General features: G+C 66.9%; 109 protein-coding genes, 2 tRNA genes and 3 pseudogenes (1 of these 114 running past the window's edge). 68 read left to right on the top strand and 46 right to left on the bottom strand.

Annotated elements, in window-relative coordinates:
* Together AC5Y4F_RS17260 and AC5Y4F_RS17255 are read left to right on the top strand one after the other, a co-directional pair.
* On the top strand, positions 1 to 10,354 hold a 10,354-nt coding region (locus tag AC5Y4F_RS17260; protein ID WP_499997697.1), incomplete at its 5' end, for an amino acid adenylation domain-containing protein.
* Positions 10,355 to 10,368: 14 nt separating this feature from the next.
* Positions 10,369 to 11,043, top strand: a complete 675-nt coding sequence (locus tag AC5Y4F_RS17255) for a methyltransferase family protein (protein WP_499997696.1) — start codon at positions 10,369 to 10,371, stop codon at positions 11,041 to 11,043.
* Positions 11,044 to 13,032: 1,989 nt separating this feature from the next.
* Here the strand turns inward: AC5Y4F_RS17255 and AC5Y4F_RS17250 are convergent.
* Positions 13,033 to 13,106, bottom strand: a tRNA-Leu gene (locus AC5Y4F_RS17250).
* 112 nt (positions 13,107 to 13,218) lie between these two features.
* On the opposite strand from AC5Y4F_RS17250, the gene AC5Y4F_RS17245 reads away from it, so the two are divergent.
* Positions 13,219 to 13,836: an ANTAR domain-containing response regulator gene (locus AC5Y4F_RS17245; protein WP_067933529.1), complete on the top strand. Its 618-nt coding sequence runs from the start codon at positions 13,219 to 13,221 to the stop codon at positions 13,834 to 13,836.
* A gap of 127 nt (positions 13,837 to 13,963) precedes the next feature.
* On the opposite strand, the gene AC5Y4F_RS17240 is transcribed toward AC5Y4F_RS17245, so the two are convergent.
* Positions 13,964 to 15,172, bottom strand: a complete 1,209-nt coding sequence (locus AC5Y4F_RS17240; protein WP_499997695.1) for a lipid-transfer protein — start codon at positions 15,170 to 15,172, stop codon at positions 13,964 to 13,966.
* The gene (locus tag AC5Y4F_RS17235) at positions 15,172 to 15,657 is read right to left on the bottom strand and encodes a Zn-ribbon domain-containing OB-fold protein (RefSeq protein WP_499997694.1); all 486 of its coding nucleotides are present in this window, start codon (positions 15,655 to 15,657) and stop codon (positions 15,172 to 15,174) included. Before AC5Y4F_RS17235 ends, AC5Y4F_RS17240 begins: the two co-directional genes overlap by 1 nt.
* Before the next feature lie 164 nt (positions 15,658 to 15,821).
* Between AC5Y4F_RS17235 and polA the strand changes: the two genes are divergently transcribed.
* The 3 genes from polA (at position 15,822) to coaE (ending at position 21,407) form a co-directional block, all read left to right on the top strand.
* Entirely contained in the window at positions 15,822 to 18,482 is a 2,661-nt protein-coding gene (polA, locus tag AC5Y4F_RS17230) for a DNA polymerase I (protein WP_499997707.1), read from the top strand.
* 255 nt (positions 18,483 to 18,737) lie between these two features.
* The gene (gene rpsA / locus AC5Y4F_RS17225; RefSeq protein ID WP_067933522.1) at positions 18,738 to 20,174 is read left to right on the top strand and encodes a 30S ribosomal protein S1; all 1,437 of its coding nucleotides are present in this window, start codon (positions 18,738 to 18,740) and stop codon (positions 20,172 to 20,174) included.
* Positions 20,175 to 20,192: 18 nt separating this feature from the next.
* On the top strand, positions 20,193 to 21,407 hold the full coding sequence (gene coaE / locus AC5Y4F_RS17220; RefSeq protein WP_499997693.1) for a dephospho-CoA kinase: 1,215 nt from the start codon (positions 20,193 to 20,195) through the stop codon (positions 21,405 to 21,407).
* Positions 21,408 to 21,423: 16 nt separating this feature from the next.
* On the opposite strand, the gene AC5Y4F_RS17215 is transcribed toward coaE, so the two are convergent.
* The 5 genes and pseudogenes from AC5Y4F_RS17215 to AC5Y4F_RS17195 form a co-directional block, all read right to left on the bottom strand.
* Positions 21,424 to 21,837: a hypothetical protein gene (locus tag AC5Y4F_RS17215; protein ID WP_499997692.1), complete on the bottom strand. Its 414-nt coding sequence runs from the start codon at positions 21,835 to 21,837 to the stop codon at positions 21,424 to 21,426.
* A gap of 55 nt (positions 21,838 to 21,892) precedes the next feature.
* A pseudogene (locus tag AC5Y4F_RS17210) lies at positions 21,893 to 22,679 on the bottom strand (Fpg/Nei family DNA glycosylase).
* Positions 22,672 to 23,562 (bottom strand): non-homologous end-joining DNA ligase, encoded by an 891-nt coding sequence (ligD, locus tag AC5Y4F_RS17205; RefSeq protein WP_499997691.1) that lies wholly within the window; start codon positions 23,560 to 23,562, stop codon positions 22,672 to 22,674. The pseudogene AC5Y4F_RS17210 and the gene ligD overlap by 8 nt, the downstream one beginning before the upstream one ends.
* Positions 23,563 to 23,675: 113 nt before the next feature.
* Positions 23,676 to 24,116: a ribonuclease FAU-1 family protein gene (locus AC5Y4F_RS17200; protein WP_067933491.1), complete on the bottom strand. Its 441-nt coding sequence runs from the start codon at positions 24,114 to 24,116 to the stop codon at positions 23,676 to 23,678.
* Between the two features lie 96 nt (positions 24,117 to 24,212).
* Positions 24,213 to 26,963, bottom strand: a complete 2,751-nt coding sequence (locus AC5Y4F_RS17195) for an ATP-binding cassette domain-containing protein (RefSeq protein WP_499997690.1) — start codon at positions 26,961 to 26,963, stop codon at positions 24,213 to 24,215.
* A gap of 416 nt (positions 26,964 to 27,379) precedes the next feature.
* Here AC5Y4F_RS17195 and AC5Y4F_RS17190 point away from each other — a divergent pair, with 416 nt between their 5' ends.
* The 3 genes from AC5Y4F_RS17190 (at position 27,380) to AC5Y4F_RS17180 (ending at position 33,165) form a co-directional block, all read left to right on the top strand.
* Positions 27,380 to 29,341 (top strand): serine/threonine-protein kinase, encoded by a 1,962-nt coding sequence (locus AC5Y4F_RS17190; protein ID WP_499997706.1) that lies wholly within the window; start codon positions 27,380 to 27,382, stop codon positions 29,339 to 29,341.
* Positions 29,342 to 29,529: 188 nt separating this feature from the next.
* Positions 29,530 to 31,689, top strand: a complete 2,160-nt coding sequence (uvrB, locus tag AC5Y4F_RS17185; protein WP_067933487.1) for an excinuclease ABC subunit UvrB — start codon at positions 29,530 to 29,532, stop codon at positions 31,687 to 31,689.
* A 57-nt stretch (positions 31,690 to 31,746) separates the two neighbouring features.
* Positions 31,747 to 33,165 carry an MFS transporter gene (locus AC5Y4F_RS17180; protein WP_499997689.1) on the top strand — a complete coding sequence of 473 codons (1,419 nt, stop codon included), beginning with the start codon at positions 31,747 to 31,749 and terminating at the stop codon, positions 33,163 to 33,165.
* A gap of 39 nt (positions 33,166 to 33,204) precedes the next feature.
* Here AC5Y4F_RS17180 and AC5Y4F_RS17175 read toward each other — a convergent pair whose 3' ends face one another.
* On the bottom strand, positions 33,205 to 34,785 hold the full coding sequence (locus AC5Y4F_RS17175; protein WP_499997688.1) for a mannosyltransferase: 1,581 nt from the start codon (positions 34,783 to 34,785) through the stop codon (positions 33,205 to 33,207).
* A gap of 284 nt (positions 34,786 to 35,069) precedes the next feature.
* Between AC5Y4F_RS17175 and AC5Y4F_RS17170 the strand changes: the two genes are divergently transcribed.
* Entirely contained in the window at positions 35,070 to 35,513 is a 444-nt protein-coding gene (locus AC5Y4F_RS17170; RefSeq protein ID WP_067933477.1) for a universal stress protein, read from the top strand.
* A 63-nt stretch (positions 35,514 to 35,576) separates the two neighbouring features.
* On the opposite strand, the gene AC5Y4F_RS17165 is transcribed toward AC5Y4F_RS17170, so the two are convergent.
* Positions 35,577 to 36,254, bottom strand: coding sequence for an MBL fold metallo-hydrolase (locus AC5Y4F_RS17165; protein WP_499997687.1), 678 nt, complete (start codon positions 36,252 to 36,254; stop codon positions 35,577 to 35,579).
* A 200-nt stretch (positions 36,255 to 36,454) separates the two neighbouring features.
* Between AC5Y4F_RS17165 and uvrA the strand changes: the two genes are divergently transcribed.
* Positions 36,455 to 39,370 carry an excinuclease ABC subunit UvrA gene (uvrA, locus tag AC5Y4F_RS17160; RefSeq protein WP_499997686.1) on the top strand — a complete coding sequence of 972 codons (2,916 nt, stop codon included), beginning with the start codon at positions 36,455 to 36,457 and terminating at the stop codon, positions 39,368 to 39,370.
* A 7-nt stretch (positions 39,371 to 39,377) separates the two neighbouring features.
* On the opposite strand, the gene AC5Y4F_RS17155 is transcribed toward uvrA, so the two are convergent.
* The 4 genes from AC5Y4F_RS17155 to lysX form a co-directional block, all read right to left on the bottom strand.
* Positions 39,378 to 39,626 (bottom strand): PspA/IM30 family protein, encoded by a 249-nt coding sequence (locus AC5Y4F_RS17155; protein WP_067933475.1) that lies wholly within the window; start codon positions 39,624 to 39,626, stop codon positions 39,378 to 39,380.
* A 69-nt stretch (positions 39,627 to 39,695) separates the two neighbouring features.
* Positions 39,696 to 40,115 (bottom strand): DUF6653 family protein, encoded by a 420-nt coding sequence (locus AC5Y4F_RS17150; RefSeq protein WP_499997685.1) that lies wholly within the window; start codon positions 40,113 to 40,115, stop codon positions 39,696 to 39,698.
* Between the two features lie 5 nt (positions 40,116 to 40,120).
* Entirely contained in the window at positions 40,121 to 41,605 is a 1,485-nt protein-coding gene (locus tag AC5Y4F_RS17145) for an alpha/beta hydrolase (RefSeq protein ID WP_499997684.1), read from the bottom strand.
* A 75-nt stretch (positions 41,606 to 41,680) separates the two neighbouring features.
* The gene (gene lysX, locus AC5Y4F_RS17140; protein WP_499997683.1) at positions 41,681 to 45,013 is read right to left on the bottom strand and encodes a bifunctional lysylphosphatidylglycerol synthetase/lysine--tRNA ligase LysX; all 3,333 of its coding nucleotides are present in this window, start codon (positions 45,011 to 45,013) and stop codon (positions 41,681 to 41,683) included.
* Positions 45,014 to 45,467: 454 nt separating this feature from the next.
* Here lysX and infC point away from each other — a divergent pair, with 454 nt between their 5' ends.
* The 4 genes from infC (at position 45,468) to AC5Y4F_RS17120 (ending at position 47,612) form a co-directional block, all read left to right on the top strand.
* Positions 45,468 to 46,076 (top strand): translation initiation factor IF-3, encoded by a 609-nt coding sequence (gene infC / locus AC5Y4F_RS17135; protein WP_082947562.1) that lies wholly within the window; start codon positions 45,468 to 45,470, stop codon positions 46,074 to 46,076.
* A gap of 41 nt (positions 46,077 to 46,117) precedes the next feature.
* On the top strand, positions 46,118 to 46,312 hold the full coding sequence (gene rpmI / locus AC5Y4F_RS17130; RefSeq protein WP_067933469.1) for a 50S ribosomal protein L35: 195 nt from the start codon (positions 46,118 to 46,120) through the stop codon (positions 46,310 to 46,312).
* Between the two features lie 81 nt (positions 46,313 to 46,393).
* A complete protein-coding gene (gene rplT / locus AC5Y4F_RS17125) occupies positions 46,394 to 46,789 on the top strand; it encodes a 50S ribosomal protein L20 (protein ID WP_067933467.1) in 396 nt (131 codons plus the stop codon).
* Between the two features lie 22 nt (positions 46,790 to 46,811).
* Entirely contained in the window at positions 46,812 to 47,612 is an 801-nt protein-coding gene (locus tag AC5Y4F_RS17120; protein WP_499997705.1) for a TrmH family RNA methyltransferase, read from the top strand.
* On the opposite strand, the gene AC5Y4F_RS17115 is transcribed toward AC5Y4F_RS17120, so the two are convergent.
* Positions 47,599 to 48,678 carry an oxygenase MpaB family protein gene (locus AC5Y4F_RS17115; RefSeq protein WP_499997682.1) on the bottom strand — a complete coding sequence of 360 codons (1,080 nt, stop codon included), beginning with the start codon at positions 48,676 to 48,678 and terminating at the stop codon, positions 47,599 to 47,601. The genes AC5Y4F_RS17120 and AC5Y4F_RS17115 overlap by 14 nt on opposite strands.
* 210 nt (positions 48,679 to 48,888) lie before the next feature.
* On the opposite strand from AC5Y4F_RS17115, the gene AC5Y4F_RS17110 reads away from it, so the two are divergent.
* The 17 genes and pseudogenes from AC5Y4F_RS17110 to AC5Y4F_RS17030 all read left to right on the top strand — a co-directional run bounded on the left by AC5Y4F_RS17110 (position 48,889) and on the right by AC5Y4F_RS17030 (position 81,387).
* Positions 48,889 to 49,800 carry an adenylate/guanylate cyclase domain-containing protein gene (locus tag AC5Y4F_RS17110; RefSeq protein ID WP_067933463.1) on the top strand — a complete coding sequence of 304 codons (912 nt, stop codon included), beginning with the start codon at positions 48,889 to 48,891 and terminating at the stop codon, positions 49,798 to 49,800.
* A gap of 9 nt (positions 49,801 to 49,809) precedes the next feature.
* Positions 49,810 to 50,628, top strand: a complete 819-nt coding sequence (locus AC5Y4F_RS17105) for a rhomboid-like protein (protein ID WP_067933461.1) — start codon at positions 49,810 to 49,812, stop codon at positions 50,626 to 50,628.
* Between the two features lie 117 nt (positions 50,629 to 50,745).
* Positions 50,746 to 51,789 carry a phenylalanine--tRNA ligase subunit alpha gene (pheS, locus tag AC5Y4F_RS17100; protein ID WP_067933459.1) on the top strand — a complete coding sequence of 348 codons (1,044 nt, stop codon included), beginning with the start codon at positions 50,746 to 50,748 and terminating at the stop codon, positions 51,787 to 51,789.
* Positions 51,789 to 54,284: a phenylalanine--tRNA ligase subunit beta gene (gene pheT / locus AC5Y4F_RS17095; RefSeq protein ID WP_499997681.1), complete on the top strand. Its 2,496-nt coding sequence runs from the start codon at positions 51,789 to 51,791 to the stop codon at positions 54,282 to 54,284. The genes pheS and pheT overlap by 1 nt, the downstream gene beginning before the upstream one ends.
* A gap of 30 nt (positions 54,285 to 54,314) precedes the next feature.
* Positions 54,315 to 55,374: pseudogene (gene argC, locus AC5Y4F_RS17090) on the top strand (N-acetyl-gamma-glutamyl-phosphate reductase).
* Between the two features lie 164 nt (positions 55,375 to 55,538).
* A complete protein-coding gene (argJ, locus tag AC5Y4F_RS17085) occupies positions 55,539 to 56,753 on the top strand; it encodes a bifunctional glutamate N-acetyltransferase/amino-acid acetyltransferase ArgJ (RefSeq protein ID WP_499997680.1) in 1,215 nt (404 codons plus the stop codon).
* 49 nt (positions 56,754 to 56,802) lie between these two features.
* Complete coding sequence (gene argB, locus AC5Y4F_RS17080) at positions 56,803 to 57,690, top strand: acetylglutamate kinase (RefSeq protein ID WP_067933451.1); 888 nt, start codon at positions 56,803 to 56,805, stop codon at positions 57,688 to 57,690.
* A 90-nt stretch (positions 57,691 to 57,780) separates the two neighbouring features.
* A complete protein-coding gene (locus AC5Y4F_RS17075) occupies positions 57,781 to 58,944 on the top strand; it encodes an acetylornithine transaminase (protein ID WP_067933531.1) in 1,164 nt (387 codons plus the stop codon).
* On the top strand, positions 58,941 to 59,867 hold the full coding sequence (gene argF / locus AC5Y4F_RS17070) for an ornithine carbamoyltransferase (protein ID WP_067933449.1): 927 nt from the start codon (positions 58,941 to 58,943) through the stop codon (positions 59,865 to 59,867). Before AC5Y4F_RS17075 ends, argF begins: the two co-directional genes overlap by 4 nt.
* Positions 59,864 to 60,358: an arginine repressor gene (locus AC5Y4F_RS17065; RefSeq protein WP_499997679.1), complete on the top strand. Its 495-nt coding sequence runs from the start codon at positions 59,864 to 59,866 to the stop codon at positions 60,356 to 60,358. The genes argF and AC5Y4F_RS17065 overlap by 4 nt, the downstream gene beginning before the upstream one ends.
* Before the next feature lie 26 nt (positions 60,359 to 60,384).
* Complete coding sequence (locus AC5Y4F_RS17060; protein ID WP_499997678.1) at positions 60,385 to 61,602, top strand: argininosuccinate synthase; 1,218 nt, start codon at positions 60,385 to 60,387, stop codon at positions 61,600 to 61,602.
* A complete protein-coding gene (argH, locus tag AC5Y4F_RS17055; RefSeq protein ID WP_067933443.1) occupies positions 61,599 to 63,017 on the top strand; it encodes an argininosuccinate lyase in 1,419 nt (472 codons plus the stop codon). The genes AC5Y4F_RS17060 and argH overlap by 4 nt, the downstream gene beginning before the upstream one ends.
* 112 nt (positions 63,018 to 63,129) lie before the next feature.
* Positions 63,130 to 64,191, top strand: coding sequence for a type III polyketide synthase (locus tag AC5Y4F_RS17050; protein WP_067933441.1), 1,062 nt, complete (start codon positions 63,130 to 63,132; stop codon positions 64,189 to 64,191).
* A gap of 133 nt (positions 64,192 to 64,324) precedes the next feature.
* Entirely contained in the window at positions 64,325 to 70,723 is a 6,399-nt protein-coding gene (locus AC5Y4F_RS17045) for an SDR family NAD(P)-dependent oxidoreductase (protein WP_499997677.1), read from the top strand.
* Between the two features lie 19 nt (positions 70,724 to 70,742).
* Entirely contained in the window at positions 70,743 to 77,087 is a 6,345-nt protein-coding gene (locus tag AC5Y4F_RS17040; protein WP_369829701.1) for an SDR family NAD(P)-dependent oxidoreductase, read from the top strand.
* A gap of 2 nt (positions 77,088 to 77,089) precedes the next feature.
* Positions 77,090 to 80,170, top strand: a complete 3,081-nt coding sequence (locus AC5Y4F_RS17035) for a type I polyketide synthase (protein WP_499997676.1) — start codon at positions 77,090 to 77,092, stop codon at positions 80,168 to 80,170.
* Between the two features lie 155 nt (positions 80,171 to 80,325).
* The gene (locus tag AC5Y4F_RS17030) at positions 80,326 to 81,387 is read left to right on the top strand and encodes a type III polyketide synthase (RefSeq protein WP_067934425.1); all 1,062 of its coding nucleotides are present in this window, start codon (positions 80,326 to 80,328) and stop codon (positions 81,385 to 81,387) included.
* Positions 81,388 to 81,481: 94 nt separating this feature from the next.
* Here AC5Y4F_RS17030 and AC5Y4F_RS17025 read toward each other — a convergent pair whose 3' ends face one another.
* From AC5Y4F_RS17025 to AC5Y4F_RS16990, 8 genes are all read right to left on the bottom strand, one after another.
* Complete coding sequence (locus tag AC5Y4F_RS17025) at positions 81,482 to 83,263, bottom strand: ABC-F family ATP-binding cassette domain-containing protein (RefSeq protein WP_499997675.1); 1,782 nt, start codon at positions 83,261 to 83,263, stop codon at positions 81,482 to 81,484.
* 22 nt (positions 83,264 to 83,285) lie between these two features.
* Positions 83,286 to 83,972 (bottom strand): PAS and ANTAR domain-containing protein, encoded by a 687-nt coding sequence (locus tag AC5Y4F_RS17020; RefSeq protein ID WP_067934421.1) that lies wholly within the window; start codon positions 83,970 to 83,972, stop codon positions 83,286 to 83,288.
* A 103-nt stretch (positions 83,973 to 84,075) separates the two neighbouring features.
* Positions 84,076 to 85,191 carry an enolase C-terminal domain-like protein gene (locus AC5Y4F_RS17015; RefSeq protein ID WP_067934419.1) on the bottom strand — a complete coding sequence of 372 codons (1,116 nt, stop codon included), beginning with the start codon at positions 85,189 to 85,191 and terminating at the stop codon, positions 84,076 to 84,078.
* Positions 85,179 to 86,195: an SDR family oxidoreductase gene (locus AC5Y4F_RS17010; protein WP_499997674.1), complete on the bottom strand. Its 1,017-nt coding sequence runs from the start codon at positions 86,193 to 86,195 to the stop codon at positions 85,179 to 85,181. Before AC5Y4F_RS17010 ends, AC5Y4F_RS17015 begins: the two co-directional genes overlap by 13 nt.
* Before the next feature lie 30 nt (positions 86,196 to 86,225).
* The gene (locus AC5Y4F_RS17005) at positions 86,226 to 88,016 is read right to left on the bottom strand and encodes a glycoside hydrolase family 15 protein (protein ID WP_067934416.1); all 1,791 of its coding nucleotides are present in this window, start codon (positions 88,014 to 88,016) and stop codon (positions 86,226 to 86,228) included.
* Positions 88,009 to 89,706 carry a GMC family oxidoreductase gene (locus tag AC5Y4F_RS17000; protein WP_067934414.1) on the bottom strand — a complete coding sequence of 566 codons (1,698 nt, stop codon included), beginning with the start codon at positions 89,704 to 89,706 and terminating at the stop codon, positions 88,009 to 88,011. Before AC5Y4F_RS17000 ends, AC5Y4F_RS17005 begins: the two co-directional genes overlap by 8 nt.
* The gene (locus AC5Y4F_RS16995; protein WP_067934412.1) at positions 89,706 to 90,452 is read right to left on the bottom strand and encodes a gluconate 2-dehydrogenase subunit 3 family protein; all 747 of its coding nucleotides are present in this window, start codon (positions 90,450 to 90,452) and stop codon (positions 89,706 to 89,708) included. Before AC5Y4F_RS16995 ends, AC5Y4F_RS17000 begins: the two co-directional genes overlap by 1 nt.
* A 19-nt stretch (positions 90,453 to 90,471) precedes the next feature.
* Positions 90,472 to 90,978: a hypothetical protein gene (locus AC5Y4F_RS16990; RefSeq protein ID WP_067934410.1), complete on the bottom strand. Its 507-nt coding sequence runs from the start codon at positions 90,976 to 90,978 to the stop codon at positions 90,472 to 90,474.
* Positions 90,979 to 91,421: 443 nt separating this feature from the next.
* Between AC5Y4F_RS16990 and AC5Y4F_RS16985 the strand changes: the two genes are divergently transcribed.
* Positions 91,422 to 91,859, top strand: a complete 438-nt coding sequence (locus AC5Y4F_RS16985) for a nucleotidyl cyclase domain-containing protein (RefSeq protein ID WP_499997673.1) — start codon at positions 91,422 to 91,424, stop codon at positions 91,857 to 91,859.
* Between the two features lie 79 nt (positions 91,860 to 91,938).
* Here AC5Y4F_RS16985 and AC5Y4F_RS16980 read toward each other — a convergent pair whose 3' ends face one another.
* Complete coding sequence (locus tag AC5Y4F_RS16980; protein WP_067934405.1) at positions 91,939 to 92,247, bottom strand: apurinic/apyrimidinic endonuclease family protein; 309 nt, start codon at positions 92,245 to 92,247, stop codon at positions 91,939 to 91,941.
* A gap of 703 nt (positions 92,248 to 92,950) precedes the next feature.
* On the opposite strand from AC5Y4F_RS16980, the gene AC5Y4F_RS16975 reads away from it, so the two are divergent.
* The 4 genes from AC5Y4F_RS16975 to AC5Y4F_RS16960 all read left to right on the top strand — a co-directional run bounded on the left by AC5Y4F_RS16975 (position 92,951) and on the right by AC5Y4F_RS16960 (position 96,918).
* Positions 92,951 to 93,259, top strand: a complete 309-nt coding sequence (locus AC5Y4F_RS16975) for a hypothetical protein (protein ID WP_067931302.1) — start codon at positions 92,951 to 92,953, stop codon at positions 93,257 to 93,259.
* A 235-nt stretch (positions 93,260 to 93,494) separates the two neighbouring features.
* Positions 93,495 to 93,641, top strand: coding sequence for a hypothetical protein (locus AC5Y4F_RS16970; protein ID WP_499997672.1), 147 nt, complete (start codon positions 93,495 to 93,497; stop codon positions 93,639 to 93,641).
* A gap of 80 nt (positions 93,642 to 93,721) precedes the next feature.
* Entirely contained in the window at positions 93,722 to 96,706 is a 2,985-nt protein-coding gene (locus AC5Y4F_RS16965; RefSeq protein ID WP_499997671.1) for an acyl-CoA synthetase, read from the top strand.
* Positions 96,703 to 96,918 carry a Trm112 family protein gene (locus AC5Y4F_RS16960; protein ID WP_067938477.1) on the top strand — a complete coding sequence of 72 codons (216 nt, stop codon included), beginning with the start codon at positions 96,703 to 96,705 and terminating at the stop codon, positions 96,916 to 96,918. The genes AC5Y4F_RS16965 and AC5Y4F_RS16960 overlap by 4 nt, the downstream gene beginning before the upstream one ends.
* Here the strand turns inward: AC5Y4F_RS16960 and AC5Y4F_RS16955 are convergent.
* From AC5Y4F_RS16955 to AC5Y4F_RS16940, 4 genes are all read right to left on the bottom strand, one after another.
* Complete coding sequence (locus tag AC5Y4F_RS16955) at positions 96,884 to 97,507, bottom strand: TetR/AcrR family transcriptional regulator (protein ID WP_499997670.1); 624 nt, start codon at positions 97,505 to 97,507, stop codon at positions 96,884 to 96,886. The two genes, AC5Y4F_RS16960 and AC5Y4F_RS16955, sit on opposite strands and share 35 nt — an antisense overlap.
* Complete coding sequence (locus AC5Y4F_RS16950; RefSeq protein ID WP_499997704.1) at positions 97,507 to 98,256, bottom strand: ABC transporter permease; 750 nt, start codon at positions 98,254 to 98,256, stop codon at positions 97,507 to 97,509. The genes AC5Y4F_RS16955 and AC5Y4F_RS16950 overlap by 1 nt, the downstream gene beginning before the upstream one ends.
* A gap of 2 nt (positions 98,257 to 98,258) precedes the next feature.
* A complete protein-coding gene (locus AC5Y4F_RS16945; RefSeq protein ID WP_499997669.1) occupies positions 98,259 to 99,023 on the bottom strand; it encodes an ABC transporter ATP-binding protein in 765 nt (254 codons plus the stop codon).
* A 134-nt stretch (positions 99,024 to 99,157) separates the two neighbouring features.
* Complete coding sequence (locus AC5Y4F_RS16940) at positions 99,158 to 100,435, bottom strand: ammonium transporter (RefSeq protein ID WP_067938481.1); 1,278 nt, start codon at positions 100,433 to 100,435, stop codon at positions 99,158 to 99,160.
* 108 nt (positions 100,436 to 100,543) lie between these two features.
* On the opposite strand from AC5Y4F_RS16940, the gene AC5Y4F_RS16935 reads away from it, so the two are divergent.
* The 5 genes from AC5Y4F_RS16935 (at position 100,544) to AC5Y4F_RS16915 (ending at position 104,803) form a co-directional block, all read left to right on the top strand.
* Positions 100,544 to 101,188: a DNA-3-methyladenine glycosylase gene (locus AC5Y4F_RS16935; protein ID WP_067938483.1), complete on the top strand. Its 645-nt coding sequence runs from the start codon at positions 100,544 to 100,546 to the stop codon at positions 101,186 to 101,188.
* Between the two features lie 30 nt (positions 101,189 to 101,218).
* Positions 101,219 to 102,490 carry a tyrosine--tRNA ligase gene (gene tyrS / locus AC5Y4F_RS16930; protein WP_499997668.1) on the top strand — a complete coding sequence of 424 codons (1,272 nt, stop codon included), beginning with the start codon at positions 101,219 to 101,221 and terminating at the stop codon, positions 102,488 to 102,490.
* A 99-nt stretch (positions 102,491 to 102,589) separates the two neighbouring features.
* Positions 102,590 to 102,949 (top strand): DUF732 domain-containing protein, encoded by a 360-nt coding sequence (locus tag AC5Y4F_RS16925; RefSeq protein WP_499997667.1) that lies wholly within the window; start codon positions 102,590 to 102,592, stop codon positions 102,947 to 102,949.
* Positions 102,950 to 102,977: 28 nt separating this feature from the next.
* On the top strand, positions 102,978 to 103,778 hold the full coding sequence (locus AC5Y4F_RS16920; protein WP_231986447.1) for a tetratricopeptide repeat protein: 801 nt from the start codon (positions 102,978 to 102,980) through the stop codon (positions 103,776 to 103,778).
* Entirely contained in the window at positions 103,778 to 104,803 is a 1,026-nt protein-coding gene (locus tag AC5Y4F_RS16915; protein WP_499997666.1) for an HAD-IIA family hydrolase, read from the top strand. The genes AC5Y4F_RS16920 and AC5Y4F_RS16915 overlap by 1 nt, the downstream gene beginning before the upstream one ends.
* Positions 104,804 to 105,051: 248 nt before the next feature.
* On the opposite strand, the gene AC5Y4F_RS16910 is transcribed toward AC5Y4F_RS16915, so the two are convergent.
* The gene (locus AC5Y4F_RS16910) at positions 105,052 to 105,723 is read right to left on the bottom strand and encodes a methyltransferase domain-containing protein (protein WP_499997665.1); all 672 of its coding nucleotides are present in this window, start codon (positions 105,721 to 105,723) and stop codon (positions 105,052 to 105,054) included.
* A 374-nt stretch (positions 105,724 to 106,097) separates the two neighbouring features.
* Here AC5Y4F_RS16910 and AC5Y4F_RS16905 point away from each other — a divergent pair, with 374 nt between their 5' ends.
* The 9 genes from AC5Y4F_RS16905 to xerD all read left to right on the top strand — a co-directional run bounded on the left by AC5Y4F_RS16905 (position 106,098) and on the right by xerD (position 115,515).
* A complete protein-coding gene (locus AC5Y4F_RS16905; RefSeq protein WP_067938493.1) occupies positions 106,098 to 106,283 on the top strand; it encodes a hypothetical protein in 186 nt (61 codons plus the stop codon).
* Positions 106,284 to 106,291: 8 nt separating this feature from the next.
* A complete protein-coding gene (locus tag AC5Y4F_RS16900) occupies positions 106,292 to 107,101 on the top strand; it encodes a TlyA family RNA methyltransferase (RefSeq protein WP_067938494.1) in 810 nt (269 codons plus the stop codon).
* Complete coding sequence (locus tag AC5Y4F_RS16895; RefSeq protein WP_082947741.1) at positions 107,098 to 108,027, top strand: NAD kinase; 930 nt, start codon at positions 107,098 to 107,100, stop codon at positions 108,025 to 108,027. The genes AC5Y4F_RS16900 and AC5Y4F_RS16895 overlap by 4 nt, the downstream gene beginning before the upstream one ends.
* A 25-nt stretch (positions 108,028 to 108,052) precedes the next feature.
* Positions 108,053 to 109,813 carry a DNA repair protein RecN gene (gene recN / locus AC5Y4F_RS16890; RefSeq protein ID WP_067938496.1) on the top strand — a complete coding sequence of 587 codons (1,761 nt, stop codon included), beginning with the start codon at positions 108,053 to 108,055 and terminating at the stop codon, positions 109,811 to 109,813.
* Positions 109,814 to 109,926: 113 nt separating this feature from the next.
* Complete coding sequence (gene steA, locus AC5Y4F_RS16885; protein ID WP_499997664.1) at positions 109,927 to 111,108, top strand: putative cytokinetic ring protein SteA; 1,182 nt, start codon at positions 109,927 to 109,929, stop codon at positions 111,106 to 111,108.
* A 34-nt stretch (positions 111,109 to 111,142) separates the two neighbouring features.
* Positions 111,143 to 112,087 (top strand): copper transporter, encoded by a 945-nt coding sequence (locus AC5Y4F_RS16880; protein ID WP_499997703.1) that lies wholly within the window; start codon positions 111,143 to 111,145, stop codon positions 112,085 to 112,087.
* Between the two features lie 122 nt (positions 112,088 to 112,209).
* Positions 112,210 to 113,961: a CTP synthase gene (gene pyrG, locus AC5Y4F_RS16875; RefSeq protein ID WP_067938502.1), complete on the top strand. Its 1,752-nt coding sequence runs from the start codon at positions 112,210 to 112,212 to the stop codon at positions 113,959 to 113,961.
* Positions 113,954 to 114,577, top strand: coding sequence for an NUDIX domain-containing protein (locus AC5Y4F_RS16870; protein WP_499997663.1), 624 nt, complete (start codon positions 113,954 to 113,956; stop codon positions 114,575 to 114,577). Before pyrG ends, AC5Y4F_RS16870 begins: the two co-directional genes overlap by 8 nt.
* Positions 114,574 to 115,515: a site-specific tyrosine recombinase XerD gene (gene xerD, locus AC5Y4F_RS16865; protein ID WP_067938507.1), complete on the top strand. Its 942-nt coding sequence runs from the start codon at positions 114,574 to 114,576 to the stop codon at positions 115,513 to 115,515. Before AC5Y4F_RS16870 ends, xerD begins: the two co-directional genes overlap by 4 nt.
* Positions 115,516 to 115,542: 27 nt before the next feature.
* Here the strand turns inward: xerD and AC5Y4F_RS16860 are convergent, their stop codons facing one another.
* Positions 115,543 to 116,298 (bottom strand): O-methyltransferase, encoded by a 756-nt coding sequence (locus AC5Y4F_RS16860; RefSeq protein WP_499997662.1) that lies wholly within the window; start codon positions 116,296 to 116,298, stop codon positions 115,543 to 115,545.
* 271 nt (positions 116,299 to 116,569) lie between these two features.
* On the opposite strand from AC5Y4F_RS16860, the gene AC5Y4F_RS16855 reads away from it, so the two are divergent.
* From AC5Y4F_RS16855 to AC5Y4F_RS16825, 7 genes are all read left to right on the top strand, one after another.
* Positions 116,570 to 117,433 (top strand): ParA family protein, encoded by an 864-nt coding sequence (locus AC5Y4F_RS16855; protein WP_067938511.1) that lies wholly within the window; start codon positions 116,570 to 116,572, stop codon positions 117,431 to 117,433.
* Complete coding sequence (locus tag AC5Y4F_RS16850) at positions 117,430 to 118,257, top strand: segregation/condensation protein A (RefSeq protein WP_067938513.1); 828 nt, start codon at positions 117,430 to 117,432, stop codon at positions 118,255 to 118,257. The genes AC5Y4F_RS16855 and AC5Y4F_RS16850 overlap by 4 nt, the downstream gene beginning before the upstream one ends.
* On the top strand, positions 118,258 to 118,965 hold the full coding sequence (gene scpB / locus AC5Y4F_RS16845) for an SMC-Scp complex subunit ScpB (RefSeq protein WP_067938514.1): 708 nt from the start codon (positions 118,258 to 118,260) through the stop codon (positions 118,963 to 118,965).
* Complete coding sequence (locus AC5Y4F_RS16840; RefSeq protein WP_067938516.1) at positions 118,965 to 119,708, top strand: pseudouridine synthase; 744 nt, start codon at positions 118,965 to 118,967, stop codon at positions 119,706 to 119,708. The genes scpB and AC5Y4F_RS16840 overlap by 1 nt, the downstream gene beginning before the upstream one ends.
* Positions 119,705 to 120,388: a (d)CMP kinase gene (cmk, locus tag AC5Y4F_RS16835; RefSeq protein ID WP_231986448.1), complete on the top strand. Its 684-nt coding sequence runs from the start codon at positions 119,705 to 119,707 to the stop codon at positions 120,386 to 120,388. The genes AC5Y4F_RS16840 and cmk overlap by 4 nt, the downstream gene beginning before the upstream one ends.
* Complete coding sequence (gene der, locus AC5Y4F_RS16830; RefSeq protein WP_499997661.1) at positions 120,385 to 121,785, top strand: ribosome biogenesis GTPase Der; 1,401 nt, start codon at positions 120,385 to 120,387, stop codon at positions 121,783 to 121,785. Before cmk ends, der begins: the two co-directional genes overlap by 4 nt.
* A gap of 225 nt (positions 121,786 to 122,010) precedes the next feature.
* Positions 122,011 to 122,087: transfer RNA gene (locus tag AC5Y4F_RS16825), tRNA-Pro, on the top strand.
* A 160-nt stretch (positions 122,088 to 122,247) separates the two neighbouring features.
* On the opposite strand, the gene AC5Y4F_RS16820 is transcribed toward AC5Y4F_RS16825, so the two are convergent.
* The 8 genes from AC5Y4F_RS16820 to AC5Y4F_RS16785 form a co-directional block, all read right to left on the bottom strand.
* Complete coding sequence (locus AC5Y4F_RS16820; RefSeq protein WP_067931839.1) at positions 122,248 to 122,583, bottom strand: hemophore-related protein; 336 nt, start codon at positions 122,581 to 122,583, stop codon at positions 122,248 to 122,250.
* 2,158 nt (positions 122,584 to 124,741) lie between these two features.
* Complete coding sequence (locus AC5Y4F_RS16815) at positions 124,742 to 125,422, bottom strand: DUF2510 domain-containing protein (protein ID WP_067931825.1); 681 nt, start codon at positions 125,420 to 125,422, stop codon at positions 124,742 to 124,744.
* An 88-nt stretch (positions 125,423 to 125,510) separates the two neighbouring features.
* Positions 125,511 to 125,645 carry a hypothetical protein gene (locus tag AC5Y4F_RS16810; protein ID WP_255404999.1) on the bottom strand — a complete coding sequence of 45 codons (135 nt, stop codon included), beginning with the start codon at positions 125,643 to 125,645 and terminating at the stop codon, positions 125,511 to 125,513.
* Positions 125,646 to 125,885: 240 nt separating this feature from the next.
* Positions 125,886 to 126,320, bottom strand: a complete 435-nt coding sequence (locus AC5Y4F_RS16805; protein WP_499997660.1) for a DUF4383 domain-containing protein — start codon at positions 126,318 to 126,320, stop codon at positions 125,886 to 125,888.
* A 77-nt stretch (positions 126,321 to 126,397) separates the two neighbouring features.
* Positions 126,398 to 126,976 (bottom strand): cyclic nucleotide-binding domain-containing protein, encoded by a 579-nt coding sequence (locus AC5Y4F_RS16800; protein ID WP_067931829.1) that lies wholly within the window; start codon positions 126,974 to 126,976, stop codon positions 126,398 to 126,400.
* Positions 126,977 to 127,116: 140 nt separating this feature from the next.
* Positions 127,117 to 128,673 (bottom strand): succinic semialdehyde dehydrogenase, encoded by a 1,557-nt coding sequence (locus AC5Y4F_RS16795; protein ID WP_067931831.1) that lies wholly within the window; start codon positions 128,671 to 128,673, stop codon positions 127,117 to 127,119.
* Positions 128,674 to 128,768: 95 nt separating this feature from the next.
* Complete coding sequence (locus tag AC5Y4F_RS16790; protein WP_499997659.1) at positions 128,769 to 129,134, bottom strand: DUF732 domain-containing protein; 366 nt, start codon at positions 129,132 to 129,134, stop codon at positions 128,769 to 128,771.
* Between the two features lie 26 nt (positions 129,135 to 129,160).
* Positions 129,161 to 129,463, bottom strand: a complete 303-nt coding sequence (locus tag AC5Y4F_RS16785; protein ID WP_499997658.1) for a hypothetical protein — start codon at positions 129,461 to 129,463, stop codon at positions 129,161 to 129,163.
* Positions 129,464 to 129,762: 299 nt separating this feature from the next.
* Between AC5Y4F_RS16785 and AC5Y4F_RS16780 the strand changes: the two genes are divergently transcribed.
* The 4 genes and pseudogenes from AC5Y4F_RS16780 (at position 129,763) to AC5Y4F_RS16765 (ending at position 155,563) form a co-directional block, all read left to right on the top strand.
* Positions 129,763 to 130,185, top strand: coding sequence for a hypothetical protein (locus AC5Y4F_RS16780; protein WP_499997657.1), 423 nt, complete (start codon positions 129,763 to 129,765; stop codon positions 130,183 to 130,185).
* Positions 130,186 to 130,248: 63 nt separating this feature from the next.
* Positions 130,249 to 130,520: pseudogene (locus AC5Y4F_RS16775) on the top strand (ANTAR domain-containing protein); the annotation flags it as partial.
* Between the two features lie 175 nt (positions 130,521 to 130,695).
* Positions 130,696 to 131,088: an Rv1352/Rv1906c domain-containing protein gene (locus AC5Y4F_RS16770; protein WP_499997656.1), complete on the top strand. Its 393-nt coding sequence runs from the start codon at positions 130,696 to 130,698 to the stop codon at positions 131,086 to 131,088.
* 928 nt (positions 131,089 to 132,016) lie between these two features.
* A complete protein-coding gene (locus tag AC5Y4F_RS16765) occupies positions 132,017 to 155,563 on the top strand; it encodes a non-ribosomal peptide synthase/polyketide synthase (protein ID WP_499997655.1) in 23,547 nt (7,848 codons plus the stop codon).
* A gap of 84 nt (positions 155,564 to 155,647) precedes the next feature.
* Here AC5Y4F_RS16765 and AC5Y4F_RS16760 read toward each other — a convergent pair whose 3' ends face one another.
* Positions 155,648 to 156,439 carry a GAP family protein gene (locus tag AC5Y4F_RS16760; protein ID WP_499997654.1) on the bottom strand — a complete coding sequence of 264 codons (792 nt, stop codon included), beginning with the start codon at positions 156,437 to 156,439 and terminating at the stop codon, positions 155,648 to 155,650.
* 507 nt (positions 156,440 to 156,946) lie between these two features.
* On the opposite strand from AC5Y4F_RS16760, the gene AC5Y4F_RS16755 reads away from it, so the two are divergent.
* The 3 genes from AC5Y4F_RS16755 (at position 156,947) to AC5Y4F_RS16745 (ending at position 162,117) form a co-directional block, all read left to right on the top strand.
* Positions 156,947 to 158,752 (top strand): N-acetylglutaminylglutamine amidotransferase, encoded by a 1,806-nt coding sequence (locus AC5Y4F_RS16755; RefSeq protein ID WP_499997653.1) that lies wholly within the window; start codon positions 156,947 to 156,949, stop codon positions 158,750 to 158,752.
* Positions 158,749 to 160,539 (top strand): N-acetylglutaminylglutamine synthetase, encoded by a 1,791-nt coding sequence (gene ngg, locus AC5Y4F_RS16750; RefSeq protein WP_499997652.1) that lies wholly within the window; start codon positions 158,749 to 158,751, stop codon positions 160,537 to 160,539. Before AC5Y4F_RS16755 ends, ngg begins: the two co-directional genes overlap by 4 nt.
* Before the next feature lie 93 nt (positions 160,540 to 160,632).
* Positions 160,633 to 162,117 (top strand): MFS transporter, encoded by a 1,485-nt coding sequence (locus AC5Y4F_RS16745; protein ID WP_499997651.1) that lies wholly within the window; start codon positions 160,633 to 160,635, stop codon positions 162,115 to 162,117.
* A 24-nt stretch (positions 162,118 to 162,141) separates the two neighbouring features.
* On the opposite strand, the gene AC5Y4F_RS16740 is transcribed toward AC5Y4F_RS16745, so the two are convergent.
* The 5 genes from AC5Y4F_RS16740 to AC5Y4F_RS16720 all read right to left on the bottom strand — a co-directional run bounded on the left by AC5Y4F_RS16740 (position 162,142) and on the right by AC5Y4F_RS16720 (position 167,212).
* Positions 162,142 to 163,947 (bottom strand): serine/threonine protein kinase PknE, encoded by a 1,806-nt coding sequence (locus AC5Y4F_RS16740; protein WP_499997650.1) that lies wholly within the window; start codon positions 163,945 to 163,947, stop codon positions 162,142 to 162,144.
* A gap of 172 nt (positions 163,948 to 164,119) precedes the next feature.
* Positions 164,120 to 164,449, bottom strand: a complete 330-nt coding sequence (locus AC5Y4F_RS16735; RefSeq protein WP_067933824.1) for a hypothetical protein — start codon at positions 164,447 to 164,449, stop codon at positions 164,120 to 164,122.
* Positions 164,450 to 164,622: 173 nt separating this feature from the next.
* Positions 164,623 to 165,339, bottom strand: a complete 717-nt coding sequence (locus tag AC5Y4F_RS16730) for a pyrimidine reductase family protein (protein WP_499997649.1) — start codon at positions 165,337 to 165,339, stop codon at positions 164,623 to 164,625.
* A 3-nt stretch (positions 165,340 to 165,342) separates the two neighbouring features.
* The gene (locus AC5Y4F_RS16725; RefSeq protein WP_067933821.1) at positions 165,343 to 165,840 is read right to left on the bottom strand and encodes a flavin reductase family protein; all 498 of its coding nucleotides are present in this window, start codon (positions 165,838 to 165,840) and stop codon (positions 165,343 to 165,345) included.
* A gap of 91 nt (positions 165,841 to 165,931) precedes the next feature.
* Complete coding sequence (locus tag AC5Y4F_RS16720; RefSeq protein ID WP_499997702.1) at positions 165,932 to 167,212, bottom strand: APC family permease; 1,281 nt, start codon at positions 167,210 to 167,212, stop codon at positions 165,932 to 165,934.
* A gap of 107 nt (positions 167,213 to 167,319) precedes the next feature.
* On the opposite strand from AC5Y4F_RS16720, the gene AC5Y4F_RS16715 reads away from it, so the two are divergent.
* Together AC5Y4F_RS16715 and AC5Y4F_RS16710 are read left to right on the top strand one after the other, a co-directional pair.
* Positions 167,320 to 168,060 (top strand): arsenate reductase/protein-tyrosine-phosphatase family protein, encoded by a 741-nt coding sequence (locus tag AC5Y4F_RS16715; protein WP_499997648.1) that lies wholly within the window; start codon positions 167,320 to 167,322, stop codon positions 168,058 to 168,060.
* A gap of 2 nt (positions 168,061 to 168,062) precedes the next feature.
* Complete coding sequence (locus AC5Y4F_RS16710) at positions 168,063 to 169,544, top strand: multicopper oxidase family protein (RefSeq protein ID WP_499997647.1); 1,482 nt, start codon at positions 168,063 to 168,065, stop codon at positions 169,542 to 169,544.
* A gap of 17 nt (positions 169,545 to 169,561) precedes the next feature.
* Here AC5Y4F_RS16710 and AC5Y4F_RS16705 read toward each other — a convergent pair whose 3' ends face one another.
* Positions 169,562 to 170,686 carry an FAD-dependent oxidoreductase gene (locus AC5Y4F_RS16705; RefSeq protein ID WP_499997646.1) on the bottom strand — a complete coding sequence of 375 codons (1,125 nt, stop codon included), beginning with the start codon at positions 170,684 to 170,686 and terminating at the stop codon, positions 169,562 to 169,564.
* A 71-nt stretch (positions 170,687 to 170,757) separates the two neighbouring features.
* Between AC5Y4F_RS16705 and AC5Y4F_RS16700 the strand changes: the two genes are divergently transcribed.
* A complete protein-coding gene (locus AC5Y4F_RS16700; protein WP_499997645.1) occupies positions 170,758 to 171,645 on the top strand; it encodes a hypothetical protein in 888 nt (295 codons plus the stop codon).
* Here the strand turns inward: AC5Y4F_RS16700 and AC5Y4F_RS16695 are convergent.
* Positions 171,642 to 171,880, bottom strand: the 3' end of a protein-coding gene (locus AC5Y4F_RS16695) for a TIGR03619 family F420-dependent LLM class oxidoreductase (protein WP_499997644.1). It continues 679 nt past the right edge of the window; 239 of the gene's 918 nt are visible here — the last part of the coding sequence; the start codon falls outside the window, past its right edge — the gene reads right to left on this strand; it ends in the stop codon at positions 171,642 to 171,644. The two genes, AC5Y4F_RS16700 and AC5Y4F_RS16695, sit on opposite strands and share 4 nt — an antisense overlap.

Genomic DNA, 171,880 nt, shown 5'->3' with positions numbered 1-171,880 from the left:
ATTGTGGATCACCGGCACGGGCCAGCTGGCACTGATCATTCACCATCTCGCCGTTGATGGTGTGTCGTGGCGAATCCTGTTGGAAGACCTCAACATTGCTTGGGCCCAGCACCACAGCGGCCAACCGGTGGCACTACCGACAGGCGGAACATCATTTGGTCGGTGGGCCTCGCTGCTGACCAGACACGCATACGACCCGACGGTCGTCGGGCACGCCGACGCATGGCGCCGGCTGGCGGCAACCCCCGCCGCGTTGCCCGCAATACAACCGGAAGTGGACACGTTCGCCACGGCTGGGCATTTGTCGGTGGACCTGGATACCGAGACCACCCGGTTGCTGCTCGGTGAGGTGCCCACAGCGTTCCACGCCGGCATCCAGGACATCTTATTGATCGCGTTCGCATTGGCCTGGACGCAGTTCCGGGCCACCTGGAGCGCCCCGATCGGCATCGACGTCGAGGCGCACGGGCGTCACGAGGAACTGGCCGCGGATGTCGACCTGTCGCGCACGGTGGGCTGGTTCACCGCCAAATACCCAGTGGCGTTGACGATAAGCGGCCTGTCCTGGGCGCAGGTGGTAGCCGGTGAGGCCGCGCTGGGCGTGGCGGTAAAAGACGGTAAAGAGCAGCTCCGCGCCGTGCCCGAGCCACTGACCTATGGTCTGCTGCGCTATTTGAATCCCGGCATTGAGTTTGCCGGCTCCGATCCTGCGATCGGGTTCAACTATCTGGGGCGTTTAGGCGCGGCGGCCGAGGTGTCCGCGGATTTGTGGCGGATCAGTCAGGATGGCCTGTCGTCGGCTGCCGCGGCCACAGCAATACCGATGCCGCTGGCACACACCCTCGACCTCAACACCGGCATCGTCGACACTGAGACCGGCCCCTACCTGCGCGCCAACTGGATGTGGGCGCCCTCGGCGCTGGATCACGCACAGGTCAGCCGGCTTAGCCAGTTGTGGTTCGACGCCCTGGCCGGCATTTGTGCGCACGTCCAACTCGGTGGCGGCGGGCTGACGCCGTCCGATATCGCGCCCGCCCGACTCAGCCAGCTACAGATCGACGAGTTGCAAAGGCAATACGCGGTCGCTGACGTACTGCCGTTGACCCCGATGCAGCACGGGCTGCTCTTCCACGCCAGCGCCGCGCACCTCAACGATGACGCTGTCTATGCGATGCAGTTGGAAATTGCGTTGAGCGGACCCCTCGACCGGCACCGGCTGCGCGAGGCGGTGCACACCGTAGTCAGCCGCCATCCGAACCTCGCGGCCCGGTTCTGCCAACAGTTTGACGAGCCGGTGCAGGTCATCCCCGCCGATCCCCAGACGCCGTGGCGGTATGTGGATCTGGACGGCGTTGATGCGGATGAGGAGATGCCGCGGCTGTGTGCGGCCGAACGCGCGGCGGTCTGCGATCTCACCGACCCGCCGGCGTTTCGGGTCACACTGATGCGCACCGCGCAAGACCGGCACCGAATCGTGGTCACCTCTCACCACATCGTGCTGGACGGCTGGTCGCTGCCGATCCTGCTGCAAGAAATCTTCGCCGGCTATTACGGTCAACGGCTGCCGGCGCCGGTCCCGTATCGCAGGTTCGTCACCTGGTTGGCCGATCGGGACCTCGACGCCGCCCACGCGGCATGGCGTCAGGTGTTGGCCGGCTTTGACACTTCCACGTTGGTGGGTCCGCCAGGGCGGACGCAGCTCGGGCCGCGAGGCGTCAGCTCATATCTGTTGCCGGACGGGCTCACGCAAGCCCTTGGTCAGCTGGCCCGCTCGCAGCACACCACCGTCAACACCGTGCTACAGGCCGCCTGGGCGTTGCTGCTGACGTCGCTCACCGGCCGCCCTGACGTCGCCTTCGGCGTCGCCGTCTCGGGCAGGCCGGCCGAGATCGTCGGTGCGGACGCGATGGTGGGCCTTTTGATCAACACGGTGCCGGTGCGAGCGAACATCACGCACGCGAGCACCACGACCGACCTGCTCGACCAACTGCAACGCGGCCACACCAAAACCCTTGAGCACCAACACCTTGCCCTGAGCGACATTCACCGCACCGTCGACCACGACCAACTGTTCGACACGCTGTTCGTGTTCCAGAACTATCCGATCGACATGGGCGCTCCGCTGGGCGTCGACGGATTGAACATCACCGCGTTCACCAGCCGCGAATACAACCATTACCCGCTGACGGTCCAAGCCACTCCCGGCGCCCAACTCGGCCTGCGTATCGAATTCGACACCGATTTGTTCGACGCGCAAAGGATCGAAACGCTGGTCGGGCGGCTGCAGCGGCTGTTGGTGGCGATGGTCGACGATCCGGCGCGGCGGTTGTCGTCGGTGGATGTGCTCGATGTGGGCGAGTATGCGCGGCTGGATGCGTGGGGCAATCGGGCGGTGTTGAGCGTGCCGGTGATGTCGGGGGTGTCGATTCCGGCGGTGTTTGCCGCGCAGGTTGCCCGGACGCCGGAGGCGGTGGCGATCAGTTACGACGGCCGTTTTATGAGCTATTGCGAGCTGGATGAGGCGTCTAATCGGTTGGCGCATTTGTTGGCCGGACACGGGGCGGGTCCGGGGCAGGTTGTGGCGCTGTTGTTGTCGCGGTCGGCGGAGGCGGTCGTGGCGATTTTGGCGGTGTTGAAAACCGGGGCGGCGTATCTGGCGATCGACCCGGCGGTGCCGGCGGCGCGGATCGCGTTCTTGGTTGGCGATGCCGCGCCGATCGCGGGGGTCACCACGAGCGAGTTGGCGGGGCGACTCGATGGCCAGGACGTGGCGGTCATTGATATGGCCGATCCCCGGATTGGGGCCTGTCCGTCCAGCGCGCTGCCGGCGCCCGCGGGGGAGGACGTCGCGTATCTGATTTACACCTCGGGCACTACCGGGGTGCCGAAGGGGGTGGGGGTCACTCATCGCAATGTGGTTGAGCTGTTGGCGGCGATGAGCGACAGCTTGGAGTTGGCGGGTCAGGTGTGGTCGCAGTGGCATTCGTTGGCGTTCGACGTGTCGGTGTGTGAGATCTTCGGGGCGCTGTTGCTTGGTGGGCGGTTGGTGGTGGTGGCGGAGTCGGTGGTGCGCTCGCCGGAGGAGTTTCGTGGCGTGCTGGTGGCCGAGCGGGTCGGTGTGTTGAGCCAGACGCCGTCGGCGTTTTATGCGTTGCAAAGCGTGGATGCGTCGGTGTCCGGCGCGGCGGGCCGGCTGGAGTTGCAGACGGTGATCTTCGCCGGTGAGGCCTTGGAGCCTCGGCGTCTGGGTGCTTGGGTAAACGATCATCCGGATCTGCCTCGGCTGGTCAATATGTATGGCACCACTGAGACGACGGTGCATGCGTCGTTTCGTCAGATCGTCGCGGCCGATGTCGATATCAGTGTCAGCCCGATCGGGGTGCCGTTGGGGCATCTGGGCTTTTTCGTGCTGGATGGCTGGTTGCGTGCGGTGCCGGTGGGGGTGGTCGGGGAGTTGTATGTGGCCGGCGCGGGGGTGGGTGTGGGTTATGTGGGCCGGGCGGGGTTGACGGGGTCGCGGTTTGTGGCGTGCCCGTTCGGGGGGACCGGTCAACGGATGTATCGCACCGGGGATGTGGTGCGGTGGCGCGCTGAGGGGGAGTTGGAGTATCTGGGGCGTGCTGATGAGCAGGTCAAGATTCGTGGGTATCGCATCGAACTCGGCGAAATTCAGGCAGCATTGGCCGCCCTGGAGGGGGTGGAGCAGGCCGTCGTGATCGCCCGTGAGGACCGTCCTGGTGATAAGCGGCTGGTGGGGTATGTTGCCGGGACAGCGGATCCAGCTGGGTTGCGTGCCGCGCTAGGCGAGCGGTTGCCCGAATACATGGTGCCCGCGGCGGTGGTGGTGATCGATGAGTTGCCGTTGACGGTCAACGGCAAGCTCGATAAGCGGGCTCTGCCCGCGCCGGACTACGGCGATGTTGATCGTTACCGGGCTCCGGCCACGCCCATGGAGGAGGTCCTGGCCGGTATCTACGCGCGGGTGCTGGGTGTGGAGCGGGTCGGGCTCGATGATTCCTTCTTCGACCTGGGTGGGGATTCGTTGTCGGCAATGCGCCTGATCGCAGCAGTCAATTCGGTTGTGGATGCGGCTCTTTCGGTGCGTGATTTGTTCGAGGCACCCTCGGTTGGGGCGTTGGTGTCGCGCGTCGGCGCCGGTGGGGGTGGGCTGGAGCCGTTGGTGGCCGGTGAGCGCCCGGCGGTGGTGCCGTTGTCGTTTGGCCAGAACCGGTTGTGGTTGATCGACCAGCTGCAGGGGCCGTCGGCGGTCTACAACATGGCGGTGGCGTTGCGGCTCGACGGGCCGCTCAACGGCGACGCGTTGGGGGCGGCGCTAGGCGACGTGGTGGGCCGCCATGAAAGCTTGCGCACCGTGTTTGCGGTGGCCGATGGGGTGCCCCGGCAGGTGGTGGTGCCGCCGGAGGGGGCCGATATTGGTTGGGAGATCGTTGAAGCCGCCGGCTGGCCGGCGGAGCGGGTTCAGCGCGCCATCGAGGAGGTGGCCGGCCACGGCTTTGAGCTGGGCCGCGAGATTCCGTTGCGGGCAAGGCTTTTCCGGATCTCCGCGGACGAGCATGTGCTGGTGGCGGTGGTGCACCATATCGCCGCCGATGGTTGGTCGATCGCACCGCTGGTGAGTGATTTGGGCGAGGCCTATGCCGCCCGGTGTGCGGGGCGGGCCCCCGAGTGGGCGCCGCTGGCGGTGCAATACATCGATTACACGTTGTGGCAGCGCGCCCAGTTCGGTGACCTTGACGATCCGCAGAGCCGCATCGGCGGGCAATTGGTGTATTGGGAGCAGGCTTTGGCCGGGCTGCCTGAGCGGCTGGTGTTGCCCACCGATCGGCCCTATCCACCGACCGCTGATCAACGCGGCGCCACCGTGGCGGTGCAGTGGCCGGCGGCCTTGCAACAGCAGGTCGTGAGGTCAGCCCGCGAGAGTGGCGCGACCAGTTTCATGGTGGTCCAGACCGCCCTGGCGGTGCTGCTGTCCAAGCTGAGCGCCAGTACCGATGTGGCCGTGGCGTTTCCGATCGCCGGGCGGCGCGATCCCGCCCTGGATGAGCTGGTGGGTTTCTTCGTCAACACCCTGGTGTTGCGGGTCGATCTGGCCGCCGACCCCACCGTCGCCGAGCTGCTGGCACAGGTACGACAACGTAGCCTGGCCGCCTATGACCACCAGGATGTGCCCTTCGAGGTACTCGTCGAACGACTCAACCCCACCCGATCCCTAACCCACCACCCGCTGGTCCAGGTGATGCTGGCCTGGCAGGCCGCCGATCCCGGCGCCACGTTCACGCTGGGTGAAATGCAAGTTTCCCAGGTGCCGGTGGACACCCACACCGCGCGGATGGACCTGTCGTTGTCATTGGCCGAGCAGTGGACCGAGGCCGGTGAGCCGGCCGGGATCAGCGGATCGGTGGAGTTCCGCACCGACGTGTTCGACGCCGAAAGCGTCCAGGCGCTTATCGCCCGGCTGCAGCGGGTCTTGGAGGCGGTCACCACCGAACCCAGCCGGCGGCTGTCGGCGATCGACGTGCTGCACGCCAGTGAACACATCCGTCTCGCGGAGATCGGCAACCGCGCGGTGCTGACCGCGCCCGCGACCGGCGTGTCGATTCCGGCATTGTTTGACCAGCATGTCGCCCGCGCTCCCGAGACTGTGGCGATCAGGTTCGGCGGCCGCTCGATGAGCTATCGCGAGCTTGATGCGGCGTCGAACCGGTTGGCGCACCTGCTGATTGCCCGGGGAGCGGGGCCGGGGGAATGTGTGGCGCTGCACTTGCCGCGCTCGGCCAAGGCGGTCGTGGCGATCCTGGCGGTGCTCAAGACCGGGGCGGCGTATCTGCCGATCGACCCTTCGACGCCGGGCGCGCGCATCCGCTTCGTGCTCGAGGACGCCGCACCAATTGCCGCGATCACCATCGCCGCGCTGGCCGAACGCCTCGACCACCCCGATATTCAGGTCATCGATATCGACGACCCCGCGGTGGAAACTCAGCCCAAAATGGCGCCACCGGCGCCGGCCCCCGGCGATATCGCCTACTTGATCTACACCTCGGGCACCACCGGCGTGCCCAAAGGGGTGGCCATCACCCACCGCAACGTGACCGAGTTGTTGTCCGCGTTGGATGCCGGCCTTCCCCGAGCGGGTGTCTGGGCGCTGTGTCATTCGCTGGCGTTCGACGTGTCGGTGTGGGAGATCTTCGGTGCGCTGCTGCGGGGCGGCCGGGTCGTGGTGGTGCCCGAGGAAGTTACGCGCTCACCGCAGGACTTCCACGAGCTGCTGATCGACGAACGTGTCAATGTGTTGACGCACACCCCATCGGCCCTGGCTGCGCTCACCCCGCGGCACTTGGATGTGGCGGCGTTGGTAGTGGTCGGGGAGGCATGCCCGGTCGAGGTGGCCGACCGTTGGGCGCCGGGGCGGGTGATGGTGAACGCCTACGGGCCCACCGAGACGACAATGTGCGTCGCGATCAGCGCGGCGCTGACCCCCGGTTTGGAATCGGTGCCGATCGGAACCCCGGTTGCGGGTGCGGCACTGGCCGTGCTCGATGCGTGGTTGCGGCCGGTGCCGGCTGGGGTGGTTGGTGAGTTGTATGTGGCCGGTGCCGGGGTTGGCATGGGGTATGTCGGCCGGGCGAGTTTGACGGCGTCGCGGTTTGTCGCGTGTGCGTTCGGGGGGTCCGGTCAAAGGATGTATCGCACTGGGGATTTGGTGTGTTGGCGTGCGGATGGGCAGCTTGAGTATGTGGGTCGTGCTGATGAGCAGGTCAAGATCCGTGGGTATCGGATCGAGCTGGGTGAGATTCAGGCGGCGCTTGGTGCGTTGACCGGGGTGCAACAGGCGGTGGTGATCGCCCGCGAGGACCGGCCGGGCGATAGGCGGCTGGTCGGCTATGTCACCGGGACGGCGAATCCGCGCGGGATCCGCGCCGCGCTGGCCGAGCGGCTGCCGGAATATATGGTGCCGGCCGCGGTCGTCGCGATCGACGCGGTGCCGTTGACGGTCAACGGCAAACTCGACAAACAGGCTCTGCCGGCGCCGGATTACGGCGAGGGTGATCGTTACCGGGCCCCGGCCACGCCCACCGAGGAGATGCTGGCCGGCATTTATGCCCAGGTTCTCGGGTTGGAGCGGGTTGGGGTCGATGATTCCTTCTTCGAGCTGGGCGGTGATTCCATTTCGGCTATCCAGGTGGTGGCCAGGGCCAGGATCGCCGGGCTGGTGTGTCGGCCGCGCGACATTTTCGTCGAGCAGACCGTGGCCCGGCTGGCGGCGGTGGTCGCGGAGCCCAGCGGCGCGCACGGCCCAGCCGATGAGGGTGACGCGTCGGTGGTGGCGACGCCGATCATGCGGTGGTTGGCGGGCTTTGACGGCCCCGTCGGCCAGTTCAACCAGACCATGGTGGTGCAGGCTCCCGCTGGGGTGAGCGAGGCCGATGTGGTCGTGGTGGTGCAGGCTTTGCTGGATCGGCATGCCATGTTGCGGTCTTGCGTCGGTGAGGATTGGTCGCTGACTGTGCCGCAGGCGGGGCAAGTGGATGCGCGCGGCTGCGTGCAAATCGTTGGCGTGCTTACGGATGCGGTGTTGATTGCGGCGCGCTCGGGGTTGGACCCGGCGGCCGGGGTGATGGTGCGTGCGGTGTGGGCGCGCGATACGGGGCAGTTGGCGTTGATCGTCCATCACCTCGCCATTGATGGGGTGTCGTGGCGAATCCTGTTGGAAGACCTCAATATTGCCTGGGCGCAGCACCGTAGCGGGCAGGCGGTGGTGTTGCCGGTGGGCGGCACATCGTTTGGCCGGTGGGCTGCGTTGCTGGTCGAGCATGCACACGATCCGGGGGTGATAGCGCAGGCCGAGGTGTGGCGGCAGGTGGTGGAGACGCCCGCGGTGTTGCCGTCGGTGCAACCTTCGGTGGATACGTTCGCCACGGCTGGGCATTTGTCGGTGCAGCTGGATGTTGAGACGACCCGGCTGCTGCTTGGTGCGGTGCCTGCGGCGTTCCACGCCGGCATCCAGGACATCTTGTTGATCGCCTTCGGTTTGGCGTGCACACAGTTCTTGGGCGGCGATGGCGCCTCGATTGGGATCGACGTGGAGGGTCATGGCCGCCACGAGGAGCTGGGCGCCGAGGTGGATTTGTCGCGCACGGTGGGATGGTTCACCGCGAAGTATCCGGTGTCGTTGGCGGTCGGCGGGTTGGACTGGGCGCAGGTGATCGCCGGTGCGCCGCCGCTGGGTGGGCTGGTCAAAAACGTTAAGGAACAGCTTCGCGCTCATCCGGACGGATTGAGCTATGGGCTGTTGCGTTATCTCAACGCTGAGGTTGATCTGGGTGGGCCGGATCCGGCGATCGGGTTCAACTATTTGGGGCGGTTGGCCGCGCCGGCGGCCGATGGCTTTGGGCAGGTGTGGCAGGTCAGTTCAGAGGGGTTGTCGGTGGCCGGTGTTGCGGCGCGGATTTCAATGCCGTTGGCGCACACCGTGGAACTCAATGCGGGCGCTGTCGATACCGAGGTCGGTCCTCAGCTGCATGCCAACTGGACCTGGGCGCCTTCAGCGCTGGATCATGCGCAGGTCAGTCGGTTGAGCCAGTTGTGGTTTGAGGCCCTGGCCGGCATTTGTGCGCATGTGCGTGGTGGTGGGGGCGGATTGACGCCTTCGGACATTGTGCCGGCGCGTCTTGACCAGCAGCAGATTGACCAGCTGCAGCGGCGCTACCGGATTGCTGATGTGTTGCCGCTGACTCCGCTGCAGCAGGGGTTGTTGTTTCATGCCCGAGCCGCACAGCACTTGGGTGATGAGGTGTATGCGGTGCAGTTGGGGATCACGGTGCGTGGTCGGCTAGATCCAGACCGGCTGCGCGATGCGGTGCAGGCCGTGGTGGCGCGTCATCCTCACCTGGCGGCCCGGTATGTCGAGCATTTCGATCAGCCGGTCCAGGTCATCCCGGCCGATCCCGAGGTGCCCTGGCGCTACGCCGAGCTGAAGGCCGGCGATGTTGAGCAGTGGGTGGAGTGGCTGTGTGCGGCCGAGCGTGCCGCGGTGTGCGCCCTTGCCGATGAGCCGCCGCTTCGGGTGGCGTTGGTGCGTACCGCGCCCGAGCAGCACCGCATTGTGTTGACCAATCATCACATCGCGCTCGACGGGTGGTCGCTGCCGATTTTGCTGGGCGAAATCTTTGCCAGCTACCGCGGTCAGCGGCTGCCCGCGCCGGTGCCGTATCGCCGGTTTGTCAGCTGGCTGGCCGGTCGTGACCTTCAGGCCGCCCGCGCGGCCTGGCGTGCGGTGCTGGCCGGCTTTGACACTCCCACGCTGGTCGGGCCAGCCGATCGGGTGGGCCATGGGCGTCGTGGCGTCGCCTCCTATCGGGTGCCCGAGCCGCTCACTCGTGCTGTTGGCGAGCTGGCTCGCTCGCAGCACACCACTGTCAACACCGTGCTGCAGGCCGCCTGGGCGCAGCTGCTGGTGTGGTTGACCGGCCAGCACGACGTCGCCTTTGGTGCGGTGGTCTCGGGTCGGCCGGCCGAGGTGCCCGGCGCCGAGGCGATGGTGGGCCTGCTGATCAATACCGTGCCGGTGCGGGCCAACCTCACCCCGACAACGACCACCACCGAGCTACTCGACCAGCTGCAACGCGCACACACCAAAACCGTTGAACACCAACACCTGGCACTTAACGACATCCACCGCATCACCAGCCACGACCAACTATTCGACACCGTTTTCGTTTACGAGAACTACCCGGCCGATGCCGCGGCTTTGGTGGGCGCCGACGGGTTGACCGCAAGCGAGCTCACCACCCACGACAGTTATCACTATCCACTCACGATCCAGGCTGGGCCCGGCCGTGAACTGACCCTGAGGGTTCAATACCGCACCGATGTCTTCGCCATCGCCGGGATCGACGCGGTGGTGGAGCGGTTTACCCGAGTTTTGGCTTCCATGGCCGCTGGCCCGGGGCGCCCCATCTTGTCGTTGGTTTCATTCGACGAGAATGATCGCGGTCGGGGCAGCAGAGCGCTGGCGGGGCAGCCCGCGATCACAGCGGTGCCGTCGCCGAAACGTCACGTCATCGGCGAGGGTTCTAGCGCCGCCCCGACCACCCTGGTCGATGAGATTCTGGCCGACATCTTCGTCCAAGTGCTGGGTATCGACCGCGTCGGCGTCGACCAGTCATTTTTCGACCTGGGCGGGGACTCGCTATCGGCCTTGCGAGCGATCGCCGCGATCAATGCAGCGCTGAGTATCGAACTGCCGGTGTCCACGCTCTTCGAAGCGCCATCCGTTCGAAGCCTGAGCCAGCAGGCGAGCAGGCATGCCAGCAAGGAGAATTTCCCTCGGTGAATCAAGGAGAGTCGGTGAAATCCATTCTCAAAACGTTGGTATCCGGGCTGATTGACCCTGTCGTGTTCGGCTTGCTCGTGTTTGGGACTGCCGGCACCCTCGATTATTGGCAAGCGTGGGTTTTTCTGACGGTAACTTCTCTTTCGACATGGATGCTTGGCGTCTTCCTGCTGCGGACCAACCCCACGGTGCTTCAGAGGCGGACGCGTGGTGGGCCAACAGCAGAGACCCGAAGTGCGCAGAAGGTCATCATCGTCGGCTGGTACCTGTCGCTCGCCGCAACGGTCGTGCTCAGCGCCCTTGACCATCGCTTTGGTTGGTCGGGAGCACCAACCGTAATCTGTTTGGTCGGCGATGTTCTGGTAGTCGCTGGACTCAGTGTGGTGATGCTCGTGGTCATTCAAAACAGCTATGCGAGCGCCACAGTCCGGGTCGAATCAGACCAAAAGCTGACTTCCACCGGGCTATATGGGCTGGTGCGCCACCCCATGTACTCCGGCAACGTCATCATGATGCTCGGCATCCCGTTGGCGCTCGGTTCCTACTGGGGACTCGTCTTCGGCATGCCCGGCGTGATCATGCTCGCGTTGCGTATAAGAGACGAAGAACAGCTTCTCCGAAACGAGTTAGACGGATACCGCGAATACACAGAAAAGGTTCGCTACCGCCTCGTCCCGTGCATGTGGTGACATCTGTACGACCTGAATGCCGGGGGATCCCGTTTTGTGAACGATCGTGCTTAAGCAATTCTCGGCTGCGGCCATCATGGCTTTTGTCAGGACTGGTAGGGGCTTATGTCAAGGGCCGCATAGCATTTCCCACGTTAGTGAATTAGCAGCACGCTCCTCGCGGCTGCCCGGAACCGCGCTCGCCGCATGTTCCGGACGCCGGCCGAGCGCGCGTGCGGCTGCCTACTTGTCATACAAGCTGAGTCCCCTCGGTGAGATTCGAACTCTATTTTGGACGAAATCGGCATGCGGCGACGGGCAGTATTGGCGTGCACTTCGAGTCGCCAACACAAAAACCTTTCCAGCGGTTTGAGCAATATTCCACACACGTCAAAAGACAGCGATAGCATCAGGCAACCGGCGGTAATTCATTTCCCGCTGTCATCTCACCAGCAGGAAGGTGTGATCGATGAAAAAAATATTGAAAGCTGTTGCAGCGGCCGTAGTCCTGAGCGGTGTGATGCTGGGATCGTCGGGCTGCATAACGATTGACCTTGCACCCCATGTCCTTGGCCCGGCCCCTGGCCTCTGACGGCTGATTGGTGCATTGCCCACCCGTTCGTCATTGACTTGACGAACGCCATTTCCCGCGGCGATGCGTCAGCCTGCATAGGGTGTTCAGAGTCGCCACGAGTTGACGCGACTGCCGGCTGGACCGGCACGGTTGAGGGTCGTCGAGGATGGCCCGACGAGAGCGCTACCGCTGTCAGACCGGGACGTTCGGCCGCGGCTGGCGCAGCGTCGTGCTCAGTGCGCACAGCCATATCCGCCGTATGACGAATCAGGCGGTGCAGCAGCGGCACTGAGCGCTGCAGACGGCAGAGCGGCAACGGGAAGGCCGGGACCACGATATCTGGTTCGTTGGTAATCGCTTTCGGCGGCTTTGCGCTTTACTGCCTTACCCGCGCGGGTGTATCGGGTGCGTCCATTGGGCGAGTGTCATCGTTACTCTCAAATACGATGGGGGCGGTTGCATCTCGAGGGAAGGGGCTCGCGGAGCCGAGGGCTCCTGACGCTTCTCGCAAACGAGTTTTCAATGTCACATGTGAAGCTGATTTTTTCTGGCGAAATACTGCTGCAGCCTCTGGCTCGGCTGGATGGTCATTTGCTGAGATTTCCATACCCCCTTTTCGGCGGGCGCGGCGCAAACCGAGTCGGCAGTTTAAAACTCAGGGTCAAGGTCAATATTTAGATCTACAGGTTCCTGATGGGAGGTCCTTTGATGAGCATGCTTATTCGCCGCATGGCGGGCGTCGTCATGATGGCAATAGCGCCCATGGCGTACGTGGCAGCGGTGTCTCCGGGGATGAGCTCGGCTCAACCGCCAGATTGTGGTCCGGGCAATTGGTGGAACCCGGGGGCCAATGCTTGCCAGCCGTTGGGGGCACCGCCGCCGCAGGATTGTGGTCCGGGCAATTGGTGGAACCCGGGGGCCAATGCTTGCCAGCCGTTGGGGGCACCGCCGCCGCAGGATTGCGGTCCCGGTAACTGGTGGGACCCGGGGGCCAATACGTGCCGACCCGTCGTGCCACCACCGCAACCCTAGAGCGGGAGCTGCTGGGACACATCAGAACTCCATCCGCTCACGGTCGGTGACGCGGTACGACGTATCCGCAACGTTCGGCGGCGACGTTTTCAGGGACGGTGAGCATGTCGCCCGTGAGGCCGCTGCCGTCAAAAACTGCGCGCCATAATATGGCGCTCGAGGTCCCGGTGCCGGCCGACCGATGCCAGTCCCTCCTGCCGCGTGGGCGTAAATGGGACGCAGAGACCATCTGGGGCCGGGTGCCGGCAGTTGGCGCTCTCTAGCACCGAAATTCCATAGACGTACGGAGTTTTTGCGAGATTCCAATCTGGTGATCGACTGGTCGGAAGCTGAGGGGGCAATGGCAAAGGGGATCAGGGGCCTTGTCAACGATTAGCAAGTACCAACCGCGTCCACAGCATGAGTGCCCTCGGTGAGATTCGAACTCACACTGTACGGGTTTTGAATCCGTTTCCTCTGCCAGTTGGGATACGAGGGCATGCGGCCTCTTACCTTAGAGGCAGCCTCCCACCATAGAGGATCATGAGTGCCCACCTGCCTCACCGCCCCCGAGGTCGCTGGTCTGAGGCGTTCACGACACAATATCCGTCATGACAGGCCCCACGACCGACACCGACGCCGCTGTGCCGCGCCGGGTCCTGATCGCTGAAGACGAAGCGCTCATCCGAATGGACCTCGCCGAGATGCTCCGGGAAGAGGGTTACGAGATCGTCGGTGAGGCCGGCGACGGACAGGAAGCCGTCGAACTGGCCGAGCGCCATCAGCCGGATCTGGTGATCATGGATGTGAAGATGCCGCGTCGCGACGGCATCGACGCGGCCTCGGAGATAGCCAGTAAGCGCATCGCGCCGATTGTGGTGTTGACCGCGTTCAGCCAGCGTGACTTGGTGGAGCGGGCGCGGGACGCCGGCGCCATGGCCTACCTGGTGAAGCCGTTCACCATCAGCGACCTCATCCCGGCCATCGAATTGGCTGTCAGCCGCTTCAGCGAGATCACCGAGCTGGAACGCGAGGTTGCCACGTTGTCCGACCGGCTGGAGACCCGCAAGCTCGTCGAGCGCGCGAAAGGGTTACTGCAGAGCGAGCAGGGCATGACCGAGCCCGAGGCCTTCAAGTGGATTCAACGGGCCGCGATGGACCGCAGGACCACGATGAAGCGGGTGGCCGAAGTCGTCCTGGAGACCTTGGATCCGTCCAAAGACGCTTGAGTGTGAACCCACGGCGTTCAGTGTGCGCTGGTGGCGACGACACGCCGACGCCGGCCGCCGTGCTCGCACACTGAAAGCCGTGCTTGCACACTGAAAGCCGTGGCCTGATCGCCGGCGGCCGTAGACCCTAGCGGGCGACGATCACCGAAGACCCGTGCCCGAACAGGCCTTGGTTGGCCGTGACGCCGACCTTGGCGTTCTCCACCTGCCGGCCGGTGGCCTGGCCCCGCAGCTGCCAGGTCAGCTCGCAGACCTGTGCGATCGCCTGGGCGGGAATGGCCTCGCCGAAGCACGCCAGCCCGCCCGACGGGTTGACCGGAACCCTGCCGCCGATCGTGGTGGCGCCAGTGCGCAGCAGCTCCTCGGCTTCACCCTTGGGGCACAACCCCAGGTGCTCGTACCAGTCGAGTTCCAGCGCGGTGGACAGGTCGTAGACCTCGGCCAGGCTCACGTCCTCGGGCCCGATGCCCGCCTCGGCGTACGCCGCGTCGAGGATCTGGTCCTTGAACACCCGCTCGGGCGCGGCCACGACGGCGGTGGAATCCGTTGCGATATCCGGCAATTCGGGCAGATGCTGCGGGTAGCGGGGAGTGACCGTGCTGACCGCACGCACCGACGGCACGCCGTCGAGCGAGCCCAGGTGCTTGCGGGCGAACTCGGCGCTGGCGACGATCAGCGCCGCGGCGCCGTCCGAGGTGGCGCAGATGTCCAGCTGCCGTAGCGGGTCGGAGACCACGGGACTGGCCAGCACATCATCGACGGACGATTCCTTGCGGTAGCGCGCATTCGGGTTCTGCAGGCCGTGCTGGGAGTTCTTGACCTTCACCCGAGCGAAGTCCTCGGAGGTCGCACCGTAGAGGTCCATCCGGCGCCGCGCGAGCAGCGCGAAATACACCGGGTTCATCGCACCGATGAGGTGGAAGCGCTGCCAGTCGGGGTCGTTCTTACGCTCGCCGCCGACCGGGGCGAACGCGCCCTTGGGCGTGGTGTCGGCGCCGACGACCAGAGCGACGTCACAGAAGCCGGCCAGGATGTGGGCGCGGGCGCTCTGCAGCGCCTGCGAACCGCTGGCGCAGGCGGCGTAGCTCGAGCTGACCGGCACACCGTTCCAGCCGAGTTTCTGGGCGAACGTCGACCCCGCGATGAAGCCGGGGTAGCCGTTGCGGATGGTGTCTGCGCCGGCGACCATCTCGATTTGCCGCCAGTCCAGCCCGGCCTCGGCCAGCGCCGCGCGGGCGGCGACCACGCCGTATTCGGTGAAGTCGCGGCCCCATTTGCCCCAGGGGTGCATTCCCGCGCCAAGGATGTAGAGCGGTTCCGGAGTGCTCATCGTCATTATCGCCGCTCCTCCTCATCGCTTCGCTCTGCACCGTCGCCGGCGAAGGCCACCTTCCACGCGTGCACGAGGCGTTCGACACCGTTGTCGTCGGTGAACAGGGTCATGGTGGCCAGCTCCATCTCCATGCCGACCTTCAGGTCCGCGGCCAGCGTGCCGTCCACCACCTTGCCGAGCACGATGATCCCCTCGTCGGCCAGCTCCACGGCAGCAATGGCGAACGGCTCAAAGGGGTCCGCCGCCGGGTAGGGCGCGGGCGGCGGGTACCGGTTCTCGGTGTAGCTCCACAGTGTCCCCCGGGTCGACAAAGCGACGGGCTCTAGGGCGTCGCCGGCGCAGGCCGGGTTGGGACAGTTGTTCTCCCGCGGCGGGAAGACGTAGGTGCCGCACTGGGGGCACTTGCTGCCGATCAGATGGGGATTTCCGGCGTCGTCGGTGGCGAACCACCCGTCGATCGCGGGTTCTTGGCTGGTGACCTCTGGCACTGGGTCAGACTACCGAGGCCGCAGCCAAAACTGAAACGTGTTGCAGTTCGGCCGGTGGCACCGTCGGGGCGCCCAGCTCGTCACACCGGGTGCCTAGAGTGAGACCCGTGCCCGCCACGAAAACCACTACGAAGGCCAGCGAGGAACAGACCGCGCCGACGCTGATGTTGCTGGACGGCAACTCGCTGGCGTTTCGGGCGTTCTATGCGCTGCCCGCCGAGAACTTCAAAACCCGCGGCGGGCTGACCACCAACGCGGTCTACGGCTTCACCGCCATGCTGATCAACCTGCTGCGCGACGAGGCCCCGACCCACATTGCCGCGGCGTTCGACGTGTCCCGGCAGACCTTCCGCTCCGAGCGCTACCCGGAGTACAAGGCCAACCGGTCGGCGACGCCCGACGAGTTTCGCGGCCAGATCGACATCACCAAGGAAGTCCTCGCGGCATTGGGCATCACCGTGCTCGCCGAGGAGGGATTCGAGGCAGACGACCTGATCGCGACCCTGGCCACGCAGGCCGAAAAGGAGGGCTATCGGGTGCTGGTGGTCACCGGCGACCGCGACTCGTTGCAGTTGGTCAGCGACAACGTGACGGTGCTCTATCCCCGCAAGGGGGTCAGCGAATTGACCCGTTTCACCCCGGATGCCGTCGTCGAAAAGTATGGGCTGACGCCCGCGCAGTATCCCGACTTCGCCGCCCTGCGCGGCGATCCCAGCGACAACCTGCCCGGCATCCCCGGCGTGGGCGAGAAGACCGCCTCCAAATGGATCGGCGAGTACGGGTCGCTGCAGGGGCTGGTCGACAACGTCGACTCCGTACGCGGCAAGGTGGGCGACGCGCTGCGCGAACACCTGGCCAGCGTCATCCGCAACCGTGAGCTGACCGATCTCGTCAAAGACGTGCCGCTGGCCCAGACCCCGGACACGCTGCGCCTGCAGCCGTGGGATCGCGACCAGATCCACCGGCTCTTCGACGACCTGGAGTTCCGGGTGTTGCGGGACCGGTTGTTCGAAACGCTCGCCGCGGTGGAGCCCGAGGTCGACGAGGGCTTCGACGTGCGCGGCGGGGCGCTGGAACCCGGCGAGTTGGCCGTGTGGCTGGCCGAGCACAGTTCGGGAAAGCGGTTCGGCCTGGCCGTCGTCGGCACCCACCTGGCCTACGACGCCGACGCCACCGCGCTGGCCATCGTCTCCGCCGACGGCGAGGGCCGCTACATCGACACCGCGACGCTTGATCCCGAAGACGAAGCGGCGCTGGCATCTTGGCTGGCCGACCCCGGTCCGCCCAAGGCGCTGCACGAGGCCAAGCTGGCGATGCACGACCTGGCCGGGCGAGGCTGGACGCTGGCGGGCGTCACCTCCGACACGGCGCTGGCGGCCTACCTGGTGCGCCCCGGGCAGCGCAGCTTCTCCCTCGATGACCTTTCGCTGCGCTACCTGCGCCGCGAACTTCGCGCCGAAAACCCCCAACAGCAACAACTTTCGTTGCTCGATGATACCGAGGGCACCGACGAGCAGGCGGTACAGACGCTGATTCTGCGCGCCGTGGCCGTACTGGATCTGGCCGACGCGCTCGACGAGGAGTTGGCCCGCATCAACTCCACCTCGTTGCTGAGCGGTATGGAGCTGCCGGTGCAGGCAGTGCTGGCGCGCATGGAAAACGCCGGCATCGCAGTCGATTTGGATCTGCTCAACGAGCTGCAAAGCGATTTCGCCCACCAGATCCGCGACGCGGCCGAGGCGGCGTACGCGGTGATCGGCAAGCAGATCAACCTGGGCTCGCCGAAGCAGTTGCAGACCGTGCTTTTCGACGAGCTGGAGATGCCAAAGACCAAGCGCACCAAGACCGGCTACACCACCGACGCCGATGCCCTGCAGTCGCTTTTCGACAAGACAGGCCACCCGTTCCTGCAGCATCTGCTGGCCCACCGCGATGCCACCCGGCTCAAAGTCACCGTCGACGGATTGCTCAACTCGGTGGCCTCGGACGGGCGCATCCACACCACGTTCAACCAGACCATCGCCGCGACGGGCAGATTGTCCTCGACCGAGCCGAATCTGCAGAACATCCCGATCCGCACCGAGGCGGGGCGGCGGATCCGCGATGCGTTCGTCGTCGGTGAGGGCTACAGCGAGCTGATGACGGCGGACTACAGCCAGATCGAGATGCGCATCATGGCTCATCTGTCCAAGGACGCAGGCCTCATCGAGGCGTTCAACACCGGGGAGGACCTGCACTCGTTCGTCGCCTCCCGGGCATTCGGCGTGCCGATCGAAGAGGTCACCGCCGAGTTGCGCCGCCGGGTCAAGGCGATGTCCTACGGTCTGGCCTACGGATTGAGCGCCTACGGACTGTCCGCCCAGTTGAAGATCTCCACCGAAGAAGCCAAAGACCAGATGGAGCAATACTTCGCGCGGTTCGGCGGGGTGCGCGACTACCTGATGGACGTCGTGGAGCAGGCCCGCAAAGACGGTTACACGTCAACGGTCTTCGGCCGCCGGCGCTACCTCCCCGAACTCGACAGCAGCAACCGTCAGGTGCGCGAAGCCGCCGAACGCGCGGCGCTCAACGCGCCTATCCAGGGCAGCGCGGCCGACATCATCAAGGTGGCGATGCTCAAGGTCGACAAGGCGATCCGCGATGCAGGGCTTTCGTCGCGGATCCTGCTCCAAGTGCACGACGAGCTGCTGTTCGAGGTCGCGCCCGGCGAGCGGGCACAGCTCGAGGCGCTGGTACGCGACAAGATGGGCGGGGCGTATCCGCTGGACGTCCCGCTGGAGGTCTCGGTGGGTTACGGGCGCAGTTGGGACTCCGCCGCGCACTAGCGCGGCGATCCGGGCGCTGCCACGCACTGGGGCCGCCGAGCGGTTATGAACTGCACAAACCGTCCCCGAGCTGCGGTACCGCCCGCTTGGAGGGAGCACGTCGCGGCGAGAATTTGCCGTGATGTCAAATTCTGGGCAACCGATCGACGCGAGCCGACGGCGCTGAGTTTGGCCAGCATGTGCCCAGTCGAGTAGCCTCGACAGGTAAATCCCAATTGTCCCTACGACCAAACCTGTCCGGAGCAACCCAACAACATGCCGAGTCCCGCTGTCACCTCGCCGCAAGTAGCCGTCAACGACATTGGCTCGAGCGAGGACTTTCTCGCCGCAATAGACAAAACGATCAAGTACTTCAACGATGGCGACATCGTCGAAGGCACGATCGTCAAAGTGGACCGGGACGAGGTGCTCCTCGATATCGGCTACAAAACCGAAGGGGTCATCCCCGCCCGCGAACTCTCGATCAAGCACGATGTCGACCCGAATGAGGTCGTTTCCGTCGGTGATGAGATCGAAGCCCTGGTCCTCACCAAGGAGGACAAAGAGGGTCGGCTGATTCTCTCCAAGAAGCGCGCGCAGTACGAGCGCGCCTGGGGCACCATCGAGGCGCTCAAGGAGAAGGACGAGGCCGTCAAGGGCACCGTCATCGAGGTGGTCAAGGGAGGCCTGATCCTCGACATCGGGTTGCGCGGCTTCCTGCCCGCCTCGCTGGTGGAGATGCGCCGGGTGCGTGATCTGCAGCCGTACATCGGCAAGGAGATCGAGGCCAAGATCATCGAGCTGGACAAGAACCGCAACAACGTGGTCCTGTCGCGACGCGCGTGGCTGGAGCAGACCCAGTCCGAGGTGCGCAGCGAGTTCCTCAACCAGCTGCAGAAGGGCGCCATCCGCAAGGGTGTCGTCTCCTCCATCGTCAACTTCGGTGCATTCGTCGACCTCGGCGGTGTGGACGGTCTGGTGCACGTTTCCGAGCTGTCCTGGAAGCACATCGACCACCCGTCCGAGGTTGTGCAGGTCGGTGACGAGGTCACCGTCGAGGTGCTCGACGTCGACATGGACCGCGAGCGGGTTTCGTTGTCGCTGAAGGCGACTCAGGAAGACCCGTGGCGGCACTTCGCCCGCACCCACGCCATCGGCCAGATCGTGCCCGGGAAGGTCACCAAGCTGGTCCCGTTCGGCGCTTTCGTGCGTGTCGAGGAGGGCATCGAGGGTCTGGTGCACATCTCCGAGTTGGCCGAGCGCCACGTCGAGGTTCCCGACCAGGTGGTCGCCGTCGGCGACGACGCGATGGTCAAGGTCATCGACATCGACCTGGAGCGCCGCCGGATCTCGTTGTCGCTCAAGCAGGCCAACGAGGACTACACCGAGGAATTCGACCCGGCGAAATACGGCATGGCCGACAGCTACGACGAGCAGGGCAACTACATCTTCCCCGAAGGCTTCGACTCCGAGACCAACGAATGGCTAGAGGGATTCGAGAAGCAGCGCAACGAGTGGGAGGCCCGCTACGCGGAGGCCGAGCGTCGGCACAAGATGCACACGACGCAGATGGAGAAGTTCGCCGCCGCCGAGGCAGCCGGGCACCCCGAGCAGGCGCCTGGCAATGGCGCTCCTCCGGAGAAGGCGGGCGGATCGCTGGCCAGCGATGCGCAATTGGCCGCTCTGCGGGAGAAGCTCGCCGGCAACGCGTGACGTCTCCCTGACCACGCCATGCTGCGCATCGGGCTGACCGGTGGCATCGGCGCCGGCAAGTCGGCGCTGTCATCCACTTTCGAACAATGCGGTGCAGTCATCGTCGACGGGGACGTCATCGCGCGTGAGGTGGTTCAGCCCGGAACCGAGGGCCTGGCCTCGCTGGTCGAGGCGTTCGGGAGCGACATCCTGCTTCCGGACGGATCGCTGGACCGGCCCGCCCTGGCTGCCAAGGCTTTTCGCGACGACGAGGCGCGCAAGACGCTGAACGGCATCGTCCATCCGTTGGTGGCCAATCGCCGTTCGGAAATCATCGCTTCGGTGCCCGACGATTCCGTTGTGGTCGAGGACATTCCGCTGCTGGTGGAATCCGGGATGGCGCCGCTGTTCCCGCTCGTCGTCATCGTGTACGCCGATGTCGAGGTGCGGCTGCGGCGCCTGGTCGACCAGCGCGGCATGTCGGAGGATGACGCCCGCGCGAGGATCGCCGCGCAGGCAACCGACGAGCAGCGCCGCGCGGTCGCCGACATTTGGCTGGACAACTCGGGCAGCACCGAGGAGTTGGTCCAGCGGGCCCATGCCGTGTGGAACAACCGCATCGTCCCGTTCGCGCGTAACCTGAGCGCGCACCAGATCGCCGAGGTTCCCACCCGGTTGGTGCCGTGCGACCCGGCTTGGTCGGACCAGGCGCGACGGATCGTGAACCGCCTGCGGACCAGCTGCGGGCACCGGGCGCTGCGTGTCGATCACATCGGCTCGACCGCCGTGCCGGACCTCGCCGCCAAGGACGTCATCGATGTCCAAATCACCGTTGAATCCCTTGCCGTCGCAGACGAACTCGCCGAGCCGTTGCTTTCCGTTGGGTATCCGCGCATCGAGCACATCGCTGAGGACGTGGCCAAGAATGATGCCCGCAGTACGGTGGAGAGCTACGACCACGGGGACGATCCGGCGCTGTGGTGCAAGCGAATTCACGCCTCAGCGGATCCCGGTCGACCCACCAATGTGCACATTCGGGTGGACGGCTGGCCCAATCAGCAATTCGCCCTGCTGTTCGTGGACTGGTTGACGGCCAACCCCGATGCCCGCGCCGATTATTTGAACGCCAAGCGCGCCGCCGAAAAGGCCGCCGACGGAGACACCGCGGCCTATGCCGAGGCCAAGGAGCCGTGGTTCCTCGACGCCTACCGCCGCGCGTGGGAGTGGGCCGACTCGACTGGCTGGAAGCCCTAGCCCGATGGTGGCGCGCCTAGGGGATGGGTGCGCCGCACTGCAGCGCCCCGTTCATGGGATCGGCGTTGCCGGCGACCGGTCTGACCAACTGGTCGGTCTGGACGAAAACATTGTCGTCCACGTCGATCTCGCAGTGCACGTTCGCCGAGTACGGGAAGTGCACCACGACGCGCATGCCGGCCTGCTGCGGGTCGGGCAACACCGTGTCGGCTTCGAATGCGTTGCCGGGCATCGCACTCAGTCCGGCCGTGTTCGTCTGACCGCCGCTGATCACGAAGATGGCCTGGCTACCGGTCGTCACGCCGTCGATCCTGGCCCGATAGGTGATGTTGTGTAGATCCGCTCGTGCCGTTGCCGGATTCAGCTGGGCGCCGATGGCGATGATCGTCGCCGCGGCGATCGGCAGCAGCCTGCGACCATGGGAGCTCATAGCAGCTGAGATTACGCTCACCGTCGCCCGGTCGACCAGGCTGTTCGGCGGACGGCTAGGGCTGGCAACGGGGACACCAGAACGACATCCGGCCACCGATCCGGCCGCGGCGAAGGAGGCTGCCGCAGCGCGGGCAGTGCGGGTCGGCATCGTCGCGTGCCCCGGTGAGCCAACGCGGCAGGCCGGGAACCCGGCCATGGCGTACCGCGGTATGCAGCACTTGCGCCATGGCACGATGCAAATTTTTGACGTCGTCGTCGCCCAGCTCCGCAACCGAAACCGTGGGCCGAATTCTGGCCCGCCAGCAGATTTCGTCGACGAGCAGATTGCCCAGGCCCGCGATCACCGACTGGTCCATCAGCGTCGGCTTCAGCCGCCCACCCCTCGTGCGTCGCGCGGCGACCACGTCACGAAACTCTCGTAGGCCCATGCCCAGCGCGTCGGGCCCCTGCGCGCCCAACACGTCGGCGAGCTCGTCGTCGTCGGCGGCGAGCCAGACCCCGCGAAGCTTGCGCAGGTCGGCATACCGCAGTTCGCCTCGGTCGAGCGACACCACCAGTCGCTCATACTTTTCCGGATCGGCGCCGGCTTTGGCGTAGTACGGGTTGTCCGGTCATACCGCTGTGGATCAGCAGCGCCGGACCATCGGTCGGCAGTATCAGCCATTTGCCGTCCCGGCGCGGGGCTCCGAACCGGTGGCCGACCAGGCGCCGGGCGAGGGTGGCGGCGGAGGCGTTGCGCAGGATCCCGGCGTCGCGGACGTCTACGCATTGAATTCGGCGGCGGGGCAGGGCTTTAGCCAGCTCGCGCCGGAATCCTTCGACATCCGGCAGTTCAGGCACGAAGTTTCGCTAATCGTTCGAGTGGCCGGGTCAGCGAGCGGGCGTGCCGGAACATGTCTGCCCACGGATCGCGTTGCCCAGCGAGCCGGTCGGGGACATCGCGAATGCTGAACCGATCGGCCCGCAGACCCCGGGTGTCCAGTTCGTCCCACTCCAACGGGGTGGCCACCGACGCACCTGCGCGGGCCCGCACAGAGTACGGCGCCACCGCGGTCTGCGCGTAGGCATTACGCATGACGTCCAGGTAGATGCGGCCATCGCGTTTGTCTTTGCGGGCTTCCACGGTGCGGTGTGCGGCATCGTCGGCGGCGACGACTTCCGCGACGTCGCGGGCGAATTGCCGCACGGTGTCGAAGTCGGCTTCGGCGCGTAGCGGCACCACGACATGAAGCCCCCGCGATCCGGTGGTCTGCACGTAGCGCGCCAGCCCCAGGTCATCGAGCACGTCGGCCACCGTGCGGGCGGTCGCGCGCACCACCGCGAAATCGGCGTCGGAGGGATCAAGATCGAAGACCAAGCGGTCAGGCTGGTTCAGTTTGCCCCGGCGCGATTGCCACACGTGCAGGGTTATGCAGTTCTGGTTGGCCAACCAGCGCAGCGCTTCCGGGCGTTCGGCCAGCGGATGGACCAGGGTGCCGCCCTCTTTGTCGACCTGGACCCCGCTCATCCAGTGGGGCAACGTATCGGCGAAATCCTGTTGCACAAAACCGTTTTCACCGATGCCTCGCGGGAAGCGTTGCACGGTCAGCGGGCGGCCCTTCAGGTGCGGCAGCATGGTCTCGGCCACCTCGCCGTAGTACTCGGCAAGGTCTGACTTGGTGATTCCGTTCTCCGGGAACATGACCCGGTCCGGGTGGGTGATCTCGACGTCGATGCGTGGCATCAGCGTGTCTCCCGTGCAAAGTCTGCGGCGCGGCACGCCAAGTCATAGGGATCGCTGCGCTGACCGACGAACGCCATGTCGAAGGCATACCCGCCGTCCGGCAGAGAAAACGGCTACCGCCGGCGCCAGCTCAGTGGCATGCCGTGGTGTGCCAGCCACCGCGACAGGTCATAACCGTTGCCGGCCAACCCGTCGACGGCGGCCACCGCGCGTCGCACCGCCCGCTCGGCGGCCTCCGGACTCAGCAACCCGTGGCGGACGGCGTCGAGCAGTTCGTCGATATCGGTGAGTTCGGCGCCGGCGCCGGTGCGGACCTCGATGTCCAGGTAGTGGTCTTCGGCATGCCACACGGTGGGGCCGGGCCGGTATTCGCCCACATCCAGGTAGTAGTCATGGTCGCGTTCATGACCCCGATTGAAGTGAAACACCGTGGCGCGCAAGCCCAACGACGGCAGCAGCCACGACTCGAGGTAATGGAACTGGACGCGACCGGGAGTGGGGCGCGCGACGTACAGACCCCACGGCTGCACCGCGTACTCGTCGACGGTCCGCACGATGCCCTTGGGATCGGTGTTGGTGCGGGCCAGGAGGTCGAACGTCTCGTGCTTCGGCGGGTGAATGGTGTCACCCTACCGCTGCTGGGCGATTCGCTATCGGCGCAACCGGATCTTCCACCGCACGAAGCCCGCGTAGAAGAGTGACAATGCGGCCAGCATGCCCATGTCGAGCAGCCAGATCTTCGACGTGTGCTGCCAGAACCGATCCTGGGATAGCAGCGAATCGGGCACCAGGTGGCGCAGATCCACTGTCGACGATGCGGCCGCATAGCCCCAGCGCGCCGGCGTCGCCCACGACAGCTGGTTCAAACCGAGCCGGCCGGTCACCGGCACCATCCCACCGCACAGCACCAGCTGCGCCATCACCGTCACCACGAACAGCGGCATGATCTGCTCGCTCGAGCGGACCAGCGACGAAATCGCCAGGCCGAGAATGGCCGAGGCGACACACGTCGCCGCGACGGTCGTGAACAGTTCGAAGGTGGCCCCAATGGTCGAGTGGCCGAACAGCACCGCGCCTCGCGCGGGGGCGCTCTTTCCGATCACCACGATCGCCGTGACGATCGCCGACTGCACTATCGCGAAGCCGCAGAACACCGCGCTCTTGGCGAGCAGGTAGGCGGCGGTCGACAACCCGACCGCCTGCTCGCGCTGAAAGATGGGGCGTTCGCCGACCAGATCTCGAATTGTCAAGGCGGTACCCATGAATGCCGCCGCCGGCATCAGCAGCGCCAGTATCTGTGCGGCTTCGTCGGGTGTGCCGGCATTGGGCGCGGGAACATGAAAGCCGTTGTTGCCCGGGACCGTCAGAGACAGCGAGCCGAGGATGAACGGCAGCAGCGCGAGGAAGACGAAGTAGGCGCGGTCGGCGATCACCAGGCGGACCTGTCTGCGGGCGATGGTCGAGATCTGGCGCCGCACGCTGGTGTGAACGGGTTCGCCGAGGCTGCCCGGCTCGTCGGTCTTGTCCGGGAGGTACTTCTGGGGCCGCTTCTCGGCCTCGTTCTGTTCCAGGAAGCGGCGATTGGCCTCGTCGGGGTCGGCGCCGACCCGGGTGAAGATCTTCGCCCAGTTGGTGGTGCCCATCGCGGCACCGATCTGGTCGGGTGCGCCGCAATAGGCTGTCTTGCCGCCCGGAGCCATGAGCAGCACCTGGTCGCACACGTCCAGGTAGGACAGCGAGTGCGTCACCACGAGCACGACCCGACCCGCATCGGCCAGCTGGCGCAGCATCGTCATGACCTGCAGATCCAGCGCGGGATCCAAACCCGAGGTCGGCTCGTCGAGGATCAGCAATGACGGGCCGGTCAGCAGCTCGAGCGCCACCGAGGCGCGTTTGCGCTGTCCGCCGGACAACTTCTCGACGCGGGTGTCGGCGTGCTTGGTCAGATCGAGTTCCTCGAGCACCTGGGCGACGACCTTGGCGCGGTCGGCTTTGCTGGTGTCGGGCGGCAGCCGCAGCTCTGCGGCATAGCCCAGCGCCTGGTTGATGGTGAGCTGGCGATGCACCACGTCGTCCTGGGGGACCATGCCGATCCTGCTGCGCAGCGATGCGTACTCGGCGTGAATGTTGTGGCCCTCGAAGGTCACTGAACCGGAGGTCGGGGTGGTGTAACCGGCGATGAGCCGGGCCAGGGTGCTCTTGCCGGCGCCCGAACCGCCGATCACTGCGGTCAACGTGCCGGGGCGAGCGGTCAGCGAGATGTCATCCAGCAATTGTTTGCCGTTGTCGACGACGTACTTGACGTCGCGCACCTCGAGACCCCCGGTGCGGGTGGCGGCGTCGCCGTGTTCGGTCAAGGTGCCGTCGCGGAACACCAGGTCGACGTTGCCGATCGTGACGATGTCGTCCTCGGACAAGATGGCCGACCCGACCCGGGTGCCGTTGACGAACGTTCCGTTGACGCTGTTGTCCCGAATCTCGGTGCCCAGGTGGGTGGGTACCAAGCTGGCATGCTGACGCGACGCCAGAACATCGGAGACGACGATGTCGTTCTCGGGGGCGCGGCCGATCGTCATGGCGCCGGCCGTGCCCGCGGCCGACGACGCGCGCGGCGAGAGCAATTTCACAAAGCGCGTCGCGAGGTTGGACACGTCGGCCGTTTTGGCATTGACCACCGTGAATTCCGCCGCGGGCGGGTTCGACGGCGTGGGCGCTGCCTTGGCTTGGTCGGCTGCGGGCGGGGTGACCTGCAATCTTGCCGGTGAGCCGGGGTCGATGACGGTCAGCTCCTCGGGGGGAGTGCCACGTGACGCCGGCATCGGGGGCGGTGGCGCCTGTCGCGGCGGCGCCGCCGGCTGTCGCGGTGGTGCACTCTGCGGTCTCGCCGGCTGCCGGGGAGGCACCGGACGCGACGGCGCACCGTGCGGACCGCCGCGCGCCGGGCCCCGGGCCGGGCTGTCGGGCCGGGCCTGTGGGGGCCGCGGCGAATGTGTCGGATTCGTTTGCTCAGTAAGCGCCGCCCAGGCCAGGGTCGGGGGTCCGGAGTCGTGGCTCGGCCGGGCCCGGGGGGGCCGGCTGGCATGACCCGTCTGCGGCCCGATCGCGAAGGTCAGACGCGGGCCTTGCGGGTTTCCGACGTGAATGCTCTGACCGTCGTGGATATCCACCACGGGCATCCGGTAGCCGTTGAGATAGGTCCCGTTCAACGAGCCGTTGTCGATTGCCAACCATCGGCCTTGATCGAACCGCAGCAGCAGATGCGCACGGGAAATCCTCGGATCGGCGATGTGCACGTCGGCCTGTTCATCGCGTCCCACCACCACCTCGTGGCCGGCCGCGAAGGAACGTTGGGACCCGTCATGCCGAATTGTCAGGATGGGCGGGGCGGGTCGAGTCACCACTCAAGTATCGGCCCGCCTTGGCAGTGCGCTCTATTGGACCCGGCTGTGACTTCCCTTTGTCTAATCTCGACGACTCATAGCGCTTTCATAGCTTGCTGCGACGAATCACCTACTGCGGTGCGGCATTATTCGATCGGGAGGGGTTGCAATCTTCGATTGTGTCCGTGCGTGCCGAGCCCAGTGTTGCGCCGGCAATCAGCAAGACGGAGTGGAGGGCCCAATCGCGATGCGCATACCCGTGGTGTGCGATCCGCATCACATTGCGGCGACGCCGGGCGGTGCCAAGACACGAGGGGCGAGACTTGACGAACGAGCACAGGGGAACGACGCGGCGCATCGGCGCCGGGCGAGCGCTACTGAGCAATCCGCGACAGGCCCGTGAGGCGTTACGCGCGGGATTTCACTCGCTGCCCGGGATGCCCATCGGTCAGTTGTTCCGCCGGATACCTCCGGTCGATTCGGCGCCGAATGCCGAACCCGTGGTGGGGCAACAGCAAAAGGAGTCCTCTGAGGCGCGCCTTGCGGTAAGTAACGGCGCCTCGTTCGCCGGCTACACGATTCTGCGGCCGCTGGGCGCCGGGGGCATGGCCGAGGTGTATCTCGCGCTGCATCCGAGGCTGCCCCGCCGTGACGTGATCAAGGTGCTCGCCGAGGCGGTGACCGCCGACCCCGAGTTTCGCGAAAGATTCAACCGGGAAGCCGATCTGGCGGCGACGCTGTGGCACCCGCACATCGTCGGCGTGCACGACCGTGGCGAATTCAACGGGCATCTGTGGATTTCGATGGACTACGTCGAGGGCACCGACGCCGCGCGGATGGTCAAGCAGAACTACGCCGAGGGGATGCCGGTCCGCGAGGTGTGCGCCATCGTGGGAGCGGTCGCGGGCGCGCTGGACTACGCCCACGATCGCGGCCTGCTGCACCGCGACGTCAAGCCGGCCAACATTCTGCTCACCCATGCCGAAGCGGACGAGCGTCGAATCCTGCTGGCGGACTTCGGTGTCGCACGCCACCTGGGCGATATCAGCGGAATCACCGAAACCAACGTCGCGGTCGGAACGGTGGCCTATGCCGCGCCCGAGCAGCTGACGGGTTCGCCCATCGACGGTCGAGCCGACCAATATGCTTTGGCCGCAACGGCTTTCCATCTTCTCACCGGCGCGCCTCCGTTTCAGCACTCCAACCCGATCGCAGTGATCAGTCAACACCTGCACGAGGATCCGCCTCGGCTCAGCGATTTCCGACCCGAGCTGGAAAAGCTCGACGAGGTATTCTTCCGGGCCCTCGCCAAACAGCCGGAGGAGAGGTTCGAGCGCTGCCGCGCGTTCGCCACCGCGGTCAGCGAGTCGCTAGGCCATGTCTCCGAAGAAGGTGGCGTCGCGCCGCGCGCCGCCACATCGACGCCGCATCGCCGGCGCGGGCCCGGCGGCGGCATCGTTGGCCTGAGTCACCGGTTTTCGTCGAAGGCCCGGTGGGCGACCGCGCTGGTGTGTGCGGTCCTCATCGCCGTAGCGGCGACCTGGTCGATCCTCTACTCCGTTCAGCCCGATGCGCCGCCGACCAGCCCCGCGCTCGCGTCGAAGCCGTCCGTTCCGGCCGCGAGTGCCGCACCCACGGCGGGCGGACCGGTGCTTCAAGGGACGTACAAGCTCGACTACGACCAGGCCAAGCGCGCCACCAATGGCATCTCGATCCGGCATGCAGGGCCCGCTACCGGCTGGTGGGCATTTCGCTCGGTATGCACCACCAACGGCTGCGCGGCCACCGGCGCCCGGCTGGACGACGCCACCCACCAAGTGGCAGAGACCACCGATGGCGGACAGACCGACACCCTGCGCTTCGTCGGTGGCTACTGGCAGGGCAGTCCGGCGCAGCAGCGGGTCGGCTGTACTCAGCCGAACGGACAGGTCAGGGCCACCCAGCGGGAGACCATCGCCTGGTCGCTCGCGCCGCAGGCCGACGGCACGCTGCGCGGCACGCTGACCGAGACCGCACTGAGCAACGAGTGCGGCGCGCAGGGGGCGGTCGTGCGCGTGCCTGTGCTGGCCACCCGGACCGGCGCTGTGCCTGCCCAGGTGACGTTGGGCGACCCCATCCAGGTGATCGACACCTCGACCACCGCGTCCGCCCCGGCGCCACCGGTGCTCGGCGGACTGTGCAGCGACGCCGGCAAGGTCGCCTACGACCCGACCAACAACGAGCAGATCGTCTGCGAAGGCAGCAGCTGGGCCAAGGCGCCGATCACGATGGGCGTGCACGCCGCCGGCAGTTCATGCGACCGGCCGAACACGCCGGTGTTCGCCATAAGCACGTCCAGTGACGGCTACCTGCTGCAATGCGATCCGATCACCCGGGCGTGGACGCGGCCGACGGGATAGTTTCTCTGGAAGGTCAGCCTCCGGGTACCAATAGGTGAACCTCGAATGCGCTACCGCAGCCGTTGGCACGTTCGAGAATCGCCTCGTCCTTCCAGTCCTTCTCCAGGTGTTCTCGTGGCGGCGCCGGGTGCTGACCTCGCAGGGCCGGCTCGACGACACTTGTCGGTGATCGGTTCTACCCTGGTGGCATGGCATTCGCCACGGAACATCCCGTAGTAGCGCACTCGGAGTATCGCGCTGTCGACGAAGTGGTGCGCGTCGGCGGCGACTTCGAGGTGGTCAGTCCGCACGATCCGGCCGGCGACCAGCCCGCCGCCATCGACGAGCTGGAACGACGGATCAAGGCGGGGGAGCGCGATGTCGTGCTGCTCGGCGCCACCGGTACCGGGAAGTCGGCCACCACGGCCTGGCTCATCGAGCGGTTGCAGCGACCCACCCTGGTGATGGCACCCAACAAGACGCTGGCCGCCCAGCTCGCCAACGAGCTGCGAGAAATGTTGCCGCACAACGCGGTTGAATACTTCGTTTCGTACTACGACTACTACCAGCCTGAGGCGTACATCGCGCAGACCGACACCTACATCGAGAAGGACAGCTCGATCAACGACGACGTGGAGCGGCTGCGGCACTCCGCGACGTCCTCGCTGCTGTCGCGCCGCGACGTGGTCGTGGTGGCGTCGGTGTCGTGCATCTACGGCCTTGGCACACCGCAGTCATACCTGGACCGTTCGGTAGAACTGCGGGTCGGCACCGAGGTGCCCCGGGACGCTCTGCTGCGGCTGCTGGTCGACGTCCAGTACACGCGTAACGACCTGTCGTTCACTCGCGGCTCGTTCCGGGTGCGCGGCGACACGGTGGAGATCATCCCGTCCTACGAAGAGCTGGCGGTGCGGATCGAGTTCTTCGGCGACGAGATCGAGGCGCTGTACTATCTGCACCCGCTGACGGGTGACGTGATCCGCCAGGTCGATTCGCTGCGGATCTTCCCGGCCACCCACTACGTCGCCGGCCCGGAGCGGATGGCGATGGCGATCTCGACCATCGAAGCGGAGCTGGCCGAGCGGCTCGCCGAGTTGGAGGGCCAGGGCAAGCTGCTCGAGGCGCAGCGGTTGCGGATGCGCACCAACTACGACATCGAGATGATGCGCCAGGTCGGCTTCTGCTCGGGCATCGAGAACTACTCCCGGCATATCGACGGTCGGGGTCCGGGCTCGCCGCCGGCCACCCTGCTGGACTACTTCCCGGAAGACTTCCTGCTGGTCATCGACGAATCCCACGTGACCGTCCCGCAGATCGGCGGCATGTACGAGGGCGACATGTCGCGCAAACGCAACCTGGTCGAATACGGATTCCGGTTGCCGTCGGCATGCGACAACCGCCCGCTGACCTGGGAGGAGTTCGCCGACCGCATCGGGCAGACCGTGTACCTGTCGGCCACCCCCGGCCCCTACGAACTCAGCCAGTCCGGCGGCGAGTTCGTCGAGCAGGTGATCCGGCCCACCGGCCTGGTGGACCCGAAGGTGGTGGTCAAGCCGACCAAGGGACAGATCGACGACCTGATCGGCGAAATCCGGAAGCGCACCGAGGCGGACCAAAGGGTGCTGGTCACGACGCTGACCAAGAAGATGGCTGAGGACCTCACCGACTACCTGCTCGAGATGGGCATCCGGGTGCGCTATCTGCACTCCGAGGTCGACACGCTGCGCCGGGTGGAGCTACTGCGTCAGCTGCGGCTGGGCGAATACGACGTGCTCGTCGGCATCAACCTGCTGCGGGAGGGCCTGGACCTGCCCGAAGTGTCTCTCGTCGCGATCCTGGACGCAGACAAAGAGGGCTTTTTGCGCTCATCGCGCAGCCTGATTCAAACCATCGGCCGCGCCGCCCGCAATGTCTCCGGCGAGGTGCACATGTACGCCGACACCATCACCGATTCGATGAAAGAAGCCATCGACGAGACCGAGCGACGTCGGGCGAAGCAGATCGCGTACAACGAGGCCCACGGCATCGACCCGCAGCCGCTGCGCAAGAAGATCGCCGACATCCTCGACCAGGTCTACCGGGAGGCGGACGACAGCGAGACGGTGGAGATCGGCGGCTCAGGGCGTAACGCGTCCCGCGGTCGACGCGCACAGGGAGAGCCGGGTCGCGCGGTCAGCGCGGGGGTGTTCGAGGGCCGCGATACGGCCAGCATGCCGCGCGCTGAACTGGCCGACCTGATCAAGGATCTCACCGCCCAGATGATGGCCGCGGCTCGTGACTTGCAGTTCGAGCTGGCGGCGCGGTTCCGCGACGAGATCGCCGACCTGAAAAAGGAACTGCGGGGGATGGACGCCGCCGGGCTGAAATGAGTTTGCTGGCAACCGATCTCCGGTTCTTCTCGCCGCCTGAGCCCATACGGTAGAGGAGTGACCGACGCGGCGACTATCACCGGCGGCTGGCGTGAGCTGCTGGGCGCGAGGTATCTGAGAACTTCCATACTGCTGGCCGGCGGGGTAGCGCTCTACGCCACCAATGAGTTCCTGACCACCAGCTTATTGCCCAACACCATCGCAGAAATCGGCGGCAGCCGGCTCTACGCGTGGGTGACGACCCTGTATCTGGTCGGCTCCGTGGTCGCGGCGACGATGGTCAATCCGATGCTGTTGCGCATCGGGGCGCGGTCGTCATATCTGATGGGTCTGGCGGTCTTCGGCATCGCCAGCCTGGTTTGCGCTGCCGCACCCACCATGCATGTTTTGATTGCTGGGCGCGCCATGCAGGGGGTGGCCGGAGGCTTGCTGGCCGGCCTGGGCTACGCCGTCATCAACTCCGCCCTTCCCCACCGGTTGTGGACCCGGGGGTCTGCCCTGGTGTCGGCGATGTGGGGGGTCGCCACGGTGGTCGGACCCACCACGGGCGGCCTGTTCGCGCAGTTCGGGATCTGGCGATGGGCCTTTGTTGCGATGGCCGCGATGACCGTGCTGATGGCCCTGCTGGTCCCGGTCGCGTTGGCGCGCGTCCGCCCGCCGAGCGGCGTCCCACGGATGAGAGTCCCGGTGTGGTCGCTGCTGATCATCGGGGTGGCCGCGCTGGCCGTCAGCGTGGCGCAGATTCCGCATAACACCGCCGCGACATATGGGTTGCTCGCAGCGGGCATCGGCCTGGTCGGCGTGTTCGTGATCGTCGACTGGCGCATGCACGCGGCCATCCTGCCGCCCAGCGTGTTCTCGCCCGGCCCCCTGAAGTGGATCTACCTCACCATGGGCGTCTTGATGGGCGCGGCGATGGTGAACACCTACGTGCCGCTGTTCGGGCAGCGACTGGCCCACCTGACGCCGATAGCGGCCGGATTCCTGGGAGCGGCGCTCGCACTGGGCTGGACGGTGAGCGAGATCGTCAGCGCATCGCTGGAGAACCGGAGGACGATCGGCCGAGTGGTCATGGTGGCGCCGCTGGTGGCGGCATCGGGCCTGGCGCTGGGGGCGGTGGCGCGGCACGGCGACGACTCGGCGTGGACCGCCGCGCTGTGGGCGGTGGCCCTCCTGGTCGCCGGCATCGGGATCGGGATGGCCTGGCCGCACCTGTCGGCCCGCGCGATGGCGTCCGTCGCGGACCCGGCCGAAGGCGGCGCCGCGTCCGCGGCGATCAACACCGTCCAGCTGACCTCCGCGGCGATCGGCGCCGGATTGGCCGGTGTCGTCGTCAACACCGCGACCGGTGGGGAGGAGATGGCGGCGCACATGCTTTTCACGGTGTTCACCGCGTTCAGCGCGGCCGGCGTGGCGGTGTCTTACGCCGCGACGCGCGCCACCCGGCAAGCCCAGCCGGTCAGCGCCGGCGGATGAGCTCGGCCCCGCGCCTCGCACTGCCGGCAAGGCCGCACATCACCGCGTGGACTTGACAACCTGCGAGTAGTGGAACTGCCACCGCTCCACGATGTGGAAGCCGAGATAGCTCGGGAATCGGTACGCCGGGGCGCGTCCAAAAGCGCCGGCCGGCAGCGTCTGCCCGGTTTGATGGTCGGGCAGCGAGGTGTCTTTATTGGTGATGGTCCAGATCGCGGGGCATTTATCGATTCTTGCCGTCGATAGCCATACCGCCACGTGCCCATCCCACAGCGATCCGACCTTCGGTCCGTACACGCCGCGCTCCACGTCGATCAGCGACCGGAAGGCCGCTGGCCGCGTCGCCAGCAACGCACGAATCGGTCCGGGCCGCCACGGCACGGTGTTGTCCACCATCAAACAATCGCCGGGGGCGGCGTGCGTGCTGATCAGATCGGCGACCTGGCTGTAGTCCCACCCCTCTTTGGCGTAGGGCCAGCGTTGGACGAACAGGTAGTTCGGCACCGCGGCGACGGCGAACGCCAGCACCCCGCCGGCGATGGGCCAGGGTCGGCGGGCGATGGTGACGAGGCAGACCGCCAAGACGACGGCCATCCCCGGGGCGGTGAAGATCAAGTAGCGCGGGTAGTAGATCGGCTCGCTGACGGCCGAGTAGAGGACCACCAGGGCGGTGGGAATCACCATCCACGCCGTGGCAATGATCGACAACCGGACGAGGTCACCTCCCGGGGCCGCCACGCCGGCCAGCCGCGTCACGACCGCCGCGACGATGACCACTGCGCTCGCGATGGCGAAGGCCACGCTGTGGTCGAAATACTGGCGCAGGACGATGTCGAACGCGTAATGCCAGCTCACGGGGTAGATCCAGTTGACCTGCCATACCTGGTTGTGCGCGAACACGAGGAACGGCGTCATGGCCGCCACGGCGACGGCCGAGCTGGCGGCCCACCACAGCGCCGGCGATCTGCGGGCGCCTTTGGGTGCGAGCAGCGGCAGCGTCGCGCCGTAAACGAGTACCAACAGCACCAGGTTGAGGTTGAGCAGTATCGCCAGCATCAGTCCAAGCGCGTACCAGACCCACCCGCGCGGCCGGTCGCGCCGGACCGTGACAACGAACAGCACGGTCAGCCAGACGGCCGCGGCGGCCACGAAAGCGTACGGGCGCGCTTCCATGCCCGCCCACGTCGTGCGCGGCAGGATCGCGAAAATCGCGCCCGCGCACACCGCCGTGGGGCGCGTCGCGAACTGCCTGGCGAACACGGTGGTTCCCGCGGCGGCAGCGCCGATCGCCAGGGAGCTGGGGAAACGCGACCAGAATTCGGTGGGCGGGAAGAGCGCGAACCAGCCGTGCATCAGCAGGTAGTACGCGCCGTGGACGGCGTCGATGTGGCTCAGCAACCGCCACAGCTCTGGCAAAGTACGGCTGGCGGCAGCCGATATCGTCGCGCCTTCGTCGAACCAGAGCGAAGGCCGGCAGGCCCAGGCGGCGCTGACAACGGTGGCGAAAAAGGCGATCGTCCACGGATCGAGCAACCTGCCGCGCGCACGCCCGGTCGCGGGCTCGGCACCAATATCCCCGGCACGCGGCTCGAGAGTGGGCTCGAGGGTGGGCATGGACATGATGCCTGTTACTTTAAGTCGCGCTGCATGCAAAGGGTCACAAACCGCGTCCGGCGCATTCCCTTTTCGTGTTGTCATTCACGAAAAGCGGCGTAATGCAATGCCTTCCACGTTGGCCGCGCGCATTCGAATGTTTTGTCATTGGCAATATCTTCGGTTGCCGCAGCCAGAACGCGCAAATTGCGGACGCGGCACGCCGCGGTGTGTCGTTAATCCGCCTCCTCTGCATCGAGCAAACGCGCTACTGTCTTGGGTTGGCTGACCAACCGAAACTGGGAGGGTAAATGGGCGCCTATCGGACTGTGGTGGTGGGAACCGATGGCTCGGATTCGTCGATGCGCGCGGTGGAGAGGGCGGCGCAGATCGCCGGTGCGGACGCCAAGCTGATCGTGGCGTCGGCATATCTGCCCCAACATGAAGACGCCCGGGCCGCCGACGTCCTGCGGGACGAAAGCTACAAGGTTTCTGGCACCGCGCCGATTTACGCGATTTTGCGCGACGCCAAGGACCGCGCCCACGCCGCCGGCGCAAAGAACATCGACGAGCGGCCCGTTGTCGGGGCCCCGGTCGACGCGCTGGTGCACCTCGCCGAGGAGGAGCAGGCAGACCTGCTCGTGGTCGGCAACGTCGGCCTGAGCACGATCGCCGGCCGGCTGCTGGGATCGGTGCCGGCCAACGTCTCGCGTCGGGCGAAGACCGACGTGTTGATCGTGCACACGACGACGTAGCAGCGGTCGTGCTGGCTTCCCTAGCTGATGGCGCCGGGGACCGCAGCGGCGCCTCGAAGCCGGCTACCAGCCCCGCTCGCGCCATTCGCTCAAATGGGGGCGCTCGGCGCCCAAGGTCGTGTCGTCGCCGTGTCCGGGGTAGATGACGGTGGAGTCGTCGTACACGTCGAACACCCGGGTGCTGACGTCCTCGATCAGCTGGGTGAAATCGCCGGGTTGCCAAGTCTTTCCGACACCGCCAGGGAACAGGCAGTCGCCGGTGAACAGCTGTGTGACGCCGCCGGTCGCGGGGCCGTCCAGGGCGAGCGCGATCGATCCGGGGGTGTGCCCGCGCAGGTGGATGACGTCGAACGTCAGCTCGCCGATCTGCACGGTGTCACCGCCGGCCAGCAAACGATCCGGCTTGACCGGCAGGGGTTCCGCGTCGATCGCGTTGGCGGCGGTCGGTGCCCCGGTGGCGGTCGCCACCGCTTCCAGTGCCTGCCAGTGATCGAAGTGCTGGTGGCTGGTCACGATCAGCGACACCTTCGGCGCGTTTTGCCGGATCAGGTCGATCAGCACGTCCGCGTCGTTGGCGGCGTCGATCAGCATTGTTTCGCCGGTAGCGGAACAAGTGATCAGATACGCGTTGTTGTCCATGGGGCCCACCGAGGCCTTTAGGATCGTGGCGCCGGGTAGGGTCCGGCGGGCCGCGGTACCGGGGTGAACGTGTCCGGTGTAGTTGTCGTCCACTGCAGTCATGTCCACCACTCCTTGATCCCGCATGGGCGCCGTCCGAGCCGGGGGCGGGGTCGTCGGCGCCAGGTCTGGCGGCCACGTTACTGGTCGGACGTTGCTTGTCGGTATGGGCACATAGCATGGAATGCGCCGTGCGCAATTCCGGTTCGGATTCCGCATTGCGGCTACGAGAAGTCGCCAGATAGTTCCTGAGAGGGGCAGCGTTGGCTGACCGTCTGATCGTCAAGGGCGCCCGCGAGCACAACCTGCGGGGCGTCGATCTCGACCTGCCTCGCGACGCGCTGATCGTGTTCACCGGGTTGTCGGGTTCGGGTAAATCGTCGCTGGCCTTCGACACGATCTTCGCCGAGGGGCAGCGCCGTTACGTGGAGTCCCTGTCCGCCTACGCCCGCCAGTTCCTGGGGCAGATGGACAAACCGGACGTCGACTTCATCGAGGGTCTGTCCCCGGCGGTGTCGATCGACCAGAAGTCCACCAACCGCAACCCGCGCTCGACCGTCGGGACCATCACCGAGGTCTATGACTACCTGCGGCTGCTCTACGCGCGGGCGGGCACGCCGCACTGCCCGATCTGTGGCGAGCGGATTGCCCGGCAGACCCCCCAGCAAATCGTGGATCAGGTGCTCGCGATGCCGGAGGGCACCCGATTCCTGGTGCTCGCCCCGGTGGTGCGCACCCGCAAGGGCGAGTTCGCCGACCTCTTCGAGAAGCTCAACGCGCAGGGCTACAGCCGGGTCCGGGTCGACGGCGTCGTGCACCCGTTGACCGATCCGCCGAAGCTGAAAAAGCAGGAAAAGCACGACATCGAGGTGGTGGTGGACCGGCTGACCGTGAAGCCGTCCGCCAAGCAACGGCTCACCGATTCGGTGGAAACCGCGCTGAACCTGGCCGACGGCATCGTGGTGCTCGAGTTCGTCGACCACGAACACGACGCGCACAACCGGGAGCAGCGGTTCTCGGAGAAGCTGGCCTGTCCCAATGGGCACGCCCTGGCGGTCGACGACCTGGAGCCGCGGTCGTTCTCGTTCAACTCGCCCTACGGCGCCTGCCCCGAGTGCAGCGGCCTGGGCATCCGCAAGGAGGTCGACCCGGACCTGGTGGTGCCCGACCCCGAGCGCACCCTGGCCGAGGGCGCGGTGGCGCCGTGGTCCAACGGCCACACTGCGGAGTACTTCATCCGGATGATGGCCGGGCTGGGTGACGAGCTGGGCTTCGACGTCGACACCCCGTGGCGCAAACTGCCCGCCAAGGCCCGCAAGGCGATCCTCGAGGGCTCCGACCACCAGGTGCATGTTCGATACCGCAACCGGTACGGCCGCACCCGGTCCTACTACGCCGATTTCGAGGGCGTGCTGGCGTTTCTGCAGCGCAAGATGGCCCAGACCGAGTCCGAGCAGATGAAGGAGCGCTACGAGGGCTTCATGCGCGACGTGCCCTGCCCGGTTTGTGAGGGCACCCGGCTCAAGCCGGAGATCCTGGCGGTCACGCTGGCCGCGGGGGACCGGGGCCCGAAGTCCATCGCCGAGGTCTGCGAATTGTCGATCTCGGACTGCGCGGAGTTTTTGAACCGGCTCACCCTCGGTCATCGCGAGAAGGCGATCGCGGGGCAGGTGCTCAAGGAAATCCAGTCGCGGCTGGGCTTTTTGCTCGACGTCGGGCTGGAGTATCTGTCGCTGTCGCGGGCGGCGGCCACGTTGTCCGGGGGTGAGGCGCAACGCATTCGGTTGGCTACCCAGATCGGCTCCGGTCTGGTCGGCGTGCTGTACGTACTCGATGAGCCGTCCATCGGGCTGCATCAGCGCGACAACCGTCGGCTCATCGAAACCCTCACGCGGCTAAGGGGTTTGGGCAACACGCTGATCGTCGTCGAACATGACGAGGACACCATCGCGCACGCCGACTGGATCGTCGACATCGGCCCGCGCGCCGGCGAGCACGGCGGCGAGATCGTGCACAGCGGCACCTACAGCGAACTGCTGGCGAACGAGGACTCGATCACCGGTGCGTACCTGTCCGGCAAGGAACGCATCGAGATGCCGGCGAAGCGGCGCGCGGTAGACCGCAAGCGGCAGTTGACTGTCGTCGGCGCCCGCGAGCACAACCTGCGCGGCATCGACGTCTCGTTCCCGCTCGGCGTGCTCACATCGGTGACCGGTGTGTCCGGATCCGGCAAATCGACGCTCGTCAACGACATCCTGGCCGCGGTGCTGGCCAACCGGCTCAACGGCGCCCGTCAGGTCCCCGGGCGTCACACCCGGGTCACCGGGCTGGATCACCTGGACAAGCTGGTGCGGGTGGACCAGTCACCGATCGGTCGCACGCCGCGATCCAACCCGGCCACCTACACCGGGGTGTTCGACAAGATCCGGACCCTGTTCGCCGCGACCACCGAAGCCAAAGTCCGTGGCTATCAACCGGGTCGGTTCTCGTTCAACGTCAAGGGCGGCCGCTGCGAAGCGTGCACCGGCGATGGCACCATCAAGATCGAGATGAACTTCCTGCCCGACGTGTACGTGCCGTGTGAGGTCTGCCATGGCGCTCGGTACAACCGGGAAACCCTGGAGGTGCACTACAAGGGCAAGACCATCTCCGAAGTGCTGGACATGTCCATCGAGGAAGCGGCGGAGTTCTTCGAGCCGATCACCGGCATTCACCGGTATCTGCGCACCCTGGTCGACGTCGGGCTGGGCTATGTGCGGCTCGGCCAGCCCGCGCCCACGCTGTCCGGAGGCGAGGCGCAGCGCGTCAAACTGGCGGCGGAACTGCAGAAGCGCTCGACCGGCCGCACCGTGTATATCCTCGACGAGCCCACCACCGGCCTGCATTTCGACGACATCCGCAAACTGTTGAAGGTCATCAACGGCCTTGTCGACAAAGGCAATACGGTCATCGTGATCGAACACAACCTCGACGTGATCAAGACCTCGGACTGGATCGTCGACATGGGGCCGGAGGGCGGCGCCGAGGGCGGAACCGTTGTGGCGGAAGGTACTCCGGAGGACGTCGCGGCGGTGCCGGAGAGCTACACCGGGAAATTCCTCGCCGAGGTGATCGGCCGCGGTCCCGCGTCAACCAGTGCGCCGCAACGATCGAGCCGGCGTCGCAAAGTCACCGCCTGAGCCCCGATCAACCTTCCTTGGACCGCATCGACTCCCGGATCTGGGCCAGCCGGTCGGCCGCCGCGCGCTGGCGTTCGTCGTACTGTTCATCGACCGATCGGCCCTCGGGTGATTCCGCGTCTAGTTCGGCGGCGCCTCGCGCGGTAGCGTAGCGCGCCTCGATCTGGTCGCGCACCGACTCGAAGGTCGGCACGCCGGCGTCGTCATATTCGGGGCCGGTCCCGGTGGAGCTGGAAGCGGAGTCTTCGTCGGGCATGCCGTAACGGTACTGCGACGGCGGATCGCGGTATCGCGGCCGCCGAGTCGACGCGCCTTGACGGCCGGCCTAACGCGACTGGCGCTCCAAATACCGAACCAGCTGTTGCCAGTACACCAGCGTCAGTGCCATCTGGACCCCGACAGCGACCAGCGCCGGCCATAACCGATGCCGGCGCGCTGCGAATACCGCTCCCAGCGCGGCCGCCGAGGCCGCGGCGCTGACCACCATCGCCGCGTCGCGGGGCCGACGGCTGATCCACAGCTCTTCGCCGAGCATCGCGCGCGTCGACCATGCGCGGTGCTGCGCCGGCTTGCCGAAAATCAAGGGGTTCACGGCCAGCCACAGCGCAATCCACACCGCGTGTGCCCGCCGCCGCGTCCAGACCGGGACCAGGATCAGCGGCGTGGTCGCCCATCGGGTCCATGCGCTCCACGGATGGCAGTGCCGCGCGAAGACCGCGCGCCGGACGCGCGCGACGGACAACACCGGCACTATCGCTTGGCGGTGTTGGAGTGTTGGGCGGGGACGACCACCGGGTTGTTGGCGGCCGGCGCGGACGCGATGGGCAACGGTGTCCGCGGAATTCCCGGAGTGCCCAGCTCCCCGGCGAGCCAAGGCAGCGAAGCCGCGAACACGCGGTCGGCGAATGGCCAGTCGTGCTTGCCGGGCTGCGGCACCACCGCGCAGTCAATCCCGTTGGAGCGGCCGAGCGCACACAGCGAATAGGCCGCGGCGGTTTGATTGCCCGGATTGGCGGCCGCGTCGCGTCCGGCGAGGCGGATGGCGACGCTGTCGGTCAGCTGCAGGTCACGCCGTGGGGCCGGCGGGCCGTCGGACGAAATCGCGAACCAGCCCGCCACGTCGCGATAGGGCCCATGCCGGTTGATCACCGTGGTCGGATCGAAAGCCGCCCAGGCGTCGGCGTTTCCGCCGAAAAGCCGGGCGATCGTCTGGACTTTATTGCCGGCGTTGGGATAGAAATCGCCGGCGACGTCGACGAACGCGCTGAACAGATCGGGATGCATGACGGTCAGGTCCAAGGCGCAGGTCCCGCCCATCGACCACCCGGCGACACCCCAGTTGGCCCGCCGCGGGCTGACGCCGAAAGTTGAAACCATAAAGGGCACAACATCTTTCGTCAGGTGGTCGGCAGCGTTTCCTCGAACCCCGTTGACGCATTCGGTGTCGTTGTTGAACGCGCCACCGGAATCGACGAACACCAGCACGGGCGCCTTACCGTCGTGCGCGGCCGCGAAGTCGTCGATCGTCTTGACCGCGTTGCCCGCACGGGTCCAGTCCGCCGGCGTGTTGAACTGTCCGCCGATCATCATCACGGTCGGCAGCGGCGGAGGCGGGGTGGTGGCGAACCACTCGGGCGGCAGGTAGACCAACTCGCCGCGGTGTTTGAAGTGCGATCCGTCCGATGGGATCGCCACCGGTACCACCGTGCCGTGCGGCGGCCGGGTTCCCTTGGCCGCCATGGCGGTAACCGTGGCCTGATCGGTCTGATCCGGCAATGGGCCCGACGTCAGCTGGCTCCACGCCGATTGCACGGTGGGGAAGTAGCCCACCCAGAGGTTGAGCATCAGCGACGTGCTCAGCAGGCACAGGGGCGCGGCCAGCACCGCGGCGCCACGCCGCCAACGGCGCGCGGTGCGCCAGCCAAGGATCAGCACGGCCGCCGCCATGCCCGTCAGCGTGATCCAGATCCACAGCGCCGCCGGGGCCGGATCGTCGGAGAGCCCTCGGTCGACGATGTACCAGTGCGTCAGGTAGGCCACGACCCCGCCGGCCAGCGCGGAGGCCGGAATCCATACCGTGCGCCAGCGGCGCGACCGCCAGCCGACCGCGAACGTCAGCACCACCGCGGCGAGCACCTGGATCGTCGTCGGCACCCAGCCGTGCATAAGCGAGGTGTGGGTACTTGCCAGGAGCTGCGCGGGCGCGCTGTCCGTCGAGGCTGTCACGTGATTCATTGTGATCTATCGGTAACCTGCCCGGAACACGTTTGCCTGATGTTCGCTTTGAGCTCTGGACGGTTGGGGCCTGCGCTAATGCGGTTTGGCCAGCGGAAATGGCAATGTCTCCCGGATGCTGCGGCCCGTTATGAGCATGACGAGCCGATCGATGCCCATTCCCAACCCGCCGGTGGGCGGCATCGCGTATTCCATCGCCTGCAAGAAGTCTTCGTCGAGCTCCATCGCCTCGGGATCGCCGCCGGCAGCTAGCAGCGATTGCTCTTGCAGTCGGCGCCGTTGCTCGACCGGATCGGTGAGTTCGCTGTAAGCGGTGGCCAGCTCGACACTCCACGCGACCAGGTCCCACCGCTCGGCAACGCCCGGTTCGGTGCGGTGCGGGCGCGTCAGCGGGGACACCGAGGTCGGAAAGTCGATATAGAAGGTCGGTTCCTTTGTCCGGTCCTCGACCAGGTGCTCGTACAGTTCTAGAACCACTGCGCCGGCGTCCCAGTGCGCCCGGTAGGGGACGTGCGCGGCATCGGACAACTTACGCAGGGTGGGCAGCGACGTCGTGGAGTCGACGCGCTCGCCGAGCGCTTCGGACACGGCGTCATGGACGGTCTTGACCGCCCAGGCCCCGGAGATGTCGACCGGTTCCAGCCGTCCGTCGTTCCCGTGCCGCATCACGATCTGCTCGCCGTGCGCGGCCTCGGCGGCGTTCTGGATGAGCTCGCGGCATCCGTCAATCCACACCTTGTAGTCGGCGTGGGCCTGGTACGCCTCCAGCAGGGTGAATTCCGGGTTGTGGCTGAAGTCGACGCCCTCGTTGCGGAAGGCTCGGCCCAGTTCGAAAACGCGCTCCACGCCGCCGACACACAGTCGCTTCAGGTAGAGCTCCGGCGCGATGCGCAAGAACAGGTCCAGGTCGTAGGTGTTGATGTGCGTGACGAACGGCCGGGCGGTGGCCCCGCCGTGGATCTGCTGCAGGATCGGGGTCTCGACCTCGATGAAATCCTTGGCGAACAGCGTCTGCCTGACCGAGCGCAACACCTCGCTGCGCGCCTTGATCAACTCACGCGACTCGGGATTGACGGCCAGGTCGACGTAGCGGGTCCGCACCCGCGCCTCCGGGTCGGTCAGTCCTTTCCATTTGTTGGGCAATGGCCGCAGGCACTTACCGACCATCCGCCAATCGGCGACGATCAGCGAGCGGGTTCCCTTCTTGGAAAAGCCCATGTGCCCGGACACCTCGACGAGATCGCCCAGGTCGATGGCCGCGGTGAAGTCGGCAGTCCGTCCTCGGTGCAACTGCGAATTGTCCAGCAGCACTTGCATTTCCCCCGACCAGTCACGCAGGTGGGCGAACAGCACCCCGCCGTAGTCACGGATCCGCAAAATCCTGCCCGAGACAGTGATGTCGTCGTGGTCGTCTGCGTCGAGCGCCTTCGCGACGGTATGGCTGGGCGGAGCGCCCACCGGATACGCGTCGACGCCGTCGCGCTGCAGTGTCTTCAGCTTGGCCAGCCGCACTCGAACCTGCTCGGGCAGGCGAGATCTGGATTCCTCCTCGTCCGCGGAGTCGCGGCGCTCCCGCAGCCCGCTGACGTCCGGGGCGCTGCCGTCGTGATGTAGGAGTCCGGATTCCGCCAATCGCTGCGGGACGGCGGGGTGGTGGCCGGTATGCGTCTTGCGGCGGCCGAACGGCAACACCAAAAAACCCTCGGCCAGGGCCGAGGCGACGCCGACCCGGGGGATCAGGCGGGCGTCCTCGTAGCAGGCGTAGCGCGGCACCCAATCCGGTTGGTATTTCATGTTCGAGCGGTACAGGGTCTCCAGCTGCCACCACCGTGAGAAGAACAGCAACAGGCCCCGCCAGAGCCGGGCGACGGGGCCGGCGCCGAGCTGAGCGCCCTGTTCGAACGCCGAGCGGAACATCGCAAAGTTCAGTGAAATACGGGTAATGCCAAGGGCTTCGCCGTTGAGCGCCAGGTCACTGACCATCAGCTCGATGGTGCCGTTGGGGGACTGCGGCGAACGGCGCATCAGGTCCAGCGAAACGCCGGTGGTGCCCCACGGAACCAGCGACAGCATCGCCACCACGTTGCCGTCCCGGTCCAGCGCTTCGACCAGCAGGCAGTCCCCGTCGGCGGGGTCGCCGAGCCGGCCCAGCGCCATGGAGAAGCCACGCTCGGTCTGGGTATCGCGCCAGGCGTCGGCGCGGGCGATGGTGTCGGCCATCGCGTCGGCCGGGATGTCGCGGTGTCGCCGGATCCGCACGGTCAGCCCCGCCCGGCGGGCCCGGGTCACGGCCTGACGGACCCCGCGCATGTCGGGGCCGGACAGCTTGAAATCGGAAGTGCGCAGGATGGCTTCGTCGCCGAGCTCGAGCGCGTTCAGACCGCCTTCGCGATACGCCCGCGCCCCTTGGGTGCTGGCGCCCATCACGCCGGGCGCCCAGCCATACGTCTGGCACAGACCCAACCAGGCGTCGACGGCCTGCGGCCAGGCCCTGGGGTCACCGATCGGGTCGCCGCTGGCCAGGCAGACGCCGATCTCGACCCGGTAGGTGATGGCGGCGCGCCCGCTGGGGGCGAAGACCACCGACTTGTCGCGGCGGGTCGCGAAGTAGCCCAGCGAGTCGTTCTTGCCGTACAGCTCGAGCAGCCCGCGGATTGCCGATTCGTCCTCCCCGGTCAGCGCGTTTTCCGCGCGTTGGGACTGGAAGAGCACGATGGTCGCCAAGATCAGCGCGAGCGCACCAAACAGGCCGAAGATCGCGTTGAGAAACACGTGCGGCCGTCCGCTGAACAGATCCGGATCGGCTAGCGCGAACCCGACCACCCGATTCGCGACATACGGCAGGCGGTCCGGCCGGGCGAGGGTCCCCGGGAACAACTCGACCAGCCCCCAGGACACCAGGATCCCCACCACGTCGCCGGCGACCAGCACCGCGGCCGCCTTGATCAGTGCGCCCTTGCGGACCTTGGCCCAGAACTCCCGGTAGGCCAGCACCAGCAGCACGATTGCCACGATATGTACGGCGAACCCGAGGTTTTCGCCGAAGACCTCCGCGGCGGTGTTGTTGCCCGCGGCGATGTCGGCCACGTTCAGCGCCGCGGCCAGAATCATGTTGGCCAGCAGCAGCAGCCAGGCGATGCGCTTGCGCGCGGTCAGGGCCGCGGCCAGCAGGGCCAGGATGAACGACCACGCGATGCTGGTGTCGGGGAAGTTGAACAGATAGTCGTTGATGAATTCACGCGGGACTTTGATCAGATACCTGATCAGGGGGGAGACGCTCCCGAGCAGTGACACGGTGGCGATGACGCCGACGGTCCACCCAGCCGCCGCGGGCACCCAGCGATACCGCGAATTCGACCGACCGCCTGGTCCCACCCGCGGCCCCGAACGAGGAGATGCGAGAGTCACAGACCGCGAGGATATGCGCTCAATCCGTGAAAAGCTTGTTGAAGCGCTAAGCGTGGCGGGCAGTAGTGGGACCTGTCTTTCGGGCCGGGCTACGACGCGTTGCGGCCGGTCGCCCGGCCGAAGTGCTAAAAGCCACCTCAAGGCTGCTAAACTTGCTCCTGCGACCATCCCGGCGAATGCCAGGAACAGTTAAGTGGAGTCCCACTCCCACCGCGAGCCGATGAAATCCCGATGCGGATCTTCCGAGGTTTGGCGGTCCGGTCACAGGCATCGCGGATGCCTGTTCCGCGAGAAAAGCGGGCGGCTCGGAGTAGTCTCCAGCCGTGATCGGTCGGCATTGGGCCCTGCTTGTGCAGGGCTTTTTTGCTAGTGGGCGGTGTCTTTGCCACTGATTCCCGGACCGACCCAGGAAGTCGTATTGCAAGACATATAGAAGCCCAACAAGGGAGGCCCCATCAGCACTGAGACCCGCGTCAACGAGCGCATTCGCGTACCTGAAGTCCGATTGATCGGCCCAGGGGGAGAGCAGGTAGGCATAGTGCGCATCGAAGACGCACTGCGCGTCGCTGCGGACGCCGATCTCGACCTCGTCGAAGTTGCCCCTAATGCCAGACCACCTGTCTGCAAGATCATGGATTACGGCAAGTTCAAATACGAAGCGGCGCAGAAGGCGCGCGAATCCCGCCGGAACCAGCAGCAGACCGTCGTCAAAGAACAAAAGTTGCGACCGAAAATCGACGATCACGACTATGAGACCAAAAAGGGTCACGTCATCCGCTTTTTGGAAGCGGGATCGAAGGTGAAGGTCACCATCATGTTCCGCGGACGTGAGCAGTCGCGGCCCGAGCTGGGCTATCGGTTGCTTCAGCGCCTGGGTGCGGACGTGGCCGAGTACGGCTTCGTCGAAACGTCCGCCAAACAGGACGGCCGCAACATGACGATGGTGCTGGCACCGCATCGCGGCGCGAAGACTCGCGCCAAGGCGCGTCATCCGGAAGGACCCGGGGTTGGCCCGGCATCGCACGAGGGTGCGGCCGCCGAAGCCGAACCTTCGTCGAACTGACCCACGCGAGACCCCCGAGAGCTCCACAGAACAGAGGAAACATGCCCAAAGCCAAGACCCACAGCGGGGCGTCAAAGCGGTTCCGGCGCACCGGAACCGGCAAGATCGTTCGCCAGCAGGCCAACCGCCGGCATCTGCTCGAGCACAAGCCGACCAAGCGGACCCGCCGCCTCGATGGCCGAACGACGGTGTCGGCCAACGACACCAAGCGCGTTAACGGCCTACTGAACGGCTGATCACCCGCGCCGGCCAGATCCGCATTGCGAGCAGGCACGGCGACCCGACCAACTAATTTTGAACGAGAGTAGGAACATCCAATGGCACGCGTGAAGCGGGCGGTCAACGCCCACAAGAAGAGGCGCAGCATCCTGAAAGCCTCGAAGGGCTATCGCGGCCAGCGATCCCGGCTCTATCGCAAGGCCAAAGAGCAGCAACTTCATTCGCTCAACTACGCCTACCGTGACCGTCGTGCGCGCAAGGGCGAGTTCCGCAAACTGTGGATTTCGCGGATCAACGCGGCAGCGCGCGCCAACGACATCACCTACAACCGGCTGATCCAGGGCCTCAAGGCCGCCGGTGTGGAAGTGGACCGTAAGAACTTGTCCGACATCGCGATCGCCGACCCGGCGGCCTTCACCGCGCTGGTCGACGTCGCGCGGGCCGCGCTGCCCGAAGATGTCAACGCCCCCTCGGATTCCGGAGAAGCGGCTTAACGCCAGACCGCGGACCGGCCAGGTGCTGACCGAACGTTCGGCCAGGGTCGCCGCGGCGGTCAAATTGCACCGCCACGTCGGCCGCCGGCGGGCCGGCCGATTCCTCGCCGAAGGTCCCAACCTCGTGGAGGCCGCCGCCCGGCGCGGCTTGGTTCGCGACGTCTTCGTCACCGAAGCCGCCCGGCAGCGTCATGCGTTGCTGCTGGCGACGTTGGATTCCGCGCGGTGCCCGGTGCACCCGGTCACCGAGCGCGCGGCGAAAGCGCTGTCCGATACCGTCACCCCGGCCGGACTGGTCGCCGTGTGCGAAACACCCGCGACCGGGCTTCAGGACGTGCTGGCCGGCGCGCCCCGGCTGGTCGCGGTCGCCGTCGAGATCAGCGAGCCGGGCAACGCGGGCACCCTCATTCGCCTCGCCGACGCGATGGGCGCGGCCGGCGTGATCCTCGCCGGCCACAGCGTCGACCCGTACAACGGCAAGTGCCTGCGTGCGTCGGCCGGCAGCATCTTCTCGCTCCCGGTCGTCGTCGCGCCCGACACGCTCGGCGCCCTCGAAGCGTTGCGGGCGGCGGGCCTGCAGCTGCTCGCCACAACCGTGGACGGTGAGACGCGGCTCGACGAGGCCACCGACCTGCTCGGTGCACCGACGGCGTGGCTGTTCGGCCCCGAATCACGCGGCCTGCCAAGTGAAATCGCGGCGGCGGCCCACCGCCGGATGCGAATTCCCATGGCCGGCGGCGCGGAGAGCCTGAATGTGGGGTCGGCCGCGGCCATCTGTCTGTATCAGAGCGCGCGGGCGCTGGGCCTGCCTACGCGGCCTTAACCGACCGTTTCGGCCGGCCCCGCCCGGCGCGCAGGCCGGCCAGCGACAACGTCGTATGCACCAGGGATCCGGCGCGTTCCATCAGAGCCCGGGCGGGTTGCAGCGCGGGGTCGAGCGGCGACTTGGGTGGTGGGGGAAAGTAATGCATAGGAAGCCCGCGGCGGTCGCGCGGCGGCGCCATGAACGGCGGGGCCTCGACCAGCGGAGCGTCGCTCGGCAGCCGTCCCTCGGCCCGGCGATAGGCGGCCAGCGCCCGCGGGTGCAGCCGGATCTCGTCGGGTACCGCCAGGAACGCCAACTCGACGACCTTGCCGAACAGCCGCAGCAGCACCTCGTCGCCCGGGGTCCAATGCAAGCCGGCCTTCTCGCGCACCGCGGGCTCGAAGAGCCCGGCCGCGATCCAGCGCTGGCCGGCGACCAGCGGCTTGAAAATCTGGTCCCAGATCGGTGTCGGCAGCAACACGAATTTCGGTTTCGGGATTCGCATCTGGAAGATGTCCAGTGTCGCCCGATTGATCTCGAGGACCTCGCGGCCGGTGCGCTCCCAGTACTCCTGAAATTCCTCCCACGATCCGGGTACCGGCCGCATGCTCATTCCGTACATCCGGTACCACTGCACGTGCTCGGCGAACAGCTGCCGCTTCTCGGCCTCGGTCAGGCCGCCGCAGAAGTACTCGGCCACCTTGACGATCAGCATGAAGAAGGTTGCGTGCGCCCAGTAGAAGGTCTCCGGTTTGAGCGCGTGGTAGCGCCGCCCTGCGGCGTCGGTCCCCTTGATGGTGTGGTGGTAGTTGGTGACCTGGCGACCGGTCTGCGATGCGCGGTCGCCGTCGTAGACCACGCCCATGATCGGGTAGACCGACCGGGCCACACGCTGCAACGGCTCCCGCAGCAGAATCGAGTGTTCCTCGACGGCCGCGCCGAGTTCGGGATACATGTTCTGGATCGCCCCGATCCAGACGCCCATCATTCCGGTGCGCAGATCGCCAAAATACTTCCAGGTGAGGGAATCTGGACCGAGTGGGTCGGCGGATTCCGAACCGCAAGCGTTCACGGTGCCAGTCATCGCGGCCTCCTGCTCCAACTGGGCTCACGATAACTTTGACAACGCGTGTTGTCTACGATTTCGGGGATGTGTTCGCCGGGGTGTTATCGAGCTTCCACCCCGGTGTGGCGCCGCCGTGATCAGCCGGTTTGACGCGAGATGGCGCACATACGGCGATGCCGCCCAGGACCGTCGTTGCCTGCCTGGAACAAAACCAAATAATCTGGCCAGGTGGAACTCGCGCGTCGCGATCTAGACCAGGGCGAGCCCGACGAGACCCAGGCGCAATCCGCTCCGCAACGCTCTCTGGTACACAGCGCGACTCAATGGCTGCACAGCCGCAACCGCAACCCGGGTGCGGTTGCGTTCATCCGGCGTGCGCGCCGACTGCTGCCCGGCGACCCCGAGTTCGGCGATCCGCTGTCCACGGCGGGCGACGGCGGTCCGCGCGCCGCGGCCCGCGCGGCCGATCGGCTATTGGGGGAAGGCAACGCCGTGTCCCGCGAGGTCAGCCTTGGGGTGCTGCAGTTGTGGCAGGCGCTGACCGAGGGGGTGTCGCGGCGTCCGGCCAATCCAGAGGTGACGTTGGTCTTCACCGACTTGGTCGGCTTCTCGACATGGTCGCTGCAGGCCGGCGACGACGCGGCGCTGGCCCTGCTCCGGCAGGTGGCGCGGGCCCTCGAGCCACCCTTGCTCGACGCGGGCGGGCACATCGTCAAACGAATGGGTGACGGCCTCATGGCGGTATTCGGCGATCCGACGGTCGCCGTACGGGCGGTGCTGGCCGCCAAGGAGGCGCTGAAATCGGTCGAAGTGGCAGGTCACACGCCCCGGATGCGGGTCGGGATCCACACCGGGCGACCGCAGCGGTTGGCGGCTGACTGGCTTGGCGTCGATGTGAACATCGCCGCACGAGTTATGGAAAGAGCCACCAAGGGTGGAATCATGGTGTCGAGTTCAACGTTGGATCTGATACCGCAAAGCGAGTTGGACGCGTTGGGCGTCGAGGCCAAACGCACGAGGAAGCCGGTCTTCGCGCCGAAGCCCGCCGGTATTCCCGATGGTTTGGCGATTTATCGCCTCAAGACTCTTAAGGAGTTGTCAGGCCCTGATGACACAGCCGAAGCAGAACCGCAGGCATAATGGATGCCAATGTTAGGGGGCATCGTGTCCCGGCTCGCCCGGGTCCAATTCACGCTGGGGTACGCGGCCCTGCTGCTCGGTATCAGTTGCGCCATCTTGGCCCTCGGCCCGCACGCGCATGATGTCATCGTTGCGCGCGCCAGCACCAACGTGCACAACCTGGCCCACGGCCACCTCGGCACGCTGCTGGGCAGCGCGCTGGTGGTCGATGCCGGACCGCTCTATTTCTGGCTGCCCTTCCTGACCTGCCTGCTGGCGCTGGCCGAGCTCCACCTGCGCACCATCCGGCTGGTGGTGGCCTTCCTCGTCGGCCATATCGGGGCGACGCTGCTGGTGGCCGCCGCGCTGGCCGCATCGGTCGAGTTCGGCTGGTTGCCCTTGTCGATCACCCGGGCCAGCGACGTCGGAATGAGCTACGGCGCGCTGGCCGTCCTCGGCGCGATGACGGCCGTGATTCCGTCCCGTTGGCGGGCCGCCTGGGTCGGTTGGTGGGTATCGGCGGGCATCGTTTCCGCGATCGTCGGCGGTGATTTCACCGATGCCGGTCACACCGTCGCCGTGATCCTCGGCGTACTGGTCTCCGCCCGGTTCCAGCAGCCGATCCACTGGACGCCGGCGCGTTACCTGATGCTGGCGGCGTCGTCGGGGTTCGGCTTCTTGATGCTGGCCCACCACTGGGGCACCCTGGCGGCCACACCGGTGTTCGGCCTCGTCGGCGCCTTCGTCGCCTACCAGCTGGCGAAATTGGCCGGTGGCCGGCGCCTTGCGGCCACGGCGCTCGACGTTGACGACACGCTGGGCGGTCCGCAGCCGGCCGTCGTCGGCTGAGCCTTTCTGTGCCCGGCCGCTGAACAACCGGCCGGGCGCCACGCGTCGAATCACTATGATCAGCACTTGCCGCTGGGCAACTTGCCGCCAACCAACAGCCAAGGAGAGTGTCGCCGCGTGGGTGATCAACCCGTCGACCTGTCGCCCGAAGCCCTGGCCCAAGCGGTCAGCGCGGCCCGGGAGGCCTTCGCGCGCGCCGGCGACCTGGACACACTGGCTCGCGCCAAGACCGAGCACCTCGGCGACCGCTCACCGCTGGCGGTGGCGCGCCAGGCGCTGGGTGGGGTGCCCAAGGACGAACGTGCCGACGCCGGCAAGCGGGTCAACGCCGCCCGAACCGAGGCTCAGCGAGGTTACGACGAGCGGCTCGCGGTTTTGCGCGCCGAACGCGACGCCGCGGTGCTGGTCGCCGAAGGCATCGACGTCACGCTGCCCTCGACGCGGCAGCCGCCCGGCGCCCGGCACCCGATCACCATCCTGGCCGAACACGTCGCGGACACCTTCATCGCCATGGGTTGGGAGCTGGCGGAGGGGCCCGAGGTCGAGGCCGAGCAGTTCAACTTCGACGCGCTCAACTTCCCGGCCGACCACCCCGCCCGCAGCGAACAGGACACCTTCTACATCGCGCCCGACGGTTCCCGGCAACTGCTGCGCACCCACACCTCGCCGGTGCAGGTGCGTGCCCTGCTCGCCCGGGAGTTACCCGTCTACATCGTCTCGATCGGTCGCACATTTCGCACCGACGAACTCGACGCCACCCACACTCCCGTTTTCCACCAGGTCGAGGGCCTGGCGGTGGACCGCGGCCTGACCATGGCACACCTGCGGGGAACGCTGGATGCGTTCGCACGCGCCGAGTTCGGCCCCGAGGCGCGCACCCGGATCCGGCCGCACTTCTTCCCGTTCACCGAACCGTCCGCCGAGGTCGACGTGTGGTTCGTCGGCAAGAAGGGCGGCGCCGGCTGGGTGGAGTGGGGCGGCTGTGGGATGGTGCATCCAAACGTGTTGCGTGCCGCCGGAATTGACCCGGAAGTCTACTCCGGCTTTGCATTCGGCATGGGGCTGGAACGGACGCTGCAGTTCCGCAACGGGATTCCGGACATGCGCGACATGGTCGAGGGCGACGTCCGCTTCTCCCTACCGTTCGGGGTTGGTGCCTGATGCGCGTTCCGTACAGCTGGCTGCGTGAGATCGTGGCGGCCGGCGCGCCGGATTGGGACGTCGCCGCCGCCGAGCTCGAGCAGACGCTGGTGCGCATCGGCCACGAGGTTGAAGAGGTCCTCACCCTCGGGCCGGTCGAGGGCCCGCTGACCGTGGGCAGGGTCACCGCCATCGAAGATCTCACTGGTTTCAAGAAGCCGATCCGGTTCTGTCGCGTCGACGTCGGCGAGGGCAAAGACCGAGAAATAGTCTGTGGCGCAACCAACTTCGCTGTCGGAGATCTTATCGTCGCAGCGCTGCCCGGCACCACACTGCCCGGTGACTTCACAATCACCGCCCGAAAGACATACGGCCGCAACTCCGATGGAATGATCTGTTCGGCAGCCGAACTCGGTTTGGGCGCCGATCATTCCGGGATCCTGGTGCTGCCGCCGGGTACCGCCGAACCTGGAGCCGACGGCGCAGCCGTGTTGGGGCTCGACGACGTCGTCTTCCACCTGGCGATCACGCCCGACCGCGGTTACTGCATGTCGCTGCGCGGCCTGGCCCGCGAGATCGCCGGCGCCTACGACCTGAACTACGTCGATCCCGCCAGCAGCCAGGTGGTCGAGCCGCTGCCGGCCAACGGCGAGGCCTGGCCGCTGACCGTGCAGCCGGCCACCGGCGTTCGGCGATTCGCGCTGCGCCCGGTCATCGGCATCGACCCCGCAGCCGTGTCGCCGTGGTGGCTGCAGCGCCGGCTGCTGTTGTCCGGCATCCGCGCGACCTCTCCGGCGGTCGACGTGACCAACTACGTGATGCTGGAGCTCGGCCACCCCATGCACGCCCACGACCGCAAACGGATCACCGGGAGCTTCGGCGTGCGGTTCGCGCGGCCCGGCGAGACGGTGGTGACCCTCGACGACATCGAGCGCAAACTCGAGCCGGCCGACGTCCTCATCGTCGACGACACGGCGACCACTGCGATCGGCGGCGTGATGGGCGCGGCGAGCACCGAGGTGCGCGCCGATTCGACCGACGTGCTGCTCGAGGCCGCCGTCTGGGACCCCGCCGCCGTCTCGCGCACCCAGCGCAGACTCCATCTGCCCAGCGAAGCCGCCCGGCGCTACGAGCGGGGCGTGGATCCGGCAATCTCGGTGGTCGCGCTGGACCGGTGCGCCACGCTGCTCGCCGACATCGCCGGTGGCGTGGTCTCCGACGGCCTGACCGACTGGCGTGGTGACCCGCCGCGCGACGAATGGTCGCTGCCGCCGATCGAGATCGCCGTCGACCTGCCGGATCGCATCGCGGGGGTGGGCTACGCCCCTGGCACGGTCGCCAAGCGGCTCACCCAGATCGGCGCAGAGGTGGCCGAGCGCGGCGATGCGCTGACGGTGACGCCGCCCAGCTGGCGCCCCGACCTGCTGCAACCCGCCGACCTCGTCGAGGAGGTGTTGCGGCTCGAGGGGCTGGAGGTCATACCGTCGGTGCTGCCGTCGGCCCCGGCCGGGCGCGGTCTGTCCGCCGTGCAAAAGCGCCGCCGCGCCATCGGCAAGTCGCTGGCCCTCTCCGGTTATGTGGAGATCCTGCCGACCCCGTTCTTGCCCGCGGGCGTGTTCGACCTGTGGGGGTTGCCGGCCGACGATCCACGGCGCGCGACCACCAAGGTGCTCAACCCGCTGGAGGCCGACCGTCCGCACCTCGCCACCACGCTGCTGCCCGCCTTGTTGGAAGCCTTGCTGCGCAACGTCTCTCGCGGGCTGGTCGACGTCTCGCTCTACGCCGTGGCGCAGGTGGTCCGGCCAACGGCGGACACCCGCGGGGTGGAGCTCATCCCCGTCGAGCGCCGGCCCACCGAGGCCGAGATCGCCGACCTCGACGCGTCGTTGCCGCGGCAGCCCCAGCACGTCGCCGCGGTGCTGACCGGCCTGCGTGAACAACGCGGACCCTGGGGGCCCGGCCGCCGCGCCGAAGCCGCCGACGCGTTCGAGGCGGTGCGCGTCATCGCCCGCGCCAGCGGAATCGATGTGCGGTTGCGGGCGGCGCAGTACTTGCCGTGGCATCCGGGGCGGTGCGCCCAAGTGCTCGTCGCTGACACCCCGGTCGGTTATGCGGGCCAGCTGCATCCCGCGGTGATCGAGCGCTCCGGGCTGCCCAACGGTACCTGCGCCCTGGAGCTGAACCTGGACGCGATGCCCATCCCGCTGCTGCTGCCCGCGCCCCGGGTGTCGCCGTTCCCGGCCGTCTTCCAGGACGTCAGCCTGGTGGTGCCCGCCCACGTACCTGCTCAGGCGGTGTCCGACGCGGTACGTGAGGGTGCGGGGGAGCTGCTTGAAGACCTTCAGTTGTTCGACGTGTTCACCGGGCCGCAGATCGGCGAGGACCGCAAATCGCTGACCTTCGCGCTGCGGTTCCGTGCACCCGACCGCACGCTCACCGAGGACGAAGCCACTGCGGCCCGCGACGCCGCGGTCAGCCGCGCCGCCGAGGCGGTCGGCGCGGAGCTGCGCGCCTGATGGAATGGATTTGCAAACCACTGCATAACCATGCAGAATCGGCGGAATGGCCGACGGGATGAAGGTGGCGGTTGCCGGTGCCAGCGGCTACGCGGGCGGTGAAATCCTACGCCTGCTGCTCGGGCACCCGGGCTACGCGCACGGGCGCCTCACGATAGGCGCGGTGACCGCGGCCACCAGCGCCGGCAGCACGCTCGGTGAGCACCATCCGCACCTGACACCGCTGGCCGAGCGCGTGGTCGAACCGACCGAGCTCGACGTGCTTGCCGGTCACGACGTCGTATTCCTGGCCTTGCCGCACGGCCATTCGGCCGCGCTGGCCGAACAGCTCGGCAACGACACCCTGATCATCGACTGCGGGGCCGACTTCCGGCTCACCGACCGCTGCGCGTGGGAACGGTTCTACGGATCGCCTCACGCCGGCAGCTGGCCGTACGGGCTGCCGGAGCTGCCCGGCGCGCGCGAGCGGCTGCGCGGCGCCCGCCGCATCGCGGTTCCGGGCTGCTACCCGACCGCGGCGCTGCTGGCGCTGCTGCCCGCGGTAGCCGAGGACCTCATCGAGCCGGCCGTCACCGTGGTCGCCGTCAGCGGCACCTCCGGGGCCGGCCGCGCCGCCAAGACCGACCTGCTGGGCGCGGAGGTTATCGGCTCGGCACGGGCCTACAACATCGCCGGGGCGCATCGGCACACCCCCGAGATCGCCCAGGGCCTGGGCGCCGTCACCGGCCGCGACGTGACCGTGTCATTCACGCCGGTGCTCATCCCAACATCGCGTGGCATCCTGGCGACGTGCACCGCGCGCACGCGCGCGCCGCTGTCCCAGCTGCGTGAAGCCTACGAAAAGGTCTATCACACAGAACCTTTCGTATACCTGATGCCAGAAGGACAACTGCCCCGAACCGGGGCCGTGATCGGCAGCAACGCGGCGCACATCGCCGTCGCGGTCGACGAGGCGGCGAGCACGTTCGTGGCGATCGCCGCAATCGACAATCTGGTCAAGGGAACGGCCGGTGCCGCCGTGCAGTCGATGAACGTGGCGCTGGGTTGGCCGGAGACGGAAGGCCTTTCGGTGATCGGGGTGGCGCCATGACGCGCGCCGGTGACGATGGTGCCGGCGTAGCCGGGATCGAAGGGGTGGCGCCATGACGCGCGCCGGTGACGATGGTGCCGGCGTAGCCGGGATCGAAGGAGTGGCGCCATGACACACGCCGGTGACGATGGTGCCGGCGTAGCCGGGATCGAAGGAGTGGCGCCATGACACACGCCGCCGCCGAAACGCGGTTGCTGCGCGAACAAGGCGTCACCGCGCCGGCCGGGTTTCGGGCCGCCGGCATCGCCGCCGGGATCAAGGCCTCTGGCAATCGCGACCTTGCCCTGATCTTCAACGAAGGACCCGACTACGCGGCGGCCGGGGTGTTCACCCGCAACAAGATCAAAGCCGCGCCGGTGCTGTGGAGCCAGCAGGTGCTGACCACCGGCGCATTGCGCGCGGTGATCCTCAACTCCGGCGGCGCCAACGCCTGCACCGGACCGGGCGGGTTCCAGGACACGCACGCCACCGCGGAAGCCGTCGCGGCCGCGTTGTCGGACTGGGGAACCGAGACCGGCGCCATCGAGGTCGCGGTGTGCTCGACCGGGTTGATCGGTGACCGGCTGCCGATGGACAAGGTGCTCGCCGGGGTGCGCACGATCGTGCAGGAGATGGCCGGGGGCCTGTCCGGGGGCGACGAGGCGGCGCAGGCGATCATGACCACCGACACCGTGCCCAAACAGGTTGCGCTGCACCATCCGGACAACTGGACCGTCGGTGCAATGGCCAAGGGCGCCGGCATGCTCGCGCCGTCGTTGGCAACGATGCTCTGCGTCCTCACCACCGACGCCGCCGTCGGCGCCGCGGCGCTGGACTCCGCACTGCGCCACGCCAGCGCCCGCACTTTCGACCGGCTCGACATCGACGGCGCCTGCTCGACCAACGACACGGTGCTGCTGCTCACTTCGGGGGCCAGCGGAATCGCGCCCAGCCAAGCCGACCTCGACCAGGCCGTGGAGCAGGTCTGCGACGACCTGTGCGCCCAGTTGCAGGCCGACGCTGAGGGCGTCACCAAGCGGGTCAACGTCACCGTGCAGGGCGCAGCCTCCGAGGTCGACGCTCTGGTTGCCGCGCGGACGATCGCCCGCGACTCCCTGGTCAAGACGGCGGTGTTCGGTTCGGACCCCAACTGGGGCCGGGTGCTCGCCGCCGTCGGCATGGCGCCCATCGCATTGGACCCCGAACGGATCACGGTGTCATTCAATGGCTTTGCCGTCTTCGCCGACGGTGCCGGGGCGCCGGGTGCGCGTGCGGTGGACCTGTCGGGAGCCGACATCGACATCGCGGTCGATCTGGGCCTCGGTGACGGTCGGGTCACCATCCGGACCACCGACCTGTCGCACGGCTACGTCGAAGAGAATTCGGCCTACAGCTCATGAGCCGCGCCGGTGACGATGCAGGACGACGTGATGAGAAGGAGCGGCGCTCATGAGCTCCGCCACCGAAGCGTTGACCACCGCGGTCAAGGCGCAGGTGCTGGCCGAAGCCCTGCCCTGGCTCAAGCAGCTACACGGAAAGATCGTCGTCATCAAGTACGGCGGCAACGCCATGACCGACGACACACTGCGGCACGCCTTCGCCGCCGACATGGCCTTCCTGCGCAACTGCGGCATTCATCCCGTGGTGGTGCACGGCGGCGGCCCCCAGATCAGCACGATGCTGCGCCGGCTCGGCATCCCCGGGGACTTCAAGGGCGGATTCCGGGTCACCACACCGGAAGTGCTCGACGTGGCGCGGATGGTGTTGTTCGGCCAAGTCGGCCGCGAACTGGTCAACCTGATCAACGCCCATGGACCGTATGCCGTCGGCATCACCGGTGAAGACGCCCAGCTGTTCACGGCCGTGCGGCGCAGCGTCACCGTGGACGGCGTGGCCACCGACATCGGCCTGGTCGGAGACGTCGAACGGGTGAACACCGCAGCGGTGCTGGATCTGATTGCCGCACGGCGTATTCCGGTGGTGTCCACGCTGGCCCCGGATGCCGAGGGCGTGGTGCACAACATCAACGCCGACACCGCCGCGGCGGCCCTGGCCGAAGCGCTGCACGCCGAGAAGCTGTTGATGCTCACCGATGTCGAAGGCCTGTACACGAGCTGGCCGGACCGCGGATCGCTGGTCAGCGAAATCGACACTGCCACATTGTCGCAACTACTACCCACGCTAGAGGCGGGCATGATTCCCAAAGTCGAGGCCTGCCTGCGGGCGGTGACCGGGGGTGTGCCGAGCGCGCACGTCATCGACGGGCGGGTCGAACACTGTGTGCTGGTGGAACTTTTCACCAACGACGGCACCGGCACCAAGGTGGTGAGCGCGTGACGGCGACGATGCAGAGCGCAGCGATGAAGAGGAGCGTCACCATTGGCTGAGACCCGCACTGACGCCATCAAGCAGCGGTGGGAAGCCGTGATGATGAACAATTACGGCACCCCGCCGATGGCTTTGGCGAGCGGCGAGGGCGCCCTGGTCACCGATGTGGACGGGAATACCTATCTCGACCTGCTCGGCGGCATCGCGGTCAACGTGCTGGGCCACCGCCACCCGGCGATCATCGAGGCGGTCACCCGGCAGATGTCGACGCTGGGCCACACCTCCAATCTGTACGCGACCGAACCGAGTCTCGCCCTGGCCGAAGAGCTCGTCGCCCTGCTGGGTGCGGGCAACGACACCGGGGCCCCGGCGCGGGTGTTCTTCTGCAACTCCGGAACCGAGGCCAACGAGGTGGCGTTCAAGCTGTCTCGGCTCACCGGACGCACCAAACTGGTTGCCGCACAAGACGCCTTTCATGGGCGAACCATGGGTTCGCTGGCGCTGACCGGTCAGCCGAGCAAGCAGGCGCCGTTCGCGCCGCTGCCCGGCGACGTCACCCATGTGCCCTACGGTGACGTGGACGCCCTCGCCGCCGCGGTCGACGACGCCACCGCCGCCGTGTTTTTGGAGCCGATCATGGGGGAGAGCGGCGTCGTCGTGCCGCCCGAGGGCTACCTCGTGGAAGCGCGTGACATCACGGCGCGGCACGGTGCGCTGCTGGTGCTCGACGAGGTGCAAACCGGGATGGGCCGCACCGGAACGTTTTTCGCCCACCAGCATGACGGCATCACTCCGGACGTGGTGACGCTGGCCAAGGGGCTCGGCGGCGGCCTGCCCATCGGCGCCTGCCTGGCCATCGGCCCGGCGGCCGACCTGATGACCCCCGGCCTGCACGGAAGCACCTTCGGCGGCAACCCGATCTGCGCGGCGGCGGCGCTCGCGGTGCTGCGGGTGCTGGCCGACGAGAACCTGGTCCGGCACGCCGAGGTGCTGGGCAAGTCGTTGCGCCACAACATCGAGGCTTTGTGCCATCCTCTGATCGATCACGTGCGCGGCCGCGGGTTGCTGCAGGGCATGGTGCTGACCGCGCCGCGCGCCAAGGACGCCGAAAACGCCGCACGACGGGCCGGATTCCTCGTCAACGCCGCCGCGCCGGACGTCCTGCGGCTGGCGCCGCCGCTGATCATCACCGATGCGCAAATCGACGGCTTCATCGCCGCGCTGCCGGGAATCCTCGATGAATCTGCCGGAGCCGCAGCATGATTCGACACTTCCTCCGCGACGACGACCTGTCGCCCACTGAGCAGGCCGAGGTGCTGCAGCTTGCCGCCGAACTGAAGAAGGATCCGTTCGGTAGCCGACCGCTGGACGGCCCGCGCGGGGTCGCGGTCCTGTTCGACAAGAATTCCACCCGCACCCGATTCTCGTTCGAGATGGGCATCGCCCAACTCGGCGGGCACGCCGTCGTCGTCGATGCCCGCAGCACCCAGCTGGGCCGCGATGAAACCCTGGCGGACACCGCACGGGTGCTGTCGCGGTACGTCGAGGCCATCGTCTGGCGGACGTTCGGCCAGGAGCGCCTGGAGGCCATGGCCGCGACCGCGACGGTGCCGGTGGTCAACGCGCTCTCCGATGAATTCCATCCCTGCCAGGTGCTTGCCGATCTGCAGACCATCGCCGAGCACAAGGGTGCGCTAACCGGTTTGCGGATGACCTATTTCGGTGATGGGGCCAACAACATGGCCCACTCGCTGATGCTCGGTGGCGTCACGGCCGGCATTCACGTCACCGTCGCGGCCCCGGACGGCTTCGCCCCCGACCCGGTGTTCGTGACCGCGGCCCAACGACGCGCCGAAGCCACCGGCGCCACGGTCATTGTCACCACCGACGCCCAGGCGGCCGCGCGCGGCGCCGACGTCCTGGTCACCGACACCTGGACCTCGATGGGGCAGGAGGACGACGGGCTGGACCGCCTCACACCGTTTCGGCCCTATCAGATCAACGCCCGCCTGCTGTCCCTGGCCGACCCGGAAGCCATTGTGTTGCACTGCCTTCCGGCTCACCGCGGCGACGAGATCACCGACGAGGTGATGGACGGGTCGGCCAGCGTGGTCTGGGACGAGGCCGAAAACCGGTTGCACGCGCAAAAAGCGCTACTGGCGTGGCTGCTGGAGCGGCGCTCATGACTAGGTCGAAGACCACACCCGAAACCACCCGGGCCGGCCGGCAGGCGCGCATCGTGGCCATCCTGTCGTCGGCCGAGGTGCGCAGCCAGAGCGAACTGGCCGCGCTGCTGGCAGACGACGGCATCGATGTCACCCAGGCGACCCTGTCGCGAGACCTGGAAGAGCTGGGTGCGGTGAAGCTGCGCGGGGCCGACGGCGGCGTCGGGGTCTACATGGTTCTCGAGGACGGCAACCCGGTGCGGGGGGTATCGGGCGGCACCGCCAGGCTGTCGCGGCTGCTGAGCGAACTGCTGGTGTCGGCCGATTCCAGCGCCAACCTCGCGGTGCTGCGCACGCCGCCCGGCGCCGCCGACTATCTGGCCAGCGCGATCGACCGCGCGGCGCTACCGTACGTCGTCGGCACCATCGCCGGTGATGACACCGTCTTCGTGGCCGCTCGAGAGCCGATGACCGGCGCCGAGCTGGCCACCACCCTGGAAAAACTCACTTGAGCGTTTCAACCTAAGGAGATTGGTTCATGTCAGAACGCGTCATCCTGGCGTATTCCGGCGGTCTGGACACCTCGGTGGCCATCAGCTGGATCGGCAAGGAGACCGGCCGTGAGGTCGTAGCGGTGGCGATCGACCTCGGCCAGGGCGGCGAAGACATGGAGGTCATTCGCCAGCGGGCTCTGGACTGCGGCGCGGTGGAAGCCGTCGTCGTCGATGCCCGAGACGAATTCGCCGACTACTACTGCCTGCCCACGATCCTGTCCAATGCGCTCTACATGGACCGCTACCCGCTGGTGTCGGCGATCAGCCGGCCGCTGATCGTCAAGCACCTGGTGGCGGCGGCGCGCGAGCACGGCGGCAACATCGTCGCACACGGCTGCACCGGCAAGGGTAACGACCAGGTCCGATTCGAGGTCGGATTCGGTTCGCTGGCACCCGATCTCGAGGTGCTGGCGCCGGTTCGTGATTACGCGTGGACGCGGGAGAAGGCGATCGCGTTCGCCGAAGAGAACGCCATCCCGATCAACGTGACCAAGCGCTCGCCGTTCTCCATCGATCAGAACGTGTGGGGCCGCGCGGTGGAAACGGGTTTCCTGGAACATCTTTGGAACGCGCCCACCAAGGACGTGTACGCCTACACCGAGGACCCCACGCTGAACTGGAGCACGCCGGACGAGGTGATCGTCGGGTTCGAACGCGGCGTGCCGGTGGCGATCGACGGCAAGCCCGTGTCGGTGCTGGGTGCCATCGAGGAACTCAACACCCGTGCGGGCGCCCAGGGCGTGGGCCGGCTCGACGTGGTCGAGGACCGGCTGGTGGGCATCAAGAGCCGCGAGATCTACGAGGCGCCCGGCGCCATGGTGCTCATCACCGCGCACACCGAGCTCGAACACGTCACCCTGGAACGGGAACTGGGCCGGTTCAAGCGGCACACCGATCAGCGTTGGGCCGAGCTGGTTTACGACGGGCTGTGGTATTCACCGCTCAAGGACGCTCTGGAGAGCTTCGTCGCCAGGACCCAGGAGCACGTGTCGGGTGAAGTGCGAATGGTGTTGCACGGGGGCCACATTGCGGTCAACGGCCGGCGCAGCGCGGAGTCACTCTACGACTTCAATCTGGCCACCTACGACGAAGGCGACAGCTTCGATCAGTCGGCGGCCAAGGGTTTCGTCTACGTACACGGGCTGTCCTCGAAGATCGCGTCCCGCCGGGACCAGACGTCAAAGGGCCCGGCCGAAGCGTGAGCACGCGCGAGGGGTCACTGTGGGGCGGGCGGTTCGCCGACGGCCCGTCGGATGCGCTGGCCGCGCTGAGCAAGTCCACCCACTTCGACTGGGTGCTGGCCCCCTACGACATCATCGCCTCGCGGGCCCACACCGTGATCCTGTTCCGGGCCGGGCTGCTGAACGAAGAGCAGCGCGACGGACTGCTGGCGGGCCTCGACCAGCTCGCCGAGGACGTCGCCGACGGCAGCTTCGCGCCTCTGGTCACCGATGAGGACGTGCACGGGGCGCTGGAGCGCGGGCTGATCGACCGGGTAGGACCCGACCTGGGCGGGCGGCTGCGGGCCGGCCGGTCGCGCAACGACCAGGTGGCCACCCTGTTCCGGATGTGGCTGCGCGACGCGGTGCGCCGGGTCGCCACCGCGGCGCTGGAGGTCGTCGGCGCGCTGGCCGCACAGGCCGGGGCCCACCCCGGCGCAATCATGCCGGGCAAGACGCATATGCAGTCCGCACAGCCGGTGCTGCTCGCCCACCACCTGCTGGCGCACGCCCACCCGTTGCTGCGCGACGTCGACCGGATCGTCGACTTCGACCGGCGGGCCGGGGTGTCCCCGTACGGCTCGGGCGCCCTGGCCGGTTCCTCGCTGGGCCTGGACCCCGACGCGATTGCCGCGGAGCTCGGTTTCACCACTGCGGCCGACAACTCCATCGACGCGACAGCCGCCCGGGATTTCGCCGCGGAGGCGGCCTTCGTTTTCGCCATGATCGGTGTCGATTTGTCCCGGCTGGCCGAGGACATCATCCTGTGGAGCTCGACGGAATTCGGCTACGTCACCCTGCACGATTCGTGGTCGACCGGCAGCTCGATCATGCCGCAGAAGAAGAACCCCGACATCGCCGAGCTGGCCAGGGGCAAGTCCGGCCGGCTGATCGGCAACCTGACCGGCCTGCTGGCCACGCTGAAGGCCCAGCCGCTCGCCTACAACCGTGACCTGCAGGAAGACAAGGAACCGGTGTTCGATTCGGTTGCCCAGCTGGAGTTGGTGCTCCCGGCGATGGCCGGGCTCCTGCGCAGCCTGACCTTCGATGTCGAGCGGATGGCCGCCCTGGCCCCGGCCGGCTACACGCTGGCCACCGATATCGCCGAATGGCTGGTGCGCCAGGGGGTGCCGTTCCGGTCCGCGCACGAGGCCGCCGGCGCCGCGGTGCGCGCCGCCGAGCAACGGGCCGTCGGACTCGACGAGCTGACCGACGACGAATTGGCCGCCATCAGCCCCGATCTCACGCCACAGGTACGGGAGGTTTTGACGATCGAAGGCTCGGTGGCCTCACGCGACGCGCGGGGTGGCACCGCGCCGGTTCGCGTCGCCGAGCAGATCGAAACCGTCCTGGCCAGTGCTGATAGGCTCAAAAACCAGCTGCGCGACGACGCTTGAGATGGCTTTGGTTTCCCTGACTAACCGCGACATGCAGAATAGACTTCGGGCTCAGAGCGATCCGGTTGAACGTTTCGGGGCGGGTCCTCGTTGCCAAAAGCGTGGGAGAACAATGAGCGTCATCGCGGGTGTCTTCGGTGCGTTACCACCGCACCGCTACTCGCAGCGTGAACTCACCGATTTTTTCGTCAGCATCCCGGAGTTCGAGGGTTACGAGGACATCGTCCGGCAGCTGCACGCCAGCGCCAAGGTCGGCGGCCGCCACCTGGTGCTGCCGCTGGAGCAGTATCCCGCGCTGACCGACTTCGGCATGGCGAACCGGATCTTCACCGAGCACGCGGTGAAGCTGGGCTGCGAAGCGCTGTCCGGGGCCCTCGACGAGGCGGGACTGCGGCCGCGGGACGTCGACGTGCTCATCACCACCACCGTCACCGGCCTCAGCGTGCCCTCCGTGGACGCCCGGATCGCCGCGCAGCTAGGCCTGCGCGACGATGTGCGCCGGGTGCCGCTGTTCGGCCTGGGCTGCGTCGCCGGCGCCGCGGGTGTGGCCCGCGTGAACGACTACCTGCGCGGTGCGCCGGACGCCGTGGCCGCCCTGATCTCCGTCGAACTCTGCTCGCTGACCTATCCCGGATACACGCCGTCGCTGGCCGGCCTGGTCGGCAGTGCGCTGTTCGCCGACGGGGCCGCGGCGGCGGTGGCCGTCGGCGAGCGGCGCGCCCAACGACTGGACCCCAGCGGGCCAACCATCCTTGACTCGCGCAGCCACCTGTATCCCGATTCGCTGCGCACCATGGGCTTCGACGTGGGCGCCACCGGCTTCGAGCTGGTGCTGTCCAAGGACGTCGCGGCCGTCGTCGAGCAATACATCGAAGCCGATGTCACCGAGTTCCTGGGGGCACACGGCCTGACCACGGCCGACATCGGGGCCTTCGTGAGCCACCCCGGCGGGCCCAAGGTCATCGAGGCGATCAACGCGGCGCTCGGCCTGCCGCCGGAGGCACTCGAACTCACCTGGCGTTCACTCGGGGAGATCGGCAACCTCTCGTCGGCGTCGGTGTTGCACGTGCTGCGCGACACCATGGCCAAGCCGCCGCCGAGCGAAAGCCCCGGTCTGATGCTCGCGATGGGCCCGGGATTCTGTTCCGAATTGGTGTTGTTGCGTTGGCATTGATTTTTCGCCCGTGCACTTCCACCGCATGGCGTCGCTTTTTGGACTTTGAGAGTTTGTGGCGATGGGACCGTTGTTGTTGTGGGACAGACCCGTCGCGAAGTATCGCTGTGAGTGACACGAGAGGCCGCCTTCGATGAACGGCAACAACGAAGAGCTGATCAAGGCTCTTCGCCAATCGCTGAAAGAAACCGAACGGCTCAAGCGCGAGAACCGCCAGTACCTGGCCCTGTTAGCGGAAAAAGCGACCGAACCGGTAGCGGTGGTCGGCATGGGCTGCCGGTACCCCGGCGGGGTGAATTCTCCAGAGGCGTTGTGGCAGATGGTGGTTGACGGCCGGGATGTGGTCTCGGAGTTTCCCACCGACCGAGGTTGGAACTTGGCCGGTCTGTTCGACGCGGATCCCGACGCCGTAGGCAAGTCCTACGCGCGCTGCGGTGGTTTCCTCTCGGATATGGCCGATTTCGATGCCGCATTCTTCGGGATCGCCCCCAGCGAGGCGCTCGCCATGGACCCGCAACAGCGCCTGTTGCTCGAGGTGTCCTGGGAGGCGTTGGAGCGGGCCGGGATTGACCCCGTCACCCTGCGCGGCTCGGCGACCGGTGTGTTCGCCGGGATATTCCACGGCTCCTACGGGGGTCAGGGTCGGGTCCCCGGGCACCTGGAGCGATATGGTCTGCGCGGATCCACGCTCAGCGTGGCCTCGGGCCGGGTGGCCTATTCGCTGGGGCTGGAGGGCCCGGCGGTCTCGGTGGACACGGCCTGTTCGTCGTCGTTGGTGGCCCTGCACCTGGCGGCGCAGTCGTTGCGTTCCGGCGAGTGCGACCTGGCATTGGCCGGTGGAGTGACGGTGATGGCCACACCCGCCATGTTCATCGAGTTCAGCCGGCAACGCGCCCTGGCCGCAGACGGTCGATGCAAGGCATACGCGGGTGCCGCCGACGGCACCGGGTTTTCCGAAGGTGTCGGTGTGCTGGCGCTGGAGCGCCTAGCGGATGCCCGGCGACACGGGCATCCGGTGCTGGCCCTGGTGCGCGGGTCCGCAGTGAATCAGGACGGCGCGTCCAATGGCCTTGCGACGCCCAACGGGCCGTCGCAGCAACGGGTGATCCGGGCGGCGCTGGCCAATGCGCGGCTGGGCGCGGCCGATGTCGATCTGGTCGAGGGTCACGGCACCGGCACCACCCTCGGGGATCCCATTGAAGCCCAAGCGGTTCTGGCGACCTACGGGCAGGACCGTCCGGCCGATCAGCCGCTGTGGCTGGGCTCGATCAAATCGAACATGGGCCATACCTCGGCGGCCGCCGGTGCCGGCGGGGTGATCAAGATGGTACAGGCGATCCGGCACGGGGTGATGCCCAAGACGCTGCACGTGAATGAGCCTACGCCGCACGTGGATTGGACGGCCGGGGCGGTGTCGCTGCTGACCGAGCAGCGGCCCTGGCCGGCGGTCGACCGGCCGCGTCGCGCGGGCGTCTCCTCCTTCGGCATCAGCGGCACCAATGCGCACGTCATCGTGGAGCAGTATGTCCCGGAGCCCGAAAGCGTCACGCGGACAGGCGATGACGTGGTGGTCCCGTGGGTGCTCTCGGCCCGCTCGAGTGAGGCGCTGGCCAACCAGGCGGCACGGCTGCTGGCCCGCGTGAAAGCCGATCCCGGGGTGCGGGTGTTGGACGTGGGCTGGTCGCTCGTCGCGACGCGGTCGAGCTTCGAGCATCGGGCGGTCGTCGTAGGCGCAGACGGGGCGCAATTGCTGCGTGGACTGACGGCATTGGCTGCCGGTGAGCAGGGTGCGGGCCTGGTGACGGGCCGGGCGCAGCCGGTGGGCAAGACCGTGTTGGTGTTCCCCGGCCAAGGTTCGCAATGGGCCGGCATGGGCGCCCAATTACTGGACAGTTCAACGGTGTTCGCCGAGCACCTACAGCGCTGCGCTGACGCGCTCGCCGAATACGTCGACTGGTCGCTGATCGACGTGATCCGCGGCGCACCGGACGCCCCGGGATTGGACCGGGTGGACGTGGTGCAACCGGCGTTGTGGGCGGTGATGGTGTCGCTGGCCGAACTGTGGCGCTCGGTCGGCGTGGTTCCCGATGCGGTGATCGGCCATTCGCAGGGCGAAATCGCGGCGGCCTACGTGGCGGGGGCGTTGTCATTGGAAGACGCCGCCCGGGTCGTCGCGCAGCGCAGTCGGCTGCTCGTGCGGCTGTCGGGCCGGGGCGGCATGGTCTCGTTGGCGTGCAGTCTGCCGCGCGCCGAGCGGCTGATCGCCGGCTGGGGCGAGCGACTGAACATTGCAACCGTCAACGGTGTTGCGGCGGTGGTGGTGTCCGGCGAGGTGGATGCGCTGGCCGAACTGATACAACGTAGCGAGGCCGACAACGTCCGCGCCCGCCGGATCGACGTCGACTACGCATCGCATTCCGCACAGGTCGACGCGATCCGCGAGCCGCTCGCCGACGCGCTGCGCGGCCTCGAGCCGCGGTCCTCCGCGGTCGCCTTCTTCTCGACGGTCACCGGCGAGCCGATGGACACTGCGGGACTGAACGCCGACTACTGGTTCCAAAGCATCCGGCGCACCGTGCAATTCGAGCGGGCGGTGCGCAGCGCGTGCGAAGCGGGCTATCAGGTGTTCATCGAATCCAGCCCACATCCCGTACTGATGGCGGCCATCGAAGAAACCATGCCAGACAGCGAGCGGGCCTGCGCCATCCCGTCGCTCGGCCGCGACGACGGCGGCCTGGACCGCTTCTGGCTCTCGGTCGCGCAGGCCCACGTTGCGGGCGTGACCGTAGACTGGCGCGCCGCGATGGCCGGCCTGGGTGGCCGGACCGTTGACTTGCCGACATACGGGTTTGTCCGGCAACACTTTTGGCTTCCCGGTGGGTCGGCGGGGTCGCAAGATGTCGGCACCCTGGGCCTGGTCGCCGCCGGGCACGGGTTGCTCGGTGCCGTGGTACCACGGCCCGATTCCGGTGGTGTGGTGCTGACGGGCCGGTTGTCGACGGCGGACCACCCGTGGCTGGCCGATCACGCGGTGGGCGAGACCGTGTTGTTTCCAGGGGCCGGATTCGTCGAACTGGCCATCCGCGCGGGCGATGAGGTCGGTTGTGGGGTGCTAGACGAGTTGACCTTGTCGGCTCCGCTGCTGTTGTCCCGGGCCGAGGGCGTACGTGTACAGCTGGTGGTCGGCGCACCCGACGAGTCGGGCATGCGGCGGGTGTCGGTGTATTCCGCCGACGCCCAGCCGGATTCGGATTGGATGCTGCATGCCGAGGGCGCGTTGCGGCCCGGCACCGTCACGGCGGCCGCCGACTTGTCGGTCTGGCCGCCCGCCGGCGCGACCGCGGTGGACATCACCGGCGCCTACGCGCGGCTGGCGCAGCGGGGCTACGAATACGGCGGCGCCTTCCAGGGTCTGCGGGCCGTGTGGCAGCGCGGGGACGAGATCTTCGCCGAGGTCGGCGTGCCCGAGGCCGGCGCCCAGGACGGCGGCTTCGGAGTACACCCTGTGCTCCTGGATGCCGCGTTGCAGGCGATCGTTGTCGCCGCCGAGCAAGCCCAGACCGTGTTGCCGTTCTCGTGGCAGGGCGTGTCGTTGCATGCGTCGGGTGCGACGCGGGCGCGGGTCCGGATTGCGCCGGCCGGCGCCGGCTCGGTCTCCGTGGAACTGGCCGACGGGACGGGACTTCCGGTGCTCACGGTGCGATCGTTGGCCATGCGCCCAGTCTCGGCCGAGCAGTTGACGGCCGCTGCTCCCGCACAGCGCACCGGGGGATTGCTCGACGTGACGTGGTCGCCGATCGCGTTGCGCGGCGGCGCGGGTGGCGCCGAGGTGACGGTGTGGGAGCTGGGCGATCATGGCGGTGACGTGGTCAAGGCGGTGCACGCCGCGGCCACCGAGATATTGGCGACGCTGCAATCTCGCCTGGGCGACGAAAGCAGCGCGATGCTGGCCGTGCAGACCCGGGGTGCGGTCGCCCTTGCCGGGGAAGACGTTTCGGACCTGGCCGGCGCCGCGGTGTGGGGCCTGGTGCGGTCGGCGCAAGCCGAGCACCCGGGCAGGATGGTGCTGATCGACTCGGACGGCTCCGTGGACGCCGGCGCGGTGATCGATTGTGGCGAGCCGCAGGTGGTGGTGCGTCAGGGTGTGGCGTATGCAGCGCGGTTACGGCCCGTGCGCCCTGCGATCGGATTGCCTTCGGCGGGCTGGCGCCTGGATGCCGGCGGCGAGGGAACACTGGAAGACATTGTCGTAAGCCCCTGTCCACGAACCGAATTGACCGGTGGCCAGGTCCGGGTGGCGGTAGCCGCCGTCGGGGTGAACTTCCGCGACGTCTTGGTGGCCCTCGGGATGTATCCGGGCGGTGGCCGGCTGGGCGCCGAGGGCTCCGGCGTGGTCGTCGAGGTGGGGCCCGGCGTAACCGGTCTGGCCGTCGGTGATGCCGTGATGGGCTTGCTGGGCGTCGTCGGTTCCGAGGCAGTGGTGGATCAGCGCGTCCTGACACCGGTGCCGTCGGGACTGTCGCTGATCTCGGCCGCCGGCGTGCCGGTGGTCTTCCTGACCGCGCTGTACGGGCTGTCCGTGCTGGGCGGGTTGCGCGCCGGCGAGCGGGTCTTGGTGCACACCGCCACCGGGGGGGTGGGCATGGCCGCGGTGCAGCTCGCGCGGCACTGGGGCGCCGAGGTGTTCGTCACCGCCAGCCGTGGTAAGTGGGACACCCTGCGCGCCATGGGTTTCGATGACGATCACATCGGCGACTCGCGCACGACGGAATTCGAGGCTAAATTCGCGAAGTTCATGGCGGCCACCGACCGACCCGGGTTCGACGTCGTGCTCAATTCCCTGGCCGGCGAGTTCACCGACGCGTCGTTGCGTTTATTGGCACCGGGCGGGCGATTCATCGAAATGGGCAAGACCGATGTGCGCGATCCGCGGGTCGTCGCCGACCGATATCGGGGCGCGGCGTATCAAGCGTTCGACCTGATGGAGGCCGGTCCGGATCGCACCGCGGCCATGCTGGCAGAGATCGTGGCACTGTTGGCCGATGGCGCCTTGAAACCGTTGCCGCTGAAGACCTTTGACGTTCGCTGCGCCTCGGCTGCCTATCGGTATGTCAGTCAGGCTCGCCACATCGGCAAGGTCGCGCTGACGGTCGGGTCGGGTCCCGGTGAGGTGCTCAGTGGCTGCGGTGGCGGGCTGGCGGGGGGCAGCGTGGTGATCACCGGTGGCACCGGTATGGCCGGTTCGGCGCTGGCCCGCCACCTCGTTGACCGTTACCGAGTGGCCCACGTGGTGCTGGTCAGCCGGACCGGCGCCCGGGCCGCCGGGGTCACCGACCTGGTGGCCGCGCTGCGGGAGGGCGGGGCGCAGGTGTCGGTCGTGTCCTGTGATGTCGCCGACCCCGAAGCGGCATCGGCGATGCTGGCCCAGATACCGGCGGGCTATCCGCTGCGCGGAGTCATTCATGCCGCGGGCATTCTCGACGACGGGTTGATCTCGTCGCTGACCCCGGATCGGGTGGAGGCGGTTCTGCGCGCCAAGGTCGACGGAGCCTGGAATCTGCACGAGCTCACCCGGCAGCTGGATCTCTCGGCGTTCGTGGTGTTTTCGTCGATGGCCGGGATCGTGGGGACCCCGGGCCAGGCCAACTACGCGGCGGCCAACAGTTTCCTCGACGGGCTGGCCGCCTACCGGCGCGCCCAGGGACTTCCGGGCCTGTCGCTGGCCTGGGGCCTGTGGGAGCAGGCCTCGGCGATGACCGCGCACCTTGGGGACCGCGACAAGGCCAGGATGAGCAGAATCGGGCTGGCGCCGCTGTCCACCGAACAGGCGCTGGCGGCTTTCGACGCCGCGATGCTCGTCGACAGTCCGGTGCTGGTTGCGGCCCGGGTGGACCGGGCCGCCCTGTCCGACAACGTCGCCGCGCTGCCGCCACTGCTGCGGGAACTGGTGGCCGGTCCCACCAGGCGTGTCATCGACGACAACGACGTCACCGCCTCGACGAGCGGGCTTTCGGCGCGGCTGCACGGCCTGAGTTCCGAGGCGCGACAGCGCGAGCTGGTCGACCTGGTCTGCGGCAACGCGGCGATGGTGTTGGGTGTGCCCAGTCCGGCGGACGTCAATGCCGACCGCGCCTTCCAAGAGCTGGGGTTCGATTCGCTGACCGCCGTCGAGCTGCGCAACAGGCTCAAAAATGCTACAGGCCTTAGCCTTTCGCCGACACTGATATTCGACTATCCGACACCCACCGTGCTGGCGGCTCATCTGGACACCCAGCTGGCCGGTACTGCGGGCGCCGGCGATCAGCCGAATTTGATGGGTCGCTTCAACGACATCACGCGGGAACTGCAGGCGCTGCTCGGGGCGCCCAGCTGGGATGCCGACGACAAGTCGGTGCTGAGGACCCGCATTCACAACCTGCTCGCCGCGCTCCCGCCGGGCGATCTTGGAGATGCCGAACATCTCGACGACGACCTCGACGCCGCCACCGAAAGCCAACTCTTTGCGATCCTCGATGAAGAACTCGGCCGCTGACACCCCACAAGGAGCAACGATGCCGGGCACCACGCAGCACGTCGACTACCTGAAACGCCTCACGGCGGATCTCAGGCGGACCCGGCGGCGCGTCGCGGAATTGGAGGGCCGGCTTTCCGAGCCCGTCGCGGTGGTAGGCATGGCGTGCCGCTACGCCGGTGGAGTCGAATCACCAGAAGACCTGTGGCAACTGGTGATCGAGGGGCGCGACACGGTGTCGGACTTCCCGGCCGATCGCGGCTGGGACGTCGAAGGGCTGTACGACCCCGACCCCGATGCCAAGGGAAAGATGTACACCCGGCAGGGCAGCTTCCTGCAGGACGCGGGTGAGTTCGACGCCGGATTCTTCGGCATCGGGCCCAGCGAGGCGCTGGCCATGGATCCCCAGCAACGGATGATGCTGGAGATCTGCTGGGAAGCGTTGGAACGGGCGGGCATTGACCCATTCGCGTTGCGCGGCTCGGCGACCGGAGTGTTCGCTGGGGTCATTCACGCCGGCTATGGCGGCGAGGTGAAGGGCGAGCTGGAGGGCTACGGCCTCACGGGCTCGACGCTGAGCGTGACCTCGGGCCGGGTGTCCTATGTGCTGGGCCTGGAAGGCCCGGCCGTGTCGGTGGATACCGCGTGTTCGTCGTCGTTGGTCTCCATGCATCTGGCCGCGCAGTCGTTGCGGTCGGGCGAATGTGATCTGGCGCTGGCAGGCGGTGTGACCGTCATGGCCACCCCCGCGGCCTTCGTCGAGTTCAGCCGCCAGCGTGCGCTGGCCCCCGACGGCCGGTGCAAGGTGTACGCCGGTGCGGCGGACGGGACTTCGTGGTCGGAGGGCGCGGGTGTGCTGGTGCTCGAGCGGCTGGCCGACGCGCGCCGCCTGGGGCATCCCGTCTTGGCGGTGCTGCGCGGCACGGCGGTGAATCAGGACGGCGCGTCGAACGGGTTGACCGCACCGAACGGGCCGTCGCAGCAGCGGGTGATCCGGGCGGCGTTGGCCAACGCCGGACTGGCGGCGGCCGACGTGGATGTGGTTGAGGGTCACGGCACCGGCACCACCCTCGGGGATCCCATCGAGGCCCAGGCGCTGTTGGCGACCTACGGTCAGGATCGCCCGGCGGACCGGCCGCTGTGGTTGGGCTCGATCAAATCGAACATCGGGCATACCTCGGCAGCGGCGGGGGTGGCCGGGGTGATCAAGATGGTGCAGGCGATTCGGCACGGCGTGCTGCCCAAGACGCTGCACGTGAATGAGCCGTCGCCGCACGTGGATTGGTCGGCCGGTGCGGTGTCGCTGTTGACCGAGCCGCGGCCATGGCCCGATCACGGCGGAATACGGCGGGCCGGCGTCTCGTCGTTCGGGATCAGCGGCACCAACGCGCACGTGATCGTCGAGCAGGCCCCCGCGCAACTCGACAGCGAACCCGAACGGGTAGCCGCGACGCCGAATCCGGTGGTTCCGTGGGTGGTTTCGGCCCGGTCTCCAGAGGCGCTGGCCGGTCAGGCGCAGCGACTGCTGGATCGGCTCAGTGCCGACGAGGGCGTGCGAGCGGCTGACGTGGGTTGGTCGCTGGCGACCACCCGGGCCGCCTTCGAGCACCGCGCGGTGCTGGTGGGTGCCGACCGCGAGGCGCTGACCGCGGGGTTGGCGGGGCTGGCGTCCGGTCGGCCGGACCCGGACGTGCTGGTCGGCCGGATCCGATCGGTGGGCAAGCGGGTATTCGTCTTCCCCGGACAGGGCTCGCAGTCGCTGGGCATGGGCGCCGAGCTGTACGAGCGGTTTCCCGTGTTTGCCCAGGCTTTCGACGAGGTTGTCGCGGCGGTCGACGCCCACGCTCGGTTGCCGTTGCGTGAGGTGATGTGGGGCGGCGACCCGGAGTTGTTGCAGAGCACGGAGTTTGCCCAGCCGGCGTTGTTCGTCTTGGAGATCGCGTTGGCCGCGTTGTGGCAGTCCTTCGGTGTGGAACCCGATGTGGTGATCGGCCATTCGGTGGGAGAGATCGCCGCTGCGTGTGTGGCGGGGGCGCTGTCGGTGCCCGATGCGGCGCGGCTCGTCGCGGCGCGCGGCCGGTTGATGGCCGGGTTGCCCGCCGGCGGGGTGATGGTCGCCGTGACCGCGACGGAAGCAGAGGTAACTCCCTTGCTCAGCGGTGCCGTGAGCATCGCGGCGGTCAACGGCCCGCAATCGCTGGTGCTCTCCGGCGAGCAGGGCGCGGTGGCCGCGGTCGCGGACCGGCTGGCGGACCACGGCGCCAGGGTGCACAGGCTGGCGGTCTCGCACGCGTTTCACTCGTCGTTGATGGAGCCGATGATGGGGGACTTCGCGACGGCGATCACTGATGTGTCGCCGGGTGAGCCGCGTGTTGCCCTGGTATCCAACCTGACCGGGCAACTGGCCGGACCCGACTACGGCACCGTCGGGTACTGGGTCGACCATGTGCGCAAGCCGGTGCGATTCATCGACGGTGTGCGGCTGGCCGAATCGCTGGGCGCCGGCGTGTTCCTGGAGGTGGGCCCGGGGGCGGCGTTGACGTCCGCGGTGGAGCAATCCTTGACGACTGACCGGGCGATCTCGGTGATGACAATGGCCAAGGGCCGCCCCGAAGTGGACTCGCTGCTGCGCGCTGCGGGACAGCTGTTCACGGCCGGGGCCGAGGTGCGGTGGGCCGCGGCCTTCGCCGAGACGGACGCCCGGCGTGTCGAGCTGCCGACGTATGCCTTTGCGCGGCGCCGGTTCTGGCTATCCAGCGATTCGGTCGGTTCGGCCAACATCGCCAGCCTGGGTCTGGCCGAGGCCGAGCATGCGCTATTGGGCGCGGTGGTCGACCGGCCGGATTCGGGTGGTGTGGTGTTGACGGGCCGGCTTTCGCTGGCGGCTCAGCCATGGCTGGCCGACCACGCGGTCGGCGGCACGGTGCTGTTCCCGGGGGCCGGCTTCGTGGAGCTGGCGTTGCGGGCCGGCGACGAGGTCGGCTGCTCGATGATCGAAGAGTTGACGCTGTCCGCACCGCTTACGGTGCCGGCGGCCGGGGTGGTGCACCTACAGGTGGTGGTCGCGGCGGCGGACGAGGCCAGAACCCGTTCGGTCGCAGTGTATTCGCGTGCCGCGCAATCAGATTGGGTGTTGCATGCCGAAGGCGTGCTGAGCGACGGTGCGGTCGCGCGGGGCACTGACCTGTCGGTGTGGCCGCCGCTGGGTGCGGACGCCGTACCCGTGGCGGGCGCGTACGACGGCCTGGCGGACCGGGGCTACGGATACGGACCGGCCTTTCAGGGGTTGCGGGCCGTCTGGCGCAGGGGGACTGAGACTTTCGCCGAGGTGGAGCTTCCGCAACAGGCCGGGGTATCGGCCGGTAACTTCGGCCTTCATCCGGTGGTCCTCGACGCGGCACTGCATGCGCTGGGAGTGGCCGACGAGCGCATCGAGACCGTCCTGCCGTTCTCGTGGCAGGGGGTGAGTCTGTACGCGGCCGGCGCATCGCGGGTCCGGGTGAGACTGGCGCCGGCCGGTGCCGGCGCCGTGTCGGTCGAGCTGGCCGACTCGTCGGGGCTGCCCGTCCTGTCGGTGCGCGAGCTGGTCACGCGTGCCGTCTCGGCCGATCAGTTGTCCGCGGCCGTGGCAGCACGTTCCGGCAGCGGTGAGCTGCTCGACGTGGTGTGGTCGCCGGTACCGCTGCCCGGCAACGACATCGGCGAGCACTTCACGGTCTGGGAGTCGCCGTGTGTGGACTCCAACGCTCTCACCACCGTCTATAGCGCGACCCACCAGGCGCTGGGTGCGCTGGGACCGTGGCTGACAGGGGACGCGGCCGGGGTCCTGGTGGTGCTGACCCGCGGAGCCGTGGGACTGGACGGCGAGGACGTCGCGGACCTGGCCGGTGCCGCCGTGTGGGGCCTGACGCGTTCGGCGCAGGCCGAGCACCCGGGCCGTGTGGTGCTGGTCGATACCGACGGAACACTCGACGTCGCAACGGTGATCGGCTGTGACGAGCCGCAATTGGTGGTGCGCGACGGTGTGGCGTACAGGCCCCGGCTGAAGCCGGCCGACCAGCGGACCATGCTGCAGCTGCCCGACCCGCCGTCGGCGTGGCGGCTGGCCGCCGGCGACGCCGGGACGCTCGAGGACCTGGCGGTGCAGGAGCACCCGCCGACGACACCGGAAACAGGTCAGGTGCGGGTGAGGGTGGCCGCGGCCGGCGTGAACTTCCGTGATGTGCTGGTGGCGCTGGGCATGTACCCCGGCGCCGCACAGCTAGGCGCCGAGGGCGCGGGAATCGTCACCGAACTCGGAGCCGGTGTAACGGATTTGGCGGCGGGGGACGCGGTCATGGGGATTTTCGGTTCGGCGGGCTCCGAGGCGGCCGTCGATCGCCGGTTGGTGACCCGGGTGCCGCCCGGGTGGTCTATGACGCAGGCCGCGGCCGTGCCGGTGGTGTTTTTGACGGCCTACTACGGGCTATCGGTGCTGGCGGCCTTGCGCGCCGGGGAGCGGGTGCTGGTGCACGCCGCCACCGGCGGCGTGGGCATGGCCGCGGTCCAGCTGGCCCGGCATTGGGGCGCGGAGGTGTTCGCAACCGCCAGCCGCGGCAAGTGGGACACCTTGCATGCCATGGGATTCGACGATGCGCACATCGCGGATTCCCGCACCCTGGATTTCGAGCGGAAATTCGCCGGTGGCGTGGACGTGGTACTCAACTCCCTGGCGGGGGAGTTCAACGACGCGTCAATGCGGCTGCTCGGGCCAGGCGGGCGCTTCATTGAAATGGGCAAGACCGACCTGCGGGACCCGGCTGCCGTCGCGGCGGCTCACCCCGGCGTGACGTATCGCGCGTTCGACCTGATGGAGGCCGGCCCCGACCGCATCGCCGACATGCTGGCGGAATTGATGCGGCTGTTCGCCGGAGGGGTGCTGACGCCGTTGCCGGTCAAGGCGTTCGACGCGCGCGCCGCCGCCGACGCCTACCGGTTTGTCAGCCAGGCCCGCCACATCGGCAAGGTCGTGCTCACCATGCCGGACGGTCCCGCCGGGCTGGCGGGCGGCACCGCGCTGATCACCGGTGGCACCGGAATGGCGGGTTCTGCGGTGGCGCGGCACCTTGTGGAGCGGCACCGGGTGCCCCATGTGCTGCTGGTCAGCCGCAGCGGTGAACGCGCCGACGGCATGGCGGAGCTGGCCGCCGAATTGCGCCAAAAGGGCGCATCGGTGTCCGTGGCGGCCTGCGATGTCGGCGACCGGGATGCCGTCGCGGCGGTGCTGGCGGGGGTGCCCGCGCAGTTCCCGTTGCGCTCGGTGTTCCACGCGGCGGGCGTACTCGACGACGCGGTGATCGCGTCGTTGACGCCCGCTCGCATCGACACGGTGCTGCGTGCCAAGGTTGACGGGGCCTGGCATCTGCACGAGTTGACCAAGGAGCTGGATCTGTCGGCGTTCGTGGCGTTTTCGTCGATGGCCGGCATCGTGGGTGCGCCGGGCCAGGGAAACTACGCCGCGGCCAACAGCTTCCTCGACGCGCTGGCCGCGCACCGCCGCGCCCACGGGCTGCCGGGTTTGTCGGTGGCCTGGGGGATGTGGGAGGAGATCTCGACGATGACGCGGGACCTCGGCGATCGTGACAAGGCCAGGATGAGCCGGGCCGGGTTGAGCGCGTTGTCCACCATGCAGGCACTGGAGCTGCTGGATGCCGCGTTGCTGACCGAGCACCCCATGGTGGTGGGCACCCGACTGGACAGGGCAGCGTTGGCGCACCACAGCGACACGCTGCCGCCGTTGCTCAGCCAGCTGGCCAGCCGCCCGGCCCGCCGGGTCCTGGAGCACACCGACATGGTGTCCCTGACGGGCCTGCGGGCGCGCCTGGAGGGCATGACCCCCGAACAGCGGCGTGCCGAACTAATCGAATTGGTCTGCACCAATGCGGCCACGGTATTGGGCCACAGCACCGCGGACGTCAACGCCGGGGACGCGTTTCAAGACCTCGGCTTCGATTCGCTGACCGCCGTCGAACTGCGCAACCGGCTGAAAATCGCGACGGGGCTCACCCTTTCGCCCACGCTGATCTTCGACCAGCCCACGCCAAGCGCACTTGCCGAACACCTCGACGCCCAGCTGACCACCAGCGCCCCCGAAGGGCAACCGCCCGATCGCGTGACCCGCTTCAACGGCATTGCCCGAGAGCTACAGGCCCTGCTCAACCAGCCCGATCTGAGTCCCGGCGACAGGGCGCAGCTCATCACCCGGCTGGAAAGTCTGTTGAGCAGCGTGACGGGCACATCGCCGGCCCCGCTGCTGCTGCACCCCGAGGACGCGTTCGACGACGACATCTCAACCGCCACCGAGAACCAGCTTTTCGCGATTCTCGACGACGAAGTCGGCCCCTGACCTTGCCGTCGACCGACGTAGCGATCATCGGGCTGGCATGCAGGTTTCCCGCCGCCGCCGACCCCGCCGCGTTCTGGCGCTTGATCCGCGAGGGACGTGAGGCCACTGAGTTCACCGGGGACGCGGGCGAATTCGACGCCGACTTCTTCAACCTGTCACCGCGTGAGGCGTGCGCCATGGATCCCCGGCAACGCCTGGCCCTCGAACTGACCTGGGAATTGTTCGAAGACGCCTACCTATTGCCGGAAACGCTTCGGGGAGAGCAAATTTCGGTTTACCTCGGGGCGATGACAGATGACTACGCCGCACTGACGCTGCGCGACCTTGCCGATAACCTGGACCACCACACCTTCGCCGGGATCAGCCGTGCGATGATCGCCAACCGCATCTCGTACGCCTTCGGATTGCATGGCCCGAGCATGACCGTCGATTCCGGCCAGTCGTCTTCTCTGGTGGCGGTGCACCTTGGCTGCGAAAGCGTGGCCACCGGCCAGTCGACGCTGGCGATCGCGGGCGGAGTCCATCTCAACCTGGCCAACGAAATCGCGGTGATGGAAAGGGAATTCGGCGCGGTATCGGCGTCGGGTCACACATATGCGTTCGATCGGCGCGCCGACGGCTACGTGCGCGGTGAAGGCGGCGGACTGGTGCTGCTCAAACCCTTACCGTCGGCACTGGATGACGGTGATCGCATCCGCGCGGTCATTCGCGGCAGCGCCGTCGCCAACGCCGGGCACAGCGCGACCGCTCAGACCGTGCCATCGGCGCGCAGCGAGGCGCACGTGATCCGGCGCGCGCTCGCCGATGCCGGCCTGCAGGGCAGCGACATCGATTACATCGAGGCCCACGGCACCGGGACGAAGGTCGGCGACGCGGTCGAAGCTCAGGCGCTGGGGGAGATCTTCGCCGAGCGCGCCCACGATCCGGTGCTGGTCGGATCGGTGAAGACCAACACCGGCCACGCCGGAGGCGCCGCGGGGATCGCGGGACTACTCAAAGCCGTACTGGCGATCGAACATGCCGCCATCCCGGCCAGCCTCAACCACACCGACCCTGACGGTGAGCTCAACAACCTTGGGCTGCAGGTCAACACCTCCCTGACGCCCTGGCCGTCGATGGATCGTCCGCGGCGGGCCGGGGTGTCCTCGTTCGGAATGGGCGGCACCAACGCGCACCTCATCGTCGAGCAACCACCCGCCCAGCGGGAAATCAGGCGACCGGAGACGCCAGGGGGCGAGGCATTGCCCTGGGTATTGTCGGCCCGCTCGGCACAGGCGTTGGCCAACCAGGCGCGACGCCTGTCGAGCTATATGGCCGACCGCCCCGACGTGAGCCCGCTCGACATGGCCTGGTCGTTGGTCAGCACCCGGACTGTCTTCGAGCACCGCGCGGTGCTGGTGTGCGGCGATCGTCCGTCACTGGCAAGGAATTTGGCGGCCCTCGCGGCGGGTGAGTCGACGCCGGAGGTGGCGGTGGGCCGGGCGATGCCATTGGGCAAGGCGGTCTTTGTGTTTCCGGGCCAGGGGTCGCAATGGCTGGGCATGGGACGGCAACTCTACGCCCGGTTCGACGTGTTCGCCCGGGCCTACGACGAGGCCGCCGCGGCGGTGGACGCTCATCTGCGGCTGCCGCTGCGTGAGGTGATGTGGGGCGCCGACCCGGAGCTGCTGCGTAGCACCGAGTTCGCCCAACCGGCGTTGTTCGTGCTCGGGCTCGCGCTGGCGGCGCTGTGGCAGTCCTTCGGTGTGGCGCCGGATGTGGTGATGGGCCACTCGGTGGGCGAGATCGCGGCGGCCTGTGTGGCCGGGGTGCTCTCGCTCACGGATGCGTCGCGCATTGTGACGGCGCGGGGACGATTGATGGCGGGGCTGCCTGCCGGCGGGGTGATGATGGCGGTCGGCGCCGGCGAGGCCGAGGTGGCCGGGTTGCTGAACGACGAGGTGAGCATCGCGGCGGTCAACGGCCCCAACGCTGTGGTGCTTTCCGGTGCGCGGGCGCCCGTTCAAGCCCTGGCGGACCGGCTGGCCCGGGAGGGCCGGCGCGTGCATCGCCTGGCGGTGTCGCACGCGTTTCATTCGCCGTTGATGCAGCCCATGATGGCGGAATTTTCCGCGGCGGTGGCCGGCATCGAGGTGAGGGCGCCGCGAATCGGGTTGGTGTCTAACGTGACCGGGCGGCTGGCCGGCGCCGGCTACGGATCGCCTCAGTACTGGACGGCGCATGTCGGTCAGCCGGTGCGCTTCTTCGAGGGCGTGCGCGCTGCCGAGGACGCCGGCGCCGAACTCTTCGTGGAACTGGGTCCGGGCGCCTCGCTGACCGCCGCGGTGGACCAATCGCTGAGCGACGAACGGGCCATATCGGTGCCCACCATGGTCAAGGATCGGCCCGAGACGGAATCGGTGCTGGGTGCGGTGGGCAGGTTGTTCACCCATGGCCTCGACGCCGACTGGTCGGGCGTGTTCGCCGGGAGGAACGCGCGACGAGTCGAGTTGCCGACGTATGGCTTTGCGCGGCAGAGGTTTTGGCTGGGTGCCAGCGCGACTCAAACGCCGCCCGCCACGGCCACCCGAACGCCCGATTTGGCGCACCGGCTGCACGGACTGACGCCCGACGACCAGCATCGGGTACTGGTGGAGCTGGTCTGCGAGCATGCGGCCGCCGTGTCCGGGCATCCGGGTGGCCACGCCATCGACCACGACCGCGCTTTCGGCGACATCGGCTTTGACTCGATGACCGGGGTTGAGCTGCGTAACCGGCTCACCAGCCATACCGGCCTCGCTTTGTCCCGGACGCTGATCTTCGATTATCCGACGCCGGCGGCGCTGGCCGACCATCTTCGCCGACAGCTTCTGCATGACGAAGCGGGCGAATCGGAGGAGGAAAAAATTTGGTCGGCGCTGCGCAACATACCCATGCGCGAGCTTCGAAGAACGGGACTGCTCGAGAAACTTCTATTGCTCGCCGGCACGCCGGAAACATCGGTCTCCGATGCAAATGTCAATGCCGACGACATCGACTCGTTGACGCCCGAAGCGTTAATCGCGATGGCGCTCAGCTCGGCGGAAGAGGATGATGCCGAATGACGAATTCCGTGCTGGCGGATATGATTACGTGGACGTAAAGCCGACTTAATAAGACATGTGTTGAATACGCGAAATTTTTGCACCGCCAAGCGGAAGCGCATTAGTTCGCCGCATGTAAGGGGAGCGTATTTGTTAAGAAATCAAGAGGATAGAGCATGAGCGTCATCGCCGGTGTATTCGGCGCGTTGCCGCCGCATCGGTATAGCCAAAGCGAAATCACCGACGCGCTCGTCGACCTCCCCGCATTGAAGGAACACGAAGGCGTGGTCCGGCGCCTGCACGCCGCCGCCCGAGTCAACGGCCGCCACTTCGTGCTGCCCCTCGAGCGGTACCGCGAGCTGACCGATTTCGGCGCGACCAACGAGATCTTCATCGACAAAGCCGTGCAGCTGGGCTGCGACGCCGTGCTGGGCGCTCTCGACGAGGCCGGGCTGCAGCCGCAAGACATCGACATGATCGCCACCACAACGGTCACCGGCATCGCGGTCCCGTCGCTCGATGCCCGGCTCGTCGGGCGGCTCGGCCTGCGCCCGGACGTGCGCCGGGCTCCGCTTTTCGGACTGGGCTGCGCGGCCGGCGCGGCGGGCGTCGGACGCCTGCACGATTACCTTCGGGGCGCGCCCGACGGTGTCGCCGTCCTGGTGTCGGTCGAGTTGTGTTCGCTCACGTTCCCGACGGTCAGGCCGACCGTGTCAGGACTGGTCGGGACGGCCATGTTCGGTGACGGCGCCGGGGCCGTGATCGCCGTCGGCGACCGGCGGGCCGAGCGACTGAATTCCGCCGGACCCGACATCGTGGATTCGCGCAGCCGTCTGTACCCCGAATCGCTGCACATCATGGGCTGGAACATCGGTTCGGACGGCATGCAACTGGCGATGTCGCCAGAACTACCGAACGTCATCGACCGTTACCTGGCCGACGACGTGAACAGTTTCCTCGCCGAACATCGGCTGACCAAGGACGACATCGGCGCCTGGGTGACCCATCCCGGCGGCCCAAGGGTGATAAACACGATCGCCAAAAGCCTCGAATTGCCCCTGGAGGCACAGGAATTGACCTGGCGCTCGCTCGGCGAAGTCGCCAACCTCTCGTCCGCGTCGGTGCTGCACATCCTGCGCGACACCATCGCCAAACCGCCGCCCAGCGGCAGCCCCGGGCTGATGCTCGCAATGGGTCCCGGCTTCGGCTCCGAGCTGGTGTTGCTGCGCTGGCACTGATTTTGTGACCGCATCGCGAAATGTGTTGCGGCTCAGTACAGCGGTGTCGACCCGCCGGTGCGGCTTCGCCACGCTTGCGGTCGCCACAGGTTCGTCATTCCAGCAGCTCGGAGAGCTCCAGCCAGCGGCTCTCCGTCTCGGCGACCTCGTCTCGAAGCGCGCGCAACTCCTGGGTGAGCCGGGTGATGCCAATGTGGTCGGACTGGTCGTGCGCGGCGAGTTCGTTGTGCTTTTCCTCGATCCGATCCGCCAATCGCGCGAGCTGGCGATCGATGGAGGCCACCTCTTTTTCGGCCGCGCGGCGCCGGGCGCCCGACATCGCTCGCGATGCGGGGTCGCGGGGCCGCGGTGATCCGGCGGTCGTCTCGCCCGTCCGCCGCTCGGCCAGTTGCAGATACTCGTCGACACCGCCGGGCAGATGCCGCAACCGGCCGTCGAGCACCGCGTACTGCTGATCGGTGACGCGCTCCAGCAGGTAGCGGTCGTGCGAGACGACGATCAGAGTGCCCGCCCACGAGTCCAGGAGATCCTCCATCGCGGCCAGGGTGTCGGTGTCGACATCGTTGGTCGGCTCGTCGAGCAGCAACACGTTGGGCTCGGCCAACAACGTCAGCATCAGCTGCAACCGCCGCTGCTCACCGCCGGACAGATCCTCGACGCGGGCGGACAGCTGGCCCCGAGCGAATCCGAGGCGCTCCAGCAGCTGGGCCGGGGTGACCTCACGGCCATCGACCTGATAGCCGCCCTGCAGGTTGCCCAGCACATCGGCGATCCGGTCGCCGCCGACCGCGGCCAGCGCATCGCCCTGCTGGTCGAGCACCGCCAGCCGCACGGTCTTGCCGCGTTTGACCCGGCCCGTGTCCGGCGTGATGGTGCCGTCGATCAAGCCCAGCAGCGTTGACTTGCCGGCGCCGTTGGCACCGACGATGCCGGTGCGCTCGCCGGGGGCGATCCGCCACTCGACGTCGCGCAGCACCGCGCGGCCCCCGAACGAGACCGACACATCGAGCAGATCGATTACGTCCTTGCCCAGCCGTGCGGTTGCCAACTTGGCCAGCTCGACGGTGTTGCGCAGCGGCGGCACGTCGGCGATCAGCTGGTTGGCAGCCTCGATCCGGAACTTGGGCTTGGAGGTGCGCGCCGGCGCCCCGCGACGCAGCCACGCCAGCTCCTTGCGCATCAGGTTTTGCCGCTTGGCCTCGGCCGCGGCGGCCATTCGGTCCCGCTCGACGCGCTGCAGCACGTAGACCGCGTATCCGCCGTCGAACGGTTCGACGATCCCGTCGTGCACCTCCCACGTGGTGGTGGCGACTTCGTCGAGGAACCAGCGGTCGTGGGTCACCAGCAACAGCCCGCCGCAGTTGCGTGCCCAGCGCTGGCGCAGATGGCCGGCCAGCCAGGTGATGCCCTCGATATCCAGATGGTTGGTGGGCTCGTCGAGTGCGATGACGTCCCAGTCGCCCACCAGCAACCTGGCCAGCTGCACCCGGCGGCGCTGGCCGCCGGACAGCGTGGCAACCTTTGCTTCCCAGGCGATGTCGCAGACCAGCCCGGCGACCACGTCACGAACGCGCGCGTCACCGGCCCACTGGTGTTCGGCCGCCTCGCCGACCAGCGTGTAACCGACGCTGCGGTCCGGATCCAGGGTGTCGGCCTGAGACAGTGCGCCGACCCGCAACCCGCTGCGCTGGGTGACCCGGCCGGAATCGGGCCGTTGCCGCCCGGTCAGCAGCCGCAGCAGGCTGGATTTGCCGTCACCGTTTCGTCCGACGATGCCGATGCGGGCGCCCTCGTTGACTCCGAGGGTGATCGATTCGAAGACCACCCGAGTCGGATATTCGAGGTGTACGGCCTCCGCTCCAAGTAGGTGCGCCACTGGGACGACCCTACTGTCGCCGCTAACCCAGGGTCAGCAGTGCCTGGTCCACCTGGCTTTGCGTTTCCGCCGACGCCTTGCTGGTAACGGCGTCCAGGAAGCGGCTGGCGACGTCGCGCAACTTGAGGTTCGTCTCCTGGGAACGCCAGACCAGAATGTCGAACGCGCGCCCGGCCGAGATGCCGTAGGCGGTCATCAGCACGCCCTTGGCCTGCTCGATACGCGCCCGGGCCTCGGAGACCGCCGACAGGACGTTGGTGATATCGGAGTGCAACGAGTCGGTGACGTCGACGTAGAAGCCGGACGTGCCGGCCAGCGCACCACGGTCGTCGAGCATCCGATCGCCGGCGACGACGACGCAGCGGGTCCGGCCGGCGGTATCGATGATCCGATGCCGGCTGCTGAACGGCTTTCCCTTCGTCACGCGGTCCAGTACGGTGGCCACCCGCTCGCGATCCTCGGGATGTTTGTGTCGAAGCAGCAGTTCCGTGGTGGGCTCGACCTGTCCCGGCTTGTAGCCGTGCATCCGCGCCACCGCGTCCGACCATTGCCAGCGATGGCCCTCGAGGTAGAACCAGAACCTGCCGACGCGCTGCGGCTCACCGAGGCCCAGTACCAGGTCGACCGCGCTCAGGTCGTTGTGCTTCACGACGTCGGACACCAGCGCCTCGCGGCGCTCAATAGTTTCGTCGTTGGAGTTCACCGTCATCGCGTTTCCCCAATTCTCGTTGTGAAAACCTTGGCGTATCAATTCCCGTTTTTGCCCGTGTCCATACCTGCCCGCAATGGGGTGTCGAGGACCTGCTCGACCGTCAGGCCTTGCGGTAGCGCTCGGCGTCTTGGCGTTTGAACTCCAGGCCGAACCCCGGGCGATGCTGATCGGGTCGCAACGCGCCGCCCTCGGGCGACAGCGCGCCGTCGAAAAGCATCTGTTCGATGCGGTGGTGGTCGTGGAAGTACTCCAAGTGCCGCAAATTGGGGATGGTGGTGGCGACGTGGGCGTGCAGGTTGGGAGCGCAGTGCCCGGAAACGTCCACGTTGTAGGAGGCGGCCACGGCCGCGGCGCGCACCCAGTCGCTGATGCCCCCGCAGCGCGTGACATCGATCTGCAGGCAGTCGACCGCCTCGGCGGCGAGCATCCGATTGAAGTAGGCCAGGTCGTAGCCATACTCGCCGGCCGTCACGTCCGGGCTGACCTGGTCGCGCACCTCCCGCAGTCCGTCCAGATCGTCGGAAGACACGGGTTCCTCGAACCACGTGACACCGTGGTCGGTCATTGCGTGGGCAACCCGGATCGCCTGTTTGCGGCGGTAGCCACCGTTGGCGTCCACGTACAGTTCGACGTCGGGGCCGATCACCTTGCGCGCCAGCGCAATCCGATCCAGGTCACGGCTGACGTCGGAGCCCCACGATTCGCCGATCTTGATTTTGACGCGTGGGATCTTCCATTCGTCGACCCAGCGCTCGAGTTGGCCGCGCGTGGTGGACTCGTCATAGGTGGTGAAACCGCCGCTGCCATAGATCGGCACTTCGGGGTGCGCCATGCCCAGCAGCCGGCATACCGGTAGCTCCAGCAACTTGCCCTTGAGGTCCCACAACGCGGTGTCGACCGCCGAGATGGCACACGAGGCCAATCCCGGCCGGCCGTTGTTACGCATCGCCGTGACCATCGACCCCCACCGCGCCGGGATGTCAAGCGGATCATGTCCGGTGAGCGCTCCGGCGAGCTTGCCGCCGATCAGCTTGCCGCAGGCCCCGTCGGCGTAGGTGTAGCCGATTCCGCGTCGGCCGCCGGCCACAACCTCGGCCAGTACCAGGGTGGTCGACGACCAGGACAGGGTGCCGTCGGCTTCGGGTGCGTCGGTGGGGATTTCGTAAACCTGCGCGGTGACCTCGTCGATCCGCGCGTCGGGCGTCATCGCGCCCACCGGCGGCCCGCCCGCGCCGCGAGCCAGGCGCCCACCCCGGCGGCGCTCAGCGCGCCGGTGCCGCTGACGACCGGGTGCTGGGACGCCCACAGTTGCGGGCTGTGCGCATGCGACTTGTCGTCGAACTGGCCATGCGCGCCGTGGTCGCTGCCCGGCTCCTGGTCCAGCGGCTGCCACAGGTTGTTGGGCCGGTCGGGGTCGACCCGCTCCTCGGTCTGTTGGGAGTCGTATCCGGTGCGGCCCAGGTAGCGGTCCAGCAGCGGCGCCACGAACTTCTGCCCCAGCAGCGTCACCATGGTGGAATCGCCGACCCAATATTGTTTGCGCCCTGGATGATCGGCGGCATACAGCACGCCCCGCGCCGCCACCTCGGGCTGGTAGATCGGCGGCACCGGCTGGGGATGGCGGGGGAGCCGAGACAGCACCCAGGCGAATTGCGGGGTATTCACCGCGGGCATCTGGACGACGGTGATCCGCACCTTCGAGCCCTCATGAAACAGCTCGCAGCGCACCGATTCGGTGAACCCGTTGACGGCGTGTTTGGCGCCGCAGTAGGCCGACTGCAATGGAATCGATCGCTGGCTTAGTGCCGAACCGACCTGCACGATGGTGCCGCGGTTGCGGGGGCGCATCTTGGCCAGCGCCGCCATGGTGCCGTGCACGTACCCGAGGTAGGACACCTCGGTCACGCGCTTGAACTCCTCGGCGCTGATCTCGCTGAACGGCGCGAACACCGACGTGAACGCGACGTTGACCCAGACGTCGATGGGGCCGAAGGCGGCTTCGGCCTGGTCGGCGGCCGCGACGACGGCCGAGTGATCGGCCACATCGGTCGGAATGGCCAGCGCCTTGCCGCCACCGGATTCCACATCACGAGCGGCGCCGTCGAGCCCCGCCGCGCCGCGGGCGAGCAGGACGACGTTGGCGCCGCGCTGTCCGAACTCCCTCGCGGTGGCGCGGCCGATGCCCGCGCTCGCTCCGGTGATCACCACGGTCTGTGTCATCGCAGAACTGCCTTTCGCTCGGTCCAGTAATCACTCATGGTGGGCCTCGTCGTCTTCGAGGGTTGCCGTGCATTCGAGCATCAGCGCGTGCGCGAACGCTTGCGGCAGGTTGCCGCGGAGCTGGCGCTGCCGCACGTCGTATTCCTCGCAGAACAGCCCGGGTGGGCCGCATGCGGCGCGGTTGCGTTCGAACCAGCGCATCGCACAATCGCCGTGGCCCAGTTGATCTTCGGCCAGCGCCATCATGAAACCGCAGAGCAGGAAGGCGCCTTCGGCGTCGCCGAGGTCGCGCTCGTCGTGGCGGAAGCGGTAGACGAACCCGTCGTCGGTGAGTTCCCGGCGGACGGCGTCCAGGGTGGCGCGGGTGCGGGGGTCGTCGGCGGGCACCGCACCGCGCACGGGTGGCAACAGCAATGATGCGTCGACGCCCGTGAGCCGGGGACTGCGCTGCCAATAGCCATGCGGGTGCAGGCTGCTCGACGCCGTGTCGGCCAGGATCGCATCGGCCAGTGAAGCGCACGCGGCCACCTCGGGACCGGCGCCGGCCAGTTTCGCGATGGCACGCAGCCCGGCGACGCACGCCAGGCGGGACTGCGTCCAGTGCTCGTTGTCGGTTTCCCAGACCCCGGCATCCGGTTCGCGCCACCGCTTTTCGATGGCCCCGATTGCCGTCTGCGCGGCGCGCCAACCCTCGGCGTCGAGCCGGTCGGCGGCGCCCGCCTTGGCCAGCAGTTGCAGCGCCTCACCGAAGACATCGAGCTGGAATTGCCGGTTGACCCAGTTGCCGACCTTGTCGGTGCCGCCGGGGTAGCCGGGAAGGTCGAGCGTTTCTTCACTGGGCACCGCGCCGCCGGTGACGGTGTAGGCGGGTTTGAGGTCCGGGCCGTCGTCGAGCAGCCGGGCGCCGACGAATTCGACCGCCCGGTCCAGCAATTCGGTAGTTCCGACCGCGGCGGCCGCCATGCCGGCGTACACCTGGTCCCGGATCCAGGCGTACCGGTAGTCGTAGTTCTGATTGGTGTGCGCACGTTCGGGCAGGCTCATGGTGGCCGCGGCCACCATGCCGCCGCCGCTGCTGGTCAGCCCCCGCAGCACCGCATAGGAGTGGCGACCGTCGCGGGGAGCGATGGTGCAATCCAGCCGCGGCACGCTGCGGTGCCAGGCGGCCGCGGTGGCGTCCCAGGCCATGTCGGGGTCGGGAGGCTGGTCGGGAAGTGCGTGTTCGGAAAGCTCGAGCACCAGGTCGTGTTGGCGACCCTCCTCGAGGGCGATCTCGCAAACGAGCAACTCGCTGTTGTCGTGCGCGGCTTTGATGGTGCGCACGTCGCAGCCGGCCAGCCAACGCCAGCGCAACCGGCCCGACCGGCCGTTCCACACCCCGCCTTCGGAGGTCGGCTGGCCGAGGCCGTGCCGGCCGAAGCCCGCTGCCGGCGCCAGCAGCACTCGCACGCGGGCCGTGCCGCGGCACACCATGAGGCGCCGCAATAGCACCACCCGATCGGCCTCGCCCGGAAACGCCAGCGCCTCACGGCATTCCACGGTGGAGTCGCGAGTCGTCCAGCGGTTGCGCCAGATCAGCGTGCCCGGCTCGTAGTAACCGCCCCAGACATGACGGACGTCGATCGGGGTGATCGCGTAAACGCCACCGCCGCCAATGAGGTTGGAGAAGACGCCGTCGGAGTCCCAGTGCGGCGCGCACATCCACGCCAGGTCGCCCTGCGGCCCGATCAGCGCGCCGCGCTCGCCGTCGGCGAGCAACGCGTACTCCCGCAGCACCCGTGGTGCGAAAACCGTCTCGACGTCGATCGTTCGGTCAGCCACCGGCTTTCGCCTCCGACCTCCGTCCCGCGGTGGAATCGATCTTCCCACCGGCCAGCCGTTCGGCCAGCCGCGAGGCCAGCGCCATGATCGTCAGCGCCGGGTTCGCCGAGCCCTGGGTGGGACACACGGAGCCGTCGGCGAGGAACAGGTTCGGCACGCCCCACACCCGTTGATCGGAGTCGACGACCGAATTCTGCGGGTTGGTGCCCATGCGGGCGCCACCGATCAGGTGGGCGAAGCGCTCGATGGTGAGCACGTCCTGGGCGTCGGCGGCACGCAGGATGTCGCCGATCACCTTGGTGGAGTACGCCATGTTGGCCTTGTCGTTGTCGCACAGCGTGTAGTCGAATCGGGCTACCGGAATGCCGTACGGATCTTCCTCGTCGGCCAGCGTCACGCGATTGTCGGGCAGCGGCAACAGCTCGTTGAGCACGCCGACGGTCGCCCAATGGTTGTAGTCGCGCATGTACTCCCGCAAGGCGCGACCCCAGTGCCCGTCTGCCAGGACGTGTTCGGCCCAGCCGATCGGCATCGGCGACACGGTCTGGATGGCGAAGCCGCGGGCGAATCCACGCGAGGTATCGGTCTCGTAGAACTGTTCGGAGGTCACTTCCGGGGGAGGCGCCTTATACATCCGGACCTCCTCGGACCACCGGCCTGCGGACTGGGTGGCGCCCTGCACCATCACGTAGCGTCCGACCTGATCGTCGTTGTTGCCCAGCCCGTTCGGGAACCGGTCGCTGGACGAGTTCAACAGCAAACGCGGCGTCTCGATCGAGTAGCCGGCAATGGCAACGACTTTGGCGCGTTGCAGGCGCTCTTTGCCGCCGATCTCGTCGTAGTAGACCACGCCCCGGGCCGCGCCGCTCTCATCGAGCTCGACGCGTGAGGCCATGCAGTTGGCGCGGATCTCCACGGCATGGGCCAGAGCGTCGGGCAGGTGCGTGACGTACGGGCTGGCCTTGGCGTTGACCTTGCAGCCCTGCAGGCAGTAGCCGCGGTAGATGCAGTGCGGACGGTTGCCGAACGTGCCGTTGACGATGCCGACGGGACCGACCCGCATCTCGATGCCCAGCTTGAGGGCTCCCCCCCAGATCTTGGCGGCCGCGCCCGAGATAGGGTGCGGTGCAAAGGGATAGCGATGCGGATCGCCCCAGGGCCAGTTCTGGCCGGCGACCGGCAGCTCGAGCTCCACCTGCTCGTAGTGGCGGCGAATATCCTCGTAGCGGATGGGCCAGTCCGCCCCTACCCCGTCCCGGGTGTAGGTCTCGAAGTCGCTGGGGTGAAACCGCGGGGTGTACCCCGCGTAGTGCACCATGGAGCCGCCGACTCCGCGCCCGGAGTTGTTCTTGCCCAACTCGATTGGGTCGTCGCCGCCGATGATGCGTTTCTGTGTCCAATACAGCGCGTGCGAACCGGCCTCGTCGGACACCCAATCCTCGTCGGGGTGCCAGAACGGGCCGGCCTCGAGGATCACGACCCGCCAACCCTGGCGTGCCAGCCGCTGCGCCAGGACGGAGCCGCCTGCCCCGGCGCCGACGACAACCAGGTCGACCTCGTCGTCGTCGTCGTAGCGGCGCATGGTTTTCTCGCCGGGCAGGTCGCGCGAGTGCACGTCGAGCAGGAATCGCGAATCGTTGTCCTTCGGTTCGACCGCTCCCTTGAACAGGCCCCGCAAGAAGTCGCCCATCACAGCTCCCCGTTGTTCACGATTTCCACCGGATCCTCGTCGGTGGCGCCGGGGGTCTCGTACGGTTCGCGCGCGGCGGCCGGTCCGGTTGCACCACCGAGGCGCATGAACCCGCGCGGGTAGGCCGGCCCCCCGAATCCGATCTCGTTCCACGCCCAGGGGTGAGAGTAGAAGCCGGACAACGTCGCTCGCATGCACACCGACCACGCGCGCTTGACGTTCAGGCTCTCCCACGCCCCGCCCTGCAGATCCCCCTGCGAAAACCTATCGATGATCGCTTCGCGGGTGGCGGGATCGGCGTCCGCGAACGAGGACTTGCCGTAGTTGGTCGATGCCGTCTCGTCGAGCCCGCGCAATACCAGTCGCCAGGTGTCCCGGTCGTCGGGCATGTCGGCGTACTGATAGCCGTCAAGGCGCCCGTCGGCGAGCTTGGAGTCGACGGATTCGGCCGCCGGCACGCGCGGCTCGACGTCCTGCGCCAGCACCGTGTCGCAGAACGCGCGCAGGCACGGCTCTTCATCCGGGGTGAAAAACCGCAGCGGGCCCGGAGGTTCGAGCCTGGCCAGCACCACCTTCCTGGTGGCCTCGTCCCACTTGTCGGCGGTTTCCAGCACGTCGTAATCGGGGTAGCGCCCGATCATTTGCGGTGTGGTGCCGCGGCGTTGCTTGGGCAGCCAGGACGGGTGCGGTGGCTTGCCGTCGGGGCGCAGGTTGGGCAGGTGGTCGGGGCGTGAGGTGTTGGCCATCTGAGGAGTCCCTGCGCTCCTAGTCCCGGAACCGTTCGCGGCGCAGGATCGACGCCAGTAACCCCATTCCGCCGACCATGCACATCAGGCCCGGCGCTGCGATGGGCGGCCCCATCGGCACGTTGTAGGAGGCGTTCTTCCATCCGCCCGGCTTGCGGGCGACCCCGCGCGCGTGTAGGTATTCGCCCATCAGCCCGTTGGCCGTGTAGATGCCCGCGGTGATGGGGAGCCAGAGTTTGGCCCACCGCCGCGAGAACACCCCACCGATTCCGGCGACGACCACCGGCGGGGTCACCACGATCGGGCTCCACATCCACTTGTTGCCGAAGCTGGCTTTGTAGTGCTCGAAGTAGATTTCGGCCGTCGTGACGAGTGCCGCCACGGCGGTGAGCCCAGAGAGCGACCGCTCGAAACGGCCGTGCGCGACGTCGTACAAAGCTCGCCCGGCCAGGTGCTGGACCTCGCCGAGTCCGTCGCCGCCGGCGGTGCGGTCTTTTAGCCGTCCGCCATTGCCCAGCAACAACATTTATCTCCCTTTCTCGCGCGCTTGCCCGCGCCGGCGGTTACCGGCTGGCTGTGATGTCGTCGACGAAGGCGTCCTTCGGCACGCCGGTGACACCGTTGCCCGGTGTCCCACTGGATGCGCCGGCGACTTGAGGGGATGGCTCGTGGAGTGAATCCGTCGCTGTCGTGCCCATAGGCCGCCTCGCCTCCGCGTTGGAAGAACACGATCTGGCAGGCTTCGGTCCCGACACTGTCTGTGCAGTGACGGTCGCCAAAGCCGTCCAGAAAACTGGAAAGCGCCCAGCTGTGTCTTTCAACCGAGGTGGTCTCGACGACGCGTCGCGACCGAAGCGCACGGCCTGTGTACCCGGCGTCATGTTGAGCAAACGGGTTTGCAGCCGGTTCTCAGCCACCTTTCAGGAGCGCCGGTTACGGGTTTTTCGACGGTTGAGCCGGATTAGCGGGGTGCTGAAGTCGGTAGCATGGGATTACCGTCGGCTGGCCGACCTGCCGAGGCGGCTGTTATCGGCGATTTATGTTGCACTGGAATCTATTTCGCGCAATCGCTGGAGCGTGCGACGGGCGGCGCGCGTCGAAATGGAAGGCGTGAAACGGTCCAGCGTCGGGATCGTCGGCGAGGGCGAGATCCGCGACTTCACCGCGATCGGTGACGTCGTGAACACCGCGTCGCGCCTCCAAAGCGTTGCGGCCGCCGGCGAAGTCGTCATGCCAAAGGCCACCGCGCATGGCTGCCGTCGACGGGGCGAGGTCGTCATGCTCGACCTCAAGGGCAAAGCCGAACCCGTGACGGCACGCCGGATCACCGTCGCGAGCTGGCCGCTTCTTCATCCGCGGCCGGGCCGGGCGGGCCATCCCGCGGGGGCAGTCGGGCGAAAGACTTAATCAAGGGCTCACAGCGCGTGGGCTATGACGGCGATCGGGCCACCCCCTTGAAGGTGGCCCGATCGATCGTTGCGCCGCACTAGACGTCGATCGTCTGGCTGACGTAGTTCTCCCAGGTGGCGATCTGGCCTGCATCAATCAGCAGCCCCTGGTAATCCGGGTCGGAACTGAGGCTCTGCTGGACCCGGCCGTAGGCGGCCCAGTCCTCGGCGGTCGTCAGGAAGCCGACGGCGTTGGTTCCCTGACCCCCGACCATGGTGACGAGCACAGTGACGTTCTCCGCGCCATGCTTGCGGGCAAGTTCGCTCGCGCGCTTCAGCTGCTTTTGAACGTCGTCCCAGGCCACGCCGGGATTCGGATGGACGATAGTGGTTGCGAGGATTGTCATCGTGGGCACCTTTCACTAGAGGGGACCCAGACAGCCTCTGGCGTGGCAAACTGCGAGCCTAGAGTAGCCGGCTACTTCAATCTTCCGCAGATCTCCGAGCGCCCGTTGCGGGCGAGCAGGTTTGCGCGGCGGACGCCGCACCCGACAACTTGGGCAGAGCGTGAATCGCCAGGGGGTGGGGTTGATTACGCGCCCCACCGGGGTTTAACCGGCCGCATTTGGGGAATGGTCATTGGTTAGCCCGAACGGGCGGTAGCTGCGAATGCTAGTGATTCACGAGCTGCCAAGCCCGTCCCACCGGATGGGTTGTTAAGCCACCAGCAAACCCTGAATAAAACCAGAATATACTATTGACCAGGGAAGTCTATTGAAATGTTGTCTAACGGAGCTCGTGACTCAGCGAACAAATTCATACAAAAGCAAAGATTAATGAATTCGGACTGGAATCCGAATCATAAATACATTCAACAATGCCCTGAATGCGAAGGCATACACGAAACACAAAGGCAGAACGACGAATATTGCATTCGATGCAAAGACAATAAAATGACCGCCTAGACGGCCTCGGAGGCCCGGGGCGGGCGAGCAGGCCCTGACGCGGCAACTAGTTTGCTAGCCAATGGACTTTGGCACTAGCGCGCGGCGGCATTCGGGTGTTTGCTTACCTTGTGGCTAACCGCCACGAGGTACAGGAGGCACCATCATGACCATCGTCACGTACGTAGTTATCCACCCAAACCCGGGCGTCCAGTGGGACGAGGTGCAGAAGCAACTCAAGAAGACAACAGACCTCGCTCGCAAGCACGGCGCCGAGAACGTCACCGTGCTGGCGACCATGATCGGGGGCCCGGCGACCAACGCCATCGGCCTGCTTTCCACAGCCGAGGATTGGACGCGGTACGGCCAGGTCCAGGAGGCGCTCTTCGGCGACCCCGAGATGCAGGCCGCCATGGTAGAGGCTGGCCAGATCGCCACCTGGGAGACATACGTCAGCCAGACCATCGACGTGTAACGCGCCACGTCGGAAGTAATCAAAACCCCTCAGGCGGTATTTGCTGTCGGTGCCCCGCCGGTTGGCTAGGTAGTGCCTGTCGATACCTGTCTAGCCATGCAGACCGGACCGGCAGCGCCCGACTGGCATGATGCCGCCGCGCTGTCCTCACTGGTTCAGGGCTGGTTCTCACCTACTGCCGAGCTGCGGCCGCGAGCCTGAGGTCGTCGATCAATGGCGTGGGTGCATCGGAACCATGAGGGTAGTTGCGCTGGTCGCGGTCACCGGAGTTCTCGCCCCCGCCGTTCCGGTGCGGGCTGCGCCGCAAGCCGCCGCCGACGCCGCTGCACTGGAGGGCGCGGGACCGGGGTCGACCATCGATCTGAACGGGTGCAGCGGTTGACGCCCATTTAGCGAACCACTGCCGTTCTAGCTGGCCCGATGTGCCATGATGTCCAAGCTGTCAAGACTCAGGGAGCAGCGGTGGATCTCAATTTTTCGATGGTCACGCGACCGGTCGAGCGGCTGATCGCTACAGCCCAGAACGGGCTGGAAGTCTTGCGACTGGGGGGCTTGGAAACCGGCACTGTCCCGTCGCCTTCGCAGATCGTCGAGAGCGTGCCGATGTACAAGCTTCGGCGGTATTTCCCGCCGGACAGCCGGGGTGGTCAGTCGAATGTCGGGCCGCCGGTGCTGATGGTGCACCCGATGATGATGTCCGCGGACATGTGGGACGTCACGCGCGACGAAGGCGCGGTGGGAATCCTGCACGCCCACGGGCTTGACCCCTGGGTCATCGACTTCGGAGAACCCGACAAGGTCGAGGGCGGCATGCGTCGCACCCTGGCCGACCACATCGTCGCGCTCAGTCAGGCCATCGACACGGTCAGGGACACCACCGGCAGCGACGTTCATCTGGTCGGCTATTCGCAGGGCGGGATGTGGTGCTACCAGGTCGCCGCCTACCGGCGTTCTAAAAGCGTGGCCAGCATCGTCACCTTCGGTTCACCCGTGGACACCCTGGCCGCGCTGCCCATGGGTATCCCGCCGAACTTCGCCGCCCCCGCTGCCAACTTCATGGCCGATCACGTCTTCAGCCGGCTGGCCATCCCGAGTTGGATGGCGCGAACCGGCTTCCAGATGCTGGATCCACTCAAGACCGCCAAGGCGCGCGTCGACTTCGTGCGCCAGCTGCACGACCGGGAGGCGCTGCTCCCGCGCGAGCAGCAGCGCCGGTTTCTCGAGCGCGAAGGTTGGATCGCCTGGTCGGGTCCGGCGATCTCCGAACTGCTCAAGCAGTTCATCGCGCACAACCGGATGATGACCGGCGGGTTCGCCGTCAACGGCCAAATGGTCACCCTGACCGACATCACCTGCCCGGTGCTGGCCTTCGTCGGCGAAGTCGATGACATCGGGCAGCCGGCATCGGTGCGGGGTATCCGGCGGGCCGCACCGGACGCCGAAGTGTACGAATCTACCATCCGCACAGGTCATTTCGGCTTGGTCGTGGGATCCAAAGCGGCGCAACAGAGTTGGCCCACCGTGGCCGAATGGGTGAAGTGGCTGTCCATCGGAGGCGACAAACCGGACAGCATCGACCTCATGGCCGATCAGCCCGAGGAGCACACCGACAGCGGCGTCGCCCTGAGCTCGCGGCTCGCGCACGGAGTCGGCGAAGTCTCCGAGGCGGCGCTTGGGCTGGTCCGCGGCGCGGCCAACACCGTCGTCACCGCCAACAAGTCGGTGCGCACCCTGGCCGTCGAGACGGCCCGCACCCTTCCGCGACTGGTCCGCCTGGGCCAGATCAACGACCACACCCGGATTTCGTTGGGCCGCATCATCGAGGAACAGGCCCACGATGCGCCCCAGGGCGAATTTCTGTTGTTCGACGGCCGCGTGCACACCTACGACGCGGTGAACCGGCGCGTCAACAACGTCGTTCGCGGCCTGATCGAGGTCGGGGTTCGGCAGGGGGACCGCGTAGGCGTCCTGATGGAGACCCGGCCCAGCGCCCTGGTTGCCATCGCCGCGTTGTCCCGGCTCGGTGCCATCGCGGTGGTGATGCGGCCTGACGCCGATCTATCCGCCTCGGTTCGGCTCGGGGGAGTGACTGAGTTGCTCACCGACCCCACCAACCTCGACGCGGTGCGAGGGTCCGACCGTCATGGGCTGCGGCAGGTGCTGGTCCTCGGCGGTGGCGAGTCGCGGGATCTGCATCTGCCCGACGACTCCGACGTCATCGACATGGAGCAGATCGACCCGGATGCCGTCGAGCTGCCCGGGTGGTACCGGCCCAACCCGGGGCTGGCCCGGGATCTGGCGTTCATCGCGTTCAGCGCGGCGGGCGGCGAGCTGGTGGCCAGGCAGATCACCAACTACCGCTGGGCGGTGTCGGCCTTCGGTACCGCCTCGACGGCCGCCCTGGACCGCCGCGACACCGTCTACTGCCTGACGCCGCTGCACCACGAGTCGGCGCTGCTGGTCAGCCTCGGCGGCGCCGTGGTCGGCGGCACCCGCATCGCGTTATCGCGCGGACTGGACCGGGACCGATTCGTCCAGGAGGTGCGCCAGTACGGCGTCACCGTGGTGTCCTACACCTGGGCCATGCTCCGCGAGATCGTCGACGATCCCGCGTTCGTGCTGCACGGCAATCATCCGGTGCGGCTGTTTATCGGTTCCGGCATGCCGACCGGCCTATGGGGGCGTGTCGTCGAGGCGTTCGCGCCCGCCCACGTCGTCGAGTTCTTCGCCACCACCGACGGGCAGGCGGTGCTGGCCAACGTGTCCGGCGCCAAGATCGGCAGCAAGGGCCGCCCGCTGCCGGGCGCCGGTCGAATCGAGTTGGGCGCCTACGACGTCGAGCACGACCTGATTTCGGAGAACGAGCGCGGCTTCGTGCAGGTCGCCGAACCCAACCAGGTCGGCGTTCTGCTCGCCGCCTCCAACGGCCCGATCGATCCGAGCGCCTCGGTCAAGCGCGGAGTCTTTGCCGCCGGCGACACGTGGATCGCGACCGAGTACCTGTTCTACCGCGACGACGACGGTGACTTCTGGCTGGCGGGCCGGCGCGGCTCGGTGGTGCGCACTGCGCGTGGCATGGTGTTCGCCGAACCGGTCACCGACGCGCTGGGTTGCATCAACGGCGTCGACCTCGCGGTGACCTACAACGTGCCGGTGGGCGACCACGAGGTGGCGATGTCGGCGGTGACGTTGTTGCCGGGGGCCTCCATCACCGCGGCCGACCTGACCGAGGCCTTCGCCAAGCTTCCGATCGGCCTGGGACCCGACATCGTGTGCGTCGTGCCGGAGATGAACCTGAGCGCGACGTTCCGGCCCACCGTCAGTGCTCTACGGGCGGCCGGGATCCCGAAAGCCGGCCGTCAAGTCTGGTACTTCGACGCCGACGCCAACCAGTACCGCCGCCTGACCAGCGCCGCCCGTTCCGAGCTGATTGGAGCGCACACATGATCGACGATGGACTGCTGAGCATCTTGGTGTGCCCCGACGACCGGGGCCCACTGGTGCTGGTCGGGTCAGAACTGCTCTACAACCCGCGGTTGCGACGGGCGTATCGCATCGAGGACGGCATCCCGGTACTGCTCATCGACGAGGCCCGCGACGTCGGCGACGATGAGCATGCCCGGCTCATGGAACAAGGCCGTCCGGCAGATCCCCGGTGAGGTAGCGCTGCAGGTTCGGCGCGACGGTCTGCGCGATCTGCTCTGGCGCCAGCGATTTGAATGGCTCCAGCTGCAGGATGTAGCGCGCCATCACCACCCCCACCAGTTGTGACGCGACGAACTGGATGCGGGTGGTACCGCTTCCCGGTGGGTTGTTCACGCGCGGGCCGATTTCCACGGCTATCACGTCCTCGATGAACGCCCGGAACAAGTTGACCTCTTCGCCGGCCAGGATCGATCGCAGCGCGGCGATGAACGCCGTACCGACCTCGGAATCCCACAGCGGCAGCAATTTTGACGGGATGCGGTAGCCGAGTTCGGAGACGGGCACCTCGCGCAGCGGGCCGATGATGGACATCGGGTCGACCGGGATGTGCACGGCCGCGGCGAAAAGCTTCTCCTTGGTGCCGAAGTAGTGATGAACCAACGCAGAATCCACCCCGGCCGCCGCGGCCACGGCGCGGATCGAGGTATTGCGAATTCCGTTGCATGCAAACAACTCCCGCGCACTGTCGAGGATGCGATCGCGGGTGTCGGAGTTGCCGGCCGGCCGGCCCCGCCGCCGGCCCCCCGCGCTTGCGATCGCCACTAGGGCGTCCGCCGTCGCAGCGTCGCCGCAGCCAGGCACAACGCCGCCAGGGCGAAGCCCAGCACGACGACGATGTCGCGCACGGCGATGAACGTCAGTTCCGGGTGCGCACCCACCTGCTGCAAGGCCTCCAGCGCATAGCTGGCCGGCAGCACGTTGCTGATCCATTGCAGCCAGTGTGGCATCAGAGCGCGCGGCACGATGATGCCGGCCAACAACAGCTGCGGCACCATCACCAACGGAATGAATTGCACGGCCTGAAACTCGGTGCGGGCGAACGCACTACACAGCAGGCCCAGACCGACGCCCAGCACGGCATTGACGATAGCGATGACGAACACCCACGCCGGGCTGCCGGCCGTGTCGAAACCCAACAGCCAGAACGACACGATGCACGCCAAAATCGCCTGCGCCGCAGCGGCGACGGAGAAGGCGGTGCCATAGGCGATCAGCAGATCCAGGCGGCGCAGCGGCGTGGTCAGAATGCGCTCGAGGGTCCCGGAGGCCCGCTCGCGCTGCATGGTGATCGCCGTGATGATGAACATCACGAACAGTGGGAACAGGCCCAGCAGAATCAGGCAGGCGTTGTTGAATGGGGTCGGCCCACCGGGGCGGTGGGGGGCGTTCTCGAACATGAAGTACATCAGGCTGATCACCAGGACCGGCACCAACAGGATCATCGCGACGCTGCGGTGATCGGCGACCAACTGGCGCAGGATCCGCGCGGTGGTCGCGGTGTAGCCGCGCAGGTTCAGCCCGCTTCGCGCATGGTGGTGCGCTTGATGATGGACAGAAACGCGTCCTCCAGTGACGTGCATCCGGTGTCCTCTCGCAGTTGGGTCGGGGTGGTGTGGGCGACCAACCGGCCGTCGCGCATCAGCAGCAGGTCGCCGCAGCGGTCGGCTTCGTCCATCACGTGGCTGGAGACCAGCAGCGTGGTCCCGGTGCGGGCCAGTTCAGCGAACTGTTCCCAAAGGTCCGCGCGCAGCACCGGATCCAGGCCCACGGTGGGCTCGTCGAGCACCAGCAGGTCGGGCTGGCAGACCAGCGCGCACGCCAGCGACACCCGGGTGCGCTGACCGCCGGAGAGGTTGCCGCACAACACGGTCCGGTGATCGGTCAACCCGACACGGTCGATGGCGGCATCCGCCGCCTGGCCGTCGAACCCGTAGAGCGCCGCGAAATAGCGAACGTTGTCGACGACCCGCAGGTCGTTATAGATGGTCGGGTCTTGTGGCAGGTAACCGATCCGGTGGCGCAGTTCGGCGCTGCCGGCCTGGACGCCGAGCACGGTGACGGTGCCCTTGGCAATGATCTGCGTGCCCACGATGCAGCGGATGAGGGTGGTCTTGCCGCAGCCGGACGGACCCAGCAGGCCGGTGATGCTGCCCCTGGCGATTTCGACGGAGAAGTCGTGCAGAGCTGGGCGTTTGCCGCGGATGACGCGCAGGTGCTCGATGTGCACCGCCGGCTCGCCGGGCCAGGCAATTAATTCATCATGCGATGAACTCATCATGCGATGAATAATTGCCCGGTCGCGCGGGGTTGTCAAGACCGCAATGAGAGGTGACTTTCGAATGCGCTAGCGGCTAGCGCATTGCGGAATCGCCGTGTGGCCAGGAGACGGCACGGGCCGGCAGCGCCGGTGTACTAGTTGAAGCGTTCGCCGGTGGCAGGGCGGCGCTGCGGCAGATGGCCGTGCACGCCCTCGGCGTACGCGGTTTCGGCGTGCTGCGTGAGGTCGACACCGGTGGTCTCGTCTTCGGCGCTGACCCGGAAGCCCATCAACCGGTCGATGACCTTCGCCAACACGAACGTCATGGTGAACGCGTAGAGCGCGACGACCCCGATTGCCAGCGCCTGCTTGCCCAACTGGCCGAAGCCGCCCCCGTAGAACAGGCCCTGGGGGCCCGCGGTCATGACCGCCGTCGCGAACAGACCGATCAACGACACCCCGACCACACCGCCGACGAAGTGCACGCCGACCACGTCGAGCGAATCGTCATAGTTGAAGCGCAATTTCGCGCCCACCGCGAACGCGCATACGACGCCCGCCGCCAGCCCGACGACCAGCGCGCCCAGCGTATTGACCGTCCCGCAGGACGGGGTGATGGCGACCAGGCCGGCGACCACACCCGATGCCGCACCGAAAGTGGTGGGCCGGCCGTCGCGGATCTGTTCGACCGAGAGCCAGCCGAGCATGCCCAGGCACCCGGCGACCAGCGTGTTGAGGAAGATGGCCGCGGCGGTTCCGTTGGCGGCCAAGGCGGAACCGGCGTTGAAGCCGAACCAGCCGAACCACAGCAGCCCGACACCCACGAACAGCAACGGCAGATTGTGCGGGCGCATCGCGTCCTTCTTGAACCCGATTCGCGGGCCGAGCACCAGTGCCAGCGCCAATGCGGAAGACCCGGAGACGATCTCGACGACGAGCCCGCCCGCGTAGTCGAGGACGCCCAGCTTGGCCAGCCAGCCGCCGGGCCCCCAGACCCAGTGCGCCACAATGGAATACACGGCGATTGCCCACACCGGGACAAAGACCATCCACGCGGCGAACTTGGCTCGGTCGGCGATCGCGCCGCTGACGAGGGCGGCCGTGATGATCGCGAACGTCAACTCGAATGTGGCAAAGAGCAGCTCCGGAACCGTGCCGCGGGCGGTGTCCGGGGTGATGCCGAGCATGCCGAAATGCCTGAGGTTGCCGACGAGTCCGCCCGCCCCGTCCTCGGAGAACGCGATGGTGTAGCCGACCAGCAGCCACGCCACCGTCACCAGCGGGATGGAGATGAAGCTCATCATCATCATGTTGAGCACACCGGTGGTGCGGACCATGCCACCGTAGAAGATCGCCAGGCCGGGGGTCATCAGCAAAACCAATGCCGTGCTGGCCAGCAGCCACGCGGTGGCGGCGGGATCGATCGCATGCATGGGGTGGGCTCCTTCTCCCGGCCCTGGGGTCACGGGACACCGGGATACTGCCATGTCCGGCCTGCCGGTAAGTTCGTTGGGTTCAGAAAAGAGGATTCAGGATCTGATGTGGCCAAGGCTCGAGGACGATTTCGCGACGGCACGGCCGCGGCCCAGCTGTTGGCCGACCCCGTCGAGGCCGCGCGCCGGCTCTTAGGCGCGACCCTCACCGCGCGGGGTGTGACCGCGGTAGTCGTCGAGGTCGAGGCGTACGGGGGAGTCCCCGACGGTCCCTGGCCCGACGCCGCGGCACACTCGTACAAGGGCCTGCGCGCCCGCAACTTCGTGATGTTCGGCCCACCTGGGCGGCTCTACACCTACCGCAGCCATGGCATCCATGTCTGCGCCAACGTCTCCTGCGGACCCGACGGCACCGCCGCCGCGGTCTTGCTGCGCGCCGCGGCCATCGAGGACGGCGTCGACGTCGCGCGGGCCCGCCGCGGTGAGTTGGTGCACACCGCCGCCCTGGCGCGGGGCCCGGGCAACTTATGCTCGGCCATGGGAATCGCCATGGACGACAACGGTATTGACCTCTTCGCGCGCAACAGTCCGGTGACCCTCGAGCTACACGAACCGCTGACTGCGACGTCCGGCCCGCGGGTGGGTGTCAGTCAGGCCGCCGATCGGCCGTGGCGGTTGTGGCTTGCCGGCCGTCCGGAGGTTTCGGCGTATCGCCGCAGCCCACGCGCGCCGGCCCCGGGCGCCAGCGACTAGCCGAACCGATCTTTGGAAGGATCTTGGATCATGGGCGACATGATCATCGACGAGTTGGGTTGGCGCGGCCTGATCGCGCAGTCGACCGACCTCGATGCGCTGACCGCCGAGGCGCGGCGCGGGCCGATGACGGTGTACGCCGGCTTCGACCCCACGGCGCCCAGCCTGCACGCCGGGCACTTGGTGCCCCTGCTGGCGTTGCGCCGGTTCCAACGCGCCGGCCATCGTCCGATCGTGCTCGCCGGCGGCGCCACCGGCATGATCGGCGACCCGCGCGACGTCGGCGAGCGGGCCCTCAACGAGGCTGACACCGTCGCCGAGTGGACCGAGCGGATCGGCGGGCAGCTGCGACGCTTCGTCGACTTCGACGAGTCACCGACGGGCGCCGTCGTCGTCAACAACCTGGACTGGACCAGCCCCATGACGGCGATCGAGTTCCTGCGCGACGTCGGCAAGCACTTTTCGGTCAACGTCATGCTGGACCGCGACACCGTCCGGCGGCGTCTGGAGGGCGATGGCATCTCCTACACCGAGTTCAGCTACATGCTGTTGCAGGCCAACGACTACGTCGAATTGCACCGGCGCTACGGGTGCACTCTGCAGATCGGCGGGTCCGATCAGTGGGGCAACATCATCGCCGGCGTCCGGTTGGTGCGCCAGCAGTTGAGCGCCTCCGTCCATGCGCTGACGGTGCCGCTGGTGACCGCCGCCGACGGCACCAAGTTCGGCAAGTCCACCGGGGGCGGCAGCCTATGGCTGGACCCGGCGCTGACCACGCCCTACGCCTGGTACCAGTACTTCTTCAACACCGCCGACGCCGACGTGATCCGGTACCTGCGTTGGTTCACCTTCTTGACGGCCGATGAGCTCGGCGAGCTGGAACAGGCGACTGCCGAGCGCCCCCAGCAGCGGGTCGCCCAGCGGCGGCTGGCGCGCGAACTGACCGCGCTGGTGCACGGCGAGGCGGCCACGGACGCCGTCGAGCACGCCAGCCGGGCGCTGTTCGGACAGGGCGAACTGGACCGCTTGGACGAGGGCACGCTGTCGGCGGCGCTGCGCGAGACCTCGGTCGCCGAGCTCAAACCCGGTGGCCCTGACGGGATCGTCGACCTCTTGGTCGCCAGCGGCCTGTCCGAGAGCAGGAAGGCCGCGCGGCGCACCATCGGTGAGGGCGGCATCTCGGTCAACAACGTGCGCATCGACAGCGACGAATGGGCGCCGCAACCGTCGGACTTCCTGCACGGCAAATGGCTGGTGCTGCGGCGCGGCAAACGCACCGTCGCCGGGGTCGAAAAGGTCTAGCGGGACGGGGGCCGGACGGCCGCCGCAAAACGCGGTGTGTGCACAGATCTTTACCTCACCGTGTCGTTGACGTGACCCGCACCGACCACTGTTGTCACGGTGCTTTTCGCGAGGCGTGTGCGGTTGACCGTCCTGCCGATTCTGGGGATCACAGGTCTGGTGGCGATGGCCGCGGCGCTGTCGGCGCCGATCCGCGCCGACATGGTGGGCAACGCCTTCCTGTCCGCGCTGACCAATGCCGGGATTTCCTACAGCCAGCCGACCGGCACCACGGCGCTGGGGCAGTCGGTGTGCCCGATGCTGGTCGAACCCGGCGGGTCGTTCGACGAGGTGACCTCCAAGATGGCCGAGGGCAACGGAATGTCGTACGAGATGGCGGGCAGGTTCACCATCGTCGCGATCGCGACCTACTGTCCGGCGGTGTTCGCGCCGCTACTGGGTAGCCGGCCGCGAAGCTAGGCGCCGGGCTGCCCGTATTCTCGGCTGCGTGGTCGACGACAGGCAACGGCACGGCGGCGAACGGCGAGGCCGGCCGGCATCCAGCGGCTGGTCAGGTCCGGGCCGTGCGCGGCCGGTTCAGCCGCAAGGCACCGCGCGCCGGGAGGCTCAGGTCGATCGCGCGCCACAGGACGGGCCGCCGATACCGCCCGGTGTGGAAGCCAAGCAGCTGTCACCCGAGATCCGCCGCGAGCTCACCACGCTGGACCGCGCCACGGCCGATGCCGTGGCGCGCCACCTGGTGGCTGCGGGCGAGCTGCTCGATGAAGACCCGGAGGCCGCCTTGCGCCACGCCAGGGCGGCGCGCGCCCGGTCCAGCCGGATCGCCACCATTCGGGAAGCGGTGGGCATCGCCGCCTACCACTGCGGCGACTGGGCACAGGCGCTCGCCGAGTTACGCGCGGCGCGCCGGATGGGCAGCAAGTCCTCCCTGCTGGCGTTGATCGCCGATTGCGAACGCGGACTTGGCCGTCCGGAGCGGGCGATCGAACTCGCGCGCGGCCCCGAGGCCGCCGAGCTCAGCGGTGACGACGCCGACGAGTTGCGGATCGTCGCCGCCGGGGCGCGCACGGATCTCGGCCAACTCGAGCAGGCGCTCACCGTCTTGTCCACGCCACAACTGGACCCGGCCCGCAGCGGTACGACGGCCGCGCGGCTGTTCTACGCATACGCCGACACCCTGCTGGCGCTCGGCCGTGACGACGAGGCGCTGCAATGGTTCCTGCACTCGGCGGCCGCCGACGTCGACGGCGTCACCGACGCCGAGGATCGCGTCAGTGAACTCGGCTGATGACGGAGCCGAATCACGCTAAAACCCTTGCGCAGCAATATGATTGCCTGCTGATCGATCTGGACGGCACGATGTTTCGCGGCCGTCGGCCCACCGAGGGCGCGGTGCAGGCGTTGGCCGAGGTGCGCAGCCGCGCGTACTTCGTCACCAACAACGCCTCGCGCAGCGCCGACGAGGTCGCCGCGCACCTGACAGAGCTGGGCTTCACCGCGATCGCCGACGACGTCGCCACCAGCGCGCAAAGCGCGGCGCGGCTGCTCGCCGACCAGTTGCCGCCCAGCTCACCGGTGCTGATCGTGGGCACCGAGTCGCTGGCCGACGAGATCACAGCCGTCGGACTGCGGCCCGTGCGCAGCTACGACGACGGCCCGGCCGCCGTCGTGCAGGGTCTGTCCCAGACCATCGGGTGGCCGGATCTGGCCGAGGCGGCGCTGGCCATCCGGGCCGGCGCGGTGTGGGTCGCGTCCAACGTCGACCTGACGCTGCCCACCGAACGCGGGTTGTTGCCCGGCAACGGATCGTTCGTGGCCGCGCTTCGGGCGGCCACCGGCGGCGAGCCTCAGGTCGCGGGCAAGCCGGCGCCGGCACTGCTGCGGGATGCCGCGGCTCGCGGCGACTTTCGCGCCCCACTGGTGGTCGGGGACCGACTCGACACCGACATCGAGGGCGCCAACGCCGCCGAGCTGCCCAGCCTCATGGTGCTCACCGGGGTCAATTCCGCGCGGGACGCGGTCTACGCCAAACCCGCCCAGCGCCCCACCTATATCGGCCACGACCTGCGCTCGCTGCACACCGACGGCGAGCAGCTTGCGGTCGGGCCGCAGCCCGGTTGGCGCGTCGACGTCGCGGACACGGCGATCAGCGTCAGTGCCGACGGGGCGGACGACGGGGACGGCCTGTCGATCGTTCGCGCGGTTGCCGCCGCGGTGTACGCCCGCTCCGGCTCCGGCGAGGTGCGCATCGAGGCCGCCGACGACACCGCCCGCACCGCGCTGCAACGCTGGTCTTTGGTACACACCGAGTGACGGGGGAGGGGGTTCGGAGTCGATGATACCGAGGTCAGTCCGCTACTCGCACAGCATCTTTACCGCCTGTGGCGCGCCGATGCGAAATACCGGAACACTACCTCTTCCGCTCTTTTTCGCGCGTCTGAAAGTAGGAGCGCCAGTGCGGAACGGATCAGCGCAAGAAATCCTCGGGAGGGGATGAACCGGCGCGCGCCATACAATGCAGCGCAAGCTTCGTCGGCCCGGAGGTCCGAGCTCAATTTGCATCACTTCTGCGCAAATGCCCACACGGAGACCGGAAAATACCGGTTGTTGTGCAGGGAATGCCACCAGCGCCGGTACCGAGCCCAGCGGAAAAAGTTGGCGCGAACACAAGCGCTATTACCCCAGGAACCGGTTTCGATCCGGTCCAAGTCGAAGCCGCACTCGGCCAGAAAGTACCGGATGCCGGTTTCCGTCCATCGCGAACAATCAACCGGAACTTCGTGGATTCGGATCAGAAACGGCGTGGTCATCAAGAAGTAGCCGCCGGGGCGAAGCATTTGATACACATTCTTTCCCGCCCGGTAAGGCCACAACAGGTGCTCAAACACCTGCTCTGCCAAGATCAGATCGAACTGCTCATCCAGTGTCGACGCGCAGATGTCGAACTCTGGATAGCCAACCGAGCGGTACGTCTTGAACTGCTCGATGCGGCCCCAATAATCCCCGGAAATCTCCAGCGCGCTGAGTTGGTCGGGCCCAACACTCCGCACCAATTTCCGCGTCTCGTAGTCCATCACTCTGCGCACCCAATAGACCGACGGGTCCGGCAAGAACAGGCGACGATATAGGCGTGGCAACAGCCCATTACCGGGCTTTGACGCGACGGAGGCTGGTGCCGCCAAGCGCTGGCCGTGGCCGGCGCCGTGAACGTCGTCCTCGCCTACCTCATCCATGGTGCAGTCTCCTCGTCGTAGGGGCGAAGCACCGAATACTACTCATGACGTGCCGTCGCGCGTGGCGGATCGCCAAGCCCCCAATCGCACCGGCTCATCCTCCAGGCTGTCGAACGTTTCGGCTGCCTTTTCGTGCCAGAACAGACCGCGCCTCGGCTGTCGCGTGCAGTCTGCACACGGCGCGTCGGTGCGGTCCGGATGGGCGTCGCAACGGCGAGGCGGCTCTTCGTACGGATGCTCCGGATCGAAGACCTTTCCCATCGGTGGGCGGCGATGGTCACGCCGCGCGGGTGCGCGGCACGCGAATCCCCGGCCTTTCTCGACTTGGTACACCGATGGACCAGGCCACGGCGGGTGACTAGCGTAGGAACGCGATGACTATCGATCCCGATGAGATTCGCGCTGAAATCGACGCCCTGCTCGCGCGCCTACCCCAGCCCGGAAGCGGCGAAGACCCCGGGCAGGTGCCGTCGCTGGACGAGCTCGAAGACATAGCACGTCGCCTGTCCGAAGCGCACGACGTGCTGCTGGCCGCGCTGGAGTCGGCGGAGAAGGGCTGAGCGCGCGGATGTCTCGACGCGCCCGCGTTGACGCCGAGCTGGTTCGGCGCGGCCTGGCCCGGTCCCGCCAGCAGGCCGCGGAGCTGATTGGCGCCGGGAAGGTCTGCATCGACGGGATTCCGGCGCGCAAGCCGGGCACCGCCGTCGCCGTCACCGCCGCCCTGACGGTCGCCGAGGACGGTGAGCGCGGCTGGGTGTCGCGCGGAGCGCACAAACTCATCGGGGCGCTGGACGCGTTCGAAGTTTCGGTCGTGGGGCGCCGCTGCCTGGATGCCGGCGCGTCGACGGGTGGCTTTACCGAGGTTCTGCTGGATCGCGGGGCCACGGAGGTGGTTGCCGTCGACGTGGGTTACGGCCAGCTGGCGTGGTCGCTGCGCACCGACGCGCGGGTGGTCGTCGTCGAGCGAACGAACGTTCGCGAGATCACGCCGGAGGCGATCGGCGGGCGAGCCGACCTTGTGGTGGCTGACCTGTCATTCATTTCGCTATCTACGGTTATGCCGGCGCTGGCTGGCTGCGCCGCGCCGAACGCGGATATCGTTCCCATGGTGAAGCCGCAGTTTGAGGTGGGCAGGGAGTTGGTCGGCGCCGGAGGTGTGGTGCGCGACCCGGGCCTGCGCGCCGAGGCGGTGCTGGCCGTCGCCGGTCGCGCGGGCGAGCTCGGTTGGCACACCGTCGGCGTCATCGCCAGCCCGCTGCCGGGGCCGTCGGGCAATGTCGAATACTTTCTGCGGCTGCGCGCGCAGACCGATCGGCCGCTGGCCGGCGACGAGCTGGCGACGGCGGTGCGGCGCGCGGTGGAAAGCGGGCCACAGTGAACGAAAACACGCTACGCACCGTGTTGATGGTGGTCCACACCGGCCGAGACGAGGCCACCGAGACCGCGCGGCGCGTGCAGAAAGTACTGGGCGACAACGGAATCGCACTTCGCGTGCTGTCCGCCGAGGCGGTCGACAAGGGTCCGCTGCGCCTGGCTCCCGACGACATGCGCGCCCTGGGTATAGAGATCGAGGTGGTCAACGCCGACCCGCAGGCGGCGGAGGGCTGCGAACTGGTGCTGGCACTGGGCGGTGACGGCACCTTCCTGCGGGCCGCCGAACTGGCCCGCAACGCGGGCATCCCGGTGCTGGGCGTCAACCTGGGCCGCATCGGTTTCCTGGCCGAGGCCGAGGCCGAGGCTATCGACCGGGTGTTGGATCATGTTGTCGCACAGGACTATCGGGTGGAAGACCGCTTGACCCTCGACGTGGTGGTGCGCCACGGCGCCGACCACTCCGTGCATGGTTGGGCGCTGAACGAAGTCAGCCTGGAAAAGGGTCCCCGGCTGGGGGTGCTCGGGGTGGTCCTCGAAATCGACGGGCGCCCGGTGTCGGCCTTCGGCTGCGACGGGGTGCTGGTCTCGACGCCCACCGGATCCACCGCCTACGCGTTCTCCGCCGGCGGACCGGTGTTGTGGCCGGACCTCGAGGCAATTCTGGTGGTACCCAACAACGCTCACGCGCTGTTCGGCCGCCCCATGGTCACCAGCCCGGACGCCACCATCGCGATCGAGATCGAGGCCGACGGTCATGACGCCCTGGTGTTCTGCGACGGGCGCCGGGAGATGTTGATCCCGGCGGGTAGCCGGCTGGAGGTAAAACGTTGCGATACACCGGTGAAATGGGCCCGCCTGGACAGCGCCCCGTTCACCGACCGGCTGGTGCGCAAATTCCGGTTGCCGGTGACCGGGTGGCGCGGGAACTGAGGGCGTTAGCACTGGTGCTGACTGAATGCTGACCGAAATCCGCATCGAGTCCCTCGGTGCCATCAGCGCCGCGGTCGGGGAGTTCGGCCGCGGCCTGACGGTATTAACCGGCGAGACCGGAACCGGCAAGACCATGGTGGTGACCGGGCTGCACCTGCTCGGCGGTGCCCGCGCGGACGCGACCCGAGTGCGCTCTGGTGCCGATCGGGCGATCGTCGAAGGCCGCTTCACCACAACGGATCTCGACGACGCTGTGGTCGCGCAGCTGGATGACATGCTGGACGCCTCGGGCGCCGAACGCGACGAGGACGGCAGCGTGATCGCGCTGCGCTCGGTCAGCCGTGACGGACCGTCGCGGGCATATCTGGGCGGCCGCAGCGTGCCGGCCAAGTCGCTCGGCGACTTCACCGCCGGGCTGTTGACCCTGCACGGGCAGAACGACCAGCTGCGGCTGATGCGGCCCGAGGAGCAGTGCGGCGCGCTGGACCGGTTCGCGAAGGCCCGCCCCGCGCTCGAGCGCTACTGCAAGCTTCGGGACGCTTGGCTCTCGGCGCGGCGCGACCTGCTCGACCGCCGCAACCGGATGCGCGAGCTCGCGCTGGAAGCCGACCGGCTGAACTTCGCGCTCAACGAGATCGATGCCGTGGACCCACAACCCGGCGAGGACGATGCCCTGGTCGCAGAGATCCTGCGGCTCTCCGAATTGGACACCCTCCGCGAGGCCGCGGCCTTGGCCCGCGCGGCCCTGTCCTCGGATGAGGCGGACGGAACCGGAGTCAGCGCGACCGACAGCCTGGGAAAGGCAAGGGCCGCACTGGAATCGACGGACGACGCAAAGCTGGTCTCGTTGGCCGGCCAGCTCGGCGAGGTGCTGACGGTGGTCGTCGACGCGGCCGCTGAGCTGGGCGGCTTCCTCGAGGAGCTGCCGGTCGATGCTAGCGCCCTGGAATCCAAACTGGCCCGGCAGGCCGAACTGCGCACGCTGACACGCAAGTACGCCGCCGACATCGACGGCGTACTCACCTGGGCCCGGGAATCGCGCGAACGACTGGCCCAACTCGACGTCTCCGAGGAAGGACTGGCCGCCCTGGCGGCGCGGGTCGACGAGCTCGGAAGTGAATTGGCCCGGGCCGCGGTCGATCTGAGCAATCTGCGGCGCAAGGCCGCCAAGCGGCTCGCCAAGGAGGTCACCGCCGAGCTGTCCGGACTGGCGATGGCCGACGCCCAGTTCAGCATCGACGTCACCGTCGACGTCGCGTCGGCTGCCGACGACGCCGCCATGCTCAGGCTGCCGTCGGGCGAACTGGCCCGCGCCGGAGCCGACGGCGTCGACCAGGTGGAGTTCGGCTTCGCCGCGCACCGCGGGATGGATCAGCTGCCGTTGGCCAAGAGCGCCTCCGGGGGCGAGCTGTCCCGGGTGATGCTGGCCCTCGAAGTGGTGCTGGCCGCCTCGCGCAAGGAGACAGTGGGCACGACCATGGTGTTCGACGAGGTCGACGCCGGCGTGGGGGGCCGGGCGGCGGTGCAGATCGGGCGGCGGCTGGCGCGGTTGGCCCGCACCCACCAGGTCATCGTCGTCACCCACCTGCCGCAGGTCGCGGCCTACGCCGACATGCACCTGGTGGTGCATGGAGCCGGGCCCAAGGGGACCAGCGTGGTGCGGCGGGTCGCCGACGACGAGCGGGTGGCCGAGCTGGCGCGGATGCTGGCCGGGTTGGGTGAATCCGACAGCGGCCGTGCGCACGCCCGTGAACTGCTCGATGCGGCACAGAAGGATGAGATCTAACCGTCGGAAACACTTAATATAGATGTGACTAATGGGACTCTAGATAACTTCTGAGGCTGATGTTACGGCGCGCCTCCCATCCCCGCCGTGGCTTCGCGGACAGAATCGCCCCCATGAAGATGTCAGGCCTGCTTTCCCGTAACCCCGCCCGGCCGGGCCTCGTCGGCACCGCCCGGGTTGACCGGAACATCGACCGACTGCTGCGCAGGGTCTGCCCCGGCGACATCGTGGTGCTCGACGTCCTGGATCTGGACCGCATCACGGCGGACGCGCTGGTGGAGGCGGACATCGCCGCGGTCGTCAACGCGTCTCCGTCGGTGTCGGGCCGCTACCCGAACATGGGGCCCGAGGTGCTGGTCAACAATGGGGTGACGCTGATCGACGAGGCCGGACCCGACGTCTTCAGGAAGGTCAAGGACGGCTCCAAGATCCGGCTGCACGAGGGCGGGGTTTACGTCGGTGATCGCAGGCTGGTCCGGGGGACCGAGCGCACCGACCACGACATCGCCGACCTGATGCGCGAGGCCAAGAGCGGGCTGTCGGCACACCTGGAGGCGTTCGCCGGCAACACAATCGAGTTCATCAAGAGCGAGAGCCCGCTGCTGATCGACGGCATCGGCATCCCCGACGTCGACGTGGACCTGCGCCGCAGGCATGTGGTGATCGTCGCCGACGAGCCCAGCGCCGCCGAGGATCTGCGCTCGCTCAAGCCGTTCATCAAGGAGTATCAGCCGGCGCTGATCGGTGTCGGCAGCGGAGCGGACGTCCTGCGCAAGGCGGGCTATCGGCCCCAGATCATCGTCGGTGACCCCGACCAGATCAGCACGGACGCGCTCAAGTGCGGTGCCCAGGTGGTGTTGCCCGCCGACGCCGACGGTCACGCGCCCGGGCTGGAACGGATCCAGGATCTCGGCGTCGGGGCGATGACGTTTCCGGCCGCCGGCTCGGCGATCGACCTGGCCCTCCTGCTGGCGGACCACCACGGCGCCGCGCTGCTCGTGACGGCCGGGCACACCGCCAACATCGAGACGTTCTTCGACCGCACTCGCGCGCACAGCAACCCCTCCACGTTCCTGACCCGGCTGCGGGTGGGCGAGAAGGTGGTCGACGCCAAGGCAGTAGCCACCCTGTACCGCAACCACATCTCGGCGGGCGCCATCGCGCTGCTCGCGTTGACCATGCTGATCGCCGTCATCGTCGCGCTTTGGGTCTCGCGCACCGACGGTGCGGTGCTGCATTGGGTAACCGACTACTGGAATCACTTCTACCTGATGGTGCAGAAGTGGGTCACCTGAGTTTCACAATTCTCAGTTGGGACTGGTGCGTTTAATGATCTCGTTGCGTCAACATGCCTTATCGCTGGCCGCAGTCTTTTTGGCGCTGGCCGTGGGAGTCGTGCTGGGCTCCGGCTTCTTGTCGGACACCCTGTTGTCCAGCCTCCGCGACGAGAAGCGCGACTTGCACACGCAGATCAGCGGGCTCAACGACCAGAAGAATGTGCTGAACGAAAAGCTCAGCGCGGCAAACAATTTCGACACCCAACTCGCCGGTCGGATGGTGCATGACGCGCTCGGCGGCAAGTCGGTTGTGGTGTTCCGCACCCCGGATGCCCAGGACGACGACGTGGCCGCGGTGTCGAAATTCATCGGTCAGGCCGGTGGGGCGGTGACCGGAACGGTGTCGCTGACGCAGGAGTTCGTCGAGGCCAACTCGGCGGAGAAGCTGCAGACGGTGGTGAACTCCTCGGTACTGCCCGCGGGCCAGCAGCTGAGCACCAGGCTCGTCGACCAAGGTTCGCAGGCGGGCGACTTACTGGGCATCGCCCTGCTGGCCAACGCGAACCCGGCGGTGCCCGCGGTGGACGACATCCAGCGCAATACCGTGCTGGCGGCGTTGCGTGACACGGGCTTCATCACCTATCAGGCCACCGATCACATGGGCGCGGCCAACGCTGCGCTGGTAGTCACGGGCGGCTCGCTGCCCCAAGACGCCGGCAACAAAGGCGTCAGCGTTGCCCGGTTCTCGGCCGCGTTGGCCCCGCACGGCTCGGGCACGCTGCTCGCCGGGCGCGACGGTTCGGCGACCGGGGGCGCCGCCGTGGCCGTGACCCGCGCCGACGCCGGGATGAACTCGGCGATCACCACAGTGGACGACGTCGACTCCGCGCCGGGCCGGATCACCGCCATTCTGGGCTTGCACGACCTGCTGGGCGGCGGCCACGCCGGACAGTACGGCACCGGACACGGGGCGACGTCGATCACGGTGCCGCAGTAGCGGGCGTGTTAGCCGCGGCACGGCGCGGTGGATGTTAGGGTGGGTTTCCGTGGGTCGGCAGGCCCAGCTAGTTATTCGCTAGAACAATTTTGACGCCCTGCCCGTCTTCACGGAGGTCGCCTGTGCGAAAGCACCCGCAATCCGCCACCAAGCACCTCTTCGTCAGCGGGGGAGTCGCTTCCTCGTTGGGCAAGGGTTTGACCGCCAGCAGCCTTGGTCAACTACTGACGGCCCGCGGGTTGTACGTGACGATGCAGAAGCTCGATCCGTACCTCAACGTCGATCCGGGCACCATGAATCCGTTCCAGCACGGCGAGGTCTTCGTCACCGAGGACGGCGCCGAAACCGACCTGGACGTCGGCCATTACGAACGGTTCCTGGACCGTGATCTGTCCGGTTCGGCGAATGTCACTACGGGACAAGTGTATTCGACGGTCATAGCAAAGGAGCGGCGCGGCGAGTATCTGGGCGACACCGTCCAAGTGATCCCGCACATCACCGACGAGATCAAAGCGCGCATCATGTCGATGGCCCAACCGGACGCCCAGGGTAACCGTCCCGATGTGGTCATCACCGAGATCGGCGGCACGGTCGGCGACATCGAGTCGCAACCCTTCTTGGAGGCCGCTCGCCAGGTGCGCCACGACCTCGGCCGGGAGAACGTCTTCTTCCTGCACGTCTCGCTGGTGCCCTACCTGGCACCATCGGGTGAACTCAAAACCAAACCCACCCAGCACTCGGTGGCCGCGCTGCGCAGCATCGGTATCAGCCCCGATGCGCTGATTCTGCGTTGCGACCGCGACGTACCCGAAGCCCTGAAAAACAAGATTGCGTTGATGTGTGACGTCGACATCGATGGCGTTATCTCCACCCCGGATGCGCCGTCGATCTACGACATTCCCAAGGTGCTGCACCGCGAGGAACTCGACGCCTATGTGGTGCGCCGGCTCAACCTGCCGTTCCGCGATGTCGACTGGACCGAATGGGACGACCTGCTGCGCAGGGTGCACGAGCCGCACGAGATCGTGCGGATCGCCTTGGTGGGCAAGTACGTTGAGCTCTCCGATGCGTATCTGTCGGTCACCGAGGCACTGCGCGCCGGCGGGTTCAAGCACCACGCCAAGGTGGAGTTGGTCTGGGTTGCTTCCGACGACTGCGAGAGCGCGGCCGGTGCCGCGTCGGCCCTGGGCGACGTGCACGGCGTGCTGATCCCGGGCGGGTTCGGCATCCGCGGCATCGAGGGCAAGATCGGCGCCATCCACCACGCACGCACGCGCGGACTGCCGGTACTCGGCCTGTGCCTCGGCCTGCAATGCATCGTGATCGAGGCCGCCCGCTCAGCCGGTCTGACCCAGGCCAACTCGGCGGAATTCGACCCCGAGACGCCCGACCCCGTCATCTCTACGATGGCCGATCAGGTCGATATCGTCGCCGGCGAAGCCGACCTTGGCGGCACCATGCGGCTGGGCGCCTACCGCGCGGTGCTCGAACCGGAATCGATTGTGGCCCAGGCATATGGCGCCACGGACGTATCGGAGCGCCACCGCCACCGCTATGAGGTCAACAACGCCTACCGCGACAAGATCGCGGAAAGCGGCCTGAAGTTCTCCGGAACGTCTCCCGACGGCCACCTGGTGGAGTTCGTTGAGTATCCGCCGGACGTGCACCCGTTCATCGTCGGCACCCAGGCTCACCCGGAGCTGAAGAGCCGGCCCACGCGGCCGCACCCGCTGTTCGTCGCCTTCGTCGGCGCGGCGATCGACTACAAGGCGGGCGAGCTGCTGCCCGTGGAGATCCCGGAACAGTCGTCGAACGGCATCCAGCATCGGGACAGCGCTGCGCGGCCGATACCTGAGCCCGCGACCCGTGGCTGACCACGTCTTCGAGACGGAGTCGTCCGAAACGCTGTACACCGGAAAGATTTTCGCGCTGCGCAGCGACCGCGTGCGGATGCCCGCCGGCAAGGTGGTAACCCGCGAGATCGTCGAACATTTCGGCGCGGTCGCCGTGGTCGCGATGGACGACCGCGGCAACCTCCCGATGGTTTACCAGTACCGGCACGCCTTCGGTCGGCGGCTGTGGGAGCTGCCCGCGGGACTGCTCGATGTCGCCGGCGAGGCGGCTCATCTCACCGCGGCTCGCGAACTCATGGAGGAGGCGGGGCTGAAGGCGGCAGACTGGACGGTGCTCGTAGACCTCAATTCCACACCGGGCTTCAGCGACGAGTCGGTGCGCGTCTATCTGGCCACCGGTCTGACTCAGGTCGAGCGGCCCGACGCGCACGACGAAGAAGCCGACATGACATTGGAGTGGTATCCGCTGGCCGACGCCGCCCGTAAGGTGCTCAGCGGTGAAATCGTCAATGCCATTGCCGTGGCAGGAATTTTGGCCGCCCACGCCGTGACGACAGGGTTCGCTCAGCCGCGTCCAGTGGACAGCCCGTGGCAGGACAAGCCGACGGCGTTCGCAGCGCGCAAGGCCGCGCAATGACGACGGTGGCGCTGGACACGCAGTTGCAGGGCTACCTTGACCATCTCACGATCGAGCGCGGCGTCGCCGCGAACACCCTGAGTTCGTACACCCGCGACTTGCGTCGCTACACAAAACATCTGTCGGACCGGGGAATTCACGACCTGGCCAAGGTGGGCGAGAACGACGTGAGCGAATTCCTGGTGGCGCTGCGCCGCGGCGATCCCGACACCGGGGCCGCCGCGCTGTCGGCGGTGTCGGCGGCGCGGGCGCTGATCGCGGTGCGCGGTCTGCATCGGTTCGCCGCCGCCGAAGGGCTGGCCGAACTCGACGTGGCGCGTGCGGTCCGGCCACCGACGCCGGGCCGCCGGCTGCCCAAAAGCCTGACCATCGACCAGGTGCTGGCGCTACTGGAGGGTGCGGGTGGCGACAGCCCGGCCGACGGACCGCTGACCCTGCGCAACCGGGCGCTGCTGGAACTCCTATATTCCACCGGCGCACGGATTTCCGAGGCCGTCGGCCTCGACGTCGACGACGTCGACACGCACTCGCGGTCGGTGTTGTTGCGCGGCAAGGGCGGTAAGCAGCGGCTGGTGCCGATCGGACGTCCGGCCGTGGCCGCACTGGACGCGTACCTGGTACGGGGTCGTCCGGAGCTGGCACGTCGCGGGCGCGGCACGCCGGGCATCTTCCTCAACGTGCGCGGCGGACGGTTGTCACGGCAGAGCGCGTGGCAGGTTTTGCAGGACGCGGCAGCGCGTGCCGGCATCACCTCGGGGGTGTCGCCGCACATGCTGCGGCATTCCTTCGCCACGCACCTGCTGGAGGGTGGCGCCGATGTGCGCGTCGTGCAGGAGCTGCTCGGGCACGCCTCGGTGACGACGACGCAGATCTACACCATGGTCACCGTGCACGCGCTGCGCGAAGTGTGGGCCGAGGCCCACCCCCGGGCCCAGTAGTTTGTGCACCCGGGCTGCTCGGCCCGCTCATCCGCCTAGGTAGTCAGACTCCAGCACCAGGTCGGACAGCAGTGTCTGGTACTCGACGTGGGCCTTATGCTCGACGGTGTTGAACCGCTTGCCCTGCTGTAGCCGCATGTACTCGCGGTACTTCGGCGCCCCCGGCACCCGGACGTTGTCGGCGACCACGATCGAGCCAGGATGCAACCACTCCCGATCCAGGATGCTGGTCAGGTCGTCCAGGTAGGCGTCCTTGTCGTGATCGAGGAACACGAAATCGAGGGTGCGGGCGGCAAACCCATGCTCGTTGGCCAGCGCATCAAGGGTGCGCCCGCCGTCGCCGATGGTGCCGACCACACACGTGACCCGATCGGCGACGCCGGCGTGCGCCCAGATCTGGCGGGCGTTGGCGGCGTTGGCCTCGGCGAGTTCGACCGAGAACACCTTGGCGTTCGGGGCGGCACGGGCGATGCGCAATGCGCCGTACCCGCAGTACGTGCCCAGCTCGAGCGCGAGCGACGGACCGGCCCGCCGCACTGCGGCGTCGAGCAGCAGCCCTTTCTCGTCACCGACGTTGATCAGCAACGATTTTTCGTAGGCGAACTTGTCGATGGTGGCCAGCACGTCGTCGATGTCGCCGGCCCGCGCGTTCTGCAGGACGTACTCGACGGCGGCCGCCTCGCGCCCGTCACCGATCTGGCCGGTAGTGGTGATGTTTCGGGCACCGGCGGCTACGCGCCAGAACGACCACCGCAGGAGAGGAATCCGTCGCTTGAGATTCATAGACGTCACGATAGGCCGGTGGCCGGTTTGAGGCCGTGGTGGTGCTGATTGGTGATTCGCAGAAGCGATAGCGCCGGTGCTAGCGCGGTTCGAAGCCGCACTACCCCTCGGAAATGGTGCTGCTGTGACTGAAGTTAATAGGCTGCCGGGATGTGCGTTCCGCCACCGATTTTTGGTCATATTGGCTGGTTAATTGCCTGCGGGTCGCCCGGTTTCGCGCGAGGAACCCGTTAGACTTTCCGACGATGTTCATCTCCCGAACACCCCCGCCATGACCGAGCAGCCGGACAACGGCGTCGAGCTCGGTCTGACCGGGCGGCCGCCGCGGGCGATCCCGGAGCCACAGCCGCGCACTTCGCACGGCCCGGCCAAAGTCGTCGCCATGTGCAATCAAAAAGGCGGCGTCGGGAAGACCACGTCCACCATCAATTTGGGTGCCGCGCTCGCCGAGTACGGCAGGCGGGTGCTGCTGGTGGACATGGACCCGCAGGGCGCGCTGTCCGCCGGCCTGGGCGTCCCGCATTATGAGCTGGACAAGACCATTCACAACGTCCTGGTCGAGCCGCGGGTGTCGATCGACGACGTGTTGCTGCAAACCCGGGTCAGGCACATGGATCTGGTGCCCAGCAACATCGACCTGTCGGCCGCCGAGATCCAGCTGGTCAACGAGGTGGGACGCGAGCAGACGCTGGGCCGCGCGCTGCATCCGGTGCTGGACCGCTACGACTATGTGCTGATCGACTGCCAGCCGTCACTGGGGCTGCTCACCGTCAACGGCCTGGCCTGCGCCGACGGCGTGGTGATCCCGACCGAATGCGAGTACTTCTCGCTGCGCGGGCTGGCGCTGCTGACCGACACCGTCGACAAGGTGCGCGACCGGCTCAATCCGAAGCTCGAGATCAGCGGGATCTTGCTCACCCGGTACGACCCCCGCACGGTCAACTCCCGCGAGGTGATGGCCCGGGTCGTGGAGCGGTTCGGTGACCTGGTGTTCGACACCGTCATCACCCGGACCGTCCGATTCCCGGAGACCAGCGTCGCCGGCGAACCCATCACCACGTGGGCCCCGCGGTCCACCGGGGCAATCGCCTATCGCGCGCTGGCCCGCGAGTTCATCGACCGATTCGGCGCGTGAACGCGACCGAAACCGGTGAGGCGCCACAGCAGAACGGCTACGGAGCTGGCTTCCAAGTCCGCCTGACCAATTTCGAGGGCCCGTTCGACCTCCTGCTGCAGCTGATCTTCGCCCATCGCCTCGACGTGACCGAGGTGGCGCTGCACCAGGTCACCGACGACTTCATCGCCTACACCCGGGAAATCGGTCCGCAGCTGGAGCTCGAGGAGACCACGGCATTCCTCGTGGTCGCCGCCACGCTGCTGGATTTGAAGGCCGCCCGACTGCTGCCGGCCGGACGGGTCGACGACGACGAAGATCTCGCGCTGCTGGAGGTGCGCGATCTGCTGTTCGCCCGGTTGCTGCAGTATCGCGCGTTCAAGCACGTCGCGGAGATGTTCGCCGAACTCGAGGCCACGGCGTTGCGCAGTTATCCGCGGTCGGTGTCGCTGGAAGACCGGTTCACCGAACTGTTGCCCGAGGTGATGATCGGCGTGGACGCCGAACGCTTCGCTCAGATCGCCGCGATCGCGTTCACCCCGCGACCCACACCGACGGTGTCGGTCGAGCACCTGCACCAGGTGCAGGTCTCGGTTCCCGAGCAGGCCAAGAAGTTGCTGGCCATCCTGGAGGCACGGGGCAGCGGGGCGTGGGCCACGTTCTCCGAGCTGGTCGCCGATTGCGAGGCGTCGATGGAGGTGGTCGGGCGCTTTTTGGCGCTGCTCGAACTGTATCGGTCCCGGGCGGTAGCATTCGACCAGTCAGAGCCGCTTGGCGTGCTCCAAATCTCGTGGACCGGGGAGCGTCCGGCCAGTGAAGCCTTGGTAGAAGTGCGGGACGAATAAGTGACTGAAGATATGCCGGACGTCGATCTCGACGCAGCTCTCGACGTGGGCATCCCGGACATCGCCGAAGTCGTGCCCATGGAGTCCGAAGAACTCGGCGCGGTGCTCGAGGCGCTGCTGCTGGTGGTGGACACGCCGGTCACCGCGGAGGCGCTCGCGTCGGCCACGCAGCAACCGGTATACCGGATCGCCGCCAAGTTGCAGGAGATGGCCGAGCAGTTCACGGAACGCGACAGCGGCATCGACCTGCGGAAAAACAGCGAGGGCTGGCGGATGTACACCCGTGCCCGGTTCGCGCCCTATGTGGAGAAGCTGCTGCTCGACGGAGCGCGGTCCAAGCTCACGCGGGCCGCGCTGGAGACTCTGGCCGTGGTCGCCTACCGCCAGCCCGTGACGCGTGCGCGGGTGAGCGCGGTGCGCGGCGTCAACGTCGACGCCGTGATGCGCACGCTGCTGGCGCGCGGCTTGATCACCGAAGCGGGAGTCGACGAGGACACCGGCGCGACGACGTTCGCCACCACCGACCTGTTCTTAGAGCGGCTGGGGCTGACCTCGCTGGCCGACCTTCCGGATATCGCGCCGCTGCTTCCCGACGTCGACACGATCGAGGACCTCAGCGAATCCCTGGACAGCGAGCCACGTTTCATCAAACTTTCCGGCGGTCAGCCGTCAGACCCGGCGATGACGTTCGACGTGGACCAGGATTGATGGAGGAAGTACAGGGGATCCGGCTGCAAAAAGTGTTGTCCCAAGCCGGAATTGCGTCGCGGCGGGCCGCCGAGAAGTTGATCATCGACGGCCGCGTCGAGGTGGACGGCCACGTGGTGACCGAATTGGGCACTCGCGTCGACCCGGACTCGTCGGTGATCCGCGTGGACGGCGCCCGGGTGGTGCTGGACGATTCCCAGGTCTACCTCGCCCTGAACAAGCCGCGCGGTGTGCACTCGACCATGTCCGACGACCGCGGCCGACCGTGCATCGGCGATCTGGTGGAGCGCAAGGTCCGCGGCAACAAGAACCTGTTTCATGTCGGGCGCCTGGACGCCGATACCGAAGGGCTGATCCTGCTCACCAACGATGGCGAGCTGGCGCACCGGCTGATGCATCCTTCCCACGAGGTCGCCAAGACGTACCTGGCGACGGTGACCGGATCGGTGCCGCGAGGGCTCGGGAAGAAGCTGCGTGCTGGGATCGAATTGGACGACGGCGTGGCCAAACTCGACGAGTTCGCGGTGGTAGACGCCATCCCCGGCAAGACGCTGGTGCGGGTGACGCTGCACGAGGGCCGCAATCGCATCGTGCGCCGGCTGCTGGCGGCCGCCGGATTCCCGGTGGAGTCGTTGGTACGCACCGACATCGGGCCCGTGGCGCTGGGAAAACAGCGACCGGGCACAATTCGGGCGTTGGCTCATCACGAGGTCGGCCAGCTCTACAAAGCGGTGGGCCTGTGAATGGAACGATCATTGCCATCGACGGCCCGGCGGGCACCGGAAAGTCTTCGGTATCAAGGGGATTGGCGCAAGCGCTCGGCGCGCGCTATCTGGATACCGGCGGTATGTACCGGACGGTGACCCTGGCCGTGCTGCGCGCCGGCATCGATCCCGCCGACGCCGACGCCGTCGCCCGCGCCGCGCAGACGGTAGAGATGTCTGTGGACTATCAGCCCGATGGCGACCGTTATTTCCTGTGCGGAGAAGATGTCTCGACGGAAATCCGCGGTGACCGGGTCACCGCCTCGGTGTCGGCGGTGTCCGCGGTGCCCGCCGTCCGCACCCGGCTGGTCGCCATGCAGCGCGAAATGGCCCAGGGCCCGCGCAGTGTGGTCGTCGAGGGCCGGGACATCGGCACCGTCGTCCTGCCGGATGCGCCCGTGAAGATCTTCCTGACCGCATCGGCCGAAACCCGGGCGCGGCGGCGCAACGATCAGAACGTGGCGGCGGGCTTGGCCGACGACTACGAGGCGGTGCTGGCCGACGTCCGCCGGCGCGACCATCTGGATTCCACCCGGGCTGTGTCACCGCTGCGGGCGGCCCCGGACGCGGTGATCGTCGATACCAGCGAAATGACCGAGCCCCAAGTTATTTCACACCTGCACGATCTGGTCAGGCAGCGGACCGGAGCGGTGCGGTGAGTCAAGACGGCACGTGGAACGACGAAAGCGACTGGGAGTCAGTTGGATTCGGACTCGACGAACAGGAGGAGGTAGGTCCGGCGCCCGTAGTGGCGGTTGTCGGCCGGCCCAATGTCGGCAAGTCGACGCTGGTCAATCGGATTCTCGGGCGGAGAGAGGCGGTGGTGCAGGACATCCCGGGTGTCACCCGCGACCGCGTGTCCTACGACGCGCTGTGGACGGGTCGCCGGTTCGTCGTGCAGGACACCGGCGGATGGGAGCCGGACGCCAAGGGACTCCAACAACTGGTGGCCGAACAGGCATCGGTGGCCATGCGCACCGCCGATGCAGTGATCCTGGTGGTCGACGCGTTGGTCGGCGCCACCGCGGCCGACGAGGCCGCCGCACGGATCCTGCTGCGGTCGGGCAAGCCGGTTTTCCTGGCGGCCAACAAGGTTGACAGCGACAAGGCCGAGGCGGACGCAGCGCTGCTGTGGTCACTGGGGCTCGGCGAGCCGCACGCCATCAGTGCCATCCACGGCCGCGGGGTGGCGGATCTGCTCGATGAGGTGCTTGCCGCGCTGCCCGAGGTGTCCGAGGTGGCGCCCACGTCCGGCGGACCACGCCGCGTCGCGCTGGTCGGCAAACCCAACGTGGGCAAGAGCTCGCTGCTGAACAAGCTGGCCGGCGATCAGCGCTCCGTGGTGCACGACGTCGCTGGAACGACGGTTGACCCGGTGGACTCGCTGATCGAGCTCGGCGACAAGGTGTGGCGGTTCGTCGACACCGCGGGCTTGCGACGCAAGGTGCGCCAAGCCAGCGGGCACGAGTTCTACGCCTCCGTGCGCACGCACTCGGCCATCGATGCGGCCGAGGTGGTCATCGTGCTGATCGATGGATCTGACCCGCTCACCGAACAGGATCAGCGGGTTTTGTCGATGGTCATCGAGGCCGGCCGGGCCCTGGTGCTGGCTTTCAACAAGTGGGATCTGGTGGACGAGGACCGCCGTGAGCTGTTGGAGCGCGAGATCGACCGCGAACTAGTGCAGCTGCGGTGGGCACCGAGGGTCAACATCTCCGCCAAGACGGGGCGGGCGTTGCAGAAGCTGGTGCCCGCGATGGAGACCGCACTGGCCTCATGGGATACGCGGATTTCGACCGGCGCGCTGAATTCCTGGCTCAAAGAGGTGGTGGCGGCCACGCCGCCCCCGGTGCGTGGGGGCAAGCAGCCTCGCATCCTGTTCGCCACCCAGGCGACCGCTCGGCCCCCGACGTTCGTTCTGTTCACCACGGGTTTTCTGGAGGCCGGGTATCGGCGGTTCCTGGAGCGCCGGCTGCGTGAGACCTTCGGGTTCGAGGGATCACCGATCCGGATCAATGTGCGGGTGCGCGAAAAGCGGGGAGCCAGGCGGCGCTGAGCGCCTGTGGCGCGGAGCCAGTCGGCGCTTGGACCCATCTGGCGATTCCCAAATGCGGTAGCACCCGCGCTGGCGCGTTTGGGATTTACTGCATGGCCTCGCCTGGCCCGGAGCGGCAACGCCGGACGTGACATGCGGGCCACGCTATAGCGGAGGTCACTGGGCGGCCTGGCCGACCATCTACGGTAGGCTTTCGACCTGCCGCCGGTTGCATGCATCGGCGCGCGGGCTGTGGCGCAGTTTGGTAGCGCACTTGACTGGGGGTCAAGTGGTCGCAGGTTCAAATCCTGTCAGCCCGACCAAACGATATTCAGGTCCAACGCAGATTCAGCCGGAGCCCGACCGTCTCCGACTACGGCAATGTCCGGGTGCCCCGCACACTCAATCGGCGTTAATGGCGCCAGGTATCCACCGCCGCCATCGAGCACGCCGGGACACCCTGATCATTGGGCAACAACCAGGTCAGTAGTTGTGGCAGGTATCGAACGTCCGTTGAATCGCTCCCAGGTACGGCTGGGCATCCGGGTTGCTCACTATTTGCTGGGCCGTTTGCCTCCGTTGACTAGGCGACCCAGCGAGGAACTGACGCAAACTGGACTGCGCATCCGGCGAGGCGTTGAGAGCCGCGGCAATTATCGGGTCTTGCACGTTCAACGCGGCTACGAGCTGGTCGTAGGTGCAGGTTGTGTTGACGGCCGAACCAATGTCGGGATCTGCAAACGCAACCCCGACTCCGGTCAATGACAATGTCAGACCACCAACCGCCGCAGCCAAAATGGTCCATGACACTTTGGGCATGTGGGCTCCTTCCCTGATGACACCGAATCTATCGCAAACGTGCAGGTCAAGGCTGGACATGCAAATATCGGCAATGACCATCCGGATGAGCCAGGGGCTGCGGGAATTCCTCAGGCACCAGCTTCGGATCTCACATCGGTAGTCCAGGCTCCGTTGCGTAAACCGCCGGCGCCCTCGACGCCGCACCGGTCCCCCTTCCCGAGATTTGACCTCCGCCAAGGGTTCACGTTGTTAGCGCCGAGGGGGGTGGGAGAGATTCTCTCGCCGCCACCCCCCATGCGAGCCGCTAGACGCTGTTCAACAGTGCCTGCAAAAAGGTACATCCCGTCGATAGCAGCATCGTGGCGGTCAGCATTGCGGCCAGTGCCGCTGCTTTCAGTGTTTTCCTAGTGTTCGTGCTCACCCTCTAAACCTTTCTCGCAAGGGATAATGATGGATAACAATTCGCACTGACTGGCGTGGGCGTTACAAGCTCACGAACTCCGCGTAACCCTCGCTCTCGATGTGTGACCAGCCGTGATGGATTCCAGAGCAAAACGATGGCGCTCGAACACGCAAGCACGCACTACACCCGAAGTTGCCGCTGTGCGGTTCGATGAGGCTGCCAGCGCGACCACCAGCGATAGTTATGGCGGCGCGTCGGCTGCGCGCCGCGAGAGTACCCCCGCTGGTTGGGAGCCAGGCACCGGTAACCCTCGGTGGTCAGCCGTCGGATTACAGCGGTACAGCTCGTGTTGAACTGCGCCAACCATGCAGGAGCACGACAACCGGCCCGTCGGCTGGACCTTCATCGATGACATCGAATACAAGCTCACCGCGGCGGTACTAGCCCCCGGCAGCTGATGGATGTTCCGACGCGGACAGCGCCGAAAATCGATTCCAATTACGCACGAGACTTCTGCACGCGCGTCGCGTTAACGGCGCCCTTTTCGGCGCGGGTCTTGCTGTCATCGGCGTGGATGGCGGCGATCAAGTGGTGGCAGGTTCAAATCCTGTCAGCCCGACACGGGTAATATGCAGGTCAAACCCCGTCGAGGACCCAGTTGAATTCAAATGGCGGTATACCGGCGAGGAAACACTTCTGACAGATACCCCAATCAGGTTTAGGACCGGTAACTAATTACTGCAACTCAGATCAATGTGGAAGCGGACACGTGTGTCCTGAATAAGTGAGCCATCGTGAGCTGTCAAGTACATCGCCTCTGAGACGGTAGAACACCATAACAAACGGCGTTGCCGCGCGTTGCCTAATCGTCGAAGCCACCTCAGTAGTGCGCACCACCACCAAGAATGGCGGCACCTAATGGCCGGCGAAAAGCCAGGATTACCGGCAGCGGCACTAAATGCCGCCGGCAACGCGCGGCCGCCGTTATGTGCGCGGAGTCGGTCAGGTTCCGCTTCTACCGATGTAGAAAGTCAGGACCTTTTATTGGCAAACCACCTGCCCGGGCGCGGGAGTGGTGCAACTCAGGGTGCATCCCGTCGACCCGGCCAAAACTGCGACCAGCGTCGCGGCCACTGCGACTGCTTTCAGCGTTCTCTTGGTGCTCGTCATCGGCGTACCTTTCTTCGCTGGTGTTACGTACCCGTGCAATTGGATGCTATAGCCGTCACCAGCCCAGCGGAAGGATGTTTCCCGCATTTGTTAAATAGAAAATTCCAGCCCGGTTTTACAAAGACGTCGGGCGCGTCAACGCGATTGGGCGAGGCCCTCCAAGCGGACGCAGCATAGCGGGAAGATAGCCATCGTAAGGTTCATTGAGAACCAGGGGATAATGCCAGGCAGTGCATTATCCGTATGTTGAGCTAAATGCCCCAATTAGCCAGTACGCGAAAAACCCTCCAATAAGCGCACAGGGAAGGTGCCCCGGTCGGTGGCCAGCTGGGTGGAGCACCCTCAATTCCGAGGGGCCGAAACGAGCCGCCAAACAATCGAAGCCATATAGTGTCGAATACTGCCGGCCTGACCCGACCCTTTAAGCTGCCTTGCACCCACCCGCCATCCAGGGCAGCTCGGGCACATCCTCCAATACGGGATGGCCGGCGGGATGATTGGGTGACGGGTCTCGTCGAATCGGTAATCCGTCGGATTGCGCCCATCAAACCCGGGTGCGATTGGCTGCCTGAGGCATCCGCGGCGGAGGAGAAGCTGGCTCGCTTACGGCTGAAAAGCCGGAAGGACACTGCCGGAGTCGCGGATCTCCCAGATGCTCTTTTTGGTCACACCATCGAAGTTGATCTTGTTCAACGTTTCTCGGGAATACGTGAGGTCGATGGCGACCTGGGTCGAGGTGTTGCCATACGGATCTGTCATCGGGAAGGTTCCCTGCACGTTCACCGCGGACGCGTCAGGATAGGTGGTTTTTGCATATTTGAGGATGTCGATGGTGTCCGATCGGGCACCGTCCTTGATCAACTGCTCGGTGTAGTTGTCACGGATGGCGAATCGGGCCTCGACGACGCCGCCGTTCGGGCCGGGAGCAATGGTGAAGGCGACGCCATCCGGCTTCTTGGGACCCGGCGGTGTCGACGGCGCCTCCTCGGTCGGTGGCGGTGTTCCATCGGTGGCCGAATTGCTTGACGGGCTCGAAAGGCTGTCCTTCTTGGGGTCGAAAATCCAGCTCTTGCCGATGAAGACGAGGAGAACAAGGGTGCATAGCGCGGCAAGGGCCAGGGCGGCCTTTCCGGAGGTGCCTTTCTTCTGCGGTTCCGCAGAGAACGCCCACTCGCTGGTCCAATTGGTGCCGTCGAAGTACCGCTGCAGGCCGTGGCCTACTGCGGGGTCGGGGTACCAGCCCGGCGCCGATTTAGGCGGGGGCGGCGCCTGCTCAGAATGCATCTAGCCATTTTCGTCGCGTTGGAGGCATCCCGGCTACCCGCCTCGATGGCTGCTCGTACCGGATCGCGTTTTGTGAGCCGTCATGCCGTCAGTCCTCGCGGTCGGGCTCGGTGAGTTCCGGCGCGTTCTCACGAGTCGCCATTCCGCCTTCGCGCCCGTGGTCCACCGGACCGGGACGGCCGCCCTTGGGCTCGTCGTCGTCCCTGTCCGAATGCCTGGCCATCGCAACCTCCTTCGTCGACGGACGGCTACCCGCAGCGGCACGACCCGAGCCCGCGAGCACAGACGGGAAATGCTGCACTGCCAAGCTTAGGAAAGGCGCGGCGAAAAGGTGGAGATCTTCGGCACCGATCCTGGAGCGGACGCCTTGGTGCGATCGGGGCAACGAGGAGCATCGAGCCTCACGAATCGAGGAGTGCACGCGTGCCGGCATGTTTGCGCGGTATGACGTGACGTGCGTGACCTAGGGCGCTTTCCGAAGATCGGCGAGTGAGTTTCGAAGCCCACCGTCCATCCGGATCCGCACGGCTGCCACCGCGATCATGATGGCCGCGGTCACCAAGTGCACGATCGCATCGGTGAGGTTGTTGGGGAAGTTGAAAACGAAGGCGACCTGATGGGAGAAGAAGGCCCAAATGCCCGGCAGCGCACCGGCTATGGCGGCGAGTAGTAGATACAACACGGACCAGGACTTGCGCACCGCGAAGACCAGGCCCGGTCCAAACAAGGCCAGACCGGCGACGGCATGCCAACCGTTGTAGTCCATTCCGAGCAACTGCACGGTCGGCGCATAGGGACCGATGGCGAAGCTGGGATTGACGACGAGTCCGATCGCCGCCTGAACCACATGAACGACACAGATGATCAGCAGCCCGATCTGGGCGAAACTCCACCTCACATTGCACCCCCTTGTGCGCGCAAGACGGCACAAATACTACCTTCTGTAGTAAACGGCTGCAACGGAGATGGTGGTGGCTACCCTGCGCCGTCCCGTTCGATCCAACGGGTAAGCGCATCTTCGAGCGCCGTGGCGACGTCCATACCGGCGCTGTCAGCGGCCTGCTCAAACCGCTCGACCAAGTCGGTACGGATTGAGGCGCCCAACCTCGAGAACTGTGGTTTTGGCTTTGGCGGTAGCTCGACGGGCACGTGCCGCGCGACAGACGCATCGATGATTTCGCGGAGCGCCGGTATCTCGACGAGCAACCTGGCGAGATCGTCGCGTTCTATCCGTAGAAACTCGGCCGGTCCCATCGTCGTCACGGTCGCGGACCGCAGTCTGCCACGGTGGAGCGCCGATTCGCCGATCACCTCGCCCGGCCCCAGCGTGGCGACGCGGTCTGAGCCGACGTACACGCCCACCTCCCCGCTGAGCAGGATGTAGCAGGAGTCCGACGGGGTCTGCTCATGAATCAGCGGCAACGGGGCCGATGTCGAAGTGCGATGAGCCGCTCCGGCGAGGCGCTGTAGGTCAGCATCCGAGAACTTATCGAAGGTGGCGTACTCGCGTAGCCGCCGAGCGTCTTCCTCAGATCGCTTCGCCTCGACCTTCATAGCGGACTCCTGACGTGAGATGTGCCGCTGACATCGAGAGCCTAACGCGGATTCACGATACGAAAGGCATAAAACCGCGACGCAAATCTTGCGCCGCGCCGCCGAATCGATGCGGCATTGGAAAGCGGGGACCCCCGGCGTCAGTTCCGACCGGGGAGCCTCATCACCGTCCGCACGACGGGCAGTAGCGACTTCTGCCAGAGCGTCCCCGGGATGCCAAGGGGCGGATCGAGATTGAATACCCGCGCGGTCGCAATCGTCTGGGATTCGGTGTACTTCAACAAACCCTCGGGACCATGTCGGCGGCCTACGCCGGACTGGCCCATCCCGCCCATCGGCGCACTGAGGCTGCCCCATGCGAATGCGTAGCCCTCGTTGACGTTCACCGTTCCGGACCGCAACCGCGCTGCGATCTGCTGGCCTTCTGCGGAGGAACCGGCCCAGACACTGGCATTGAGCCCGTACTCGCTGTCGTTGGCCTTCTCGACCGCTTCATCGACGTCCGCGACGGGATAGATCGAGACGACGGGCCCGAATGTCTCATTGGCCGCGCACTCCATCTCGGGGGTTACCTCTGTCAGCACCGTCGGCTCGTAGAACAATGGCCCGATGTCGGGTCGAGCCTTTGCGCCCGCAATCACCTTGGCGCCCTTGGCTTTCGCATCGTCCACGTGATCCGTCACGGCCTCAAGCTGTCCCGCGGAGATCAAGCTGCCCATGTCGATCGAGAAGTCGTATGCGGTGCCCAGCTTCATGTTCCGCACCTGCGCTCCGAACTTGCCGATGAAATCGTCGGCGATGTCTTTCTCGACGTAAATCCGCTCAATCGAGATGCACAGCTGGCCCGCGTTGGAGAAGCATGCGCGGGTGGCCGCCTTAGCGGCCTTGTTGAGGTTTGCCCCGCGCGCGACGATCATCGCGTTCTTGCCCCCGAGTTCGGCCGAGAATCCGATCAGCCGGCGGCCGGCGTGTTCCGCCAGCTGCCTGCCGGTGGCGGTCGAGCCGGTGAACATCAGGTAGTCGCAGTTATCGATGATCGCGGTGCCGACCACCGACCCGGGCCCGGGCACGATCGCGTAGAGCGCACGCGGCAGGCCGGCCTCGTACAACAGCTCGGCGCAGGCGAGCGCGCAATACGGAGTCTGACTGTCCGGCTTGAGCACCACCGCGTTACCAGCCAGCAGTGCCGGCACCGAGTCCGACGCCGTCAGTGTCATGGGATAGTTCCACGGCGAAATGACCCCAACCACACCCTTGGGCTGGTAGCAGACCGTCGTTTTCCCGATACCCGGCAGCAGCGCCTGCACGGCACGAGGCTTCAGCAGGTCCGCCGAGACGCGCCCGTAATAGTTTGCGTTCGCTATCAGGTCCACGACTTCCTCCTGCGCCGCCCAACGGGCTTTGCCCGCCTCGGCCTGCAGGAGATCCATCAGGAAGTCGCGCTTCTCGAAGACCAGGTCCCGATAGCGGCTGATGACGTCGATGCGCTCGGAGACCGGCCGGTTAGCCCAGGCGATCTGGGCCGCCCGCGCCTCGGCGAATGCGGCTTCGACATCTTCGGCCGTGCCGATCGGGATCGTGGTCAGCGGCTTGCCGGTGAAGACCTCGTCGATCGTCTTGGTCTGGCGCGCGGTGGGGTCTTTGATTGCGGCCAGTTGGCGCAGTCGGTCGAAGACTTCGGCTGACGGTGCGGGCATGTCGTTACCTCCCGAGGAATCGCAGACGTCCAGGACACCAGACTATGGCGCTTCCCGGCGGACTTGTTCCGCCGCCTCTCGCGCCGCACCGCTGCTCACATCATCGGGGGAAATGGCAGCAGCCAGACCAGGGAGGGATCGATCGAGTCTTTGTGCTGCGGGCAATAGATTGCCACCGAAGCGCCCATGAAGAATCCGGCCTGCCTCAACGAAAGGTCGAACGACGGGTCGTGCGTCAGCTTCAGCGCCAGGAGGCTCGAGTCCTGACCTCTGTCGAATCCGGCGCACACCGCGTGGGCGTGCGCGATCGCACTGTCCCGGTCGCTGACATCGATGCCGTAATTCGCAAGCGCGTTGACGAAAGTATCGTCGGGCGAATCCGCCGATGCGGGTGCTGCGGCAAGTAGCGCGGTGGCGGACACCAGAACCGCGCTGATCGCCGACCACTTCCCGCGACTCACCTCGAGTGCACCACCCAGTGACCCGGTCAACGCGACGTTGACAGAGGCACCTGCTCCGCGGTCGCGGCTTGCGTGCTCTGGCCGTTCGTTTCTGGGGCGCTCACGTCTCGAAGCTGCACGGGTTGAGAGCGCCAGCCCGCATACCCGAGTGCCGCGCTTATCGCCGCGTAGACAATGGCTTCGGTCCACATGAATCCGACGCCCCACGTCCTGCCGAGGAAGATCGGCTCGTCGACGATGCCGCTCGATGTGGCTACGGCATAGCCGGCGTGTGCGTATGCAATTCCGGCGAACGCTCCGCTGAAGAATTTGCATGCTTCTCGATTCATTTCTTTCTCCTGTTCCCGGTTGCCACGAAGTCGGGTGATCTCACTGTCGGTCCTGCACTCCGACGGGAGGTAGGGGCCAAAGTCCTCCCGCGTCGGACCCTTCGTCGCTTTCTCGGAACGTCGTAATGGGGGACTTCGGTCCCTATCGGGGAGTTTCTCCAAATGGTCGGATTACTGCATCAATAACGGAAATTCGAGCATCTCGGACGCCACGGCCCGGCCGACGCATCGTCGGACGATCAGCACCAGAGGGAGGTAAAAAAATAAATTTTTCGCCGAGGGTCGACACCACGACGCGGATGTTCTCCCGGGTTTTGGGCCCGTACAACGCCATCGTGTGCGTCACCGGATTGCTGCGCAGGCGGTCCGAATTGCCGCTGCTCTCTGACGTCGGGATATGGCCGTGGGCGACGGCCGCCCCACTCTTGATGATCGGTCTCGTGATCATCGCCCTGCACCCACACTGGCGAAGCGCAGCGGCGGTCATCATCTCGATACTGGGCTGGTTGATGGCCCTGCGCGGGTTCGCTCTGCTGGCCTTTCCCGGGTTCTTCTCGTCGATCGTCGGCTCGGTGACGAACGTGGGGGCACACCGCACGATCTACGCCGTTCTCGGCCTGATCGGCCTGTATCTGACCTACGTCGGCTGGGCGCCCGCATCCGGTCAATCCGAGCCGCATGAGTTGAGTTCGACAAGGGACGAACGTGTCTCGCGGGACTAGGTATGCGTGAACACGACCCTGGCACAGCCCGCCCTAGCTTCAACGGATTTGCCGGGTTGGGCTCTATTGCACACGCTCGGGGCCGTCAGCGTCGTGGAGACCGGCGTTCACCTCCGGCGCCAGCAGGCGCTTGCTACAAAGAACCAGCAACCGCTGCGCGCCATCGCTACCCGAGACGTGGTCGGCCAGCCAAGGGCATGCTGATGGAGCGATTCAATATCGACGCCGATCGAGCATTCGATATGTTGACCAGACTGTCGCAGGAAACCAACACCCGGGTCGAAGAGATCGCTCGCAACCTGGTAAAAACTGAGCGCCCGTCACGTTCGGGCTGATGGCTTGCGCCGACATCAGATCGCAAAAAGTTTTCTCACGATAGGCGCTGGGCCGGATGCGACGACGCGCCCCGAATGTGTTGCGGCGCAGTCCGAATGCTTGCCGCGGGATTGACCGGGCCACCAGTCGATCTAGCGCGTAAGAACGCGGAGATGGCCCTGCTACCCTCCTTCAATGCAGTTCAGGACGGCTGCGATCGCTCAAGCGGCGATAGTGCTTGCAGGTTGTGGGGGCGGGTCGACCCCGACAACAACTCCGACGGTGACATCCACTCAGGAAATCACCCAAACCGTGACGGTGACGTTGCCGCCGCCACCGGCTGCCCCCAGAACGCTCATGGAAACCGATGGAATGTATCGAGTAGGTACCGACATCGTGCCGGGCACGTACCGCTCGGGCGGCGCCAGCCCCGAAGGTGAATCCGATTGCTATTGGGCGAGGCTGAGGAGTCTGAAACCAACCGACATCATCGATAGCGGCATCGGCACTAGTTTCCAAGTAGTGACGATCCAGCCGAGTGACAGAGCGTTTGTGACGCATAGCTGCCAGACTTGGCAGAGACAGTGACGAAGCGCCGAGGCTGTCAGGTGGGACGGACCATCGTGGACGCACGCGCGAAATCGCATTACGGCACAGGGGATTCAGCGGTAATGCTGGGCGATCAGGGCATGGAGCACACGCTTAGCCCCAGCGGTGCCGACCCGGCCCACGGGGGGGTGGTCCTTCCGGGCCATCTTCGCGTGACGATGTTGAGCGGCGAACCCCGCTGCAGCCTCGAGCGATGGCAGCAGTCCGCCCACCGGGCGAGCGTCCAGTCCGGCTAGGTGATCGACCCGGGTACGGTCACGCCCGCCTCAGCCCATAGCTGCGACGGTGACTCCGAGTTTGCACTCATTAATCGACGCTCACGAAAATTCTGCATTGGCGCTGCGGCGACTGGTGCGCATCGAGGCGACCTGCCAGCAGCGCTCAATCATGCGTGGCGCCCGGGATGTCGGGGCCGAAGTTCATTACGCAAGCGTTAATTCGGTTGCACCCGTGCGCAATTGCGGTTTGCTGACGCTGGCCCGTAGCGAAGGGCGTGTACGTTGGAGATAACTCGCCTGCACCAGGCCGGCGCCGCAATCGCTGGCTTTGGCCGCAAGGCGACGGGTGTGTACTCGCTGCGTCGGGCGGCGCGAGGCAACAACTTGTGCGAGTCGCACGAGAAGTCAAGCAAGGTCGGGGATTTGACATGTCAAAAATGTTTTTCCCGCGTCGCCGTGGTGACATTGTCTCGGCGCAACGGGTGTCTTTACGCGCGGGGTCGGACTATGGAATCTCTCACACGCCCGCAGGGCGCTGCAATCGGCCCTGCATACAGCTGCAGAGCGAACGCCAAAAGATTTCGCTTGGTGTTGCTGGTGTGGTAGTAGTAACGGTAAGCGGTTACGCGAAAATTCAAGCGGCGCCGGATATTTGACACGTGCGCAGCACCTAACCCTTGGAGTGTTTCATGGGAGTTGCCGACCGTGTCCTTCCGCTGACGCGGGGTCAGTTAGCCATATGGCTCGCGCAGCAAACCAGTCACTTCGATGCGGAGTGGCAGCTGGGCGTGCTGGTGCGAATCGAGGGCGCACTAGATCGCGTGATTCTGGAGCGGTCGATTCGCCAAGTGGTCGGCGAAGCCGAAACGCTCAGGGCGACTTTTTTTCAAAGGGATGGCGAAGTCTTCCAACGGGCGATCGACTATCCGGAAGTGGAGCTGGCCTGTTATGACCTGAGTGGCTCGCGTGATCCCGTGCGTGAAGCGCGCGAGAAGGCATCGGCGATCCAACAAACACCGCTGCCGCTCACCGGCCCGCTGTTCAAATTCGCGTTATTTCAGACCGGAGCCGACGAATACTACTGGTTTGGCTGCTTCCACCACATAGTCATCGACGGTTTGGGCATTTCACTATTAGGCCGCCGCATTGCCGCTGTGTATTCCGCACTGGCGTCTGGCGGAACGGTGTCTCCGGGCTTTTTCGGAACCCTGCAGGACATGATCGGCCACGAGCTGGAATACGAAGAGTCCACCGATTACCTAAATGATCAAGCTTATTGGGCGGCGAATCTCCCTTCGGGCGGCGGCCCCGATTACCGGTTGCCCGAAGCGGCTTCTCAACGAAGTTCGTATTTGCCGTCTGCGCCTGTGCACCTGGATCCGGCTGTGGCGGGGCAAATCAAGGGGTTGTCCAAAGCGTTGGGAATCCGTCGATCGTCGGTCCTGACCGCGGCGTGTGCCCTGCTGGTGCACGGGTTCGTCGCCAACGGTTGCCAAGAGGTGGTGCTCGACTTCCCAGTCAGCCGGCGCGTGCGCCCGGAGTCAAAGCTGCTTCCGGGAATGGTGGCTGGGGTCGTACCTCTCGTCCTGAAGACCTCCCCGCAATCTTCGGTTGCCGATTTCTGTAAGCATGTTGATTCCCGTATACGAGAAGCGGTGCAACACCAGCGTTTTCCGGTACAGGTACTGGACGGCGAGGGTAACTCTCGTGATCCGCGGCAAGCGGCGAATCGCGTGGTCATCAACCACATCCTGGGCAGGCTTAACCTGAGCCTCGCCGATACTCCTGGAACAGCGGAATACACCACCTTTGGGCCGGTAGGTAATTTCGGTTTTTTCTTTCTCGGATTCGGTGATCAGCACTTGCTGAGCACGCTGGGCGCAGGACGCCCATTCGCCGATTTTGATGCCGCGGATTTAGCAAACCGGTTGCAACGGATCCTGGCCGCGATGGCTGAGTTGCCCACGCGGCGACTGGTGTCGATGGATGTGTCAGCTGTCACTGGGGAGCCTTGCCTGAATCGGTGGGGCAACGGTGCGGTGTTGGCCGAGCCGGCTTCGGCGATGGTCTCGGTTCCGGAGTTATTCGGCGTGCAGGTGGCGCGTGCGCCGGAGGCGGTGGCGTTGGTGTGTGGTGACCGCTCCTGGACTTATCGGGAGTTGGATGAGGCCGCCAACCGGGTGGCGCATCTATTGGCGGGCCATGGGGTGGGCCCGGGTCGGTGCGCGGCGTTGTTGTTGCCGCGGTCGACTGAGGCGATCGTGGCGATCTTGGCGGTGTTGAAGACCGGGGCGGCGTATTTGCCGATTGATCCGGCGGTGCCGGCGGCGCGGTTGGAGTTCATGCTTGGCGACGCGGGACCGGTTGCTGCGGTGACGACCGCCGGGCTGGCCGAGCGGCTGGACGGGCAAGGCCTGACGATCATCGACATCAACGACCGCAACATTTCCGATCATCCGTCTACGGGCTTACCGGCGCCGGCGCCCGATGACGTCGCGCACATCATTTACACCTCGGGTACGACCGGGGTGCCCAAAGGCGTGGCCAACACCCAGAGCAACGTCGCTCAACTGCTCGACTCGCTAAGCGCGGGCTTGCCGCCGAAACAGGTGTGGACACAGTGTCATTCGTACGCGTTTGACTTCTCGGTCTGGGAGATTTGGGGGGCTCTGCTGCATGGCGGGCGGCTGGTGGTGGTGCCCGAAGAGGTGGCGGGCTCCCCGCAGGACTTTCATGCCCTGCTGGTAAGTGAACACGTCAGTGTGTTGACGCAGACGCCGTCAGCGGTAGGGATGCTCGCACCTGAAGGCTTGGAGTCGACGGCGTTGCTCGTCGGTGGTGAGCCCTGCCCGGCCGAGGTGGTGGATCGGTGGGCGCCGGGGCGGGTGATGGTCAATGCCTACGGTCCGACAGAGACCACGGTGTATGCGGCGATGAGCGCGCCGCTGGCGGCGGGCTCGGGAACACCGCCCATCGGCTCGGCGGTTTCGGGTGCGGCGTGTTTCGTGCTGGACGGCTGGTTGCGCCCGGTACCGCCCGGGGTGGTCGGTGAGTTGTATGTGGCCGGTCGAGGCGTGGCGTACGGGTATGTGCGGCGGGCTGGGTTGACCGGGTCGCGGTTTGTGGCCTGTCCGTTCGGCAAGCCGGGAACGCGGATGTATCGCACCGGCGATCTGGTGTCTTGGGGTCCTGATGGCCAGCTGCGCTATGTGGGGCGCGCAGATGAGCAAGTCAAGATCCGCGGATACCGCATCGAATTGGCTGAAGTTCAGGCGGCGCTGGCCGCGATGGACGGGGTGGCGCAGGCGGTGGTGGTCGCGCGCGAGGACCGTCCCGGCGACAAACGCTTGGTGGGTTATGTCATCGGCTCGGTCGACCCGAGCGAGATCCGCGCCGCGCTAACCGAGCGGCTTCCCGGACATATGGTCCCGGCGGCGGTGGTGGCCCTGGATGCGTTGCCGTTGACACCCAACGGCAAGCTCGACGCCCGCGCCCTGCCGGCACCGAAGTACCAGGATGTCGATCATTACCGCCCACCCACCAACGCCGTCGAGAAGATCCTGGCCGATATCTACGCCGAGGTACTGGGGCTGGAGCGCGTTGGGGTCGACGACTCGTTCTTCGAGCTTGGCGGCGACAGCATTCTGTCGATGCAGGTGGTGGCCCGCGCCCGTGCCGCCGGCCTGATATGCCGCCCGCGCGACATATTCGTCGAACAGACCGTGGCCCGGCTCGCCCTGGTGGCCGGAATGTCCGACGGCAAGACTGGCCCGATCGACGAGGGCATCGGGCCGCTGGTCGCCACCCCGATCATGCGCTGGCTGCAGGGCGTCGAGGGCCCGGTGGAACAGTTCAACCAGACGGTCGTGGTGCTGGCGCCCGCCGGGGTGACCGAGGCGGACGTGGTGGTGCTGTTGCAGGCCTTACTGGATCGGCATCCAATGTTGCGCCTCCGGGTAGACGACGACGGTGCCCGGGGCTGGTCGTTGCACGTGCCCGAAGTGGGGTCGGTGGATGCCGGCGCGTGTCTGCGCTCGGTGCACGAGCTATCCGATGAGGTGCTGATATCGGCGCGGTCGCAGTTGAATCCGGCTGCCGGAGTGATGCTGAGTGCGCTATGGGTCGGCACTACTGGCCAGTTGGTGGTGATGGTCCACCATTTGGCCGTCGACGGGGTTTCGTGGCGAATCCTGCTCGAGGATCTCAACATCGCGTGGGCCCAGCATCGCGCCGGTCAGCCCGTAGACCTGCCGGTGACCGGGACGTCCTTTGTCAGTTGGGCATCGCTGCTGGACCAGAAAGCGCAAAGCCCCGAGATCGCCGGTCTAGCCGAAGGCTGGCGACAGGCGGCGGGGATCCCGGCCGCCCTCCCGGCGGTGCAGCCGGGACTGGATACCTATGCCACGGCTGAGCGCATATCGCTGGACCTGGATGCCGAGACGACCCGGATGCTGCTTGGCGAGGTGCCCGCGGCGTTTCATGCCGGGGTGCACGAGATTCTGTTGATTGCCTTCGGGCTGGCGACGGCGGAATTTTTGGGCACCGGCGGCGCGCCGATCGGCATCGACGTCGAGGGCCATGGGCGTCACGAGGAGCTCGCCCCAAACGTCGACTTGTCGCGCACCGTGGGGTGGTTCACCACCAAATACCCGGTGTCGTTAGGGGTCGGCAACTTGCGCTGGAATCAGGTGATTGCCGGCGAGGAGGCGTTGGGCGCGGTGCTCAAGGACGCCAAGGAGCAGTTGCGTGCCCTGCCGCACGGGCTGACCTACGGCCTGCTCCGGTACCTGAATCCCGATGTCGAGCTGGGCGGCTCGGATCCGGCGATCGGCTTCAACTATCTGGGTCGTTTTGGCGCCCCGGCGGGCGACCGGTCTGGTGACGGTTGGCGGTTCGGTCAGGAAGGCTGGTCGCTCACCGGCGCGGCCGGGGCGACGCCCATGCCGCTCGCGCACACCGTGGAGCTCAACGCCGGCACCGTCGACGCCGACAGCGGCCCGTATCTGCACGCCGATTGGACGTGGGCGCCCTCGGCACTTGATCGTACGGCGGTTAACCGGTTGGGCCAGTTGTGGTTTGAAGCTCTGGCCGGAATCTGCGCGCATGTGCGCGCCGGTGGGGGCGGGCTGACGCCGTCCGACATCGCGCCTGCCCGCCTCAGCCAGCAGCAGATCGACGAGCTATGCCGGCAAGAGCGGGTCGCCGACGTGCTGCCGCTGACCCCCCTGCAACAGGGACTGCTCTTTCACGCCAGCACGGCCCGAGGCAGCGACGACGAAATGTATGCGCTGCAACTTGATTTCACCGTCAGCGGCACCCTGGAGCCCGACCGGTTACGCGATGCGGTGCATGTGGTGGTCAACCGGCATCCACACTTGGTGGCGCGGTTCTGCACACAGTTCGACGAGCCGGTGCAAATCATCCCGGCCGATCCAGGGGTCCGGTGGCGGTTTGTAGATCTCCACGCCGACGGCAACGACGTCGACGCGGATGACTTGATCCAAGACATATCCGCCACCGAGCGCGACGCGGTCTGCGACCTCGCCGGCGGGCCTGCCTTTCGGGCAGCCCTGATTCGCACCGCGCAGCGCCGGCACCGATTTGTGCTGACTTTCCACCACATTCTGGTCGATGGCTGGTCGCTACCAATCTTGCTGCGGGAGATCTTTGCCAGCTATTACCAGGAGCCGCTGCCCGCGACCGTCTCCTATCGCACATTTCTCACCTGGCTGGCCGGACGAGACCTTGACGCCGCCCGCACGGCATGGCGCGAGGCGTTGGCAGGCTTCGACGCCCCCACGCTGGTCGCCCCTCAAGGTCGGTTGGGGCAAGGGCGGCGCGGCTTTGCGTCGGCTAGCGTGCCCGAGCGAACGACGCAGGCCCTCAGCGAGCTGGCCCGCTCCTGCCACGCCACCGTCAGCACCGCGCTGCAGGGCGCGTGGGCGCTGCTCCTCACCTCACTGACCGGTCAACACGATGTCGCCTTCGGCACCCCGCGGTCGCGCGCGGGCCAGTCCGAAGTGCCCGGGGCGGAGTCGATGGTAGGGCTGTTGATCAATACCGTGCCGGTGCGGGTGAGGATCACCGCGACGACCACGACCGCGGACCTGCTGGCCCAGCTGCAAGAAACCCACAACGATCTGCTCGAGCACCAGCATCTGGCGCTGATCGACATTCACCGTGTCACGGGCCACGAACAACTCTTCGACACGCTCTTCGTGTACGAGAACTATCCGATCGACACCATCGTGCCGTCGGACGCTGACGACGCGGACGCGGTCGCCATCACCGAGTTCACCAACCTCGAATACAACCACTACCCCTTGACGATGGAGGCCCTGCCGGGCCGTGAGATAGACCTGCGCGTCGAGTACGACACCGACGTCTTCGACGCGGGCCGGATCGAGACCCTCATCGAGCGGTTGCAGCGGGTACTGGTAGCGATGACCGCCGACCCTTTGCGGCCGCTCTCGACGGTGGATCTGCTCGATCGCAGTGAGCATGAACTGGTCGTGTCGCGCTGGTCTGGTGCTCAGGTGGCGGCACCGATCGGTGTGGCCCCCGAGTTGTTGGCCTCGGCGGTGAGCGCCGACCCGGATGCTTTGGCGGCCGTCGACGGCGACCGGGCCATGTCGTATCGCGAGCTGGACCAGTGGTCGACGCGGCTGGCGCGGGTGTTGATCGAGTCCGGGGTGGGTCCCGAGCTCGCAGTGGGCGTGGCCATGGGCCGGTGCCTGGAATTGGTAGTGGCCTGGTGGGCGGTGGCGAAGGCCGGCGGCGTGTATGTGCCGGTCGATCGGACCCACCCGGTCGAGCGGATCACCACGCTGTTGGACACGGTGTCCGCGGTGTGTGTGTTGACCTGTGGCGGCGACACCGTAGCCGGGTCTGGGACGCGCCCGGTGCTGCGCATCGACACTCTTGACCTGTCCGCCCGTGGCGCGGATCCGATCACCGACGCTGATCGGCTGGCGGCGCTCGGGACAGATGACACCGCCTTCGTGATCTTCACCTCCGGGTCCACCGGCGCCCCTAAGGGGGTGGCGGTCAGCCACGCCGGTCTGTTGGGTTGGGCTGCGGCGCAACGCAACCTGTTCGACCTAGACGAAAACGCGCGGGTGCTGATGGTCGCCACCCCGACCTTTGATGCGTCGGTGGGCGAGTTGTTGTTGGCCGTCGAATCGCGGGCGACGCTGGTGCTGGCGCCGCCGCAGGTGTATGCCGGCGATGCGCTGACCACATTGCTGCACGAGCAGCGCGTCAGCGCGGCGATTCTGACTCCGACGGTGTTGTGGTCGCTGGATCGGGACCGCCTGGCCGGGTTGGCCACAATCGTCGCTGTGGGAGAGGCTTGCCCGGCGGAAGTCGTCTCCGCGTGGGCGCCGGGTCGTCAGATGTTCAACGGCTACGGTCCGAGCGAGACCACCATCTGGGTCACCTGTGCACGTTTGTCGGCGGGGCAGCCGGTCACCATCGGGGCGCCGATCCCGGGGGTCCGGGCGTTGGTGCTCAATGCCTTCCTGAATCCGACCCCCGTCGGTGTGCTGGGCGAGCTCTACCTCAGCGGGCCGGCGCTGGCGCACGGCTATGTGGGCCGGACGGAGTTGACCGCGGAACGGTTCGTGGCCAATCCTTACGGCGAACCCGGGTCGCGGTTGTACCGCACCGGCGACCTGGTGCGGTGGACTTCGGCCGGCACCCTGGAATACCTCGGCCGTGCCGACGCCCAGATCAAATTGCGCGGACAGCGCATCGAATTGGGTGAAATCGAGAACACTCTGCTCGCGTGTCCGCAGGTGGCCCAGGCCGCCGCCACCGTGCACCACAGCGAGATCGGCGATCACCTCGTCGCCTACATCACGCTCAAGCACAGCACCACCTCCGACGGCGACGTCGAAATCGTCGAAGAGTGGCAACAGCTGTACGACGAGCTCTACGGCGCCCAGGTGGAGGTGCCGGATTTCGGCATGGACTTCCGGGGCTGGAACAGCAGCCTCACCGGCGAACCGATTCCGCTTGACGAGATGATCGAGTGGCGCTCTGCCACGGTGGACCGGGTCATGGCCCTGCGGCCGCAGCGGGTGCTGGAGATCGGCGTGGGCTCCGGGCTGTTGCTGTCACAGATCGCCCCGCATTGCGAAAAGTACGTTGCCACCGATATGTCGCCGGTGGTCATCGACAATCTGGGTCGTTCGTTAGAGCAGTTGCAGATCCCGTGGCGGGACCGGGTGCACCTGCTGACGCAGCCCGCACACGTTACCGACACGCTGCCGCCGCGGCACTTCGACACCATCATCGTCAACTCGGTCGTGCAGTACTTCCCCAATGCGGGATATCTGACCGAGGTCATCGACAACGCCATCGAACTACTGGCACCTGGTGGTGCATTGTTCGTCGGCGATGTTCGCAACCACAGCCTGCAGGGCGCGTTCCAAACCGCGGTCGCGTTGGCGCGTGCCGATGCCACGGACGCGGCCGATATTCGCCGGCGCGTCAAGCATGCCGTGCTCGGCGAGCCCGAATTGCTCTTGGCACCAGAGTATTTCACCACCTTGGCCGCCGATCGCGAGTCAGTGGGCGGCCTTGAGATCCGAGTCAAACGTGGCCTGGCCGACAACGAACTCAACCGGTATCGCTACGACGTCGTCATCCACAGAGGCCCCGCATCGGTGCGCTCGCTGGGCGCCGCACCCGGCTGGGCCTGGACGGAATGCGGCGGCCTCGAGGGGCTGCGGACACGATTGCTCGCCGAACATCCCGCCGCGGTGCGCATCACCGAAATCCCCCGCACCGGAGTGATCAGCGACGTCCGCATCGAGCGCGGCCTTGCCGCCGGGCTGCCGTTGGCCGATGCTCTCGCCCAAGCCGAGCCCGACGCAGCCACCGCCGAAGATCTGCATCGGCTCGGCGAAGACATCGGATACCACGCGGCCGTCACGTGGGGCGCCCAACCCGGAACACTGGATGCCGTTTTCATCGTTCCCGTCGACGGTGAGGGCCGCCCAGCGCTGACAGACCTCTATCTGCCCGGCCCTCGAGCCGGTCAACGCGGCACCCACAACGAACCCCACGCCAACACCAAGATCAGCGCGGTCCGTCAGCGGTTGAGCGCGTGGTTGCCCGAATACATGGTGCCCACGCACATCGTGGTGCTCGAGGAATTCCCGCTGACCTCCTCGGGGAAGCTCGACCGCAGGGCCCTTCCGGCGCCCGAGTATCAGGACGCCGACCTCTACGACGCGCCGAGCGGGATGGTCGAGCAGATTCTGGCCGGCATTTACGCCCAAGTGCTCGGGCTCGAGCGGGTGGGTGTCGGAGAGTCCTTCTTCGACCTGGGCGGCGATTCGCTGTCGGCGATGCGCTTGATCGCCGCGATCAACACCAGCCTGGGCGCCGATCTTTCGGTGCGCACCCTGTTCGAGGCGCCCACCATCGGTCAACTGGCGCCGCATATCGGTGGGGATGCGAGTCGCTTGGAGCCGCTGGTGGCCGGCGAGCGACCTGCGGTAGTGCCGTTGTCGTACGCCCAGAACCGGCTGTGGTTCATCGGCCAGTTCCAGGGGCCCTCGCCGGTCTACAACATGACGATGGCCTTGCGGCTGACCGGCTGGCTGGATGCCGACGCGCTGGGCGCGGCGCTGGGCGATGTGGTGGCCCGACATGAAAGCCTGCGCACGGTGTTCGCGGCGTCCGAGGGCACACCCCAGCAGCTGGTGCTTCCTGCCGAGCAAGCGGACTTCGGGTGGCAGGTCGTCGACGCGGATGGGTGGCCGGAAGGCCGGCTGAATGAGGCGATGCAGGCCGTTGCCCGGCACCCGTTCGACCTGGCGAACGAGATCCCGTTGCAAGCGCGGCTGTTCCGTATCAGCAACTCCGAACACGTGCTGGCGGCCGCGGTGCATCACATCGCCGCCGACGGCTGGTCGATCACCCCGCTGGTGCGTGATCTGGGTATGGCTTATGCCAGCCGGTGCGCGGGGCAGCCGCCTGGTTGGCAGCCGTTGGCGGTGCAGTATGCCGATTACACGCTGTGGCACCGTCATCAGCTGGGCGATCTCGATGACAGCGGTAGCCCCATCGCCGCGCAGTTGGCCTACTGGCAGGACGCGCTGGCGGGGATGCCGGAGCGCCTCGAGCTGCCCACCGATCGGCCCTACCCGATGGTCGCCGATCAGCGGGGTGCCCAGGTGAGCGTGGACTGGCCGGCCGAATTGCAGCAACAGGTTCATCGGATGGCCCGCGAACACAGCGCCACCACCTTCATGGTGGTCCAGGCCGCTTTTGCCGCGCTGCTGTCCAAGATCAGCGGCAGCAGCGATGTGACGGTGGGCTTCCCGATCGCCGGGCGCCGCGATCCCGCGCTCGACGAGCTGGTCGGCTTCTTCGTCAACACTTTGGTGCTGCGCGTCGATCTGGCCGGAAACCCCACCGTGGCCGAGCTGCTGGCGCAGGTACGGCGGCGCAGTCTGGCCGCCTACGAGCACCAGGACGTGCCCTTCGAGCTGCTTGTCGAGCGGCTCAACCCGACCCGCAGTATGACCCATCACCCCTTGGTGCAGGTGCTGTTGGGCTGGCAGAACTTCGACTGGCAGGACAGCAATGCCGCCGGGTTGACCCTGGGTGATTTGGAAGCCAAGCCACTGTCGGTGGACACCCAGACCGCCCGCATGGACCTCACGTTCACGTTGGCCGAACGCTGGGGCGACGGCGGTGCCCCGGCCGGGATCGGCGGGGTAGTGGAATTCCGCACCGACGTGTTCGACGCGGCCAGCATCGAGGCGCTCATCGAACGATTCCGGATGGTGTTGGCCGCGATGACCGCGGATCCGGGTCGGCCGCTGTCATCGGTGGACGTGGTCACCGAGGCCGAGCACGCCCGGTTCGATCGTTGGGGTAACCGTGCGGTGCTGAGCCGGCCGGGGCGCAAAGCGTCGATTCCGGCGTTGTTCGTCGCCCAGGTAGGGCGGACGCCGGACGCGGTGGCCTTGGTGTGCGGTGAGCATTCATGGACTTACCGGCAGCTAGACGACGCCGCAAACCGGTTGGCACATCTACTGATTGGCCACGGCGTCGGTCCGGCACAGTCGGTGGTCATGCTCTTCCCTCGGTCCGCCGAGGCGATCGTCGCGATATTGGCGGTGCTCAAAACCGGGGCCGCATATCTTCCCATTGACCCGGCGCTGCCCCCGGCGCGGATCGAGTTCATGGTGGGCGACGCCGCGCCGGTTGCCGCCCTCACCACCGGTGGTTTGGCCGAGCGGCTGGACGGGTTCGGCCTCACGGTCATCGATGTCGCGGACCCCGCCGTCGACGCTCAACCCAGCACCGCGCCTCCGCCACCTCACCCCGACGAGACCGCCCACATCATCTACACCTCCGGCACGACCGGGGTGCCCAAAGGGGTGGCCGTCGCCCAGCACAACGTTGCCCAATTGTTCGACGGACTCGATATCGGTGTGGACCTGGGTGCACCGGGACAGGTGTGGACACAGTTCCACTCCTATGCCTTCGACTTCTCGGTCTGGGAGATCTGGGGTGCCCTCCTCAACGGTGGACGCCTGGTGGTGGTTCCCGACGTCGTCGCGCGTTCCGCCGAAGAGTTCCACGCACTCCTCGTGGGTGAGCAGGTCAGCGTCCTCACCCAGACTCCGTCGGCGGTGGCGATGCTGTCGCCGGAGGGTTTGCCGTCGACGACATTGGTCATCGGTGCCGAGCCGTGTCCGCCGGAGTTGGTGGATCGGTGGGCGCCCGGGCGGGTCATGGTCAATGTCTACGGCCCCACCGAGACGACGATGTGGTTGTCCAAGAGCACGCCGCTGCAGGCGGGGTCGGGCGCCCCTTCGATTGGCTCGCCGGTGGCGGGTGCGGCATTTTTTGTGCTGGATGCATGGTTGCGACCGGTCGCTGCCGGAGTTGTCGGCGAGCTGTATTTAGCGGGCCGGGGCGTCGGATTTGGATATTGGCGCCGGCCCGACTTGACCGCGACGCGCTTTGTGGCATGCCCGTTCGGAGGCGTGGGAACACGCATGTACCGCACGGGCGATCTGGTGTGCTGGGGCGCGGATGGACAGCTGCGATACTTCGGACGCGTCGACGAACAGGTCAAGATCCGCGGGTATCGCATCGAACTCGGCGAAGTGCGCTCAGCTCTCGCTGCGCTCGACGGAGTGGAACAGGCGGCGGTGATCGCCCGCGAGGATCGCCCCGGTGATAAGCGCCTGGTCGGTTACGTGACCGGCAACGCCGACCCGACCGCGGCGCGCAGCGCGCTGGGCGAGCGGTTGCCGGCCTACATGGTGCCGGCGGCGGTGGTGGTGCTCGAGGCGCTGCCGATAACCCCGAACGGCAAACTCGACACCCGCGCCCTGCCGGCACCCGACTACGCCGCGGGCGGATACCGCGCCCCCGGTAGCGCGGTCGAAGAGATTCTGGCCGGCATCTACGCGCAGGTCCTCGGGTTCGAGCGTGTCGGGGTCGACGACTCCTTCTTCGATCTGGGTGGAGACTCACTGTCGGCGATGCGGGTCGTCGCCGCGGTCAACGCCGCGCTGGACGCCGGCCTTCCGGTGCGTTCCTTGTTCGAGGCGCCCACAATCGCGCAGCTGGCACCGCGAATCGGTGCAGATGCGGGCAGGGTTGCGTCGTTGGTCGCGGGGGAGCGGCCGGCGGTGGTCCCGTTGTCGTTCGGCCAGAGCCGCCTGTGGTTCCTCGACCAGTTCCAGGGGCCCTCACCGATGTACAACATCGCGGCGGCGCTGCGCCTGGACGGGGAGCTCGATACCGCTGCGCTGGGCGTGGCGCTGGCCGACGTGGTGGGTCGTCACGAAAGTCTGCGCACGCTGTTCCCATCGGTCGACGGGGTACCGCGGCAGGTCGTCGTGCCCGTCGAGCGCGCGGACTTCGGCTGGCAGGTCGTTGATGCCAGCGGATGGCCGGAAGGCCACCTGGTCGACGCCATCGGTGCCGTGACGCGTCACCGGTTTGATCTGGGCGCCCAAATTCCAATGCGCGCTTGCCTTTTCAGGGTCACCGATGACGAACACGTGCTGGTGGCCGTCGTGCACCACATCGCCGCCGACGGCTGGTCGCTCACGCCGCTGGTGCGTGATCTGGGTGTGGCTTATGCCAGCCGTACCGCGGGGCGCGCACCCGGATGGGCGCCCTTGACGGTGCAATATGCCGACTACACGCTGTGGCAACGCGCGCAGCTTGGAGCTTTGGACGACGGCGACAGTCGCATCGCCGCGCAGCTGGCCTACTGGCAGGATGCGCTGGCCGGCATGCCCGAGCGGCTGGATCTGCCCACCGATCGGCCCTACCCGCCGGTGGCTGACCAGCGTGGCGCGAGTGTGGCGGTGGAGTGGCCGGCGGAGCTGCAGCAGCGGCTGGAGAGTGTCGCTCGCGAGCACAACGCGACCACGTTCATGGTCGTGCAGGCCGCGCTGGCCGTGCTGCTGTCCAAGATCAGCGCCAGCAGCGATGTGGCCGTGGGTTTCCCCATCGCCGGTCGCCCCGATCCCGCCTTGGACGAGCTGGTTGGTTTCTTCGTCAACACCTTGGTACTGCGCGTCGATGTGGCCGGCGATCCCAGCTTCGCCGAGCTGCTGGCACAGATCCGGCGGCGCAGCCTATCCGCCTACGAGCATCAGGACGTGCCCTTCGAGGTGCTGGTGGAGCGGCTCAACCCGACCCGGAGCATGACCCACCATCCACTGATCCAGGTGATGTTGGCCTGGCAGAACCTGCCCGGCCTCAGCGCTGACCCTGCCACCGGGCTGACCCTGGACAATCTGCGCGTAACCCCGCTGCCGGTGAACAGCCAAACCGCCCGGATGGATTTGGAGTTTTCGCTGGCCGAACGCTGGGCCGAGAGCGGTGAGCCGGCCGGAATCGGCGGAACGGTCGAATTTCGGACCGATGTCTTCGATGCGGAAAGCATTGTTGCGCTGGTCGGGCGGTTGGAGCGCGTGGTAATGGCGATGACGGCGGACCCGACACGGCGGTTGTCGTCGGTGGATCTGCTCGACGAGCGCGAACGCGTTTGGCTTGATGAGCGAGCTAACCGGGCGGTGTTGGCCCAGCCGGTGACCACAGCGGTCTCGATTCCGGTGCTGTTCGAGGCGCAGGCGATGCGTGCCCCGGACTCGGCAGCGATGAGTTGCGGTGGATCGACGTGGAGCTACCGCGCCCTCGATGCGGCGGCTAATCGGCTGGCGCATCTGCTAGTCGGTCGGGGTGTCGGCGCCGGCGGATGTGTGGCGATGCTGGTGGAGCGTTCGGCCGAGGCGGTCGTGGCGATTCTGGCGGTGCTCAAAACCGGCGCGGCTTATCTGCCGATCGACCCGGTATTGCCGACCACGCGGATCGGATTCATGCTCCGCGATGCGGCGCCGGTGGCCGTCATCACCACACCAGATTTGCGATCAAGACTGAACGGTCATGACCTACCGATCATCAACCTCGACGATGCCGCTGCCGATGAACAGCCCAGCACCGGCCTACCCGCGCCGGGCCCCGGCGATATTGCGTACCTGATTTACACCTCGGGCACCACCGGGGTGCCCAAGGGCGTCGCGGTCACCCACCGCGGTGTGACCGAGCTGTTGGCCTCGTTGGACGCAGGCCTGCCGCCGGCCGGGGTGTGGGCACACAGTCACTCATTGGCCTTTGACGTTTCGGTGTGGGAGATCTTCGGCGCGCTCTTGCGTGGTGGGCGGCTGGTGGTGGTGCCCGAGTCGGTGGCGCGCGCACCCGAAGCGTGGCACGACATGCTGGTCGGCGAGGGCGTCAGTGTGTTGACCGAGACGCCGTCCGCAGTGTCGGTGTTGTCGCCGCAGGGTTTGGAGTCGGTGGCACTGGTGATGGCCGGTGAGGCTTGCCCGCCCGACGTGGTGGATCGATGGGCGTCAGGGCGGGTGATGGTGAACGCCTACGGTCCGACCGAGACGACGATGTGTGTCGCGATCAGTGCGCCGCTGACGCCCCGGTCGGGGCCCGTTCCGATCGGTTCGCCGGTGTCGGGAGCGGCGCTGTTTGTGCTGGACAAGTGGTTGCGTCCGGTGCCGCCCGGGGTAACCGGGGAGCTGTTTGTGGCCGGTGGCGGGGTAGGCGCCGGGTATGTGGGCCGCTCGGGTTTGACGGCCTCGCGGTTTGTGGCGTGTCCGTTCGGAGGCGTGGGAACGCGCATGTACCGCACCGGCGATTTGGTGTGCTGGGGTGCCGATGGGCAGCTGCGGTATCTGGGGCGTGCCGATGAGCAGGTCAAGATCCGCGGGTATCGCATCGAGGTCGGTGAAGTTCAGGCCGCGCTGGCCGCGCTCGACGGGGTGCAGCAGGCGGTCGTCGTCGCCCGCGAGGACCGCCCCGGAAGCAAACGATTGGTGGGTTACGTCACCGGGACCGCGGAGCCCGTCCAGGCACGCGACGCGCTGGCCGAGCGGCTTCCTGCCTACATGGTGCCGGCGGCGGTGATCGCATTGGAGGCGCTGCCGCTGACACCCAACGGCAAGCTCGACACCCGAGTCTTGCCGGCTCCGGAGTACACCGCCAGTGAATATCGCGCTCCGGAAAACCCAACCCAAGAGATCCTTGCCGGCATCTACGCCCAAGTCCTCGAACGCGGGCACGTCAGCATCGATGACTCCTTCTTCGACCTGGGTGGAGACTCGCTGTCAGCGATGCGAGTCATCGCCGCAGTCAACGCCAGCCTTGATGCCGGGCTTGGAGTACGCGTCTTGTTCGAGGCGCCCACAGTGGCCCAGTTGGCGGCCCGTATCGGTACTGAAGGGGGTGGACTGGAGCCACTGGTCGCCGGTGAACGTCCGACGGTCGTTCCGCTGTCGTTTGCCCAGAACCGGATGTGGTTCCTCGATCAGTTACAGGGCCCATCACCCATCTACAACATGGCAGCAGCGTTACGGCTCTGCGGGCGATTAGACCCCGAGGCATTGGGTGCGGCGCTGGCCGATGTCATCGACCGTCACGAGAGCCTGCGCACGCTATTCCCGGCGCCAGAGGGGATTCCGCAACAACTGGTGGTCGCGGCCGAGCGGGCCGAATTCGGATGGCAGGTCGTCGACGCCAGCGGCTGGCCGGCCGGCCGGCTCCAAGAGGCCATCAGCGAGACGGCGCTACAGCCGTTCGATTTGGCTAATGACATCCCCTTCCGGGCGCGGTTGTTCCGGGTCGCCGCGGACGAGCACCTGATGGTGATCGTGGCGCACCACATCGCCGCCGACGGCTGGTCGATGACGCCACTGACGCGTGACCTGGGTATGGCCTACGCCAGCCGTTGTGCGGGGCGGGCTCCGGGGTGGGCTCCGCTGGCGGCCCAGTATGTCGATTACACGCTGTGGCAGCGTGCGCAATTCGGCGACCTCGAAGACAGCGGCAGCCGTGTCGCCGCGCAGCTGGCCTATTGGGAGGATGCGCTGGCCGGGATGCCCGAGCGCCTGCAGCTGCCCACCGATCGGCCGTATCCCCTGGTTGCCGACCAGCGCGGCGCCAGCGTGCTCGTGGACTGGCCAGCCGAGCTGCAGGAACGGGTGCGTCAAGTGGCCGGCGAGCACAACACCACCAGCTTCATGGTTGTTCAGGCCGCGCTTGCAGTGTTGCTCTCGAAACTCAGCGGCAGCCCCGACGTGGCAGTGGGGTTCGCGTCCGCCGGCCGTACCGACCCCGCCCTCGATGACTTGGTTGGCTTCTTCATCAACACCTTGGTACTGCGAGTGCAGTTCGGCGGGGATCCGACCGCCGCGGACTTACTGGCCCAGGTTCGGGCACGAAGTCTGGAGGCGTTCGAAAACCAGCACGTGCCTTTCGAAGCGCTGGTCGAGCGCCTCAACCCGACCCGAAACCTGAGTCATCATCCGCTGGTTCAGGTGGTGTTGGCGTGGCAGAACCTGCCCGGTTACGAGACTGCAGCCGACGGTCTGGTCTTGGGTGATCTGCAGGTCACGCCGTTGCCGGTGGACACCCAGGCGGCCCGCATGGACCTGACTTTTTCGTTGGCCGAGCGCTTCGGCGAGGACGGCGTGCCCGCGGGGATCGGCGGGGCGGTGGAATTCCGCACCGATGTTTTCGACGCTGACAGCATCGAGGCGCTAGTCCGTCGATTGGAACGGGTGCTGTGCGCGATCACGGCCGATCCGACCCGGCCGGTGTCGTCGATCGATCTGCTCGATGAATCGGAGCGTGGCCGGCTTGACGAAATCGGTAACCGGGCGGTGCTGGCCGAGCCGGGTATTGCGCCGGTGTCGATGCCGGTGGCATTTGCCGCGCAGGTGACCCGCACCCCGGATGCGGAAGCGCTGGTCTCCGAGCACATCTCACTGACCTACCGGGAGCTTGACGAGGCGTCGAACCGGTTGGCGCATTTGTTGGCCGGTTACGGCGCGGCCCCGGGACAGTGTGTGGCGCTGATGTTTTCCCGATCTGCCGAGGCGATCGTGGCGATGCTGGCGGTGCTTAAAACGGGAGCGGCGTATCTGCCGATCGACCCGGGGGCGCCGGCGGCTCGGATCGAGTTCACGCTCGCCGATGCCGGGCCGATCGCCGCGGTCAGCACCGCCGAGCGGGTTGGGCGCTTAGCGGGCCATGGCGTCGTGGTCATCGAGGTGCGCGACCCCGCTATCGAAACCCAACCCAGCACGGCGTTGCCGGCGCCGGACCCGGAGGAGATCGCGTACCTCATCTACACCTCTGGCACAACCGGTTTACCCAAGGGGGTCGCGGTCACGCAGCGCAGCATGGCCCAGATGATGACGTCGCTGGATGCCTACACCCCGGCGGTGCAGACGTTTGCGCAGTGCCATTCCTATGCCTTCGATTTTTCGTTGTGGGAGATCTGGGTTCCGTTACTCGGTGGCGGCCGGGTGGTGATCGTGTCCGAGTCGGTGGCGGGCTCGCCGGAAGATCTCCACGATTTGCTTGTTACTGAGCGGGTCCGCGTGCTCGCCCAGACCCCGTCGGCGGTGGCGATGTTGTCGCCGGATGGGTTGGAGTCGACGGCGTTGGTGGTGGCCGGTGAGGCATGTCCGGCCGAGGTGGTGGACCGGTGGGCAGCACCCGGGCGGGTGATGCTCAATGCGTACGGGCCCACCGAAACAACGATGTGCGTTTCGGTCAGTCCGCCGTTGACCGCGGCGCCGGGGGCGCCGCCGATTGGGTCGCCGGTGCCGGGGGCGGCGGTGTTCGTCCTGGATGGGTGGTTGCGTCGGGTGCCTGCCGGGGTGGTGGGCGAGTTGTATGTGGCTGGTGATGGGCTTGCGGTTGGCTATCTGCGTCGTGCGGGGTTGACGGGGTCGCGGTTTGTGGCGTGTCCGTTCGGGGATTCGGGCGTGCGGATGTATCGCACCGGGGATCTGGTGCGTTGGCGTGCTGATGGGCAGTTGGATTATTTGGGCCGTGCCGATGAGCAGGTCAAGATCCGCGGGTATCGCATTGAACTCGGCGAAATCTACACGGCGCTAATGGGTGTGGAGGGCGTGGAGCAGGCGGCGGTGATCGCGCGCGAGGACCGCCCCGGCGACAAGCGCCTGGTGGGCTACGTCACCGGCACAGTCGACCCGGCCAGAGCGCGCGCCGCGTTGGCCGAGCGGCTGCCTGGCTATATGGTCCCGACCGCGGTGGTGGTGCTCGACGCGCTGCCGTTGACCGTCAACGGCAAGCTGGACACTCGCGGGTTGCCGGCACCGGATTACGCCGATGGGGATCGTTATCGCGCTCCCGGTGATGCCGTCGAGGAGATCTTCGCTGGCATCTATGCCGAGGTTCTTGGGTTGGAGCGCGTCGGGGTCGATGACTCGTTTTTCGAACTTGGTGGCGACAGCATTTCGTCGATGCAGGTGGTGGCGCGGGCTCGAGCGGCCGGGTTGGTGTGTAGGCCGCGCGATATTTTCGTTGAGCAGACGGTGGCTCGGTTGGCGCGGGTCGCGGGGGTGGCCGACGGTGATGGTCGCATCGATGAGGGTGTCGGGCCGGTGGTGGCCACGCCGATTATGCGCTGGTTGGCGCAGGTCGATGGGCCGACCGATCAGTTCAATCAGACGGTGGTGGTGCAGGCCCCCGCGGGGGTGACCGAGGCTGACGTGGTGGTGGTGTTGCAGGCCCTGCTGGATCGGCATGCCATGCTGCGGCTGTGTGTCGAGGACGATGGCAGCGGGGCCTGGTCGATGCGAGTGCCCGAGACCGGTTCGGTGCAGGCCGGCTCTTGTCTGCGGTCGGTCGATGTCGTCTCCGATGACGCGCTCCTGGAGGCGCGGGCGCGGTTGAACCCTGCCGCTGGGGTGATGCTTAGCGCGTTGTGGGCTGCCTCGACGGGCCAGCTGGTGTTGATCGTGCACCACCTGGCGGTCGACGGGGTGTCGTGGCGAATTGTGTTGGAAGACCTCAACATTGCTTGGGCCCAACATCGTGGCGGCCAGTCGATAGCGCTGCCGGTGACCGGGACCTCATTCGCCCGATGGGCGGAACTTCTCCATGAGCACGCCCACAGCCCGGAAGTTGTTGCTGCGGCACAGATGTGGCAACGGATCGCGGCGACCCCCGCGGCGTTGCCTGCGGTGCAGCCAGTCGATACGTACGAGACAGTCGGGCGATTGTCGATGTCGCTGGACGACGCCGAGACGACTCGGATGCTTCTCGGTGAGGTACCCGCCGCGTTCCATGCCGGCATACACGAGATCTTGTTGATCTCCTTCGCCTTGGCGATGGCGGAGTTCTTGGGCACCGGCGGCAGTCCGATCGCGATCGACGTCGAAGGCCACGGGCGTAACGAGGAGCTGGCCTCCGGTGTGGACCTGTCGCGCACGGTTGGCTGGTTCACCACCAAGTACCCCGTTGCATTGAACATCGGAGGGCTGTCCTGGGCGCACGTGATCGCCGGCGACGCGGAGCTCGGGGCGATGATCAAGGACGCCAAGGAGCAGCTTCGTGCCCTCCCCGATGGCCTCACTTACGGATTGCTGCGCTACCTGAACACCCAGGTCGATCTGGAAGGCGCCGACCCCCCGATCGGGTTCAATTACTTCGGGCGCCTGGGCGGGTCGGCCGACCTATCGGGCGAGGGCTGGGGGATCAGCCCGGACGGCGCGTCGATTACCGGCGCGGCCACGGCTGTGCCGATGCCACTGATGCACACCGTGGACCTCAATGCCGGCACCATCGATACCCAGACTGGGCCGTGCCTGCAGGCCAACTGGACGTGGGCGCCGTCGGCAATGGATGAGGCGCAGGTTGCCCGGTTGAGCCGCTTGTGGTTTGACGCCCTGGCCGGTATCTGCGCGCACGTGCGCCGCGGCGGAGGCGGGTTGACGCCGTCCGATATCGCTCCCGCCAGGCTGAACCAGCAGCAGATCGACCAGCTGCAGCAGCAGCAGGCGATCGCCGACATTTTGCCGTTGACACCGTTGCAGCAGGGACTGCTCTTTCACGCCCGCACCGCGCAGGTTAGCGCCGCTGACTTGTACGCCGTGCAGCTGAATATCGAGCTGACCGGTGCCCTCGACCCGTACCGACTGCGTGACGCGGTGCACACGGTCGTCAAGCGGCACCCACATCTCGTGGCCCGCTTCTGCCCGCAATTCGATGAGCCGGTGCAGATCATCCCGGCGAATCCAGGGCCACCTTGGCGCTATATCTACCTCACCGCGTCGGGCGATGCCGAGATCGATCGGCAGATCGAGCAAGTGTGTGTCGCCGAACGCGCCGCGGTCTGCGAGCTGAACGGCGACCCGGGCTTCAGGGTGGCACTGGTGCGCGTCAGCGCAGATCGGCACCGATTTGTCGTGACGAATCACCACATCGTGGTCGATGGCTGGTCATTGCCGATCTTGATGGGGGAGATCTTCGCCGGTTACCACGGACAGCGATTGGGCGCGGCAGGCTCGTATCGCCGGTTCGTGACCTGGCTGGCCGAGCGTGATCTGGACGCCGCCCACGCGGCATGGCGCGAGGTGTTGGAAGGCTTCGACACCCCCGCTCTGGTCAGCTCGGGGCACAGGTTGGGGCTGGGCACCCGAGGCGTGGCATCGTTCGGGCTCCCCGCCGAGATCACGGAGGCTGTCGGTGATTTGGCCCGTTCATGCCAGACCACAGTCAATACGGTGCTGCAGGGCGCCTATGCCCAGTTGCTGTGCTGGCTGACCGGCCAGCACGACGTGGCGTTCGGTACCACGGTGTCGGGTAGGCCGGCCGACCTCGTCGGCTCCGAGTCGATGGTGGGACTGTTGATCAACACCGTGCCGGTGCGGGCGCGCCTCACGCCCACCACCACCGCCACCGAACTGCTCGAGCAACTGCGCAACACGAATAACCTCACGCTCGAGCACCAGCACCTCGCCCTCAGCGAGATCCACCGCATCACCGGTCACGAGCAGCTGTTCGACACGCTGTTCGCTTATGAGAACTACCCCGTGGATGCCGCGGCATTGGCCGCCGACGGGGAACTGGCGATCGGCGACATCGGCCGCCACGAATCCACCCACTACCCGCTGACGGTGCAAGTCCTGCCCGGGGCCGGACTGGGCCTTCGGGTCGAATTCGACACCGGCGTGTTCGATCACTCCGATATCGAAACGCTGATCGACCGGTTGCAGTGGGTGCTGGGGGCGATGGCCGCCGAACCCAACCGGCGGCTCTCGGCTATCGATTTACTGGGTAGCGACATCGCTGCCCGCATGCGCGAACTCGGTAACGGGGCGGCGGTGATCCAGCCCGCTCCCGACCCGGTCTCGGTCCCGGCGTTGTTCGGTGCGCAGGTGGCGCGCTCGCCGCAGGCCGTGGCGCTGGTGTGCGGTGAGCGCACCTGGACTTACGGCGAGCTGGACGAGGCCGCCAATCGCTTGGCGCAGCTGCTGGCCGCCCGGGGTGCTGGTCCGGGTGAGTGCGTCGCGGTGTTGTTCGGGCGGTCGGCCGGAGCCATCGTGGCGATTTTGGCGGTGTTGAAGACCGGGGCGGCCTATTTGCCGATTGACCCGGCGGTGCCGGCGGCGCGGATCGGGTTCATGGTCGCCGACGCCGCGCCCATCGCCGCGGTCACCACCGCGGCGATGGCCGACCGGCTCCGCGGGCATGACCTGCTGATCATCGATGCCGACGACCCGATTATCGACAGCCAGCCCAGCACCGCACCGACGAGACAGCCGGCCCCCGATGACATCGCGCACATCATCTACACCTCTGGCACGACGGGCGCGCCCAAGGGCGTGGCGATCACCCACCAGAACGTGGCCCAGCTGCTCGACTCGCTCGGCGCCGGCCTGCCCCCGGGGCAGGTGTGGACGCAATGCCACTCCTACGCCTTCGACTTCTCGGTATGGGAGATCTGGGGCGCTCTGCTGCACGGAGAGCGGTTGGTGATAGTGCCCGAAGAGGTGACGGCCTCGCCGGAGGACTTCCACGCCCTGCTGCTGGGTGAGCACGTCAATGTGTTGACCCAGACACCATCGGCGGTCGGGGTGCTTTCGCCCGAGGCCTTACAGTCGACGGCGTTGTTGATCGGTGGTGAGGCCTGCCCGGCCGAGCTGGTGGATCGGTGGGCGCCGGGACGGGTGATGGTCAATGCCTACGGCCCGACCGAGACCACGGTGTACGCCGCGATGAGTGCGCCGCTGGCGGCGGGCTCGGGAACACCGCCCATCGGCTCGCCGGTGTCGGGCGCGGCGTTGTTCGTGCTGGACGGCTGGTTGCGCCCGGTGCCGCCCGGGGTCGTCGGTGAGTTGTATGTGGCCGGCCGGGGGGTGGCGTGCGGTTACGTGAGCAGGGCAGGCCTGACCTCTTCGCGGTTTGTGGCCTGCCCATTCGGAGCACCGGGTACACGTATGTACCGCACCGGCGATCTGGTGCGATGGCGCGCCGATGGGCAGCTGGACTACGTGGGTCGTGCCGATGAGCAGGTCAAGATCCGCGGATACCGCATCGAACTGACGGAAATCCAGGCGGCGTTGTCCGCGCTTGACGGAGTGGCGCAGGCGGTGGTGGTCGCCCGCGAGGACCGCCCGGGCGGCAAGCGTCTGGTGGGCTACATCACCGGCACCGTCGATCCGGCCGAAGCGCGCGCCGCGCTGGCCGAACGGCTCCCCGGTTACATGGTCCCCTTGCTATTGGCGCTCGAGGCGCTGCCGTTGACGCCCAACGGCAAAGTCGACGTCCACAGGTTGCCGGCACCCGACACCGCCGGCCGGTATCGCGCCCCGAGCACCCCGACCGAAAAGACCTTGGCCGGCATCTACGCCGAGGTCCTCGGTATCGACCGCGTCGGGATCGACGACTCGTTCTTCGACCTCGGGGGCGACAGCATCTCGGCGATGCGCGTGATCGCCGCGATCAACGCGAGCCTGGACGCCGATCTCGCGGTGCCCGCCCTGTTCGAAGCGCCCACAGTGCGAACTTTGAGCCATCGGCTGCAGACGCACACCGCCCCTACTCAAGAAATAGTTCCCGTTCAGCGTCTGAAAGGTGGAAGCGGGACCCCGCTATTCTGCGTCCATCCTGCGGGTGGGGTGAGTTGGCCGTATCAGGTCCTCGGCAATCACCTGGACTGCCCGATAATTGGAATTCAACAGATTCTGCAGGGCGATGAGCAGGAACCCCGGTCGATTCGAGAGATGGCAGGGAATTACGCCGACAGGATCGAAAACGTTCATCCCGACGGACCATGTAATCTTCTCGGCTGGTCCTACGGCGGTGTGATCGCGCACGAACTCGCCATCGAGCTTCGGCAACGCGGGCGCGCCACAAGCCTTTTCCTTCTCGACTCTCAGCCGGTCATCGACAGCCGCATGGCATTGCAGGACTATGCGCTGGACGAAACTCAGATCGTGAAAGAAATCCTGGAATTCTACGGCGTAAGCACGCCCGAACCGAATGAGTCGCTGACCTTTGAGCAAATCGAAGAACTGATTCGCCGGCACGAAGCGATCGAGCTCTCGCGGCACAAAGATCTCTTGAATCTGCTTCTTGCAAATCTGAACACGAATCTCGCGATGTACCGGGTTCACGAACCCGGCATCTTAGAGGGCGATATGACCATCTTTTCCGCTGCGCGAGACGACAGCGATCGCGGAACGCATCTTCTACAGAGTTGGCGGCCCTACGCTACCGGCGACATCACCGTCTACCAGGTCGACTGCACGCACAACGAGATGCTGACCACCGAATCGGCCGGCATGTACGGCCAGCGACTCAAGCGCTCGCTCGACCTGGATTTCTCGTCGCGAGATGGCGCTGCCGGTTAGCGATCGGTGGTGGGTCGTGCAGGTCGTAAGGCCCCGGATCCGATGCAATCCCGGTCTGAAGCTTCGCGTCGTGCCAGCAACTGATCACAGGACGTTGAAGCCCTCGGCCAACTGCGAAATCCCGACCACCGTGAACACAGTCACCAAAATCTGCCGATGGTAGGTGCGCACCCAGTCATGCAGCCGTCGCAGCAGGGCCTCGGTGCGAGCCGGCGCGGCCACATAGCCCACCAGGATCATCTCGACGACGGAATACATCAAAAGGAAGAACGCCACGGAGGCACCGGCCTGCGCGGTAACCGGTGCCCTCGAGGCCACGATGATCGCGAGGATGAAGAACACGCCATCGACCGGGACCGAAGCCACCCCGATCACCCACGCAATCCACAACGATCCGTTCTCCCAGGCGCGATGGGCGCGCTGGAGCAAGCGCCGGATCACAGAACGGTCGTCGGACGAAACATCGCGGGCGCGGCTCAAGAATCGCGGAAGTGCCACCGGCGTCTCCGGGGCCGGTGCGAGTGCCGAGTTCCCATTGCTCGTTGCCCGCGCCTCGGCGCGCTGACGTGTCGAAAAGCGCACGGCCATCACCGCGGCAATCGTCAGCGCAATTACACCCAGGCCAATCTGAATTCGCGGGAGGGCGGAGCTCCCCGTCGGGGTGGCCGAGCTGTGGCCCAATGAGCCGAACACAAAGGTGAAGTTCAGCAGTATCAACGGCACGAGCAGCTCGGGTACACATACGGTGAGGCCGCCGACCCAATAGGCGAGCAAATTCGGCCCCGGCCTCGGACGCGAGATCATCAAAAGAGCTAGGCCGAGACGCACCGGATTAAGTGCCGCCAGAACCCCCAAACCCAGGACTGACCCCCACATTGCCACGACTGTACCCAGTGCGGCGCAGCGCAAACACCGCCATCGGCTGAGAATGACGGCCACTCTGCCCGGCGGGCCGAGTGGGTGCAGCGGTGTGAATTACGTTCCCGCGCAACATGTTTAAGCGGCCAGGACCAATGCACAACGGGGCCGGGCGGTCGCGGCCGGCCGGCTGATGAAACCTGTTGCGCGACGGCCATTTTCATTCGCCACTTGTTCGCGTCTGCGGCCCACCGGGGCTAATCGCGAGGGCGAACGAGATGGCTGGCCCGCGGCTTTTTTCAGCTCCGAAGCCTGCCCCCACGATCATTCGTCTACGGATGGCCGGGTGCGCAGGCCCGCCCCGGGGCGGGTGATTCCGTCGGGTGCTCAATTGTCGTCGGTCCGTTCGTGACCTGGTGAGCGCCAGAATCCACCGATTGCACGTGGACCGGCAACGGGGCGCGTCGACGCATGTCGAAGCGGCCATCTGGCCGCTTCCGTTCGGGCAACGGTAGGGTCGAAGGCGTGTGCGGAGTCACCGGGGAGGTACGGCTCGACGGGCAGGCGCCCGACGTAGCGGCGGTCTCGTCGATGGCCGCCGTGCTGACGCCACGGGGCCCGGATACCGGAGGCGCCTGGTCGCAGGGCCGGGTTGCGCTCGGCCACCGTCGCCTCAAGATCATTGACCTGACCGAAGCGGGCGCCCAGCCGATGATCGACTCCGAGCTGGGTCTGTCCCTGGCGTGGAACGGTTGCATCTACAACTACAAGGCGTTGCGGCAGGAACTCAGCGGGTACGGCTACCGGTTCTTCTCGCACAGCGACACCGAAGTTCTGATCAAGGCCTACCACCGGTGGGGCGATGACTTCGTCAGCCGTCTGTTCGGCATGTTCGCCTTCGCCATCGTCGAACGCGACAGCGGGCGGGTGCTGCTCGGACGGGACCGGCTCGGCATCAAGCCGCTGTACCTGACCGAAGACAGCCGCCGGGTCCGGTTCGCGTCCACCCTGCCGGCCCTGCTGGCCGGGGGCGGCGTGGACACCCGCATAGACCCGGTAGCGCTGCACCACTACATGAGCTTCCACTCGGTGGTACCCGCGCCGAATACCATCCTGCGGGGAGTCCGCAAGGTGCCTCCGGCCTCGCTCGTCGCCATCGAACCCGACGGCAGGCGCACCGTGACCACGTACTGGGCGCCCGACTTCACCCGCCATCAGGACCGCGCGGACTGGTCGGAACGCGACTGGGAAGACGCCGTGCTGTCGACGCTGCGGCTCGCGGTGCAGCGCCGCCTGGTCGCCGACGTGCCGGTCGGTTGCCTGCTGTCGGGCGGCGTGGACTCCAGCCTGATCGTGGGTCTGCTCGCCGAAGCCGGCCAACACGGGTTGTCGACCTTCTCCATCGGCTTCGAGTCAGCGGGTGGCGTCAAAGGCGACGAATTCCAGTACTCCGACATCGTGGCCGAGCGCTTCGAGACCGACCACCACCAGATCCGCATCGATTCCGATCGGATGCTGCCCGCGCTCGACGGGGCCATCGGGGCGATGAGCGAGCCGATGGTCAGTCACGACTGCGTCGCGTTCTATCTGCTCAGCCAAGAAGTGGCCCGGCACGTGAAGGTTGTGCAATCCGGTCAGGGCGCCGACGAGGTGTTCGCCGGCTACCACTGGTACCCGCCGATGGGCGACCCAGCCGCGGCGACCCTCGACGGTGCCGTCGCCCAATACCGCGGCGCCTTCTTCGACCGCGATGCGGCCGGGGTTTCGGCGCTGGTCGGATCGGGCATCATCGCGCCCGACGACCCGAGCCTGCGTTTCGTCACCGAGCATTTCGCGCAGGCAGGCGCCGAGACGGGTATCGACCGCGCACTGCGGCTCGACACGACGGTGATGCTGATCGACGACCCGGTGAAGCGGGTCGACAACATGACGATGGCGTGGGGGTTGGAAGGCCGGGTGCCGTTCCTCGACCACGAGTTGGTCGAGCTGGCAGCTACTTGTCCGCCAGAACTCAAGATCGCCCACGGAGGCAAGGGCGTTTTGAAACAGGCTGCGCGACGGGTGATTCCGGCGGAGGTCATCGATCGCCCCAAGGGCTACTTCCCGGTCCCGGCGCTGACCCATCTGGAGGGCCCTTACCTCGACATGGTCCGTGACGCTCTCTACGCGCCCACCGCCAAGGAACGCGGCCTGTTCAACACCGACGCGGTGGACGCGCTGCTGGCCAACCCCAACGGCAAACTGACCCCGCTGCGCGGTAACGAGCTCTGGCAGATCGCCCTGCTCGAGCTGTGGTTGCAGCGCCACGGTGTCACCGGTCCGGTTGCATGACCATGGTCGATCCGTCCGGCGACCACACCGAGGCGATCACGCTCGGCTTGCACGATGCTTCACCGCCCGAGCTGGTCGACGCGATGGCCAAGGATGTCGAACTCGAATTGGGTTGGGGCCGACTGATATTCGGGCAAACCTTCGCCAATTCGCAGGAACTGGTCGAAGCGCTGCGTCGCGAGGGACCCGGGCGCCGCGACATCTGCATCTACGCCCGGGAATCCCACGTGGTGGTGGCCGAGGCGCCCACCGAGCTGTTCATCGACCCCAGCCACACCTACCGGCTGCGTTTCACCCCTAAGACGAAAAAGCTTGCGGCGGCGCCGCTGGGCCTCACGGTGCGCACACTCAACGACCCGATCGACGCCGACGCCATGAATCGCGTTTACGTGCGCTGCGGCATGGTCCCGGCAGGCGTCGACGTCATCTGGCACAACCATCAGCACGTGCCTGCGGTGAAGTATCTGCTCGCGGTGCGCGACGAGGACGGCGCGGTGGTCGGCACCGTCACCGGCGTCGACCACGAGTTGCTGTTCAACGACCCGGAAAAGGGGTCGAGCCTGTGGACCCTGGCGGTGGATCCGGCCGCGGGGCTACCCGGTGTCGGGGGGGCCCTCACCAGGGCGCTGGCCGAGCACTTCCGCAGCGCTGGCCGGGCGTACATGGATCTGTCGGTGGCGCACGACAATGCCGCCGCCATCGGTCTTTACGAGAAGCTGGGTTTCCGTCGCGTCCCGGTGCTGGCGATCAAGCGCAAGAACGCGATCAACGAGCCGCTGTTCAGTCCGCCGCCGGAGACCATCGATGACCTCAACCCGTACGCCCGGATCATCGCCGACGAAGCGCTGCGCCGCGGGATCTGGGTCGAGGTGCTCGACGCCGAGACCGGCGAAATGCGCCTGACCCACGGTGGCCGCAGCGTCATCACCCGGGAATCGCTGTCCGAGTACACCTCCGCGGTGGCCATGTGCCGCTGCGACGACAAGCGGCTGACGCGGCGCCTGGTCTCAGAGGCGGGCATCACCGTGCCCCGGGCGCGGCTGGCCACCTTTGATGAGAGCGATTTCGCCTTCCTCAAGGAGGTCGGCGAGGTCGTCGTCAAACCGACGCGTGGCGAGCAGGGGAAGGGCATTACCGTTGGGGTCGTCCCGGACAACGGGCCCGACGACCTCAGCTCCGCCCTGGCGCGGGCCCGCCAGCAATACCCGGACGTGCTGATCGAGCAGCGGGTGACTGGCGACGACCTTCGCCTCGTCGTGATCGACGGCCGCGTCGTCGCCGCCGCGCTGCGGATGCCACCGGAGATCATCGGCACGGGCGAACACAGCGTGCGGGACCTGATCGCCGCGGAGAGCCGGCGGCGCTCGGCGGCCACCGGCGGTGAGTCCCGCATCCCGATCGACGACCTCACGGAGTCGACGATTGCCGAGGCGGGCTGGAAGATGGACGACGTGCTGCCGCAGGGGACCCGGCTGCGGGTCCGGCGCACCGCCAACCTGCATCAGGGCGGCACCATCCACGACGTCACCGCGCACGTGAACAGCGAACTGTGCCGCGTCGCGGTGACGGCGGCCGAAGCGATCGGCATCCCGGTGACCGGCATCGATCTGTTGGTGCCCGACGTCGCGGGCGCCGAGTACGCCTTCATCGAGGCCAATGAGCGCCCGGGGCTGGCCAACCACGAGCCGCAGCCAACGGCCGCGGCCTTCATCGACTTCCTCTTTCCCGGCCATCCCGGCCAGCCGCAGGCCTGGACTCCCGAGGAGTCCCGTTCCGAGCGTGGCTGACGCCGGCGGGCGCGGCGGAGTTTCGAGGCCTCGCCGAGGGCTAGGGACGGGCTTTGGTGGGTAAATGCTCTGTCACACCAGAACGGAGACCGCATGAGTGCGACCGCGCAGACCAAAACCATCTCGACGCATGTGCCGGCGCGGCTGGACCGGCTGCCGTGGTCGCGTTTTCACTGGCGCGTCGTGGTGGGCCTGGGCGGGGTGTGGGTGCTCGATGGGCTTGAGGTCACGATGGTCGGCAACGTGTCGGCCCGGCTCATGGAGCCGGGCAGCGGCATAGCGCTGGACGCCGCGCAGATCGGCATGGCGGCGGCGATCTACATCGCCGGGGCGTGCTCGGGGGCGCTGTTCTTCGGTCACCTGACCGACCGCTTCGGCCGGCGAAACCTGTTCATCCTGACCCTCGCCCTCTATTTGGTGGCCACGGTCGCCACCGCGTTCGCCTTCGCCCCGTGGTATTTCTTCTTGACCCGTTTCTTCACCGGGGCAGGCATCGGTGGCGAATACGCAGCCATCAATTCGGCCATCGACGAGTTGATTCCGGCGCGAGTGCGCGGTCGCGTCGACCTGATTATCAACGGCACGTATTGGCTGGGTTCGGCCGCCGGGGCGGGCGGCGCGCTGATCCTGTTGAACACGTCGAATTTCCCGCCCAACCTCGGCTGGCGGCTCGCCTTCGGCATCGGCGCCATCCTCGGCATTTTCGTGCTGCTGGTGCGACGCAACGTCCCGGAGAGCCCCCGCTGGCTGTTCATTCATGGCCGCGACGACGAAGCGGAACAGATCGTCGGCGACATCGAAGAGGCGGTCCAGCACGAGACCGGCCAACCGCTTCCCGCACCGGAGGGCAAGGCGCTGCGGATCCGTCAGCGCACGGCGATTTCGTTCCGGGAGATCGCCGCCGTGGCTTTCAAGCTGTATCCGCGGCGCGCGATCCTCGGGCTGGCACTGTTCATCGGGCAGGCATTCCTCTACAACGGCGTCACGTTCAACCTCGGCACGCTGCTGAACCACTTCTACGATGTGCCGTCGGGCACGGTGCCGGTGTTCTTCGTGCTGTGGGCCCTGAGCAATTTCGCCGGGCCGCTGGTGCTGGGGCATCTGTTCGACACCGTTGGCCGCAAGCCGATGATCACGCTGACCTACATCGGCTCCGCGGCGGCGGTGGTGGTGCTGGCGCTGGTCTTCGTTACCCGGGCCGGCGGTGTCTGGGCGTTCATCGGCGTGCTGATCGTCGCGTTCTTCCTGGCGTCGGCGGGGGCCAGCGCGGCGTACCTGACCGTCAGCGAGATCTTCCCGATGGAAACCAGGGCGCTGGCGATCGCGTTCTTCTACGCGATGGGCACGGCGATCGGCGGTATCACCGGCCCGTTGCTCTTCGGTCAGCTGATCAACTCGGGCTTGCGCAGCGAGGTGGTCTGGTCATTCCTCATCGGGGCGGTTGTGATGGCCGCGGCCGGCCTGGTCGAACTGTGGCTTGGCATCGCCGCCGAGCAGCGTCCGCTCGAGGAGCTGGCGTTGCCGTTGACGGTGGAAGACACTGAGCGCGAAGATGATTCGGAGCCGGTTACCGACTAGGCCGGACGGGCCTTTGGCCGCTTGCTACCCGGTGAGTTTTGTCAGCCAGGACGGATTCTGGTAGTTCACCGCCGTGCTACCGTCCCATACGAACGGTGTCGCGTTGGCGTTGTCTGCCGACATGGTCGAGTAGCCGTTTGCGGCTTTGGCCTTGGCCGTGCCGATCTCATCGCCGGACTTGATACAGGTGACGACGCCGGCATCCGCGCCGACCGTCTTGGCCAATTGCGCGAGCTCGCCGTCGGTGCGGTCTTCGGCAGCACCTTCTTGTGGCTGAAAGTTGCTGGCGAACAAGCCCGAATAGAAGTCGGCATAGAGCTTGGGGTCGCTCTGCGCGGCGACACAGTAAGTGGCCGCCACCGCGCGCGTCGAGTAGTCCTGACTGTGCGACTTTTCGTCGAGGAAGTTGAGCAGGTGATAGCGCACGGCGAGCTTTTTGTTGTTCACCGCGGCGTCGATGTCGGCGGCATTGGACCTGATGAAGCTGCCACACGGCGGACAGATCGGTTCGTTGAAGATGTCGATCGTGGTCTGGGCCGCCGAACTACCCACGAACACACCGTCGTCGAGGATCCGCAGCGCGACGGCATCCGCCGGCGGCGGAGGCGGGACCGGCGCCGGCCGGGAGTTCGACTCCCAGGGACGAACGACGCCGAGGACCACCCCGATGAGCACCACCGTAAGGGTGGCGGCGATACCAACCCAGAGCCAGGGCTTGCGGCTGGTCCGCAGCGGTTGACCCCAGGGCGGGGTCACCGGGCCACCGACATTGGTCCACACCGGCGGCCCGCCCCAGGCCGTCGGGTGCAGCCCCGGTCCGCCGGACGCCAAGGCTTGCCCGCCGGTCGACGGCGCCGGCCAAGAGCTGACCGGTTGTGGCGCCGGGCCGGGCGGCCCGGGCGCAACGCCGCCTGCCGGCGGACTGGCGAATGCGGCCGGCGGGGCGGCGATTTGGCTGCGCTCCAGAATGTCGGTGGCTCGATCCCGGTCGGGTGCGGCCAGTGCGCCATAAGCGGCCGCCGACAGGTCACCGCAGGTGAGGAAGCGGTCCGCGGGGTCCTTGGCCATGCCGCGGGCGATCAGCGGATCGAAGGCGGCCGGGATGATGCTGGGCCGCGCCGCGCTCGGTCGCGGGATCGGCTGGTGCACATGTGCGCCCATCACGCTCAGCTGGTCGCCCGTGTAGGGCGGCGAGCCGGTCAGGCACTCGTACAGCACGCAAGCCAGAGCGTAGATGTCGGCCTTATGGGTTATTTGGGCGTTGCCGAACCGTTCCGGGGCCATGTATTTGGCGGTGCCCACGGTGGTGCCGAATTGCGTGAGCTTTTCGTCGGAAGTGGCGCTGGCGATGCCGAAATCGACGAGATAAGCGAAGTCGTCGGCGCTCACCAGAATGTTTTCCGGCTTCACATCTCGATGCAGGATCCCCGCGGCGTGGGCGGCATCGAGCGCCGAACCGATCTGGCGGATGATCGCTACGGCCCGCGGTGGGGATATCGGCCCGTAGCGCTTCAGCATGCTGGCCAGGTCCTTGCCGTCGATCAGCCGCATGTCCACGTAAAGCTGGCCGTCAATCTCGCCGAAGTCGTGGATGGGCACCACGTGCGGTTCATGCAGCCGCCCGGCGGTGCGCGCCTCGCGCTGCATCCGTGAGCGGAAGACCGGGTCATTCGACAGCGTCCGCGACATCAGTTTCAGAGCCACAATGCGCTCGCGGACCGTGTCCTCGGCCTCGTAGACATCGCCCATGCCACCGCGACCGACCAACCGCCGCAGCCGATACGGCCCGAATTGCGTCCCTTCCCGCGAATCCGCGGTCGCGTCACTCATCGAAACTCCTCACCCGCCGGCCGTGCGCCGCAACCGACCGCCGGCGCCCGCACCCACCCGGCCAGTTCCTGCGCCGATCCGCGTATGCGGTGGCATGCAGGCATAAGGCTAGGGTTTCGGCGACCAGGCGGCACGGCGAATAGCGAAAGCCAGCTAATTCGAGAGGGCGGAGTCAGCGGTGGTCGTCATCGCTGGTGAGTCCTTCTCGGGACAGCGCCCGGACGAATCCGTACGCCTGCATGCCGGCCGGGCCGGGATTGTCAAAGATCCATTCGTTGATCTTTTCCAGCGCGTTGGCCAGGTCATCGCGCTTCACCCGCACCAGGTAGGTCTTTCGGTCGTCGTCGGGGTCTTCGAGGGAATCCGCGACCGCGACGGGGTTTCTGAACGCGTAGGCGATTCCGTGCACCGCGTCGTGGTTCAGCGCCCAGTGGATTTCACTGGGGCGCAACCGGTTCACCGCTAGATTGCGGTAATCATGGTCGTCGGCTGAACTGCTCACCTGGCCGGTGATCCTATTCTGTGTGCATCTGGGAGTGGACGGCGATCAAGTGCGGGGACGGTCGCGCGAAGCGACTCGATCGGGTTTGAAACCGGGCATTTTCATCATAGGAAGAGGTGTCGTCTGCTGCATGTTGAGCGCTTTTGCGTACGCGCATTCGGCGGGCCGCGCGCTCACCGGCGATACTTCAGATACAAATAGCCGTCGCTGACCAAGGCGTGCTCGAGGCTCATGGTGACCGGGCCGGGCAGCCGCGCCGGGTGCAGCCGGTGGCCCACCGGCTGGTTCGCAGCAAGCTTGGGGGCTAGCGTCACGCAGATCTCGGTCACCACGTCGGCTTCCACCAGCTCGTCGAGCAGCGTCGGTCCACCCTCGCACAAGATGTGATGCATGCCTTGCTCACGCAGTATCGCGACCGCCCGGGAGACGTCCACCGAGTCCGCCCCGGCAACCATGATGTGTTGCCGGTCTTCGTCGAGGTCGTATCGCGCGGCGGTACGTGCGCAGGTCACCAGGATCGGCGGCTGGTCCGGGTTGCTGAACAGCCGGGCCGGCAGTTCACCACTGCGGCTCACCACGGCGATCGGGGGTGGTCCGATTCGCCCCTCGTGATGCCGTCTGGCGCGAGCCGCATCGCTGAGCGTTACCGGGCCATAGTTTTCGGCGCGTGCGGTGCCGGCGCCGACGAGTACGACGTCGGCCAGGCCGCGCAGAATGTTGAAGAGGCGTTGATCGGTGGGGCATGACAGCGGACCCGCGCGACCGCCGAACGCGGCCGCGCCGTCGGCGCTGAAGATCATGTTGGCTCGCACGCCATCTGGGGGATCGGCGTAGAAGGGCGCGAGTTCGGTGATGCCGGAGACGGCGGCGATCCGGGGTGACTCGCTCACACGCTAGGCCTCGTGGCCGGGTTGAAGCTCGTGCACGTCGCTGAAGGACACCCAGGTCTCGAGTTCCTGTGGTGGGCTGCCGTCCACCGGTGCGAGCAGGTGCCCGACGTGGTCGCCCAGCGAGAACCGTTCTAGGATCTCGCCGACGAACCAGGCGGCGGCGTCGTCGAGGATGGGCATCTCCTCGGGGCCGGGATGCCAGGAACAGCGACCGAACTTGTCGACCTCGTCACTGGTCTGGCCGCCGAAGAGCTCCACCACGTCCAGGTGCTCGCGGCCGAACACGTGCACGGCAACGTGGGAGGCGTCGCGGGCGATGCGGAACGTGTGGTTGCGCTGGGACAGGCCGACCAGGAATCGGGGCGGATGGATGCTGGTCTGGCTGGCGAAACCCACCAAACAGCCGGCCGGGGTGCCGTCGGCCTGGGTGGTGACGACGTACATCGGATAGTCCAGCAGCGCCACCAGCTTGTCGAATGCTTCGGTTCCCGGATCGGACATCCGGTCAGTCTTCCCCGTGCGGCCCCTCGAGAATCACGTTGTTGCGATGTGCCCGCCGGCGGGTCGGCCGGCTCCTGCGGTATTGCCGAAATCAAGTGCGATTTCGGTTGCGTCGCAACCGCATCGGGGCGACAAGACGGCGAATCAGATAGGCGGTGATGCCGATGCCCAGAACCAACGCACCGGAAAGTACGGACCGCAGTGGCATCGCGAAAGCCAGCATCAGGCAGCCGAGCAACCCGATCACCGGAATGGCGCGGTGCGGGCGGCCCTCCTCGGGTCCGAGAGTGAATGCGGAGGCGTTGGCGACGGCGTAGTAGATCAGTACGGCGAACGACGAAAAACCGATGGCGTCGCGAAGGTCGGTGGCGGCTGCCAGGATCGCCACGACGACGCCGACCAGCAACTCCGCGCGGTGGGGCACCCGGAACCGGGGGTGCACGGCGGCCAGCGCGTGGGGCAGATGGTGATCCCGGGCCATGGCCAGTGTGGTGCGCGAGACGCCGAGAATCAGCGCGAGCAGGGAACCCACCGCCGCGGTCGCCGCCCCCACTTGGATGAGGGGCGCCAGCCAGCCCGTGCCCGCGGCGCGGGCCGTCTCGACCAGCGGGGCGGCGGTCTGGGCGAGACGGTCGGGTCCCAGCGCCGTGAGCGCTGCCACGGCGACCAGTGCGTAGACCGCCAGGGTGACGGCGAGCGCCAGCGGTATCGCCCGTGGGATGGTGCGGGCCGGGTCGCGCACCTCCTCGCCCAGTGTCGCGATGCGCGCATAGCCGGCGAACGCGAAGAACAGCAGACCCGCGGCCTGGATAACGCCGCCAATGGTGGCGCCGCTCAACCGGAGTCGATCGGCGTCGGCGGCCGGCGAGCTGAACGCGGCGACGCACACCCCGGCCAGCACCGCGAGCACGGCGGAAACGATGACACGGGTCAGCCAGGCCGACTTCTGCACGCCGGCGTAGTTAAGCGCGGTCAGCGCGATTACCGCCGCGACGGCCACCGCATGCGCCTGCGCCGGCCACACATACAGGCCGATGGTCAAGGCCATCGCCGCACACGACGCGGTTTTGCCGACGACAAAGCCCCACCCGGCCAGGTAGCCCCAGAAGTCTCCCAACCGGTTTCGGCCATAGACATAGGTGCCGCCCGATGCGGGGTAGCGTGCCGCCAGCCGCGCGGAGGAAGTGGCGTTGCAGTAGGCCACGACCGCGGCCAACGCCAGACCCAGCATTAGTCCCGAGCCGGCCGCACGCGCCGCGGGTCCCAGCGCCGCGAAGATCCCGGCGCCGATCATCGACCCGAGCCCGATCGTCACCGCATCGAAAACGCCAAGGCTGCGCCGCATTTCGTTTTGGTCGGCCGGAACACTCATCGGGGTGTTTTTGGACACTCGGCCTCCTGACAGTCCGGAGTGAAGAACATCGTGTCACCTGCGCGGTGTGCAACTTATCAAATCAGTTTGATGTATTGTGCGGGGTTATGGCAGCGAATCGAGGGCCCGTCCCACCGCTGATGCAGATGGCATCACATCCACTGCGGTGGGCGCTGCTGGCCGAATTGGCATCCGGGGACCAGCGGGTGCGGGAATTGGCTGCCGCTGTTGGCGAGCCGCAGAATCTGGTCTCTTATCACTTGCGGCTGTTGCGCTCGGCCGGGCTGATCGATGCGCGGCGCAGTAGTTTTGACAGCCGCGACATCTACTACTGGTTGAACCTGACGAAGTGCGCGGCCGCGTTCGATGAGGCCGCCGCCGCTTTGCACCCGGCGTTGACGCCCATGCCGTCCATCAAGGCGCCACAGCGGTCGGTGTTGTTCTTGTGCACCGGGAACAGCGCGCGGTCACCGATGGCTGCGGCGCTGCTAGACAAGAAGGGCCAGAGGCGTATTCGAACGGCGAGCGCTGGCAGCCACCCGAAATCTCGGCTCCACCCAAACGCCATCCGGGTCATGCGAGCCGAGTACGGCATCGACCTCAGCGGCACCCGGCCTCAAGCTCTGGTCACGGTTTCCCGACGCCGCTTCGACTGCGTGATCACATTGTGTGACAAGGTGCGCGAATACGCGCGCGAGCATGAGCTGCCGACGACGACACATTGGAGCGTGCCTGACCCGTCCGCCGCCGGTGCTACATACCCGGAATTCCAGCGTGTGGCAGGCGAATTGAGTCGGCGCGTCGATTTCTTGGTACCCGTTTTGAGTGCCCGCGCGGGCGGGCGGTGAGCGTGACGCTCAACCGGCGCGAGTTCTGCGTCCGCGCTGGCCTCGCCCTGACGGGCGCTACGGGGAGCGTCACCGCCCTCTGGGGGGCCGGTTGTTCGCATCCCCCGCCGGCGGGTCCGCCCAGCGGCAAAGCGGATTACACGCTGCGGATCGGCTCGGGGAAGGTCGAATTGGCCCCGGACCGGATCGTGTCGACCCTGACCTACAACGGTCAATTTCCCGGTCCGCTGTTGCGCTTCAAGGAGGGTCGGCGTACTTGGGTCGACGTCTTCAACGACACGGATTTGCCAGAACAATTGCATTGGCATGGTCAGCACCTGGGTGCCGATGTCGACGGCGCCGCCGAAGAGGGAACCCCCGACATACCCGCACATGGCATGCGGAGAATTTCTTTCGTCCCCGGTCCGGCCGGCTTCCGCTTCTATCACACCCACGTCGTGCCGCGCGCCGATCTGTCCCGGGGGCAGTACAGCGGGCTGGTGGGCCCGGTCTACATCGAGGCGGCCCAAAACGCCGGTGCTTACGATAAAGAAGTCTTCCTGACGCTCAAGGAGTTTGAGCCCACGTTGAGCCGCGGGGGTGACATGGCCACCGAATTTCTGGCCGGTGAACAAGACGAAGATCTGAAGGAGAGAGGTGAGTCGTCGATGGCCGCTTCGCTGCGGCGAGGTGAGTCGCCCGGCAACGAGGTGAATTACGAGGCATTCGCCATCAACGGACGCATGCTCGGCCACGGCGATCCCATCCGCGTGCAAGCCGGTCAACGGGTGCTGCTGCACGTTCTCAACGGCAGCGCCACTGAAACTCGAAGCTTGGCCCTGCCCGGCCACACCTTTGACGTGGTGGCGCTGGACGGCAACGCGGTACCCACGCGGACGGTGGTGCCGGTGTTATGGCTCGGTGCGGGCGAACGGATCTCGGCAATAGTCGACATGACGAATCCGGGTGTTTGGGTGTTGGGCGATTTGTCCGACGACGACCGCGGGCGCGGATTGGGTGTGGTTGTCGAATATGCCGGGCGCAGTGGGGATGCGCGATGGGCGCCGCCGCCGTCGTTCCGGTGGGATTACCGGCTGTTCGGCCAGCAGAAGGGCGCTGCACCACCCGATCACGTCATCGACATGTTGATCGAGAAACGCAACGCCGCCGACGACGGTTTCAACGTCTGGACGATCAACGGTGCGCCTTTTGCGATGGGCACCAACAAACCCGTGCTGAACATAGAGCGTGGTAGGCGCTACCGGTTGCGTCTGCGTAATGCCAGCGACGACCTGCATCCGATGCATCTGCACCGGCACAGTTTCGAGATCACCCGGTTCGCGGGGACACCGACTGCCGGCGTGCGCAAGGACGTCGCGATGCTCGGCGGCTACCAAAGCATGGAGATCGATTTCGTCGCCGATCAACCCGGCCTTTCGCTGCTGCATTGCCACCAACAAATCCACATGGATTACGGGCTCATGCTGCTGCTCAACAGCGCCTGACGCCGTCGGCCGGCTCCTTAACCGAGCGGGTTGTTTCGGCGCACCCCCCGGTACATGCCCCAACGCACGATCCACGGCATCACCACGCGCTCGACCGACCAGGATGGGAAGCGGAAAGCATGCCCGGTGGGCAGGAAGACCTCTAGCCCGTTGGGCTGTATACCCACCAGCGAACCCCACCGCCGCGCCGGTGCCCGGTACGTCCGCAGCGGCCGTCCGGCGAAGTCGGCGCGGACGTTGCGCGCCACCAGTGCGTCGCCGCGGTTACGGGCAGAGCTGCGCAACGGGTCGGTCGCCGCGACGTCGCCGACTGCGAACACAGCTCGGTGGCCGGGCACGCGCAGCTCTCGGGTCACGCGCACGAACCCCCGCTCATCGAGCAGATCCGCCGGCAGCCAGCCCGTGTTGGGCCGCACCCGCCCGATCGCCCACAGCACGGCGTCGGCGCTGGTCGGGAGTTGCCCGGTGCTCCAGTGGACCGGTCCGCTGGTCAGTTCATCGCCCGCGAAGCCGTCGGCCACCACCGCGCGATGTCCCGGATGCACGCCGACCCCCAGCTGGGTCAGCCGGCCGCGAATGCGCTGCCATATTCGTGGATGGTGCCCCTCGAGAGCGGACTCGCCGGGGAAGTACAGGTCGACCCGCTTGCCCGGCCAGGTGGTTGCCATGTTGAGGGCGCTGCTCACCGCCGCCGCCCCGCCGCCCACGACGACCACCGACGCGGCGGCGGCAAGCCGGTCGTGCGCAAAGCGCAGTCCCGCGCCGATCTCGGCGGCCGACTGCACCGTCGGCTGGCGCCAAAAGCCGTTGCTGACCCCGGTTGAGATGATCAACGCGTCGTAGCCCTCGGTGACGGCCGCGCCGTTTTCGGTTCGGCCGAAGACGGTTCGGGCGGCCAGATCCACTCCGGTCAGCGTGGCCTGCACGGTGCGCACGCCGTCGAGGCGGCGGAACCGGTCGAACGGGATCCAGTAGTCGCGGGCCCAGTCGTGCGGACGCGAGAGCCGGACGCCGAGTTCCTGTCCGCTCACCAGCGCGGGTTTGGCCGAGATCCCGACGACGTCGGCATGCCGGGACAGCCGGATCGCCGCGAGGACGCCGGTGTCCCCGAGCCCGGCGACGACGACACGCTTACGGTCCATGTCGTTATCCTGCCCTGCATAGCTGTCGCGCGAGCCGGCGACCGATCCGAGAGCGAGGGAGGCAACATCAGTTGATCGTCCCGCGCAGAATCGGTAGCCCAAAGCGGCTGGGGAAGCCGGAGGCTGCGGCGCGTCCGCGGTTGAGCGCCGTGCTGCGCGCCGCGGCGCGTGCATCGGCGCCTCGACCCGCCGCGGCCCGGCGCGCCGCCAAGGATTTCGAGAAGGACATGATTTCGGCAGTTATCGCCGAGATCCGGTGGTCGTTCACCGCGCCGCGCACCTGGCTGATGGGTGTGGTGGCCAACGTCATCTTCGCCGCCGGCTGGTTGCTGGTGCAGCCGCTGACTCTCGGCCGTCACCACGATTGGGTGATCCTGGTGGGCACCTACTTCTCCTCGTGGGTCCTGGCCGATGTCACCACCACCAACTTTCTGGGCGCCGACCACTACCGCATCGTCCAGGGTTTATCGGACGGGGTGCCTTTCTGGCGAATCCTGGTGATCAAGAACCTCGCCCTGCTCGTGATCGTCGGCCTGCCCACCCTGGCCGCCGCGGTCGCGTTGACACTGTGGCTGGAAACCCCAGGGCGGCTGGGAATTACGATACCCACGGTCGCGGTGCCCATCGTGTCCTGGCTGGGTGTCGGCAACTTCATCTCGGTGCTGCATCCCGTCAGTGCCGAGCCGCTGATCCGGCGCTGGCGCCAGCGCGGCGATCTGCGCCGCACCCGCAGTTGGGTGCTGGCCCTGACTCTGCCCTATGCGCTGTATTACGTGGCCGATCCGATGAACGGTGTGGAGCACCGAGTGTTGTGGAAGCAGGCGCCCGCGCTGATCTGGCCGGTGTTCGGGCGCGAAACGAAAGGCTTTGTGCACCTCGCCATCGCCGTGTGCGTGTGGATCGCCGGCAGTATCGCCGCGGTGTATTGGGTGCGCGAACGCGGGTTGCGGATCCGCTAGGACACCTGGGGTTTGATCTCTTCGATCACCCACTGCGCGTAATCGAGGTATTCGTCCACGCCGCCCACGGCGGGAACGGGGACCGCGGTTACGGTCACGCCCTGCTCGGCCAGATAATTCAACCGGTCGATGATCTGTGTGGCGCTCATGCCCGGCCGATCGGTCGTGCGGCGGGCGACGTGTCCTTCGCCGACCCGGTTGGTGCCCAGCCCGTGCATCACCTCGAATTGCCGGC

This window comes from Mycobacterium sp. NGS56, from assembly GCF_059812425.1.
Note: the sequence above shows the minus strand (reverse complement) of the source record. Positions and strands in the feature narration are given on the sequence as shown.

Bases quoted from the DNA above. Each gene is read 5' to 3' on its own strand.
- AC5Y4F_RS17240 (WP_499997695.1), bottom strand. From the start codon at position 15,172: ATGACGATGAGCACTCCGGAACCGCTCTACATCCTTGGCGCGGGAATG.
- AC5Y4F_RS16980 (WP_067934405.1), bottom strand. From the start codon at position 92,247: ATGACAATCCTCGCAACCACTATCGTCCATCCGAATCCCGGCGTGGCC.
- AC5Y4F_RS17215 (WP_499997692.1), bottom strand. From the start codon at position 21,837: ATGAGCTCCCATGGTCGCAGGCTGCTGCCGATCGCCGCGGCGACGATC.
- AC5Y4F_RS17075 (WP_067933531.1), top strand. From the start codon at position 57,781: ATGATGAACAATTACGGCACCCCGCCGATGGCTTTGGCGAGCGGCGAG.
- AC5Y4F_RS16705 (WP_499997646.1), bottom strand. From the start codon at position 170,686: ATGGACCGTAAGCGTGTCGTCGTCGCCGGGCTCGGGGACACCGGCGTC.
- AC5Y4F_RS16910 (WP_499997665.1), bottom strand. From the start codon at position 105,723: ATGGATGAGGTAGGCGAGGACGACGTTCACGGCGCCGGCCACGGCCAG.
- AC5Y4F_RS16800 (WP_067931829.1), bottom strand. From the start codon at position 126,976: ATGAAGGTCGAGGCGAAGCGATCTGAGGAAGACGCTCGGCGGCTACGC.
- AC5Y4F_RS16760 (WP_499997654.1), bottom strand. From the start codon at position 156,439: ATGTGGGGGTCAGTCCTGGGTTTGGGGGTTCTGGCGGCACTTAATCCG.
- uvrB (WP_067933487.1), top strand. From the start codon at position 29,530: ATGGCATTCGCCACGGAACATCCCGTAGTAGCGCACTCGGAGTATCGC.
- AC5Y4F_RS16720 (WP_499997702.1), bottom strand. From the start codon at position 167,212: ATGAGTGTTCCGGCCGACCAAAACGAAATGCGGCGCAGCCTTGGCGTT.
- ligD (WP_499997691.1), bottom strand. From the start codon at position 23,562: ATGCCACGCATCGACGTCGAGATCACCCACCCGGACCGGGTCATGTTC.
- AC5Y4F_RS17145 (WP_499997684.1), bottom strand. From the start codon at position 41,605: ATGAATCACGTGACAGCCTCGACGGACAGCGCGCCCGCGCAGCTCCTG.
- AC5Y4F_RS17115 (WP_499997682.1), bottom strand. From the start codon at position 48,678: ATGACTGGCACCGTGAACGCTTGCGGTTCGGAATCCGCCGACCCACTC.
- AC5Y4F_RS17245 (WP_067933529.1), top strand. From the start codon at position 13,219: ATGACAGGCCCCACGACCGACACCGACGCCGCTGTGCCGCGCCGGGTC.
- AC5Y4F_RS17105 (WP_067933461.1), top strand. From the start codon at position 49,810: ATGTTAGGGGGCATCGTGTCCCGGCTCGCCCGGGTCCAATTCACGCTG.
- coaE (WP_499997693.1), top strand. From the start codon at position 20,193: ATGCTGCGCATCGGGCTGACCGGTGGCATCGGCGCCGGCAAGTCGGCG.
- polA (WP_499997707.1), top strand. From the start codon at position 15,822: ATGTTGCTGGACGGCAACTCGCTGGCGTTTCGGGCGTTCTATGCGCTG.
- argB (WP_067933451.1), top strand. From the start codon at position 56,803: ATGAGCTCCGCCACCGAAGCGTTGACCACCGCGGTCAAGGCGCAGGTG.
- AC5Y4F_RS16990 (WP_067934410.1), bottom strand. From the start codon at position 90,978: ATGTTGTTGCTGGGCAATGGCGGACGGCTAAAAGACCGCACCGCCGGC.
- AC5Y4F_RS16780 (WP_499997657.1), top strand. From the start codon at position 129,763: ATGTTCTCCCGGGTTTTGGGCCCGTACAACGCCATCGTGTGCGTCACC.
- tyrS (WP_499997668.1), top strand. From the start codon at position 101,219: ATGGGCGACATGATCATCGACGAGTTGGGTTGGCGCGGCCTGATCGCG.
- AC5Y4F_RS17190 (WP_499997706.1), top strand. From the start codon at position 27,380: ATGCCCATCGGTCAGTTGTTCCGCCGGATACCTCCGGTCGATTCGGCG.
- AC5Y4F_RS16715 (WP_499997648.1), top strand. From the start codon at position 167,320: ATGGCAGCGAATCGAGGGCCCGTCCCACCGCTGATGCAGATGGCATCA.
- rpsA (WP_067933522.1), top strand. From the start codon at position 18,738: ATGCCGAGTCCCGCTGTCACCTCGCCGCAAGTAGCCGTCAACGACATT.
- AC5Y4F_RS16855 (WP_067938511.1), top strand. From the start codon at position 116,570: ATGACCGAGCAGCCGGACAACGGCGTCGAGCTCGGTCTGACCGGGCGG.
- AC5Y4F_RS16795 (WP_067931831.1), bottom strand. From the start codon at position 128,673: ATGCCCGCACCGTCAGCCGAAGTCTTCGACCGACTGCGCCAACTGGCC.
- AC5Y4F_RS16945 (WP_499997669.1), bottom strand. From the start codon at position 99,023: ATGATGAGTTCATCGCATGATGAATTAATTGCCTGGCCCGGCGAGCCG.
- AC5Y4F_RS17170 (WP_067933477.1), top strand. From the start codon at position 35,070: ATGGGCGCCTATCGGACTGTGGTGGTGGGAACCGATGGCTCGGATTCG.
- AC5Y4F_RS16770 (WP_499997656.1), top strand. From the start codon at position 130,696: ATGCAGTTCAGGACGGCTGCGATCGCTCAAGCGGCGATAGTGCTTGCA.
- AC5Y4F_RS17065 (WP_499997679.1), top strand. From the start codon at position 59,864: ATGACTAGGTCGAAGACCACACCCGAAACCACCCGGGCCGGCCGGCAG.
- AC5Y4F_RS16860 (WP_499997662.1), bottom strand. From the start codon at position 116,298: ATGAATCTCAAGCGACGGATTCCTCTCCTGCGGTGGTCGTTCTGGCGC.
- AC5Y4F_RS16975 (WP_067931302.1), top strand. From the start codon at position 92,951: ATGACCATCGTCACGTACGTAGTTATCCACCCAAACCCGGGCGTCCAG.
- xerD (WP_067938507.1), top strand. From the start codon at position 114,574: ATGACGACGGTGGCGCTGGACACGCAGTTGCAGGGCTACCTTGACCAT.
- AC5Y4F_RS16815 (WP_067931825.1), bottom strand. From the start codon at position 125,422: ATGCATTCTGAGCAGGCGCCGCCCCCGCCTAAATCGGCGCCGGGCTGG.
- steA (WP_499997664.1), top strand. From the start codon at position 109,927: ATGAAGATGTCAGGCCTGCTTTCCCGTAACCCCGCCCGGCCGGGCCTC.
- AC5Y4F_RS16960 (WP_067938477.1), top strand. From the start codon at position 96,703: ATGATCGACGATGGACTGCTGAGCATCTTGGTGTGCCCCGACGACCGG.
- AC5Y4F_RS17030 (WP_067934425.1), top strand. From the start codon at position 80,326: ATGAGCGTCATCGCCGGTGTATTCGGCGCGTTGCCGCCGCATCGGTAT.
- AC5Y4F_RS17050 (WP_067933441.1), top strand. From the start codon at position 63,130: ATGAGCGTCATCGCGGGTGTCTTCGGTGCGTTACCACCGCACCGCTAC.
- AC5Y4F_RS16970 (WP_499997672.1), top strand. From the start codon at position 93,495: ATGAGGGTAGTTGCGCTGGTCGCGGTCACCGGAGTTCTCGCCCCCGCC.
- AC5Y4F_RS16840 (WP_067938516.1), top strand. From the start codon at position 118,965: ATGGAGGAAGTACAGGGGATCCGGCTGCAAAAAGTGTTGTCCCAAGCC.
- AC5Y4F_RS17000 (WP_067934414.1), bottom strand. From the start codon at position 89,706: ATGGGCGACTTCTTGCGGGGCCTGTTCAAGGGAGCGGTCGAACCGAAG.
- AC5Y4F_RS16905 (WP_067938493.1), top strand. From the start codon at position 106,098: ATGACTATCGATCCCGATGAGATTCGCGCTGAAATCGACGCCCTGCTC.
- AC5Y4F_RS16725 (WP_067933821.1), bottom strand. From the start codon at position 165,840: ATGTCCGATCCGGGAACCGAAGCATTCGACAAGCTGGTGGCGCTGCTG.
- AC5Y4F_RS16785 (WP_499997658.1), bottom strand. From the start codon at position 129,463: ATGAATCGAGAAGCATGCAAATTCTTCAGCGGAGCGTTCGCCGGAATT.
- AC5Y4F_RS17045 (WP_499997677.1), top strand. From the start codon at position 64,325: ATGAACGGCAACAACGAAGAGCTGATCAAGGCTCTTCGCCAATCGCTG.
- AC5Y4F_RS17060 (WP_499997678.1), top strand. From the start codon at position 60,385: ATGTCAGAACGCGTCATCCTGGCGTATTCCGGCGGTCTGGACACCTCG.
- AC5Y4F_RS17175 (WP_499997688.1), bottom strand. From the start codon at position 34,785: ATGTCCATGCCCACCCTCGAGCCCACTCTCGAGCCGCGTGCCGGGGAT.
- rplT (WP_067933467.1), top strand. From the start codon at position 46,394: ATGGCACGCGTGAAGCGGGCGGTCAACGCCCACAAGAAGAGGCGCAGC.
- argJ (WP_499997680.1), top strand. From the start codon at position 55,539: ATGACACACGCCGCCGCCGAAACGCGGTTGCTGCGCGAACAAGGCGTC.
- AC5Y4F_RS16940 (WP_067938481.1), bottom strand. From the start codon at position 100,435: ATGCATGCGATCGATCCCGCCGCCACCGCGTGGCTGCTGGCCAGCACG.
- pheT (WP_499997681.1), top strand. From the start codon at position 51,789: ATGCGCGTTCCGTACAGCTGGCTGCGTGAGATCGTGGCGGCCGGCGCG.
- AC5Y4F_RS17165 (WP_499997687.1), bottom strand. From the start codon at position 36,254: ATGACTGCAGTGGACGACAACTACACCGGACACGTTCACCCCGGTACC.
- AC5Y4F_RS16810 (WP_255404999.1), bottom strand. From the start codon at position 125,645: ATGGCCAGGCATTCGGACAGGGACGACGACGAGCCCAAGGGCGGCCGT.
- argF (WP_067933449.1), top strand. From the start codon at position 58,941: ATGATTCGACACTTCCTCCGCGACGACGACCTGTCGCCCACTGAGCAG.
- AC5Y4F_RS16880 (WP_499997703.1), top strand. From the start codon at position 111,143: ATGATCTCGTTGCGTCAACATGCCTTATCGCTGGCCGCAGTCTTTTTG.
- AC5Y4F_RS17155 (WP_067933475.1), bottom strand. From the start codon at position 39,626: ATGCCCGACGAAGACTCCGCTTCCAGCTCCACCGGGACCGGCCCCGAA.
- ngg (WP_499997652.1), top strand. From the start codon at position 158,749: ATGACCATGGTCGATCCGTCCGGCGACCACACCGAGGCGATCACGCTC.
- AC5Y4F_RS16740 (WP_499997650.1), bottom strand. From the start codon at position 163,947: ATGAGTGACGCGACCGCGGATTCGCGGGAAGGGACGCAATTCGGGCCG.
- AC5Y4F_RS16900 (WP_067938494.1), top strand. From the start codon at position 106,292: ATGTCTCGACGCGCCCGCGTTGACGCCGAGCTGGTTCGGCGCGGCCTG.
- AC5Y4F_RS16745 (WP_499997651.1), top strand. From the start codon at position 160,633: ATGAGTGCGACCGCGCAGACCAAAACCATCTCGACGCATGTGCCGGCG.
- AC5Y4F_RS16820 (WP_067931839.1), bottom strand. From the start codon at position 122,583: ATGCCCAAAGTGTCATGGACCATTTTGGCTGCGGCGGTTGGTGGTCTG.
- AC5Y4F_RS16915 (WP_499997666.1), top strand. From the start codon at position 103,778: ATGACGGAGCCGAATCACGCTAAAACCCTTGCGCAGCAATATGATTGC.
- AC5Y4F_RS16765 (WP_499997655.1), top strand. From the start codon at position 132,017: ATGGGAGTTGCCGACCGTGTCCTTCCGCTGACGCGGGGTCAGTTAGCC.
- AC5Y4F_RS17020 (WP_067934421.1), bottom strand. From the start codon at position 83,972: ATGACGGTGAACTCCAACGACGAAACTATTGAGCGCCGCGAGGCGCTG.
- AC5Y4F_RS17040 (WP_369829701.1), top strand. From the start codon at position 70,743: ATGCCGGGCACCACGCAGCACGTCGACTACCTGAAACGCCTCACGGCG.
- rpmI (WP_067933469.1), top strand. From the start codon at position 46,118: ATGCCCAAAGCCAAGACCCACAGCGGGGCGTCAAAGCGGTTCCGGCGC.
- AC5Y4F_RS17010 (WP_499997674.1), bottom strand. From the start codon at position 86,195: ATGACACAGACCGTGGTGATCACCGGAGCGAGCGCGGGCATCGGCCGC.
- recN (WP_067938496.1), top strand. From the start codon at position 108,053: ATGCTGACCGAAATCCGCATCGAGTCCCTCGGTGCCATCAGCGCCGCG.
- AC5Y4F_RS16995 (WP_067934412.1), bottom strand. From the start codon at position 90,452: ATGGCCAACACCTCACGCCCCGACCACCTGCCCAACCTGCGCCCCGAC.